Source organism: Bradyrhizobium sp. SZCCHNS1050, from assembly GCF_032484785.1.
In the GTDB taxonomy this organism is placed as follows: domain Bacteria; phylum Pseudomonadota; class Alphaproteobacteria; order Rhizobiales; family Xanthobacteraceae; genus Bradyrhizobium.
Map to the genome: position 1 here is coordinate 1,136,209 of NZ_JAUETR010000001.1, position 230,686 is coordinate 1,366,894.

Consider the following 230,686-nt stretch of genomic DNA (forward strand, 5'->3'; position numbering starts at 1 on the left):
TCGGCGCCGACTTCCGCAGCCATGCGATCGCCGTGCGCAGCGAGCGCGATCATGTCGTGGTCGAAGGCTTCGCAGCGGCCCCGGCGCTGACGCGCGCCAATGCGCTTGGGCAGTATCTGTTCGTCAACGGCCGCCCGGTGCGCGACAAGCTGATCCTCGGCGCCGTGCGCGCAGCCTACGCCGACTATCTGCCGCGCGACCGCCATCCTGTCGTGGCGCTGTTCGTCACACTCGATCCGCGCGAGGTCGACGCCAACGTGCATCCGGCCAAGACCGAGGTGCGCTTTCGCAATGCCGGCCTGGTGCGCGCGCTGATCATCCACGCGTTGAAGGAAGGTCTCGCCCGCGAAGGCCGCCGCACCGCGGCCAATGACGGCGGCGCGACCATCGCCGCGTTCCGCCCGGCCTTCGCGCCGCCGCGGCCCAACGTCGGTCCGATGAATTGGGACTGGCAGCGCTCGCCGTCGGCGCCGGCGATGCCGCATTTCGGCGGCTCCGTCCCTGCGGCAGCGCCCTCGCCAGATCTCGGGTCGTTCGGGCTTGCGGAATCCTCTCAAGCGGCCTTCGACGTCGGCACGCCCCGCGCCGATCTTCGGCTGCACGAGCAGCCGGCCGCGCCCGACCTGCTCGACCGTCCGCTCGGCGCTGCGCGCACCCAGATCCACGACACCTACATCGTGGCGCAGACCCGCGACGGCCTCGTCATCGTCGACCAGCACGCCGCCCATGAGCGCATCGTCTATGAGCGGCTCAAGGCCTCGCTCGCGGCGCATGGTGTGCAGCGGCAGATCCTGCTGATCCCGGACATCGTCGAGCTCGATGAAGCCACCGTCGAGACGCTGCTCGCGCGGACTGATGAGCTTGCCTCATTCGGCCTCGCGATCGAATCGTTCGGTCCCGGCGCGGTCGCGGTGCGCGAGACGCCGTCGCTGCTCGGCAAGATCAATGCGGCGGGGCTGCTGCGCGATCTCGCCGAGCACATGGAGGAATGGGGCGAGGCGCTGCCGCTGGAGCGCCGCCTGATGCACGTCGCCGCCACCATGGCCTGCCACGGCTCGGTGCGCGCCGGCCGCCGCCTCAAGCCGGAAGAGATGAATGCGCTGCTCCGCGAGATGGAGGACACGCCCAACTCCGGCCAGTGCAATCACGGCCGCCCGACCTATGTCGAGCTCAAGCTCGCCGATGTCGAGAAGCTGTTCGGGAGGAGGTAGGACGACGAGCTCGATAGCGACGAGTTGGAGAACGACGGGAGCTCCAAAACCGGTGTCGTCCCGGGCAAGCCACCGGCAACGCGCAGCGTTGTCCGGCGGCGCCGACCCGGGACCCATACGCCGCAGCAGAAGTGACGTGCGAGTACGCCGTCGCGAGCGTCGCGCGTCCCAACCCGATCCTGTGGTTATGGGCCCCTGCGTTCGCAGGGGCGACAGTGAGCAAGGATCACGCGCTGCGCAAAAATACGAACTCGGTGTCGTCATAGGCGCGGCGTTCGAGCTCGGTGAAGCCTTCGGGCACCTTGAACGCGGCCTTGGCTTCCTCGACGACCAGCAGCGCCGATGGCACCAGCCAGCCGCCGTCGCGCAACGAGGCCAACGCCTTCTCGGCCAGGCCCTTGCCATAGGGCGGATCGAGAAACACCAGCGAGAACGGCTCGACCGGGCGCGCCGGACCGAGATTGGTGGCATCGCGGCGGTAGACCTTGGTGACACCGCCGAGGCCGAGCGCCTCGACATTGTTGCGCAGCAGCGCCCTTGCCTCGGCGCCGTTGTCGACGAACAGAGTGAACGCTGCGCCGCGCGAGACAGCCTCGATGCCGAGCGCACCGGTGCCGGCAAACAGGTCGAGGACGCGTGCGCCCTCGATCGGATCCTCGTAGGCGTGCACGAGGATGTTGAACAGCGCCTCGCGCAGCCGGTCCTGCGTCGGCCGTATGTCGCGCGAGGCGGGCGAGGCGATGTTGCGGCCCTTCAGCCGTCCACCGACGACACGCATCGCACCACCCTACTCGTCCTGCGGCGTGATATCGCGCTTGCCGTGATAGCCGCGCTTCGGCGGCCGCGGCGGCCCGGGAAAGCGCGCCTCGGCCTCGTGGCGCTCGCGTGCCTCCTCGCTGCCCGTGCGCTGAACCAGCACGCGCCGGCCCTTGCGGTCGGCGACGACCTCGCGCTTCGGCTTGGGCTTCGGATCCGGCAACGGCTCGCGATTACCCTTGCCAGCCGGACCGAGATCGGCGCCCGACTGCGCGATGACCTTCTCGCCGAGCTGCTCGCGCAGCACCCGCGTCTTGACCTCCTGCACCTCGCCCTCGGGCAGCTCCAGGAGCTGGAACGGACCGTAGGAGACGCGGATCAGGCGGTTCACCTCGAGGCCGAGATGGGCGAGCACGTTGCGCACCTCGCGGTTCTTCCCTTCGCGGATCGCAACGACCAGCCAGACATTGGCGCCCTGGTCGCGCTCCAGCGTCGCTTCGATCGGGCCGTATTTCACGCCGTCGACCTCGACGCCTGCGGCGAGCTGGTCGAGCTGCGCCTGCGTAATCTCGCCATGGGCGCGGACACGATAGCGGCGTGTCCAGCCGGTGTCCGGCAGTTCGAGCACACGCGCCAGCCCGCCGTCATTGGTGAGCAGCAGCAGCCCCTCGGTATTGAAATCGAGCCGGCCGATCGAGATCAGGCGCGGCAGCCCTTCCGGCAGATTGTCGAACACGGTCGGGCGCCCCTCGGGGTCGCTGTGCGTCGTCATCAGCCCGCGCGGCTTGTGGTACAAAAACAGCCGTGTGCGCTCACGCTCCGGCAACGGCGCGCCGTCGACCTGGATCACGTCGTTCTCGGTGACGTCGAGCGCCGGCGAGTTGATGATGCGGCCGTTCACGGTGACGCGGCCCTGCGTCACCATCTCCTCGGCATCACGGCGCGAGGCGAGGCCAGCACGCGCCAGCACCTTGGCGATGCGCTCGCCAGCCTTGCCGGGCTTCGGCGCCTCGTCGGGCACGACGCGCTTGGTGCGCTTGTCGGTCTCGGGCTTGCGCTCGCGATACGGACCGCGGCCGCCGAACGCCGGGCGCTTGGCGAAGACCCGGCTCTCGTCCTCATTGTCGCGGCGCGGCCGGTCGGCGAAATCACCACCCCGACCTTCGCCACGCGGATGCTCCTGCCACTCGCTGCGGCCTTCGGGGCGTTGACGCGGGCGATCGAACTTGCGGTCGTCGCCGCGATCGCGCGGCCGGTCGAATTTCGGACGGTCGGATGTGGGCCGGTCGAACTTGGGACGGTCCCCGCGTGGCCGATCGGAGGCGGAACGGTCGAACTTCGGACGATCGAATTTGGGGCGATCCTCGCGTGGGCGATCGGACTTGGGACGGTCGAACTTGGGACGGTCGAAGCTGCGCGCACCATCGCGGGGCGGGCGGGCGCTGCGCTCCGGTCGATCGCCGCCCTCACGCTTCTGCCACGGCTTGGACTCGCCGCGGGCCGGACGGTCGCCGAATTCCTTGCGCGGACCGCGCGGACCGGCGCCGAATTTGCGCTCGCCGCGATCGCCGTCAGCGCCGCGGGAAAATGTCTTCTCGCCGCCGAACTTCCGCTCCGGCCGATCGCCACGCGGCGGCCGGTCACCGAAGCTGCGCTCGGTGCGCGGACGGTCGCCGCGATCGCGGGCGCCCCCGCTGCGCGGCGTATAGGGGCGCTTCTCACCGTCACGCTCGCGTGGCGCGTAGGGCTTGCGTTCGCCGAACTTGCGCTCGGAGGATCGCGCCGCCGGACGGGCCTCGTCGCGATCCGTGCGCGGCGCGTAGGGACGCTTGCCGCCGCCACCCGCGTCGCGGTCGAATTTCGGCCGGTCGCCGCGCGGCTTGAAGGCGCGCTTCTCGCCGTTCTCACCCCGCGGCGGACGCGCGGCAAACGGACGGTCGCCGCGCGGACGCTCATCGCGGTTGAAGCGCGGCTTTTCGCCAAAGGATTTGCGCGGCGCATCGCCGTCGTCGCGGCGGCGCGGTGCACGGCCCTCGTCGAACGAGCGCTTGCCCTTGGCCCCCGCCGCCTTGTCGCCGAAGCCGCGTTTGGCGAACTTCTTCTCCGGGCCGCGCGCAGCGCCCGAGCGTCCCTTAGTCCCTTCGGAACGCCCCCGCGGGGCGCCGCCGCGGCGGCCGCGGGAATCGTTGTCTTTGTCGGTGTCGCGGGGCATGAAGGTCTCACTTTGAGGTGCGGGACGTCGCGTGGTACGCGCGCTCTGAGCAGCGCCTGTCACGCGGGAAATCGAGGTCCGGTTTTGCTGAAGGGCGATGCAGTACCAGATTTATCCGGGCATTACGAGCCATGAACGCTCCTTCTTTCATGGATCTGGCGTTGAAAGCGGCCGAATCGGCCGCAATTTCCGGCGAGGTGCCGATCGGCTGCGTCGTGGTGCGGGACAACGTGGTCATCGCCACCGCCGCCAACCGCACTCTGACCGACCGCGACCCCACCGCCCATGCCGAGGTCCTGGCGCTGCGCCAGGCCGCGCAGGCGATCGGCAGCGAACGGCTGGTCGATTGCGACCTCTACGTCACGCTGGAACCGTGCACGATGTGCGCTGGCGCCATCTCCTTCGCCCGCGTCCGCCGGCTGTATTATGGGGCCGCCGATCCCAAGGGCGGCGCCGTCGAATCCGGCGTGCGGTTCTTCTGCCAGCCCACCTGCCACCACGCGCCGGAGGTCTACTCGGCCGTCGGCGAGCAACAGGCGTCGCAGATGCTCAAGGACTTCTTCAAGGCGCGGCGCTGACGAGGCCTCGCCCCGGCCGCATCATTCGCGAAAGCGGATGTGGATGGGAAGGCCGCTGACCCCGCTCATGAACGGCGACTCGACCCGGCGCACCCGTCCGGCGAGCGCGAAATGCGCCGTGCGATGGAGCAGTTCCGCGAACATCGCGCGCATCTGCATCCGCGCCAGCTGCAGCCCCATGCAGACATGCGGACCGCGGCCGAAGGCGATATGCGGATTCGGACTGCGATCGATCCGGAACGTGCCGGCGTCGTCGAACATGGCTTCGTCGCGGTTGCCTGAATGGAAGAACAAGGCCAGCGCCTCGCCCGCGCGAATGACCTGGCCGGCGACCTCGGTGTCGCCGACCGCCGTCCGCATGAAATGGCGCACCGGCGTGGTCCAGCGCAGCATCTCCTCGATCGCCGGATCGAGCAGCTCAGGCTCGGCGCGCAACCGCGCGAGCTGGCCCGGGTCCGCGAGCAGCGCCTCGAGCCCGCCGGCCAAAGCGAGCGAGGTGGTGTCGTGGCCGGCCGTCACCAGCAGGATGAAATAGGAGATCAGCTCGTAATGCGGCATTGCGGCGCCATGCGGCGCGCTCTCTGCGATCAGGCTGGCGAGATCGTCGCGCGGGCTGGCGCGGCGGTCGGCGACCACGGCTTCGAAGTAGTCGCGCAGCGCCAGCATGGCCATGCGCATGGTGTCGCCGGGCGCCTCGGCAAAACGCCGCTGCGGATCCTCGGCGGCCACGAACCCCTGGGCGAGCCGGGCAAGCCGTGCGTCATCGGCTTCGGGCGTGCCCAGCATGCGACCGATGACGCGGAAGGTGAAAGGCAGCGCGACGTCGCGTGCGAAATCGCAAGCATCACCGCGCACGGCAACCCGGTCGAGGATCTCGGCAGCCCATTGCGTCAGCCAGCTCTCCATCGCGCGCAGAGCCGGCGGCGCGAAGGCGCCCTGGATGACCGCGCGATAGGCGGCGTGATCCGGGGCATCCATCTCGGTGAGGCTGCGGACGGCCTGCGGCTTGCCGGTGACCCGCTGCAGCACGGCCTCCGAGGCTTCGCTGGCAAGATAGGTGCGGGGTCCCGCAGCGAAATCCCTGCTCCGCGTCTCGATCGCGACGATGTCGGCGTAGCGCGTGACGGCCCAGAACGGACGCACGCCCGGGCGCTCGACCCAGTGCAGCGGCGCATGCTGGCGCAACAGTGCGCAGGCCCGTTCAAGCCGCAAGGGGCTGGCGTGACCTTTCGAGGAGATCAGCACATCCACCGCGCGCGCGATCGCGGCAGCGTGTCGACCGGGCTTGGATGAGAGCAACGGAGCTGCGGACATCAGTGCGACGGATCGCCGTCCGAGACGGCCGCCTCGGGTCTGCGGCGCACCAGCAGGGTGAACTCCTTCATGCCGTAACCGCCGATGACCTCGACCGGCGCGGCAAACTCGCGCTCACAATGGGCCGCCCAGATCTCCGGCGTGGTCCGGTACAGCCGCGCCGTCGCGGCATCGGAGGCCTCGTCGTCGTCACCGTGGGCCCGCATGAAGTTGACGCCGAAGCCGCGGCGGCTGGTGGCGAACATCTGCCGCAACAGGCCCTTGATGTAACTCTCCCAGGCCTGGCGCGGATAGCCGACATTGACGTTCATGATGCCGGACGCGACCGAGTAGTCGGCGATGCGCGGGCTCTCCGCGGCAACGACGAAACGCCGCTGCGGGCCAGCAAAGCGCCGACGTGCGCGGCTGATCATGGCGCGCGACAGATCGATGCCGAGATAGTCGATCTCGCAGGTCGGATAGCGCGCGGCCAGAAACGGCACCAGCGCGCCATAGCCGCAGCCGATGTCGTTGAGGCTGAACGGCGCCGACGCATCGCACAGCTTCATCAGCTGCACGAAGCGCAGGCCCTGCGTCGCCTCGCATGACCAGTCGACGCCCCGCGGCGTCGCGCCATGACGCGCGACGCATGCGGTGTAGTAGGCATCGACGTCGGAGCAAATGGCCTGAATAGAAGGAGCCTTTTGTCCGGCGCCGTCGCCTGCGGTCAGGCTCATTTTTTGCCGCGCTTCTGAACACGCCTGGTGCGAGCAACTTCGGCCAGGTTCTGACGCGCCTCTCGTCCGGGAGTGGTCGGTATCGAAACGATCACATGCGTTTCGAGCGAGAACACGACCGGACGGCCTTGCGTAACCGTCACCCGAGGATCGTCCGCTGCCGAATGGCAGACAATCGAAACAGGAAGCGGCTTCTCGGATTCCAGGTCGTCCTTGAACGCCCGGATGACACGGTCGTGACCATTCACGCCATCAAGATCGGAGGGATAGGTCCTGAGGTGTTCCAAGAAACGGTACCACCGGCGACGCTCAGTCCAATCCTGCGGCACGATCCCCAGCAAAGCGAACGATTGCTGCAAGCCATGCTGCAGTGAAAAAACTCCAAACTCGCGCTGCAGCTCGACCATTTCCGGCAAAGCTTCAGCCTCGAAACGCCTGTTCAACTGCACAAGAATATCGAGCGTAGTACTGTCTTTAATCATCATCCCCATGCGCCCAGCCTCCTAATAATGCTTCATGGAAAGCGGGCATACTGCACGGGTCATCTAGTACCTTCAAGAGAGGATCGGCACGCTATCAACATGGGTTTGTAGACCTCGGCACCCGAGACTTCCAGCAGGCGCTCGGCGTCGAGCAGCGATCCGACAGCTTCTGCGTCGTTCCGAAAATCGGAGTCGGACGAACTGATCAAACATCGCAGCAGCACCGCGTGGAGTTCACCGATCCTATCCGTCCTGCGTCGGGCGATGACGCTGGCTTCCTCAGCAACGTCGAGTGCACCACGGAGGTCTCCTGCGCGATAAAGGACGTCAGCCAGATCGCTCATCATGCGCGCTTCGAACTCGAGACCTGCCCTGGCGCGCCTCGAGTACTCGATCGCTTCCCTGAGATCATACGCGGCGTGAGTGAAATCGCCTGCAGCCGCCCGAGCAAGACCAGCCCCTGCCAACGCCTGCACCCGAATGTACGGCATGCCCGACGCTTCAGCGATCTGAAGCAGCTCGGCCGAGTGCAGAGCTGCGGCCTCAGCACGACCTTGCCATCGAGCAAATTCAACAGCGGCAAAGTGCGGGATAAAACGGACCACCGGAGCCAACTGTTCGGGAGGGGTATTCAACAATTCGAAAAGCTGAATTTCGAGCTCAGCGAAACAGCCGAGCTGGACCAGGATTCGCGTCCTGAGGCACTTGATCCAATATTCAACATCGAATCCCAGGATCTGATTTGGCGTCAGCCCCAGGGTCACACTACTGTCAAAACCACCTTGGTTAGCGATCGTCGCCTGCGCCGTGTTCGCCGCTGCTAGCGCGTCTCGTGCTCTCCCCGACAGCAGAAGCGCCTGCGCCAGCATGGCGTTGACGGTCGCATAGCGGCCGACATCGCCCTCCTCCGAGGTCAGCTTGACCGCATTCTGCACGAGGTTGACGTAGTCGTCGGCTGCGCCCGTCGAGGCGAGGACGCGGCCGTAAGCGCCGAGCAGGATCGGCTCGTGCATCTTGTCCGAGGAGCGCGCATAGCGCAGCGCCTCCTCGGCGAAAGGCCTCACCTCCTCGGCCGAGATGCCCTCCCGCCATCCGCAATTGAGGATCTGGCCGCTGGCAAGCGCCCTGAGGCGATCGACGTGCTCGGATGGCGGCACCGTCTGCAGCATGGAGCGGATCTTTTTCCAAAGCCGCAGTGCCTCGGCCGTATTGGTGCGGCCGATCCAGCGCGCCGCGCGCTGCAGATGCTCGACGGCCTGCATGGTCTGGCCGGCGAATTCGTAGTGCGAGGCGATCAGGGCGGCGAACTCGTCCTGCGTGCCCCAATCCAGCGCCTCGATCGCCTTGGCCACGGCCACGTGCACGCCGCTCAGGCGCGAGCGCAGCTGCATGGCATAGGCCACCTCCTGGATCAGCGGATGGCGGAAGGCGAGCACGCCCATGTCGAACGGCGGCAGATCATAGAGAAGATCGGCATGCCTCAGTTGTGCGAGCGCGTCGAACAGGTCCGCCTCGCTGAGCCCCACGACAGGCTTGAGCACGGCGAGCGCGACCGAGCGGCCGATCACAGCCGCTGTTTCCAGGACGCTCTTGGCGGTCTCGCTCAGACGGTCGATGCGGGCCGCTACCACGGCATGCACCGTCGGCGGCAGCGGAATCGGGCCGATCCCGCCCTTCAGCCGATAGGCGCCGCGCTCACCCTCGAACCCGCCGCTCTCGGAGACCGCGCTCGCCAGCTCCTCGAGGAAGAAGGGATTGCCCTGCGCGCGCTCGATGATGTCGCCGACCAGCGCCTCGAGCGATGCGTCGTCGCCGAAGACGCCGCGCAGCAGTTTGCGCGCCTCGGCGGATGCGAGCGGCACGATGTGCAGCTCGTGAAACGGAGCCCGCTGCATGAAGGACGCGGCAAAACCAGGCCTGTAGTTCACGACCAGCAGCGTCTTGGTGCCGATCGAGGCCTCCGCGAGCGCCTCGACGAACTCCTCGCTGGCCTCGTCGAGCCAATGCAGGTCCTCGATCATGATCACCACGGCGCCATCCGCCGGCGCCGAGCGGAACAACGTCTTGAACACGTTGAGGAGACGCGTCTTGAACACGCCCGGATCGAGCCGAAGCGCAGGACGAGACGGATCGGCAAGGCTCATGAAGTCCAGCAGCAGCACCAGCGCCGTATCGGGAATGCCGAGGGCCTCGAGCCTGTCGACCACCCGTTGTCGCGACACCTCGACCGGCTCCTTCGCCCGGATGCCGAAGAAGTCACGCAACAATTCGAGCACCGGCTGGAACGGGGTGGCGCGGCCATGTGCCAGCACGCGCGCCTCGTAGACGCGAATGCCCTGGCGGCGGCAGTGCTCGGCGAACTCGAAGCACAGCCGGCTCTTGCCGATGCCGGCCTCGCCGACGATGCCGACGACGGCGCCTCTGGCCGCCAGGACGTCGTCGAGCTCGCGTTCGAGCACCGCAAGCTGAGCGTTGCGACCGATTAACGGCAACAGCCGCTGCCCGCTGCGGAAGACGTCGCTCGCCGGCGCGTTCAGGCGGCCGATCAGCTTGTAGATCGACACCGGCGAGGCAATGCCGCGCAGCGTGCGGGTGCCGAGCGGCTCGGCTTCCACGAACTGCCTGGCGCCGGTGTAGGTCTCCTTGCTGATGAGGATGGTCCCTGGCTCGGCCATGTGCTCCAGACGATTGGCCAGATGCACGTTGGCGCCGGCCGCATCGTAGGTCTGGTACATGCTGTTCTCGACGACCTGGACGATCACCTCGCCGGTGTGCAGTCCGACGCGGACCTGCAGATGCGGATCCGCCAGGCGGGCGATCGAGTCCTGCATCGCGAGCGCACCGAGGCAGCCACGCACGGCGTGATCCTCGTGCGGCACCGGCGCGCCGAACAGGGCCATGACGCCGTCGCCCTGTGTCTTGTTGACGACGCCGTCATAGCGGTGAACGGCCTCTTTCATGAGGTTGAGGACCGGATCGAGCCGTTGCATCGCGAGTTCGGGATCGCCGAGACTATCGATCAGCTGGGTCGAGTCACGAATGTCGGCAAACAGGATGGTGAGTCGCTTGCGCTCACCGCCCTTGCTGCTCAGGGTCCGTAGCACCCGCTGGGCGTTCTGATCCGGCTGAGCCAGCCGGCCCGGCAACGGCGCGCCGCATTGGCCGCAGAAGCGATTCGACAGGCTGTTGGTCTGGTTGCACGCCTCACATCTAAGGCTGAGCGGCTCGCCGCACCGGTCGCACGAGGCTCTCCCGGGCTGATTCTGCCTGCCGCACCGCGCGCATTCCATGGCCCCTCCGTTCCACGGCGGAACTGATTCATCCCATCACGGCATGAGTCTATGGAACTGCCACAATTCTCGCGGGAAAAATAGCCTTGCGGGGCCGCCTGCGGCGATCACGATGCTCAGCCCCGACCGCTTTCCTGCGCCACCGCCTGCCAGGCAATGTCGCGCCGGCAGAAGCCGTCAGCCCATTTGATGCGGTCGACGGCCTGATAGGCCCGCGCCTGAGCCTCGGCGACGCTCTTTCCCGACGCGCAGACATTGAGGACGCGCCCGCCATTGGCGAGAATGGCGCCGTCTTTCGCCACCGTGCCGGCGTGGAAGATCTCCACGCCCTCGATCCTCGCGGCATCGTCGAGTCCCTCGATGACACCACCCTTCGCGTAGTCGCCGGGATAGCCCTTCGCGGCCATGACCACGGTGACGGCGGCGTCGGGAAACCAGCGCAGGTCGAAATTCTTCAACTGCCCGTCGCAGGCGGCCAGCATGGCGGGCACGAGATCCGACATCATCCGCAGCATCAGCACCTGACATTCCGGATCGCCGAAGCGCACGTTGTATTCGAACAGCTTCGGCCCCTGAGCCGTCAGCATCAGGCCGGCATAGAGAATGCCCTTGAAGGGGGTGCCCCGGGCGCTCATCCCGGCAATGGTCGGCTGAATGATCTGATTCATGATCTCGTCATGAATCTCCTGCGTCACGAACGGCGTCGGCGAATACGCTCCCATGCCGCCGGTGTTCGGTCCCTGGTCGTGATCGAACACCCGCTTGTGGTCCTGGGCAGACGCCAGCGGTATCGCGGTCTCACCGTCGCACAGCGCGAAGAACGACACCTCCCGTCCTTCGAGAAACTCCTCGATGACGACCTCGGCGCCAGCGACGCCAAAGCCGCCCTCGAACATCATCTTGATGGCGTCCTCGGCCTCGGCAACCGTCTTGGCCACGACGACACCCTTGCCGGCCGCGAGTCCGTCTGCCTTGACGACGATCGGAGCGCCGTGCTCGCGGACATAAGCGAGCGCCTCGGGGGCATTGTCGAAGCGGCAGTAGGCGCCGGTCGGGATGTCGTATTCGGCGCAGAGATCCTTGGTGTATCCCTTGGAGCCCTCGAGCTTGGCGGCGAGCCTGGATGGGCCGAACGCCTTGATGCCGGCAGCCTCGAGATCATCGACGATGCCGGCGGCGAGCGGCGTCTCGGGGCCGACCACCACCAGATCCACCTTGTTCGCCCGGCAGAAGGCGATCACCGCCGCATGATCGGCGACGTCGAGCGCGACACATTCGGCCTCCTTGGCGATCCCGGCATTGCCGGGCGCGCACCACAGCTTGGTGAGCAGCGGCGAGCCGGCAATCTTCCAGGCGAGCGCGTGCTCGCGGCCGCCGGAACCAAGGAGCAGAATGTTCATCGTCGATGCCGTCGCAGAGGGGTGGGCCAATTTGGACGCCCCAATTGCCCGGCCCTTGCAACGGAGTCAAATCATGGCTCCGGCGGCTTCGCGGCAGCGCCGGCAATGATACCCTGCAGGTTCGCGACATAGCGGGCGAAGGCCGCACGGCCGGCCGCGGTCGCCGTGACCGTGGTCTGCGGCTTCTTGCCGACGAAGGCCTTGTCCACGGCGACGTAGCCGGCCCGCGCCAGCGTGTCGATATGCGCGCCGAGATTGCCGTCGGTGGCGCCGGTCAGCTTCTTCAGCCGGACGAATTCCAGCCCGGCCACGGCAGGCAGGGCATTCAGCGCCGCCATGATCTTCAGCCGCAGCGGTTGGTGGATGATCTCGTCGAGCTCCGCCAAACCGTCAGCTCCGCCGCATCCACAAGCCGCCGAGAACCAGGCCGCCGCCATTGACGAACGCCATCCACAACGGGAAAGCCTTGCCGATGAAGAGGTAGCCGACCAGGGTCAGCGCGGTGACGCAAAGGCCGAACACCGTGAACGCCGCGCCGAACCACAAGCCGGCGAGGCCGTAGAACAGCATGAAATAGATCGGCCAGAATGCGCCCATCTCGCGCGGTCCGAAATGGCCGATCGCTTCGACGAAGAAGCCGAACGCAAAGAACATGACGAAGGCGAGCAGCGCCCGGAGATCGAAGCTGCGTACGCCGGAACGCGCCTTCTCCGTCGCGCCCAACACCAGCGACCCGGCCAGACCGAGGACATAGACCGATAGCCAGGCCTTGTCGGCGTAGTTGGGCGCGAGATAGGTCACGAGATTGCCGGCGAAGACGAGAACGCCCCAGAGGATCATCAGCAGGCTCGACAGCCGATAGATCTGCGACTGCCGCACGCGCTTCGTCACATCCTCGATGTCGCTGAGCGCCCGCGCGGCTTCCAGGCTGTCGATCATGCGGTTTGGACCTCTAGTGCGTCGCCACGTCCTCGGCGATCGCGCTCACCGCCTGCGGCGCCGACACGATCTCCATGTGATTGACGCCAGCGATCAGCTTCACGTCAACGCCCGGCACGACGGCGTGCACCGCATCTGCATATTTGTCGGCGAGCATCAGCTCGTCATCGGCGCCGGCGATGACGGTCACCGGGTGCTTCGCCGCAGTGAAATCGGCCTTGTAGCCACGGGTCGCGAAATTGCGGAACAGCCGGTAGCTGTAGGTCGGCGCCAGGAATTTCTCCGAGTTCGGCCTGACAGCAAAGGCCAGCACAGGCAGTGCCTCGCAACACGGCATGCCGATGCGCCTGAGCACGCCGAGCGCCAGGATGCGCGGAATGTCGGGACCGGCCCAGCCGCCCGAATTCTCCCGGTTGGTCGGCGCGTCGTAACCCAGATAGGGCGCGAGCAGCACGGTGCGCGTGAACAGATCCTGGATCGGGGCGCTCGCCGCGCGCAGCGCGAAGCCGCCGCCAGCCGAATGGCCGAGCAACACGATCGGTTGGGCCGGAATCGACCTCCTGACCTCGGCGACGAGGTCGGCGAGATCGTCTTCGAGCTGTCCGAGATGGCCGATGTCGCCGCGGGTGCCGGAGCCGCCATGGCCGCGAATGTCGGGCGCGAAGGTATCGATGCCGCGCGCCGCCAACGCATCGGCAAGGGCATGCACGGCGACGCTGGAGCCGGAGGAGCCGTGGACCACGATCGCGACCTTGCCGACAGCCGTTCCGCGCGCCGGGTAGTGGCGATAGGCGAGCTCGGTGCCATCGCGGGCACTGAAGCGCTGCAGGCCGGGCATGGTGCTGCGGTCGACCTGGCCGGCGGTCTCCGAGATCGACTTGAGCTCGGGCGGGCGCACCAGTGGCGTCGCGATCATCGCAGCCAGGGCCAAAGCGAGCACGCCCACGAGGCAGAGCCCCCATCCTAGGACCCGAAACAGGAACTTCACGCCGCGTCGCACGCTCTCCTCCAGCCCTTCTGCATTTTACAGAGTACTCTGTACTACAGAGCTATCGAAAAGGCAACGGCTTGATTGGCGGCGGACGCGGAAAGCCCCTACCTTGGCTGCTGCTCCCCGAACCGAATCAAACAGCGATGCCGCCTGCGGAAGCCTTGCCCAACGCGCCCGAATTCACCGTCACCGAGCTGTCCTCGGCGCTGAAGCGCACGGTCGAGGACCAGTTCGGCCACGTCCGGGTGCGCGGCGAGATCACCGGCTTTCGCGGGCCGCATTCCTCGGGGCATTGCTATTTCGCGCTCAAGGACGAGAGCGCCAAGATCGAGGCGGTGATCTGGAAGGGCGTGCATGGCCGCATGCGCTTCAAGCCCCAGGAGGGGCTCGAGGTGATCGCCACCGGCAAGCTCACCACCTATCCGAACTCGTCGAAATACCAGATCGTCATCGAGGCGCTGGAGCCGGCCGGGATCGGCGCGCTGATGGCGCTGATGGAGGAGCGCAAGCGGAAGCTCGGGGCCGAAGGACTGTTCGATCCCGCACGCAAGCAACTGCTGCCATGGCTGCCCGAGGTGATCGGCGTCGTCACCTCGCCGACCGGGGCCGTCATTCGTGACATCCTGCACCGGCTCGAGGACCGCTTTCCTCGCCGCGTGCTGGTCTGGCCCGTGAAGGTGCAGGGCGAAGGCTCGGCCGAGCAGGTTGCCGCCGCGATCCGCGGCTTCAACGATTTGCCGCAGGATGGCCCGATCCCGCGGCCCGACGTGCTGATCGTCGCGCGCGGCGGCGGCTCGCTGGAGGACCTGTGGTCGTTCAACGAGGAGATCGTGGTCCGCGCCGCGGCCGAGAGCATGATCCCGCTGATCTCGGCGGTCGGCCACGAGACCGACGTGACCTTGATCGATTTCGCCGCCGACAAACGTGCGCCAACGCCGACCGCAGCCGCGGAAATGGCGGTGCCGGTGCGCAGCGAGCTGATGCAGGAGGTCGCAAGCCTCGCGCGCCGTGTCGGCGTCTGCTGGCAGCGCAGCCAGGAGAGCCGCCGCAACGAGCTGCGCGCCGCCGCGCGCGCCCTGCCCGGCCCTAGCGATCTGCTCGCCATTCCCAGGCAGCGGCTGGATTCGGCGGCCGCCGGCCTGCCACGCGCGCTGAAGACCAACACGCATGTACACTTTCGCCAATTCGCGGCGGCGAGCGCCAAGCTCACTCTGCGCGTGCTGCACGCGCAGATCGCGCAATCACGCCATCGGCTCGTCGCGTCGTCCGAGCGGCTGTCGCTGTCGTCGCGCGGCCAGTTGCACCGGCGGCGCGAGCGATTCGAGGCGCTCGACGCCCGCTTCAAGGCCTCGCGCCAAGCCTATGCCCAGGCCAAGCGCCAGGCCATCGGCCGCGAACGCGACCGAACCGAACGTCTTGCCGAGCGGGCCCGGCGCGCGTTGCTGACCCAGCTTCAGCGCCTGTCGGCCCGCGTCGGCCAGAACGAGAAGCTCCTCACCGCGCTGTCCTATCGCAGCGTGCTGGCCCGTGGATTTGCCCTGGTGCGTGACGAGGCCGGCCACCCGCTTCACCATGCCGCGAGCATCGGTCCGGGCGCCGCGCTCTCGATCGAATTTGCGGACGGCAAGGTCGCGGCCACGGCGGGCGCGGACCGCCCGCTTCCGCCGGCAGCGCCGTCATCGCCGAAACCTGCGCGCGAGGCCAAGCCTTCGGCACCGAAGCGCACGCCCGATCCCGCCGACCAAGGCAGCCTGTTCTGAGTGGCCTTCAGCGCGCCAGCCAATCGGCCACGAGCTTCTGCGCATCGGCGCGCGCCTCGGGATCCGAGCCGACATGGCCGCGCTCGGGCGCCCCGGCGTCGGATCCCGCGACCTGATGCAGCGGCAGGTTCACACGATCGAAATCGTGATAGGCGCCGGGATAGATGACGATGCGGGTCAGCGCGCTGCGGCCGCGCGCGCCATCGATCATCTGCCGGCACGCGGGCGGCGAATAGACGTCGTCCAGGCCGCCGATCAGCACCAATGTCGGGACGCGCGTGCTCCAGCCGAGGCCGGACGAGGCGCGGCAATCCGGATAGAACGCCACCGCCGAGCGAAAATCCGGCGAGACATGCTCGGGCAATTGCGGGCGCACCGCCCACAACAGCGCGCTCGCGCCGGCCGCCCAGCCGACCAGGCTGACCCGGTCGGGCATCGCCCAGGCTTGCTCGGCCAACCATTTCTGCGCGATCACGATGTCGGCGACACGCTCGCGCCGGCCGCTGATACGACGCTCCTTGACGCGGCATTGCGGGCCCAGCCCGCGCGAGCCGTAGCTGTCCGGCAGCAGGACGGCCTTGCCGTCCCTGACGAGTTCCTCGGCCCAGTCGCGATAGCGCGGCAGCACCGGCTCCGAGCGGCCGGAAAGCCCGCCGCAGCCGTGGAGCGCGACGACGACCGGAAACGGGCCGGCCCCCTTCGGCCGGTAGAGCTGGGCGTGCAGCACATAGCTTCCCGAGGGGATCTCGACCGCGACGGGCGCTGGCAACGGCTCTGCCAAGGCTGGAAACGCCGTGGCGCAGAGCAGTGAGACGACGATGGCGACGAGGGAGCGCATCAAACCAGCCGGGCGGGACAAGCGGCGGATATCGCAATCTAGCTAGCACGGAGTTTCGAGCAGAAGCATCACAAATCAGTGGGTTTGCGCGGGGGGACAGCGTCCCCCATCTATGCTAGGAAATCATCGAAATTCGGCCTGTCGTGTGCGCGCGGCGCCCGCGTAGGGGGACTTCACGTCAAGGAATTGGAGATCGCGGACGTGCTCAACAAGTTTGGTCCCTCGGGCCAGGGCGAGGCGCAGGTGCAGTATCTGGATGGCGATTTCCGGGTGATCTCACCGGGAAGCTATGTGCGCTGCGCGGTCACCGATGTGCGGATTCCGCTGGACGAGCTGAAGTATTGGAGTGTCGATCTGCAGGAAGCCTACGCCCTGCCGAGCGCCGTGCTGCAGCGGCATTATCCTGGCGCATTGAAGGCCAACGGCTGATCTTTGCGCTTCGCTGACAGCCGTTGCACAACCAGCGCGCGCAACGCGGCGAGATCGTCGAACTGCAGTGTGACCGGGAATGCCATGACATCGGGCGCGGCCTCGTGGCCGCGGAACCGCACGAGATCTTTTTCCGTGGTCACCAGGGCAAATCCATCACGCCTGGCTTCGTTGGCGAGGGCCACGACGTCGCCCGCCGTGAACGGGTGGTGGTCCGGAAAGGCACGCTCGCGCCTGACGTCGAGACCAGCGCCGCGAAGGGTGCGGAAGAAGCGGGCGGGGTCGCCGATCCCGGCAAACGCCAGCAACGGCCTGCCCCGCAGCGCCGCAACGATCTGCGGATCTGGCCGCAACGCGGCTGAAAACACCGGCTTGCCGGCCGCCAACACATGTGAGGCGACCGCCTCGCTGGCTCCGCCGCTGCCGATCACGACCAATGCGTCGGTGCGCGCCAGTTGCGGCGGCAGCGGCGCGCGCAACGGTCCGGCGGGAAACACCTCGGCATTGCCGAGGCCGCGCGCGCCGTCGATCACGATCAGCGCGAGATCCTTCGTGATCGACGGATTCTGGAAGCCATCGTCCATCAGGATGACGGTGGCGCCTTGCGCCTTGACGAGACCGATGCCGTCGGCGCGATTGCGCGCCACGACGACCGGCACCCGCGCGGCCATCATCAGCGGCTCGTCGCCGACATCGGCAGCCTCATGGACCGCAGGATCGACGACGGCGGGACCGCCCAGCCGGCCGCCATAGCCACGGCTCAGCACCACCGGCCGCTCGCCGAGGTCACGCAGAATATCCGTCAGCGCCAGCACGGTCGGCGTCTTGCCGGCTCCGCCGACGTGGAAATTACCGACGCAGATCACCGGCAGGCCGGCATCGACGCCGCCTTGCGCCATCCGACGTGCGGCAACGGCGCCGTAGAGTGTCGAGAGCGGAGACAGCAGACGCGATTGCCAGGAGGCCGGCCGATGCCAGAAGGCCGGCTCACGCATCGCCGGCGGCCCCCATCTCGAGCCTGACCTGCAACAGATACGGCTCGAGCGCCGACAGCGTCCGCTCCAGCGCGCCACCGAGCTGATCGACCACCCGCGTTCCTGCCGCAACCAGGCTGTTGCCGGCTGCGGGATCAGCGAGCAGTTGCCGGAGTTGGCGGATCAGCGCCTCCTGATCGTGGGCGAGCCTGGCTCCCCCGGCTTTGTCCAGCGACTCATAGACGTCGGTGAAGTTGAACACGTGCGGCCCGTGCACGATGGCCGCACCCAGCTTGACGGCCTCGATCGGATTCTGGCCGCCATGCTCGACCAGCGAGCCGCCCATGAACACGACCGGCGCCAGCCGGTAGAACAGGCCGAGCTCACCCATCGTGTCGGCGACGTAGATGTCGGTGCCGGCGAGCGGCTGTTCCTCCCGCGACCGCAAGGCGCCCCGCAGGCCGGCACTTGCGACGAGCTCGGCGACCGCCGGGCCACGATGCGGATGGCGCGGCACGATCACGGTGAGCAGCGACGGATAGGACACCGACAAGGCCCTGTGGGCCGCAATCAGGATCTCGTCCTCGCCGGGATGCGTGGAGGCGGCGACGACGACCGGACGGCCGCGCGTCATCGCCGTGAGCCGATCGAGCTTCGCCGGATCGGCGGGCGGCGCCGGCACGTCGAGCTTGAGATTGCCGGTGGTGATGACGTTGCGCGCGCCGAGCGCGGCGAACCGGTCGGCATCCGCCTGCGACTGCGTCAGGAAGAGATCAAAGCGTCCGAGCAAGGCGGAGATGGTGCCGGACATGCGGCGCCAGCGCGGGAACGAGCGCGGCGACATGCGGCCGTTGATCACCACCATCGGCACCCGCCGCGAGGCGCCGGCGAGGATGAGATTCGGCCAGAGGTCCGACTCGATGAACAGCCCGAGCGAGGGACGCCAATGATCGAGAAACCGCTCCACGAAGCGCGGCGTGTCATAGGGCACGTATTGGTGGATCACGTCGGGCGGGAAGCGCTTGGCCACGATGGCGGCCGACGTCACGGTGCCGGACGTGATGAGGATGCGGATGTTGAGCTCACGCAGCCGCTCGATCAGCGCCGCCGCCGCCAGCACCTCGCCGACGCTGGCACCGTGAATCCAGACCAGCGGACCCAGCGGGCGCGTGTCATGGCTCAGGCCGCGCCGCTCGTCGGTCCGCTCGGGATCCTCCTTGCCGTGCTTGAGCCGCTGTCTGATCAGTGCCGGCGCAAGCGGCACCGCCGCCGAGGACAACCCGCGGTAGACACGCAGGGCCATCGGCAGCGGGCTAGGCACTCGATGCTCCCGACGCGACCGGCGGAGGACAGGCCTCGGGACGGCCGACGATCTCATAGGCGCGGCGCATGCATTCGTTCAGCGTCGCCTCGAGGTCGAGACGCGCCTCTTCCATCATCGCGGCGTCGGCATCGCGCGGCACGTTGATTTCCTTGATTCCCACCAATGCGCCGCGGCCGAATGGCAAATTGATGGTGGTGCTGTCCCAGTTCTTCAGGCGGATGAAGCGGCTCGTGACCATTGCGAACGGCATGATCGGACGTCCTGATTCGCGCGCGAGCATGATGATGCCGAGACCCGCAATCCGCGCCCGCTTCGGCACATCGGCGGTCGATGCAACATTATAGTTGTCTTCGAGCGCCCGCACCATCTCCTTGAACGCCCCCACCCCGCCTTTCCGGTGGAAGGAGGAGCCATGATCGCCGGAGCCGCGGATGGTTCCGATGCCGAGCCGCTCCGCCGCGATCGCGTTGAACTCGCCGTCGCGATGCCGGGAGATCAGCACCTTGGCGCGATAGCTCGGCTTGTTCTTGATGAAGGGGGTCAGCAGATGCTGGCCGTGCCAGAACGCGAAGATCGCCGGCATCTGCGGCTCGACGATGTCGTAGACCTCCGGCGGCTCATAGGTGAAGCGGTTGGTCAGCCACACCAGCCGCAGGTACTCGGCCGCGAGGACCCCGACGGCGCGCTGGAACCAGCCGCTACGCAGCGTATTACGGATCAGATGTTTCAAGTCGCGAGCTTTGCGTCTTACTTCGCATCCTGACCGGGATCGAGCAGCCGGTGCAGGTGAACGATGAAATAGCGCATGTGGGCGTTGTCGACCGTCATCTGCGCCTTGGCTCGCCAAGCGGCGTGGGCCGCCGCGTAGTTCGGATAGACGCCGACGATATCGACCTTGTCGAGATCCTTGAATTCGTTCTTGTCGAGGTTGATGAGCTCGCCGCCGATCACGAGGTGAAGGAGCTGCTGCGAGGCGCTATCTGTCATCGGTATCGTTTCCTAGTCAACGCCTTGCAGGCGACGTGGAGGGTGCGATCCAGGGCGTTCAGTCCGGCGGTAACCTGCGATACTGCGCGACGATGTCGGCATGTCGGTCGCGGCCCGCTGCCACCAGCACCCCGTGCACCACCTCCGGACGATTATAGAGGATCGCCTCGCCGGACAACGCGGTCATTTTACCCCCCGCTTCCTGCACGATCAAATGAGCCGCCGCAAGATCCCAATCGCGGCTTTGCCCGCCTGCAAAAGCGGCATCGAGCCCGCCATGCGCGACACGGCAAAGGCGCAGCGCCAATGATCCGATTCGCGGATGGAGTTCAATCCGCGCAGAATCCGGAGCCAGCCGCTCAACCAACGGTTTTGGACCGGCCACGCGCGAGAATTCGAGCTCTCGTCCGGGCGCCACCCGAACCGGCTGTTCGTTCAACGTGGTGCCGCTACCGCGGGCGGCGAAGAAGAACTCCTCGCTGACCGGGACATGCACGGCGGCGAGTATCGGCGCACCGTGCTCGACCAGCGCAACGCTCACGCACCAGTCGTTGCGGCCGCCGAGATAGGACCGCGTGCCGTCGATCGGATCGACGATCCAGACCCGCGACCGGCCGAGTCTTTCCCGATCATCCGCGCTCTCCTCGGACAGCCAGCCGTAGTCCGGCGTTGCGGATCGCAGCCTGCGTTCGAGCAGTGCATTGACCGCCATGTCGGCTTCGGAGACGGGCGACGACGCCCCCTTGGTCCATTTGCGCAGCTCCGTTCCGAACATCGAACGTGCGAGCTCGCCGGCTTCGCGGACCGCCTCCTTCAGGAGCCTGGCGTCTGCCGCGAGGCTGGTCTCGTTCGGTTTCTCGATCTCATCGTCCGCCAAGCGTCAATCCTTCGATGCGCACCGTCGGCGCATTGACGCCATAGCGGAATTCCAGATCGCTGGCGGGCGTCATCGACTTGAATATCTCGAACAGATGCCCGGCGATCGTCACCTCGCTCACGGCATAGCCGATCTCGCCATTCTCGATCCAGAAGCCGGACGCGCCGCGGCTGTAGTCCCCGGTGACGCCGTTGACGCCCGAGCCGATCAGGTCGGTGACGTAGAAGCCCTGCTTGATGTCCGAGATCAGCTCCTTGGCTGTCACGACGCCGGCTTCGAGATGCAGATTGAACGGACCGGGCGAAGGCGACGACGACACGCCGCGATGGGCGTGGCCGGTCGTCACCATGCCGAGCTCGCGCGCGGTGCCCGAATCCAAGAGCCACGTCGTCAGCACGCCATCGTCGACCAGCGCGGTCTGCTTCACCTTCACGCCCTCGGCGTCGAACGGCTGCGACCGCAGTCCGCGCTTGCGCAGCGGGTCATCGATGATGCGGATGCCCTTGGCGAAGAGCTGCGCGCCGAGCTTGTCCTTGAGGAAGCTGGTCTTGCGCGCGATCGAGGCGCCGTTGATGGCGCCGACCAGATGTCCGACCAGCGAGCCGGACACGCGGGGATCGAACACCACCGGCACCTGGCACGTCGCAACCTTGCGCGGATTGGCGCGCGCCACCGCGCGTTCGCCAGCGCTGCGCCCGACGGCCGCGGGCGCCAGCAGGTCGGCGCCGTGCGGAGCCGCCGTGTAGTCGTAGTCGCGCTCCATCCCGGTGCCTTCGCCGGAAATGGCGGTCGTCGAGATGCTCTGGCTCGAGCGCAGATAGGCGCCGTGAAAACCGTCGCTCGTGACCAGCACCATGCCGCCGATGCCGGTCGAGGCCGACGCACCACCGGACTTCGTCACGCCCTTCACGCCGAGCGCGGCGGCCTCCGCCTCCTGGGCACGGCGCTCCAGCTCTGCGGTCGAGGGAATCTGCGGATCGAGCAGGTCGAGCTCGGGAATATCGCGCGCCAGCAGCGCCGGATCGGCGAGGCCGACATATTGGTCGTCAGGCGCCACCCGCGCCATCGCCACGGCCCGCTCGGCCAGCCGCGCCACGCCGTCGCCGCTGACGTCGTTGGTCGACACCACGGCCTGGCGCTTGCCGACGAGAACGCGCAGGCCGACATCGTCGCCTTCCGAGCGCTCGGATTCCTCGACTCGCCCGTCACGGACCTCGACGCCTTGCGAGATACCGCGCACCGCGATGGCATCGGCGGCATCGGCGCCGGCCTTCCTCGCGGCTTCCACCAGCCGCTCGGCGAGCGTTCGCAGGGCGGACTGGTCGAGCAGATCTGATTGGGCTGATGTCGACGATGAGGCTGGGGAAGAGGTCACGAACACGATCCGATCGATGTCAGGTGGGCGGCGAAGACGGCTCAATCCAAACGAAATGTGGCCTGTTCACGCCGACTTCAAGCAGGACGGCAGACGGCACATCGGATTGTCGGCAAATCGGCAAGGTCTCGTCAATCATGCGGGGCAAGCGCTTGTCAATCATGACGGTGAGAGGATCATGCGTGAGATCTGATTAACCAGGCTTGTTAAGCCGATACGGGCGATCCGCGTGGCAAGGTCACACGCATCGACCGGGAGCATAATCCCGGCGGGGAGACCAAGCCGTGAGGCGTCAAACAGCAACAGGCGGAAGCAATTCCGCTGGGTCGGGCCGCGTCCTGCGGCTCGACCCTCTTTCCCTGCCCGTCTCGTACAGCGCGCACGATACCCGTGCCGATGGCGGGATCCGGCAGATCGAATTGCACCGGGAGCGCGTGGTCCTGCGGCGTGCCGTCAGCGGCATGCGCATGGCCCTGAACCTCCGCGTCAGCGACTTCCTCGGCATCGGCGTGCGCGAAATCGACGCCACGCAGGTGATGCTGGTGCTCGTCCACCGCGACCCCTCCCTGACCATCCCGCTCTGCGTCAGCGACGACCAGAACGAGATCGTTGCTGCGTGGGCGATGTGGAGCGAGACGTTCGCGCTGCCGCAGTTGCAGGACGCGCGCCGCGAGGCGACGCCGCGCCGCCGTCGCCGCAACGCGATCCGCTCGCGCCGCCCGCGCTTCCTGATGCGCCGCCGTGTCGGCTACCAGCTCAATCCGGCCTCGGTCCATCGCGGCGAGCGCGAGATCATCGCGCGCAACTGATCAGGTTGCGCGTAGCACGGCATCGACCAGCAGCCCTGCGAACAGCAGCAGCCCAGCATCGCGGTTCGACTTGAACACCCGCAGGCACAGCGCCGGATCGGCGATATCCAGACGCCATATCTGCCAGCCGAGATGCGCGGCAAAACCCGCGAGTCCGAGCCACGCCGCGACATGCACATGGGCAGTCGCGAAGGCGGCCCCTATCAGCATCACGGCCAAACTGTAGAAGACGACCAGCGCCAGATGTGTCCGCTCGGCAAACAGGCGCGCGGTCGACTTGATGCCGATCAGCGCGTCATCCTCAGCGTCCTGATGTGCGTAGATCGTGTCATAGGCGATCACCCACGAGATCGACCCGGCGTAGAGCAGCAGCGCGGTTGCATCGATGCGGCCGAACGCAACCGCAAATCCCATCAGCGCGCCCCACGAGAAGGCGAGACCCAGCACGACCTGCGGCCACCAGGTGACACGCTTCATGAACGGATAGATCGCGACGATCAGCAACGAGGCGATGCCGGTGGCGATTGCGAACCGGTTGAACTGTAGCAGTACCACCAAGCCGATCAGGGCCTGCGCCACCAGGAAGGCGAGCGCCTGCTTCACGCCGACCTGCCCGGCCGGAATCGGTCGCGAACGAGTGCGCTCCACCTTGGCGTCGAGATCGCGGTCGGTGATGTCGTTCCAGGTGCAGCCGGCGCCACGCATGACGAACGCGCCGACGAAATAGAGCCCGATCCACGCCGGCAGCATGGACAGATCCCCGCCGATCCCGGCCGCCAGAGCGGCCGACCACCAGCACGGCATCAGCAGCAGCCAGGATCCGATCGGGCGATCGAAGCGGGCGAGCCGCAGGTAAGGCCGGCTCCACACCGGCGCCAGCGTGTCGACCCAGTTGCCGGTCGCGTCAGCAACGCGGACGGCGGTCGTGCTCATCGGGTGAGAACGTTGCCAGTCATGGTGTCGAAGGCGGAACCGCCCTTCTTCGTCGTGTTGGCCTCAGGCAGCGCAGCCGACGAGCCCAGCACGTCGCTCAGGCTCGGAGCCGCGGGCCTTCCGGCCCCCGACTGCATCTGCGCCGCCACGGCACAGACCTTCTTTTCCAGCGCGTCGGTGTTCTTGTGACCGGCCTTCAGCTGATCGGAGATCTGCTGGGGAATGCCGCAGCTCGCCGCATGCGCCTCGACATATTTGATCATCTTCACTTCGGCCTTGCCGAAATTGGCGATCAGCTTGCAGGCCTCGTCAGGCGAGGCCTTGCGGTCGCTCGCGGCCTTGATCAGCTTGCCGCGACGCTCGGCTTCCTCGCGCAGCGGCATGAACTCCTTCATGCAGCTCTCCGGCGGGCCACCCTGCGGCGCGGCTCCCATCGGGGCCGGCTGGAAGCCGCCACCGCCACCGCCGCCGAACGCCGAGGCGCCTGGACTGGGGAACGGACTTGCCGGGGCAGCAGCCCGGGTCGGCGCCGCACCGTTGATGGGTGGAAACGGCGAATTGCTGGTCTGGGCCTGGCCAGGCATCGGCGCGGGAAACGAGCTCTGCGCGAAGACCTGCCCTGTGGAGAGCACCAGGGCGGCAACGGCGAGCGGCATGAAAGACTGGCGGACGATCAAGGCTGGTTCTCCGGCAAGACCAAGAATCCTCAACACTTCCGGATGAAAGCACGATCCGATCCGGGGCTTTTACGATTCTCGCCCGTCCAGCACAACCGCGGATTTGATCACATCCGCGGCGCAGAGACGCAGCCGGGTTCCAACCGGCGCGGAGGCCCAAAACGAGGCCCTTCCCGAACGTCGGAGCCCAAAAATCCGTTCACTCCGCGCCCTCGCCCACCTGGTCAAGCCGGAGTCGCCAGTTCGGCGGCCGGCGGGACGGTTCACGTCGCCGTGCACACCTTGCGCATCACGGCCAGGGTGTTTTCGTGATTCGCCTTCAGCTGATCGGTGATCTTGGCGGGGATTCCACATAGCGAGGCATGCGCGACCGCGTAGTCGATCATCTTGGTCTGGGCGAGCTCGTAGTCATGCACTAGCTGACAGGCCTCGCCGGGCGCAAAGCGCCGCTCGGTCGCCGCCTTGAGCAGCTTGGCCCGGCGGGCGGTCTCGTCCCGCAGCGGGGTGAACTCCTTCAGGCAGGTCTCGGGCGGGCGAAAGCCAGCCACGCCGGCACCGCCCGGAACCGCGGGGGCCGCCCGTTGCGGCGGCGCGGCGACCGCCTTGTCATCGGCCCGGGACGGCGCGGCGACCATCACCGCGATGATCGCGACCAGCGCCCAGATCGCAAGCGCCGAAGTCGAATGTCTCAAGATCAAGGCCGTTCTCCGCATCGAGGCTTACGGAATCGTCGGATGTCCGTCCCGGGGGACGACCGGCGCGATCGAAACGGTAAAATCTGTCGACAGCACGGCCGAAAGGCGCCATCGCCGATGTCCGATACAACACCACGTGACGGCCCTTCCGGCTTTGCGGCTGGCGCGTGGGTCCGGTAAGCAACGTCCATCATCGGCTCCGCTTCGCTCCATGCCCGCATACGACTTCAACGCCCCGCGCCTGTTCGTCGACGCGCCCCTGCAGGAGGGAGGCTCGGTCGCGCTCGACCGCAACCAGGGAAATTATCTCGGCAACGTCCTGCGCCTTGGCGCCGGCGATCACGTGCTGGCCTTCAACGGCCGCGACGGCGAATGGCGGGCCGTGATCGAGGGCCGCAAGCGGCCAGATGGCCTGACGATCCAGCAGCAGAGCCGGCCGCAGGATCACCTGCCGGACATCGCCTACGTCTTCGCACCGCTCAAGCACGCGCGGCTGGACTACATGGTGCAGAAGGCGGTCGAGATGGGCGCCGCGCGGCTGGAGCCGGTGATCACCCGTCGCACCCAGGTGTCGCGCGTGAATAGCGAGCGCATGCGCGCCAACGTGGTCGAGGCCGCCGAACAATGCGGCATCCTCAGCCTCGCCGACGTCAAGGACCCGGTGCCGCTGGAGCGCTTCCTCGCGCAGCGGCAACCCGAGCGGCTGCTGGTGTTCTGCGACGAGGCGGCCGAACTGGCCGATCCGCTGCAGGCCCTGCGCGGCGGCCAGAATGCGGCCGGCATCGACCTGCTGATCGGACCGGAGGGCGGTTTCGCCGACGATGAACGGACGCTGCTGCTGCGCCAGCCGCATGTGATCAGGCTGGCCCTGGGCCCGCGCATCCTGCGCGCGGATACGGCCGGCGTCGCCGCCCTCGCCGTGATTCAGGCGACGCTCGGAGACTGGGCCGGAGCCCGCGGTTAAGGCATCCGACCAATTGTGGCGCGCCGCGGCCATTCCCAGTCGAAACCGTCAAACGGCCATGCTAAGGGGCAGCCGCCGCTTCCAGCGGGCGCCCAAGCCACTTTGGAACTCGAATCGACATGACCGGACCCGCTCCGACCGGACCCGCCGCGTGGGCGGACACGCTGCTGCAATCCTTCGCCCAGGCCGGCTATGAGCGGGCCGAGCCGGCGATCCTGCAGCCGGCCGAGCCGTTCCTCGACCTCTCCGGGGAGGACATCCGCAAGAGCCTCTATCTGACCAGCGACGCCGCTGGCGAAGAGCTGTGCCTGCGCCCCGACCTGACCATTCCCGTCGCCCGTGACTACCTCGGCTCGGCCCGCGCCGGGCAGCCGGCCGGCTTCAGCTACCTTGGTCCAGTATTTCGCTACCGCGAGGGCCGCCCGAGCGAGTTCCTGCAGGCCGGGATCGAATCGTTCGGCCGCCAGGACCGGCCCGCTGCCGATGCCGAGATGCTGGCGCTGGCGATCGAGGCGACCGCCGCCGCCGGCCTTGCCGCGGTGGATATCCGCACCGGCGACGTCGCGCTGTTCACGGCCTTGATCGACGCCCTCGATCTCTATCCGGTCTGGCGGCGGCGGCTGATCAAGGACTTCAACCGCAAGCGCACCCTGGCGCAGGACCTCAAGCGGCTGGCGATCGCCTCGGTGGCGCCGCGCAACGAGTATGAGGGCGTGCTCGCCGCTCTGGCCGGCTCCGACCGCAAGGCGGCGCTCGCTTTGGTCACCGACCTGATGTCGATTGCCGGCGCAACCGCCGTCGGCGGCCGCACGGTGGCGGAGATCGCCGACCGCTTCCTCGAGCAGTCCACCCTCAAGAGCGGGGCGCTGCCGCGTGACGCGCTGGACCGCATCAAGCGCTTCCTGGCCATCAGCGGCAGCCCGACCGAAGCCGTCCAGCAGCTTCGCGCCCTCGCCGCCGATGCCAAGCTCGATATCTCGGCCGCGATCGACGCGCTCGAGGCCCGCGCGGGCTTCATGGCCCAGCGCGGCATCGACATCGCCAAGGTGCGCTTCGCCACGTCGTTCGGCCGCGGCCTCGACTACTACACCGGTTTCGAGTTCGAGCTGCATCATCCTGACAATGGCGACGAGCCGCTGGTCGCCGGCGGCCGTTATGACGGCCTGCTGAGCCAGCTCGGCGCCGCCGAGTCGATTCCGGCCGTCGGCTTCTCGATCTGGATCGAGCGCCTGGCCCAGAGCAGCGCCGTGGGCAAGTCCCCGGTCGGGAGAGCATCATGAGCGGCCCCCTCGTCCTCGCCGTTCCCTCCAAGGGACGTCTGCAGGAGAATGCCGAAGCCTTCTTCGGCCGCGCCGGGCTGAACCTGTCCAAGCCCGGCGGCGCGCGCGACTATCGCGGCACCATCGCAGGTCTCGACAATGTCGAGATCGCCTATCTCTCTGCGAGTGAGATCGCTTCGCAACTGGCGCGCGGCAGCGTGCATCTCGGCGTCACCGGCGAGGATCTCGTGCGCGAGAGCATCACCGATGCCGACAAGCGCGTGCTGCTGATCGACACGCTCGGCTTCGGCGGCGCCAACGTCGTCGTCGCGGTGCCGCAGGCCTGGATCGACGTCCGGACCATGGCCGATCTCGACGACGTCACCACCGGTTTTCGTGCCCAGCACAATCGCCGGATGCGCGTCGCCACCAAGTACATCAACCTGACGCGCAGCTTCTTCGCCGCCCACGGCATCGTCGATTACCGCATCGTCGAGAGCGCCGGCGCCACCGAGGGCGCGCCCGCGGTCGGCACCGCCGAGCTGATCGTCGACATCACCAGCACCGGCTCGACGCTCGCCGCCAACGGGCTGAAGGTGCTGGACGACGGCGTGATCCTGCGCAGCCAGGCCAACCTGGTCGCCTCGCGCGACGCCGACTGGTCGGAGGGTCCGCGCGAGAGCGCCCGGATCATTCTCGACCACATCCATGCCCGCGCCCGCGCCAGCAAATACCGCGAGGTCCGCACCCGCTTCAAAGGGTGCGACGCAGCAATGCTGACCGAGGCGCACAACCGTTTCGGCGTCGTGGCGCCGTTCGGCGGCCCGACCTCGTCCGGCATGCTCACCCTGCACTGCCCGCCGGCGCAGATCTACGCGCTCGGCAGCTTTCTGCGCACGCATGGTGCCGAGACCGTCTCGGTCGCCTCGCTCGACTACGTGCTCGACCGCGAGAATCCGCTGTTTGCCCGCCTCGAGGCCTTCCTGCGATCATAAATCGCCGTTCATCGTAGCGACAGGTGAGCGCGACTACCATATGTTGGTAGGAGAACGAGGACTCTGAGCGATGCTGGGAACTGACGTGTCCGACCTGACCACGACCGCGGCCGACGCCGCGTCGCAGGGACTGTCGATCGTTATCCCCGTCTATAACGAGGGCGCGGGACTGACGGCGCTGCACGAGCGGCTGAATAATCTCGCACGCACCCTGCGTCAGCGCTTCGGTCTCGCCTGTGAGCTCGTTTATGTCGACGATGGCAGCCGCGACAACACGCTCGCGATTGCCCGCACCCTGCAGGCCGATGCGCTCGATGTGCAGGTCGTGTCGCTGTCGCGCAATTTCGGCAAGGAGGCCGCGCTGATGGCCGGCCTCGATCATGCCCGGCGCGGCGCGGTGCTGTTCATGGACGGCGACGGCCAGCATCCGCCGGCCCTGGTCGAGCAACTCGTCACGCACTGGATCAAGGACGGCTACGACGTCGTCTATACCGCCAAGGCGCATCGCGACAACGAGCCGTTCCTGCGCCGGGTCGCCGTTCACGGCTTCTACGCGCTCATCAACTGGGGGGCGCGGCAGAAGATTCCGGAGGATGCCGGCGACTTCCGCCTGCTCTCGCCGCGCGCGGTGGCCGCGCTACGGCAGCTGCCCGAGCGCAACCGCTTCTTCAAGGGCCTGGCGAGCTGGATCGGCTTCCGTCAGATCCGCGTCGACTATGAGCCAGCGGCCCGCGCCCATGGCGTCACGACCTTCAACCTGACCGGCCTGCTAGGCCTGTCGATCGAAGGTCTCACCTCGTTCTCGGTCGCGCCCTTGCGCTTCGCCAGTCTGCTCGGAATCCTGCTGGCCTCGGCCGCGTTCCTGTTCGGCCTCTCGATCCTCTGGGAGACCTTCACAACCGGCAAATCGGTGCCTGGCTATCCCTCGCTGATGGTCGGCCTGATGACGATCGGCGGCGTGCAGCTGATCATGATCGGCATCATGGGCGAGTATATCGGCAAGATCCTGTCCGAGCTGAAGGCGCGTCCGATCTACTTCGTCGCCGAGCACAGCGAGAAGCGTGCAGCGCTCGATGCACGGAGCGACGGCGCCGAGAGGAACGCCGCCGAATGAACGCGACGCCGCACCGGCGCATCTGGCTGTGCGCCGATGACTATGGCATCAGCCCCGGGGTCAACAGCGCCATCCGCGACCTGATCGCGCGCGGTCGGCTGAACGCCACCTCGGTGATGACCGTGGGCGCCGCGATCGGGCGCGACGAGGTGACGGAGTTGACCAAGGTCGCGTCCGACAGCCCGCGCTGCGCCATCGGCCTGCATGTCACGCTGACCGCGCCGTTCCGGCCCCTCACCATGCACTTCCGCCCGTCGGAGGGCGGCATGTTCCTGCCCTTTCCCAAGCTGCTGCGCGCCGGAATGTCCCGCCGGCTCGATCCCGAGCTGATCCGCGCCGAGGTGCTGGTGCAGCTTGCGGCGTTCGGCGAGCTGTTCGGCCGCGCCCCGGATTTCGTCGACGGCCATCAGCACGCCCAGCTCTATCCGCAGGTGCGCGAGGGCTTCCTCGCCGCGGTCAAGGAAGCCGCGCCGGCGGCCTGGGTGCGTCAGGGGGGGCGGAACGTGCCGCTGATGCAGCGGCTGACGGCACCGAAGGCGCTGCTGCTGGACGTCCTGAGCGCCCAATTCCGCCGTCATGCCAAGCGGGCCGAGATCGCCTTCAATCCTGCCTTCGCCGGCGCCTACGACTTCAGCAAGACCTCGGATTTCGCCACGTTGATGGACGGCTTCCTGGAGGAGCTGCCCGAGGACGGGCTGGTGATGTGCCACCCCGGCTTCGTCGACGACGTCCTGATCGAGCTCGATCCCTTGACCGTCCAGCGCGAGCACGAGCACGCCTATCTCGCCGGCGAGCATTTTCCAGCGCTGCTCGACCGCCGGCGGATGACGCTGGCCTGAACGGATCTTGCGGGTCTGCGACGAACAAAAGGCCGCCCGGCTGCGTTCCTCCTGTAGTGCGGGCAACATCGAGGTCCAAAACGCTGCGCAAGCCCGAGAGACGCTGTGTCGCATACGGAAATTTAATCCGCGCCCCGGCTGGCCGGGCCACAAAGTCCCCCTAAATCTTGGCCGCGCTTGGCCGGAACAAGGCAAGCGGCAGGAGAACGACATGACACCGCAAGAACGCCAACTCATCGACGATCTGTTCGACCGGCTTGCCAAGTTGGAGAGTGCACCGCGTGATCCGGAGGCCGCCGCCGCCATCGCCCAGGCGCTGCAGCGGGCTCCCAATGCCGTCTACGCGCTGGTGCAGACGGTGCTGGTGCAGGACGAAGCCTTGAAGCGCGCCAATGCCCGCATCGAGGAGCTGCAGCACGCCCAGGCCCCGCAGCAGGCCCAGTCCGGCGGCTTCCTCGATTCGATGCGCGACAGCATCTTCGGCTCGGGCAGCCGCGGTTCGGTCCCCAACGTGCCGCCGCCGTCGCAGAGCCGACCGGTCTGGAACAGCGGTCAGGCGATGCCCCCGGGCTACCAGGGCCAGCCCGGCTATCCCGGTCAGCCCGGCCCTTACGATCAGGGCGGCTTCGGCCAGCCGCGTGGCGGCATGTTCGGCGGTGGAGGCGGCTCGTTCCTCGGAACGGCGGCGGCCGCTGCGGCGGGCATGGTCGGCGGCTCGCTGCTGCTCGGCGGCATCCGCTCGATGATGGGCGGCGGGTCGCATCAGGCGTTCGGTGACACCACGATCATCGAGGAGCGCGGCGGTGGTGCCGGCCCGTGGAGCGGCGACCAGTCCAGCGGCTCGCTGGCGCGCGACGCCGGTCTCGACGACATCGGCCGTTCGGGCGGCGACGGTGGCCGTGCCGGCCTGTTCGACCAGGCGAACTATGACGACAGCGGCAATGACAACGACGCGGCCGACTTCGACGCTGATGACGGCTATGGCGACGACGACGGTGGCAGCGACTACGCTTGATGCTCCCAGGTCGCAGCGAACTGAAGAATGCGAAAGGCCGCCCCACGGGCGGCCTTTTTCAGTTGCGGATGTCGTGCAGCGGCGGTCGTCAGAGCACGATGACCCGAGCACCGACGTTCACGCGGCCATAGAGGTCGATGACATCCTCGTTGCGCATCCGGATACAGCCTGACGAAACGTTGGTGCCGATCGTCCATGGCTCGTTCGAACCGTGGATCCGATACAGCGACGAGCCGAGATACATCGCGCGTGCGCCGAGCGGGTTCTGCGGTCCGCCCTCCATGTGCCGCGGCAGGTCGGGCCGGCGCGCGAGCATTTCCGGCGGCGGCGTCCAGTCCGGCCATTCGCGCTTGGCCGAGATCGTCTTCACGCCCGACCAGGTGAAGCCGGGGCGGCCGACGCCGATGCCATAGCGGAGCGCCCTGCCCTCGCCCTGAACCAGATAGAGGAACTTGTTCGGCGTATCGATGACGATCGTGCCCGGCCGTTCTTTGCCGTCGTAGTCAACGATCTGTTTCTCGTATTTCGGATCGAGCGGCCGCTGCGTCTGCTCATAGGCCTCCTCATCCGGTACTCCCTGCTGCGGGACCATGCCCGGCGCCAGCCGCTGCGGCTCGTAGTAGGACGGCTGCTGCTGGTACATCGGCTGTCCCGGCGGAGGCGCGCCGCGGCCGCCTTGCGGATCCCCGAACAGGAATTCGATGAAGCCGCCACCCATGCGCGAGCGTTCGACATAGGCGGTGCGCACCGGCGCGGACTGCTGCGGCGGCCCGCTGTAAATCACGGTCGGCTGCTGAAATCCCTGGGCCGCAGCCCGATCCAGACCTGAATGGAATGCGCATGCGCCGGCCAGCAGCGCTGTGGAGAATGATTTGAACATCGACGTACTCTGTACTGTTTCGTCTGGAGACTGTTCGTCGCGCGAGGCGGCAACGCCGCCGCGTATCGTCAATAAAGAGCAAAACCCGATCGCTTTGGTAAACGCGGGAGGCGCCGGGATTCACCATCGCTGCATACGTCGGCGGTTTTGATCGCTAGCGTTTATTTTGCGTGAAGGCCGGCGGAGCGTGGTTAATAGTTGACGCACGATGCACGCCAGCGTTGCCCAACGGCGGTTCCTGGCGTGAACGCGATGTTAAATAGCCTCTGCGTAGAACTGATCCGAGCAAAAGGTCAGGGATACTATCATGGCTGTTCGCAAGCGTTTCCGTATCGAAGAAGCAATCGTCGGCCATATGCCGGAGCCTGAATTCGTGGGCGGCGAGATCGGCCCCAACCACAAGGAAATCATGGACGAGCTGCGCGCGATCCGCTCCCAGATGGCCAATGCGATCCGCAGCGGCGGCAGCAACACGGCAAACGCCGCCATCGAAGAGTCCGCCGCACGCGAGGTCGCCGAAGCGCGCGCGCTGCTCGAGACCTATCGCGCCCAGATCGAGCAGTGCGAAAAGCTCAAGGTCGAGCTCGACCTGATCCACGACGCGATCAACCGCACCAAGGGCGAGATCGCGACCCTCCATGCCAAGAGCTTCAACGGCGAGGAGATGGCCAAGGTCAACGGCGAGCTCGGCGCGGTCGTCGGCGGCACCGAGCAGGCGACGCAGCAGATCCTGGAAGCCGCGGAGGCGATCGACCAGGCCGCCAGCGCGCTGTCCAAGGTGGACTCGGCCGACCAGCAGAAGATCCTGAGCGAAGAGATCCAGGAGCGCGTGGTCTCGATCTTCGAGGCCTGCAACTTCCAGGACCTGACCGGTCAGCGCATCAACAAGGTCATGACCACGATGAAGTTCATCGAGCACCACATCGTGGTGATGATGGACATCTGGGGCGGCGTCGACGCCATCAAGGCGCATACGCCGCCGATCGTCGACCACCGCGAGGGCGACGCCCGGCTGCTGAACGGCCCGAAGGCGGAAGGCGACGTCGGCCACGCTTCGCAGGACGACATCGACGCGATGTTCAACTGACCTCGGCCAGTCCCAGCGACCGCTCCAGGCAACGTCACCATACAGGAACGCCGGCGCTATCGCCGGCGTTTTTCGTTCGACTCTCGACCTTTGCGGGATGTTCGCCCGGATCTCAGGCGCGCGGTCCGCAGCGGACGTAGACCATCGTCTGGTAACGGGTCGCCGCATCCTTGTCGACGAAGCGGGTGATCAGCACACGGCCGTCGAAGGAGACGACCTCGCGGTCCTGCTCGCCGCCGGGCGGTCCGGCCGGGCCGATGTAGTTCTTGCCGCTGGCCGATCCCTTCAAGCGCAGTTCCTGGGGAGTCGCCTGGTCGGCTAGGTGCATCACGACACCACCGGACGTGCCTGCCCCGATGACGTAGGGCTGTTTGCACTGCGCCAAAGCCATCTTTTCGGTGCGCGGGCGGTCATTCGGGTTGTTGTAGGCGGCAAGCCCCCATTTGCCCACGAGATCCTCGGCGCGAATCGTGGCCGGCACCTCGGGCTCGACCGGCGCCTCGGTCTGCTGCATGGGGGTCGACGGCGACAGGCTGAAGCCCGTGCACGCTCCCAGAAGCATCGTGAGCGCTGACGCGATCGCGAGATTGGCAACCGGCCGCGCGCACCGTGAACTCGTCATGGCATCCCCTTAGGAACAAGATCATGGCTGCCCCGTCCGGCAACCAAGCGCAAAACGCTCGTCAGAGCAATGACGTCGGATGACGACGCCGCTCCACTAACATGTCTGGCCCGGGACAACATCCCCTAACAGCCTCAAGAACGGCTTAACGGCTGGCCGTTGCTTGACAGGAACAGCCGCAAGCCATATTTCCCCGAGCGGTCTTTAGCACTCGGAGGGCGGGATTGCTAAGGCTGCGAGCCAGTTGGCGCCAAGTGGGCGTTCAATGTGGCCGCATTCAGATTTCCTCCGACAGCAACACTTATCCAAGCACCCCAAAAGGGATCCGTCATGGCCAAATCGAAGTTTCGTCCCCTGCACGACCGCGTCGTGGTTAAGCGCATCGACGCCGAAGAGAAGACCAAGGGCGGCATCATCATTCCCGACAGCGCCAAGGAAAAGCCCTCGCAGGGCGAAGTCGTCGCCGTCGGCCCGGGCGGCCGCGACGAGAGCGGCAAGCTGATCCCGATCGACGTCAAGGTCGGCGACCGCGTGCTGTTCGGCAAGTGGTCCGGCACCGAGGTCAAGCTGGACGGCGAGGAACTCCTGATCATGAAGGAGTCCGACATCATGGGCGTCGTCGCCTGATCCCGACCTGTCGGGGGCGGCGATCAGCCGCCCCGGGCGAAAATGCTCTGCAACCTCGTTCCGGCGACAGACGGGCGATCACGCCCCTCGCCGTCGAGGTCTACTCCAGGAGAATTCTGAAATGGCAGCCAAGGACGTCAAATTCGCCGGCGACGCACGCGACCGCATGCTGCGCGGCGTCGACATTCTCGCCAACGCCGTCAAGGTGACGCTCGGCCCGAAGGGCCGCAATGTCGTCATCGAGAAGAGCTTCGGCGCTCCGCGCATCACCAAGGACGGCGTCACCGTCGCCAAGGAGATCGAGCTGGAGGACAAGTTCGAGAACATGGGCGCGCAGATGCTGCGCGAGGTCGCCTCCAAGACCAACGACACCGCCGGTGACGGCACCACCACCGCGACCGTGCTGGCCCAGGCCATCGTGCGCGAGGGCGCCAAGGCGGTTGCCGCCGGCATGAACCCGATGGACCTCAAGCGCGGCATCGACATCGCGGTGGCCGCCGTGATCAAGGACATCGAGAAGCGCGCCAAGCCGGTCGCCTCGTCCTCCGAGGTCGCCCAGGTCGGCACCATCTCCGCCAACGGCGACGCCGCGATCGGCAAGATGATCGCCCAGGCGATGCAGAAGGTCGGCAACGAGGGCGTCATCACGGTCGAGGAGAACAAGTCGCTCGATACCGAGGTCGACATCGTCGAAGGCATGAAGTTCGACCGGGGCTATCTCTCGCCCTACTTCGTCACCAATGCCGAGAAGATGACCGCCGAGCTGGACGACGTCTACGTGCTCCTGCACGAGAAGAAGCTGTCGGGCCTGCAGGCCATGCTGCCGGTGCTCGAAGCCGTGGTGCAGTCGGGCCGCCCGCTGCTGATCATCGCCGAGGACGTCGAGGGCGAAGCGCTGGCGACGCTGGTCGTCAACCGCCTGCGCGGCGGCCTCAAGGTCGCCGCCGTCAAGGCGCCGGGCTTCGGTGATCGCCGCAAGGCCATGCTCGAGGACATCGCGATCCTGACCGGTGGTCAGCTGATCTCGGAAGATCTCGGCATGAAGCTCGAGAACGTCACGATCAAGATGCTCGGCCGCGCCAAGAAGGTCGTGATCGACAAGGAGAACACCACGATCGTCAACGGCGCCGGCAAGAAGGCCGACATCGAGTCGCGCGTCGGCCAGATCAAGGCGCAGATCGAGGAGACCACCTCGGACTACGACCGTGAGAAGCTGCAGGAGCGTCTGGCCAAGCTCGCCGGCGGCGTCGCGGTGATCCGCGTCGGCGGCGCGACCGAGATCGAGGTCAAGGAGAAGAAGGACCGCGTCGAGGACGCCCTCAACGCGACCCGCGCTGCGGTGCAGGAAGGCATCGTCCCTGGTGGCGGCGTGGCGCTGCTGCGCGCCAAGAAGGCCGTCGGCCGCATCACCAACGCCAATTCGGACGTTCAGGCCGGCATCAACATCGTGCTGAAGGCGCTCGAGGCTCCGATTCGCCAGATCTCCGAGAACGCCGGCGTCGAAGGTTCGATCGTGGTCGGCAAGATCCTGGACGAGAAGTCCGAGACGTTCGGCTTCGACGCGCAGACCGAGGATTATGTCGATATGGTCGCCAAGGGCATCATCGACCCGGCCAAGGTGGTCCGCACCGCGCTGCAGGACGCCTCGTCGGTCGCAGGCCTCCTGGTCACCACCGAGGCCATGGTCGCCGAGCTGCCGAAGGATGCTGCTCCGGCGATGCCGGCCGGCGGCGGCATGGGTGGCATGGGCGGCATGGGCTTCTGAGCCCTGCTTTCGACATCTCACATTCAGGAAGGCCGCCTCCGGGCGGCCTTCTTTTTGGCCGAGTGTCCGCACCGGGGGTGCAGCGACCGCAAATCGGCGCTACAGCTTAAAGCCGATTCTGCTCCCACAAGGATTTTCAGATGCGCGCGATTTTGCTTGCGCTGGCCGTGATTGCAGCGGCCGCGCCGGAACTCGGTTGGGCCCAGAGCAAGAGCGGGACCAAGGCCCCCGCCAACGAGACTCGGTATTTTACCGCGATCGACGGCCTGATGGACGGCAATGCCGACGTGATCCTGAAGGAGACGCGCCAGGGCAAGACCGTCACCGCCGCCACGCTCGACGTCTGCTATCCCGTCGCAAAGAATTCGGATCGCAAGGACCGCTTCGTGGTCAGCCTCACCGTCAATGGCCAGACCTTGACCGGTGCGACCCAGAGCAACGGCGCCAAGGAGCCGGTCACGGTGAAGCTGAATCGCAAGCCGACCGGCGACACGTTCGAGTTCCGCGGACAGATCGCGATCGGCAAGACCGTCACCGAGGTGGCGTCGACCGACAATTCCGACGTCAGCGAGAAAGAGTTCCAGGAGAGCCAGTCGAGCGACGACGGCATCAGCGCCCAGCCGAAGGACTTCACTGACGTCTCGCCCGAGGCGATCTCGGTCCGGCTCAAGCTAGACGCGGTGACCGACTTCCTCAAGAGCCTGAAGGGCGAGAACGTCGAAGTTTCGCTGTCGAGCCTCATCGTGAGCTGCGACGCACTGCGCGCGGGCGAGCAGACCATCAGCATGACCGTCGACCCCGAACGAGCCGGCGCGCTGATCGCGAAGGCGCGGACCATGAACGGCGTCGTCACTGCCGGCTGGACCGCCGGCACGGTCGAGATGGACCGCACCATCCGCTTTGCGGCGGCCGACTGGCGCGACGGTGACAAGATCAACAAGGACAAGCTGGCGGGCGCCATCTCCGACGTGCTGGCCAAGACCTACAATGCCAAGCCGACGAGTGCGGCGTGGAATCCGGTCAGCGGCAAGCTGAAGCTGACGTTGAAGCGGCCGAGCCAGCTGATGCCGGCGCTCGAGCTGACCGACGTCATCGAGGTCACCGGCCTCGTCTCGGCGGACAAGCCGGGCGGCGCCGACGCGCTGATGCTCTGGATCAGCAGCCCGACGACGACCACCATCGATGAGGCCTCGAGCGCCAAGCTGATCCTGTCGGACGAATCCTCGGGCGACGAGGAAGGCGACACGCGGGATGATGGCGGCGCCATCGACGAGCTGGCGAAGGCCTTCAAGGCCAAGCGCTGGGATGCGGACAACTCGGTCTGGAAGTAAGGCGAGCCATGACGGCATGGCGCCGCGATCTCAGATGCCACCCTCCCCTGGAGGGGGAGGGTCGATCGCGCGCGAAGCGGGCGAGCGGGGTGACGCCGCGGGCACCGGGGCACGTGGAGAGATCACCCCACCCCGCCTCCCATTCGCTGCGCTCATGAGAGGCGCCCCTCCCCCTCCAGGGGAGGGTGACCGCGGGGCAGACCTCAAGGGTGCACACTGCGGAAGCGCGAGCGTGCGCAAGGCTGTTTGCTCAAATCATGATGCGGAAAGTGGAACGCATCATGCTCGAGCTTGAGCCCTCGACAGTCCCCACCAGGACTTTGGAAACGGCCGTCTCGGCTCAATTGGTGTTGAGCCGGAAGCGCAGCGTCTTCGGTCCGATGAAGATGATCAGGTCGCCCTGACGCTTCCAGTTCGTCACCGCGCTCAGCGCCGCGATCAGTTCGTCGTCAGCCTGCGCGCGCGCCACCGGGCAGTTGCGGTCCTCGATCTTGCCGGCGATGAACACGATGGTGTTGCCGGCGACCGAGAACTGCCCCTTGCCGCCCTTGCACCACAGCTCGAGCACAGCATCACCGTTGTCGCCGATGTCGAGATCCGGCACCCGCTTCGAGCCCGGCTGCGGCAGCGCATCCAGCGTCATCTCCATGCCGAAGGGAAATTCCTCCGCCGAGGCGGCGGCAAGGGGCACGGCCGACATCAACAGGGCCGCAGCCAGTTTGGCGCAAGCTCGCTTCACTACTCGCATCGTTCCTCTCGACACATCATCACGTGCAGGGCTCGCCTCTTAAGCGATCGGCCCGGCGACCGCCAGCACGGCTCCCGCACAAATGTGTTCCAAACATAGCAAGCCCCGCGCCGCAGCTACGGCGCGGGGCTTTTGTCGCTGCCGGTGTTGCTACTTCAGCACCATCGCCGTGAACGGATAGACATAGGCCTGCAAGGTGACGAACAGGCCGACCAGACAGGCCAGCACGATCGAATGCAGGAAGACGTAGCGCAGGATCGAGCTCTCGTGGCCGTACCAGTTGGTGGCGGTCGAGGCGACGACGATCGACTGCGCATCGATCATCTTGCCCATGACACCGCCGGAGGAGTTGGCGGCCGCCATCAGGACAGGGGACAGGCCGAGCTGCTCGGAGGTGATCTTCTGCAGGTTTCCGAACAGCACGTTCGAGGCCGTATCCGATCCCGTCAGCGCCACGCCCAACCAGCCGAGCAAGGTGCCGAAGAACGGATAGAGCACGCCTGTCGCGGCGAAGGCCAAGCCGAGCGTGGCATCGACGCCGGACAGCCGGGTCAGCGTGCCGATCGCGAGCATCGCCGAGATCGTGATCAGCGAGATCGCGCAGAGACGGATGGTGCGGCCGTATTCCGCGATCAGCTTGCCCGGTCCGACACCCATCAGGAAGCCGGAGATGATCGCGGCGATCAGCATGCCGGTGCCGGTGAAGGTCAGGTAGGTGAACGAGAACACCGCGCCTTCCGGCGTCGGCTTCGCAGCCACCGGCGGCATCTTGTTGATCAGCTTGTCGAGCTCGGGCACCGGATAGTTCCAGGTGAAGATCGAGTTCGCCCAGGCCTTGAAGGCGCCGTTGCCCCAGATCAGCATGATGACGCAGACGATGATCCAGGGCAGCAGCGCGCCCCAGAGCTCGGCTTGCGTCAGCGGCGTGCGGTCCAGCGGCTTCGCCGCCGTCATCGTGGCGGCCGATTCGTCACGCCCGCGCAACGCTGGCGACAGCCACAGCTGCTTGGGCTGCCAGACCTTGAGGAACAGGATCAGCGCGCCCATCGAGATCAGCGAGGCGCCGATGTCGACGATCCACGGATTGATGTAGTTCGAGATCAGGAATTGCGGCACCGCGAAGGAGACGCCGGTGACCAGGATCGCCGGCCAGATGTCCTTCATGCCCTTCCAGCCCGCGAACGCCCAGATCACCCAGAACGGCACGATCAGCGAGAACACCGGCAGCTGCCGGCCGACCATCGCGCCGAGGATGTAAGGGTCGAGACCGGTGACCGAGGCGAGGCCCTGGATCGGCGTGCCAAGCGCGCCATAGGCGACCGGGGCGGTGTTGGCGATCAGCGACAGGCCGGAGGCCGCGAGCGGCGAGAAGCCGAGACCGATCAGCACGGCACCGGTGATCGCCACCGGGGTGCCGAAGCCGGACGCGCCCTCGAAGAACGCGCCGAAGGAGAAGGCGACCAGCAACAGTTGCAGCCGCCGGTCCTCCGTGACGCCACCGATGGCGCGCTTCAGAAGCTCGAACCGTCCGGTGGAAACCGTGACCTGGTAGAGGAAGATGACGTTCAGGACGATCCAGCCGATCGGAAAGAACCCGGTGATGACGCCCAGAAACGTCGCGCGCAGCGACATGTTGGCCGGCATCGTGAAGACGAAGATCGTGATCAGGTTGGTCAGGATCACGGCGATGATCGCCGCGATGTGTGCCTTGACCTTGCCACTGGCGATCAGCACCAGCAGCGTCACCACCGGGACGGCCGCGGCCAGCGTCGACAGCGCCGGGCTCCCCAACGGGTCGTAGATTTGATTCCACATCGTGACTTCTCCCCCCACGTTCTTGTTGTTGGACCTGAGGCCGGCGGGACGGATCAGGTCTGCTCGCCCGGGCCCCCAAGCCTGGCACAGGTCGGAAAAGCAGATCACAAAACCGGCAACGCCCAACTCTGCTCAAATTCTCGCGAAATCTGGCGGCGGTCGCAGTCCCTCTCCCCTGCCCCATGCTACGGTTTGTCACACGCGACCGACAAGCCGGCGGCCACCCGCCAGATTACGACTTTAGTCTAGGCAGGCGGTGCCAACCGCGATTTTCTCGTTTTTCGCCAGCCTGTTAAGACCTTTTCTCAGGAGCAGCCCCTCTGTGAACAATCTGCGCTCGACCGTCGCCACCGTCTGGCGGATCGCCATTCCCTACTTCCGCTCCGAGGACAAGGTCGCCGGCCGCATCCTCCTCGCCGCCGTCATTGCGATCGAACTGTCGCTCGTTGCGATCCAGGTGCTGGTGAACCAGTGGCAGAACAGGTTCTTCAACGCGCTGCAGCAGTATGATTGGAACAGCTTCATCTGGGAAATCGGCGTATTCGCCGTACTGGCGACCATCTTCATCATCCTGGCCGTCTACCAGCTCTATCTCAATCAATGGCTGCAGATCCGCTGGCGGCGGTGGATGACCGACGTCTACCTGCGCCGCTGGCTGGACAACGCCACGCACTATCGCATGCAGCTCAAGGGCGACATCGCCGACAACCCGGACCAGCGCATTGCCGACGACGTGCAGCTGTTCGTCGACAAGACGCTGAACATCACCATCGGCCTGCTCAGCTCGATCGTCTCGCTCGCATCGTTCATGGTGGTGCTCTGGGGGCTGTCGACCGATGCCCCACTGCAGCTGTTCGGCACCGACATCGCGATCCCCGGCTACCTGGTCTGGATCGCGCTGATCTATGCGATCTTCGGGACCATCCTGACGCATTGGATCGGCTCGCCGCTCGTCAATCTCAACTTCGAGCAGCAGCGCTACGAGGCCGACTTCCGCTTCAACCTGGTGCGGGTGCGCGAAAGCTCCGAGCAGATCGCGCTGCTGCGCGGCGAAGGCGCCGAGCAAGGTCAGCTCGGAACCCGCTTCGGCCGGGTCGTGCAGAACTGGTACCAGATCATGAGCCGGACCAAGCGGCTGACGGCCTTCACGGCGGGCTATTCGCAGGCGGCCGTGATCTTTCCCTATGTGCTCGTTGCGCCGGCCTACTTCGCCAAGTCGATCCAGATGGGCGGCATCATGCAGACGGCGTCCGCGTTCTCGACGGTGCAGGGCGCGCTGTCGTTCTTCGTGACGACTTACCGGACGCTTGCCGACTGGCGCTCGACCGTCGCCCGCCTCGACGGCTTCGACATGTCCATCGAGAGCGCGCACAAGCTCTCGGGCGAGCCGCAGACGATCGATGTCGTCGACCATGCCGGCGACAGCATCGATCTCGCCCAGCTGCTGCTGAAGCTGCCCAATGGCCTGCCGCTGGTCGCGGCCGACGGGTTCAGCATCGGCAACAACGAGCGCACGCTGCTGACCGGGCCCTCCGGCGCCGGCAAGTCGACGCTGTTCCGCGCCATCGCCGGCGTCTGGCCGTTCGGCAGCGGCGCCATCAGCGTGCCCTCGCATGCCAAGCTGATGATGCTGCCGCAGCGGCCCTACTTCCCGATCGGCGCGCTCAAGGCGGCGATCGTCTATCCCGCGGCGGCGGACGCTTTCAGCGTCGAGCAGGTCAGGGAGGCGCTGGTGGCCGTCGGTCTGCCGCAACTGGCGGACCGCCTGGACGAGGACTCGCACTGGAACCGGATGCTGTCGCTCGGCGAGCAGCAGCGGCTCGGAATTGCCCGCGCGCTGCTGCATGCGCCCCAATATCTCTTCCTCGATGAGGCCACGGCCTCGCTCGACGAGCCGAGCGAAGCCAGGCTCTATCGGGTCATCGCCGAACGGCTGCCGCAGACCACCGTCGTCTCGATCGGCCACCGCTCGACCCTGCACGAGTTCCACGATCGAAAGGTCGAGCTGATTCGGGATGGCGACCGGTTCTCGCTGCGGCCGGCCGGACAGGCGGCCGACGCGACCGCGGATGGAGGCAGCTGACGCGAGCGCCGCTGCGCCAGCAAAGCAGAAGGGCGGCAGATTGCTCTGCCGCCCTTCGTAATGAGTTCGATCCGCCTTGCGGTGATTACTTCAGGTTGGTCATCGCCGTCAGGTCGACCGAGAGCTTGGCGATGCCGGTCGCGCCGCACCACTTCGAGCCGACGCCGGTCGGGTTGATCGCGGTCACGTTGGTCGTGCCGCTGCCGGTGAAGTCGCTGGTGAAGGCGTTGCAATCACCCTTGGAGAGGTTGGTGTCGGAGTAGCGCAGGTCCAGCGTGAACACCTTGTAGGTGAAGCCGACGCCGATGTTCCAGGTGTTGTAGTCGGCATACTTGATACCATTCGGGAAGGCGGCCGTGCCGTAGAACGAGTCGGAGGTGCCGAACCACTGGCGGCCGAACTCACCCGACACATACATGCCGACGCCGCTGGAGCCGAAGGTGGTGCTGGGCGCGGTCCACTTGCCGGTGACCGATGCGTAGTTGCCCCAGGCGCCGGTGTTCAGGAAGCTCGGCGAGTAGAACTCGGTGATGCCGAACGTCCAGTTATCGTTCACCGTGTAGTTCATCTTGCCGTAGACTTCGAAGAACGAGACGTCCTTCTTCATCACGTTGAGGTTGGTCAGGGTGTTGGCCTGACACTCGGCGCTCAGGGCGCGGCCGGCGAAGTCCGTCGTGGCGCCACCGCCGTAATAGCAGGTCCCGCCCGGATACAGATAGCCCCAGACGCCGATGTCGAAGGCGAAGGCGCCGAAGGTCGGGCGGACACCGCCGTAGATGTCGATCTCGGCAGCAGCGCGGTTCGGGAAGGAAATGCTCTCGCCGGCGACGCCGACGTAGAACTGCAGGTCCTTGTTGACGTTGAAGCGCGGCTCGAAATAGGCGGCGACCGACGGCTTGTGGTTCGACTGGGTGACGCCGCGGAACACGTAGTCGTTCATGATCGCCGCGCCGAACGCGATGTCCCACGGCTCGAACGCGACCGGAGGCGGAGCCTTATAGGCCTTGACCGCCATGTCCGCCGCCGAAGCCGATCCCGAAACCATTGCCAGCGCCGTTGCCAGCAAAGCCCACTTCTTCATGACGATCCCCATTACCTATTTCGAAAAGCCTGCCCCACCTTGGCCCCCCAGGGCGCAAACAAGACCGGCTGCGTCATCCAGACACAATTTGTGCCAGGGTCTCGCCGCACGTGAAGCAAAAAAGCGCGGCATCTGCCGCCTTTTTGGGCGTTTTGACAATTCTACGGCAGGTAGTCAGCGCGTGTTGCATTTGAACAACAAATCTCCGTGTCCGAACGCACGCCAGGACGCACATTCGGTTGTGCCGACGCGCTGGAATCGTGGTGTCCCAAGCAAAACGACACGGCGTAGCGAGGTCGGATTCGCCCGGCCGTAGATCTGCGGGGGCGACGGCTCCGACGAACAGATCCATCGGCAATTAGGAGCCGACGCAGACGCCAGAAGCCAGACGACAGGCGCCGGCAACAAACGAGAAGGCCGCAGCGTTGCCGCCGCGGCCTCCCGATGTGAATTCGTCTGGTGGTGAGAACGATCCGGACCGGAAAGATCAGTTTCCGGAGGCGGTCCCCTCGCCGTCTTCGTGCTCCTCGGGGGCCGCGCTCGGCATCGCCCAGCTGGTCTCGGCAGCCGATTCGGTCTCGTTCACTGCCGGGGTCTCGACCAGCGGAGCCATCTTGGGAGCCCGCTTCTTGGCGGCCTTCTTCTTCGGCGCGGCAGGAGCCTTTGCGGCCGACGTCTTGGCCTTCTTGGCGGGAGCCTTCTTCGCAGCAGCCTTCTTGGCAGGCGCCTTGGCCGCCTTCTTCGCCGCGGCCTTCACGGCCTTCTTCGCCTTCTTGGCGGGCGCCTTGGCAGCCTTCTTGGCGGCCTTTTTCGCGGACTTCGGTGCAGACTTCTTCGCAGCCTTCTTGGCGGACTTCTTCGTCGCCTTCTTCGCTGACTTGGCCTGCGCCATCAGCTTCTTCTTTTCTTTCTTGTCCTTCTTCGCCTTCTTGTCCTTCGCCATCAGAAACCCTCCAGTTGCCGCCGTTCGATCAGCTCGTCCGGCGGGACGGGCCGGCAGTCAGCACGCGCCCATCCGTCAAATCATTCCTGGCCGCGGACCGCCCGTCGCCCAGTCGAGAAGCTCAACGGTGTGCACGACGGGGACAGAGGTGCCGCTGGCAATCTGCATCATGCAGCCGATATTGCCCGCCGCGATCACATTCGGCTTGACGGTCGCGATGTTGGCGACCTTGCGATCGCGCAGCTTCATCGCGATGTCAGGCTGGAGAATGTTGTAGGTCCCCGCCGAACCGCAACACAAATGACTCTCCGGTATATCTTTCACCACGAATCCGGACTTGGAAAGCAATTCTTTCGGAATGCTCGTGATTTTCTGCCCATGTTGCAGTGAGCAGGCCGAGTGATAGGCCACGACGATGTCGTCGCGCCGAGAGGCGGAGGCCAGTTCGAGACCGGCGAGATACTCGGTGATGTCCTTCGCCATCGCCGACACGGCGGCCGCGGCCGCCGCATATTGCGGGTCTTCGCGCAGCATGTGTCCGTAGTCCTTGATGACGGTGCCGCAGCCCGAGGTCGTCACCAGGATGGCGTCGAGACCGCCGCGTTTCATCTCCGCGGTCCACGCGTCGACATTGGCGCGCGCCCGCGCCAGCGCGTCGGCATCCTGCCCCATGTGGTGGGTCAGCGCACCGCAGCATTGCTCGTCCCTGACCAGCACGACCTCGACGCCGTGTCGTGTCAGGACGCTGATCGCGGCCTGGTTGATGCGCGGCGCCAGCGCCGCCTGCGCGCAGCCCTGCAGCAGCGCCACGCGGCCGCGCCGCGCGCCCTGCGCGGCAAACACGCTGCCGCCCGCCGGCCCCGGCGGCGGCAGCGCCGCGGCGGGTGCCAGGTCGAGCATCGCCCTGACGCGCCGCAGCAGGCCCGGCGCAGGTGCTCGCGTCGCGGAGGACGCCGGCAGCAGCGCCTTCAACGGCCGGCCGAGCCGCGCCAGGGTCATCGCCAGCCGAAACTCGCGCGGCCGCGGCAGCACATAGGCGAGCACGGCGCGCAGCAGCCGGTCGGTCAGCGGGCGCTGGTAGCGCTGCTCGATTCGCACCCGCGCCTGATCGACCAGATGCATGTAGTGGACGCCCGACGGGCAGGTCGTCATGCAGGACAGGCACGACAGGCAGCGGTCGATATGCTTGACCACGTCGGCGGTCGGGGCCTGATCCTTCTCGAGCATCTGCTTGATCAGGTAGATGCGCCCGCGCGGGCTGTCGAGCTCGTCGCCGAGCAGCACGTAGGTCGGGCAGGTCGCGGTGCAGAAGCCGCAATGCACGCAGGCGCGCAGGATCTTGTCGGCGACCGCGATGTCGGGATCGGCGAGCTGCGCCAAGGTGAACTCGGTCTTCATGACGCAACGCTCCGACGCATCCTGCCGCGGTTGAGAATGGTCTTGGGATCGAAGGAGACGCGCACCCGCTCCTCCAGCGCGGCGACACCCGGCGGCTGCGGGTGGAAGACGTCGACGGCGAGCCGCATCTCGTCCCACGCCCGCAGCAGGGTGGCGTGGCCGCCGACGGCCTCCACCTGCTTGCGCACCAGCCCCGCGGACGCATCGGGCTGCGGCGGCAGCGCGGCCCAGATCAGCCCCCCGCCCCAGTCATAGATCACCTCGCCGCCAGTCTGGCGCGTCAAGGCCTGCCCGATGGCGCCGCCCGACACCGGCGGGCAGACGATCCGCCACACCGTCCAGGCCCCGAGCGGGCCGTTGGCGGCGAACGGCAGCACGTCGCGCACGGCGCTCCAGACATCGGCGGAGGCGTCGTCCGCGATGATCTCGGCCGCACCGTAGGCCGCGAGCTGTTTGGCGAGCGACGCCGCCCGATGCGCCGCGGACGCCGTGATGCCCTCCAGCCTGATCACCGTGACCGCCTCGCGCGGCGAGCCGGTCGGGCTCAGCCCGGCGACCTCCGGCCGCAACGTCGAGGCCGGCAGATGCGCGGCTCCGGACACATCGAACGGCGAGCCGAGCGCCGCCGTCATGGCCCGGTTGGCCTTGAGGTCATCGAGCCCGCGCAGCACCAGGCTGCGCTCCGACTCCGGCCGCGGCATCACCTTCAGGGTCGCCTCGGTCATGACCGCGAGCGTGCCCCAGGAGCCCGCCAGCAGCTTGCAGAGATCATAGCCGGTGACATTCTTGACCACCTTGCCGCCGGTCTTGAAGCTCTCGCCGAACCCGGAGACGGCATGCGCCCCGAGCAGATGGTCGCGCACCCCGCCGGCGCGGATGCGCCGCGGACCAGCCAGCCCCGCCGCGATCATCCCGCCCAGCGTGCCCCGGCCCGTCGTCCCGAGCAGCGGCCCCGTGTCCATCGGCTCGAACGCGAATTGCTGGCTCTTCGAATCGATCAGCGACAAGAGGTCGGCGAGCGGCGCCCCGGCCTGCGCGGTGATGATCAGCTCGTTCGGCTCGTAGGCGACGACCGCGCTCAGCGCCGACAGGTCGAGCACGGCGTTGGTCGCCGTGATCTGGCCGATCCCACGCTTCGAGCCGTGGCCGATCACGTCGAGCGGCTGCTCATTGGCGATGGCCGAGCGGACCACCTCCTCCACGTCGGCTGCGTTGCGTACCTTGAGAGCGTCCACCGCTGCTCGCCTCGCTTGTTGATGATGACGATGGTCGAGCGCAACGCGCGGCCACCCCTGTTGGGGCCTTTCTAAAGCGTTGCGGCCCGGACACAAGGGCGGGCGGGATGGAACGTTCCAAGCGGTCTGCAGGGCTCGCCGCGAGCCCCGAAAGACGGTGCGCCCCCTCTCCCCGTTCTTCACGGGGCCGCGACGAGCTTCGCTCGCGCTGAGAGGGTCGGGGTGAGGGGCAACTGCACGGCACGTGCGCGTGGTGAGACCTGCCACCCACCCGGCTTGCATGCTCGATGCAATCGGATCTCCCAACCCGTAGGGCGGGTTAGCGAAGCGTAACCCGCCGACTTCTCCAGACCATGGCGGATTACGCCTTCGGCTCATCCGCCCGACGCCCTCATGCGCGCATCCATCCTTCGTCCGCCATCGAAGGATGGATACCACAAACCGGGCTATCAATCCCCTCGCACACCATCAACGAAAGGACCGATCACGATGACCGGATATGCAGTCGAGACGAAAACCGTGAACGAGGCCGTCAGCGGCGGCGGCCTGCTGGTGGTGGCGCAATGGGAGGCGAGGGACGGCGAGGCCGACCGCGTCGCCGAGATCCTGTCGCGCTTCCTGCCCGAGGCGCAGCGCGAGCCCGGCGCAAAACTGTTCCTGATCTCCCGCGCCAATGACAACCCGGCGCAGTTCCTGTTCTACGAGCTGTTCCGCGACGAAGCCGCGTTCAAGGCCCACCAGGAGAGCGACCACTTCAAGACCTATATCGCCAGCCAGGCCCTGCCGCTGCTGGCACGGCGAGAGAGGATGCAGTACGGGCTGATTTAGGTCGCGCCCCATCAAGACCGGGATTGGGTGGACGGCGGTCTGTCTGTTCTTGCGACGAGAAGGACCGGCCGCCGTCAGAGGCCGCCATTCAGCAGCAGAAGCAGTTCCATGATCGCGCGCTGCTCCGGCACCTTCGCACCTTAGTGTTCTCAGCAGATTAGTGAACTGTCACCGCAACCCTGTCACCGCAACCCATCGTAAGACCTAGGCCGTGATGCTGAGTTGGCAATGCCAGCCTACATCTAAGCCTTTCCACTAGCGCTAAAAAAGAGGGGAAAGAAACTCCGCTGCCGCTTCAAGCGCAACATGTCGTTAGAGCCGATCGTGTTTGCCTTGCGCCGCTCTCCTCCCCCTTCGGTCACAACTTCAAGGTCGCTATTCTCGATGATTGCCGCATGAATATCGTCCGTGTGCGCGGGGGTCATATTGTAAATACTGCCGTAGAAATCGGCCATGCCGACGGTATCACCGAATTCTGCGACAAGCCTTGGAATGTCTTCCACCAATTGCTTCTGCGCGGACGCTCGTCCTGAGACGTCAAACAGATATAGACTGTTAGCAGTATCGTTCGGATCGTAAGACAGCATATGGAGGCCCGAACGGCCAAAATGCGCTTGCATACTGCTGTTTTGGTGAAGGACGTTATTGTACTCCTGCCGCGCGCGGTAATTGTTGGCAAAGTGGATGAGCCAGTAGCGCCAACCACCCGGATTATTGATTGAGAACGGGCTAACGAACCGCGCACAGCCATGAAATGCCTGGAACACGACGCGCTCGGCCGCGCCCAGCCATTCGCGATTGCTGAGTTGTCCTTCAAGCGGCGACATATCTGCTGGCGTGATGCCGAGAAAGCCCAATTGTGTCATCACAATTTTTGGGTCAGCCTTCTGCAGAAACGCCAGCAGGGATGAAATCACGAAAGTGTAGAATATTTCAGCGGACGTGAACGATACCATTATATCGGTCAGCGTACTGCGCTCGACATGGGCGTGGCCGCACTGATCGAGATTGAAAAGCACGCTGCGATAACGGCCCTGCTCGACCATCTCCTTGATGCGCGGATAAGCGGCTTCAAATACCTCATTGAAGTATTCGACCTTTATGTGAAGTCGCGGCACATCTTGCGCGATGCTAGCAAGCATCGGTTCTATTTGTTCCTGCAGAGAGACTACCGCAACCGGGCTCTCATCGTTGAGGATCAAGAGACATTCAATGTCCAGCGGCGACATGCCGTCACTCAGGCGGCGCACGTTGAATTCTTCGGTGGCTCGGCGCAGCTCCTCGACGAAGATCAACGGAGAACCTGGCGTTCCGCACAAGTAACGGCCGCCGCCTGCAAAGCCGTCCACGATGGCGAGCCGAAATTTGGCTTGCTGCGGTAAAGCACATCGAACCGCGAGGTAACGGCCAAAATATTCACGCAGAATCTTCAGCTTGCGCAGGGAATGCTCTTCTAGAGTGGCACCAGATTCCCAGAGATAAGGCTTTGTAACCATCCCTCCGCCCCCAATCGAAGAGGCTTGACGGCGAGATTAAGCGCTCGTCGTCACACCTCTTGGCATATCATCCCATGTCTTTCCGCGATATTCGCGCCCGTTGGCCTTTTTGGATCGACGCTTATTATCCTTGCCCCACGTTCCCCATTGCTTGAAGAAAAAGGCGGTATCGTAGGCCGAGCATTGTTCGTAGATCTCGTCGATCCACTCCTCCCGTACTGGCCGAGCCGAGCGACCACTTTCGCCGCCGACTATTGCCCATTGTATGCCGGTGAGGTCGACCTTGCCGACGGGACCGATCAGTGGCTCAAAAGAGATGAACCGAATTGCGGCTGGTACATCACGAAGAGCATCAGCCCGAGCGACCGCTTCCGAATTTTCGATGCTTGTCCCGAGCCAGACGTTTGGAAGGATATCAGTGAGTTTCGAGCGTACGAGCTTCGCCATGCGCTCCGGCCGCTTGGTCAGGACTTGGTAATGATGCCGGGGCGTTTGACGCATCACCGACCAAACGTCGAGTATGAACTCGTCGCTTACGGCATCGTGGAAAAGGTCGCTCATCGAGTTGACGAAGATTTTCTTGGGCCTCTTCCAGCCCAGCGGAATTTTGAGGGCGCTGCGGTCCTCCCGGACGACGCCATTCCAGACGATCCGTTTGCCGCTTTTGCGGGTCAAACCGCGATACTTATCGACGTTCATCGCTTGCAGGCGACGGGCCATTTCCATAGCATAGCAATTGGTGCATCCGGCACTGATGATCGAACAGCCGCGGACGGGATTCCAAGTGGCATCGGTCCACTCAATCTGTGTTTCGGCCATCGGCACTCTCCTCATGCAGCGCGGAACCAACATACCGTACAAGTATTGCTGATCTCCTGAACGTCACTCCGGCTGGCCCAGAATCGTCGCGAACTAACGGGATTCTAAAGAGCCAACGCTTATGGGCCGACTAACACATTGCACCGTACTTCAAACCCCAAGATTGGCGATCAACTTACAGTAAGAACAAACAAAGAACAAGAGATTCTACTAGTGCAGGCATGGGTAAGTTGACCGTGCTAATGGGGCCCCGTTTCTGCATCATTGAGAGCGCCGATGCTCGGGCAGAGTTAGAGCTGGAGCCGACGCAAATTTCCTGTGCCGCCGCAATTTCTTATTTCGTTTTTACAGAAATCATGCTATACTCGGCCCGACTCACCTCGCCGAGAGGGGCGTACGCGCGGTCGTCACGATACGTGGGGTGGGGATGCGGTGGCCGTGTCGGGTCGCAGCGTGGCTTCGGTCATGCCGACGAACGACCGCGATGCGGACGTGAAATCGTGTGGGCCTGGTCTCCCGGTGCTGAGGCCAAGTCGGCGATGACGCCTCAACGCGTCGCGTCGACGACGGGGACAAGAACGCCGATCCCCGGGGCGAGCACGTATAAGCGTTAAGACCGCCGCGCAGGGAATGCCGGATGTTCGGCTGAACCTGTGGTACCTGCCGCCTGCATTTTTTTCGCAGGCGGGCCATGGGTGAGGCCTTCACCCGGCATTCCCTGCGCCCTCTCGATTGGTTCGAAGGGCGATGTCGATGGCATCACTCGGGCGGAGCACGCCGCGGGAGCGCGGACGTGCGTCTGCGAGCGGAGGTGGATGCGATGAGGACGACTCTCTCCACGTCATTCCGGGGCATCGCGCAGCGATGAGCCCGGAATCCATAGCCACAGGCGGATGTTGTTGGAGCGGGATGGAGCGCCCCGTGTGCCCCCACAGCGGCCTGTGGTTATGGATTCCGGGCTCGCCCTGCGGGCGCCCCGGAATGACGCGGGGAGAGAGGTTCGCGTCAGATCCAGCAGACGTAGTTGATCGGGCAGACGTCGGATGACGCCGCCCTGCTCTCCCGTCCGCGCCTCAGAATCTCGGCAGATCGGGAAATGCCAGCTTGCCGCCGTGAACATGCATGCGCCCAAGCTCGGCGCAGCGGTGCAAGGTCGGGAACACCTTGCCGGGATTGAGCAGGCCCTGGCTGTCGAAGGCGCACTTCACCCGCTGCTGCTGGTTGAGGTCGATCTCGGTGAACATCTCCGGCATCAGGTCGCGCTTCTCGATGCCGACGCCGTGCTCGCCGGTCAGGACGCCGCCGAGCTCGACGCAGCAGCGCAGGATGTCGGCGCCGAAGGCTTCCGCGCGCTCCATCTCGCCCGGCTTGTTGGCATCGTAGAGGATCAGCGGATGCAGATTGCCGTCGCCGGCATGGAACACGTTGGCGCAGCCGAGCTGGTACTTCTCCGAGAGCTCGCGGATGCGCGCCAGCGCCTTCGGCAGCGCGCCGCGCGGGATGGTGCCGTCCATGCAGAGATAGTCCGGCGAGATCCGGCCGACGGCGGGGAACGCCGCCTTGCGGCCGGCCCAGAACAGGTTGCGCTCGGCCTCCGAGGTCGAGATGCGACAGGTGGTCGAGCCGCAGCCGTTTGCGATCGCCTCGACGCGGCCGATCAGCTCGTCGACCTCGACGCCGGGGCCGTCGAGCTCGATGATCAGGAGCGCCTCGACGTCGAGCGGATAGCCGGCATGGACGAAGGCCTCGGCGGCATGAATGGCCGGCTTGTCCATCATCTCCATGCCGCCGGGGATGATGCCGGCGCCGATGATGCGCGCGACGCATTCGCCGGCGGCCTCGACCTCGGCGAAACCGACCATCAGCGCCCGCGCCGTCTCCGGCTTCTGCAGGATGCGCACGGTGACCTCGGTGACCACGCCGAGCAGGCCCTCCGAGCCGGTGATCAGGCCCATCAGGTCATAGCCGGCGTTCTCGGTGCACTTGCCTCCGATGCGCAGGATCTCGCCGGTCATCAGCACGAACTCGCAGCCGAGCACGTTGTTGGTGGTCATGCCGTATTTCAGGCAATGCACGCCGCCGGAATTCTCCGCGACGTTGCCGCCGATGGAGCAGGCGATCTGCGACGACGGGTCCGGCGCATAGTAGAAGCCGGCATGCGCCACCGCCTGGCTGATGGCGAGGTTGGTGACCCCTGGCTCGGTGACGACGACGCGGTTGTCGAAGTCGATGTCGCGGATGCGCTTGAACTTGCCGAGGCCCAGCAGCACGCCGTCGGCCAGCGGCAGCGCGCCGCCGGACAGCGAGGTGCCCGAGCCGCGCGGAACCACCTTGATGCCCTGCTCGTGGCAATACTTCAGGACCCGCGAGACCTGCGCGGTGGTCTCCGGCAGCACCACGACCATCGGCGGCTGGCGGTACGCCATCAACCCGTCGGACTCGTAAGGCAGCATCTCGGCGGCGCTGTCGATGACGCCTTCGCCCGGCACGATCGCACGCAGTGCAGCAACGATCTCGCCACGGCGCGCCAGCACCGCCCGATCAGCTTCCGGCATCATGATCGCCATCGCGTTCCTCCGGCCTCGATTTTGCCCGGACCTATCAATCACAACGGAAACCGTTTGGATAGGCAGCGGATCCGCATCGAAGTTTGCGGCAGAGCAACAAGCTCAGCCAATATGCTGATTTGCCTCAGCGCATCCCCGCTTGTGCCTCGCCTGAGGCCATGCCACAACCTGCGCGCAAACCCGTCTCGTAACCCACAGAGCCTGATCCATGAAGAAAATGACTTTGAGCGCGCTCGTCATCCTCGCCTCGTCGTCGCTGGCGTCTGCCGCGCTGGCGCAGGATGCGGCCGCCGGCAAGACGTCCTTCAACAAGTGCCTGCCCTGCCACGCGATCGGCGAGGGCGCGAAGAACAAGGTCGGCCCGGAACTCAACGGCCTCGACGGCCGCAAGTCGGGCAGCGCGCCGGACTACAACTATTCGGAAGCCAACAAGAACTCGGGCATCACCTGGAACGAGGCGGTCTTCAAGGAATACATCAAGGACCCGAAGGCCAAGATCCCCGGCACCAAGATGACCTTCGCCGGCATCAAGAACGAGACCGAGATCAACAACCTCTGGGCCTATGTTTCGTCGTTCGACAAGGACGGCAAGCAGAAGCAGTAAGCGGCCGCCGGCCGACACGTCACCTCGACTGCAAAGCCCCGGCGGACCGCCGGGGCTTTTTCACATCACGGCGCCAGGGCGTCGGCCGGGGTCACCGCGGCGACGATCCGGTCGACCTCGCCGGCCACCAGCTCCGGCACGGCGTTCTGGACCATGTGCCCGAGGTCGGGCAGCACGATCAGGCGGCTCTGCGGCACGACCCGCGCGAGCGGGCGGGAATGGATGTCGGTATAGACCGTCCGGTCGGCCCCGCCCGCCACGATCGTGACCGGGACCTTGATCTCGCCATAGCGCGGCGCCTGCTCGATCACCGCCTGCTTCAGGGTGACGAGATCGCGGGCATTGGCCATGAACTCGCGCGGGCGCAGCAGCAGCGGCGTCGCGGTCCGGTCGACGAAATCGTCCGGCATCGCCTGCGGCGCAAACACGCCGCGGGCGCCGGGCGCCATCAGCGCCAGGCCGAGCGGCAGCGTGATCGTGTGCGCCAGCAACGGCCCGACCACCGGCGTCGTGACGGCCTCGTTGTAGCGCCCGACCCCGCCCCGCCAGGGATAGGCGACCGGCGCCAGCATCACGAGGCCCGCAACCCGGTCGGGGAAGTCGAGCGCCATGCGCAGGCCGAGCGCGCCGCTCCAGGAATGCACCACCAGGACGACCTGGCCGACGCCGAGCCGCGCCAGCACCTCGTCCAGCATCCGGGCCTGGGCCGCGGGCGTGGAATCCTCGGGCCGCGCGCGCGGGCTCCAGCCGTGGCCGGGACGGTCGGCCAGGAGCACCCGGTGGCGCTGCGCCAGGAGATCACCCAGCGGGCGGCGCATGGCTTCGAGGTTCGAGCTCGCCCCATGGAGCAGCAGGAGCGGCGGTCCAGACGCGTTGCGCGGCCCGATATCCACAAGATTGATGGTCGCACCAGCGACCGGGATCGCCTGCCCCTGCTGCGGATAGCGCTTTTCGACGATGGCAATACCGGCCCGCGTGGCCAGCGCGAGCCCACCGAGGACCACCGCAATAGTGATTGAAATCATTGATATTTTTCTACGTGTCACGCTGACAGATACGGAGCAGAACGAAGGCGGTTGCGCGGGAAAGCGCGCAATTCCACGTCCCGTCAAGCCAATCCTGTCATCATGGCGTCGTCGGCCATTTTATAACCATGGTCGGGACATTTCCTCGCAATCGGCTGATGGCCGTGAATTACTTGCGGTCAGATCATTGCGTCGTTTGAACACGATGACCGGCCCTGCGTTTTGTTTGGTGTTTTGGGAGGGGGTTACCGATGAGTTTTCGTTCGAGCGAGGCTGCGATCGACGAGATCGTCGCAAGTTGCAATGGCGATCTCCGCGGCGCGCTGAAGGCCCTGCTGCTGGTCAACGAGCATCTCGAGGCCGAGATCGCGCAGCTGTATGCCGCAGCCGCGCAGTACGGCATGCCGGACCGCCGCAGCACCGCCTTTCACTGAGTCGGCTGACCGGGCCGGATTGCGCCGATCAGTCCTCGGACGTGATGTCCTTGTTCGGGCACGCGTTGATCGTCGATCGCGCCAGCTTGGCGTCGTCTTTCGACTTGAACGGCCCGGACGCGAACCAGATGTCGCCCATGGTGGGGGTGACGATCGGATTGCTGGTCACGATCTCGCAGCGATTGGTGGCGCGGTTGCCGACCACCCAGAACACATCCGGATCCTCGGCCCAGGCGGCCGTCGCCGTCATTCCGATGAGCGCTGCCGTCAGCACTGCACGCCTCATTGCGCCACCTCCTCGCCGGATGCCCTCCGATCAACGGCAGGTGGGATGGCGCAGATCGGCCGGCAAGGACGGCCGTCCTGACATGGTTAATCGACCGTCAAGGCTAGATGTCGCGGCCTTCGACCTTTTCGGTCAGCGTCTTGACCAGCTCCGGCACCTTGTCCAGGTGCGGATTGACCTCGAGCGCCTTGCGGAACGCGTCCAGGGCCCGCTTCTCCTCGCCGAGGTCCTGCATGATCATGCCGAGACCCGCGAGCGCGCCGAAGTGCCGCGGCTCACGCAGCAGGACCTGCTGGATGTCGGCAAGCGAGCGACCGTAATCGTTCTGGAGGTAATAGATCGTCGCGCGACGGTTCCAGGCCTCGACGTAGTCGGGCCGGAGCTTGATGACCGAATCGAGCAGCTTGAGCGCAACCTCGTTCTGCTTCGCGTCCATCGCCGCCTTGGACCGCGCCATCAGCAGGGCGACGGTGTCACTGGGGGTCTGCAGCCAGATCGCCCAGATCCGCGCCTCGACGTGCTTGGCGCTGATCTCGTCGGGCGCCGCCTTCAGGGCACCGAACAGGAAATCGAGGCCCTTGGTCTTGTCGGCGCCGACCTTGGGCAGCTTGGCGGGCGCCTCGGGCGGCTTCGGCTTGGGCGTCGCGCGCGGCTCGCCCTGCGCTTGCGCAAGGTGCGGTATGGAAATGACGACAACGGCGAGAAGAATCGCCCGCAAGGATCGCTTGGCCATGCCCCAAGTCTAAACGCAGTCGGCGCGTCCTGCAAAGCAGCACGCGCCTCAAAGACCTGTGAGAAGGCCCCTCTTCTCGAGGGGAGATCTACGGGATCAGCCCTGGCGCGCCTTGAAGCGGCGCTGGACCTTGTTGATCACATAGACGCGGCCCTTGCGGCGGACCAGACGGTTGGCGCGATGGCGGCCACGCAGCGACTTCAGCGAGTTACGGACCTTCATGGGACATCCTGATACGTTGAAAGGCCGTGTTGGACAGGCCGGAAGTGGCAAATACAAAGGGAGTTCCGCAAGCGACCAGGTCGCCCGGATTGGCCGGTTTCTAACCACCAGCCCGCCGGATGTCAATCATGGCGGGCCCCGGCTTCAACAGGACCGGCCGGCGACGGGCCCCTCGATCCAACTTGGCGATTGCCAAATTTGTTATATCCTATAATCAATTTTCCAAAGCCAAGAACCAACCGCCGGGAACGCCCATGCCCAAGCTCGCTCTGCCCAAGATCGACGACGTCGTCGCCATCGACATCCACACCCATGCCGAGGAGCCCTGCGGCATGCATGCGGATGACGGCTACGACGATTTCCAGGCCCAGATGGCCGACTACTTCAAGTCGCCGCACAAGCACCCGCCGACGGTGCCGGAGACGGCGGCCTATTACCGCTCCAAGAACATCGCCGCCGTGATCTTCCCGGTCGACGCCGAGCGCGAGACCGGCTTCCGCCGCTACAACAATTACGAGATGCTCGAGGTCGCCTCCGACCATCTCGATGTGCTGATCCCCTTCGTCAGCATCGATCCGCACAAGGGCAAGCTCGGCGTCCGCGAGGCGCGCAAGCTGATCGAGGAGTATGGCGTCCGCGGCTTCAAGTTCCACCCAACCATGCAGGGCTTCTACGCCAACGACCGGCTGGCCTATCCGCTGTATGAGGCGATCAACGACGGCGGCGCGATCGCGCTGTTCCACACCGGCCAGACCGGCGTCGGCTCGGGCATGCCGGGCGGCATGGGGATGCGGCTGAAGTACTCGAACCCGATGTACATGGACGACGTCGCGGCCGACTTCCCCGACCTCAAGATCATTCTCGCCCACCCCTCCTTCCCCTGGCAGGAGGAGGCGCTGTCGGTCGCGACCCACAAGCCGAACGTGTACATCGACCTCTCCGGCTGGTCGCCAAAGTACTTCCCGCCGATCCTGGTGCGCTACATCAACTCGATCCTGCAGGACAAGATGCTGTTCGGCTCCGACTGGCCGGTGATCACGCCCGACCGCTGGCTCGCCGATTTCGCCAAGCTCGACATCCGCGAGGAGATCCGGCCGAAAGTGTTGAAGGCCAACGCGCGCAGGCTGCTCGGGATCTGAGGCCGTCCGACGGCTCGTATCGTCGAGGATCGTGCTATCATCCGCGGGCGCGGTGGCCATCGGCCATCGCGCCTGCCTCTCTCGATGAGGTGAGCGCCGTGCCCTTCAAAGCCGTGGTCTTCGATGCCTATGGCACGCTGTACGACATCCAGTCAGTAGCGGCGGTCACCGAGCAGGCCTTTCCCGGCCACGGCGACATCATCACCCAGATCTGGCGCATCAAGCAGCTCGAATACACCTGGCTGCGCTCGCTGATGCAGCGCTACGAGGATTTTTCGGTCGTTACCCGCGAGTCGCTGCTCTATACGCTGCGCGTTCTCGGCCTGCAGGCGGATGCGATCACACGCGATCGCATCATCGCCAAATATCTCGATCTCGATCCCTACCCTGATGCACGTGCCGCGCTCGCCGCGATGAAGGACCGCCGGCTCGCGATCCTCTCCAACGGCAGCCCAGCGATGCTCGACGGCCTGGTGAAAGCCAGCGCCTTCGACACGCTGCTCGATGCCGTCATCAGCGTCGATGCCCACAAGATCTTCAAGCCGAGCTCGCAAGCCTATGCGCTGATCGAGGAGACACTCGGGCTTGCGCCCGACGAGGTGCTGTTCGTGTCCTCCAATCCCTGGGACGTCTGCGGCGCCAAGGCCTTCGGCCTCAACGTTGCCTGGATCGAGCGCGTCACTCCCGAAGCCATGGCGGCGGCCTGCATCGAGACCGATCTCGTGTCCCCGCTCACGATGTTCAAGGCGCTGCGGACCCAGATGGACGAGTTGGGTTTTGCGCCCGATCATCGTATTGCTGCGCTTTCCGAATTGCCTGAGATCGTCAACACGCATGAGCCTTGAATCCGTCCGCGCCTTCTTCGCCGAAAAAGCCCCCGACATCGACGTTCTCGTCTCCAGCCAGAGCTCCGCAACCGTGGCGCTCGCGGCGGAAGCCTATGGCGTGGAGCCGGCCCGCATCGCCAAGACGCTGTCGTTGCGCGTCGGCGAGCGCGTCATCCTGATCGTCGCCGCAGGCCACGCGCGCATGGACAACAAGAAGGTGAAGGCACTGTTCGGCGGCAAGCCGAAGATGCTCGGCCTCGACGAGGTCGCCGACATCACCGGACACGAGGTCGGCGGCGTCTGCCCGTTCGGCTTGAAGTCGCCGCTACCGGTGTATTGCGACGTCTCGCTGAAGGCCTTCGACATCGTGGTGCCCGCCGCGGGCTCGACCCACAGCGCGGTGAAGATCACGCCGGATCGCTTGGCCGAGCTGACGGGAGCCGCATGGGTCGATGTGTGCGAGGTGCAGTCCTGATCGGCTGGGATCGGCGGCCGCGATCATCGCTTCTTCCCCTTCGCGAGTTCCTTCACCAGAAACTCCGTCAGCACCTCGACCCGCGCGGGGCGCGGGCCGCCGGGCGGCATCACCAGATGCATTGCGCCTTCGGGCTGGCTCCAGCCCTTCAGCACCACCTCGACCTCGCCTGACGCGATCGCGTCGCCAACGATGAAATCCGGCAGGTCCGCGATGCCGAGCCCGGCGAGCACCGCCGGCAACAGCGCCTCGCCATTGTTGACGCGCAGCTGTCCCGCCGGCCGTACGCTGGCCTGCTCGCCGGCCGCATTGGTGTAGTGCCAGACGCCGGCGGTGGAGAGATAGGCGTAGCCGAAGCATTTGTGCTCGGCGAGATGCATCGGATGCGTCGGCCGTCCGTGGCGCTTCAGATAGGACGGCGCCGCCACCGTGTAGCGCGGCATGGGGCAAAGGCGGCGCGCGACCAGCGACGAGTCCGGAAGCCGCGCGATCCGCAGCGCGAGGTCGAACCCTTCGCCGATCAGATCGACGGTGGCGTCGCTCATGTGGAGGTCGATCGAGACCTCCGGATATTGCTCTAGGAACGCCGGCAGCAGCGGCGCGATCTTCTTGACGCCGAACGTCATCGGCACCGCGAAGCGCACCAGGCCGCGCGGCGTCAGCGACTGCGCGAGCGCCTCGGTCTCGGCAGCCTCGCCATCGGCGAGCAGCTGCGCGGCACGCTCGGACAGGCGCTGGCCGGCGTCTGTCAGCGCCAAGCGCCGCGAGGTGCGGTTGAACAGCCGCGTACCCAGACGCTCCTCCAGCCGGCTCACCGCCTTGGAGACGGAGGCCTTGGAGAGGCCCAGCTCCTGCGCGGCGCCGGCGAAGGAGCGCAGCTCGACGACCTTGGCGAAGATCGCCATCGCCTCGAAATCCGGAAGTCGCGCCATCGCCCTCAAATCTCGTTTTTGGAAACAATAGGTTTCAATAGTTTCTATTTCTATACCCCGGTCGCTCCCTTATTCCAATGCCCAACAGCACGGCGGCCCCGGCCGGCCGTTTCAACCACAGGAGCAGACCCATGATCGAATTGAAGCCCTTTGCGGCGCTGGGCGGCGCCGACCACGGCTGGCTGAAGGCAAAGCACCATTTCTCGTTCGCGAGCTACTACGACCCCAGCAACATGGGCCACGGCGCCCTGCGCGTCTGGAACGATGACGAGATCGCGCCGAACACCGGCTTCCCGGCGCATCCGCACCGGAACATGGAGATCATCACCTATGTCCGCGAGGGGGCGATCACCCATCAGGACAGCCTCGGCAACAAGGGCCGCACCGAGGCCGGCGACGTCCAGGTGATGAGTGCGGGCAGCGGCATCCGCCACTCCGAGTACAATCTGGAGCCGACCACGACGCGGATCTTCCAGATCTGGATCGAGCCGACCACCGATGGCGGCCAACCGACCTGGGGTGCCAAGCCGTTCCCGAAGTCCGACCGTTCCGGCAAGCTTGTCACACTGGCGAGCGGCTTCGCAGATGACGGCGACGCGTTGCCGATCCGTGCCAAGGCGCGCGTACTCGGCACCACGCTGAAGGCCGGCGAGACCGCCGAGTACAGCGCCGACAAGGCCCGCCACATCTATCTGGTGCCCGCAGCCGGCAGCGTCGAAGTGAACGGCGTCCGAGTCAACGCCCGTGACGGCGCCGCCATCCGCGACGAGGCCACGCTCAAGATCACCGCGCTCGAAGATTCCGAGCTGGTGCTCGTCGACGTCGCCTGACCTCTCACGCGATCCCGGCCGGGCATCCGGCCGGGACGCTCTCCCCGATCATCCTCGTCCCCACGGAGACTGCCATGACCAAGGTTCTCGTTCTCTACTACTCCGCATACGGCCACATCGAAGCGATGGCCAACGCGGTGGCCGAAGGCGCCCGCGAGACCGGCGCCACCGTCGACGTCAAGCGCGTGCCCGAACTGGTGCCGGCCGACGTCGCCAAGGCCTCCCACTACAAGCTCGACCAGGCCGCTCCGATAGCAAAGGTCGAGGAGCTCGCCGACTACGACGCGATCATCGTCGGTACCGGCACCCGCTTCGGCCGCATGGCCTCGCAGATGGCCAACTTCCTCGATCAGGCCGGCGGCCTGTGGGCCAAGGGCGCGCTCCACGGCAAGGTCGGCGGCGCCTTCACCTCGACCGCGACCCAGCACGGCGGCCAGGAGGTCACGCTGTTCTCGATCATCACCAACCTCTTGCATTTCGGCATGACCATCGTCGGCCTCAACTACGGCTTCGCCGGCCAGATGAAGCTCGACGAGGTCACCGGCGGCTCGCCCTATGGCGCCACCACCATCACCGGCGGTGACGGCAGCCGGCAGCCGAGCGCGAACGAGCTGGCGGGGGCGCGCTATCAGGGCCGCGTCATCGCCGAGACCGCAAAGAAGCTGCATGGCTGATGCGACTGCGGCGGCACTTCCGCAAACGAAGTGCCGCCCCATCTCGCAAAAGTCGGAAGGATGTCAAGGAGGCTGCAATGCCCGCCATGCTCGAACTGGTGACGCTGGCCCGGTTGGCCCGCCATCCCCTGCAGATGATGGCGCGCCGCTGGTACTGCAAGAGCCTGTACCGCGCGAGCCGCGGCCAGCGCCGCTGCCCGGAATGCACGGCCGCTACAGCGGCTTGATCTGCACCTTCCTGAACTTCACGACGCCCGAGCCGTACTGCAGGGCGATCGGTCCCGCCGCGTGCTTGCTGTCGTCGACATCGGCGGTTTTCTCGCCGTTGAGGATCACGGTCAGCCGCGTACCCTTGGCGGTGATCTCATAGGTATTCCACTTGCCGCCGGCCTTCGGCATCGGATCGACCTTGGACACGTCGACGATCGCGCCGGTGCCGTATTTCGGATCGGGCCGCTTGTCGAAGATGTTGACCTCGTAGCAGATGTTGGAGTCGATCTTCGCCGACTGGTCGCAGCGGATGAAGATGCCGCTGTTGGCGGCGTCATCGACCCAGAACTCGGCCTTGATCTGGAAGTCCTTGTAGCTCTCCTTGGTCACCAGATACGATGGATCCTTGCCATCGAGCTTGTCGGCCGACAGCGCGCCGTCCTTCATCTCCCAATTGGCCTTGCCGACCTCGGTGAAGTCGGCCTTGGTCGTGGAGTCGACCAGGGTCACCCAGCCGTCATCGGCCAATGCCGCTCCCGTCATGCCTGCGCCCGCAATCAATAGTCCGGCCGCGAGCCCTCTCAAGCGATACCGCATCGAAACTCCTCCCTGATTTCTGTTTCGTTCGTCGCCACGATAGCAAAGCGCCGGACAATGCAAACGGGTTTCGATGCTGCACTTGCTCTATCGTCTCCTCCAACTACACCGCCGTGGCGCGCGCAAAATCGACATAGATCTCGCGCAGCCGCGCCGCCACCGGTCCCGGCTTGCCGTCGCCGACGGGCTTGCCGTCGATCGTGACCACCGGCTGCACGAACGAGCTCGCGCTGGTGATGAAGGCTTCCTTCGCCGCGAGCGCCTCCTCCACCGTGAACAGCCGCTCCTCGACCTTGAGCTGGCGCTCCTCGGCGAGCTTCACCACGGCCTTGCGGGTGCAGCCCGGCAGGATCGCGTTCGAGTTCGGCCGCGTCACGATGACGTCGTCCTTGGTCAGGATGAAGGCCGAGGACGAGCCGCCCTCGGTGACATGACCGTCCTCGACCATCCACGCCTCGCCGGCCCCGGCCGCGGCGGCCGCCTGCTTCGCGAGCACCTGCGCCAGCAGCGCCACGCTCTTGATGTCGCGGCGCGCCCAGCGGATGTCGGGCACGGTGATGACGCCAATTCCCGTCTTCGCCGAGGGCGCATTGATGATGTCCTTGGCGGTGACGAACATCACCAAGGTCGGCTTGACGTCGCCCTTGGGAAACGGGAAGTCGCGGCCCTTGTCGGCACCGCGCGTCACCTGCAGATAGACCATGCCCTGGTCGAGCCGGTTGCGCGCGACCAGCTCCTTCTGTAGCGCCTCGATTCGCGCCAGGCTCTCCGGCAGCGCCAGCCCGATCTCGCCGACCGAACGCTCCAGGCGGGCAAGATGCGGGGCACTGTCGACCAGCTTGCCATCGAGCACCGCCGCCACTTCGTAGATGCCGTCGGCAAACAGGAAGCCGCGATCGAGGACCGAGACCTTGGCCTCGGACAGGGGCACGAAGGCGCCGTTGACGTAAGCGATCGGGTCCAAGGACGTGTCTCCATTCTCATCTGCGCACGCAAAGCCATCTGCGTACACCAATTGTTACTCTCGCCGTCATTCCGGGGCGATGCGCAGCATCGAACCCGGAATCTCGAGATTCCGGGTTCGCCCTGCGGGCGCCTCGGAATGACGGACGCAACTAATGCGACAGGATCTTCGACAAGAACTGCTGCGCCCGCTCGCTGCGCGGCTGGCCGAAGAAATCCTCCTTCTTGGCGTCCTCGACGATCTCGCCGCGGTCCATGAAGATGACGCGGTGCGCGACCTTCCTGGCGAAGCCCATCTCGTGGGTCACGACCATCATGGTCATGCCCTCGCGGGCGAGATCAACCATGACATCGAGCACCTCGCTGATCATCTCCGGATCGAGCGCCGAAGTCGGCTCGTCGAACAGCATCGCGATCGGATCCATGGCGAGCGCACGTGCGATCGCCACGCGCTGCTGCTGGCCGCCGGAGAGCTGCGCCGGAAACTTCTGCGCCTGCTCCTTGAGACCGACGCGATCCAGGAGCTTCATGCCCTTCGCGGTCGCTTCCTCATGGCCACGACCCAGCACCTTCTGCTGGGCGAGGCAGAGGTTGTCGATGATCTTGAGATGCGGAAACAGCTCGAAGTGCTGGAACACCATGCCGACCCGCGAGCGCAGCTTCGGCAGGTTGGTCTTGGAATCATTGACCTTGAGGCCGTCGATCGTGATCACGCCGTCTTGGAACGGCTCCAGCGCGTTGACGCATTTGATCAGGGTCGACTTGCCGGAGCCGGAGGGGCCGCAGACCACCACCACCTCGCCCTTGGCGACCGAGGTCGTGCAGTCCTTCAGCACCTGGAAGCTCGGGCTGTACCATTTGTTGACGTGGCTGATTTCGATCATGGGAGCCGACTATCTGATGATGGAGATGCGCGACTGCAGGCGGCGGACGCCGTAGGACGCGACACAGGAGATGGTGAAGTAGACCAGGGCCGCGAACAGGTACATCTCGACCAGGCGGCCGTCGCGCTGGGCGACTTTCGAAGCAGCGCCGAGGAAGTCCGGAATCGAGAGCACGTAGACCAGCGACGTGTCCTGGAACAGCACGATGGTCTGGGTCAGCAGCACCGGCAGCATGTTGCGGAACGCCTGCGGCAACACGACGTAGCGCATGGTCTGCGCATAGGTCAGGCCGAGCGCCGAGGCCGCGGCCGGCTGGCCGCGCGAGATCGACTGGATGCCGGCGCGCATGATCTCGGAGAAATAGGCCGCCTCGAACAGGATGAAGGTGATCAGGGAGGACGCGAACGCGCCGACCTTGATCGGCCGCGACGAGCCGGTGATCCACTGCCCGATATAGGGCACCAGGAAGTAGAACCAGAAGATCACCAGAACCAGCGGCAGCGAGCGCATGAAGTCGACATAGAGCCCGGCGATAAAGCCCATCACCCGATAGCCGGACAGCCGCATCAGCGCGATCAGGGTGCCGAACACAAGACCGCCCGTCGCCGACAGCGCCGTCAAGGTCAGCGTGAAGGTCATGCCGTCGATGAAAAGATAGCTCAGCGAGCGGCGGATGACGTCGAAATCGAAATTGGCCAGCATCTCATTTGCCCGTGATGTAGCCAGGGACCGCCACCGCGCGCTCCAGGAGCCGCATGCCGATCACGACGATGACGTTGATGACGAGATACATCAAGGTGGCGGCGCTGAAGGCCTCGAACACCTGGAACGAGAATTCCTGCATGGCGCGCGCAGCGCCCGTCAGTTCGATCAGACCGATCGTGATTGCGACGGCGCTGTTCTTGACCGTGTTGAGAAATTCGGACGTCAGCGGCGGCAGGATGATGCGGAAAGCCATCGGCAGCAGCACGTAGCGGTAGGCCTGCAAGGTGGTGAGGCCGAGCGCGGTCGCCGCCAGCTTCTGGCCGCGCGGCAGCGAGCCGATGCCGGCCGCCAATTGCACGGCGACACGCGCCGACATGAACAGGCCGATGCCGACGGCCGCCGTATAGAATGGCGCATTGGGCATCTGCTTCAGCCACAGGCCGATCGTGGGCGGCAACAGCTCCGGCAGCACGAAGAACCACAGGAACAGCTGCACCAAAAGCGGCATGTTGCGGAAGAACTCGACATAGGCGAAGGCGATCCAGGTCGCCAGCTTGGACGGCAAGCTGCGCAGGATGCCGACGATCGTGCCGCAGATCAGCGCGATCACCCAGGCCGACAGCGAGGTCACGATGGTGACCTTCAGCCCCGCCAGCAGCATGTCGAAATAGGTGCCGGCCCCGGTCGGGTTCGGCTCCAGGAAGATGTGCCAGTTCCAGGTGTAGTTCACGGGGACATCCTGAGAGGGAATTAGCTCGCAAGTCGCATTACACAGTCTTTGCCAAAAACTCGCTGCGCTCCCTCCCCCCTTGCGGGGGAGGGTCGGGGTCGGGGGTCCACACGGGCAGTCTTTCCTGAGACCCCCACCCCCGCCCCCTCCCCGCAAGGGGGAGGAGGGCACATCGAATTCGGCGCGAGAGCTGCGGCCTCACGTTACGGCTTGTACGAATCCGGATCCGGCGAGTCCGACGGCTTGGCGAACTCGGCCTTCAGCTCGGCCGACAGCGGGGTGTTGAGGTTCAGGCCCTTCGGCGGGATCTTCTGCATGAACCACTTGTCATACAGCTTGGCGCCCTCGCCGCTGGTGTAGATCTTGGCGGTCGCCGCATCGACCACCTTCTTGAACTGCGGATCGTCCTTGCGCAGCATGATGCCGTAGGGCTCGGGCTTCGAGAACGCGTCCTTGGAGACGACATAGGCGGCCGGATCCTTGGAGCCGGCGACGAGGCTCGCCAGAAGAATGTCGTCCATCACGAAGGCGACGGCGCGATCGGTCTCCACCATCAGGAAGGCCTCGGCATGATCCTTGGCCGGGATGATGTTGATGCCGAGGTTGCGCGCGGCATTGGCCTCGGTCAACTGCTTGATGTTGGTGGTGCCGGCGGTCGACACGACCGATTTCCCCTTCAGATCGTCGATCGAGTTGATCTTGCTCGCCTTCTTCGAGACGTAGCGGCTCGCCGTCAGGAAGTGGGTGTTGGTGAAGGAGATCTGCTTCTGGCGCTCGGCATTGTTGGTGGTCGAGCCGCATTCCAGATCGATGGTGCCGTTGGCGAGCAGCGGGATGCGGGTCGACGACGTCACCGGGTTGAGCTTCACATCGAGCTTGTCGAGCTTGAGCTCCTTCTTCACGGCATCGACGATGCCCATGCAGATGTCGATGGCAAAGCCGATCGGCTTCTGATTGTCGTCGAGATAGGAGAACGGGATCGAGGAGTCGCGGACGCCGAGCGTAATGGTGCCGGTCTCCTTGATGTTCTTCAGGGTCCCCGTCAGGTCCTCGGCCTGCACCTGGCCGGCGCAGAGCGCGGCGGCGACGGCAAGACCGAATAGGCGAAGCTGCTTCATAACTGATCTCCTCAATCCGGCTGATCGCCGGATGCTTGCATAAACCACAGCGAACTCAAAATGGCCCCCGTCCCCGGACGATCTCCGGCCGGACGAGCGCGGGCACCATAGACCGCCCCGCGGCGGGACGTCCTCGGACGATTGCGACAAATTGCCTGTCCCGCGTCCCCTTCGACAAGACGTCCGGGCTGAAACGGCAGCGCCGAACGTCGGGATGGTAAACTACGAGGGGCTCGCAGGCCCCGCGACCAGACGAAAGTTGCAGGCGGGTTCCCGCACGCGGCAATGCAACCGCACGGCACACGGACCTCATGGTTCGAGACGCGCCGCGCCCAGCAAGCCCGCCTTCCGTCTTCCTGGCCGGCGCGCGCTCCTCACCAGACGCCAGGCGATGTGTGCTCATGCCTCCTTCTCGGCTCACAGCGGCTTCCGCAATTCACCAAGATCCCAGAACAGCCCGGCCATCAGGCCGAGCGCCTCGTCCGTGACATCCAGCAGGATGTGCTCATCCGGCGCGTGCTGCGAGCAGCCCGGGTAGGAATGCGGCACCCACATGGTCGGCATCTTCAACACGTCGGCAAACACGTCATTGGGCAGCGAGCCGCCGAAGTTCGGCAGCACCGCGGGCGCCTTGCCGGTGCTCATCCGGATGGACTCCGCGGCCCATTTGATCCAGGGGCTGTCGATGTCGGCGCGCGAGGCCGCGAAGCCTTGCGTCATGCTGACCTCGACCATCGGGAAGCCGTGCGCGACGAGATGGCTCCTCACGTCCTCCACGATGCTGTCGACCTTGGTGCCGACCACGAAGCGCAGCTGCAGCACGGCGCGGGCGCGGCCGGGGATCGCATTCGCCGGCTTGTCGATATTGCCGGAGGAGATCGCGAGCACCTCGAGCGTATTCCAGGCATAGAGCCGCTCCGCCGGCGTCAGCCCCTCCTCGCCCCAATGGTCCGACAGCGCCGGCTCGTCGGCGGTCGGCTCCACCTTCACGTCGGCGAGGATGGCGCGGATGGCATTGGTGAGGCGCGGCGGCTTCAAGGTATCGAGCTTGATACGGCCATGGCCGTCGACCAGCGTGGAAATGGCATTGGCAAGGATGGTCGCGGGATTGGCGAGCACGCCGCCCCAATTGCCGGAATGGTTGCCGCCCTCGCGCAGGTTGACGTCGAGATGCAACCGGATGCCGCCACGGCAGCCGAGAAAGATGGTGGGGCGTGCGGTCGACAGCCGCGGGCCGTCCGAGCCGATGAAGACGTCGGCCTTCAAGGCGTCGCGATGCAGATCGGCCACCCTGGCGAGATCGGGCGAGCCGATCTCCTCGCCCATCTCCATGATGAACTTGGCATTGAAGCCGAGCTTGCCGCCGCGGGCCTCGCGCACCGCGCGCAGCGCCGCCATGTTGATGCTGTGCTGGCCCTTGTTGTCGGCGGTGCCGCGGCCATAGAGACGATTGCCCGCTGGCGTCACCGCCCAGGGATCGCGGCCGTCGCGCCATTCGCCGGCCATGCCGTCGACGGTGTCGCCGTGGCCATAGCTGAGCATCGTCGGGGCGCTGTCGCTCTCGTGGTAGGTCGCGATCAGGAACGGCGACTTGCCGCTCGGCGAGGGCACGATCTCGGAGGAAAAGCCGAGCGCTGCAAAGGACGGCGTCAGCTCGTTGGTCAGATACGCCGCGAGGTCGTCCTTGCGCTCGGGATTGAGGCTCTCGGTGCGATAGGCGACCCGGCGGCCGAGCTCGGCCAAGAAGTCACCGCTCGTCAGGCTCTGACGGGCACGGGCGATTGCATCAATCCTGGTCATGGCGCTTTTCCAGTCACAACGAAGGCGGCGTCATATCGGGATCGCGCGACGAGCGGAAGGGGCTGGGTTTGAATTCAATGCTGACATCAAGCAAGTCTCGGATTTCGGAACTTGTCGCAGAGATCGATGATGGGCGTGTGTCGGGATGCGCGCTTCCGTTCTCGCGGCGCCAGGAGCGTCCGAGGTTTGCCGGTGCGGTGCCTTCGCAAGGCGGAGGGCGCGGGGATGCCCGGCGAAGGCCTCACCCATGGCTCGCCTGCAGAAGAAAAGCAGGCGGCAGTCACCAAAGGTTCGGCCGGACGTCCGGCATTCCCCGCGCGACGGGAGTAACGCTCAGTTCACCGCGTTGCTGACCATCACCTCGATCAGCTTGGCGCCGGGGCGGCGGAACGCCGCCGAGAGCGTCGGCTGCAATTCACGGGGATCGCTGATGCGCATTGCCTCGCAGCCGAGCGAGCGGGCGAGCCCGGCAAAATCCACCTGCGGATCGACAAAATCCATGCCGATATAGTTGTCGTCACCGTGGAACGACAGCAGCCGCTGCTTGATGATGCGGTAGCCGCCATTGTTGACGATGACGACCGACAGCGGCAGCTTGTGATGCGCCGCGGTCCACAGCGCCTGGATCGAATACATCGCGCTGCCGTCACCGGAGTAGCAGACCACGGGGCGATCGGGATTGGCGAGGCTGACGCCGACCGAGGCCGGCAGGCCCCAGCCGATGCCCCCCGAGGCGAGCGCGTGATAGTTGTAGCGGTCGCGATACGGCCACAGCGCCGTCATGTAGCGCGCCGAGGTCAGGCCCTCGTCGACCATGATGCCGTGCTCCGGCATGGCCTCGGCGACCTGCAGCGCCAGGTAGTCCGGATCGATCGGCGTCCGCTCGCGCGCCGCTTCGATCTGCGCGGCCAGCTTGCGCCGCCGCGCGCTCCAGTTCTTCGAGGACAATTCGGCCACGCGCTCCTGCGCACGCGCCTGCAGGGCCGCGCCGCCGAGCTCGCGCAAGAGCGGCGTGAGCTGAAGCAGCGTCTCGCGAACGTCGGCCTTCAGCGCGATCTCGGCACCGAAATTCTTTCCCAGCTCCCAATCGACGAGGCCGATCTGCACGATCGGCAAGCCCTCGGGCAGCGGCTCGATCTCGCTGTGCACGGACATCCGCAAGGGATCGGCGCCGAGCACGATGAGAAGATCGTGTGGCGCGAGCAGGTCGCGGACCTGCTGCTGCGCGCGCGACAATGAGCCGATGTAGCAGGGATGCTCGGACAGAAAATGCGCGCCATAGGGCGCGGACTGCTGATGCACGGGAGCGCCGATCGCCGACGCGAACTCGGCCGCCTCCCGCAGCGCATCGCTCTTGACGACCTCGTCGCCGGTGATGACCACCGGCCGCTGCGCCTTGAGAATGCGCTGCGCCAGCCCCTGCAAAGCGTCCGCGGCCGGCAACACGCGCGCATCGACCCGGGTGGAACGGCCGAGCTCGATGCCGGCTTCGGCATTGAGGATATCGCCGGGCAGCGAGATGAAGACGGGACCGGTCGGCGGCGTGGTCGCCACCTTGGCGGCGCGCCTGATGATGCGCGGCAGGTCCTCCAGCCTCGTCACCTCGACCGCCCATTTCACCAGCGGCTCGGCCATCCGCACCAGCGGGCCGTAGAGCAATGGCTCCATCAGGCCGTGGCCCTGCTCCTGCTGGCCGGCGGTGAGGATCATCGGCGTCCCGGTGAACTGCGCATTGTAGAGCGCGCCCATGGCGTTGCCGAGACCCGGCGCGACGTGGACGTTGCAGGCGACGAGGCGTCCCGAGGCGCGACTGAAGCCGTCGGCGATCGCCACCACCAGGCTCTCCTGCATCGCCATGACGTAGGTGAGATCGGGATGATCCTTCAGCGCATGCATGATCGGTAATTCGGTGGTGCCGGGATTGCCGAACAGATGAGTGATGCCCTCGTCCTTGAGCAGCGTGAGGAAGGCCGAGCGTCCGGTGATGCGGTTCTTCATTCAGGTTTCCTCCGAGCAACGCGGCCTCAGTATGCGGGCGAGCTCTCTCTCCGTCATTGCGAGCGAAGCGAAGCAATCCAGGGCGGCGTACGCGACTCTGGATTGCTTCGTCGCTGCGCTCCTCGCAATGACGGTGGAGAGAGCGCGGACTACACCTTCGCCATCTCCTGATACACCGGATAGTCCGTGTAGCCCTTCTCCTCGCCGCCGTAGAAGGTCGGGCGGTGATAGGGCGTCAGCGGCCAGCCGTGCTGCAGCCGGGCGGGCAGGTCCGGGTTGGAGATGAAGGTGCGGCCGAAGGCGATGGCGTCGGCGAGGCCGGCCCGGATCGCGGCGTCGGCCGGCTCGCCCGTGAAGCCGCCGGCGCCGATCAGGACGCCCTTCCACACCGGCCGGAACAGAGCGATGGCCGACGGCACGTTCTGCCAGTTGACGTCGGCGCGGCCGGCGCCGGAGGAGCGCGGCTCGATCAGATGCAGATAGGCGATGCCGAGCTTGTTGAGCGCCTCGATCGCGTAGGTATAGAGCGGCATCGGCTCGGCCTCGCCGGAGCCATTGGCGATGCCATAGGGCGACAGCCGCACGCCGACCTTGTCGGCGCCGCAGGCGGCGATCACGGCCTCGGTCACCTCGAGCAGGAAGCGGCAGCGGTTCGCGATTGCGCCGCCGTAGCGGTCGGTGCGCTGGTTGCTGCGGGTCTGCAGGAACTGCTCGATCAGGTAACCGTTCGCACCGTGCACCTCGACGCCGTCGAAGCCGGCGGCCATCGCATTGCGCGCGGCTTGGCCATAGGCGGCGACAAGCGCGGGGATCTCGTCGGTGTCGAGCGCACGCGGCGTCTCGTAAGCTGCGCCTTTGCCCTCCGCCGTCATCGCCTTGAGATCGTCGCCGATCGCGATCGCCGACGGCGCCACCGGCAGCACGCCGCCGGGCTGGAACGAGGAGTGCGAGACGCGGCCGACGTGCCAGAGCTGCAGGAAGATGAATCCGCCCTTGGCATGCACGGCGTCGACGACCTGCTTCCAGCCGGCGATCTGCACCGCGCTGTAGATGCCCGGCACGTTCGGGCTGCCGGTGCCGGTCGGCAGCACCGGCGAGGCCTCGGCGATGATCAGGCCGCCCGGCGTCGCGCGCTGCGCATAATACTCGACGTTGAGCGGCCGCGGCGCGAGCGTCTCCCTTGCGGCGCGCATGCGGGTCAACGGCGCCATCACGACGCGGTGCTTGAGGCGATAAGGACCGATCGTGAGTGGTGAAAACAGCGCAGGCAGCATTTCGTCCCCAGATGTCGTTGCGATTGTCGATTTGGATCATCTTGTTCGCAAAACATGATGGTGGCAATGTCCGCCCCACGTCAGTACGAGCAGACCCTCCATGCCGAAAGCGAACGCCCTGCCCTCGCTCAGCCTGCGCATCGATCTCGATGACGGCGGCCGGATCGGGCCGGGCAAGATCGCGCTGCTGGAGAACATCGCGCGACACGGCTCGATCTCTGCGGCCGGGCGCGCGATGGACATGTCCTACAAGCGGGCCTGGGACCTCGTCGACGAGATCAACCGGGTGTGCCGGCAGCCGGCGGTGGCGCGCCAGACCGGCGGCCGCAATGGCGGTGGCGCGGCGCTGACGGCGTTCGGCACGCAGTTGGTCGAACGTTACCGGCGCATCGAGCGTGACGCAGCTGACGCCGTGAGGAAGGATCTCGCCGCGCTGCGCAGCGACATCGAGAAGCCAAGGAAGACCCGCGGGGCCAGGGCCGCGTCGTAAGCCGGTTCCAGCCGACGCGATGCATCCGCGACCGGACTGATGCGCCTCGCGTTGCAGCCGCAAAAAACCGTCTTGCCGTCAGCCGGATGATCTTGCGGCCGCGCCAAGACGTCATACACCAGCATCTCGTCGTCATGCCGGAGAACCTGCCGTGTCTCACCCTGCCTTGTCCGCCGACCACACCGCCGTCGTCACCGGAGGCGCCTCCGGCATCGGGCTCGCCGCCGCCACGCGCTTCGCAGAGCGCGGCATGAACGTCTGCATCGCCGATGTCGACGAGGCCCGGCTGCGCGACGCCGCCGCCAGGCTTGCGGCTGCGGCCAAGCGTGGCGAGGCTGCGGTCATGACCGCCACGGTCGATGTGAGCCACCGGGACAGCGTGGTCGCGCTCGAAACGGCGGTGCGGCAGCGCTTCGGCGCGATCGACGTGCTGATGAACAATGCCGGCATCCAGCCGGGCAGCAAGATGCTTGCCGACGACAATTGGCAGCGCATCCTCGACGTCAATCTGTGGGGCATCATCCACGGCGCGCAGGTGTTCGCAGCCAACATGATCGCGCAGAGCAAGCCGGCGCTGATCATCAATACCGGCTCCAAGCAGGGCATCACCACGCCGCCCGGCGATCCCGCCTACAACGTCTCGAAGGCCGGCGTGAAGGCGTTCACCGAGGCGCTGCAGCACGAGCTGCGCAACACGCCCGGCTGCCAGGTGACGGCGCATCTGTTCATTCCGGGCTTCGTGTTCACGCCGCTGACGGCGAATGGCCGCGTCGAGAAGCCGGCCGCCGCCTGGACGCCGGAGCAGACGGTCGACTTCATGCTGGAGCGCGTCGCGGCCGGCGACTTCTACGTGCTGTGCCCTGACAACGACGTGCCGCGCGCGCTGGACGAGCGGCGCATCCTGTGGGCGGCCGGCGACATCGTCGAGAACCGGCCGCCGCTGTCGCGCTGGCATGCCGACTACGCCGACGCATTCGCCGCGTTCGTAAAGAAATCGCCATGATCCGGCCACATCGGAGCGGCGGCGCGTAGCTGCTCCCGGTCTCATCACAAGTTCCCGGACGCGTCGGATCGTCGCAAGGCGGTCCGCGTGCGCTCGGAACGTCTACCATCGACCGAATCGCTACGGTCGAACGCTCTTGCAACTCACTGATTTGCCGCGGGCGCGACATCGTCGCTGAGAGCCGGCTCCCGAAGCGCGCCTCGACCGTCAAGCGGTGAGATGTCGCAGCTCTGCGGGAGCGCCACCCGTACGCCGCACGACAATCTGACGCAGACGCATTCCACAATCCCTGCGCGAAGCAGCCACGAAGCAGGCAGCAGATGGCCCTCATCATCCGCACCCGCGTCAGCCGCGCCGCATTGCTTCGGCTCATCCGCAGTGGTGCGCAGCTTTGGGGAGTACGTCGGACATGTCGCGCCATCACCGTCACCATCACGACAGTCACCACGGTCACCATCATCACAGCGACCACCACCACCACCACCACCATCATCATCACGATCATCACTGCCAGCCGGCGCCTGCGCCGATGCCTCCGACGCCGCCCGCACCCACGCCGCCGACGCCAGCGCTCGGCTTTGCCGATCTCGGCGTCGTCTTCAACGACGCGACGCGCTTTCTCGAAGGCGGGCTGTGGCGCAACGTGGTCGAGGAAGGCGGCCAGGGGCTTGGCAGCGTCTACAACTACACCGGCGATCTCACCGTGATTCAGGATGGTCTGAAGGCGATGGTTGCCGCCGGCCAGTTCACCGGGCAGACGCTCACCAACATCAACAAGATCCTCGCCGACATCACGGTCGCGCAGGATGCCGCGATGGCTTCGGTGACCGGCGGCGGCGCATTCGGCAGCATCGCCGCCGCGGAGACCGCGCTGCGCAACGCGCACCTCGACGTCATCAACGTCGTCAACAACGATCCGAACCTTGCGGGCAATGCGACCAACGCCGACGGCGTCACCGGCTTCCTGCAGGCGCCGGCGCTGCTGCCCGAAGGCGTGACGGCCGCAACCGCCGCCAAGGGCACACTGGCCGAGCTCGGCCTGATCTTCAACGATGCCGCCAACCGGCTGATCGGCGGCGTGAACGAAAGCAACGTCGACGTCATCCAGGACGATGTCGACGCGCTGATCGCCGGCCTCAATGCGCTGGTCGCCGCCAATCCGCTGCAGTTCGGAGGCCTGACCGGCGTGCACGCGCTCGCCATCATCGACCAGCTCGCGCTCGTCAACACCCACATCAACGGCGCGGCCGGCAATATCGACATCGGCCGCGCGCTGAACGACGACTTCCTCGACATCATCGACATCGTCGCCGGCGACACCAATCTCGCCAACATGGCGCAGCAGAACGGCCTGAACGGCTGGAGCGGCTTCGGCGACTTCCTCAACCCGACGCCGGCCTATCAGGACAACCAGGCACAGACCAATTTCTGGGCCATGTTCATCGCCCAGTCGAACGCGCTCGGCAAGGCTGCGATCGCGGCCGTCAATTCCGGCGACGCCGCCGCGATGGCGCAGGTCACCGCCGACCTGATGACCTTCAAGAAGGATGTCACCGATTTCGACGCGGCGCAGGGCGGCATCTTCCAGGCCCGCTTCGACAACGAGCTGCTCGGCGACCAGAGCACGCTCGGCGCCGAGATCGCCAAGATCCTCGAGGGCTTCCAGGCCGGCAACAAGGCGCTGGTCGCGGCGGCCGCCGACCAGATGCACCAGAACGCAGCCGATGTCGGCGGCAACAACATCCCGGTCAATGGCGGCGCCTACAATGTCGACGGCACCACGATCTGCCAGGTGCTGGCGACCACCGGCGGCGGCAACAGTGCCGACGCCGCCGCGCTGCTGGCCGCGGTCACCAGCGCGCCGGCCTCGAACGTGATCATGCTTCCCAGCGCCGCGCCGGCAGCACAGGTCAGCGCCGCTCCGCCAACCCTGGTCATGGACGGTCCGATGATGGAGGGGCCGATGATGGAGATGTCACAGCATCATCACATGTGGGCGTGATCACCTGTCGCTCAGGCGCCTGCACCAGCAGGCGCCTGACGAGCGCGAGCGCGGTTTCCGTCGCCGGATCGGCCGAGATCACGGAGACCGCGAGCACGATGAGGTCGATCGGCTGGTGCGACAGCACGATCACATGCGTCGCATGCCGCGCATCCATCAGCGCCACCATGCGCTCGACGGCGGGGTCGGTGACCGCCCGCCGCCACGGCGCATCGGCCCGGCGCAGCACACGGCTTGACGCGAGAAAGTCGCGCAGGAGCGGCGGATCATAGGCGGTCAGCTCAACCTCGAGACAGCGGCGTGCGCTTTCGAAGACCGGCTGGCGCGTGAGCTCGGCGATCAGTTCGTCGCGCGTCGCCGCGATCGACGCCCCGATCGAGTCGAGCACGCCCGGCTCGCGGGCTTGCAGCATCGCGCGCAAGGCATCGCCGATCAGCCCGATCGTGAGCACGCCGGCCACCGCGACCGCGCAGAAACGCATCAGTTGCGCCGCATCGACGTCCGGCGACAGCGCGGCCGCGGCAGCGCCGAGCAGGGCGGCGCCGAGGATCCGCAACAATGTCAGCAGCCCGCCCTGACGCTGCGTCTCCGCGCTGGCGCCGGCGATCAGGATCGCGGTCACCGCCAGCAGCGCGCCCAATGCGCCGAGCCGCACCGGCATGCTCGGCGCCAGCACGCGAAAATCGGTGATGATGAAGGGGATGACGATGATGGCGCCGAACGCGACGCGATCGATGGCGCGGTTCTCCCAGGCCAGCAGGCGCGCGCGGTCGCGGCGAAGCAGCAGCCAGGCGCAGGTCGCAAAGCCCGCGAGCTGAAAGGCCGACAGCACGACCGTGTGGTGGCTTTCGAACTCGGCCGGACCGAGCGCGCCGGCGAGCGCGAGCGCCACGCCGCCGGCCAGCGCGATCGCCTTGAGCGCGCGATGCGCGTGTCGGCGCAGCAGACCTTCCGTCACCACCAGCGCGCCGAGCGGGATCAGCGCCGCCGGAACCAGCGAGATGCGGTCGAGAAAAGCATTGTCCGTCCACCAGGCGACGCCGCGCAGCAGGAACAGCGAGGCGACGGTCCCGAGCAGAACGACGAGCCGCGCCGTCAGCGGTCCCCTCGGGTCGCGCCGGTGCAGCATGGCGGCGGCCACCGCGAGGCCGACCGCGCCGCAGAGGTTGACGACGGAGTCCGCAACGATGCCGGCCGTCATGGCGCGGGCTCGCCGGGCTGCAGGCGCGGACGCAGCGTGTCGAACGTCCTGGTGTCGTCGAGCCAATGTACCAGCGGCAGGATCATCCGCTGCAGCGCCAGCACGCCCGAGGTCGCCAGCAGCGCCGGCAGCGAGCCCGAGGGGATTTCGCGCAGCAGATAGCGCCGAGCGGCGGCGAGATCGATCCGGCCGAGCTGCAGCAGGTCGTCGCCCCTGGTGTAGTCCAGCTCGCGCGCGCAGAAGCCGTTGTAGACGGCGTCGCGATGCTTCGGCGCATCGTCATACGTCTTCTTGAGCGCGTCGGAGCCGCCGGTATAGGCGTTGGTGATGACGAAGCGCTGTTCGTCGAACCCGGCCTCGTCGCCGACACCGAACACCGCGCGATGCGCCCGCATGATGCCGCGCGCGAGCTGAAGATGTGCAAAGCTCTGTCGGGCCTGCGGCAGCGGCGACGGATAGACGTCGGAGAAGGTCTCGCAGACCATGCCGGCCACCGCCGGCACCTGCGTGACGTTGGAGATCCATTTCGGCCGCAGCCCGTCGCGGACGAACAGCAGCAGCGTCGTGAGGCCGTAGAGCACGCCGGACAGGCCTTTGCCACGCGCTTCCGGATCGACCATGACCAATCCGAGATGGATCACCTGCTGGCTGTCGCCATCGCGCTCGACCTGCATCACCGCGAGCGCATTGAAGGCGATCGGCCGGCCGCCCGCCTCCTCCGACACCACGGTGATGATGGCGCGCGCGAGCGGCTCGCGCGCTCCGGAGAAGATGCCGTAGGTGAGCTCGCCGGCGGGCAGCGTCTTGCCGGCAATGGTGCGGAGATCGGCGACGAGCGCCGCCAGCGCCGCATCGTCCAGGGTCGTGCCCGGGCTCTCGACGATGCGCGTGCGCAACTCCGCATGGGTGCGTAGCGACAGGTCCATCGCCTCCTGGCCGAGCGCGGTCAGCCAGAAGCCGATGCTGCGTCGGATACGCCCCACTGCTGCGACGATGTTCATGCCTCAACCTAGCACGGCGTGATCAGGAAGCGGCGCAGCCGGGATCACGGCCGCCCTGGCCGCCTTATGCCCTGGTGCTGTTAATTCACGATAACGACGCGGGACGGGGCGTGAGTGAGGGTAAACGCAGGTTGAACGACGTGAGCGGCGGACGCCTTCGCGCCCACCGCCTGCCGGCGCTGTCTCGCCGAAGTCGAAGCTTGCCCCGCAAACTTCCCCTCCCCCGGATTGCATCTTCGATGCAATCCGGCCTCTCCCCGCATCCGCCTTCGCTCGTCGAGCTACGGTGGACAAGAGCGGGGAGAGGCGAAGAGAGCGAGACGACTGCGGCCGCCCTACGCTGCCTTCGACACCTCCATCAGCAGGCGCTCGGCACGGGCGTCCTCGATGCGGTTGACGAGCTTGCCGCTCTCGTGGCGGTCGCGCAGCGTCTTGGTCAGGGTGACGCAGGTCTGCACCAGCATGACGATGCCCATCGTCAGATAGCCCTTCATCCAGAGATCGATCGGCATGAAGAAGACGCCGAGAGCGACGAGGAAGGCGGAGGCAGCGAACGAGGCGTAGGAGAAGGTGATGAAGGCGCTGCTGTGCGGCTGGGTGTTCTGGTTCATGGTCGGCTCCTAGGATGACAATCAGGTTGGTTGATGCGTTTTGATCGGTTGTGACGAAATTCAGTTCGCCGGTGCGGTGCGGCCGGCCTTCAGCCGCGCCAGCACGTCGTCGGCAGTGGTCTTGATGCGTGGGCCAAAGCCCTGCTCGGCGAGCTTCTCGGCCGTGGTGATCGGCCCCGTCGCGGCATCGAGCTCCATGAGCGCCTCGTCGGCGGCTTGCGCCTCGATCTGCCGCTCCCGCAGCCGTTTCAGCGTCGCTTCGGCCTCGGGCAGCGTGCACTCGTAAGGACGCGCCGCCTCGATGCCGCCGCGGCGCAGATTGCGCACGGCCTCGGAGGCGCGCGCAATCCGCCGGCCGCGATCGAGCTCGGCAATGCGCGCCTCGGCGTTGGCGACATGTTTCTTCAGCCTGGTGATCTCGGTCGCGAACAGCGCCCGCGCCGTCCGCGCCGCGTCACGCTCGGCCTCGAGGCCGGCGATCGCCTGCGCCGCCTCGCGGGCCAGATCCTCGCGGCCGCCGTCGAGCGCCGCGGTGGCGCGCACCTCGAGATCGGTGATCCGCGCCAAGGTCGCCTCGAGCCGCCTGCCCTCCTGCTGGTCCTGCGCAATGGCCAGCGCCAGCGCGCGCTTGCTGCGATCGACGGCGGCGGCGGCGTCACGCAGCTGCTGATCCAGGATCACCAGCGCGGTCCGGTCCTGCAGCTCCTCCTCCGCGACGGCCACGGTGCCCCGAAACAGCGTGAGAACGGTCTTGAACATTGTGAACTCCCTGTTATGAGCATCGCTCATGACGTTTCTTCTAGCGCAATCATGAGCGGCGCTCAAGAATTATTTTGAGCATCGCTCAATATTTTGGTTAACAATGTCCAAGACACTGGAAAGACGTGCAAAACAGCGCGAAGCCTTGATCGAGGCGGCCGAGCGGATGATCCGCACGCGGGGTCTCGCGGGTCTGAAGACGCGCGATCTCGCCCAGGAGATCGGCGTCGCCAATGGCGCGGTCTACAATCTCGTCGCCGACGTCGACGAACTGGTGCTGATGGTCGGATCACGCACCTTGGCGCGGCTCGACGCCGACCTGTCCGCAGCCGAGAGCGCGGGCCCTCCCGGCCCCGAGGCTGCGCTGGTGCGCATCGCGATCGCCTATTGCGACTTCGCCGCCCACAATCTCGAGCTCTGGCGCGCGCTGTTCGAGCACCGCATGCCGCCCGAGAAGCCGCTGCCCGACTGGGCGATCGCCGACCAGATGCACCTGTTCCGTCACATCCACCAGCCACTGGCGGCGTTGTTTCCACGGCGCTCTTTCGACGACATCAGCGTCACCGCGCGCAGCCTGTTCTCGGCCGTCCACGGCATGGTCGCGCTCGGCTTGGAGCAGAAGCTCATCGCTGTGCCGCTCGCGGCCTTGCGCGCGCAGATCGCGACCATGGTGAAGGCGATGGTGACGGGACTGGTGGCGGAGGAGACGACCGGCCGGTGACGCGGAGCTCGGCGTCGGGCGCAGCGTCATCGGATGCTGATGCCAACAACAAGTCCGACTGCTTCACGGCACTTCTCTCCTGCTTGCTGTCAGAGCCAATTTGCTGCCATGGCGGCGCGGCTCCCTCCTTGTTCAGCTGGAATTGACGGCGAGAACAAACAACCGCCCCATTGCTTCGCAGTATCATGCCGACGTTCGGACTTGTTCCAGACAACATGTCTGGAACTGCCGTTCCACCGACGCTCGACGACGAGTGTTAGTTCGTGTGACATGTGCAGATCTCGGCGCATGGCCACGCTCATCCGGCCGGCAGAACCTGCAGCGTATGCCGCGCGATCCAGAAAAAACTCCAACGAGTCCATGACGCGCGAGCCAAGGGGAAAATCGTGAGACATCTGCGTGCGCCCAATGACGACCGCGATCCGCCATTCCCGTCCGGCTACGACGACGGCCGGCGTCCGCTGTATGAACAACCGTGGCGCGACGAGCACGATCGGCCTACCCCTGCTGAATTCGCGTCCCGTTACGGCGTGCAGGAGGTTCCTCCGCCGCCACGGGAACGGCGTCTCCTCGGCGCGTTGAGCATGATGGGGCTCGTGGCTGTTGCCGCGGGCGTGGCCGGCTTTGCAGCGACGAGACTTCCGACGCGGTGGACCGCTGCGCTCTCCGCCAAGAGCAGCGCGGCGGCGACAACGACGGCAACAGTCCCATCGCCGCCGGTCCAAGCCGCGCAGACCGTTGCGCCAGTCCAGGATACTCTCCGGACCGGAGCGCTCGCGAGCGCCGCTCCGGCGGTCGCGCCGGACCAGAACGTGCCGCTGAGGGAGGACGACCGTGTGCCGAAGTTCGACACGCGAGTGGCCAATGCCGCGTCGGCGCAGCCGACCAGCACGCGCGCCCCGGTCCAGGGCGTGACCGATACCGAAATCAGCTTCGGAATGGCGGCGCCGTTTTCCGGGCCGGCCAGGGAGATGGGCCATCAGCTCAAGCTCGGCATCGACCTCGCATTCGCTCAGGTCAACGAGGAAGGCGGTGTGCATGGCCGGCAGCTCAAGCTCTACACGGCCGATGATGCCTATGAGCCGACGCGGACGCTGAACGCGATGAAGGACCTTTACGAGCAGCACAAGGTGTTCGGATTCGTCGAGAACTACGGCAGTCCGACGGCCCTGATCTCGGTGCCGTACGCGCTCGAGCATCATGCGCTGTATTTCGGCGCCTTCACCGGGGCTCCTTCGCTTCGCCGCGATCCGCCGGACCGCTACGTCTTCAACTACCGCGCCGGCTACGCCGAGGAAGCCCATGCGCTCGTGAACTATCTCGTCAAGATCCGCAAGCTGCGTCCGCAGGAGATCGGAGTTCTCACCCAGCAGGATGCCTATGGCGACGCGGGGTGGGAGGGCGTCAGCAGGGCGATGCACGGGCTGCGCGGCGGCGCGGGCGACGCCTTCCGCATGAGCTACAGCCGCAACACCGTCAATGTCGACGAGGCCGTCGCGCAACTGCGCCGGCAGAAGCATGCGATCAAGGCGGTGGTGCTGGTCGCCACCTTTCGCGCCGCGGCCAAGTTCATCGAGAAGACTCGCGATCTCTATCCGGACATGACCTACGCGACGATCTCCGGCGTCGGCAGCACCGGCCTCGCCAGTGAGCTGATGGTGCTCGGCCCGCGCTATGCGGACGGCGTCATCTGCACCCAGGTCACGCCGGCGGTCGACGGCTACGCCTCCGTCACCCTGAACTACAAGAAGGCGCTCGACAGATATTTTCCGGGAGAGCCGGCGGATTACTCGTCCCTGGAAGCCTATCTCACCGCCAACATCCTGATCGAAGGGCTGCGCCGCGCCGGTCCCGCGGTGGACACGGAAACGCTGGTCGATGTCCTCGAATCGATGCAGAACTACGAGCTGGGCGTCGGATCGAAGGTGAGCTTCGGCCCCTCCGACCACCAGGCGCTGCACAAGGTCTGGGGCACGCAGCTCGACAAGTCCGGCCAGTATCACGCGATTGATCTCGAATAGGCGGAATGGCTGAACTGGCTTGGGGCCGCGCTCTGCGCAGCGTGCCTGAGCGGGTTGCATTCATCGGCGGTTTCGGCCATATCGGTCGCATGATCAAGACTGAGACCTTGCACGCGAACACGTGGTGGCGCTCCATCTAGGAGCGGCACGGCCTCGTCATTGATTCGCCCGTCGCCGCCGTTCATCGGCCTGCGACGCGGTTCTTGTCATCAACAGCATCGAAGAGCTCGATCGAGCGGCGGTTCTCACTCCTGGAGAACCACGATGCCTCTCTCAATGCCAGAACGTCCCGTCATCCTGACCGGCGACAGAACCACCGGCCCCCTGCACCTCGGCCACTATGTCGGCTCGCTGCAAAACCGCGTCGCGCTGCAATCGACGCATCGGCAATTCCTGCTGCTGGCCGATGCCCAGGCGCTCACGGACCACGCCCACGATCCGGCCAAGGTGAGCCGGAACATGCTGGAGATCGCGACCGACTATCTCGCCGTCGGCATCGATCCGGAGATGACGACCATCTGCCTGCAATCGCACCTGCCGGCGCTGGCCGATCTCACGCTGCTCTACATGAACTTCGTCACGGTGGCGCGGCTCGAGCGCAACCCGACCATCAAGGACGAGATCCAGGCGCGCGGCTTCGGCCGCGATATTCCGGCCGGCTTCCTGTGCTATCCCGTTGCGCAGGCCGCCGACATCACCGCCTTCAAGGCGACCATCGTGCCGGTCGGAGACGACCAGGCGCCGCTGATCGAGCAGACCAACGAGATCGTCCGCCGCATCAACCGCCAGGCGGGCACGGAAGTGCTCCCCGAGGCACGCGCACTGATCCCGAGCGTCGGACGCCTGCCTGGCGTGGACGGCAAGGCCAAGATGAGCAAATCGCAGGGCAACACGATTCCGCTCTCCGCCACCGCGGACCAGATTCGCGATGCCGTCCGCCGCATGTTCACCGATCCCGGCCACGTCAGGGCCGCCGATCCGGGCCGCGTCGAAGGCAATGTCGTCTTCACCTATCTCGACGCGTTCGACGACGATCATGCGGCGGTTGCGGACCTGAAGGCGCGCTACGTCCGCGGTGGCCTCGGCGACAGCGTCGGCCATCACGGACAGCGAAATCCTGCGGATCACCAAATCGGCCGCGCTGAGCGCCCTGCGTGAGCAGCCGGCGTTCTCCGAGATCTTCGTTTCGCACATTCTCGCCCGCACGATCCGCGTCGAGGCCGATCTCATCGATCAGCTGTTCAATTCGAGCGAGAAGCGCCTTGCGCGGGCGCTACTGCTGCTGGCCAATTTCGGCAATGACGGCAAGCCGCAGCGGGTCATCGCGAAGGTCAGCCAAGAGATGCTGGCCGACATGATCGGCACCACCCGCTCGCGCGTCAGTCACTTCATGAACAAGTTCCGCAAGCTGGGCTTCATCGACTACAACGGTCACCTCGAGATCAACAGCTCCCTGCTGAACGTCGTCCTGCACGATCAGCCGCATATCGCAGGCGACAAGTCGGTCGGAGGCAAAGGTCCGCTGAAGAGCTTGTGACCGGGCATCGCGAGATCGAGCTGGGGCCGCCCTGCTCGGCTCGATCCACGCCACCATCACATCATTGCCACCGTCACATCACTGCAGCTGACTGCGCACCGCCGTCGTAGGCGGCTGGAGAAACGCATCGAACCGCTGCTTGACGATGGCGTAGCATTCGCACGATGCTTTCTCGAGGCCGGGCCGGTCGAGCACCTGGATGGTGCCGCGACGATAGCTGATCAGGCCGGCCGCCTGCATGGATTGCGCGGCAAGCGTCACCGACTTGCGATTGGCCCCGAGAATCTGCGACAGGAACTCGTGCGTATACGGAAGCACCGCCCCTTCGGCCCGGTCGTGCATCATCAGCAGCCATCGGCAGATGCGCTCTTCGGTCGAATGCATGGCGTTGCAGGCCACCGTCTGCTGAACCTGGGACAGCAGCGTCTCCGAGTAGCTGACGAGAAGATTGCGCACATGTTCGCTGGAGTCGAACTCGTGCTGCAGCAGCTCGATCGGACACCGGACGGTATGCCCCTCGAGTTGAACGATGCAACGGTTGAAGGAGGCCCGGCTGTACATGGCGGCGAAGAGGCCGAAGGCGCCCTCGCGACCGATATTGGCCGTCTCGATGGCGTCGCCGTTCTCCAGCACGGTCAACAGCGACAACACCGATCCTCTCGGGAAATAGGCATGCCGGAGATGGCCGCCCGCCTCGCAGACCACGGCGCCGAGCTTGAAATCAACGGGCTCGAGGTGCGGCTCGATCCGGCCGCGGCTGTCCGGCGCCAGGGCATCGAGCAGCTGATTGCTCCGCAGATCGCGATCGGTTTGCGCCTTGATCATTCCAAAACTGACAAGCCACGATGAGGGACGGAGGCCACGGCGCAGAGGCGGCTGTCCGCGCCGTCGCCCCCGTTTCTTGGGCGCTCTCGACCGGCAAGTCTGAGCAAAATTGCTCACGAGCTCCCGCACGCAAGGCTTCCCCGCCGCGCCGCAACAACGGCCCTGCTCGCTCATCGCGCATCCGGCGATTTCACTGACTCGGATCGTCCGATTCCGCGCCGGGATTTCCGGCGGCCCGATCGGTCCAGAAGGCGGCCATCCGCAGGCAATGCGCCTGCAGGTCCGGATCGACGGCATCGCGCGCAAGTTGCGTGAAATCGGCCGCCAGACGCAGGCATTCACGAATGAAATTGAGGTCGTTGACGGATTCGGACAGGACACACCCCTTCGACGGGATCCATCTGTCACACGCCCCACGGCTCGCTGTCGGTGGGCCACACCACCGAGCGGCCCAAAAGAATGGCCGCCGAATGAGCGGATCTGGCCGGCGCGCCAACCCGGCCTGCCGCCCGGCTCAAGGCTGGCCGATCGCGCATATGGCGGTTTCCGTGAGGATGGTGCCGCCCACCCTCTGACGGGCTGCAAGAGCGCGCGTCGCGCCGCGGCGCCGGTGCCCGCTCTCCGTGGAAGGTCCTCTGGATGAGCGCGCGGGCACGGCAAGCGTCAGGTGCAACTGCCAAGCGCCCCCTCGACGCGAGCCGGGGCGCCTTTCGCCTCGATCCGGCTCGCGACGAATTGCGCTGCGGCAAACTGGACCATGTCCGCTTTTGCTCCGACTCCGGCCGGTGAACGGCAACACAATAGCCCTACAATATCAAATCGTAAGGAAGAGAGCCGCGGGGAATTTGTAGTCGGGGTGCGTTCTGTTTTGGAGAATCCGCGTGTTGGGACATCAGAGCCAAGATACCGCTTTTCCGATCCTTCTCGAGCGCGCGGGCGTCCGGAATGACATGCGCAGCTACAGGCTCATCCAACAATCTGCGCTCGCCGAATTCAGTCGTGCTGCATTGCAGACCCGCGACATCCACGTCGCTCTTCAGCGCGCCGCCGCGCTCGGTGCCAAGGGCCTCAATGCACCGTTCGCGATGGTGATGGAATTCGTGGCGGACGGAAAGAGACAGCTGGTCCGCGCGGGGTACGGATGGCCGAGCTCGGTCGAACAATCATCGTTCGTCGTGGACAGTACCTCGCCTGCCGGACGCGCCTTCCAGACGGGTCAAGCCATCATCACCGGTCGCGCCCCCCCGGATGGTCGCTTCGAGATACCGGGGCTTCCAGTAGACCGCGGCATCAAGACGTCGATCAGCGTCCGGATCGAACGCGGCGGACGAGGCGGCGGCTATTTCGGCGTGCTCCAGGTCGACAGTCCGGCCCCCCGCCGCTTCGACGAGGCGGACGCTGCCTTCCTCACCGAATTCGCCGACATCGTCGGGATTGCAATCGAGCGCCTGCATGAGGAGACGCGGCTCCGGGACGCCTTGGACCATCAAGCCATGCTGACGCGCGAAATGGGTCACCGCGTCAAGAACAGCCTGTCTTCCGTCGTGGCCATGCTCCGGGTGCAGGCATTCGGGACGGATTCCGTTGAGGCCAAGCTTGCCCTCGGCGAGGCCGGATCGCGCGTAGCAGCCATTGCCCAGGTTCATGATCATCTCTCGCGTGCATCACAGATCGGCTTCATCGACGTCGACGTCTTCCTCATAGACTTCTGCAAGAGGCTGCAACGCGTCGCGGGAGCGCGTATCCTGAACTGCGATGCCCATCCGATGCGGCTGTCGGCCGATCACGCCGTGCCTCTCGGTCTCCTGCTCAATGAGTTGGTCAGCAACGCCGTGAAACATGCCTATCCTGGCCAGGACGGACCGATCGACATCTCCGCCCGCGACATCGACGGTTGCCTGCAGCTCAGCGTGTCCGATCAGGGCGTCGGTCTGCCCGATGGTTTCGACATCGATCAACCGCGCACGAGCCTGGGGTTCCGGATGATCAAGGGGATGGTCCAGCAGCTTCGCGGCCGTCTCACCCTGAGCGCCAACCAGCCGACTGGCACGCGTGTCCTGTTCGAACTGCCGATCCTCCCCCGCAATGAAGCGGTTGTCCCGGCAGCCCTCGTCACCACAGAGCGCCCGGTGCTGGAGAAGGCCCGGTGATCCCTTGCGCGATCATCCCAACGGCCACCGCGGCCGATGCGATCCGCTGCTGACAAGGCTGGCCGCTTGCTCGAACGGCGCCTCTTGTCAGAGCACCTCGTCCACGCTTCGCTGATGGCGACCAGCGCGCTACGCGCTCCATGGTGAGACCACCTGCGCAGGCACGGCGGCATTTACCGGGCGGAAACCGTTGCTGTCGTTGAATGCGAGCATGGCACAGTTGCGCATGGAAGTTCGCGATTCGGCCGGCACCATCCTGCCGGGCTATGGCGACGCATTCTTCGACCTCAGGCTCCCCGGCGATCACCGCCGCGTGGCGCAGACCCTGCTCCGGATCATTCGCGGCGACGACTTCCGCTCACCGGTCCACAGTGTCCACTTCTTCCGGGGCGCTTCCGAGATCGGCTGCTGGTCGGTCGACGACGAGCGCGCGGAGATGAGCTTCGTGGACGAGTTCGCCCACACGCCGCCGGCCGCGGCGTAACAGCTTCCCCGACGAGCCCCCGGCACGCGGCATCGGCCTCATGCGATCCGGGGGTGCGCGGTCTGGTGCCAGGTCCAGGCCGAGCGGATGATCGTGCCGAGATCGGACCGATGCGCCGCGAAGCCGAGCTCCTGCTGGGCAAGATGGGGATCTGCGACCAGGACCGGTGGATCGCCGGCGCGGCGCGCGCGCACCACCAGCGGGACCCGCTCGCCGGTCTCCCTGCCGATTGCATCGACGATCTCGCGCACCGAATGGCCGCGGCCGGTCCCGAGATTGTAGGTGCCACCCGAACCGGTCTGCAGCAGACGCTCCATCGCCGCGATGTGGGCTGCCGCGAGATCGTCGACGTGAACGTAATCGCGCACGGCGGTCCCGTCGGGTGTGTCATAGTCGGTGCCGAAGATCGCAAAGTCCGGCACGTGGCCGAGGATCGCCATCAGCGCTCGCGGGATCAGGTGCGTCTCGGGATCGCGCAACTCACCGATCAGGCCTGACGCGTCGGCGCCGCCGGCGTTGAAGTAGCGCAGCACGATGGCCGACAGGCCGTAGGCTGCCTGATAGTCCGCCAGGATCTGCTCGATCATGTATTTCGAGCGGCCGTATGGATTCAGGGCCGATCCCGCGGCGCTCTCGGGAATCGGATCCCGCCCGGCGTCGCCATAGACCGCGCCGGTCGAGGAGAACACCAGCCGCGCGCAGCCGGCCTCGCGCATGCCCTGCAGCAGGCCCAATGTGCCGACGACGTTGTTCAGATAATATTTGTGCGGATCGGCGACGGATTCGCCGATCGTGCTCGGCCCGGCCAGGTGCATCACCGCGCCGACCGCGTGGGCGCGGATGGTGTCAGCCACTCTGGCGCTGTCGGCGATGTCGCCGACCACCAGCGGTCCCCATCGCACGAAGCGGCGATGGCCGGTGGACAGATTGTCGTAGCAGATCGGCACGTAGCCGGCCCCGGCGACAGCCTTGCAGCAATGAGCCCCGATGTAGCCGGCGCCGCCGGCAACCAGGATCGCTCCGTTGTGACCCATGCATGAAAGCCTTCTGATCAGCAAACGGCTGGACCCAAGTCGCGGATGCGAAATGTGACCCAGCGAGGCGACCGCTGCAACCGGGCAGCGCGCGCCGGCCGGCGTCACCGACAACCGCTTGGCGGCAGGCCGCTCCGTGCTCTTAACGCTCTCGCACCCAGCCGGTCGTCCAAATTGCGGTCAAGTGACGCCGAATAGCTGCTGTCACGCGATGACGGCACGACATCTAGCCGTGAACAGACCTCGTACCGGGCTGCGCCGCTGATTCGGACGCGGTTCGTTCAAGTCGCGTTCTGAACGTTAACGTGAGCGCGCGCGACGTCGCATTCTGGGACATCAGGCGCGGGCTGGTCGCGGCAGCGAATCCGGCGCCGATGTCGTCGGCGCGATCCCGGCGCGGCGATCGCGGGCTGTGACTGTGCTCAACCTGCTGGCCTGTTAGCTGGTTCATCACGGTCCGATCGCCCGCGGGTTCCGTTCGGCGCGCAGATGTCCATGCGCCGCGACGCATGGCTCACGATCCAGAGTCCAGGTGGCACGCGGCGCAGAATGGGGTACGAGTCGTCGGACTGATCAGCGTCGGCCGATGCAGGAGGCGTCCCTTGAGTGAAACACCGAGCAACGTCGACGCGGCGGCGCGCGCTGCATCGACGCCGCCCGCCGCGGCGCCCGGGCTCTGGGCGCGTCTCGGCATTCCACTGCTTGCGGTGATCGCAGCGCTCGCCTTCGTGGCGCTCGCGACCACGCGCTGGAACGCCTGGACCGGCAACGCAACGACCCAGTCGACCAACGATGCCTATGTGCGCGCCGACCTGACGCAGCTCTCGAGCCGCGTGGCCGGCGAGGTGACGAAGGTTGCGGTCAGCGATTTCCAGCAGGTCAAGGCCGGCGACCTGCTGGTCCAGATCGATCCGGCCGACTACGAGGCACAGGTGTCGCAGGCCGAGGCCAATGTCGAAGCGGCGCAGGCGGCGCTCGACAACCTCAGCAATCAGGTCGAGCTGCAATACGCGACCATCGCCCAGGCCGAGGCGCAGCAGGTCTCGGCCGGCGCGGCCGAGGTGCAGGCCAGGCAGGAGGAAGAGCGCCAGCAGTCGCTGTCGCAGAGCGAGGCAGGTACCAAGCAGCGGCTGGAACAGGCAACGGCCGCTTATGCCAAGGCACAGGCGGACGTGCGCGCGAGCCGCGCGGTGATCGCCGCGCAGCGTCATCAGCTCGAGGTGCTCACCGGCACCAAGAAGCAGCGCGGCGCCGATCTCGCCGGTGCCAAGGCCGCGCTCGCCGCCGCGCGGCTCAAGCTCGGCTACACCAGGATCACCGCGCCATTCGACGGCGTCGTCGGACAGCGCCAGGTGCAGGTCGGCGACTACGTCAATATCGGCAGCAGCCTGATCGCGGTGGTGCCGCTGCCGCATGTCTTCGTCATCGCCAACTACAAGGAAACGCAGCTCACCCATGTCGCGCCCGGCCAGCCGGTCGAGATCACCGTGGACTCGTTCCCGGGCCAGAGGCTGCATGGCCGCGTCGAGCGGATCGCGCCGGCCTCCGGCTCGCAATTCGCGCTGCTGCCGCCCGACAATGCCACCGGCAACTTCACCAAGGTCGTGCAGCGCATTCCGGTCCGCATCGCCCTCGACGGCGACCAGCCGCTGCTCGCGCGGCTGCTGCCGGGCATGTCGGTCGTGACCCACATCCGCACCAACGGCCAGGCCGATGGCGCCAAGTGAGACCGATCGCGGACCGCTGTCGCGCGGCGGCCAGGCGGCGCATCCGCTGTTTGCCGTCGGCGCCGTCCTGCTCGGCTCGTTCCTGGCGAATTTCGACAGCCGGCTGACCTCGGTCGGCCTGCCCGATCTGCGCGGCGCGTTCTCGCTCGGTTTTGACGAGGGCGCCTGGCTGTCCACCGCGGCGATCGGCTCGCAGATCGTCATCGCGCCGGCCGTGGCGTGGCTCGCGACCGTGTTCGGTCTGCGCCGTGTGCTGGGTATTCCCAGCCTGATCTATGCGGTGCTGTCCCTGATCATTCCGTTCGTGCGCGACTATCCGACCTTGATCGCGCTCGCGATCCTGCACGGCATGCTGCTCGGCACCTTCGTGCCGGCCACGCTCATGATCATCTTCCGCAACCTGCCGATCCGCTGGTGGCTGCCGGCGATCTCGATCTATGCGATCCGGGTCGGCTTCGCGCTGGATACCTCGACCTCGCTGGTCGGCTTCTATGTCGAGCATCTCGGCTGGCAGTGGCTGTACTGGCAGGGCGTCGTGCTGGCGCCGCTGATGGCGCTGATGGTCTATCTCGGCACCCCGGCCGAGCCCGTCAACCGCGCGCTGCTCGAGAACGCCGACTGGGGCGGGATGCTGCTGCTCGGCAGCGCCGTGGCGATGATCTATGCCGGTCTCGACCAGGGCAACCGACTCGACTGGCTGCAATCGGGCACGGTGATGGCGCTGCTGTGCGGCGGCGCCGCGCTGTTCGTCCTGTTCCTCGTCAACGAGGCGCTCGCCCCGCAGCCATGGGCGCATTTCAACGTGCTGTTCTCGCGCAACATCGGGCTGTCGCTGGTCGTGATCCTGCTCTACACGCTGACCAGCCTCTCGAATGCGTCGCTGGTGCCGAACTTCCTCGTCACCATCACGCAGTTGCGGCCGGAGCAGAGCGGCTCGCTGCTGTTGTTCTACGGCGCGCTGCCGATGGTCGTGCTGGTGCCGCTGTCGATCGTCCTGCTTCGCCATCTCGATCCCCGCATCGTCGTCGTGCTCGGTCTCAGTGCCTTCGCGGCGGCCAATCTGCTCGGCACCCAGATCACCCATGCCTGGGCGCGCGAGGATTTCATCGTCATCGTCGTGCTGCAGTCGATCGGACAGGCCCTGACCTTGCTTCCGATCATCATCCTCGCGCTGTCGAATTCCGATCCGGCGCGAGCGACGTCCTTTGCGGCCTATATCCAGGTGATGCGGCTCGGCGGCGCCGAAATCGGCGTCGCCCTGATGGGAACGTGGCTGCGGGTGCGTGAGCAGGTGCATTCGGCCTATCTCGGCCTCAACATCCAGAGCGGCGATCTCGACGTCGCGCGCGCGCTGCAACGACTGACCGGCTATTTCGCCGCGCATGGCGGCGGCCAGGCCAAGGCCCGCGCCGTCGGGACCTTGGCCGCGCAGGTGCAGCGCGAGGCCAACGTGCTCGCTTATCTCGATGCGTTCTGGCTGTGCTTCTGGCTCGCGATCGCCGCGCTGCTGCTGGTCGCCCTGATCACGCGCGCGCCGTCGGGCCCGTTCTCGCCGACACCGATCGGTCTGAGGGCGGCGTGGATGCGACGGTTCGGAACGTCGACGACGTGAGCGGGCCCGCCCGCAGCATGCGGGGGCGTCGCCTTCTCTCCAACAACGCCGGCGCGCCTCTGCGCCTTTAACCTTCTGACGAAAGCCGAGCCGCACGATCAGTATCGCCGGCGCTGCATGTTGCGCGCCATCTCCGAGAGCTACGACATCTAGCCGTGAACAGATCTCAAACCGTGATTCGCAAGCGATTCGGACGCGGTTCGTTCCAGCCGCGTTCCGAACGTTAACGGCGGTGCGATGATCGTCGCATTCTGGGACATCATGCTCGCGATGATTGCGGCAACTCATCGAGCGGCCATTTCGGACGCTTGATCTTCTTGTAGGGCAACGTCGTCACGTCGCGCGCGACCACGCCGGGCGCATCGACCATGATGATGTCGGCCGCGATCGGCGCAAATGCCGCGCGGAAATGCTGGGCGGATTTCACCACGACGAGCTTGCGCGTGGCAGGATCGCAGCCGAGCTGCGTGAAGAAGTCGGTGCCGAACGCCTGGCAGCGGAACGTGGTGATCACGACCTCGACGCCATTGCTCCCGATCAACGCGCAATCGCCGAGCTTGGCGGGCGTGCCGGCAAGGCCCGTCATCACCATATTCTCCTTCAGCGCCTTGATCTCCCAGGTCGCATCGACGGGATCACCCGACAGCGGCCCGATCTTGCCGCCGATCCGCAGCGGCAGCTTGGCGCCGACGCCGGCATCGAAGGCGATGCGCACCGCGATCGGATCCCAGAGCGGACCGAGGCAGGCATTGCCGATGTTGCGGTCGAGCAGCCGGCGCAGGATGAACGTGGAATCGCCGGGCGCACCGCCGCCGGGATTGTCGCTGGCATCGCCGAGCACGATGGCGCCGTCCTTCGCCAAGGCCTGGTCGAGCGCAGCATCGACGCCGGGCATGCGTTCGGTCACCGCCTCGCGCATGCCGATCAGCTCGTCCGCGAGCTTGCGCGCCAGCGCCTGCGCCTTGGCGCCATCGGGATCGACGGCGGCATCGCTATAGACCAGCACCTTGGTGCCCATGTCAGGCGTGTCGCCCCATCCGAAGCCGTGAACGATCGAGACCGAGACGATGCCGTCCTTGCCTTCCAGCGCGGTGATGCGGTCGACGAAGCTGCGCACCGGCTCGCGCGTGGTGTGCAGGGTGACGATCATGTCGGTGTCGACCAGGGCCTTCTGCAGCTTCAGCCGCTTCTCGGCGAGCTCGGTGCAATGTTTCACCAGATCCTGGGCCCGCTCGAGAATGTCGGTGTGCGGATATTCCTTCCAGCAGATCAGAAGATCGGCGCTTCTGACCATCAGCTCGCTCATGTGAACGTGGGGGTCGAGCGTCGCACCGATGACCACATCGGGTCCGACGATGTCGCGGATGCGCGCGAGCAGCTCGCCCTCGCAATCATCATAGCCGTCGGCGATCATCGCGCCGTGCAGGCCGATCAACGCCATGTCGACCGGCAGCGCGGCTTCGAGGTCGGCGAGGATCTGGTCGCGCAGGGTTTCGAACGCGGCGCGGGTGACGAGCCCGTTCGGCACCGCTGCGGCGACCAGCCCCTCGATCAAGGTCCAACCTTTCGATGGCCCGACCTGCCGCGCCGCCCATAGTGGCCCGCCATGCATCTGCATCTTGTCCGGATGCGTTCCGGCCGGGAAGTAGGCACGCTCGTGGAAGGTCGCGAGCCCCGTCGGCATCGGCGCAAAAGTGTTGGTCTCGGTGGCAAGGGCGGCGGAGAAGACACGCATGGAGGAATTGCTCTTGGTTCGCGCGATGACAATGAGGCGGCCGCAGGGGATCGCATTGCGCCCACGAGCACAAGACTTTGCGACGGCAGAGCACCCGCCGCTCAGCGCATGATGTCGATCAGTTCGCCGCCGCCGGCGCCCTCACCGACTGATCCTCGATCGCCTTGATCGCGACGACGGCGACCTGGGATAATGCCTCGCGGTCGGCGCCTGACGACGCCATCACGCTCATGCCGGTGATCACGGCGGAAACATAGCGCGCGAGCGCAGCGGGGTCGGCGGCTTCAGCCAGATCGCCTTCGCGCTTGGCGCGCTCGAAACGGTGCCGGAGCTGCTCCTCGGTCTGTGCGCGGCGGGCCGCGAGCTCGAACGGCACGTTGGAAGAGCCGGAGCCGCAGGCGAGACCGCCCTGCACCAGCAGGCAGCCGGGCGGATTGGAGGGATCGGTCTGTTTCTCGGCGACGCCCATCAGCATCCGCGCGGTGACCTCGTGGGCGGTCGGCGCGCTCAGCACCTCGTCCATCCAGGCCTCCCGTCGCGCCGTGTAGCGGTCGAGCGCGGCCCTGAGCAGGGCCTCCTTGCTGCCGAACGCGGCATAGAGGCTGGGCGGGTTGATGCCCATGGCATCGGTGAGCTGGGCGATGGTGGCGCCCTCATAGCCATGGCGCCAAAACACCTCCATCGCCTGGTCCAGCGCGGTGTCGCGATCGAAAGTCCGGGGCCGTCCGATGCCCATCTGCAAAACTCCTGTTCCGTCTCCGCCCCGTCTGATTCTTATCTAGTTGTTCTTGAACGCGATTTCTTTGATCTGGCGCAGTCCGCCGAAAGTCGGGCTACTATTTTCGTAGTATCCGTTACATAAGTCTCTTGCGAACGGGTTGCCAGCGCCACATTTGTAGCGAGCACTACAAATCTGGAGCGCGCCAATGCCTTCGTCCGAAATTCGTTCTTCCGGCCGCCTGAAGCGGTGGCTGAGCACCGTCGCCGCCGCCGGCTTGGTGATTGCCGCCGGCTCCTACGCCGGCTCCCAATATTTCCACTTCAGTTCCGCGCCGAATGCGGCCCGCGCCGCGGCCCCCGAACAGGCCGTCCCCGTTACGGTTGCCGTCGTCGAGCCGCGCCAGGCGAGCCTGTGGGACGAGTTCTCCGGCCGGCTTGAAGCCGTCGAGCGGGTCGAGATCCGGCCGCGGGTGGCCGGTGCCATTCTCGGCACCAATTTCACCGAGGGCTCGCTGGTCAAGGCTGGCGACGTCCTGTTCAAGATCGACCCGGCGCCCTACGCCGCCGAGGTCGACCGGGCGCAGGCGCAACTGGAAGCGGCGCGCGCCCGCGCCGCCTTCGCCGCCAACGAACTGGAGCGCGGCGCGCAGCTGGTTGGCAATTCCATCGTGACCAAGCGCGATTACGACCAGCGCGACAACGGCAATCGCGAAGCCATCGCCAACGTCAAGGCCGCCGAAGCGACCTTGCAGACAGCCAAGCTCAATCTCGACTACACGCAGGTGCGCGCGCCGGTCGACGGCCGGGTCGGCCGGATCGAGGTCACGGTCGGCAACCTCGTCGCCGCCGGGTCGGCCTCGCCGGTGCTGACCTCGCTGGTGTCCGTCAACCCGATCTATGCGAGCTTCGACGCCACCGAAGAGCTGGTGTTGCGCGCATTGTCGGCGATTGCCGACGGCTCGGGCAAACGCGGCAATCTCGACCGCATCCCGGTCGAGATGACGACCTCGGGCGGCATCACGGCATCCGGCCATATCCAGTTGATCGACAATCAGGTCAACGGGCAGAGCGGCACGATCCGCGTCCGCGCCGTGTTCAAGAACGAGGACGGCCGGCTGATCCCCGGCCAGTTCGCGCGCGTGCGCATGGGCCAGCCGCAGCAGCAATCGCTGGTGCTGCTCGACGAGCGCGCCATCGGCACCGACCAGGACAAAAAATTCGTGATGGTGGTCGGCGACGACGAGCGCGCTGTCTATCGCCCGGTCAGCCTCGGCGGCAGCGTCGACGGCCTGCGCATCATCTCCGCCGGCCTCAAGCCCGGCGAGCGCGTGGTGGTCAATGGCCTCCAGCGGGTGCGGCCAGGTGCGTTGTTGAAGACGCAGGTGGCCGCGATGGGCGCACGCGACGGGGCGGCCACTGACAACAAGCGACTGGCGCAGCGCTGATCATGATCGACAATGGCGGTCACCACACACGCGATGCCCACCCTCCCCTGGAGGGGGAGGGTCGACGCGCGCACAGCGCGCGGCGGGGTGGGGTGACGGTCTCAGTTGGTGAAAACCTGCTCGCACCTCCTCAGCATCCGTGCGTCGCGGGTTCGTCTCAATTGAGCACCGCACGCGCGGAGGGGCCGCCACCCCACCCCGTCTCGCATGTCGCTGCGCTCATGCGAGCCGACCCTCCCCCTCCAGGGGAGGGTGAACATCGCGCCCCCTCGACGACCGACGCCAATCAGAGCCACTGACATCTCCCGACCACGGGGCCTCCCATGAACCTCTCCAAATTCTTCATCGATCGGCCGATCTTCGCAGGCGTGCTGTCGACGCTGATCTTCCTCGGCGGCTTGATCGCGCTGTTCTCCATGCCGATCTCCGAATATCCCGACGTCGTGCCGCCCTCCGTGGTGGTGCGCGCGACCTATCCCGGCGCCAATCCGAAGGTGATCGCCGAGACGGTGGCGACGCCGATCGAGGAGCAGATCAACGGCGTCGAGAACATGCTCTATATGAGCAGCCAGGCGACCACCGACGGCGCGATGACGCTCACGGTCACCTTCAAGCTCGGCACCGATCCGGACAAGGCCACGCAGCTGGTGCAGAACCGCGTGCAGCAGGCCGAGCCGCGGCTGCCCAATGTCGTGCGCCAGCTCGGCGTCATCACCAAGAAGAGCTCGCCCGACCTCACCATGGTCGTGCATCTGATCTCGCCGAACGGCCGCTACGACACGACGTACCTGCGCAACTACGCGGTGCTCAACGTCAAGGACCGGCTGGCGCGCATCGACGGCGTCGGCGACGTGCAGCTGTTCGGCGCCGGCGACTATTCGATGCGGGTCTGGGTCGATCCGCAGAAGGCGGCCGAGCACGGCCTCTCCGCCAGCGACATCGTCAAGGCGATCCAGGCGCAGAACGTCGAGGCCGCCGCCGGCGTCGTCGGCGCCTCACCGAGCGTCAAGGGCCTCGATTTGCAGCTCTCGGTCAATGCCGAGGGCCGGCTGTCGAACGAGGACCAGTTCGCCGACATCGTCGTGAAGACCGGAACGCATGGCGAGATCACGCGGCTGCGCGACGTCGCCCGCATCGAGCTCGGCGCCTCCGAATATGGCCTGCGCTCGCTGCTCGACAACAAGCAGGCGGTGGCGATCCCGATCTTCCAGGCGCCCGGCTCCAACGCGCTGCAGATCTCGGACAACGTCCGCGCCACCATGGCCGAGATCAAGAAGACGATGCCGGAGGGCGTCGAGTACCACATCGTCTACGACCCGACCCAGTTCGTGCGCTCCTCGATCGAGGCCGTCGTGCACACGCTGTTCGAGGCGATCGTGCTGGTCGTGATCGTCGTGATCCTGTTCCTGCAGACCTGGCGCGCCTCGATCATCCCGCTGCTGGCGGTGCCCGTCTCGATTGTCGGCACCTTTGCCGTGATGCATCTGTTCGGCTTCTCGATCAACGCGCTCAGCCTGTTCGGGCTGGTGCTCGCGATCGGCATCGTCGTCGACGACGCCATCGTCGTGGTGGAGAACGTCGAGCGCAACATCGAGAGCGGCCTGTCGCCGCGCGACGCCACCTATCAGGCGATGCGCGAGGTGTCGGGACCGATCATCGCGATCGCGCTGGTGCTGGTCGCGGTGTTCGTGCCGCTCGCCTTCATCTCCGGCCTCACGGGGCAGTTCTACAAGCAGTTCGCCCTGACGATCGCGATCTCCACCGTGATCTCGGCGGTGAACTCGCTGACCTTGTCGCCGGCCCTGTCGGCGCTGCTGCTCAAGGGCCACCACGAGCCGAAGGATCGCCTCACCCGCATCCTCGACAAGAGTCTCGGCTGGTTCTTCCGCGGCTTCAACCGCGCCTTCGTCCGCGCCTCCAACAATTACAGCGGCAGCGTGTCCAAGGTGATCACCGGCAAGGCCGCGGTGATGATCCTCTATGTCCTGCTGGTCGGCGCCACCGCCGTGCTGTTCAAGCAGGTGCCGGGCGGCTTCGTGCCGGGCCAGGACAAGCAGTATCTGGTCGGCTTCGCGCGGCTGCCGGACGGCGCCACGCTCGACCGCTCCGAGGAGGTGATCCGCAAGATGAGCGACATCGCGCTGACGCAGCCCGGGATCGAGAGCTCGGTCGCCTTCCCCGGCCTGTCGATCTCCGGCTTCACCAACTCCTCCAATGCCGGCATCGTGTTCTCGACCTTGAAGCCGTTCGACGAGCGTAAGGATCCATCGCTGTCCGGCGGCGCGCTGGCGATGGAGCTCAACAAGAAATATGCGGGCATCCAGGACGCCTTCATCGCGATGTTCCCGCCGCCACCGGTCAACGGCTTGGGCACCATCGGCGGCTTCAAGCTGCAGATCGAGGACCGCGCCGGCCTCGGCTACGAGGCTCTGAACGACGTCACCAAGGCGTTCATGGCCGGCCTGCAGAAGTCGCCGGAGATCGCCGGCGTGTTCTCCAGCTTCCAGGTCAACGTCCCGCAACTGTTCGCCGACATCGACCGCACCAAGGCGTTGCAGCTCGGCGTCCCCGTGACGGAGGTGTTCAACACCCTGCAGATCTACCTCGGCTCCTACTACGTGAACGACTTCAACAAGTTCGGCCGCACCTATTCGGTGCGCGTGCAGGCCGACGCGCCGTTCCGCGCCCGTGCCGACGATATCCGCCAGCTCAAGGTGCGCTCCGCCTCCGGCGACATGGTGCCGCTGTCGGCGCTGCTCAACGTGCGACAGAGCGCAGGTCCCGAACGCGCCATCCGCTACAACGGCTTCCTGTCGTCGGATATCAACGCGGCAGCGGCGCCCGGCTTCTCCTCGGGCCAAGCGCAGGCGGCCGCCGAGCGGGTCGCGGCCGAGGTGCTGCCGCCCGGCTTCGCCTTTGAATGGACCGACCTGACCTACCAGGAGTTCATCGCCGGCAACTCCGGCCTGTGGGTGTTTCCGCTCGCGATCCTGCTGGTGTTCCTGGTGCTGGCCGCGCTCTACGAGAGCCTGACCCTGCCGCTGGCGATCCTGATGATCGTGCCGATGGCGCTGCTGGCGGCGATGTTCGGTGTCTACCTCTCGAAGGGCGACAACAACATCTTCACCCAGATCGGCCTGATCGTGCTCGTCGGCCTCTCCGCCAAGAACGCGATCCTGATCGTCGAATTCGCGCGCGAGCTCGAATTCGCCGGGCGGACGCCGTTGCGCGCCGCGATCGAGGCCAGCCGCCTGCGGTTGCGGCCGATCCTGATGACGTCGATGGCGTTCATCATGGGCGTGCTGCCGCTGGTGCTCTCGACCGGCGCCGGCTCGGAGATGCGGCGGGCGATGGGCGTCGCGGTGTTCTCCGGCATGATCGGCGTCACCGTGTTCGGCCTGTTCCTGACGCCCGTGTTCTACGTGCTGCTGCGGACGCTGACCGGCATGAAGCCCCTCACCCAGCATGGCGGCCACGGCACGGTGGCGGCTCAACCCGCGGAGTAAACAAGAATGTGAACGCGCGTGATGTCGAGCGCCCGGAAACGCGATCGTCTCTTGATTCGTAGAGACAAATGGCAGCCGGCGTCCCGACCACGCTCCACGGATGATCCGATTCACGATCAATTCTACACGACTGTGAAACGGATCACAGACCAGCGCAGCGAGATGGAGGACGCCAACTCCAGCACGTTGCGCCGACCCGGCGGCCTGTCCCGCACCAGGCCGCCGGGTCATTTGACCACACGGAGTTGCAACATGGATTTTTTGAATCATCTTGTCGCCGCCAGACTGATGAAGACGGCAGAGGGTTTTGAACGCATCGGCGCCCACGGTGCATCGCGGCGGCTGCCGGCTCCGACCCGTGCGCGGGCGACGAGCACACCGGCGCTCGGTCTCGTCGTCGACAATTCGGCGGGGAGCGAACCGGTGCCGGCGCTTGCCTGCCCGGACGATCAAGGTTGCAGCGCCGGATTGTAGGACCGCAACGCTCCAAACACGTCCCCGGGGGCGTGACCCCCGCCGGACCAGACCATGCGCCGGCAGCGGACGATCTCAACACGCCCTGCCGCAACGCGGCCGGCGCGGCGCCTAGCGCCAAAATGGCATCATCTCACGATCAAAACTCGCGCTTGCCACGGCTGGGAACAGCCGATAGCTTTTTTGAACCTTTCAAAGCGCGACGGATCATCGAGCATGTTTTCACGGCGGACCAGCCCCACGGGTGTGAAGGTGTCGAACGGGACGCCACGCGCGGCCCTCCCCGTCTCGAAGACGGTGCTGGTGGCGGCGGCAGCCATGCTGAGCGTCGCCGCGGCGGCGCAGGCGCGCGATCTCACGGTGGTGTCGTGGGGCGGCAACTATCAGGACGCGCAGCGCAAGATCTACTTCCAGCCGTTCGCCGCCAAGCTCGGCGCCACCGTGCTCGACGAGAGCTGGGACGGCGGCTATGGCGTGCTGCAGGCCAAGGTGAAGGCCGGGGTGCCGAACTGGGATGCGGTGCAGGTCGAGGCCGAGGAGCTCGAGCTCGGCTGCAGCGACGGCATCTATGAGAAGATCGACTGGAGCAAGATCGGCGACAAGAAAGGCTTCATCCCGGCCGGCGTGAGCGATTGCGGCGTCGGCGCCATCGTGTGGTCGACGGGCATGTCCTATGACGGCGACAAGATCAAGGATGGGCCGAAGACCTGGGCGGACTTCTGGGACACGGCGAAGTTTCCGGGCAAGCGCGGCCTGCGCAAGGGCGCCAAATACACGCTCGAATTCGCGCTGATGGCCGACGGCGTGCCAGCCAGCGACGTCTACAAGGTGCTGAAGACCAAGGAGGGCGTCGAGCGCGCCTTCAAGAAGCTCGACGCGCTCAAGGCCGACATCGTGTGGTGGGAGGCCGGCGCGCAGCCGCTGCAGCTCCTGTCATCCGGCCAGGTCGCGATGACCTCGGTCTATAACGGCCGCATCAGCGCCATCAACCGCACCGAGGGCAAGCATTTCGGCTTCGTGTTTCCGGGCAGCATCTACGCGGTCGATAGCTGGGTGGTGCTGAAGGGCTCGCCAAACAAGGACGCCGCGATGAACTTCATCGCGTTTGCGAGCCAGGCCGAGAACCAGGCCAAGCTGCCGGAATACATCGCCTATGGCCTGCCGAACATCGCCGCCGCCAAGCTGGTGCCGGAAAAATTCGCCGCCGAGCTGCCGACCACGCCGGACAATCTGAAGCAGGCGATCGCGCTCGACGTCGGCTTCTGGACCGACAATTCTGAAGAGCTGTCGAAGCGCTTCAACGCCTGGCTCGCGCGCTGAGGCTCGCCGCTTCAGCAAACCGGGCGCGCGATGATCGTCGTCGCGACGCGCGCCTGCCCTCCTCGTGCATGAGTCCCGGCGAGGTCCGCGCCGAAAGCCTCCGTCATGGATACCCCCTTCATCTCGTTCCGGCATGTGGTCAAGCGCTTCGCTGCGCTGACCGTGGTCGACGATCTCGATCTCGATATCGCGCGCGGTGAGTTCGTCGCCCTGCTCGGGCCCTCCGGCTCCGGCAAGACCACGCTCCTGATGATGCTCGCAGGCTTCGAGCAGCCGACCAGCGGCACGATCGAGGTCGGCGGCGCCAGGGTCGACGGGCTGCCTCCGCACAAGCGCAACATGGGCGTGGTGTTCCAGAACTACGCGCTGTTCCCGCATATGAGCGTGCGCGACAACATCGCCTTTCCGCTCAGGATGCGCGGCACGTCCAAGCCCGAGATCGCGCAGCGCGTCGCCCGCGTGCTCGACATGGTCAAGCTGTCGGCCATGGCCGAGCGCAAACCGGCGCAGCTCTCCGGCGGCCAGCAGCAGCGCGTCGCACTCGCCCGCGCCCTGGTGTTCGAGCCACAGGTGGTGCTGATGGACGAGCCGCTCGGTGCGCTCGACAAGAAGCTGCGCGAGCAGATGCAACTCGACATCCGCGACCTGCACCGCCGGCTCGGCCTCACCATCGTCTTCGTCACCCACGACCAGGACGAGGCGCTGACGATGTCCGACCGCATCGCCGTGTTCAACCACGGCAGGATCGAGCAGATCGGCACGCCGCGCGAGATCTACGAGCTGCCGCGCACGTCATTCGTCGCCGAGTTCATCGGCGAGACCAACCTGCTGGCGTGCAAGCTCGACGAGCACGCGGGCGAGGTGATGCGGCTGACGACAGACTCGGGCCTCACGCTGTCGGCGCATGCCGGCGCCGCCCGCATCGATGGCGGCAAGGTGCAGGTTTCGATCCGTCCCGAGGCCATCCGGATCAACGATCATGCAGCGGCGACCGCGAACCGCCTGACCGCGCGCATCCTGGATGCGGTGTATTTCGGCGATCACGTGCGTCTGGTCGCCACGGCCGGCGCGCAGCGGCTGATCATCAAGGGCGATCGTGCCGGTCAGGCCGCGGAGGTCGGCAGCGAGGTCGCGCTGTCGTTCACGGCGTCGGATGTCTGGGTGGTGGGATCATGCGACCAGACTTCCGCCAACGGTTGACGGCATTTCTGCTGCTGGCGCCGCTTCTGGCGTTCATGCTGTCGTTCTTCGTCGTGCCGCTGGTGACGATGATGAAGTCGGCTGTATCCGATCCAGTTGCGACCGAGTCCCTGCCCCGCACTCACAAGGCGCTGGCGCGCTGGGACCGCACGAGCGTGCCTCCTGCAACCGCACAGGCCGCGTTCATCGACGACATCCGCAAGCTGACCAATGACGAGCAGTTCGGCGATCTCGTTCGCCGCCTCAACAGCGCGCAGTCCGGATTCCGCAGCCTGCTCGGCAAGACCCGCCGCGCGCTCGACGGCACCGACGCGGTCGACCTAGCCGCAATCGACTCGCGCTGGAGCGAGACCCCCTATTGGACGACCATCGCCGAGGCCGTCGCCTCGCCCTGGACCGACAAGAACCTGCTCGCTGCCGTCGACCTCGAGCGCAACGCCGCCGGCAATATCGCTGCGATGCCGGAGGGCGCCTCGGCCAACCGCCTGATCATGATCCGGACCTTCGTGACCTCGGCGCTGGTGACGCTGGCCTGCATCCTCATCGGCCTGCCGTTCGCGATGGTGGCCGCCTCGGTCGACGGCTGGCGCCGGCAGATCCTGCTCGGCGCGGTGCTGCTGCCGCTGTGGACCTCCCTCCTGGTACGCACCGCGGCCTGGTATGTCGTGCTGCAGGACAACGGCCTGATCAACGCCACCTTGAAGGGGCTCGGCCTGACGTCAGCGCCGGTGCCGCTGATGTTCAACCGGCTCGGCGTCGTCATCGCCATGACGCATGTGCTGCTGCCGTTCATGGTGCTGCCGATCTTCAGCGTGCTGATCGCGATCCCGCGCAATCTGATGCCGGCGGCGGCCTCGCTCGGCGCGCATCCGCTGCGCGCCTTCGTCCACGTCCTGCTGCCGCTGTCGATGCGCGGCGTCGTCTCCGGCGCGCTGCTCGTGTTCATGGCCGCGCTCGGCTATTACATCACGCCCGCGCTGATCGGCGGCGCCAACGATCAGATGATCAGCTCGGTGATCGCCTACTACGCCACGGGAGCCGCGAACTGGGGCATGGCCGGCGCGCTCGGCCTCGTCCTGCTGGCGATGACGATCCTGCTCTACGCCGTCTACATTCGGCTGACCTCGGCCGAGGAGCAGCGCGCATGAAATGGCTGCCGCTCGTCAAGCTGCTGTTCGCGATCGCCGTCATCGTGTTCCTGCTCGGGCCGTTGATCGCGGTGCTGCCGCTATCGCTGACCGACAGCGTGTTCCTGAACTATCCCATTCCCGGCTATTCGACGCGCTGGTTTCGCGAGCTGGTCACCGCCGACTCCTGGCGGCTGTCGATCGTCAACAGCCTGCTGATCGGCGCGGGGACCACAGCCCTTGCAACGTTGCTCGGCACGCTCGCCGCGCTCGGCCTGCGCGGCAAGCCCGCCTCGCTGCTGTTCGCGACGCTTCGCACCGTGTTCCTGCTGCCGATGGTCGTGCCGGCGGTGGTGCTCGGCGTCGGCATGCAGCTGATGTTCTCGCGCTACGGGCTCACCAACACCTATCTCGGCGTCATCATCGCGCACACCGTCGTCGCCGTGCCGTTCGTGCTGGTCAACGTCTCCTCGGCCTTGCAGGGCGTCGATATCCAGCTCGAGCGGGCCGCCGCGAGTCTCGGCGCCTCGCCTGCCGTGGTGCTGCGCTCGGTGACGTTTCCCATCGCGCTGCCCGGCATGATCTCCGGCGCATTGTTCGCTTTCGCGACGTCGCTGGACGAGGTGGTGCTGACGCTCTTCGTCGCCGGCCCCAATCAGCGCACCCTGGCGCGGCAGATGTTCGCCACCATCCGCGAGAACATCAGTCCGGCGATCGTCTCGGCGGCGGCCGTGTTCATCGTCGGGACGATCGTGCTGTCGCTCGCGATGCTCGCGCTCCGGCGGCGGATGACGTGAGGGAAGGCACCGGTCCGTAGGGCGGATGAGCGCAGCGTAATCGGCCGCCCCGTGCGCGAACAGCCGCTATGCGCACAACAGCCGGAATGGCGGATTACGCTGCGCTCATCCGCCCTACGGCTGCCCTACCCCGCCTTCACGTATTTCCGCCAATTGTGCGCTTCCTTGAACCCGAGCACCTCGCGCGTCTTGCGGTTCGACAGCGGCGCCTCGTCGTCACCCATCTCGCGGGTCACCGGCACATTCGGGCAATAGCGGCGCAGCAGCTCGCGCGTCGGAACGGTGGCCGTGACGGTGTCGTTGACCGCGTTGAAGACCTGGAAGCCGAGCCCGTCCTTCTCGATCGCCAGATGCACGATCTCGCCGAGGTCGCGGGCGTCGATATAGGACCACGCATTGCGCTTGCGCGACGGCGGGTCGGCGAGGAAGCGCGGGAACATGTCGTACTCATGCGGCTCGATGACGTTGCCGATGCGCAAGCAGTAGATGTCGATGCCGTAGCGCATGGCGAACGCCCGCGCGGTCTTCTCGTTCACGACCTTGGACAACCCGTAGGAATCCATCGGGTCGGTGTCGTAGTCCTCATCGAGCGGAAAGCTCCTGAAGTCCTTGTCGCCTTCCGCAAAGCAGACGCCATAGGTGGTCTCGCTGGAGGCGACGATGATCTTGCGGACGCCGAGCTTCGCTGCGGCCTCGATGACGTTGTAGGTGCCGATGGTGTTGGCGCGAAAGGTCTCGTTGTCGGGCTCGATCAGCACCCGCGGAATCGCGGCGAAATGCACGACGGCATCCGGCGCCTGCGGCGGCCGGCCGGCGTTGAAGCCTGCAAAGCCGAAATGCGTGGTCAGCGCGTTGAAGGCCTGGCCGCTGTCCGTCAGATCGGCGATCAGCGTGCCGATGCCGGGGTGATCGAACGGCTTGAGGTCGACGTTGAGCAGCTTATAGCCCTTGCTCTGCAGATGCGGCAGCACATGCCTGCCCGCCTTGCCGGTCCCCCCGGTGAACACCACGCGCTTGGCTGTCATTGAGCTCGTCATCCCCTGTGAGTGCGTGATCGCTTCTAGCAGTTTCCAGCGAAGCTGCTCCACAAGGAACTTGCAGCGTCGCGCGGGACGCGGCCTGCTCTCAATGCCGCGTGGAAGCCTATTGCCGCACTGCGTTGATAGCTCCGCCTCCCGACGGGTGACGTCAGGCCAACCGCCCGCGGTCCAGCCTGCGCGTCATTCTGCCGATCCGAAATCGCCTCCCATCGCGACACGGCAATCTCTGGATGCGTCGCCGGCACATCACCCGATCGCGATGCAAACGACGATCATTCGCAGAATTTTTTCGGCGCTGAGTAGCCAAGTTTCCCATTTTCGGATAGGTAATATAGTGCGGTCACAATGTATTGGGACGGCAGGTTCGTCCCTGAAGGGATATTGTCATGAGATTGTCGTCGAGTGTCGTCGCGTCCTCGGCTGCCGCCGTGCTGGCAACCGTCCTGCTGTGCGGTCCTGCCGCATCGCAAATCACACCAGGCTCCGCCCCCTCGCTTCCGGGCGTAACGGTCGACGCACCGAAGCAGGCGACAAAGCTCCAGAGGTCGAAGACCACGGCCGACACCGGGATCTTGCGCCGCACGCGGTCGACGGCGTCGTCGACGGCGCGCGCGCCGTCAGTTGCGTCGGACTCCGTGGAAGCCAGGATCGCCAAGCTGGAGAGAGCCGCCAGCAGCTGCAACGGCGGCTGCGAGACCAGCTTCAAGTCGGGCAATGCGCCTTGGGTCGGATGCAGCTTGTCCGGTCAGGAATTTTCGCATTTCGATACGACCTGCTCCGACACCCTCAGGTACAAGCACTACGCGGACTGTGCGGAGACCAAGGCGTTCCTGGGCTGGGATCGCAACAAGGTCTGGCTGCATTGCAGCAGCCTGCTGGCCGGCGGCAAGTTTCAGGTCGCCGAGATCAAGCGGTTGAAGCGCGCCCAGTAGTTTGATGGCTTCACCTCTCGGCCTCATCTGAGGTCAGCTCCTGTGAGGTGACGTCTGGCGGCCTGCGCTTGCGGCAGGCCGCATTGTTTGCAGGCCGGCTGGCATGTCGGCCTGTGAAGGCCCGTAGGCCGAGGAGTCGAGCACGCGCATGCGGCGAAGCGCTCGCCCAAGGGCGCCGCTTTCACGCGAAGATTTTTTCACGCGAGGACGATGGAAAGCCGGTCCATGAGCCCTGCTGCAACGATCCGGCGCCTGCGGGCCGACGATGTGGCATGCTTCAAGGCCCTTCGTCTGGAGGCGCTGACGATCAGCCCGGAATCGATGGGCAGCACCTTCGAGCTGGAGAACGGGCTTGGCGTCGAATGGTTCGCCAGGCGGCTTGAGGACACCCACACCCTCGGCGCCTTTCGAGACGGCGAGCTTGTCGGCACGCTGGGCTTCGTCGTCCAGCAGGGGCCGAAGCACGCCCATAAGGGCCGGCTGTTCGGCATGTACGTTAAGCCAGCCTTTCGACGGAGCGGGCTCGCGCGCCTGTTGGCGAATGCCATCCTGGATGTCGCGCGCGAGCAGGTCGAGATCGTTCAGCTGATCGTCGTCCAGGACAATGTGCCGGCGCGACGGCTCTACGAAAGCATCGGCTTCGTGGAATTTGGCCTGGAGCTGAAAGCCGCGAAGGACGGCGGCCGATACTACGACGAGGCGCACATGGCGCTCGACTTCAGTCGTGCGGCTGACAGCACCTGACAACCGAGCTGCTGGGATCGGTCGGTTCTCCCATTCAAGGCGATGGCGGCATGGGCCGCAGTCACGAGCTGATGAGATGCGCGCAGCACAGGGGAGCCCGACATCACGATCACCTTCGGACGCCACCGGCCGCTGATCCAGACCCCCTGGGACGAAGCGGCCGTTCGGGTCGCGATCGACGACATTGCAGCCGACACGATCGCCCAGTTCGATCCCGACAATTTCTGGCCGGCCCATCCCAGCGACGACGGGACGGCAGACGGTGACCCCAGTTTCTACAAGGGCGCGGCGGGGGTGATCTGGGGGGCTGGACTACTTGCTCCGTATCGGTGCGACAGGCCGTGCGAAGGACTTCCGCCCCGTGCTGTCGAGGCTAATGGAGCGGACGGTCATCGATCACGCAGCCAACTCGCCTGCCGACTACGAGAAACACGGCTCGCTGCTCCGTGGCGAGGTGGGGGCCGCCCTTCTCGCCATGCGGCTCACGCCACTGTCGAGCCTCGCCGACCTCATTCATTGGCACGCCGAGAAGAACGACGAACTGCCGATCCGGGCAGCTGATGAATTCGTTCCTTTGCACTTGCTCGCTTCGAGACGCCTGACGGCGGGGCTGCCGGCAGAGATTGCGACGCGTTTTGATATTGCTTTGGCTGTTGGCAAGGCGCAATCTGATGACACTGGATGGCCGACTTTTCGTTGGCCTCACGATTTCACCAAAACATTCTTTTCTGGCCCCTTCAATCTCATTCGAAAAGGGAGAATTGTCGTGAGACTTGCGATTTTTGTTGTCGTGGCCCTGTTGGGATCTTCGGGCGCGGCTTTCAGTGAGGCGAGCGATTGCAATATCGAAGCTTTCAAGGCGATGCGCATCGAGGATTCTTCCCTTGCAGTCATGCTCGCCCAACTCAAGTTGATCAATGAGGCGAACTATGAAGAGGCAAAGAAGTCTGCCTCCGCAATCATCCCCGAATATTTCGCTGGAGATTTCAAGAGCTTCGCGGCAAAGCGCGCCAGCATGTACCAAGAGACGCGGTTCAACTATAGCGTTGACGAAGCGAAGCATCTGGTGACGTCGGGCGTCGATGAAAATGGCCTTGCCGCCTACACGGCCTGCCTTCAGTCGAGATCGCCCCTGACCGCTGTGGTGACCAAGAGCCCCAGCCAGCAGATCGTCAGCTTACGAATCCGCTTCGAGCCTAAGAGCGCGATCCCGAACCCCAATCCCCTCATCATTCAGGTCATTGGCGGAGAGTCGTTTGGCGTTGTCGGCGACCAGAAAGACAAGATCGTCGAGGCTAGCGTCGGTCCCGGAGAGCGGATCTACGTCTTCAAGCGAGTACCAAACTCGGAATTTGTCGCCGTCGTACAGATGCCGTCGCTCAGTCTCGCTGCAAATGACGTTTCGTTACCTCCACCACCGGTCTTGAAGGAGATCGTGCAGACAAAAAGCATATCGGTCAATGGCGGACCTATGCATCTCGATCATCCTACAGGCGCGCCGGTCGGCAAATCAGCAGGCCCGGTGCAAACATGCGCTGCGGCGGACGCAGGTTGGGAGCTGATACCCGATACCGCTGCTCTTTCCTTTTCCGAAACACGTCCGGGGTGCTTTACCGGAAAGAGCGCGGTCGCCGACGAAAGCAAGGTCTGCTTCAACGTGACGCTCAGCATCAACGCGGGTGACTCCTGCGACGTCAATTGGACCGTCTCCACCAAACAGCGTCGCACCGTGAAGGTGTTTCAATAAGCGTGCGGCTCCGGATCTCGCAAGAAGGCGGTTGGATGGCGATCAAGCACTGAGCGACCGTCCCACCGTCGGCCTGGCGCTTGGCACGGCGCTCATTGCCGCGGCAGGAGCGACCGTCCTACGCCACTGCGATGTCCAGCATTTGCCGCCGATCGGCGGTTTCGTCGTCCTGCTCGGGCTTGCCGCCGCCGCGCCTGAGGAGACCGGGCGGCCTTCGTCCAGCCGGGACTTTCGCGTCCAATGCCGGTCAGCATCTGTGCTGAGATGAACCTTCTGCCTGCTGCCTTGACCTACTCAAGGGCGGGAGGAGATCGAGGTCGCAATGACGGCTCTGACCAAGGCATTTCATAAGGCATTTTCCGAAGCATCCGACAGTACGAAACACGAACTGCTCAAACAGTTCCTTCTGCTCTGTGCCGCCATATTGCTGGTGTCGGCGATGGCGCTGACCTACGGGACGGATCTGAGCCACGGCTTTTTCTGATCGGTCTTTTCTTGCTCCGCGTCGGTGAACGGCGGCCGGTGATCGGCATACCCATGTTTGCCGCGGGCATGAGCGGAACGCCCGGCCTATCGCGCCTCGACGAGCGCCGCGAGCTTCGCGAGCGCCATCCGCCAGCCGGCCTCGTTGTCGGCGGGCGATACGCCACGGGGCAGTCCATCATGCGTGGCAAGGAGTTTGGTCCCGCCATCCGCATCGGCGAGCGTGATCGTGATGGTCATCTCGCCGCGTAGCGCAGGATCCGTGGTCTCGAACTCGTCCACTTCGACAACCTGCTCATTCGGGACGAGCTTCACAAAGCGACCGCGATACGTATCCGTGTGCGCCGTCGTCTTGCCGGTCCCGGTCGGCACGTCATAGGTAAGCGAAATCCGCAACGCGCCGCCTTCACGGGCGTCGAACGCATGCACGTCGCAGGTCATCCCGTCCGGCACCTTCCATTTTGCGATCGCGCGCGGATCGAGCAGCGCTCGATAGACCGCCGACCGAGGCGCGGCGATGTAGCACCGTATCGAAAGGGTCTCGCGCATGTTCATTCCCCGCGGACCTTGGGCATCGTCTCGAGCCATCATCCGATAGGACCGATGGTGTACCGACGGCAGGCTTTTGGATAGGCTGGTTGCCAATCATGCGCCCCGCGGCCTGCCTGCCTGACGCGACCGACGGACAGCACCCGAGAGCCCGACACGATGATCACCCTGGGACGACATCGGCCGCTGGTCCAGACTCCCTGGGACGAAGCGATTGCCCTGGCCGCGATCGAAGACATCGCGGCCGATGCGATCGCCCAATTCGATCCCGATCATTTCTGGCCGGCCCACCCCAGCGACGACGGGACCGCCGACGGCGATCCCAGCTTCTACAAGGGCGCCGCGGGTGTGATCTGGGCCCTCGACTACCTGCATCGTGTCGGCGCAACCCGAGCGACCAAGGATTTCCGCCCCGTGCTGTCCAGGCTGATGGAGCGGACGGTCATCGACCACGCAGCCAATTCGCCTGCCGACTACGAGAAACATGGCTCGCTGCTCCGTGGCGAGATGGGGGCCGCCCTGCTCGCCATGCGGCTCACGCCACTGTCGAGCCTCGCCGACCTCATTCATTGGCACGCCGAGAAGAACAACGAGCTGCCGATCCGGGAGCTGATGTGGGGCCTGCCGGGGTCGATGGTCGCGGCGGTCCACATGGCGGGGATGACCGGGGAAGCGCGCTGGCGCCGCCTGTTCGAGGGGCAGGCGGCCCGGCTGTTGGCCGAGTTGGAGGACACCCCGCAGGGGCCGCTCTGGACCCAGGATCTATATGGCGCCAAGGACCGCTTCCTCGGACCCGTTCATGGTTTCGCCGGCAACGTCATCCCGTTGTTGCTCGGATGGGACTGGCTGACGGCGGCACAGCAGGCTCACGTGGCCGCCTTCGTCCCGAAGGCGCTCGCGGCGAACGCATGGCGCTACGACATCGGAACCACATGGGGACCGCGAAGCAAGCGCGAGAAGCGGCTATTCCTCTGTCAGCACTGTCATGGTGCGCCGGGCATGGTGACGACCTTCGCCGACGCGCCGTTCGCGACGCCGGACTTCGACGCGCTGCTGCTGGACGGCGGACGCTTCACCTGGGCCGCCGGACCACTGACCAAGGGCTCGAACCTCTGCCACGGCACCGGCGGAAACGGCTACGCCTTCCTCAAGCTCTATCGCCGCACCCACGACCCGGTTTGGCTCGACCGCGCGCGCCAGTTCGCGATGACCGCCATCGTGCAGGTTCGCGGCGGCCAGATGGTCGCCGGCCGCGGACGCTATTCGTTATGGACCGGCGACGTCGGCCTCGCCGCCTACCTCTGGGATTGCATCACCGGAGAGCCACGGTTTCCGACGATCGACGTGTTCTGAAGCAAGTTGGGGACTGCTATCAATGTCTGTTTCGAGCAAGGAAGAGACAAGCACGATATCATGATGTAGGTCTTCCTGATATTCAGCTTTCGTGTGAACGAGACCTTCGCCCTTGAAAGTCGCCGGTTGTTTGTTCTGGCTGGCGAGATGGCAGGTGGGCAGATTCAGGCCGGCATGATCGTCAGCGTGCCGCTAAACTCTTCGCTATCTATCTCTGCCCCCATTCACAGCATCGAATTTGCCCGTAGAACCGGTGGGCGAGACGATGTCTGCCTCTGCATTGCCTATGAAGACTCTGATGAACTCGAAATATGGAAGGGACTTGATCTCAAAAACGAGATGGTAAAAGTCGTACCTGCGGCACACTCCGTCTAACCCTCTTGCTGGAGGTCGTTCGCATGACAACGGCGACCTTCCAATAGAGTGCGCCAAGTGCTTTCGTCCGGTTCAGATCGGGGAGCCGGTCTTGTCGGCATTGGCGCGCGGTCGTCTCTTTGCCCCTCATCCGCATCCAGATCGCCTAGGCCAGAAAAACTCGTTTTGACTGCGGCCTCAAACACATGTCTCTGTCCAGTCTCCCGAGCATGAAGATTCTTGTTTCTTTTTTTCAGAATTCATGCTTCTATCTCCCCGTCCCGTCTCACAAGAGGGGCGCTTCGCGGTCGTCACGAACGTCGAGGCGGGATGCGGTGGGCGTGTCGATGTTGCAGCGTGGCTGAGCCGCGCCGACGAACGACGTCGATGCGCACGGTCAAGTCGCGTGGTCCTGGCATCCCGATGCTGATGCCCAGCGCAATGTGCGCAAGCACGTTGTGCGATACGGTGGCCAGAAAGCCCGGCGCACCGGGGAGATCGCGAAGCAGCCGTCAAAACCATCGCGCGGGGAATGCCGGGTGTTCTCGGCTGAACCTGTGGTGACTGCCGCCTGCTTTTTTTCTGCAGGCGGGCCATGGGTGCGGCCAGCGCCCGGCATTCCCCGTGCCCTCTTCGACGAAGAGGGTGGTCGATCAGAACAGCTCGGACGCAAAGCGCGCCGCGAGACAGCGAAGCCATGTCTGAAATCCAGACCGCAGCATCCACCCGACACACCCGTCCGACGATCAGCAGGCCGCCGATGAAGCGAAAGAGCGGCACCGCGAAGCGCCCGGGCATCCCACCCTTGTCTGGGCAAGCCCCGCGATGTGGATGGCCGGGCCTTTGCCGCGCCGAAGCGACCGCGCAAGCGGGACGAGCCCGGCCGGGACGACGCGGCGACAGAAGGACAGATGCATGAATTCACGACTATGGTCGCCCTGCCCTGGGGCTGGCGGACCCGCGACGCGAGCCACGGCTGATGTTTGGCTTCGACGTCAGAGGATCTTCAATGATCGTGAGATCGAACGAGGCTGGGTCACCGGCCTGATCGGCCGATGGTGGGCACGACAGGGGCGAAAACACGGATCAAGATCAATGATTTAGGCACCCGCACCAGCGTTCCAGGGCTCTTGGTTTCAAAAGGGAATTTCTGGCGATGCCCGCACCATCCAAGGGGTAGGCTGGAAGCCAGAATCGCCTGAAAGTTGCCAAGACTTCAGAAAAGTTGACTGCCTGCCCTTTGGGCTCGGCGCCCAAAGGTGAAGTTCGGATCCCTCGTTCGCCCAACCTCTCCTGTGTTTCGATGGTTGCGGGGAGGCGCAAGACTCGCGCACGCGCGAGATCCACCCATGCGTCGTGCCGACACCCCGCTGCCAGCTGGCATTGCAATGTCCCGCGATCGCGTTCTCTTCATATACCCAGGGCCGCTCAAGGTCCTTGGTCCGCGCCCCAGTACCGCGCGCAGGCGCGCGGACCGAAGCTTCATTGTGCGAGTTGGTGCTCAACCTTCCTGAGTCCTCTCGCTTCAAGAGGATACCCAATTGCTACCGAGTTCGCGCCGATGCGGCCGCGAGATCGAGAGCGCGCACCCACGGACCGGGTAGTGGACGCAGTATTGACGGGACGGATCAGAATACGGGCAGTTGCGTGAGCAACTTGACTTCATCTGCGCCAAACCTAAGCTACCGGAGTTGGGCCATCACCCCCGAACACGCCAAACCGCGATTTTGGACGAGGATGCGAGTCCCAATGGCTCGAGAAATTCAGGAACTTCGCCTCGAGCCAACAATGATTCTAAGCCATCCGGAGCGCGCTCAATAACGTTACGATTTGGAGATGTCCGACACGTGACCACATAATCGACGTGGTAATCTCGTAGCATCTGATGCGCAACCGGCGCTGGCGCAAGCATGAGCTTGAGCATCGCGAGATTGCCATCGTTATTCCGGTGGTATGGGGCCGCAAACACGGCGTGTTTCGTCGCAGCCAATATGGCCGGGCCGAGATCGATCGGCGCCATGACGCGTCCTCTCGCCAATAGCCCCATAGGCTCGGCATCCGAAACACTTTGGCATCGGGACTCGTCAGGTTCAAATACCATTTCAGTCGGCTCTACCATCGAATCGATCAGTGGTTTCGCGCAATTTCCAAGTACCGCGAACATGACCGGAGACAAGACGAACGCCACCAAAACGAGGCTGCTTGTCTGGGCAAGCGATGGCCAGATGAAGACGGCGGCTGCGGCGAATATTGGCGCTGCCGCCATGGCAGCCCCGCCTGTTCCGCGCATTTCCCACACGCTGATCGCAATCAACGTCGCGAGGGCAGCGACACCAACACCCCACCGAAATCGATCAACCGGGTTGGCTCGCAAAAATGCCGCTGCCGCGATTGCCATTGTTATAAGAGGAAACGCGTAAAAGCCGAGTACTTCCTCTGGACCGATCCGGATCATCTCCGCCAGGGATACGGTCTCCTGAACATGATCGAGCCATAGAGAAACGACCAGCGGATCAAGCTGCGAATACGGCAACACCAGCGATCGCGCAAAAAGCAGGACGAACGCACCGAGCAAGGCGATCACGGTTCCGGTCGCAGTGCCAACACGCAGCCATAGCGAGGATCGGTAACGCTCAATTCCAACCATTAGCACCAGGCCAACGCTCCCGCCCACGGTCAACAAAAGCAGCGGGCCCCCGAACGCGTCAAGCACGGGCAACGTTAGTTCCTCTGCCGGAACCAACGCAAATCCGAGAGCCGCCGATGATGCGGCTAGCGCGAGAGCAAAGGCCGAGACTTCGCGCGCAACCTCTCCACCACGCCAGACAAAAAGACCCGCCATGGCACCGCATATCGTGACGATCACCGGCAGGATCTCAACTCCGATTGCGAGCGACACAGATCCGGTCAACGCTGCGAGCGCCGCCCTGGTCGCGCTTCGATCGGCCTGGATCGCAAAGAGAAGCATCAGGAGCAAGAGATCGATTTGCACGTTGTGATGATCGATCGCGCCCGGCTTGAAGTGAATCAATGCTGGCGCTGCCAGCATAGCCAGCACAGCTGCGCCCAGCGATGAGGCCGCGACGCCTTCGCTCATACGGTAGGCAATCGTCCCGACGAGCACGAGAGCCACGAGAAGCAGAAGTATTGGCCAGACGAACAGCGTTACCGCTTCCGCATGGAGCGGACCGATCAAAGGTTTCAAGGTCAGGATCGATATAGCTAGTGGCAGATCGACAATCCGCGACCAATGCATAAGCACGCCGGATGGACCCAGGCGGTATTGCCGGAGATCCCACCAGGCCTGGCCGTCGAGAAAATCCCGGATTTCGACAAGACGCATCGCATCATCGGTCGACATGGCGTCGAAAACGCCGCCCCTGATCGAGAGCAGCTTGAACGCCATCGCCGCAGTAAGCCCCAGCACCAGGATCAGAACGCCGACGGCTCTTGCTCTGCCCTGGCTTGCAACCGAGTTTGAACCCGAAACGGCGTCTGACATGGTGAGCCCACTGGTTTCCGCAGCATCAACAACCGAGTTTAACTGGAGCAGCACGCACCGCGTCGAACTGCACAACGTCTGCACAGCACTGAGCCCATCGGGTTCAAGTGGTCCGCGAGCTGCAGATATCGAGCCGATTCGTCGCTCCCGCCGGCCCCAACGCGGCCCATCTGGCAGCGCCACCAAGATGTGACCCGGATTTACTCCGACGAAGATCCTGCGTTTGGCATAGCGGACGGCCAATAAGCGGGCCATTGCGTGCGGCGCTGTGACCTGACAGATACAGATCTCAAGAAGTGCTTGACCATCACGATAGACCCGCCAGCCACAGCGGCGCCTCCGATGAGGTCGATGATGTAGTGCGCACCGATCAGGGGCGTCGCGGCAACCATCCAGGTATTGAGCGCGATCGACGCCGGCCGCAAAACTCGGATCGGCCACAAAGCCCAGATATAAAGAACTGCCGACGCCGTGTGGAAGCTTGGGAATGATACGATGCCCGCTAGCCTGAGCACGTCGAGCTGTCGTAACGACCCATCTCGTAACGCGAAAATATCCCGAAGCTGCGCCGCGTAATTTGTCGAGTCAACCTTCGGGAATTGCTCGCCCGGCGACAATCCCAGACCATAGTAGGTCCCTATGGCCGGAATGAAGGCGGACACGACAATCGTTACAGCGAGTGCAACGCTCAACGTCAGCACGAATTGCTGAAGTCGCAAGAACCGCGATCCCATCGCCAAAACGATCGGGATCGCGAGCAGGGGCCACTTGATGAAGCCGTATCCAACTTTCAAGTAGTGCACGATCCAGCTGTGGGCATTGAAAAACGCTGCAATCCCCTGGGGATCAAACCCAATTGCGCGGTCGATCCACAATAGGCTCTGATCCTGTAGGGGCCAATTCATCGCGTTTGCGACATAACTAAGAGGGCCAGCGATCGCCGTGAGCAATATGATCTGAGCTGTGACACCAAACCAGAAGACAAGTTTAGGATCCGCAGAAGCCTGCCTGATGTGGGCATAACCATACGCAATACTCGCAAGCGAAATCGCAATAGCAACGAGAACTCCGAAACCCATTGGCTCCAAGGAAAAGTCGGAGTACGTCAAGGCACTCAACAGCGCCGCGCCAAACAGAGCGATTGGCAGCCAATTGAGATTGAGTGTTTGCCACGCGAGGCTTTCTTCGTCGGCTTTCATGCCTGCAGGCCATCGTTTCCTTCAACGAAGCTCTTTTGACGATCGCGAGCGCAACATCTGACGAAAGCACGGAACATTGGATCGCATTCCCAGGGAGCTGATCGCGGCACATCTCTCAAGCAGGGCTCTTTAACCCGGCGGCCAGTGGCCCGCAGATCACCCGATCTCTCACCCCGCAAAATTACGGGACAAAACTTAAGGTAGTGTGAAAGGGGAGATCCTGAGATTCACGAGTCACAAACGAGGCGCGTTCTGAAGCCATTTGCAGAGCGGCCGGATTCATGAGAGGGCATTTTGGTAGATCTGGCTGGACACAATTCTCTCACCGGTTGCGTACCATTGTGGAACCTGTGCCGCGGCTTTTGCGCGGGGATATAACGCCGCGCGATCTCTAGGCTACGGCAGCAACGAAACCACGCTTTACAATCGTTTGGCCGGTGAGCGAGAGCCCTGGAGTAGATCGGTGAAGCAGAGCGGGCGTTGGTGGAAACCTCGCCGTCAACTTTCTACGCAAATGCGCATGAGCTTCTGCCGCTCCGGGGGATGCAGTACCTGGCGATATCCCTCGGCGCCACGTCAGCGCGCGACAGCGGGCCTGACATAGACACTTTCGTACTTCCCGATATGGTCCTCAGTCCAGCCTCGCTTTCCTACGAGGAACTGCCTCAATTCATCATGCCCCTTAAGCCACACGACAGCATCGATATGGTACTTCTCGAGCACCTCATCCCAGGCGGCTTCATCGACCTCCCAATGCACGAGCTTGAAGTAGTCGCGGAGCAACTCATCAGGATAAGCCGTGGCCGCTCGGCCGTCGACAAAGAGCCGGACTGATCCATGGGTAAGGAAGATCAGATATCCTCCAACATTCCAATGGTTAAGCACCCGCGCATGCGCAAAATGCTTCTCCAGGTATTCGGCGTCCTGCTCCGACAACATGTTTGGCAATGCCAAAGCCGGCTGTACTCGGATAAAAGTAACCGGAAGGACACATGCGCCAACGAGCGCTGCAGTCAGAAGCGCGCGCTGAATTTGCGGCTTGGGCAGCCGAGTGGGAAGAAGCCGATCGAGATGAAGAGCCACCGGCACCGTCGAAAAGATGAAAAAGAATGACATGTATCGAAACTGGGAAAGTCCGAGCGCGAGAAATGCCCAACACAGAATGCGGTGCTCAGCGCGGATTTTCGCCGTTACGCCGTACCGCAGTTCCAGCGCGATGAACACAATAATGTAGGCCATTCCGGGAAGGCTGCCCGGAATTTCGACATTGTGAGAATAGGGAAGCCACTCTCCAATATGTCCCTGAACAAAGTGTCCCAAGGTAGCGGCCACGCCTTTGTAGATTTTCCAGCCGAGCGGATTGACGAAGGTAGCGGCTAGGCAGCCGCAACCAGCCACTACGATGGCCCTTAAGTTGTTCCAGTCACCTCGGAGAATGGCCCCGCCACCGAAGACAGCGAGGATCATGAAGCCAAGCACGAATCCACCGTGCAAATTCACCCAGAGCACCATCAGCAAGGGTAGCAACAACAGTTTGGTCGGCCGCAAACACTCCCGGTAGAAGACCACGCTGAATACCATGGTCGCGATGTTGGGAGATGCTGCGAGATAGCTGTTAGGCGCCGTATCGTAGGAGGGATACAGCAGGCAAACCGCAAATGTCCCGATGCAGGCGGCGAACGCGGAAGCGCCACTTCGCAAGCAAGCCGACGTGAGATATCCAGCGATCAGGATTCCGCACACCAAGACGAGGACAACAAGACCTGCGTATCCGCTGAACTTGAAGATTGTGCTGGCAACCACGTCCCATAGCCACGAGAGGTTGAACCACTGTTGGGTCCCGAGGGTGAACGACCAGGGATCCTGGAAGGGGATGCGCTCTTCGGTTCGAATCAAGTCGCCAGCGGCAAGATGCCAGCCAAGGTCGTAATGACTTAGGACGAGTGATGCGTTGGAAAGATAGAAAACGCTCAAAAGAGAGATCAGGAACGCGTAAGTTCCCAAGTGGTGCGACGGCGGCTGATCGGTCGCAGCCGACGTGGCCAGCACCTCACGCCCGGGTAACGTCTGCTCGCACATGTTGTACTTCTGCCTTCCGAGCAGCGCGCGCAACCCACTTCGATACCGATACTTTTGCGCTACCTGTACCTGAATACGGGAGGGCGTCTAAGGCGGAGTAAAAAACACGTTCGCATCGATCTCCTCGCACGGACAAATGGACGCTGGTTAACAAGTTATAAATGACAGATGTGCCCGGGCCGGCTGATGGAAACGGCGTTTTGGACGGGCGTCCCCAGAGGCGAGGAAGTGCCGCCGTCATCGCGATGAAGGTGAGTCTTGTCAACGATCGTAGCTGGCTTGCCGCGACAGTCGACGAGGGACTTACTTCCCCCTCGTTTGGCGCCGAGATTGAGGTGTTCGCCATCCTGCAGAATCACTAGTTGCTGGCATGGCCGGCAGCAGAGGATCCGGAGGCACGTCGGCAAGCAGGCCGAGTTGAGATTGAACTGGTGCGCCCGACGAGTCGAGCGAGCCAGCTTTCGTCTCCGTGTACCTCACTCTCTACGCGTGCCAAGCGGCCGCAATCGATGCCTGCAAGCTCGGGTCGCTGGACGCTGCCTGGCTCCCTGCGCTGGTCGGATCGAAGCCCGCATGGCTAGACGAATAGCTCGCCATGGCCTGGACCAGCTGCGAGATCTGGCTGTCAATCTTGAGACCCCTGGCGGTGATCTCCTGCAGCTGGTTCGATGGCGCCGAAAACCAGTTCTTGATCGTGACGTTCTGAGTCGTGCCGAGCAGGTCGATCTGCAGATCGTTGCCGGACTGCAGGAACCAGAGATCGTTGTCCGTCACGCCCGTTCCGAAAGCTAGCTGTCCGCTGGCGGTAGAGCTGCTCGCAGTTCCGTTCACGATCGTCTCCTGGCCCGCGCCGAACAGATACCGATCGTTTCCTCCGCCACCGATAAACGTGTCATTGCCGGCGCCGCCAACAAAAACTTCAGAGCTAGCTGTTCCTGCCAGCGTAGCCGAACCTGCTGTGCCGGTAGAGCCGGTCCCGACCACGAGCTGCACCTGCTGGTCGGCAAATCCGAGCGAAGCAATGCCGGACAGCGTGTCGGTTCCGTCCGGACTGCCGCTGCGCAGGTCGCTGACCACGACCTGATTAGCCGAATTCAAAGATACCGTGTAGTTCGCAAAGTTGCCGGAGAATGCGGCCGTATCAACCCCGCCCCCACCGACGATCACATCGTTGCCTCCGGATCCGACGAATATCTCGTTGGCCGCGGAGCCGCTCAGCGCATCGACGCCCGCCGTTCCCGAGACGACCCCGATCGCTGCGTCAGCAAAGATCAGCTGCGTCAGGCCGACCGCGGAATTGGCTCCCGATGCGCCTGCACGAGTGTCCAGGATCAAGACATCGCCGAAGGCATCGGCGGCAAATCGATAGCTGCCGTAGCTTCCGGCAAAGATCAGGCTGCCGGTCGCAGTTGCAAAACTGTTTGCTCCTGCCGGCGCCGTCAGCGTCACGACCTCGCCGCCTCCATTCTGGAAGTAGCGAACCTCGACCGCATGCGACCCGATCCCCAGTGTCACCTGGCCGGAGACCGTGTTATTGCCGTGCAGCCCGTCATTGTTCACGACCCGCACGCCATCGATGTAGAGTGCGGAGCCGTCGTCGGAAGCGAGGCTGAACGTATAGGTTCCAGCCGTCGTGATGGTGAGGTTGGCCTGGTAGGCCGTCGCGAAATTGACGTGCGACGAGGCTGGCCAGGCTGCGTCTGCGGTACCCGAGATCTGGGACACTGTCGTCACGAAGCTCGGCGCAGCCCCCCAGTTGATGTCCGATAGTTGCGACGGTCCGGAGGACAGAGCAAAAAACTTGGCGACGAATCCTTGTTGACCGTGCCACGCTCCCGCTATTGCGCTCTGCACCGCCAAATCGCCCGGGACCTGCGAGGCCGACGCCGGATCAAAGCCCGGATGAGCCACCGCATAGGCCGACATCGCTTGAACCAGAGTCCCGATCGCGCTGCCATCGAGGACCGTCGTTCCTGCAGTGATGGTCTGCAATTGACTGGCGGAGCCGGTAAACCAATTCGCGACCGTCACCCGTGTCGTAGTCCCGAGCACGGCGATCACGAGATTATTGCCCGATTGTGTGAACCACAGCTTCTGCGCCGTAATCCCGCTGCCGAAATCGACCTGGTTCTTCGCACCAAGTGTGGCCGAAAGATTGATGGTGGCCTGCCCCGTTGTCGACGATGTCCGGAACAGGTTGGTGCGGGTGCCGCCGAATGCCGTCTCGGCTCCGTCACCAAGCACGAAGATGTTCGATCCCGTGGCGTTTCCGACCAGCGTTGGATTGCTGCTGCTTCCATTCCAGGTAAAGGTCTGAGATGCGTCCCTGACCGCCGCTCGGTCCCAGACGGTGCCGTCGGCAAACCGGACTTGCTGGACGCCGCTGGTGCTCGACTGCACCATGTTGTCGATCCTGATCAGATCGCCATTGCTGCCGATCGTGAGGATCCAGTCGTTGCCGTTCGAGGATGTAGCGACCGACACGTCGGACGGCCGGATTCCGGTCCCGAGGGACAGCACATTGGCCGCCGTGCTCGAGCTGTCGGTCTCGTCGATCTCAAGCTGGCCATATCCGGTGTTGAACACGAAGATGTCGTTGCCGCCGCGCCCGTGCGCGACATCATTACCTCCCTTGCCGTCGAATATGTCGGCTCCCAGCGAACCCCAGAGAACGTCGTTGGCGGCAGTACCTGTCGTCTCCAGCGCGAGCAGCTGTTGCCTCGACCACACTGTTCCGTCGGCGAACCGCAGCGTCTGGATGCCTCCCGTGCTCGTCAGATCGCCGTGAATATCAATCTTGTCGGTGTCGTCGTTCCGGATACGAAGGATCAGGTCGGCGCCATTCTCGACCTGGACGTAAACATCCTGCGCAGAGATGCCTGCCCCCAAATTGATCGTGCCCGTCGCGCCGTTCAGATTGATGTCGGTCCGTCCGACGCCGCGGCTGTACAGCAACGTGTTGGCGCCTCCCACCGACGCCGCATTTGCAAAATTGACCGAGACATTACTAGCGCTGATTTCATAGACGTTCGAACCGTAGGCCGAGCCGGACAGCGTGGTCGACGAGGTGTTGCCGAGCCAGGTAAACGTGATCGGCACGGACGCTGTACCACCCAGGGCGATCGAGCTGCCGTCGCTGAAAACCAGTTTGTCGATGGAGCTGGTGGCGGCGCCGCCGCTGACCGTCAAGTCCGAGTGAACGAGAATGTTGTCAGTCGCATTGTTGCGGAACTTGACGATCAGATCGCTGCCGTTAGCCTGCAGCAGCACGTCCTGCGCCGTGACGCCAGTGCCGAATTGCAACGTGCCCTTGCTTGCCCCAGGCCACACCGACAGGGCGCCTGAGCCCGTCGCATATTTGATCGTATTCGTGCCGGCCACCCCGTTACTATAGTTGCCAAATCCAAGATTGCCGGATGCGGAGACCTCGAACACGTTCGAGCCGAAGTTGGTATTGCCGAGATCGAAGCCGTTGGTTTTTCCCACCCAGGTGAACGTGATCGGCACGGACGCCGAACCGCCCAGGGCGATCGAGGTACCGTCGCTGAATACCAGGCTGTTGATCGAGCTGGAGGCCACGCCGCCACTGACCGTCAGGTCCGAGTGAACAAGAATGTTGTCGCTTGCATTGTTGCGGAACTTGACGATCAGATCGCTGCCGTTGGCCTGCAACAGCACGTCCTGCGCTGTGACGCCGGTGCCGAACTGCAGCGTACCCTTGCTCGCGCCGGGCCACACCGACAGCGCGCCTGAGCCCGCCGCAAACTTGATTGTATTGGTGCCGGCAACGCCGTTGCTGTAGTTGCCGAAGCCAAGATTGCCGGACGCGGAGACCTCGAAGACGTTCGAGCCGAAATTGGTGTTTCCTAGATCGAAGCCATTGCTGTTGCCGATCCACGTGAAGGTCAGCGGCGCCCCCACCCCCGCGCCCGGCTGCCCGACTGGCAGAACCGTGCCGTCGCTGAAGGCGATGCGGATGATGGCGCTGGAAACGCCCCAGGGCTGCACGGTGAGATCCCGCGGCACGGTGATGACGTCGCTGCTGTTCCTGAACCGGATCGTCAGGTCGCCATTGCCGTTCGCCTGGAAGTAGAGATCGGATGACGAGATCCCGGTTCCCATCCGGATGGTCGTGATCGTATTCGCAACGGTTACTTGGCCGCTTCCAGCGTTGAACAGATAGGCGTTTGCGTCGCTGCCTCCCGACACGAGGTCAAGGACCTGGGCCTGACTCCAACTCGCACCGTCGGCGAAGCTGATTGTAGAGAGGGTCCCGTTGCTGAATTGGCCTTTCACAGTGATCGTCTTGCCCGTGGAGATGTTCTGAATGACCAGATCCGCGCCGTTGCCCGGCCGACTCAAGGCTACCGCGCTGGAGGCAATGCCTTGCATCACCAGCGCGTTGCCGCTGGTACTGTCGTCAATGACATCATTACCACCCACCGAACTGTAGATGTAAGTATCCGTTCCGCTGCCGCCGTTCAGGTAATCATCTCCGGCGCCCCCACTCAGCGTGTCATTGCCGCCGAGGCCATACAGCGTGTCGTTGCCGCTGGTCCCGACAATCACGTCGTCGTTCTGGTCAAAGCCAGTAATGTTCGTTGCTCCAGCCGCGATCTGCTGCGCGATATAGGCACTCTCCAGCTGCTGCTTGCTCCATACCGTGCCGTCGCCGAGCACCACCTGCTCGAGGCCGACACTGGCGCCGCTGTCAAACGCCACCATGCGGACCGAGCCCGCCTGGTCGGTGAAGCTCAACGTCACGTCGCTGCCGCTGCGGGTGATCACGAGGTTCGAGGCCGTCAGCCCCGCCCCCAGAACCAGCCTGTCGTTCGATCCATCGAACGCGGTGCCATCCGTGATCGTGTCGTTGCCATCGCCGGCGTTGTAGACGTAGGTGTCCGAGCCACTGCCGCCATCCAGCATGTCGTCGCCGCGTCCGCCGGTCAGTGTGTCGTTGCCACCGAGGCCATACAGCGTATCGTTGCCGCTGGTTCCACCGATCACGTCGTTGTTCTGGTCGAAGCCGGTGATCGTGGTCGCACCCGCCGCCATCTGCTGCGCGATGTAGGCGCTCTCCAGCTGCTGCTTGCTCCACACTGTGCCGTCGCCGAGCACCACCTGCTCGAGGCCGACACTGGCGCCACTGTCAAACGCCACCATGCGGACCGAGCCCGCCTGGTCGGTGAAGCTCAACGTCACGTCGCTACCGTTGCGGCTGATCACAAGGTTCGAGGCCGTCAGCCCTGCCCCCAGACCCAGCCGATCGTCGGAGCCGTCGAACGCGGTCCCGTCAATGATCGTATCGTTGCCATCGCCGGCGTTGTAAACGTAGGTGTCGGAGCCACTGCCACCATCCAGCGTGTCGTCGCCGCGTCCGCCGGACAGTGTGTCGTTGCCACCGAGGCCGTACAGCGTGTCGTTGCCGCTGGTCCCGCCAATCACGTCGTTATTCTGATCGAAGCCGGTGATCGTGGTCGCGCCCGCAGCCATCTGCTGCGCGATGTAGGCACTCTCCAGCTGCTGCTTGCTCCATACCGTGCCATCGCCGAGCACCACCTGCTCGAGGCCGACACTGGCGCCGCTGTCGAAGGCCACCATGCGGACCGAGCCTGCCTGGTCGGTGAAGCTCAATGTCACGTCGCTACCATTGCGGCTGATCACGAGATTCGAGGCCGTCAGCCCCGCTCCCAGAACCAGCCTGTCGTTGGAGCCGTCGAACGCGGTCCCGTCCATGATAGTATCGTTGCCGTCGCCGGCATTGTAGACGTAGGTGTCGGAGCCGTTGCCGCCATCCAGCGTGTCGTCGCCGCGCCCGCCGGTTAGCGTGTCGTTGCCGCCGAGGCCATACAGGGTGTCGCTACCGCTGGTGCCGACGATTACGTCGTTGTTCTGATCGAAACCGGTGATCGTGGTCGCGCCGGCCGCGATCTGCTGCGCGATGTAGGCGCTCTCAACCTGCTGCTTGCTCCACACCGTGCCGTCGCCGAGCACCACCTGCTCCAGGCCGACACTGGCGCCGCTGTCAAACGCCACCATACGGACGGAGCCTGCCTGGTCGGTGAAGCTCAACGTCACGTCGCTGCCGTTGCGGCTGATCACGAGATTGGAGGCCGTCAGCCCCGCCCCCAGAACCAGCCTGTCGTTGGAGCCGTCGAACGCGGTACCGTCAATGATCGTATCATTGCCGTCACCGACATTGTAGAGATAGCTGTCCGATCCAGCGCCGCCATCAAGCTGATCATCGCCCAGCCCACCTGCCAGGATATCTGATCCATTCGTCCCGACGAGCGTGTCATTGCCCGAAGTCCCCCCGACCGAGACCAGCATTTGGAACAGGGTCAACGGCGACCAGACAGTCCCGTCAGCAAAGACGATCTGCTCAATATTCTGCCAGTCGAGTTCGGCCTTCAGCAATACTGAGCCGCCGTCATTGCCGCCCGCCGTGCTCGGCGCGATCACCAGGGCCACGTCGCTTCCGTTGCGCGTCAGCGAGACCCGCGACGGCGAGATGTCGACCAGCATGAGTTTGTCGATGCTGCCGTCCGACGTACCACCATCGATGATCGTATCGTTGCCGTCACCGCCCTTATACACATACGTGTCGGAGCCGGCGCCGCCACTGAGCTGATCGTCGCCTTGGCCGCCATTGAGAAAGTCGACTCCAGACCCGCCGTTCAAAGTGTCGTTGCCGGACGTGCCGTAGATCAGGCGCCAGTTCGTTCCATCGCTGAACCCGATCGTATTCAGGCCTTTGGCGGACGCCCCGTTAAAGGTGACACTGTCATTGCTGCCCGCGAGCGCGACTGTCACATCACCGTTGGAGGCAGTCTGGACGCTCACATCGGATTGGGCGATTCCGGCTGCCAGTTTGAGCGCGGCTCCGGTTCCGGTCAGTGTCACCGTGGCGTGGCCAATACCTCGCTTGAAGATGATGACATCGTTGGCCGAACCTGCTGTGACCGTGTCACCGCCGGGTCCGAGTTCGAAAATGTTGGTTCCATACGAACTGCCCGTCAGCACCGTGTTCGTATCGGTGCCGATATAGGTGAACGTCAACGGCTTCGTGAGATTCCAAGTCGTACCGTCTGCGAAATGGACGTTCTCGACCACGGACGACGAGTTGGCGAAGGCCGATTGGACCAGAACAGAGTCTGTCGAGTTCCGGAATCGCACGTAAAGATCGTTGCCGACCGCCTGCAAGATCGCATCGCTCGCGGCAAGGCCGCGGCCGAAAGACAGAGTGTCGGTCCCCCCGGCCTCGATGATCGTGTCTTGCCCATCGCCAGCATTGAAGATGTAGGTGTCGTCACCAGCGCCGCCCTGCAGCACGTCGTTGCCACGCAGCCCTTCGATCGTGTCATTGACGCCGGAGCCCACGATCGTCTCGGCGGCATTCATGCCGAGCGTGACATTGTCGGTTCCGCCGATCGCCGCAGCGAGGATGTCGGCGCTCGACCACACCGTACCATCGTCGAAGACGATCTGCTCGATCGTTCCCGTGCCGGCAAACTGGCCCGCCAATGTCAGCCGGCTGTTGTGATCCGCCTCGAACAGCAGCAGGGCATTGTCGCCGCTGCGCACGATATGAACCTGGCTGGGCACGATGCCATGCAGCAGAACCGTATCGCCGTCGCTGCTAGCCTGATCGTCGACGATGTCGACGCCATCCCCAAGCGTATAGACGTAGGTGTCGGCGCCGCCCCGCCCGATCAGCCGGTCATTGCCGGCGCCACCGGTCAGGATGTTCGCCCCGTCGTCGCCACCCAGGACGTCGTCGCCGCTGGTCGGCACCAGCGACTTCGAGAGAAGCGCGGCACGGTCCCAGACCGTGCCGTCGGCGAACTGCACGAAATCGACGCCGCCGGTGGTGCCGATCAGCTGATTGCTCAGCAGCACGCTGTCGCTGCTCCCGGCAATGCTCAGGACGATATCCTGCCCGCCATTGGCTTGCGTCACCACGATGTCGGCCGGCGCAATATCCGCGGCGAATTGCAGCCGGTCCACATCGGCCGCCGCGCCATTGTCGTTGATGCGGTCGTTGCCGCCGCCGCGACCGAACAGATAGATATCGTTGCCGACGCCTCCCTCGAGATAGTCGTTGCCACCGGCGCCGGCGAGCGTGTCGTTGCCGGCCGCGCCATAGATTGTATCATTCCCAGTTCCGCCGGTCAGGACATTGTCGGCGTAGTCGCCATAAAGGGTGGCGTTCGCCGCGGTCGGCAGTGTCGCATGTGCCAGCAGGTCCGCCCGGCTCCAGACGGAGCCGTCCGCGAATACGACCTGGTCGACGCCGCCGGTCTTGGCGACCAGCTGGTTCTGCAGCAGAATGCTGTCCGTCGTTCCGCCGATCGAGAGCAGCAGGTCGCGCCCGCCATTGGCCTCGGTCACTGTCACAGAGCCGACGGCAATGCCAGTTCCCAGCCGCAGGGTATTGACCTCACTGCTGTTCGAGCTGCCGTTGTCGAAGATCGTGTCCTGTCCGTCGCCGAGATTAAACAGATAGGTATCGTTGCCAGTGCCACCGACCAACACATCATTGCCGGTGCCACCAGCCAGAACGTCGTCGCCTCCCGCGCCATACAGCGTGTCGTTCCCAGCGCCGCCGTTCAGCGTGTTGCCGAGATAATCGCCATAGAACGTGTCGTTTCCGCTCGTCGGCGCCGTCGCCTGCGCCAGCAGCGCCGCGCGCGTCCACACCGTTCCGTCGGCGAACACGACCTGATCGACGCCGCCGGTGGCCGAGACCAGCTGGTTCTTCAACGTAACCTTGTCAGTGGTGCCGCTGATGGTAAGCACGAGATCGCCGCCGCCATTCGCCTCGGTCACCACCACGTTCGCAGGCAGGATCCCGCTGCCGAGCTGCAGCGTGTTGGTCTCTCCGCTCGCCGCCCCATTGTCCGTGATCGTGTCCTGGCCATCACCCACGTTGAACACATAGGTGTCGTTGCCGGCTCCGCCCGACAGCGTGTCATTGCCGGTCCCACCGATCAGGGTATCGTCGCCGGCACCGCCCGACAGTGTGTCATTGCCCGCACCGCCGCTCAGCGTATTGGCGTTGTAGTCGCCATAGAACGTATCGTTGCCGCTCGTCGGCGCCGTCGCGAGCGCCAGCAGCGCGGCCCGATTCCAGATCGTGCCATCGGCAAACACGACCTGATCGACGCCCCCAGCCGCCGAGAGCAGCTGACTGCGCAAGGTGATCTTGTCGGTCGTTCCGGTGATGCTCAGCACCAGATCCCCGGTACCGGACTCCTTGACGGTGACCTGGCCCGCCGTGATCCCGGACCCGAACTGCAGCGTGTTGACCTCACCGCTACCGGCGCCATTGTCGAAGATCGTATCCTGGCTGTCACCGCGGTTGAAGATGTAGGTGTCGTTGCCCAGTCCGCCCTGCAGCGTGTCGTTGCCCTGCCCACCAATCAGCGTGTCGTCGCCGGTCTGGCCGTAGATGGAGTCTGCCGACGAGGTGCCGATGAGCGTGTCGTTACCTGATGTGCCGAATATCGTGGTCATGAATGCCCCCAAGTCGCCCGTACGTCAAACTCACTTTAGCTCAGGCTTTAGCCGTTGTTCACAGACGCCCGAAGTACTAACTCCAACCCCAATTGTACCCGCCAACTCATGCATTCGCCGGCAGCGACGGTCAACATCACCAAATCCAACTAAATTAGTGCGGCGCAACCAACGACTTCTGGCTTGTCTCGATGCCCAGGACCAGATCCCCGGTCCCAGATTCCTTGACGGTTACTTGCGATTCCGAAACTCCTGACCGAACTGCAGCGTATTGACTTCGCCACTGCCACCGTCATTATCGAAGATCGTATCCTGACCATCACCGCGGTCGAAGATGTAGGTCTCGTTGCCCTGCCAACCAATCGAGATGTCGTCGCCGGCAAGGCCGTAGATCGTGTCAGCGCCCGATGTTCCGGTGAGCGTGTCGTCGCCGGATTCACCGAAGATTGTAGCCACTGATACCTGTGTCTCTTCAGGTCTCAAGGCTCACATTCAGCCGAAGCTTGTGTAGTCCACAACCATCGGCACGCTCGTAGCACGATCAACCTCCGCGATTCCTACCTCAAGCCAAGTCGCAACCAGTGTCCAACAAGCGGTTTATTCCGAACAATCGCGGGAACCTTAGCAGACCGACGATCGAGCGTTAGCCACAGTGATCGGCTGTAAGAAAATATTTCTCGCTCCAGACGCATAGACACTTTTATCGGGCGAAACCGATGACATCGATAAGCTCTCTTAGCGACATCAGCTTTGGATCAATACCCGTGACGCTTTCCCGATTGCTTGCTCTAATGACGTGCTCAGCAGTCGCTTCAAGAAGTTTCCTAACATGCGCGGAAAGATTAACTCCGTCGTTAGCCTTTGTAACCTTCACTCGGTCGCTTTCAACGTTGAGGTTGAGGCGATCTCCTGCCAACGAATACGCAAAGTACTCGTTATTCTCAACATCGATCGGCTCCGTCCATGCAGCTAAGCTCTCAAAATTCCGGAACAGCGTTACATCACCAACTACTTCGCTGCTGCTAGACTCGTTTATGATAGCAACACTCGATAGGTCCACATTCATCAGAATCTGCTCCAAAATGATCGATCGGTAGACTTAGTTTCCCACGGCCGGTGACGTCCGATACCGCCTCCCGGCATAGTCTCCCCCGTCACAGGATCGACAGCTCGCCTGTGATAATGCGGCCAACGTCCGAGGGGGTGGCCCGTGCGGTTTCCATAGGGAGCAAAACGGAAATTGCGGCCGAACGAATACTCCCATCCTAGCACTGCATACTCACAGATCGCGCCAGCGTAAGGCATAGCGACCACCGCCAACATCATACCGCCGGTTTGATATGGGTGCTCAAGAGGATTGTAATCGAAACCAGGTTCTTCGTCCGTTCCCGGATACCAGATTCCCATTGCGTCGACATAACGACCGGTATGATCCCGCTTCAGCACAGGCGCAGACCCTGCGTAGGCGTAGACATTTGGTCCATCCAGCAATTCCGGCAGCTCTAGACCGAAGGACCAATTTACAGTGAGTGACGACGGGACAAACGCGGACGCCTGCGCCGACATGCCCCGGCCGTCAATTATAGAGCTAATGGGCGACTCGCCAGAAGTGACAGACCAGAACGCCGGCACTTCGCCATTAGGATCCGGCTGCGTGTATCGTCCCAGGGTGGGATCGTAATGTCTATACCAATTGTAGTGAAGCCCGGCTTCCAACAAAAAATACTGCCCCGGAAACCGCAGATTATTCGTGGCAGACCCTAGGATCACGTCGACGGCGCCAAACGGCAAGAAGTATGCATTCCACACCACGTTCTTCGTGCTGTCCGTCATCCGAATCGGGCGGTCGAGATGGTCGGCGTGGACGAACCAGAGGTTTGGCGCGGACGTGTCGAGATCAGCTGCCACGGCGAGCGGCATGTCGTCCAGCCAGACATACTCCCGGGTCACGACGCCGGAGGCCGTCGCTTCGGCGATAAGACGACCGGTGAGATCGTACACGTAATGCATGGTAGCGGGCGGCGAGGCCGTCCGTAGCGTGCGGACGGCCATCCGCTCCAAACCGTCATAGCCGTAGTCCGCCGTGACGGACGAGTTGAGACTCAGCTGATCGAGCCGATCGCGGTTGTTGTAGCGATAGCCATAGATCGTGCCGGACCGATTGTCGGTCACGAGATTACCTGCCGCGTCGTGAGTAAATGTCCGAACGTTGGTTCCGTTGCTGCTGACATCGACCAACCGGTTCGACGTGGCCTCGTACTGGGTGATCTGCTCTGTGACGGTTCCACGGCTGGCATAGGATTCGAACATCCGATTGCCGACAGCGTCGTAGGCATAACCAAGCACGCCCCAGGGGCCGCTGGCATTCTCGAGCCGACCGGTCGGCGTATACGAGTAATTCTCGCTGCGCAGCGTATCGACCGTGTCGGTGATATCGGTGATGTTGACGCCGTCGTTGCGGCTGTATTGGCGATTGACAACATCGGTTCCGGATGAAGTGCCCGTGACGACGAGCTGACTCAGTAGGTAGTCCTGATCATACGTCTTGATCAGGGTCAGGCCATTGCCATAGGTCAGCGACTGCAACGGCCCCGCAGCGCCATACGTCACGTTGGACGCCAGAGGCACGGTCGCGTTCGTGGTCCGCGAAGTCACATCCGTAATGCGGCCGACCGTGTCCCGAGTGTAATCGACCACCCGTCCCGACGGGTAGGTCATGCGGATGATGTTTCCGGCGAGGTCATAGCCATAGCCGACGACATAGATGGCCGAGCCCGTGGCCTTGCGCTCCTGCATCACCTGGCCGAGCGCGTTGAAGGTCCAATCGATCGAGCCGGTGGCGTCCTGGATCCGGGTGAGCCTGCCTTTGCCCTTGTTGCCGTTGGTCGCGTCGTCCCAGGTATAGGTGATGTTCTCACTGGGCGCTGCCGGATACTGCTTGGCCAGCAGCCGCCCAGCATTGTCATAGGTCAGGTTCGTGCCGACGCCGCGGGCATCGACGATCTGCATCGGCTTGCCCAGGACGTTATAGGTGTAGGTGGTCGTGCCGCTGTCCGGGCTGACGCGCTGGATCACCTCACCGAAACCGTTGCGGACGTAGCTGGTGGTGAGCGAGCGCGGGTCGCTGTAGGCGGTGATGTCGTCGGCACCGTTGCGAGCCACCGCGACCGAGTTGCCCTCCTCGTCCGTCGTCCCGATCAGCCGGTTGAGGCCGTCAAAGCTCGATCCGAACACGTTGGCTCGCGGATCTGTGACCGACACCTCGTTGTGGGTGCGGTCATAGCCGTGGGTCCAGGTCTGCCCGAACGCGCCGACGAACGTCAGCAACCGGCCGAGTTCGTCATAGGTCGCCGTCTGCGACGCTTGCAGGATGCCGCTCGGATCCTTGATCCGCCGCGCGGTGACGTTGCCGAGATTGTCGCGGTCGTACTCGACCGTCGCCCCGGTATTGTCCTGCACCCGGATGAGCCGGCGGCCGTCATCGTAGGTATATTGCAGGAACGCGCCGTTCGGCCTGACGATCCGGCTGACATCGCCCGTCGGGGTGTAGTCGATCGACGTCGTCGCGACCAGCCCGCTGGGATCCACGATTGTGCTCTTCAACCGGCCCAGGGGATCGTAGGTCAGGTTGGTATAGACGCCATTGGGGTCGAGGATCGTGGTCGGCTGGCCCCGCCCGTTATGCGACATCACCTTGGTGAGGTGGCCGACCTCGTTGGTGATCGTCGCCACGAATCCCGTCTGGTCATAAGTGTAAAGGACTGTGTCACCGGCTCCGGGCAGCGGCCCATCGACGGAGGCAAGCAACCCTCCCGTCGTGTAACCGTAAGTCCAGGTCCGGGTCTGGCCGTTGGTCGCATACGGCACCGTCTGGCTGGTCGTATCGGCCTTCGTGAGCTGGGTGAGAAGACCGCCGGTCCAGGTGAAGTCGGTAGTCACGCCGGGCTCGACCGCACGCGTCGGCACGTTGAGCGTCGGATGCCAAGTGTAGCTGTTCGACTGCGCGAGCGGCGTTCCGTAGCCGCGGGTGACGAGCGTCGGATTGCCGCGGCTGTCGCGGACGTAATGCGTGACCCGCCCCTCCTCGTCGGTCTCGTCCGTAACATAATTGTTGACGTCATAGCCGATGACGGAATTCGAACCAACGCAATTGGCGGACGGCTGCCCCTCGATGCTGGCGAGGATGTTGTTGCCCCGCGCATCCTTGCTGTAGTGATACACTGCGACCTTAGACAGCGGATTGGTCACCGTCACCGTGTTGGCCACATCATTGTAGGCGATCGAATATCGCTCGACGCCGCCGGCATGCTCCGATGTCAGCACCCTCCCCTTGGCATCGTAGGTCCAGGTCGCGTAGCGCACGCCGGCCTCGTTGGTGACGCCGGTCAGCGCGTAGGGAAAGCTTGCATTCTCGTAATGATAGCGGATGCGCGGATTGTCCGCCGTGTCTGCGGTCGTATCCGGCTGAATGACGTATTCGAGCGCGAACAGGTCCGCCGCCATCTGCAGCGGATCCGGACCGCTCCTGCCGACGATGGCGTAGCGCGGAATGAACTTGTAGCGATAGACTTGTCCGCCGGGCACCGTCATCGTATCGAGCAGCCCCTGCGGCGTATAGGTGAACTGCAGGGTCCGACCGAAACTGTCGGTTACCAGCGTGTTGTTGCCGGCGCTGTCATAGGTCAGTGCCTGGGTGTAGCCGCTCTGGAATATGATCGACTGCAGCACGCCGCCGGCGTCGTAGACCCGGCTGATATTGTCATCCGTCGTCAGGGTATAGAGCTGTGTGGTCGCATTCTTCACGAGCGTCGCAGCCCGACCGCGGTTGCCAATGACGAGGCTCTTCAGGCTCCAGTCGTAATAGCTCTGCGCGTAGAGGCCGGTCGAGCTGACATAGCTGAAGAGGACGACCTCTCCGTTGGGGAGCGTAATCGTCACGCTATTGGAAGCGACGATCGCGCCGGAATCGAAGTTCGACCGCCATCCGTTACCGAGCCGCGACGGACGCAGACGTCCGCTCAGCGTCGCCTGATCGCTCGTATAGAAGCGCTCGAATTTGAGCGACGCACCGCCGTCGCTCGTACTCTGGGTCGAGAAATCGGTATAGGCCTCGATCTTCATGCCACTGCGAAGATCGACGGGATTGGCGACCTGGTCTCGACAGGACGGGCAGTGATCCGCCGGGGGAGCAGCGAGACACCCCGATCCGGTTAGAACTTCACCACTATCGCAGTTGAGAAACGCTACACCACCCCGGTAAGCTCCATTCGAATTCCCGTCACAAATCGCACCGGCGAAAATGCCGCTGCTCCCCGCCCCGTTAAGATAGCACTTCGTCAGGATGACGCTTGGGTCGCTGCTCCAGTAAGCCCAAAAGTCTTCCTGCGCACAGGCAATACCATCCGAACCGCAGTTGCCGTTGTGATAGCTGGCCCAGTGGCCCGCATGCACCGGCTGGGGCGCAAGACAGACGATGAACGAGGCACAGAACAAGATGACTGCGACGATAGAACCGCGCAGCCAAGCCAGCTGCGCAAACCTATTTCCAACCCGGATCATGTGCCCCCAACTTCCGATTGCAACAACACGAATCAAATACATATCAATCATAGATCAACTGCACGGTATTTTATCACCTTAGGATGTCAATTCGACAACAACCCTTTCCACGTCGGCATCCCAACAAAATCGGTGATGAGTCGCGGCATCTTCGCGGAGTAGTTTCATCGTTCGCGAAGACTCTCGGATTTGTATCTGAGCAGCGGCGACATCACATACTCGATGATCCGTCTCGTCCCCGTCTTGATCTCCACCGTCACCGCCATCCCCGGCGCGAGCGCGACCATCTTGTCCTCGATCTGCATTTGCTTCTCATCCAGCGACACCCGCGCCGAATAGATGAACTCCTGGCCTGCCGGCTCGCTGGTCTCGGCCAGTGCACCAGCCGCCTTGCCGCCATTCTGCTTATCGGCGGGCTTCTCGCGGACGATCGAATCTTGGGAGACGCTCAGCACCTTGCCATGGACGAGGCCGTAGCGGGTGAAGTTGAAGGTGTCGATCTTGATCTCGGCTGATTGCCCGACATTGACGAAGCCGATGTCGCGGTTGGAGATCATGGCTTCCGCCTCGAGCTGGCTGTCGGCGGGCACGATGAGCATCAGCTGTTGCGCCGGTGTGACGACGCCGCCGACAGTGTGCAGCGCGAGCTGCTGCACGGTGCCGTCGATCGGGGCGCGCAGCACCTGCTCGGCGATCTTGCGCTCGGCCTTGACGAGGTCCTGCGTCAGCTCGTCGGCCTTCTTCTCGGCATCGGCGAGGTCCGACAGCACCTGGCGCTCGAAGCCGGAGCGGGTCTGCGCCAGCTGCTGCTCCAGCGCCAGCCGCGCCGCCTCGATCTCGACCAGGCGCCGCGTCTGCACGATGCGCTCGCTCTGCTGGTCGATCAGCCGCGACTGCGCGTCGATATAGGCGATCTGGTTGCCGTATTGGATCTCCTTGGCGTTGCGGCGGATGTCAGCGGTCTCCTGCAGGAATGGGAGCGTGGCATCGATCTTGGCGATCGCGGCCTCGATCGACTGCGCCTCGGCACGCTTCTGTGCGATCTGCTGCAAATTGGAGGCGAGCTTCGACAGCTGCTCGGCGGCCTGCGCCTGCAGGGCGGCGCGGGTACGTGCGACGTCGGCGGGTGCGGCGCCTTCGGGCACGTTGAGCGGTCGCAGCTCGGCGAGATCGCCGAAGCTGTCGCGGAGCACACCGAGCCTTGCAACATCGAGCCTTGCCTGCATCAGGCCCTGCGCGACGCGGCGGCGCTCGGCCTCGGTGACGGTGCGATCGAGCTCGACCAGCACGTCGCCGGCATGCACCTTGTCGCCGTCCTGGACGTGGATCGCGGCGACGACGCCCGCTTCCAGCGGCTGGATGGTCTTGGTGCGGCCGGTCGGCACGATCTTGCCTTGCGCCGAGGCGATGATGTCGACATGGCCCACGATCGACCAGCCGATCGCGATGACGAAGAACAGCATGATGGTCCCGGCCACGGCTCGGCCCACGGGCGAGGCCGGCGTCTCCACGATCTCCAGCGCCGCGGGGAGGAACTCGCGGGCATCTTTGCGGCGGCCCCGTCGCGCGTCGAGCGAGATCGGCGCGTTGTCCTGCTTCTGCGCTTCAGCCGACGACATGGAGCCCCGCCTGGATCTGGTCCAGCGTCGCGTAGCGCCCAGCGCGCTTGATCAGCTCGTCATGGGTGCCGTCCTCGACCAGGCGGCCATTCTCGATGGTGAGGATGCGGTCGGCGTTGCGCACCGCCGACAGCCGGTGCGCGATGATGAACACGGTGCGCCCGGCGCAGATCTTGCGCATGTTGCTCTGGATGATGTTCTCGCTCTCATAGTCGAGCGCCGAGGTCGCCTCGTCAAAAATGAGAATGCGCGGATTGGTGACCAGCGCACGCGCAATCGCGATGCGCTGGCGCTGGCCGCCGGAGAGGCTGGCACCGCGCTCGCCAACCACCGTGTCATAGCCGTCGGGCAGGCCGAGAATGAACTCATGGGCGCCGGCGAGCTCGGCCGCCTGGATCACCCGCTCCATCGCCATGCCGGGATCGGCCAGCGCGATGTTGTCGCGGATCGAGCGGTTGAACAGCACGTTCTCCTGCAGCACCGCGCCGATCTGCCGCCGCAGCCAGGTGACGTCGGCGACCGTGAGATCGACGCCGTCGATCAGGATGCGGCCGGCCTCGGGGACGTACAGCCGCTGGATCAGCTTGGTCAGTGTCGACTTGCCAGAGCCGGAGGGGCCGACGATGCCGACCACTTGGCCGACCGGCACCTTCAGGCTGACGTCGTGCAGCGCCAGCGGTCCATCGACGCGGTAGCGGAAATGGACGTGGTCGAACACGACCTCGCCGCGCACTGGCGGCAGCGCCGCGCGGCCGGGATTGAACGCCGGCTCCGGCGTGGTGTTGAGGATGTCGCCGAGCCGCGCCACCGACAGCCGCGCCTGGTGGAAATCCTGCCACAGCTGCGCCAGCCGCAGCACCGGCTGCGCCACCCGCCCGGCCAGCATGTTGAAGGCGATGAGCTCACCGACGCTCAAGCTGCCCTCGATCACCAGATGCGCCCCGAAATACAAGGTCAGCGCGGTGACGATCTTGCTGATGAACTGCACCGACTGGCTCGCCCAGTTGCCGAGCGACAGCACGTCGAAGCTGGCGCCGACATAGCCGGCGAGCTGCTCCTCCCAGCGCCGCTGCATCTGCGGCTCGATTGCCATGGCCTTCAGGGTCTGGATCGCGGTGACGGTCTCGACCAGGAAGGCCTGGTTCTCGGCGCCGCGGTCGAACTTGACGTCGAGCCGCTTGCGGAAGATCGGCGTCACCCCGGCCGACAGCGCGATGTAGAACGGGAACGAGCCGATCACGATCCAGGACAGGAACGGCGAGTAGTAGAACATCACGCCCAGGAAGACGAAGGTGAAGGCGAGATCGATCACCAGGGTCAGCGCCGAGCTGGTAATGAAATTCCTGATGTTCTCCAGCTCGCGCACCCGCGCCACGGAATCGCCGGCGCGCCGCGCCTCGAAATAGGCGATCGGCAGCGCGACCAGATGGCGGAACAGCCGCGCGCCGAGCTCGACGTCGATGCGGTTGGTGGTGTGGGAGAAGACGTAGGTGCGCAAGCCCCCCAGCACGGTCTCGAAGATGGTGACTGTAACGAGCCCGAACACCAGCACGTCGAGCGTGGTGTAGCCGCGATGGGTCAGCACCTTGTCGGTGACGACCTGGAAGAACAGCGGCGTCACCAGTCCGAACAGCTGCAGGAAGAACGAGGCCAGCAGCACCTCGCCGAGCAGCCGGCGATATTTGTGCATCGCCTGCAGGAACCAGGTGATGTCGAAACGGCGCGCAAGATCGGTCAGCGAGGCGCGGCGCGCCATCAGCACGACCGTGCCGGTCCAGTTGGCCTCGAACTCGGCGCGCTTGAGACTCTGCGGCCGGTTGACCTGCGGATCTTGGATCAGCGCCGCATCCACGGTGACCTGGCCGAGAATGACGAACGAGCCATCAGCCCGCGCTGCGATGGCCGGCAGCGGCAGCTTGGCAAGGCCGTCCCAATTCTGGCTGACAGCGCGAGCCTTGAGCTTCAACTGCTTGGCGCAGCGGAGCATCTCCGTCACGCCGACCGGCTCTCCCGCCAACTGATGTGCAATCTGCGCCGGATCGATAGCGACCTGATGAAACCGCAGCAGCAATGTCAGGCAGTCGAGCCCCGTATCCCTCTGCCCCGCGTCCATTGCCCCTGCACTACCCTAAGTCGTGCAGGAATGATGTACCACAAGAAACGATTGGACAAGATCTGCCACGTTCCCGCCGAGGATATTTTTACCTGCGAGGGATCGCACGTTACATGCATTGCGTGCATTGGGTGCAGGCTTCGCGCGTCTGCTGGACTAACCCGACAGCACCTCGCAACGCCGCGGACGGCTGAGGAACGAAGATTCTTGACTTACTCAGCTAGCTCCCTCACGGCAAACGCCTGAACTCCCGCGCGCCTGATGTTCCCCACTACAAACAAAGAACGACACAATCCCCACGAATCATATGCATCTGCGTGATGTTCGAGAGCTGGTGAATTCCGAATTGTCGAGGCGATAAACATCCGGCCGCCCGAACAACTGACAATTTTGACAGCAAGGTGAAATCCGCACTCAAAACATCGCCGCGCAACGAGCAAGCCTACATAAGGACCCCCGTTGACACCGAAGCTGCGATGTCAGGCGATCATAGGCTCATTGCCAGTAGCTTTTGGACAGCGCAATCCCAGACCGATTCCAAAGGCACATCTCGCGATGCGCTAGAGATCTGTTAAGCATCTCAGCACGGTATCATGTTAAAATACACGTTGAGATTGCTCAGGCTCACGGTTTTTGCGTATGTAGGTACCGACCGAAATAATCTGAAACAGACTGACACGGGAGCGGACATCCATGTTGGAGCCCGCCACAGACACCCTATTGCCCGCATTCTTTCGTCGCCTCCGCTTCCTGATATCCGCAAGGACACAGATCGGGGAGATACACAGACCTAACGGCACGCAATCGCAGGATGGTAATTCGATCACTCCTGCTTCCCAGTCTTCGGGTCGCACGGCTTTCGCTTGGTCTTCGCAGGGAACGCATACGACCGGATATGTGGAAGCGAGCGTATGGGCCATTTGCTTTGTCGCGACCACGTTCGCGGCCTTCCTGACCCAGCGGTCGGCTATCATTGTTGATCTCGGCAGCCTCTTGGTTGCATTGACGATACTGGGCTTCCTCCTCACTGTTCACGTTGTCTATCGACGTTGGCGACCATCGCCGGTGCTCAGCAACTTGTGCGGAGCGCTCCTAGCAATGTTACTATCGGGCGCAGTGGCTGGAATCATCAGCCTTGTTGGGCTTCGGAATAACGCCCCATTCATCGATGCAGATCTTGCAAGATGGGATCGAGCGGCGGGTTTCGACTTGCCTGCTGTCATCGCTTGGGCAGCCGACAACCCCGCCTGGTCCCAGCTCCTGTCGGTCACGTACGACAGCTCATTCCCCCTGCTCTTCGGCCTTTCAGTGCTGCTCGCAATCGTTCGCCGTTTCGATCATTTATGGATACTGACGTTCGTATTCGCCACCACGATTGTCGCATGCGCGAGCATTTCCGTGATCTGGCCAGCGAAAGGTGCCTTCGCGTTCTTTGGGTACCCAGCCAGCTTGCTTGAGCATCTCCCGACAGGCGCGGGAACGTATCACTTGTCGAAGTTGGAATACTTCCGCAATTCGGCCTCGCCGTTGCTGTCATTCGCCAATCTGCAGGGAGTTGTGACATTTCCGTCGTTCCATTGCTGCCTGGCGCTGATGATCATATCCGCGTCCCGGCACCTCAGGTGGCTATTCCCGATTTCATTGATCTGGAATTCCCTCGTGATCGCATCGACCGTGCCGATCGGTGGACATTATGCGATCGATCTTCCATGCGGCGCGGTCGTGTGGCTGGTCGCAACCGGAACTGCTGTCGCCTTGATGTCATTGTCCTCGCGACGGGCGCAGGGATCATCTGGATTGCGAGCCGACGCTTCACACGACCGTCTCACGCACGGAATGTGCCAAATCATGACCAGAGCGCAAGTCAGCGAATCCTGACACCGGCCCTGTATGCCCGGTTCTGCGATTTCTCTTGATGGCGTATAGGCGTTCGTTCTGACACTAAAACGTACGGCCATTTGCGCCCCCACTAGATCACATGCGCTAAAGATATTTACTCTATCTAAAATTGTCTTATTCAGACTCATCTATTATAAGATGCCATAAGGTATCCTTTTGTGGCTTGAAGGTGCGCCGATCTGGCCAACAGCAAAGAGGGTGTAATGCGGGTCAAGATGATGAGGTTCCTGCGTGACGAATCGGGAGCCACTGCAATCGAGTACGGATTGATTGCCGCAGGAATTTCAATTGCGATCATCGCAGCAGTCAACGGTTTGGGCAGCAAGATCAACACCTCGTTCGTAGACATCAATTCCTCCATCAACTAGCTCTGCACAGTCTACACGTTGGCGTTCTCAGGAAGCCCGAACCAATGCGTTCGGGTTTCTTGCTTCAAAAACCGCAGCGCCGCGGAATACTGGCCTTTTAATGTCGTACAGTCTCATGGTGGACATCACCAATTTTCAAGTACCGGTCAGCCTGCTCGAGCATTTCACAAGTCGCGTGAGTTTAATATTTGTGGAGATAGAAGTATTTCCGCAGCCTAAGCGTCTGACGGAAGAGTTCCCTAGCCATTGGTGTTAGGATTGTGGCTGTCGAGTTCTACGTCTCCGATCATTCCCGTCGTGCCGCCCGCGCCCTGGAACGTTCCAGGCGCCGTATTCGCATCGCCGCTGCCGGCCATGCTCGATGGAGTCGATGCAACCGAAAGTGACAGACGGCGACTAACCGAACCGCAATTTCACCAAGCAGCTGTAGCCGAAAGCGCGTGCGGTTCGCGCAGACTTGGGCTCTATCAAAGCTCCCGCTGCTCCCCATCGTAACGCGAGCCGACAGCTCTTTTATCCTCGGGCAGCTCACGTTGTCGAGCGACGGGAGCGCCTCGCCAGATCTGGATTTAGGTGACTGTCAAATATACCCAGTTGTTTCGGGGCGCAGAACTGCACTGGCCGAGGGACTGCATCCTCGATCTCGCGAGCGACCCCTCTGGCGATCAGAGCGTCAGATTGAGCAGCTCGGCAGCCCCAGTTCTCGGTGCGGCGACTCTTGTTCTTGTCATCATTGGCGATCTGGCACCGCACTATCTCGTTCGGCGTTGGCTCCTCTTTTCGTCGGTCCCACGGCCGATTTGAGTCCCCACCACCTCACCGTCGTCGCGCCTCTCACTAAGAGCAAGGTCGAGGCACTGGAGAGAAAACTGCGCGCAATGGTCACCGGGGTCGGGCTCGTAGCCTATGATCCGCAAGATCTTAAGGCAGACCGCGACGATCAGCGTATCGCTCCTTGGAGAAGGCAATCTAGCGCGGCGCCGAGATCGCCTGCGGCGAACGCCTGGGATGCCTCCGGGCGGGGCTCGGCCGAGCGAAAAGAATCCTTCACTTTGCTCCGGCTAGAATTGGCCAGCGCCCTCGTCAGGAGGTCAATGACCCCGATGATCATTCCGAAAGCGTCGACATGGCCTAAGACCCAGAAACTCCTTGGATTGGAAGGGCTGCGCTTCCTCGCTACCGTCGCGGTGCTGCTGTGGCACTATCAGCACTTTGCCTTCGTCGGCGACGAGCCGGTCGGTCTCGTGAGGAGCGAGCTGCCGTTCTACCGCGTTCTGTTCCCGTTTTATGAGAAGGGCAAGAATGGGGTCGAGATATTCTGGTGCATCTCCGGTTTCATCTTCTTCTGGAAGTATAGCGCGGTCATCGCCGACCGCACGATCAGCGGATGGACCTTCTTCGTCTATCGGCTGGCGCGACTTTACCCGCTCCATCTCGCGACGTTGCCGTTGGTCATGATGCTCCAGCTGATGTATTTCGTTCAGCACAACTACTTCTTCGTCTTTCAGCAAAACGACATCCCTCAATTCGTCAAGCAGCTGTTCATGGCCAGCGACTGGCTTCCGCCGCACGGCGTCAGCTTCAACGCACCAATCTGGTCAGTCTCAATCGAGATCGTGGTCTATGCGGCGTTTTTCCTGTCGCTGCGCGTCGTGCGTCCGTCCCCGCTCTTCAATCTAGCGGTGATCGTGATCTCGATCGCGACCGGTACGCTGATGTCAAAATGCTTCGCTTTCTTCTACGCTGGCGGCCTTGCCGCGATGGCAAGACAGGCTGTCGCCGGGGCTCGGCATCGGCCGAAGTTGGAAGCCTTGGCTGCGTGTGCGAGCATCGCGATGCCCGCGGCATTTTGGATGTCCGGCATGGACCTTGAGGCGCTCACTGCACCGCTTCTGCTGATCTATACGCCGATCCTGTTGTTCTGCTGCTCGAAGCCCATAGTCTTGCCGCGGCGCCTGGAGACCCTGGTGGAGACAGCCGGCAATACAACCTATTCCTGCTATCTGCTGCACTTTCCAATTCAACTTGCGATCGCGCTTGCTTTTTCGTCGATGCAGCGGCCCATCCCCTACCTCGATCCTCTGTTCTCGGCGGCTTTCGTGCTGTCCACGCTCGTCACCGCGCGCCTCACCTATTGCTGGTTTGAAGCGCCTGCTCAGCGGCTAGTCCGGACCCTTCTGCTGCGAAGGCAAGAGACTCGGCAGGCGAGTCCGGTCCTGCTTCAATGAAGGCAATCATCATGAAAGCGGAGATCTCGATCTAGTGTGCCTTACCCAACGCCAGTGGCCAATTTGGAAAGTCACAGTGACCGCTTTATCAAGAGCGAACGGCTCGGAGCTGGAGTAAGGCGGCAACCAAATCGCAATTTGTATGCCGATTGATCAATAGGGCTGCTGTCGAAGCGGCAGCTATTGGCCAACGTGCGATTGTCGGACATAAACGACTATGCGTGTTGGCATCCTAGGGTTCATCTCGAACGCTTGTTTTCCCTTTGCGGCCCAAAGCTCACGTGCCCGTTTCGCCCTCACCGCTCTTAAGCTTGTCAACCATCCAAAGTAGCGCACCCAAGATCGCGGAACGGTCATCACCGGTCAGGTCCACGATACCGGATTTGACCACGAGGCCGCCGAGTTCGATGAGGTACCGGGTGCGCTTGCGGTGTTCGACCCGCCACGCGCGCATGTCACGTCGCGCTTTTGCGGCTTGATGCCGGTTGCGCGCCGCTCGGTTGCGTAGGAGCAACGTCAGCGTCGCGGTCAGTTGCTGGCGCAACTCGCCGCGACCGTCCTTGAAAGAACGCGACGCCGCGCTTGGACCATGCCTCCCTCTTTCCGGCCTCTTTCGTCTCGGCCAGCACGATCAGCGCGCCCGCGAGCTCGTCGGCGCTGAGCGCGTCAGCTCCCGTAGCGATAACGAGCTCGCCGAGCTGGCGTACCTTGCGGGTTTTCAGCTCGCGCGCCTTGTCGTCGAGTGCCTTCAGGTCAGCATCAAAGTTCCTGGGTTTGCGCATCGTCGTCTCCATGAGTGACAATGGAGAAATGATAGCTTGGCCACTGGCGCATTGCTGTAAGGTCATCAGGACGAGCTGAGACGGGATAGTCCCTCCCGAGATTTTTTCGAGGGAGGGCGCGCTTATACGTCGTGCCGACGTACGCTTCGCTGTGTAGATGCTCTGCTCGCGATGGCGATCTATCATCTTCACGTCAAGGTCATTGGCCGGAAGGCCGGAAGCAGTGCGGTGGCATCGGCGGCCTACCGTTCGGCCTCGCGGCTGCGTGACGAGCGGTTGGGCCGTGAGCAGGATTTTTCTGGCAAGCGCGGCGTCGTCCATTCCGAGGTGATACTGCCGGAGAATGCGCCGGAGGCGTGGGGAGACCGCGAACGGCTTTGGAATAATGTCGAAGCACACGAAATCCGCAAGGACGCGCAGCTGGCCCGAGAGGTCGAGGTCGCCCTTCCGCGAGAACTGACTGAGGCGCAGGGCATCGAACTGGCTCGGGACTTCGTTCGCGGCGAGTTCGTGGGTCTCGGCATGATCGCCGATCTCAATGTGCATTGGGACAGGGCCGAAGACGGCATGCCCAAACCTCATGCCCATGTGATGCTGACAATGCGCGCGGTCGACGAGAACGGGTTCGGCCAAAAGGTGCGGGACTGGAATCGTACCGAGATGGTCGAGCGCTGGCGGAGGCGCTGGGCCGAGCTTGCCAACGAGCGCTTGGCCGAGCTCGACATCGACGCGCGGATCGACCATCGCAGCCTGGAGGCCCAGGGCATTGCTCTGGAGCCGCAAAGCCAGATCGGCGCGCCGGCAAAGCGAATCGAGGTCCGAGACATTGCGGGCGAAGGGTTTGAGGCCGACCGGGCCGAGATGCACCGGGAGATCGCGCGAAATAATGGCGTGCGGATCATCACGGATCCCTCACTTGGGCTGGATGCCATCACCCAGCAGCAATCGACCTTCACGCGGCGCGACATGGCAAAGTTCGCGCACCGGCATAGCGACGGACTCGACCAGTTCAACGAGGTCATGGGCGCGATGCAGGGAGCGCCGAATCTGGTCGAACTCGGCAAGGACGCCCGCGGCGAGGATCGGTTCACCACCCGCGGAATGATCGAAGCGGAACAGCGGCTGCACCGGGCTGCTAAACGGATGGCGGAACAGGCGCGCCATCAGGTACCCGACGCGGATCGCCAGGCCGCTTTGGCGGGAGCGGAAGCGCGCGGTCTGGTCCTCTCGTCCGAGCAGGCCGACGCGGTTGCGCATGCTACGGACGGACGCGATCTCAGCGTCGTGGTCGGCCATGCCGGGACGGGAAAGAGCGCAATGTTGGGGGTGGCGCGCGAGGCCTGGGAAGCGGCGGGCTTCGAGGTCCGGGGTGTTGCGCTGTCCGGTATTGCCGCCGAAAACCTCGAAGGCGGATCGGGCATTGCGTCGCGCACGATCGCCAGCCTGGAGCATGGCTGGAAACAAGGCCGTGATCTGCTCAGATCCAGTGATGTGCTGGTGATCGACGAGGCGGGGATGGTCGGCACGCGCCAGCTCGAGCGCGTGCTGTCGCATGCGGCCGAGGCTGGCGCAAAGGTGGTGCTGGTCGGCGATCCGCAGCAGCTGCAGGCCATCGAAGCGGGCGCGGCGTTCCGCTCCATCCATGAGCGTTACGGCGGCGCGGAGATCGGTGAAGTGCGCCGTCAGCAGGAAGACTGGCAGCGGGACGCCACACGCGATCTGGCAGCCGGCAAAGTGGGCCATGCGCTCGAAGCCTACCGCGCTCACGGCATGGTGCATGAGGCGCTGACCCGCGAGCAGGCGCGCAGCGATCTGATCGAGCGCTGGGACCGCGACCGGCAGGCGTCACCGGACCGGAGCCGGATTATCCTCACCCACACCAATGACGAGGTCCGCATCCTGAACGAGGAAGCGCGCGAACGGATGCGAGCCGCGGGCGATCTGGGCAATGAGGTGGGGGTGACGGTCGAGCGAGGTGCGAGAACCTTCGCCAGCGGGGATCGCGTCATGTTTCTGCAGAACGAGCGCGGCCTTGGCGTCAAGAACGGCACGCTCGGGACCGTTGAACAGGTCAGCGCGCAGGGCATGACGGTACAGGTCGACGATGGCCGATCTGTGCGCTTTGACCTCAAGGATTACAACCGCATCGACCATGGATATGCCGCGACGATCCACAAGGCGCAGGGCATGACGGTTGACCGCGTCCATGTGCTGGCGACGCCGGGCATGGACGCCCACAGCAGCTATGTCGCGCTGTCTCGGCACCGCGACGGGGTAGGCCTGCACTATGGCCGCGATGATTTTGCGGGTCAGGACCGGCTCACCCGTGCCCTGTCACGCGTTCGCGCCAAGGATATGGCCTCGGACTACGAGGCTGCCGATCCAGTACAGAATTACGCCGAACGGCGCGGGATCACCTTCCGCAAGCGCGTGGTCGAGATCGTGCGCAAGATTGTGCCCGAGAAGCTGCGCGACATGTTGGACGGCCTGCGGTCTCCGGCTGATGTGCCCAGACTGGATGGCGGACAGAGGCCGGAACGGGCGACGCCGGAAAGGGAAAGCAACGATCCCGCAGCCGACCGGCGTGGAGCCGAAGTGCCGGCCAGGAACGTGACGCAAGATCCCGAAGTGGAAGCGCGTCGCGTCCGGACCCGTGCTCTCGTGCGCCACGCCCGCGCGGTGGACGCGATCTTCGAGGCGCAGAAGACGGACGACAGGACCAGTCCCGAGCAGGTGAAAGAGCTGCAGAAGGCCCGCCAAGCCTTCAATGCGGTGCGCCCGTTTGGCTCGCACGATGCCGAAGCCGCCTACAAGAAGAACCCGGAGCTCGCCCGCGAAGCGGCGGACGGCCGGGTCAATCGCGCCATCCGCGCGCTCCAGCTCGAAACCGAACTCCGCAGCGATCCGGGCCGCCGCGCCGATCACTTCGTTGAGCGATGGCGGGAGCTCGACCAGACCAGCAGGCGCCTATATCAGGCGGGCGACTTGTCCGGCTACAAGGCCACGCGCTCGGCGATGGGCGACATGGCGAAGAGCCTCCAGCGCGACCCGCAACTGGAATCCATCCTTGCCGGCCGCAAGAACGATCTCGGCATTGCATTCGAATCGGGCCGCCGACTCGGCCAGGATCTGGCCTTCGTCCATGGCATCGATCTCGGCAGAGGCCGAGGCCTTGGAATTTGACCCATCCCGTTTGCCGCCGGCTCTACGCCACAGCTGGCAACGCGCGAACTCCTATTGTCCGCCTGCACCTGTTTGGCCTCTGGTCTCGCCGGACGTCAGGAGCAACCAGCGAGGGGCATCACGGCCATGCGCGAGCCAGACCGTATCATCAGGTTGAAAACCGTCCTTGCCAGGACCGGGCTGTCCCGATCCACCATCTACCGCAAGATCGCCGAAGGTACGTTCCCTACCCCACTCAAGATCAGCAGCAACGGAACTGGTTGGCATGAATCCGACATCAACCGGTGGATCGCAGATCCCGTAAGATGGCGTCCGCGGCGCGACCTCGATGAAATCTTGTAAGCTCTATGGCACAACGATCAGGGACGACGTTTCTGGAGGCGCTCTCCTGAACTATCCGACCCCATCCTTTTCTACGCCACGGCATCCCGCTTCAGGGACGGTCCCGCGAGATGCAGACGACGAGTTCGGACCAAGCTACATTGCAAATGCGCTTACGGCAGAGCGCGATGTCAACCGAAGGCGTTCCATGAGCCGGCGCTCCGCTCGATTTACCCAAGGCGAAGTGGCACGAGCGATCCGCGCTGCAAAAGCGGCCGGTGCTTCATCCATACGAATTAAGCCGGACGGCACGATCATCGTCGACCTGGTCAAATACAAGGAAGAGCGGGGCATCGATGAGACGGTTGAGCCCGAAGAGCATTTCGTGCTTTGATTCGCTTCATGCCCCGTCCTCGCAGGCCCTACCTTCACAAGGAAATCAACCGTCATGGCAGGACGGTCTGGTACGTTCGCAACAAGGACGTAGGCGGCAAACGCACTCGCATTCGCGGCGAGTACGGGTCCATAGAATTCAACCGCAACTACGACATCGCTGTAGCCGACATGTTCAATCGGCCACGCCTCGCAATCGATCCAAGCGAAGCCAGGGCGAAGGTCTTTGATGGTAGCCTCAAATGGCTATGGGAAGAATACAAGGCAAAAGCGCCTGATTGGCGCGAGATGAAGGCGAGCACTCACAAGCAGCGCAACAGCCTCATGATTCATGTTCTGGAGGCCAACGGCAACAAACGAGCCGCCGCCATCCAGAAGCAGCACATCCTGGACGGGCTTGGACGTCGCGCTCAGAACCCCTCCGCGGCCCGGCACTTTCTCACCACCATGAGGCGGATGTTCACCTGGGCGGTCGCGCAAAAGATCCTTGCGGCAGATCCAACCGAAGGGATCAAGACACCCAAGCCAGCGAAAACCGAAGGCTTTGTCACCTGGTCTGATGCCGACGTTCGGCGTTACTACAAGCGCTGGCCGCTCGGCACGCGAGAGCGCGTCATGATAGACGTCTACCTCTTCACCGGCTTTCGGCGGGGTGACGCAGCATCGTTCGGCCCTGCCGATGTGACCGAACAGGTGCAAGAGCGGATTGGGCCTGACGGAAAAATCGAGCAGATCTTCGTGCCGATCATCACGAAGCGCCTGGAAAAGGGGAGCGAGACCATTGAGGTCACCTTCCCGATGCTCGATGTCCTGCGCCGGACGTTGGAGGCAGGTCCGATCGGAACCGAGACCTACATCGCGACCCGGCAGGGCAAGCCGATGACCAAGGAGAGCTTAGGCAACGTGTTCAAGGAGAAGTGCGTCGCAGCTGGGTTGGCGAACCGATCAGCGCACGGCCTTCGCAAGGCGGCTGCAACCGTCGCCGCCGAAAACGGAGCAACGGAAGCCGAGCTGGATGCGATCTTCGGTTGGACCGATCGTCGGATGGCAAGCCATTACACGCGGAACGCCAATCGCAAGAAATTGGCGTATGGCGGCGTCGCCAAGCTCGAGCGAATGATCGGCTCCGTGGATCATAGAGCGAACGTCTATTCCCTCACCGACAAGCTAGGTGCGGGAAATCGAACAAAAAGCTCAATGAATTCAGCCGACGTCCGGAGGGGTGGTGGGCACGACAGGGATCGAACCTGTGACCCCTACCATGTCAAGGTAGTGCTCTCCCGCTGAGCTACGTGCCCTAATCCAATATCCGTTCGGGTGGGCGTCCCTATATCGGCTCCCACGCAGGCAGGCAAGGACGCAAAATGCCGAAATTGGGAATAATCCGCCAGTTCCGGAGGTCTGTCCCTGGCGGCTCAGGCCGCCAGCATCTTGTTGACCTCGCTGACGAGTTCGCGCAGGTGCACCGGCTTGGACAGCACCTTGGCATTCTTGGGCGCCTCCGAATCGGAGTTCAAGGCGACCGCGGCGAAGCCGGTGATGAACATGATCTTGATGTCCGGGTCGAGCTCGGAGGCGCGGCGCGCCAGCTCGATGCCGTCCATCTCCGGCATCACGATGTCGGTCAAGAGCATCTCGAACGGCTCCTCGCGCAGCCGCTGGTAAGCCGACATGCCGTTGTCGTGGGGCGAGACCTGGAACCCGGCATTTTCCAATGCCTTGACCAGGAAGCGGCGCATGTCGTTGTCGTCTTCGGCGAGCAGGATTTTGTGCATGGCGAGGGGTTGTCTGGTCCGGGTGAGAGGCGGAGCGTTGCCGCCACTAAGCCTGACGGGCGGTAAATTTCGGGTGAAAGATTGCGCCTTTTGATCCGACATCGGCAAGGCATTTTGAGGGCTGAAGGTGCGGTCTTCGACCGAAGCAGCACGCCAGCTCAGAGTTGTTCCAAACGCGAGATGAACTTTTTCATTGCTTTTCGCTTGGCAGACCGGCTCGGATTATCGAAGATGCGCGTTGGCAAGAGCAGTGCCTGCGTTGTCCAGAACGAATCGGCCGGAGGATACCGGCGCATCAACGGACGTGACATCGACGCACGTGACCAAGGGGACGGCGCCCAGAGATGACGGACTTTGATGGCGAATTGCCGCCGTTCGAGATCATGGAGCCGACCGAATGGCGCGCGCCCATCATCTTCAATTCCCCTCACTCCGGATCGGCCTACCCCGACGATTTCCTGAGGGCGTCGCGAATCGATCTGCCGGCGCTGCGGCGCTCCGAAGATTCGTTCATGGACGAATTGATCGCCGATCTCCTGTTGCGCGGCTTTCCGGTCGTTCGCGTGCATTTCCCGCGCTGCTATGTCGACGTCAATCGCGAGCCCTATGAGCTCGATCCGCGGATGTTCGCCGGGCGGCTGCCGAGCTTTGCCAACACCCGCTCGATGCGGGTGGCCGGCGGCCTCGGCACGATCCCGCGCGTGGTCGGCGACGGCCAGGAGATCTATCGCGACCGGCTGAGCGTCGACGAGGCGCTGCACCGGATCGAGACGCTGTACAAGCCGTATCACCGCGCGCTGCGCCGGCTGATCAACCGCGTGCACCAGCAGTTCGGCACCGTGGTGCTGGTCGACTGTCATTCGATGCCGTCGGTCGGCGTCTCGCGCGACGAGCCGCGCCGGCCCGACATGGTGATCGGCGACCGCTACGGCACGAGCTGCGCGTCGCTGCTGCCGGACCTGGTCGAGGACGTGCTCGGCCGGCTCGGCTATTCGGTCGGCCGCAACAAGCCCTATGCCGGCGGCTTCATCACCGAGCATTACGGCAATCCGGCCACGGGCTTGCATGCGATCCAGATCGAGCTCAACCGCGCGATCTACATGGACGAGCGCCGCAGGGAGCGCGGACCGCGCTTCGCCCAGGTCGCCTCCGATCTCGCCGTGCTCGCCGAGGTGCTGGCGACGGTGCCGCTCGGCGACCTCGGGCCGTTCCAGGCGGCGGCGGAATAGAGGACTGCGCGTTCGGTCCGAGCGATTTCGGCCGGTGGCGTCGGCGCAAAAAAAAGGGCCGCTTGAATGACAAGCGGCCCAAGTCTAGGGAGGAAACGCCCAAGGAGGGCAGCGATAACGCGAAGCGCTACCGCACCGCAACAATATGCAATCGCGCTGCACAAAGCGCAAGAGTTTTTCCGCCTTTCTCCATGCAAAAAAACATAGGCCGGGTTGCGTTCAGCGCGAAACAGCTTTTCTTTTCATCATAGAAGTCAATGGCTTGATTGGAGATTCCAAACGATCGGAGAGGGACGCCGGTTTCGCTTTCAGTTTCACATCAGGGGCCCACGACGGCTCAACCGCGCCCGGCCAGCGCGGCCGGACACCAAACGGTATCCATGATGCCACGCTGGTGTTCCATATCCGGATGCGCCCCCGACCGCTTTGAGCTAGGCATAACCGGCTTATTGCCACCCGATTCCCTCACCCAAGGACGCGTTGTGACGGTCATTGATTTCTCCGCCTTCATCGGTCGTCTGGCGACCGCGTCGGGCGAAACCATCCTGCCGTTCTTCCGGACCTCGCTGCTGGTCGACAACAAGAGCAGCCGGCACGATTTCGATCCGGTGACCGAGGCCGACCGGGCCGCCGAGGCCGTGATGCGCCGCCTGATCAAGGCGAACTTTCCTCAGCACGGCATCGTCGGCGAGGAGTTCGGCAATGAGCGCGAGGACGCCGACTACGTCTGGGTGCTCGATCCGATCGACGGCACCAAATCCTTCATTGCCGGTTTCCCGACCTGGGGCACGCTGATCGCGTTGCTGCACAAGGGCACGCCGGTGTTCGGCATGATGCACCAGCCTTTCATCGGCGAGCGCTTTGCCGGCGACAACGGCTCCGCCAATTACAAGAACGGCGGCGGCGAGCGCCGGCTCTCGGTCCGGCGCTGCGAGCGTCTCGGGGATGCGGTGTGCTATACGACGAGCCCGCTGCTGATGAACGAGGCTGATCGCGCCACCTTTGGCCGGGTCGAGGCCGAGACGCGGCTGTCGCGCTATGGCGGTGACTGCTACTCCTATTGCATGCTGGCCGCCGGCCATCTCGATCTCGTCATCGAGACCGAGCTCAAGCCCTATGACATCGCCGCCCTGATCCCGATCATCAACGGCGCCGGTGGCATCGTCACCGACTGGGAAGGCGGCCCGGCGCAGAACGGCGGCCGGATCGTCGCCGCCGGCGACAAGCGCGTCCACGAAGCGGCGCTGAAGCGGCTGGCAGCGGGCTGAGCCCGCCTCCACCGGCTTGGCTCCCCGCCTCTCGCGCGGAACGGAGACATCCGGCCGGTCGTCGGGCGCCTCACGCGGCGGCCTGGCGCAAATGCTCGACGAGCAGTTTCGCCGGACGCGGCAGCGCCTTGAAGCTGCGGGCGCAGATCACGAGCCGCCGATCGGCCCAGGCATCGCGCAGCGCGACGAGGCCGATCGGCATCGACCGCGCGCAACGTCGCGCCGCCGCTTCCGGCACGACGGCAATGCCGATCCCGGCCGCCACCATCTGGCAGATCGCGTCGAAATCGCGCAGCCTGGCCCGCACGTGCTGGCGGATGCCGAGCCGCGCGGCGTGCCGGCCGATATGGACGTTGAGCGCCGTCCCCTGCGTGAGGCCGATGAAATCCTCCCCCGCGGTCTCGCTGAAGTCGATCTGTCGGCGCGCTGCGAACGGGCTGCGCCGTCCGGCCACCAGAATCAGCCGGTCCTTGCCGAAAGCGAAGCGCTCGATCGTCTCGGGCAGCGCGTGCTCCGCCGCAAAACCGAGATCCGCTCTGCCGGACACGATCGCCTCGGCGATCTCGGTGCTCTCGCGCTCCTCGACATCGACGTTGATGTCGGGATGCTCGCGCAGGAAGGCCGCCAGCGCCTTCGGCAGATGCTCGGCGAGGCCGACCGTGTTGGCGAGCAGCTGCACGTTGGCGCGACGGCCGGATGCGAAGCCCGAGAGCTCGCCCTGCATGGCCTCGACATTGGCCATGATGATGCGGGCGTGATCGAGCAGGCTCTCGCCCGCCGCGGTCAGCTCCACGCCGCGCCGGCCGCGCTTGAACAGCTCGACGCCAAACGCGTCCTCCAGGCCCTTGATCCGCGCGCTCGCCGAGGCCAGCGCCAGATGCGCCCGGTCGGCGCCGCCAGTGATGCTGCGGGCCTCGGCCACGACAATGAACAGCCTGAGATCGACCAGATCGAAACGCATGGTCATTCTGCCTCAGTCTTGGACGAAGGCTTGCTCCGTAACCTCCACATTGTGTCGTCGGCGCAGTCTGGTCAATGTGCCGACCATGATCGACCCTATCCTCATCTTCATCGCCTTCGCGCTCACTTTGGCCGGCTTCGTCAAGGGCGCGCTCGGCCTCGGCCTGCCGACCATCTCGGTCGGACTGCTCGCGGTCGCCATGCCGCCGGGCCGGGCGCTCGCCATCGTCATCGTACCGGCCGTGATCACCAACATCTGGCAGACCTTCGCCGGCCCCTATCTGCGCGATATCGCCAGGCGCCTATGGCCGCTGATGCTGGGGACCGCGATCGGCATCTGCCTCAACGCCGGCGCGCTCAGCCATGCCTCGACCCGCTGGGGCAACGTCGCGCTCGGCGTCTTGCTGATGCTCTATGCCCTGCTCGGTCTCACCAAGCTCGCCTTCAAGGTCGCGCCCCCGCACGAGAAATGGGTCGGCGGCATCGTCGGCCTCGTCACCGGGCTGATCTCGGCCGCCACCGGCGTGCAGGTCGTACCTTCTGTGCCGTACATGCAGGCGATCGGGCTCGAGAAGGACGAGTTGGTCCAGGCCCTCGGCGTGTTCTTCACGGTCGCCACCGTCACGCTGGCCTTCAACTTGACGAGCTCCGGTCTGCTCAGCCCGGCCACCGCCCTGCCCGGCGCGGTCGCGATGGCCTGCGCCTTTGTCGGCATGTTCGCGGGCCAAGCGGCGCGATCCCGACTGCCGGCCGAGGCGTTCCGCCGTGTGTTCCTGATCGCCATGATCCTGCTCGGCCTGTATCTCGCCGGCACGGCGGTCGTCGAGCTGCTCCGGTAAGTCAGCGCGCCTCGAGCATCGCGATCCGGACGCCGAGATAGATCAGCAGCCCGCCGATCGTGCGGTTGAGCCAGAGCAGCGCGGCGGACGAGTCGCGCACGCGGCGCGCTGCACGGGCCGCGACGACGGCGACGCCGAGACACCAGATCGTGCTGTTGACGATGAAGATCGTGCCGAGCAGCAGGAAGGCGATCGCCTTGTGCGGCGCCTCGGCTGCGACGAATTGCGGCAGGAAGGCGAGGAAGAACATCGCGACCTTCGGATTGAGGATGTTGGTGAGCGCGCCCTGCCAGAACGCTTGGCGCAGCGTCACCACCGGCATCGACGTCGCATCACTGGCCCTGGCGGCGTCCGGCCGCCGCGCCAGAAGCTGCGTGATGCCGAGATAGACCAGATAGGCCGCACCGGCCCATTTCACCGTCGCGAAGGCCGTCGCGGAGGCCGTGAGCAGCGCCGACAGCCCGATCGCACTTCCGAACACGTGAACCAGGCAGCCCGTGCTGATGCCGAAGGCGGCAGCGGCCCCGCCGCGCCAGCCCATCTGCGCGCTGCGGCCAACGATGTAGGCGGTGTCGGGACCCGGCGTGATGTTGAGCAGCAGCCCGGAGACGAGAAACAAAGGCAGATCGTGAATGCCGAGCATGATTGAACATTTCCTAACAATAACGGTCTAACCATACCTGGCCTCGGCATTGCCGTCTCGCGCCGCAGAGGCCGGCGCGGGGCCGCATGGCGAGGTGCCGCGATGGGTTCTGGAAAAGCGTTGGATTTGGCCGCCTCGGCCGTGGTATGCGCGAGGCGGGAGCACGATGTGATGGAAAGACGCCTCGCTGCCATCCTTTGCGCCGACGTCGCCGGCTATTCACGCATGATGGGGATTGACGAGGACGGCACGCACGCCGCCTTCAAGGCTCATCGCGGCGCCATCCATCCGATCATCCTCAACCACGCCGGCCGCATCGTCAAACACACCGGCGACGGCTTTCTGCTGGAATTCGCCAACGCCGCCAGCGCCATCCAGTTCGGGATCGAGATGCAGTCCCTGATGGCGGAGCGCAACGCCGATCTGCCGTCCGACCGCAACATGCGCTTCCGGCTGGGAATCCATCAGGGTGAGTTTACGGTCGATGACGGCGAGGCCTTCGGCGACGGCATCAATGTCGCCGTCAATCTGGAATCGATCGCCGTCCCGGGCGGTGTTGCCGTCTCGGCCAAGGCTTATGAGGAGGCCGGCCTGCAACTCCCCGTCAAGCTGACCAGCGCCGGAAGCTTTCAGTTCAAGAACCTGCGGGAGCCGGTGCAGGCGTGGACATGGGAGCCGGGTAGCGAGGCGGCGATCCGGGCCGGGACGAGCGTCACCGGCCTGCCGCCGCAATATCGCACCGCGATCGTCGGCGTGCTGCCATTCGTCAACCTCTCCGACGACGCCGACGCCTATCTCGCCGACGGGCTCGCGGACGACCTGATCCATGCGCTGTCGCTGCAATCGTTCTTTCGTGTCCTGAGCCGCACCTCGACGTTTCGCTTCAGGGACCGCGGCCTCAATCCCCGCCTGGTCGCACGCGAGATCGATGCGACCTACCTGATTCAGGGAACGGTGCGGCGCTCTCGTCACAAGCTCCGCGTGACGGCGGAGCTGATCGCGCCCGAGACCGGCGCTCAATTGTGGACCGGTCGCTATGACGGCGATGTCGGTGATCTCTTCGCGATGCAGGACGAGATCACCACCAGCCTATGCGCGGCGCTGATGCCGGAGATCTATCGTGTCGAAGCCTCGATTCCAGTCCGCGCGCCGGCGACCGACCCGACCGGATGGGACCGCTTCCTGCGCGGTCTGTCGCACTACTACCGACCGACCAAGGCCGACTACGAGATCTCCATCTCGCTGTTTCGGCAAGCCATTGCGCTTGATCCCACGCTCGGTCTCGCGCACGCTTATCTCGCGACCATTCTGATGCAGGGCATCAATTTCGGCTGGATCAAGGGCTCGCGCGAGCTCTGGCAGGAGGCGAAGAATCTGGCCTTGGACAGCGTGCGGCTCGACGGGCGCTCCTCGTTCGCCTATGCGATCCTGGCCTTCGTGCAGGCCATGCAGGGCGACCATGACGACGGCATGAAGGCGGCGCGCAAGGCGACCGAGCTCAATGCCTACGACATGGGCGCACGCGGCGTGCTCGGGCTCTGCCATATGGTCAACGGCGAGCACCAGCAGGCGATCGATCTGTTCTCGATCGCGGCCCAGCGCGGCAACAGCGATCCGCGCTACCAATGGCCGGCGCTGAATGCCTACAGCCACTACCTGCTCGGCCGCTATGAGGCGGCGTTGTCCTGGGCCCGCGAGGAGCTGTTTCTCTACCCGAACCATCTGCAGGCGCTGACGATCCGCGCGGCGACCCTGGCGCAGCTTGGTGCGATCGACCAGGCGGGCGACGCCGTCGACGTGCTGTACGCGCAATACCCCTGGCTCACGCTCGACCGCCACATCAAGAACATCCGATGGAAACGCCGGGACGACATCGACCACTACCGCGACGGACTGATCAAGGCCGGGCTGACCTGAGCCAATCGGGTCCAATGTCGCCGGCCCGCCACATGGCCTACACATTGCTTCCGCAAATTGATTGGATTCGACCGCTGTTGCCGTGGTATCGCCCTGAGTAGGAGCAAAGACGGAATGGAGAGACGGCTGGCCGCGATTGTCTGTGCCGATGTGGTCGGTTACTCGCGGATGATGGGCGCCGACGAGGCGGGAACCCATGCCGCGTTCAAGGCCCATCGCGGCGCCATCCACCCGATCATCCTCAATCACGGCGGCCGCATCGTGAAATACACAGGGGACGGGTTTCTCCTGGAATTTCCGAGCGTCGTCGGCGCCATCGCGGCCTCCGTCGAGGTGCAGAAGCTGATGGCCGAGCGCAATGCTCATTTGCCGGCCGACCGGGTGATGCAGTTTCGCCTCGGCCTCAACATGGGCGACGTCATCTTCGATGAGGACGAGGTGTTCGGCGACGGCGTCAACACCGCGGTGCGGCTTGAAGCCGCAGCACCGCCCGGCGGAATTGCCGTCTCCCACAAGGCCTACCAGGAAGCCAGCAAGCACCTCACGGTCACCTTCGTCGACCGCGGGCCGTTCCGCTTCAAGAACATCGAAGACACCATCAACGTCTGGACCTGGGATCCGTCCTCGCCGGAGAAGAGCCGCGAGCAGCGGTCCGCCACGACCCTGCCGGCGCAATACCGCACCGCCATCGTCGGCGTGCTGCCATTCGCCAATCTCAGCGGCGAGACCGACGAATACTTCTCGGACGGCCTGGCCGAAGACCTCATCCATGCGCTGTCGCTGCAGTCGTTCTTCCGGGTGCTCAGCCGCAACTCCACCTTCGCCTTCAAGCATGCCGGCATGAGTGCCCGCCTGATCGCGCGCGAGATCGATGCGACCTATCTCATCCAGGGCTCGGTGCGGCGCTCCGGCGACAAGATCAGGGTTACCGCCGAGCTGGTCGCGCCGGAGAACGGCGAGCAGCTGTGGGCCGGCCGCTACGACCGCGACATCGGCGACCTGTTTGCAGTGCAGGATGACATCACCGCCAACCTCTGCACCGCGCTGATCCCCGAGATCTATCGCGCGGAGGCGGCGGTGCCGGTGCGGTCCAAGACCACGGACCTCACGGCGTGGGATCGCTTCCTGCGCGGGCTGTCGCACTACTACCAGCCGACCAAGGCCGACTACGAGAGCTCGATCGCGCTGTTCCGCGAGGCGATCAGGATCGACCCAGGTCTTGCGATCGCCCACACCTATCTCGGCACCATCCTGCTGCAGGGCATCCATTTCGGCTGGATCAGGAACTCACGGGAGCTGTGGGACGAGGCAATGGCGCTGGCCGAGGCCGGCGTCCGGCTAGATTCCCGCTCGTCCTTCTCCTATTCGCTGCTGGCCTATGTCCATGCCATGCAGGGCCGGGTCGAGGCCGGGATGGAGGCGGCGCGCAAGTCGCTGCAGCTCAATCCCTATGACATGGGCGCGCGCGGCGTGCTCGGCGTCTGCCATCTCGTCGCCGGCGAGCACCGCCAGGCGATCGAGCTGTTCTCGGTGGCGGCCCAGCGCGGCAACAGCGATCCGCGCTATCAATGGTCGGTGCTGAGCGCGTTCAGCCATTACATGCTCGGCCAGTACGACGCCTCGCTGTCCTGGGCGCGAGAGTCGCACTATCAGAACCCGAACCATCTGCAGTGCCTCGCCATCCGCGCCGCCGCGCTGGCGCAGCTCGGACGCTCGGTCGAAGCCGGCGAGGCCGTCGCGGCACTTTTGAGCCAGCATCCGTGGATGACGATCGAGCGCCTCCTGAGCAACATCCGCTGGCGCAATCCCGCCGACATCGCGCACTATCGCGACGGCCTCACCAAGGCCGGCATCCCGTTGACCAAGCTCACCCTGGTGGACACCAAGGCCAAGTTCGCGGGCGAATAGCGCGATCGCGACTTGAGGTTGACACTTGGGCGGGTTGCGCCAATCATTCACGATTGCATTGTAGCGTTCAGACGGCGGCCGATCCGCCCGTTCCTCGGCGCAATTCGGCGTCGTCCTCGTTTGTTTGCGTGATTTCGTTTTCATCACTCAGGTGCTTTCCAAGGATGTTCTTCGATGCAAGAAGACAGCGCCCGCGCCCGTGACGCCCTGCCCGGACAGCTTCCGGTCTCGTCCGACAACCCGTGTCCCTTCCTGCGCGCGCTCGTCGCCGGCGGCTTCGTCGACGGCCACAGCGTCCCCTTGAAGACCATCGGCGACCGGGTCGAGGCGGCGAGCGGCGAGACCGGCTTCAAGAAGCGGCTCGTCGGCATCGAGACCTTTGGCGTTGCGCTGATCGCGAACGGCCTGTCGCCGCTGCGGCTGCTGAAGAGCCTGTGGTCCGGCGCCGATCTCGACCAGTTGCGCAACGGCCCGCTCGACAAACATGGCGGCGGATCGCGCATTCTCGACGCCGAGGCCAAGGTTCATCCCGAGGAGATCGACCGGTTCGCGAGCTTCGGCAGCGACTATCCCGATCCCAACGGGGGCACCGAGCGCGGCCTCAACGAGGCGCAGATCCAGACTTTCATGAAGGCCAATCTGACGCGCGACGGCGACCGAGCGCGCTGGTACTTCCCCATTCTGATGCAGGGCGAATGGCCGGTGCTGCTCAACATCCTCGGCAAGGGCGAGGGCGACGGCCGCTATCTCTCCGTTGCCGAGGTCCGCACGCTGTTCGTCGACCGCCGCCTGCCGCAGCGTATCGCCGCGCGGCTGATGGCCAAGCCCAAGCCCGCGAACATCGTCTGGCGTATCGGCAAGGCGCTCGTCGGCACGACAGTGCTGGCCGGCGCCGCCGTGTTGCTCGCCTGGGTGGCCGCGCCCGACGCCGTCAGCGACAAGCTCGGCAAGGTTCTGCCGAAGAAGGTCGCGGCGTTGATCCCGCCCGCTTTGCCCGAGACCGAGCCGACCAGGGCGGCCTATTGGCTCGATCAGGGCTGGACCACGCAGGACCGGCACTGGTTTCACCACGTGACGCAGGGCACCGCGACCTTCCCGATTCCCTACGCCTGGTTCATGGCGATGGAGCAGCCTTATCTGGCGCCGTTCGGCACGCCCGGCCTGATCTCCGACAGCGCCTATCTCGAACGTTTCGGCTTCATCCCGAGCCCGAAGAGCGTCGACGGCGACCCAAGCGTCCTCCGGCCGTTCGGCTACGCCGCGACGGCTGCCAAGACCGAGCCCGCAGCGCCACTGCCCGCCGGCCTCAAGCCGACCCCGGCCGGCAACGAAGGCGGCCTGCCGGTCGGCTTTGCCCGGCTCACCGGCGCGACCGATCCCGCCACCGGCGCCGCGCAGTCCGACAAGATCGGCCTGACCTGCGCGGCCTGTCACTCCGGCAGCATCCACTACAAGGGTGTGAGCGTACGCTTCGACGGCGGCCCCGGCATGGTCGACCTGCGCAAGCTTGAAGAGGCCATGGGCTTTGCGATGATATTCACGCAATACGTGCCCGGCCGCTTCACGCGCTTTGCCGATCGCGTGCTCGGACCGAATGCGTCCGACGCCGATCGCGCGAGCCTGAAGAAGGGCCTGAAGGCCGCGATCGATTTCGCGCTCAACATGCAGGCCAACAACTACAAGACCACGATCGAAGCCAAGGGCCAGACCGAGACGGAGGAAGGCTTCGGCCGGCTCGACGCGCTGAACCGCATCGGCAACCAGGTATTCTACCTCGACATGGCCTCGAGCGGTCTGCCCAACATGCTCGACAACCAGGAGGCCATCGACGCGCCGGTGTCCTACCCTCCGATCTGGACCGTGCCGTGGTTCTCCTGGGCGCAATATGACGGATCGATCGCGCAGCCCCTGATCCGCAATGCCGGCGAGGCGCTCGGCGTCTCCGCACAGATCAACTTCTCACCGAAGACCGCGAGCGACAGACTGTGGCGCTCGTCGATGGCGATCGATAACCTGCTCTACATCGAGAACATGCTGCGCGGTCCCGATCCGTTCGCGACCACGACGCCCGCGTTCGGCGGGCTGACCTCGCCGAAATGGCCGGAGAAGCTGTTCGCCGGCGACGACGCCTGGAAGATCGATCCGGCCCGCGTCGAACGCGGCCGTAAGCTCTATGCGGCTGTCTGTGTCGAGTGCCATCTCGGCCCGGTCGCCGACACCGTGTTCGACAAGACCTATCCGGACAAGAGCTTCTGGAAGATCAAGCCGGCCGATGACTGGGAGAGCAAGGGCTGGAACGCCAAGGGCCCGATCCTCGACCTCGTGCAGAAGCCCGTCGAGGCGATGCAGACCGACCCCGGACAGGCGAGCATTCTCGCCAACCGCAAGGTCAACGTGGCAGGCTTCCTCGAGGTCGATCCGGCCAAGGACCTGAAGGGCTGCAACCTGCCGCAGGGCTCGACCACGGAGATGCCCTATGCGCTGGCGCTGATGGCCGTCGTGCAGAAGGCCAGCGACAAATGGATGGAGGACCGCAAGATCTCCGAGGCGGAGCGGGCCGCATTGTGGGGCGATCGCAGGAACTGCCCCAACCCGGCCGGCAAGAGCTATCGCGCCCGCCCGCTCAACGGCGTGTGGGCGACCGCACCCTATCTGCACAACGGCTCGGTGCCGTCGCTGTACTGGCTGCTGACGCCGGCTGCCGAGCGGCCGACATCGTTCTGCCAGGGCGCGCGCGACTATGACCCGAAGCCGGTCGGCTTCGCCGTGCCGAAGGGCGGCGAGAGCACGTGCAAGGTCGGACAGACGCTGTTCGTGACCAGCGATTCCAGCGGCAAGCCGATCAAGGGCAACAGCACGCTCGGCCATTCCTTCGAAGGGCCGACGAAGCCCAACAAGGACTATCCGAACGGCATCATCGGCGGTGCCTTCTCGGAGGACGAGCGCTGGGACCTGATCGAGTACCTGAAGACGCTGTGAGGTCACGCGACGGTGCGGCCTGCTGATCATGGGGCGCACCGCCGGCTTCACGCCGCGGTCCAGACGCCCGGACGCACGCAACGCCGGATCGCTCCCTGCTCTCCGAGGGAATGCAGGATCACCCAGCCGTTGACGACGAGATCGCGCACGCCCTGGTGACGCTGCAGGACCTCGTCCATGGCGCTCTCCGGCGCGGCGATGAAGACGTTGAGCCTGATGGGTTCGTGGATGAAGCGCGTGCCGTCATGCACCGACTGCCAGGGCAGCCCGACACGCAAGTCGCCGGCGTTGCCCTCGAGCACGCCGAGCTGGCCGACGATGTTGTGCAACACCTTGTTGCCGCTGCCGAAGGCAGCGTTGTTCACGGTCGAGCCGTAATATTGCAGGTTGATCCAGCTCGCGACCACCATCGGCGCCGTCATGATCAGCTCGAGGGTGCGATAGCCGTCGTCACGGGCGGCCTCGTAGGAGTGCAGGAAGGCGCGGCCGCCGAGGTCGAGGCCGCGGGTGAAGGCGCGCGGCGCGGCGATGAAGGCGGCGTTGCCGGCGAGCCCCCATTCGGGCCGCACCTGCGACCAGTCGCGGCTCCGGGCGATCACCGCGTCATCGATGTCGGATACGTCCTTGATGCCGAGCAGCGCGCTGCGCTCCTGCCGCGCCAGCCGTGCAGCGTCCGCGAGCCGTGCCTTCAGCCGGGACAGATCCGGCGCGAGCACGGCCGGAACGTCGTCCTCGTCGAACAAGGTCACGGCATCGGTCGTGGTGTCGTGCAGCGCTCCGATGAACCAGCAATCGGCGGGGATGTCGATGCCCTTGGCGCGCAGACCTTCTCGCACACGCCAGTCGTTGAGAACGGCTGCGGCGACCCGCGCATTGGCCTCGCCGGTATGGCCCCCGCAGGCGCCGCAATCCAACCCCGACGCGTGCGGATTGTTGACGGTGGTGCTGCCGTGACCGGCCAGCAGCACGAGCCGCGCGAACGGCCCGGTCAGCGACATCGCCTTGAGCACCGCCTCGGCCATCGCGACGCGCTGCGGATCGGTGAAGCCGGTGGCCCGCCCGCCGAGCTCGCCCGGTGTCAGCCGCGGCTGGACGCGGGCCGCGATCTCGGGATCGAGACCATCAACGACGGGTGACGGCACGGGACGCGTGACACCTGCGCTGTCGGTTGCGATCTTGGCGGCGAAGCCGAGGCCGGCGGTCTCGACGAAGGAGAACGACGAGACGGCCGAGACCTTGAACGACTTCCAGGCCTTGGCCGCCCGCCGCCGCAGCAGCCGCAGACCCAGCACCTCGGCCGCCTCGACGTCATCGGCATGCTTGACGGCCTCGCAAACGACAAAGGCGGGCTTGAGCAGCACCGGGCATTGCGCGCCGCCCCTGGTATGGCCGATCGGGACGTATTCGATCGGGAAGCCGAAGAATCCGGCGAAGCCGATCGTCTCGGCTTCCGGATAAGCGGTCTCCAGCGCGCGCCGGAAGATCTCCGAGCGCACGTCGATGCAGAACGCGGCCTGCAACGCCGGCCGCGCCGGCAGCCGCGGGATCGCCGCCTCTGCGCCATGCGCGGCAAGCTGCCCGACCAGCCGCGCCCGGAAGGCGATCTCATAGGCCTCGTGCAGCACGAGATCGATCGCAAGCTCCGGCGTCTCGTCGAGCCGCTGATCGGCCGGCAGCTTCGCCGCTTCCGCCATGGCCTCCGCCCAGGCCGCCTTGAAGGCGTCGTCGGTGCGCGCCTGATAGAGCGCATAACCCCAGGCGAGCCGGATCGCCAGCAGCTCCAGCAGCGTCTCGTCGCGCCGACCGTCGAGCTGCGCGTTCCAACCGATGTAGCGGGCATAGGCCGACCAGCCGCCGAGATCGAACAGTGCCCGCACCAGATAGTCCTCGACCGCGCGCGCGGGGATGCCGAGCCGGTCGACGATCAGACCGATCGCCTGCACCGGATCGGCCGGCAGCTCCGCGATCGCCTTGCGGAAGCCGGTGAGCCCCATCACCTCGGGATTGCGGTCATAGGCCGCGATCGTCCGCCACGCGGCATAGGGCTTCAGCTTGCGCACCGGGCTGGGCCAGCTCGCCTGGCCTTCGTCGAAATAGGTGGCGCAAAACGCCGAGATCTCGTCGATCATGAAGGCGACCAGCGAGACGTAGCGATCGCCCTCGGCGAGCCGGTCGAGCACCTCGGCGACCGTCGCCACGACAGCGGGCGGCGACGACAGCCTGGCCTCGGCGCGCGCCTTCTGCTTGAGCGCGTCGACATCGAGCCCGGTCGAGGGATGCAGCGCGAGCGCCTGCGCCAGCGCTTCATCGTCGATCCGGCCGTCGTCGAGCGCCTGCCGGTAGTAGCCGCGCGGCATCAGCATCCGCGTCCGCACCACGCGCTCGAACGTCGCGGCGGTCGCGGCGAAGCTCTGCGAGGTGAAGCCGAGGAACGGATTGACGGCGACGAAGTGCTTCAGCGGCCACAACGGCGCGACCCGCTGGCAGGCGCTGTCGATGCTGGCCATCAGCCCGGCATCGGCGGTGGTGTCGATCGGGTCGGTCATGGACATGGCAAGGGCAGCCTGGGTCATCTTCATCTCCGGCTCACGGCTTGGACGGAAGGTGCGAGCTCGCGCTTCGCGGCCAAACCGTCAGCACGAGGCGGTTGGCGAGCGTGTTGAGATAGAGGCCGTTGCGCAGGTGGACGTAGGCCGCGATCCAGAACGGCGCGTCGGCGCGGCGCATCATCTGGTTCTGGAACACGGTCACCGCCGCGAACGAGACCACCACGGCCGCCGCGATCAGCATCGGCACGACACCATCGACCGGCCGCGATGCGGGAATGCTGCCGCCGACCAGCCAGGCCGTGCCGGCCTGCAGCGCGAAGTAGACGATCGCGACGCCCGCTGCGGTCACCGCGGCGCGGGCGATGACAAAGGCGTTCGGCCGCTCGTCGATCGCGTTGGCCATCAGGTGCACCAGCCCCATCAGCAGCACCGAGCCGAGCGCGATCTGCGCCGGGTTGCTGCGGAGCGTCATGCCGAAGGCGAGCCCCGTCAGCAGCGCGAGGCCGATCACCGCGACCAAGGCCAGGATCAGCCTTGCGGCGTGCGGCTGGCCGCCGGGGCTCGGCGTCCATGACGCGCGGGCGAGATCGATGATGCTGCCCGACGACAGGAAGGCGTGCGCCTTGTAGAGCGAATGCGCCACGATGTGCAGCAGCGCCGCGGAGAAGGCGCCGAGCCCGCATTGCAGCAGCATGAAGCCCATCTGCGCCACCGTCGAATAAGCGAGCTGAACCTTGACCGAGGTCTGCGTCAGCATCACCAGCGAGCCGAACAGCGCGGTGGCGCCACCGACGACCGCGAGGACGTCGAGCGCGGGCGTGGCCAGCAGCAGCACGTCGCTGAGCCTGAGCACCAGGAAGCCACCGGCATTGATGATGCCGGCATGCAGCAGGGCCGACACCGGGGTCGGCGTCTCCATCACCTCGATAAGCCAGCCATGCAGCGGCAGCTGCGCGGATTTCAGCATCGCGGTCGCGACGATCAGCAGCGCGGCGATCGTGACAATCGCCGATCCCGCCCCTTCTCCGCCGCGGGCCTGCGCAGCGAGGCTGGCTTGCTCCAGCGTGCCGAAGCGGAGGTAGAGAAGCAGCGCCGCGACCGCGAGGAAGGCATCGCCGAGCCGGCTCGCCACGAACTTCTTGCGCGAGGCGCGGACCGCGGCCGGACGGGTGTCGTAGAACAGCAGCAGCTTGCCGAGCGCCAGGCTGGTGCCGATCCAGGCCGCCAGCAGCAGCACCAGGTTTCCGGAGATCAGCAAGGTCAGCACCGCGGCCAGGGTGAGCAGCAGCCAGCGCGTGAACCTGACCTGGCCGGGATCGCCGTCGAGATAGTTGCGGCTGTAGCGCACGACGACGAAGCCGATGAAGCTGACCAGCATGATGAGGATGGCGCCGAGCGTATCGAGCTGCAGCGACAACCCTAGGCCGTAGCCGCCGAGCAGTAGCGTCCGCCCTGCCCCCATGACCGCTGCGCCGAGGCTCGCGACAGTGGCAAGGGCGAATGCGAGCGCGGCGGTCGCGATCGCGTTACGTGCGACGGTTCTGGCGCTGCCGCCGGTGCCGGCGAGCGCGACGACCGCGAGCGTGAGCGGCGCAAGCGCCGCAAGACAGGGAAGGAGCTGGTTCATGGCGGCCCGGTCGTTTGATCACAGGGGACGATCTCTCCCTCTTGCTTTACGGGCTGCAGTTCATTCCTAAAATTTCAATCATTGAACCTGATCGTTATAAAATATAGAATGATTGCGTGCCGCATCTGAATTACCACCACCTGCGCTACTTCTGGATCATCGCCAGCGAAGGCAGCATGAGCCGCGCCGCGCAGCGCCTCAACGTCTCGCCCTCCTCGCTGTCGGTGCAGGTCAAGGCGCTGGAGGAGCAGCTCGGGCAGAAGCTGTTCGAGCGCATTGGACGCACCCTGCAGCTCACCGAGGCCGGGCGCATCGCGCTCGACTATGCCGGCAGCGTGTTCAAGTCCGGCCATGAGCTGATCGAGACCTTGTCGGGCCTGCGGCCGGGACGGCAGCTGCTGCGGGTCGGCGCCGCGGCGAACCTGTCGCGCAACTTCCAGATCGCGTTCCTGAAGCCCTTGATCGGGCGCGGCGACGTCGAGCTGATCATCCACACCGGTCAGTTCAGCGACCTGTTGGAGCAGCTCGACGCCCACAAGCTCGATCTCGTGCTCGCCAACCATCCGGCGGCGCCAGACATGCGCAGCAATTTCGACAACACGCTGATCGATGAACAGCGCGTCAGCCTCGTTAGCCGCAAGCCGGCCAAGCCCGCGCGATTCCGATTCCCGCAGGACCTGGCAACGACGCCGGTGATCCTGCCCGGCCGAGGCAGCGCGCTGCGCTCGGCTTTCGATGCGCTGGTCGGATCCAGCGGGATCCGTCCGGTCATCGCCGCCGAGGTCGACGACATGGCGATGCTGCGCCTGATGGCCCGCGAGAGCGGCACCGTCACGTTGGTGCCGTCGATCGTCGTGATCGACGAGCTGCGTACCGGCGTGCTGGTTGAACGCGCCCGCCTGAGCGCGCTGAAGGAGCAGTTCTTCGCCGTGAGCCAGCAGCGCCGCTATCCCAATCCGCTCGTCGCCGAGCTGATCGGATCACGCGACAGGAAGAGCGGTTCACGGCCTGAATGACCTGTCCGTGGCACTTTGTCTTGAAATAGGTTGCAGGCAGCCCGCAAGACATCGGGACGGACCGGTCTTGCGGACCAACTCCCAGTTCGTTCCGAACTGGGGCAAGGTCAGCAGTCGTGAGCCGTCCGATCAGAACATCGCGGGCGGACTGACATTCACCCCGTGCTGGACCAGCACGAGAGAAGCGACCACGCCCGTCAATGAGAACATGGTCACCAGACCAAATCCGGAATTGAGCGCATGGGGACCAACCAGCTTCCGCACAATCATCATCATCAATGTCTCCTCCTGAATGTCGTTAGTGGACTTAACTAGAGGGACGGTGCGTTACCGGGGCGTTTCCAAATTTGGAGAGATCGGCGCGTGGTGAATGCATCCTTGAATGCACAGCATGCCCGGCATGAAGGCCGCTTAACACTGACGGCGGATTTGCAGTTGCATCGAGACGGGCGAAGCGCCGACGCTCGAAGAAGTTGAATCTTCGTATTAGCTCGCCCTGAACGGAGCACGATGTCGACGACAAGGATGGACGACGGCCGCACGCGAGGCACGGTGGTTCGTGTCGCGCTGAGCGATCGCATCTATACGCGGCGCGAGCAATTCGACGTTTCCCGTTTCCCAGCCGAAGTACATCGTCACCCCGAATGAAGTGGCCGCAGCCGTCAGGCGACCCTCGGTCATTGGGCTGGTGACATCCGGCTCGGGACGGATCGCGAAGACGTTCGCGGTCTGCGTCCTGATATGATCCTACTTCGCCTCATTCATCGCCGTCGCTGCGAGCAGCGCCGCCTCGATCGTGTCCCGGGTCTTGTCGAGATGCGCCATCGTGAGCGTCACCGCGCGCTCGGTGTCGCGCGCCAGCGCGGCCTCCATCAGTTCGCGATGCTCACGCGCGGCATCGCGGTTGCCACGATCGGTCTGGCGGGCGAGATCGAGATAGCGCTCGTTGTGTGCAAACAGGAGATCACGCACCCGCATCATCCAGGCGCTGCCACAGGCCTGGGCCAACGCGGCATGGAATTCGGCATGCGCCAGCATCCAGGCCGGCGAGAAGCTGCCGTCATGGGCCGCGATCGGCGTCGCGGCCAGACGGTGATGCGCGGCAACGACCGCGGTCTCCCAGGCGAGATCACCGTTGGCGATGGCGCGGCGCAGGCACTTGGTCTCGATCTCGACGCGCATGTCGGTCAGATCGCGCAGATCGGCCACCGAGACCGGCGCCACGCGGAAGCCGCGCTGCGGCGTCGCCGTCACCAGCCCTTCCGCCGTGAGCCGCGCCAGCGCCTCGCGGATCGCCCCGGTGCTGACCGAGAAGGCTGATCCGAGCTCGCTGATCTTCAGCTTCTCCTCCGGACGATAGAGCCCGGCGAGCAGGCTGGCACGCAACTGCTCGTAGACGGTCTGGGTGGCGCTGCCGGACATCGACTCACTCTCGCGGGACAATCGATTCACACTAGCAAAGCCTAAAAGTATATTTTCATCAAAAAATATATTTTAATTGCACGGCCTCCGCCATCCCCCTATGCTCAACGCCAAAACGCCGCCGGCAGCGCGGCCCATCAGGGAGGTATCCATGCGAAGCACCATCGCAGCGGCAGGATTGCTCGTCGTCGCGTCCGTCCTCGCCGTACCCGCTCGGGCGGAGGATCAGCCGGGCATCACCGCCAGCGAGATCCGCATTGGACAGACCATGCCCTATAGCGGGCCAGTGTCCGCCTTCGGCATCCTCGGCAAGGGCGAGGTGGCCTATTTCAAGATGGTCAACGACCGCGGCGGCATCAACGGCCGCAAGGTCAACCTGATCTCGCTGGACGACAGCTACGTGCCGCCCAAGACCGTGGAGCAGACGCGACGTCTGGTCGAGAGCGACGAGGTGTCGTTCATCTTCTCGACCATGGGCACCGCGCACAACACCGCGATCGCCAAGTATCTCCAGGGCAAGAAGGTGCCGCAGCTGTTCGTGGCCTCGGGCGCCTCGAAGTTCGGCGACCCTGCGCAATTTCCTCTGGCCTTGATGGGCGTGATGGCGCCGTTCCGCAACGAAGCGCGGATGTATGCGCGCTACGCGCTGCAGAAGAAGCCGGATTCGACCTTTGCCATTCTCGCGCAGAACGACGATTTCGGCCGCGACTATCTCGCCGGGCTGAAGGACGTGCTCGGCGAGCGCTTCGACAGCACGGTGACCGTCGCAAGCTACGAGTCGACCGAGCCGACCATCGACTCGCAGATCGTGAAGCTGAAATCGACCGGCGCCGATGCGCTGATCATCGCCGCGACGCCGAAATTCGCCGCGCAGGCGATCCGCAAGACCTTCGAGATCAACTGGCGGCCGCTGACGTTCCTGACCAACGTCTCGGTGTGGATGTCATCGGTCATGGAGCCGGCGGGACTGGAGGCCGGCACCGGCATCATCTCGACAGCCTACGTCAAGGATCCGTTGGATCCCGCCTGGGCCAACGATGCCGGCGTCAAGGGCTGGCGCGACTATATGGCGAAATACGTGCCCGACGGCGACATCCGCGATTCCAACTACGTCAACGGCTACAACAACGGCATGGTACTGGAGCAAGTGCTGAAGGCGGCCGGCAACGATCTGTCGCGCGAGAGCATTTTGCGGCAGGCGCTGTCGATCAAGGATCTCGAACTGCCGATGCTGCTGCCGGGCATCAAGGTCAACACGTCAGAGACCGACCACCTCCCGGTCGAGCAGGTGCAGTTCATGCGTTTCACCGGCAAGCAGTGGGAGCGGTTCGGCGCGGTGCTGTCGACCAAGTAGCGGCGGCTGCTCCGTGGATCGTCGGCGCGGCTCCGCGCTGACGACAGGCGCATGCATGGGCTGGCACGGTATTGGAGGACGGCGCCTCTCTCTCGCCACGTAAACAAAATCGCAACAGTCGCCTGCGATGTTTCGTCGCAGGTCAACCGAAGTCGCAATCGGCGTCCGCATACATCCACATGTGGTCCCGCGCGCGACGGCGTGATCCTCTGCTCACGGCCGGGGGAGCGGGCGGAGGCGGGCTCCTGCCCGGTTCTCACCGCAGGTCTCCTTGAAGCAGTCGCGGAGATGATCGCCGCGGGGGAACCGCCAACAAGGAAAAGAATACAGGTCCTCACCGCCCCAACGGGATCTTTTGAGGAAGAGCATGACGGATATCAGCCGACCAGCGAGCCGGGCGAGCGCCGCCATCGCGCGCTTCTCCCGCGACAGCAAGGCCAATATCGCGGTCACATTCGCGCTGGCGCTGTTGCCGATTCTCACGGCGATCGGATGCGCGACCGACTACTCCATGGCCATGCGCATGAAGATCAGGCTCCAGTCTGCGGCGGATGCCGCGAGCATCGCCTCGATCTCGGTCAACTCGGCAGGCTATACAGCGGCGATGGCGATGACGTCGGACGGAACCGTTACCGCCGGAGTCGCGGAGGCGGACAACATCTTCAAGGGCAACGCCTCTACCTTTCAAGGCTACACATTGACGTCCGAGACCAGCACCGTCACCAAGAGCGGGTCCACACTGACGTCGCAGGTGCAATTCACCGCCAACGTGCCGGCCACGTTCCTGACGGTGATCGGCTATCAGAATCTGACGGTCAGCGGCCAATCGTCCTCCTCCGTCACGTTGCCACTCTATCTCGACTTCTATTTGACGCTGGACGTCTCGGGCTCGATGGGCCTCCCGTCGACGTCGTCCGAAGCACAGCGCATGCAGGCCATCAGCCCGGACAACTACAGGCAATACCCCACGGGATGCACGCTGGCGTGCCATTTTTCGCCGCAGAATAGCGCTTGCACCGATTCAGGGACCCAGGGATATCCCACAAACAACTATTGCCTGGGCTATGCGATCTCGCGCGTCAGCCAGAGCGGTTACAAGAACCTGCTGACCACCAACAAGAACTACCCCATGGGCGTTCAACTGCCGTCGTCGATCGTGTCCGGCCTGCCGAACTCACTGTACAAGAACCTGGCGACCGTTGCGAACTGCCCGACCGATGGGACGGATGCGTGCATCCAGCTGCGGCTGGATGCCGTGGGCTATGCCGTGAACCAGCTGTTTGTCACGGCGAACAACACCAAGAAGGTCAACAACCAGTTCCGGATCGGGCTCTACCCCTTCATCCGATATCTCTATTCCTACTTTCCGCTCACCAGCAGCATCAACGGCTCGACGACGGATTCGACCACCATCAACTATGCGGCGGCCAACCTTGCGACGCTGCTCGACACCAACACCAACGCATCTCTCGGCTCGGGCGGAACGCATATCGACACGGCCCTGTCCAGCGTCAACAACCTGATCGTCAATGTCGGGAACGGCAGCGCCTCGACCAATACCCTGCCCTACGTGTTCCTGGTCACCGACGGCGCGCAAGACCCGCAAGTGAAGGGCGTGCCCAATGGCTCATGGTCCGGCAGCAATCATGCCACCGTGATCGATCCGAACACCTCCTGCACACCGCTGAAGAACCGCGGCATCATCATCTCAGTTCTCTACATTCCCTATCAGGTGATCAATCCGGTGAACGCATCCTTCGCCGGTGACGAAGACGACTATGCCAACAGCAACATTCCTTCGATTCCGCCGAGCCTGAAGGCCTGCGCCTCGCCGGGATTCTTCTATACGGCGAACACGCCCGCCGACATCACGTCGGCGCTGAACGCGATGTTCAATCATGCGGTGTCCGAGGCGCATCTGACGAGATAGAGCAGAGACAAGCCCAGGCTCGGCCGTTGGACTTTCGGCGCCGAAGGCGTAGACCTCTACCGTCGACCACGAAAGAGCCGCGGCGCCCATGTCCGAGACTGATCCGCTCACGCTGAAATTTCGCTGTCCGAAGGAGCTGGAAGGCCTCATTCCGCAGCCGGTGCCGGCGCCGATGGGCGTTCCCGACTGGGTCAAGACGATGCCGGCCACCGCGTTCAGCGCGCTCAACCAGGCCGAGGAGCAGACCGTCAAGCGCTGCCCGCCCTTCATCGACGCGATGACGACGGGCTTCCTCATTCCGCTGATCTGCGATCTCACGGTCGAGGATGGCGGGATCAGCTGGGACAACGAGCTGCCGCCGGGCGGCGCGATCGATTTTCCGCGCTCGCCGATCAGCTTCCACGACGCCGCGCAGGTCACGGGCTCGCCGCTGTTCGAGGCCGACCGCTTCCTGCTCAAGTTTCACAATCTCTGGACGATCGAGGCGCCGGAGGGCTGGGCATTGCTGTTCACGCATCCCGTCAACCGCTTCGACCTGCCCTTCACCACCGTGACCGGCCTCGTCGACAGCGACCGCTTTCACGATAGCTTCGTGCATTTTCCGGCGCATTGGCACGACACGTCGTTCCGCGGCGTGCTGCCAAAGGGTACGCCGGTCGCGCAATGCATTCCGGTGAAGCGGCAGGCCTGGACGATGCAGATCTCGGCCTTCACCGAAGAGGAAATCGCGGAGATTCACGAGGTGCGCGAGGCGCTGAAGCGCGAGACCGGCGTCTATCGCAAGCGGTTCAGGGCTTGAGGGCGGCCGCGCCGTCGACCTGAAGGAACTTCGCCGCATCGCTCGGCCGGAAAAAGAAGCGGCCATGCGAGCTGACGACCATCGTATAGGCCGCGCGGCTCAACAGATGCGGCCGGCCGCGCACCACCGTGCGCAGCGCCGCCTTGGCCCCGGCGCGGTCGCCCATCTCCATCAGGCACATCGCGAGGTTGGCGCGGGTCTGGGTGTCCTCGGGCCGCAGGCCGAGCGCATGGCGGTAGGTGCCTGCGGCCTCGGCATAGTCGCCGTCGAGGAACTGCACCCAGGCGAGCTCGATCAGGATGTCGGGCCGTCCCGGCGCGGCCTCGCGCGCCGCCAACAGGTGCGTGCGGGCACGAACGCGGTCATTGGCCTGGAGAGAGAGGCGTCCGAGATCGAGCTGGAGGTCGACGCTGTCGGGTGACAGCGTCAGCGCCTCCTCGATCACGGCGATGGCGTCACCGAGCTGTCCCGACTTGGCAAGCCGCCCCGCCAGCTCCTGGAACGCCGGCAGAAAAGGCGGCCGCCGCGCCGCGGTCTTGCGCAGTAGGGCGATGCCATCAGCGGCGCGTCTGGACTCGCACAAAGCGGCGCCGAGCAGCGTCTGGAGTTCCGGATCGCTGCCGCGCAACGCCGCCTTCTCGAGCGGCGCGATCGCTTCGTTCGCGCGCTGCTGGCCGAGCAGTGCATGGGCCTGGACGAGCAGCGCGGCGCGGTCGGTCCTGGCCGTGCGCAGAATCGAGGCGGCGATCTGCTCGGCGCGCGCGAACTGCCGCGCGCGCAGCGCGTGGATCGCTTCCTGCAGCGCCTGCGCCTGCTGATTTTTCCGCCGTTCACTCACGTCTGCAGCCAAGCTCCGAGGAAGAGGTCGAGTCTAGCTAGCTCGCCGTCCCCGGGAGTGTCCAGCAGCACACTCACCCGAACAGCGGCGTGCCCGGCACGAAGGCATCGAACGCGGCCCAGAACTGCGAGCGGTAGCGGTCCTGCTCCTGCAGGATCTCGTGCTTGGCACCGGCGATGACGAGATGCGAGCCGGCGCGCAGATGATAGGCGAACTCCTCGATCGCAGCCGTCGACACCACGGTGTCGCTGGAGGCCGCCAGCATCAGGATCGGCTGGCGGATCTGGGAGGGATAGGTCATGCCGCGGAAGGTCATCATCGCCGAGAACGCCGCGTCGGCCCAGGCGACCGTGGGCGAGGCGATGCCGAGCGTCGGATCTTCTTCGAGGATCGCGGCGTTGCGGGCATAGCGGACCGGATCGGACGTCAGAGGATTGTTGACGAACGGCGCCAGCCCGCTGATCTCGTCGTTGCCGCCCGGCACGTAGCGGCCGCCCTGTCCGGCGATGCGCATCGCCCGCAGCAACAGCCGCGCCGGCAGCGCGGTGCGGCTGTCCGGAAGGTCGATCATCGGCGCCGACAGCACGACGCGATCGAACCAGCGCTTGCCGGCATGCGCGAGCCGCAGCAGCACCGTGCCGCCCATCGAATGCGCCAGCGCGAAATAAGGCGGCGGACAATCCGGCAGCACGACTTGCGTGACGAAGGTCTCCACGTCGGTCTCGTAGTCGGAGAACGAGCGCACATAGCCCTTGCGGGAATCGCGCAGGCGCCGCGACGAATGGCCCTGGCCGCGCCAGTCGATGATGGCGACCGCAAAGCCGCGATCGCGCAGATCGCGCACCGTCTCGAAATACTTCTCGATCATCTCGCTGCGGCCGGTGAACACGCACACCGTGCCCTTGCGCCCGGCCGGCGGCGCCCAGCGCGCAAAGCGCAGCTCGGCGCCATCAGGGGTCTTGATGGTGCCGGCAGTGACGTTTTCGGGAACGGGATTGGCGGGAATCGAGACGAGCGTCATGAGGCGCCCATCGAATAGGTGAAAGGCAGCGGGAATCAAGGGGTGGAACGGCAAAAAGAGCAGGTCTTGGGCGCCCTTGAAGGTCGAAACGTCCGGCCCATATCGAGATCGTGCAGGCCGCGTCAGGCTGCACGACAGCCCGGCCCGATGGCGGGCGGGTTAGCCAACAGTCGCTCAATGGAGGACTTTGACCATGCGTACCTACGACCTCACCCCCTTCTATCGTTCCACCGTCGGTTTCGACCGTCTGTTCTCGCTGCTCGACCAGGCCACCGCCGAGCCCACCCCCGGCTATCCGCCCTACAACATCGAGCGCACCGGTGAGAACGCTTACCGCATCACCGTCGCCGTCTCCGGCTTTGGCAAGGATGAGCTCTCCCTCGTCGCGAAGGAAAACACGCTGACGATCAAGGGCGAGAAGGCCGCCAACGAGAACGGCAAAAAGGCCGAGGTGCTGTATCGCGGCATCGCCGCCCGGGCCTTCGAGCGCTCGTTCCAGCTCGCTGACCACGTGGTGGTGAAGAACGCCAGCCTCGAAAACGGCCTGCTCCACGTCGACCTCGTACGCGAGATTCCGGAAGCGAAGAAGCCCCGCTCGATTCCGATCTCGACCGGCGCGCAGGCCGCCGAGCAGCCGGTGATCGAAGGCTCGGCCGAGAAGGCCGCCGCCTAACAGCACATCCTCATTCTGGAATAGGAGCGCCCCGGGCAACCGGGGCGTTTTTTCATGCCTTGCTGCAGTGCAGTCAAACGATCGTGACCACTGGTAACGGCCTGGTCTCAGCTCGCGAAGACGCCAATGATCGTCGTCAACCGGGCTTGGAGCCGTGACATGAACCTTCTTCGGACCCTCACCTGCGCCGCCGCGCTGCTGATCTCCGCAGGCGCCGCCCTCGCCGAGCCCGCGCAGCCGCCCAAGGTCCACAACGTCGTGCTGGTGCACGGCGCCTGGGCCGATGGCTCGAGCTGGGCCAAGGTCATCCCCTATCTGCAGGCGGCCGGCCTCAAGGTCACGGCCGTGCAGAATCCGCTGACCTCGCTGGCGGATTCTGCGGCCGCCACCCGCCGCGCCCTGGCCGAGCAGGATGGGCCGGCCGTGCTGGTCGGCCATTCCTGGGGTGGCACGGTCGTGAGCGAGGTCGGCACCGATCCAAAGGTCAGCGCGCTGGTCTATGTCGCGGCCCGGGCCCCCGATGCGGGCGAGGATTTCGTCAAGCTCGCCGGGCAATATCCGACACCGCCGGCACGCGCCGGCATCGTCGACCACGACGGCGAGACCAAGCTCAACGAGGACGCCTTCCTGAAGGACTTCGCCAATGGTGTCGATGCAACGACGGCGAAGGAGCTCTATGCGGTGCAATGGCCGACCGCGGCGACGATCTTCGGCAACCGCACCTCCCAGGCGGCGTGGCACGACAAGCCGTCATTCTATGCGGTGTCGAAGCAGGACAAGACGATCGATCCGGATTTCGAGCGCTTCCTGGCCCACCGCATGAAGGCGACCACGATCGAGCTCGACGCCGGGCACCTGTCGCTGGTGTCGCATCCGAAGGAGATCGCTGATCTGATCCTGAAGGCCGCCGGTCAGCACGAGTAGTGCGACCGATCGCGCTGGGATCTCATCGGCTGCTCCAAACGACCTGTCGTGCCCGCGAAAGCGGGCATCCAGGTCGCCGCGGCAGTCGTGACTGACCGAGATGCCGGTGTTTACGAAATCGCCCGGTCGAGGCCGGGCGATGACAGCTTTGGTGGTGGCAAGCGGCCGGGCAGACCGTCTGACTGCCTCTATTCCAAACCCTGTACAGCCGGCATCTTTGCCGTCGGCAGGATCTGGGGCACCGGCTTCGCCGTGGGCGCTGCGACGGAGCCCGTCGTCTGCGGCGCGGCCGCGGCCGATTGCACCGGCTTCGGCTCAGAGGGTTTTGCGTCTGAAGCCTTTGCGTCTGAAGCCTTGGCTTCTGAAGCCTTGGCTTCTGAAGGCTTGGCCTCTGAAGCCTTGGCCTCGGCCGGCTTGATGTCCGCGGGGCTGGGCGCGACCGGCTTGACCGCCTCGGCCGGCTTCGGATTGAGCGCGGCGGTCTGCGGTGCCGGAGCACTCGGCCGTGCGGCAGGCGTCGGCACCTTCGGCTGGACCGGCACCGCGGTGGCAACGCGCGGCGCAGCCGGCATCGGCGGCACCAGGCGCGGATCGGCCCGGATCACGCTCGGCGGCGACAGGCGGTCGAGGCCGCCGCGCGGGCTCGGCTCATAGCGCATCCGCTCGTACTCCTCGCCCCATTGGAACGCCGGCACGAAGCGGAGGATGCGGCCGGAGCGCGCATCGACCACGAGCTTGCCGTCCTCGCCCTGCCGATCGAGCACCGCCACGACCCAGACATTGCCGCGCTGGCGCGGTGCGCCGAGCGGCGAGAAACCGTTGTCGCGCAGAATCGCATAGACCTCATGCACCGGCAGGAACGCCGGTGCATAGCCATACTCCTGCTGGTAACCGTCCTGACGGTAGACCGGCGCCGGCGGCACATAGCGCTCGTCGCGGTAGCCGTAGTCAGGGCCCGGCCGATAGCCGTAACGCGGCGGCGGTGCGGGCACGACGGCCGGCGGCGGCAGGTCCGAATAAGGCGTATCGAAATCGGAGACCACCGTGTAGGGCGCACGGACGCCCTGTGGCGGCAACGGCTCGGCCTGCGCGGCAAACGGCGCGATCAACGCGGCCGAGACGACTCCAACTAGCAACTTCATGGCTCAAAGCTCCTGCATGCCCCCGCACGTGAAGCTGTTCGCTTCTTCTCAAGTGCCGCGGAAGTTCTGCCGTGATTCCGGCGGTCCTGGGTCGGCGAGAGGGCGGGATCGGGGCGTTAGGTTTCAAAATCGAGCGCGGCGCGTGATCGCCGGCCCGGCCGGATCGATCGGTCAGTGGCAGAAGCGGAAGATTTGCCGGGGAATGAGCGTGTGCGGCGCCCGGACCTCAGGACTCCGCAGTGCTTGTGTGATAGGTTAAAGTTTGGCATCTTGCGGTTTAGGACAGAAATGCTGTCTAAAATTTCGTTGCAAAGGTGACCGAGACTTTGCAATGATGTTACGGCGCCTGAGGGCGCTGCGACATGAACAGGCCGCGGTCGTCCAGCGGGGACATGGTCCCCCGGACACTGGCCTGAATTCTGCAAATGCGGCTCGCTGAGAAGGACGAGCGTTGGCTCCGGAGAGGGGCCCGCGCAGCGCCCGGGGTGCGCCGGACGGACTGTACCGGACTGTGGTGAAGGCCCTGACCAATAATTTATGGGGACGGATATGAGCGGATCGAAGGTCGAGCACGGAATTTTGGGCGGCGCGGTGCTGGCTGTGGATTCGCATGAGAAACCGGCCGAAATCACCCGCGAGCTGCATACGTGGCGTCCTGAAGCCGAAGGTCTGTACGACCCGAGCCAGGAGAAGGATTCCTGCGGCGTCGGCTTCATCGCCAACATCAAGGGCCAGAAGTCGCATCAGATCGTCGCGGACGCGCTCAGCATCCTCTGCAATCTGGAGCACCGCGGCGCCGTCGGCGCCGACCCGCGCTTCGGCGACGGCGCCGGCATCCTGGTGCAGATCCCGCACGCCTTCTTCTCGCGCAAGGCGAAGGAGCTCGGCTTCACGCTGCCGGCTCCGGGCGAATACGCCATCGGCGCGCTGTTCATGCCGCGCGACGAAGCGTGGCGGAACGTCATCAAGAGCATCATCGCCGACCAGATCGAGGACGAAGGCCTGGTGCTGCTCGGCTGGCGCGACGTGCCGACCGACAACTCCTCGCTGGGGGTGACCGTCAAGCCGACCGAGCCGCGCAGCATGCAGGTGTTCATCGGCCGCAACGGCGCCGCCAAGACCGAGGACGAGTTCGAGCGCAAGCTCTACATCCTCCGCAAGTCGATCTCGCAGGCGATCTATCAGCGCCGTGACCGCGGCATGTCGGGCTATTACCCCTGCTCGATGTCGTGCCGGACCGTGATCTACAAGGGCATGTTCCTGGCCGACCAGCTCGGCAAGTACTACGCCGACCTGCACGAGCCGGACTTCGAGAGCGCGCTGGCGCTGGTGCATCAGCGCTTCTCGACCAACACCTTCCCGACCTGGTCGCTGGCTCACCCGTACCGGATGATCGCGCATAATGGCGAGATCAACACGCTGCGCGGCAACGTCAACTGGATGGCGGCGCGGCAGGCGTCGGTGTCTTCGGAGCTGTTCGGCAAGGACATCAGCCGGCTCTGGCCGATCTCCTATGAAGGCCAGTCCGACACCGCCTGCTTCGACAACGCGCTGGAGTTCCTGGTGCAGGGCGGCTACTCGCTGCCGCACGCGGTCATGATGATGATCCCGGAAGCCTGGGCCGGCAATCCGTTGATGAGCGAGGAGCGCCGCTCGTTCTACGAATATCACGCCGCGCTGATGGAGCCGTGGGACGGCCCGGCCGCGATCGCCTTCACCGACGGCCGCCAGATCGGCGCCACGCTCGACCGCAACGGCCTGCGGCCGGCGCGCTACCTCGTCACCAAGGACGACCGCATCGTGATGGCGTCCGAAATGGGCGTCTTGAAGATTCCGGAGGAGCAGATCGTCACCAAGTGGCGGCTGCAACCGGGCAAGATGCTGCTCGTCGATCTCGAGGAGGGTCGCCTGATCCCGGACGACGAGATCAAGGCGCAGCTCGCCGCCAGCCATCCCTACACCGAGTGGCTCGCGCGCACACAGATCCAGGTCGAGAAGCTGCCGGATGCGCCGACCACGGGCGCGCGCACCAACCTGCCGCTCTTGGACCGGCAGCAGGCGTTCGGCTACAGCCAGGAAGACATCGCGATCCTGATGACGCCGATGGCGGCGACCGGCGAGGAGGCCACGGGCTCGATGGGCAACGACACGCCGATCTCGGCGCTGTCGGACAAGCCGAAGCTGCTTTTCACCTACTTCAAGCAGAACTTCGCCCAGGTCACCAACCCGCCGATCGACCCGATCCGCGAGGAGCTGGTGATGAGCCTGGTCTCGATCATCGGTCCGCGGCCGAACCTGTTCGACCTTGAAGGCGTCGCTTCGACCAAGCGGCTCGAGGTGCATCAGCCGATCCTGACCGATGCGGACCTCGAGAAGATCCGCTCGATCTCGCAAGTGTCCGACAGCCACTTCGTCTCGCGCACGCTCGACACCACCTTCGATGCGAGCCTGGGCGCGGCCGGCTTCGAGCAGGTGCTCGACGATCTCTGCGGCCGCGCCGAAGCCGCGGTGCGCGAGGGCGTCAACATCATCATCCTGTCCGACCGCATGGTCTCGGCCGACCGGATTCCGATCCCGTCGCTGCTCGCCTGCGCCGCCGTGCATCATCACCTGATCCGCACCGGCCTGCGCACGTCGGTCGGTCTCGTGGTGGAGTCGGGCGAGCCGCGCGAGGTGCATCACTTCGCCTGCCTGGCCGGCTACGGCGCAGAAGCGATCAATCCTTATCTCGCCTTCGAGACCATCATCGCGCTCAAGGACAAGCTGCCGGGCGCGCTGAGCGACTACGAGGTCGTCAAGCGCTACATCAAGTCGATCGGCAAGGGCCTGCTCAAGGTCATGTCCAAGATGGGCATCTCGACCTACCAATCCTATTGCGGCGCGCAGATATTCGATGCGGTCGGCCTGAAGGCCGAGTTCGTGCAGAAGTTCTTCTACGGCACCCACACCCGCATCGAAGGCGTCGGCCTCGCCGAGATCGCCGAGGAGACGACGCGCCGCCACCGCGACGCGTTCGGCGACGCGCTGGTCTACAAGACCGCGCTCGACGTCGGCGGCGAATATGCCTTCCGCACCCGCGGCGAGGACCATGCGTGGACCGCGGAATCGGTCGCGACGCTCCAGCACGCGGTGCGCGGCAATTCCAGGGAGCGCTACCAGGCGTTCGCCAGGCTGCTCAACGAGCAGTCCGAGCGGCTTCTGACCCTGCGCGGTCTGTTCCGGATCAAGTCGGCCGAGGACGACAAGCGCAAGCCGGTCCCGCTCGACGAGGTCGAGCCGGCGAAGGAGATCGTCAAGCGCTTCGCCACGGGTGCGATGTCGTTCGGCTCGATCTCGCGCGAGGCGCACACCACGCTCGCGATCGCCATGAACCGGATCGGCGGCAAGTCGAACACCGGCGAGGGCGGCGAGGAAGCCGACCGCTTCAAGCCGCTGCCCAACGGCGATTCCATGCGCTCGGCGATCAAGCAGGTCGCCTCGGGCCGGTTCGGCGTGACGACGGAATATCTCGTCAACTCCGACATGATGCAGATCAAGATGGCGCAGGGTGCCAAGCCCGGCGAAGGCGGCCAGCTGCCCGGCCACAAGGTCGACGCCACCATCGCCAAGGTGCGCCACTCGACGCCGGGTGTCGGCCTGATCTCGCCGCCGCCGCATCACGACATCTACTCGATCGAGGATCTCGCGCAGCTGATCTACGACCTGAAGAACGTCAATCCCGACGGCCAGGTCTCGGTGAAGCTCGTCTCCGAGGTCGGCGTCGGCACGGTTGCCGCCGGCGTTGCCAAGGCGCGCGCCGACCATGTGACGATCGCGGGCTTCGAGGGCGGCACCGGTGCCTCTCCCCTCACCTCGATCAAGCATGCGGGCTCGCCGTGGGAGATCGGCCTTGCCGAAACGCACCAGACTTTGGTGCGCGAGCGGCTGCGCAGCCGCATCGTGGTCCAGGTCGATGGCGGCTTCCGCACCGGACGTGACGTCGTCATCGGCGCCCTGCTCGGCGCCGACGAATTCGGCTTCGCCACCGCCCCCTTGATCGCCGCCGGCTGCATCATGATGCGCAAGTGCCATCTCAACACCTGTCCGGTCGGCGTCGCCACCCAGGACCCGGTGCTGCGCAAGCGCTTCACCGGCCAGCCCGAGCACGTGATCAACTTCTTCTTCTTCGTCGCCGAGGAAGTCCGCGAGATCATGGCGAGCCTCGGCTACCGTTCGTTCAACGAGATGGTCGGCCAGACCCAGATGCTCGACCAGTCCCGCCTGGTGGCGCATTGGAAAGCCAAGGGCCTCGACTTCTCCAAGCTGTTCGTCAAGCAGAAGGAGGCGCCGGGCCAGAAGATCCATCACGCCGAGGCGCAGGACCATCACCTCGAGGCCGTGCTCGACCGCAAGCTGATCGAGCAGGCCAAGCCCGCGCTCGACCGCGGCGCGCCTGTCAAGATCGAGGCCGAGATCAACAACACCGACCGTTCGGCGGGCGCGATGCTGTCCGGCGCGGTGGCCAAGATCTACGGCCATGCCGGCCTGCCGCAGGACACCATCCATGTCAGCCTGAAGGGCACCGCCGGTCAGGCCTTCGGTGCCTGGCTCGCCAACGGCGTCACCTTCGAGCTCGAAGGCGAAGGCAACGACTACGTCGGCAAAGGCCTGTCGGGCGGCCGCATCATCGTCAAGCCGCCACGCAACTCCGGCATCGTGCCGGAGGAATCGATCATCGTCGGCAACACCGTGATGTACGGCGCGATCTCCGGCGAGTGCTTCTTCCGCGGCATCGCCGGCGAGCGCTTCGCGGTGCGTAACTCGGGCGCGGTCGCCGTGGTCGAGGGCGCGGGAGATCATTGCTGCGAATACATGACCGGCGGCATCGTCGTCGTGCTCGGCAAGACCGGGCGCAACTTCGCGGCCGGCATGTCGGGCGGCGTCGCCTATGTACTCGACGAGGCCGGCGACTTCGACAAGCACTGCAACATGGCGATGGTCGAGCTCGAACCGGTGCTGTCCGAGGAGATGATCGCAGAGGACACCTATCACCAGATGGGCGACCTCGAGGCGCATGGCCGGGTCGACGTGTTCAAGAACCTGCTGGCGTCCGACGTCGAGCGGCTGCACGTGCTGATCTCGCGCCACGCCAAGGCGACCGGCTCCAAGCGCGCCGCCGACATCCTGGCGAACTGGAAGGACTTCGCGCCGAAGTTCCGCAAGGTGATGCCGGTCGAATACCGCCGTGCCCTGAAGGAGCTCGCCGCCAACGCCGACGCCGAGCCCAAGATCGCGATCGGGGCCTGAGGCGCAGGCCACAACCAAGGCGTCATTGCGAGCGCAGCGACTTGTCCGCCGAAGCCCCTTGGGGCGTAGGCGGAAGCAATCCAGGGCCCAGGAGAAAGTCTGGATTGCTTCGTCGCTGACACTCCTCGCAATGACGGAGCGAATGAGAGACGGCGTCATTCCGGGGCGCGCGAAGCGCGAACCCGGAATCTCGCCCCACAACTTCGAGATTCCGGGTCCGGCGCTAACGCGCCGTCCCGGAATGACGGAAACGATGACAAGGGACGTCGTAGGTCATGGGCAAGGTCACAGGTTTTCTCGAAATCGAGCGGCACGATCGCAAGTACGCGCCGGTTGCCGAGCGTCTGAAGAACTTCAACGAGTTCGTGGTACCGCTCTCCGAGAAGGAGCTGCGCGACCAGGCGGCGCGCTGCATGAATTGCGGCATTCCCTATTGCCACGGCACCGGCTCGGCCGCGCCGGGCACCACCGGCTGTCCAGTCAACAACCAGATCCCGGACTGGAACGACCTCGTCTACAACGGCAATTGGGAAGAGGCGTCGCGAAATCTGCACTCGACCAACAACTTCCCCGAGTTCACGGGCCGCATCTGCCCGGCCCCGTGCGAGGCGTCGTGCACGCTGAACATCGACGACAATCCGGTGACCATCAAGACGATCGAATGCGCCATCGTCGACAAGGCCTGGGAGAACGGCTGGCTGAAGCCGGAGCCGGCCGCTGTGAAAACCGGCAAGAAGATTGCGGTCGTCGGCGCCGGCCCCGCCGGCATGGCCTGCGCCCAGCAACTGGCGCGCGCCGGTCACGACGTCCATGTCTTTGAGAAGCACGCCAAGGCCGGCGGCCTGCTGCGCTATGGCATTCCCGACTTCAAGATGGAGAAGGGCATCATCGACCGCCGCATCACCCAGATGGAAGGCGAAGGCGTTACCTTCCACTATGGCGTCAATGTCGGCGGCAAGGACGGCCTCGATGCGACGTCGCTGCTGAAGGATTACGACGCGGTGGCGCTGACCGGCGGCGCGGAAGCCCCGCGCGACCTGCCGATTCCCGGCCGCGATCTCACCGGTATCCATTACGCGATGGACTTCCTGCCGCAGCAGAACCGCCGAGTCGGCAACGAGCCCGTGAACGCGACCGACATCCTGGCCGGCGGCAAGCATGTCGTCGTGATCGGCGGCGGCGACACCGGCAGCGACTGCATCGGCACCTCGCTGCGCCAGGGCGCGCTGTCGGTGACCCAGCTCGAGATCATGCCGGCGCCGCCGGAGCGTGAGAACAAGGCGCTGACCTGGCCGAACTGGCCGCTGAAGATGCGGACGTCGTCGAGCCAGGCCGAAGGCGCGGCGCGCGAGTTCGCGGTGCTGACCCAGAAGTTCGAAGGCGAGAACGGCGCGGTCAAGAAGCTGCATTGCGTCCGCGTCGACGCGCAGTTCAAGCCGATTCCCGGCACCGAGTTCGTGCTCGCGGCCGATCTGGTGCTGCTGGCGATGGGCTTCGTCCATCCGGTGCATGAGGGCCTGCTCAAGAGCCTCGGCGTCGATCTCGACCCGCGCGGCAACGTCAAGGCCAACCTGACGGACTACCAGACCTCGCTGCCGAAGGTCTTCTCCGCCGGCGACATGCGCCGCGGCCAGTCCCTGGTGGTATGGGCGATCCGCGAGGGCCGCCTGTGCGCCCAGGCCGTCGACAAGTTCCTGATGGGCAAGACCGAGCTGCCGCGCTGAGCCGTGGCGTGAACACCCTGTTTCGCTAACTGGACGGGCTTGCACCGACTGTTGGGTCAAGATCGCATCCAGTCAGCAGAACGTGAAACAAAAAAGGGGTGGGGGCTTCCTCGACATGAATCTCCGCACGGCCTGAAGTGGCAGGTCAGGTCGACGGTCCATGATCGATCGGATGAGCGTCGAAGCGTCAGGGTCGACGTGTCACCGTGAAGCCCCCACCCGTTCTGGCCATCGGGCCAGCTCGGATGAGCCGCGCCTCGCGCGGCTCCGATGTCAGGCGGGATGAGGCCGCGTGCAGCGACAGCGGCCCGGCTCGGCAGCGGGCGTGCCTTCGAGGATTGCGCGCACCGCGAGCATCACGATGTCAGCCATGTGGACGGTCCCCACTGTTCGACGGCAGGACGCCGCGAGCCCCCTTGGTTCCCGCAACCTAAAGCTGCGACTCTTAAGATAAGCACAATGGCCGCGCCGGCATTCCATTCAAATGCAGTTCGCGCGTGATCATGTCCGCGCTGATCACGCGAATACGCGTTTTGACTCGCGTCATCGGAGAGTGATCAGGCCTTGGTCCTTGCCCAGATGTCTTCGACCGGCACCGGCGGCGTCACCCGGAAGATCTCGTCGATGACGCGGCCGAGTTCGGCAGCGCTCTCGATCAAACGCTCCTCGACGACTTCGCCATCGCGCGCCTGCCGCTGATAGCGGCGGGTGACCAGCTTGTGACGTATGCCGGGCTCGACACGCTCCATCATCAGCGTATGCGTGGCCGGCACGTTCGGGCTGGTCGAGGTGTACCAGCTGCCGAGCACATAATCGGCATGGATCTGCGGCGCGAGGTCGAACGCATACATCATGCGCCAGCCCGTCGGCTGCTTCGCGCTGACCGTATAGAGCCCGTCCCACGTGCCGACGCGGAACGTTCCCATCGGCGTCTGCTGCTCGGGTCCGAGCTCGAGACGAATGGGCGCATCCATCATGCAGATGCCGAAGCCGACATCGACGAGATACGGGCGGCCATCGACCTCGACCAGCAGCATCATGTGCTGGCGCGGCCCGAGCGGATCTGATGGCGCCGAGCGCCAGCGCACGCGACCCGTCAGGCCGGTGACCTCGAAGCCGACCGCTTCCAACACGGCCTGGAACAGCACGTTCTGCTCGAAGCAGTAGCCGCCGCGGCGGCCGAGCACGAGCTTCTGTTGCACGGATGGCAGGTCGACATGGACGGGACGGCCCATCAGCGGATCGAGCGCCTCGAACGGCAGCGCGTCGACATGCGCGGCCTGCAGCGCTGCGAGCGTCGACAGGTCGGGCGCGAGCGGCCCGCGATAGTCGATGCGGGCGAGATAGGAATCCAGCTGAAGCTCGCAGGCCATCGCAACGCTTTCCCGTCAGCTCTCGATGCGCTTCCAGATCACATCGACGGGCACCGGCAGCGTGAGCCCGAACACCTCCTCGATGACGCTGCGCAGCGTCTCGGGCGTTTCGATGATCCGTTCGCTCCTCACCTCGCCATCGCGCGCTTCGATGACCAGGCGGCGATTGACCAGCTTGTAGCGCGCCTCACGCGTCAACCGCTCCAGGATCAGCATCGAGGTGAACGGCGTCAACGGGCTGGTCGAGGTGAACCAGTTGCCGAGCACATAGTCGGCATGAATCTGCGGCACCAGATCAAACACATACATCGTGCGCCAGCCGGCCGGCTGCTTCGCCGCGAGCCAATACAGCCCATCAGACAGCGTCAGACGGAACGTACCCATCGCGGTCGGCTGCTCGATGTCGGCAACCATCTGCAGCGGCGTATCGAGCAGGCAGGAGCCGAAACCGACATCGGCGAGATGAGGCCCCTCCGGCAGGTCCACCTTCAGCATCATGTGCGTGCGCGGCGTCAGCGGCGCATCGGCATCGAGCCGCCAGCGCACCCGCGCCGAGAGCGGCGTCACCGCAAAGCCGATCGCCTGCAGCGCCGCTTTCAGCAGCGCATTCTGCTCGAAGCAATAGCCGCCGCGGCGGCCGTCGACGATCTTGGCCTGGACCGAGGCGAGATCGATGTTCACGGGCCGGCCGAGCAGCGGATCGATGCCTTCGAAGGCGATCGCATCGACATGGGCGGCCTGCAATCCGGCCAGCGTCTCGAGCGTCGGCGCCAGCGGCCCGCGATAGCCGATGCGCACGAGATATTTATCCAGATCGAATGCGCCCGGCATCGGCTCTGCTCCCTGTCTCGGACGAGCCCATAGCACGACGCCGCCGTGCCCGGCCAGAACGGGACCGCGCACGTGCCCAAGCTCGGCTCATCCCGTCTGCCGGCTCCAGCGCTCGGCAAAGCGATGCAGCGGCAGGAAGGTCTCCAACAGCTCGCGCCCCAATGGCGTCAGCTCGTAGCCGCTGTCGCCCAGCACGATGAAGCCCGCCTCGCGCAGCTCGTCCAGCCGCGCCTGCAACACGGTCGGCGAGGCCTCGTCGCAGGCCGCGCGCAGCGCCCGGGAGGTCAGGGCGTCGTCGCGCAGCTCCCAGACGATGCGCAGGCACCAGCGCCGGCCCAACAGATCGAGCAGCGCCATGACCGGCCGGCCCGAGCGCGAGCCGCGCACCCGGCGCGGTTGAACGTCTTTCGGCACGAAAACTCTCCAACAGCTTGCCAAGCGCTACGGAAAGCGTAGCATACCGCTACAGTAAATGTAGCACCGCACAGGAGGAACCGCCATGCCCCGGATCGCCCCGCTGCAGCCGCCCTACCCGGCCGACATCCAGGCGCAATTCGACCAGATCATGCGCGGGGCGCCGCCCTTGATGCTGTTCCGGGTGATGGCCGGCCATGCGCGCGCCTGGACCAAATTTCGCGGCGGCAGCCTGCTCGACCGCGGCCCGCTGTCCCTGCGTCAGCGCGAGATCGTCATCGATCGGACCTGCGCGCTGAATGCGTGCGAGTACGAATGGGGCGTGCACGTCCGCATCTTCGGCTCAGACGCCGGCCTGACGGCGCAGCAGATCGACGCCACCGTGAATGCACCGGCCGACGCGGCGTGCTGGTCGGCCCCCGAACGGGCCCTGATCGCTGCGGTCGATGCCTTGCACCAACGGTCGACCTTGAGCGACGACGAATTCGCCCGCCTCCGCCTGCATCATGATGAGGATCAGGTGCTGGAAATCATCCTGCTGTGCGGCTTCTATCGCACCGTGTCGTATGTCGCGAACGCACTGCAGCTGCCGCTGGAGGCCGATGCGGCACGATTCAACGCAGGCTGACCGGTCTTCCCAAGCGCGCGGCAGCCGGGCGCCCGCAAACGACGCTTCGAGCTAGGCCACCCCGGCCCGCAACAGATCGTGCATGTGCAGGATGCCGACTGGCTTCAAGCCATCCGTCACGATGAGCGTCGTGATCTTGGCGGAGTTCAGGATCTCCAGCGCCTCGGAGGCCAGCGCCTCGCGGCGCACGGTGCGCGGGTTCGCCGTCATGATCTCCTCGACCGATGCGGACAACAGATCGGCGCGCATCTTCCGGCGGAGGTCGCCGTCGGTGATGATGCCGGCGACGTGACCACGAGCATCGACGATGACCACGCAGCCGAGCCCCTTGGCCGACATCTCGGCCAGCGCATCCGGCATGCCGGTGCCGAGCGGCTTCAGCGGCACCGCGTCGCCCGAGCGCATCAGGTCCGAGATGTGCTTGAGCATGGCGCCGAGCTTGCCGCCCGGATGGAAATTGGCGAATTCCAGCGCGGTGAAGCCGCGGCCTTCGAGCAGCGCGATCGCGAGCGCATCGCCGATCGCGGCCTGCATCAGGGTCGAGGTGGTCGGCGCCAGATTGTGGGGGCAGGCCTCGCGCGCCTTCGGCAGCTCCAGCACGATGCGCGCCGCCTGCCCCAGCGACGATTGCGCATTCGAGGTGACCGCGATCAGCGGGATGGCGAAGCGCTTGGTATAGTTGACCAGCGTCTTCATCTCCGGCTGCTCGCCGGACCACGACAGCGCGATGACGACGTCGTCGGAGGTGATCATGCCGAGATCGCCATGGCCGGCCTCGGCGGAATGCACGAAGAACGCGGGCGTGCCGGTCGAGGCGAGCGTGGCGGCCATCTTGCGGGCGACGTGGCCGGACTTGCCGAGACCGGTGAGGATCGCCCGGCCCTTCGCCTGGCGGATCAGTTCGACGGCGGCGGCGAAGGCCGCTCCCAGAGGTCCCGACAGCGCCGCGGAGATCGCGGCAATGCCGTTGCTGCCGGCATCGAGCGTGCGCAGTGCCGACTGGATATCTGCGTTGGCGGGAGCGGTGTCGGGCAACGGCTTCGATCTCGGCATGCGGACTTCCAAGGCTGAACAGTCAGGCGCCGCTCTTTAGCATGGGTAAGGCAGCAAGGCGCCATCAACAGCCCATTAACCATATTTGTTTTTACTCCCTTAACGACGCGGTTTGCCGGGCGGCGCGGGTGTCCCGACGACGCAATTGATTTTGTTGGAGTATTTTCATCGTGGGGTGGAGGCCTGACAGCGGCCGCGCGAGGCGCGCGCGAAGGCGCGCGGTGTGGCGCGGCGCCTCCGCCGCATGCCTGCTGCTCGGCGCGCTCGGCCCCGATGCGGCGCACTCGCAGACCATCGACGTGTTCCGGCCGGTGCGCGACGGCTTCCTGGCTCCGCAGGACTCCCCGTTGCGGCGGACCGTGGTCAGCGGCCTGACCGATGCCGTCCCGACGCCAGGGCTGCCCGCGACGCCTGCGCCGACCAGCTCGGCCGCACGACGAAATCTGGTCCCCCTGCCCGGTGTACCCGCGGCCAGCGGCGCATCCGATGTCGGCTATGATTCGCTGAATCGCACCCGCAAGAAGCCGAGATACTATCCCGCCCAGGCGCGGCCCAAGCCGGCGCCGGGCCCCGGCACGCGGCCGTCCGGCGAGCTCACCGGCCAGTTGCGCCCGACCCTGCCGCCCTCGGCCTCCGCCAACCGGCAGCCGCTCCCGCCTGCCATGGCCGGCACCGTGCCCGGCCAGCCGCCGCGCAAGCGCCTCAGAATCGACGACGACCCGTTCGGCGCGGTCGGCGACTACGCCGGGCCGTTCCTGATCAAGGGCGCGGTGGAGCTCTCGGCCGGCTATGACAGCAACCCGGCCCGCCTCGCCAAGCCGCGCGGCATGCCGGCCTGGGTGATCGCGCCGGAATTCCTGGCGGTGTCGAACTGGGAGCGTCACGCCCTCGTCGCCGACCTGCGGGGCTCCTTCACCGGCTATGGCAGCACCCTGCCGGCTATCATGGATGGCGGCATCAATTCGGCGCCGACCACGCTCGACCGCCCCGACTTCACCGGCCATGTCGACGGCCGCCTCGACGTCAGCCGCGACACCTCGGTCGGCGCCCAGCTCCGGCTGCGTGCCGCGACCGACAATCCCGGCAGTCCCAGCGTGCAAGCTGGATTGGCGCGCTATCCGGTCTACACCACGCTCGGCACCACCGTCGGCATCGACCAGCGCTTCAACCGGCTGCAGGTCTCGGCGGGCGCCACCGCCGATCGCACCAGCTATCAGCAGAGCAAGCTGACCGACGGCACGATGACGTCGAACGACGACCGCAACTACAACCAGTTCGGCGGCATCGGCCGGGTGTCCTACGAGGTCATGCCCGGCCTGAAGCCGTTCGCCGAGATCCAGGGCGACAGCCGCGTGCACGACCAGCGGGTCGATCGCTCGGGCTATCAGCGCGACTCCTCGGGCGGCTATGCCAAGGCCGGCACCTCGTTCGAGTTCACCCGGCTCCTGACCGGCGAGGTCTCGATGGGCTATGCCACGCGCAGCTATGTCGACCCGCGGCTCAACCGGCTGCAGGGCTTCCTCACCACGGCCTCGCTGGTGTGGTCGGCGACGCCGCTGACCACCGCGCGGTTTCTCTCCGACACCCAGCTCGCAGAAACGACGGTGGCCGGCGCCTCCGGCGTGCTGGTGCGCACCTACACGGTGCAGGTCGACCACGATTTCCGCCGCTGGCTGACCGGCATCGGCAAGTTCAGCTTCGGCACGCTCGACTATCAGGGCTACGGCCGCAGCGACCGCACCTATTCGGCCGAAGGCAACCTCGTCTACAAGATGTCGCGGAACGTCTGGGTCAAGGGCACGCTGCGCTACGACAAGCTGGATTCGAACATCACCGGCGCCGGTTCTTCCGGCACGGTGGTGATGGTCGGCGTGAGGCTGCAGAATTGAACCCAGCTCTCGCCCCGTCATTGCGAGGAGCGCAGCGACGAAGCAATCCAGGGTTTTGGAAACGACTCTGGATTGCTTCGCTGCGCTCGCAATGACGCGGTGGGGCTGTCGCTCAAAGCGGTCAACTCGCCCGCAGGACTACGCGGCGGCCACCGTGAGCTGCGCGCCGTCCGCCTGCACGATGCGGACGCGGCTGCCGGCCGGCGTGTCCGGGCCCGCCACGCGCCACACCGTGTCGTCGATACGCACGGTGCCGTTGCCACCGACGATCGGCTTCTCCAGGGTGAACTCGCGACCGACCAGGGCCGCCGAGCGGCGGTTGAGGAATGGATTGTCCTGCGACGGCGCCGCGCTCGCCCGCGCGAGGCGCCGCCACAGCGGCACGGCGGCGAGCGCGAACAGCGCGAACAGCAGGATCTGCAGTTGCCATCCCGGCGCAAACGCAAACGACAGCAGCCCGACCAGCAGCGCCGCGAGGCCCAGCCAGAACAGGAAGATGCCCGGCGCGAGCAGCTCCAGCGCCATCAGGATGATGCCGAAGATCAGCCAGTTCCAGGTGCCGAGCGTCACGAACATGTCGCTCATCAGTGTCCTCCCCTGCGTCAAGCCTGCGGCGGCGTCGGCGGTTTCGGCGCCGTCCCCGCTGACGGCACCGAGCCGCCGCGGCGCGCGGCTGCCACGGCCGAAGCCGCGCTCTCGCCGAACGTCGCCTTGGCGATCTCGCCGATGCCGGCGAGCGAGGCCAGCATGCCCGTCGCCTCCAGCGGCAGCATGATCACCTTCTGGTTCGGCGAGTCGGCGAGCTGGCCGAACGCCTTGATGTACTTGTCGGCGATGAAGTAGTTGAGCGCGGCGACGTCGCCCTTGGAGATCGCGTCCGACACCATCTGCGTCGCCTTGGCCTCGGCCTCCGCGGCGCGCTCGCGCGCCTGGGCATCGAGAAAGGCCGATTCGCGGCGGCCCTCGGCCTGCAGGATCTGGCTCTGCTTGGCGCCTTCCGCGCGCAGGATCTCCGACTGCCGCTGGCCCTCGGCCTGCAGGATGTCGGCGCGCTTGACGCGCTCGGCCTTCATCTGCCGGCCCATCGCCTCGACCAGATCGGCTGGCGGCACGATGTCCTTGATCTCGATGCGGTTGACCTTGAGGCCCCATGGCGACACCGCGGCGTCGACGACGCGCAGCAGCCGCTCGTTGATCTCGTCGCGATGCGACAGCACCTGGTCGAGATCCATCGCGCCCATCACCGAGCGGATGTTGGTCATGGTCAGCGTGACGATCGCCTGGTTGAGGTTCGACACCTCGTAGCTCGCCTTGGCGGCGTCGAACACCTGGTAGAAGGCGACGCCGTCGACCGTCACGGTGGCGTTGTCCTTGGTGATGACCTCCTGCTCGGGGATGTCGATCACCTGCTCCATCATGTTGATCTTGCGCCCGATGCGATCGAAGAAGGGCACGATGATGTTGAGGCCCGGCGACAAGGTGCGGGTGTATTTGCCGAACCGTTCGACGGTCCAGTCGAACCCCTGTGGCACGGTCTTCACGCCGGAATACAGCGTGAAGATGACCAGCAGCACCAGCGCTATGGCGAAAATGTCGAAACCGCTCATGGATCCTCCAAGGGAGGAGACGATCGTCCCCTCACCAGCCTCTGCAGCCATCACAATCTAGGGATTACTGCATGATTTGGTCGGGGGTCCGCTAGGCGCGGTTCAGGAAAGTATTTTCGACGGGCGGCCGGCCGTCCGCCTTGCGCCGGCGGGCGGCTCACCTAGCGGGCCGGCAATACCGCCGACGGCTCAGAGCCAGCCGTTTACAACCAGCCCTGCAGCTCGCGCAGCACGAGCTGCCGCAGCACCTCCATGCCGGGCGCGCTGTCGTTCAGGCACGGTACGGCGGAGAATTCCTCGCCGCCATTGTGCTTGAAGATCTCGCAATTCTCACCGGAGATCTCCTCCAGCGTCTCCAGGCAGTCGGCGGCAAAGCCCGGCATCACCACGGCGATGCGCTTGACGCCGTCCTTGGCGAGCTTCTCGATGGTCTTGTCGGTATAGGGCTGCAGCCACTCCGAGAAGCCGAAGCGCGACTGGAAGGTCAGCAGCAGCTTGGTGTCGTCCATGCCGAGCCGCTTGCGCAGCAGCTCGGTGGTGGCGACGCACTGCTCGCGATAGGGATCGCCCTTGTCGACATATTCCTTGGGCATGCCGTGGAACGAGGCCACGATCAGCTCGGGCTTGTACGCCAGCGTCTTCAGATGATCCTCGATCGAAACGGCCAGCGCCTCGATGTAGAAGTCGTCGTTGTAATAAGGCGGCGTCACCCGCAGCGTCGGCTGCGCGCGCAGCTCGGTCAGCACGCGGAACGCCTCGTCGCACACGGTCGCCGAGGTCGCGGCTGAATATTGCGGATAGAGCGGCACCACCAGGATGCGGTCGCAGCCCTGGGCCATGAGACCATCGACGCCAGCCTTGATCGACGGATTGCCGTAGCGCATCGCCCAGTCGACGATGACGTGGCTGCGGTCGGCCAGGCTCGCGGCCAGCTTCTCGCTCTGCGCGCGGGTGATCGTCTTCAGCGGCGATTCGTTCTTCTCGGTGTTCCAGATCGACTGGTAGTCTTTCGCCTTCTTGCGCGGCCGGACATTGAGGATGATCCCGTTGAGGATGATCTTCCACAACAGGCCCTGGTCCTCGATGACGCGGCGGTCGGACAGGAACTCCTTCAGATACACCCGCACGCCGGCGGCGTCGGCCGTATCCGGCGTCCCGAGATTGACCAGCAGCACGCCGACGCGGGACGTGCTCGCGGCCGGCAACGGCCTGACGTCGACAGGCCTGGCATTGTCCAGAGAGATGGCGGCGGTCATGATGCCCGTGACTGCTGAAGGGCGTGGCTTGGCGGCTTGTTTCGACATTGTCAAGATAAGGGCCATTTCACTGTTGTCATCGGGCTGGAGGAGCCATGACGATTGCCGAATTGTGCATTTTCGCCAGCGTAATGCTCTATCTCTTAACGATCGTGCCGGCGAAATGGATCAGCGTCGACGGTGGCGGGCGCTATGACAACGCCCGGCCGCGAGATCCCGCCTTCTACGCCGGCGGCATCCGCGAGCGGGCGCTGGGCGCCCATCAGAACGGCATCGAGGCGTTCCCGTTCTTTGCCGCGGCGGTGCTGCTGGCCGAGTTCCGCGGCGCGCCGCAGAACCTGATCAACGAGCTGTCGGTGCTGTTCGTGATCGTGCGCACCGCCTATGTGCTGACCTACGTGGGCAACCGGCCGTCGCTGCGCTCGATCCTGTGGGCGATCGGGTTCCTGATCACCGTCGCGATCTTCTTCCTGCCCCTGCTGCGCCAATACCTGCCGGTTTGAGTGGGCCCAGTTTCCGGGCGTGAGAAGCGTCACATCTCCATGCCCATCCGGATGCTAACCAAAACGGCCATGCGGCCTCCGTCTGTACGCCATTCGTTTCTCCTTTGATCCGGTCTGCTGCGGCCAGTTGATTGGATTTGACGGCGAAATTCCCTATAGGGCGGAGTGAATTGGACTGCCGCAGCGGCACTGTGAGGCCGCCAGAGGGATCGTGATGACTTTGACCAGCTCGGCCCCCGCGCGCGCGCCGCGCGACCCGGGAAATTACCAGACCGCCCTGCAATCGACGGTGCGGGCGGCCGCGGACTGGCTGATCGCCAACCAGAAGCCCGACGGTCATTGGGTCGGCCGCGCCGAATCCAACGCCTGCATGGAGGCGCAATGGTGCCTGGCGCTGTGGTTCATGGGGCTCGAGGAGCATCCGCTGCGCAAGCGCCTGGGCCAGTCGCTGCTCGACAGCCAGCGCCCGGACGGCGCCTGGCAGGTCTATTTCGGCGCCCCCAATGGCGACATCAACGCGACCGTCGAGGCCTATGCCGCGCTGCGCTCGCTCGGCTTCCGCGACGACGAGCCGCCGGTGCGCCGCGCCCGCGAATGGATCGAAGCCAAGGGGGGCCTGCGCAACATTCGCGTGTTCACGCGCTATTGGCTGGCGCTGATCGGCGAATGGCCGTGGGAGAAGACCCCCAACATCCCGCCCGAGGTGATCTGGTTTCCGCTCTGGTTTCCGTTCTCGATCTACAATTTCGCGCAATGGGCACGCGCAACCCTGATGCCGATCGCGGTGCTGTCGGCGCGGCGGCCGAGCCGGCCGCTGCCGCTCGAGAACCGGCTGGACGCGTTGTTTCCGCATGGGCGCAACGCGTTCGACTACGAGCTGCCGGTCAAGGCCAATGCCGGCGGCTGGGACAAGTTCTTCCGCGGCGCCGACAAGGTGCTGCATGCCCTGCAGAACCTCGGCAACAAGCTCAATCTCGGCCTGTTCCGCCCGGCGGCGACCAGCCGCGTGCTGGAATGGATGATCCGCCACCAGGATTTCGACGGCGCCTGGGGCGGCATCCAGCCGCCCTGGATCTACGGCCTGATGGCGCTCTACGCCGAGGGCTATCCGCTCAATCATCCCGTTCTCGCCAAGGGCCTCGATGCCCTGAACGATCCCGGCTGGCGAGTCGATGTCGGCGACGCCACCTACATCCAGGCGACCAACAGTCCAGTGTGGGACACGATCCTGACCCTGCTCGCCTTCGACGATGCCGGCGTGCTCGGCGATTACCCCGAGGCCGTCGACAAGGCGGTCAATTGGGTGCTCGACCGCCAGGTCCGCGTGCCCGGCGACTGGTCGATGAAGCTGCCGCACGTCAAGCCCGGCGGCTGGGCGTTCGAATACGCCAACAACTATTATCCCGACACGGACGACACCGCCGTGGCGCTGATCGCGCTGGCGCCGCTGCGCCGTGATCCGAAGTGGCAGGCCAAGGGCATCGACGAGGCGATTCAGCTCGGCGTCGACTGGCTGATCGGCATGCAGAGCGAGGGCGGCGGCTGGGGCGCGTTCGACAAGGACAACAACCAGAAGATCCTGACCAGGATCCCGTTCTGCGACTACGGCGAGGCGCTCGATCCGCCGTCGGTCGACGTCACCGCCCACATCGTCGAGGCGTTCGGCAAGCTCGGCATCTCGCGCAATCATCCCGCCATGGTGCGCGCGCTCGACTACATCCGACGGGAGCAGGAGCCGAGCGGCCCGTGGTTCGGCCGCTGGGGCGTCAACTACGTCTACGGCACCGGCGCGGTGCTGCCGGCGCTGGCCGCGATCGGCGAGGACATGACGCAACCCTATATCGGCCGCGCCTGCGACTGGCTCGTCGCGCATCAGCAGCCGGACGGCGGCTGGGGCGAGAGCTGCGCCTCCTACATGGATGTCAGCGCGGTCGGCCGCGGCACCACCACGGCGTCACAGACGGCGTGGGCGCTGATGGCCCTGCTCGCCGCCAACCGTCCGCAGGACAAGGAGGCGATCGAGCGCGGCTGCATGTGGCTGGTCGAGCGCCAGTCGGCCGGCACCTGGGACGAGCCGGAATTCACCGGCACCGGCTTCCCCGGCTATGGCGTCGGCCAGACCATCAAGCTGACCGATCCCTCTTTGCAGGAGCGGCTGATGCAGGGCCCGGAGCTGTCCCGCGCCTTCATGCTCCGCTACGGCATGTACCGCCACTACTTCCCGCTGATGGCCTTGGGCCGCGCGCTGCGGCCGCAGGGGCATGGGTAGGCGCGATTAGCAGCACGCCATCTTGGAAGCTGCAAGCCACGCCCACCGCTGTCGTCCCGGGCTTGACCCGGCAACTGTTATGTTGATGGAGTGATCGCATAAGGTTTTCGGTCGCGCATCATGGCATTCAGGATGGTTAGAAGCTTCCTGGCGACGGCGATGAGGGCGAGCTTGGCGGGTTTACCGGCTTGGCGCAGACGGTTGTAAAAGATCTTGAAGCGATCGGCGCGGCGGACGGCGTTGAGGGCGGCCATGTAGAGGGCGTCGCGGACACGCTTCCGGCCGCCGCCGATCTTGCGCTTGCCACGATACGCCCCGCTATCGCGATTGAAGGGAGCCAGGCCCGCAAGAGCGGCTACCTCCTTTGGCCCGAGATGGCCGAGTTCCGGCATCTGGGTGATGAGTTGCATGCAGGCGACGGGTCCCACACCGGGCACGGAGCGCATCAGCTGTGCCTGCTCCGCAAGCACCGGCTCGGCTTTGATGAGCGCGTTGATCTCGGCCTCGATCTCGACGATCTCGTCATTGAGGACCTCGATCAGGCGGCTGATGCGTTCGGCCATGGCGCGGTCCTCGGCCTCGCTGCGGCGGTTCTTTTCCTGGGCGCGCATGGCAACCAGTTGATCCCGCCGTTTTGCAAGCCTGGCGAGGGCGCTTTGGGCAGGCGTCATGGCCTGCTCGGTGGCTGGCTGCATGGCGCGCCCAAAGGCTGCCAGCGTTCGCGCGTCGATCGGATCGGTCTTGGCGAGTTGGCCGCTGGCGCGGGCGAAATCGCGAGCTCGAGCCGGGTTGATCCGCGCAAAGCGGATGCCCGCCCGACGCAGGGCCTCGCGCAGTTCGAGGTCGTAGACACCCGTGGCCTCAAAGACCACCAGAACATCGCATCCCCAACGCGCCACCAGCTGTGTGATGGCCTGTGGCCCGTTGGCGATGCGCTCCGGCGCCCCCACGGCTTCATCAAAAATATCGAGATAGGGTTTGCAAACGTCGATTCCGACGCAACGAAAAGGTACGATCACGGTGCCTGTCCCTGTGATGCGAGGTCTGTTGGCGCAGCCTCGTGCAACTGTTCAGGTTGATAAATGGAACGGGCGGGAGACCGAGCCGGCTCACGGCGTCTAGCGCCAAGGACCCAACGGCTTCCCGCCCACCATCATCATGGCAGACTTTCCAGACACAGGGACCCATAACTACCGGGAGTGGTTTGAGGCAGGCGCGTAGTTGGCAGTTCGCCCACCACCACGGCCGCGGAGTATGGGTCCCGGGTCAAGCCCGGGACGACACTTGTTGTGCCATCGTGGCCACTCCACCACTGTCATGCCCCGCGCAGCCGGGTTCATCCATTCCGCCGGAACAGAAATGGAGGCCGACAAGCGGCGGCTCAGCCTGATCCGATCAGAAGCAGGTGGTGCGCTCGGCCGCCATGTAGCCGAGCAGCAGGCCGGCGCCGAACAGCAGCACGAGGCCGGCGGCACCGAATTCGAGGCCGCGCATGATCAGTGCGCCGCCGCCCTCGCGGCCGGCGCTGAGTCGGCGGGCGACGTCCTTGGCGGCGACGGCGAGCACCGCGATGGTCGCGACCGTCACGGCGGTGCCGAGCCCCATCACGAACGTCGCGGCGACGCCGGCCCAGAACAGGCCCTGCGCCAGCGCGAACACCAGCACCAGGATCGCGCCCGAGCACGGCCGGATGCCGGCGGCGAAGATCGCCTGGAAGCCGCGCTGCCAGCCGCCGGGTCCGGCGAGCTCGCTCGGCGCCGGGCCGTGGGAATGGCCGCAGCCGCAATCGTCGCCATGGACGTGATCATGATGGACGTGATCATGCGCCACCGCATGAGCATGATCGTGGCTATGATGATCGTGTCCATGATGGTCATGACCGTGGTGATCATGGTGATGCTCACGATGCTGGTGATCATGCGCGTGGCCATGATCATGGGCTGACTGCGCCACGGCAGCCGCGGGCGCGCCAGCGAGCGCCAGAGCCGGCGCCGCCGGCTGCCAGGTGCGCAGGAACGCCGCGCCCTTGACCCAGACCAGGCGCGCGCCGAGCAGCGCGATCAGGCCGTAGCTCGCGATCTCCACCACCTTCTCGGCGCTGCACATGCTGGCCGCGGTGGCGTTGAGCAGCACGGCGCCGATCCCGACGATGGCGACCGCGACCAGCGCCTGCATCAGGCCCGAGGCGAACGACAGCACGATGCCGCGCTTCGCCGTCTCCTGGTTGGCGACGAGATAGGACGCGATCACCGCCTTGCCGTGGCCGGGGCCCGCAGCATGAAAGATGCCGTAGGCGAACGAGATCGCCAGCAGCCACCACACCGCCGAGCCATCTTGCTTGGCCGAGCGGATCGCCCCCGACATCTGCCGGTAGAACTCCGACTGCTTCGCGAGCAGCCAGCCGACGATGCCGCCGACCTGTGGCTCCGCCGGTGCGCCGAACGGCGATTTGGCGAGCAGCACATGCGAGGCGGCGTCGGCGGCAACGAGCACAGCGACGATCGCGGCGCAGGTAAGGAGCGGTCGAGCGGAGCTGGGGCGAGGTGTCATGGACATTCCACTGAGATCTTGTTGGCGAAATTCATTCCGAAATTGGCGTTCGCCCCGCCGCTCAGGAATGTCTGTTCGTTCATGGTCTGCGCGACGGAGCCGCCGTCGCTCGGTCTCACCAGGCCGAACTTGCAGCCCGAGGGAGCGCTGACCAGCGTGACGGGATCCTTCTCCGCCATCTGGAAATCGATGAAATAGCTGGGATCGTAGACCTCGACCTGGAGCTGCTTCGGCTTCACCGGCGCCTTCAGCGGCAGGGTGAAGTGCAGGGTCAGCTTGGTGTCCTTGTATTCGAGGTAATAGTCGACGGGGTCCTCGAGCTTCTGCTTGCGCCCGTCGGCCTTGAGGAAGGTGAAGTAGGCATATTCCTTCAGCGACTCGGCGTTGGTCTGCGCCAGCGGCGCCAGCTCCTCGCGGGTGTAGACGCCCTTCTGCTTGGTCTCGAGGCCCTGCAGCGCATAGGTCGCGAACATGTCGTCGAAGGTCCAGGCGTGCCGCACGCCGGTCACCGAGCCATCGGCCGCATAGAGCAGCTGGCTGGTCGCGGTGACCCAGACATGCGGATGGGCGCTCGCCGCGCTCGCGCCGAGCACGAGCGTCAGCGCAGCGAGGACGAACCGGACCAGCGCCATCCCCTTCATCTCAAGCCGCCTTGGCAACGTCGAGCAGGCCGCGCCGGCGCAGCAGCGCGTCGGGCTCGGGCTCGCGGCCGCGGAAGGCGATGTAGGCCGCTTCCGGATCGACCGAGCCGCCGGAGGCGTAGACATTGTCGTGGAGCCGCTTGGCGACCGCCGGGTCGAAGATGTTGCCGGCTTCCTCGAAGGCGCCGAAGGCATCCGCATCCATCACCTCCGACCACATGTAGCTGTAATAGCCCGCCGCATAATGGTCTCCCGAGAAGATGTGGCCGAATTGGGTCGGCCGGTGGCGCAGCGCGATCTCGGGCGGCATGCCGATCTTCTCCATCTCGGCCTTTTCGAAGGCGCGAACATCCTTGGAGGCCGCCGCCGGCTGGGTGTGGAACTCGAGGTCGATCAGCGCCGAGGAGACGAACTCGACGGTGGCAAAGCCCTGGTTGAAGCGGCGCGCGGCCAGGAAGCGGTCGAGCAGGTCCTGCGGCAGCGGCTCGCCCGTCTGGTAGTGGCGCGCGAAGGTTTGCAGCACCTCGGGACGCTCCTGCCAGTGCTCGTAGAGCTGCGACGGCAGCTCGACGAAGTCGGTGAACACCGCAGTGCCCGACAGCGACGGATAGGTCACGTTGGACAGGATGCCGTGCAGGCCGTGGCCGAACTCGTGGAACAGCGTGCGGGCATCGTCCGGCGACAGCAGCGACGGCTGTCCGTCGGCCCCCTTGGCGAAGTTGCAGACGTTGATGATCAAGGGCGCGGTGTCGCCGTCGAGCTTCTGCTGGTCGCGCAGCGAGGTCATCCAGGCGCCGGAGCGCTTCGACGAGCGGGCAAAGTAGTCGCCATAGAACAGCGCCTTGTGGCGGCCTCCCGCGTCCTTGATCTCCCAGACCCGGACGTCCGGATGCCAGACCGGGATGTCCTTGCGCTCGGCGAAGGTGATGCCGAACAGCCGGGTGGCGCAATCGAAGGCGGCCGCGATCATGTTGTCGAGCGAGAGATACGGCTTGATCGCGGCGTCGTCGAAGTTGGCCTTCGCCTGGCGCAGCTTCTCGGCGTAATAGCGCCAGTCCCAGGCCTCGAGCTTGAAGTTGCCGCCCTCCGCCGTGATCATCTCCTGCAGTTGATCGCGATCGGCCAGCGCCTTGGCGCGCGCCGGCTTCCAGACGCGCTCCAGCAGCCCGCGCACGGCCTCCGGCGTCTTCGCCATGGAATCCTCGAGGCGATAGGCGGCGAAGTTGGGAAAGCCCATGATCCTGGCGGCCTGCTCGCGCAAGGACAGGATCTCGCCGATGACGGCGTTGTTGTCGTTGGAATTGCCATTGTCGCCCCGCGCGGTGAAGGCCTTGAACACCTTCTCGCGCAGGTCGCGCCTGCCTGAGCTCTGCAGGAACGGCTCGACCGACGAGCGCGACAGGGTCACGATCGCCTTGCCGGGCATGCCGCGCTCATCCGCCGCAGCCTTGGCGGCAGCCACGAAGCTCTCGGACAGGCCGGCGCGGTCGTCCTCGCCGAGCTCGAGGTACCAGTCCTGCTCGTCGCCGAGCACGTGATGGCTGAAGGTGGTGCCGAGCTGGGCGAGCTTCTCGTTGATCTCGGCCATCCGCACCTTGTCGTCGTCCGAGAGGCCGGCGCCGGCACGGCGGAAGCGGGTGTAGGTGCGCTCCAGCAGCCGCTGCTCCTCGCCGGTGAGCTTGAGGTCCTTGCGATTGTCGTAGAGCAGCGCGATGCGGCCAAACAGCACGGCATTCATCATGATCGGGTTCCAGTGCCGCGCCATCCGCAGCGACACGTCCTTGTCGATCTCCAGAATCGCCGGGTTGGAATGCGCCGACACCAGATCGTAGAAGACAGCCGCGACCTTCGACAGCAGCTTGCCCGAGCGCTCCAGCGCCGTGATGGTGTTGGCGAAGTCCGGCTCGGCCGGATCATGGGTAATCGCGGTGATTTCGGCGGCGTGGTCGGCGAAGGCGCGCTCGAAGGCCGGCAGGAAGTGCTCGGGTTTGATCGCGTCGAAGGGCGGTGTCTGGTGCGGGGTCTCCCAGGCCACGAGCAGCGGATTGGTCTGGGCGTCGATCACAGCGGTGGTGTCTGACATCGGCTGGGGTCCGTCCTCTCCCGGAAGTTCGATGCGCCCCTCATATCATGGAGCTGGCTCTTTTTGGGTCATTTCCCCTTGAAGGGCCGGGCCTTTTCGGAGAGATTGCGGCCCGCAACAGGACCCTGGACCATGAACGCAGAGACCACCTCCAAAGCCGGCCGCCAGATCGCCTGGCCGACCGTGATCACCGTCATCTCGGCGGCGATCCTGATCGGTGCCGAAGTGTTCGGTGCGGCCTTCGCCGGCGGCTGGGCGCTCGCGATTCTGTTCGGGCTCGGCGATGGCGGCGCGCACATCGTTCAGGCCGTGCTGTTCGCGATCGGCGTGTTCGTGATGATCGGCTTCATCCGCGGCGCGCAGCGCATCGAGCCGTTCACCAGGCGCGCGTGAACAGCGTAAAAACACTGTCCTGCAAGCGTGAGCGCGTTACGAAAGTTTAAGCTCGCTTAACGTTCGTTCAGACATCAGCGCGGCATGTGTGTCGCGTAAGCACAGATTAGGGAAATCTTTCCCGGCGCCCAAAAATTCCTTGCGAACGAAATTCAAAACGCTTATTTCCGCTTCTGCCCAATTTCGCACGTGCCTGTGGTCGTGTGTCAGTCGGTAGGTATCCGGACAAGAGGCCGGACAGCCGCCAAGGGATGAGGAACCGAGGGGCCCTCGGATCGTTGCGATCAAGATCACCATGATCGAGATCGTCATGCTCCAGAGCCCAGCATCTCTCTCAAGAGATGCCGCTGAAGGTCACCCCATCTTTTGCAACCGTGACTGGCAGCCGGAGGCGAACCGGCGCACCCCGCTCTCAACGGGGGACGCGACTTAAAGCAACGACGGATCGGGCTTTTTTGGTCTCTACCGGCAGTCCAAAGCCGGCGCGGGCTACTGAAAAGGCTTGTCCTTCATTGCCAGGTGTGCGGGCGGGAAATTCCCAACCAATCCACGGCAGCACAATTCGGCTACGGGTTCGAGGTTTTGTCGCCTTTCCATCGGGCGGCAACGCCAAGGCACCCGTGTCGGGATCATTTTGAACGGGTCTCCGTCGCTGGGGCCGTTTGGAGGGTGCTATGACCGAACGTATCCGGGAATTCCTGCGCAACCGCCGCGAGGAAGGTCTGGACCACGAGCCCTGTCTCGTCGTCGACCTCGAGATCGTGCGCGACAACTACATGAGCTTCGCTCGCGCGCTGCCGGACAGCCGCGTGTTCTATGCGGTCAAGGCCAACCCGGCGCCGGAAGTGCTGTCGCTGCTCGCCTCGCTCGGCTCCTCCTTCGACACGGCGACGGTCGCCGAGATCGAGATGGCGCTGGCCGCCGGCGCGACGCCTGACCGCATCTCCTATGGCAACACCATCAAGAAGGAGCGGGACATCGCGCGCGCTTATGCGCTCGGCATCCGCCTGTTCGCGGTCGACTGCGCCGCCGAGGTCGAGAAGATCGCGCGCGCAGCGCCCGGCGCCAAGGTGTTCTGCCGCATCCTGTACGATTGCGCCGGCGCCGAATGGCCCCTGTCGCGCAAGTTCGGCTGCGATCCGGAGATGGCTGTGGAAGTGCTGGACCTGGCCAAGCGGCTGGGCCTGGAGCCGTGCGGCATCTCGTTCCATGTCGGCTCGCAGCAGCGCAAGGTGAAGGCGTGGGACCGCGCGCTGGCGATGGCCTCGACGGTGTTCCGCGACTGCGCCGAGCGCGGCATCAACCTGACCATGGTCAACATGGGCGGGGGCTTCCCGACCAAGTACCTGAAGGACGTGCCGCCGGTCGTGCAGTACGGCCGCTCGATCTTCCGCGCGCTGCGCAAGCATTTCGGCAACCAGATCCCGGAGACGATCATCGAGCCGGGCCGTGGCATGGTCGGCAACGCGGGGATCATCGAGTCGGAAGTGGTGCTGATCTCGAAGAAGAGCGACGAGGACGAGCTGCGCTGGGTCTATCTCGACATCGGCAAGTTCGGCGGCCTCGCCGAGACGATGGACGAGTCGATCCGCTACGCGATCCGCACCCCGCATGAGGGCGCGGAGATGACCCCGTGCGTGCTCGCCGGCCCGACCTGCGATTCGGCCGACGTGATGTACGAGAAGCTGCCGTATCCGCTGCCGGTGACGCTCTCGATCGGCGACAAGGTGCTGATCGAGGGGACCGGGGCCTATACGTCGACCTATGCGTCGGTGGCCTTCAACGGCATCCCCCCGCTGAAGACCTATCACATCTGATCCGGCGGCCCTCGCCCGCGCGCGGGTGAGACGGGCAAGAGCCTCGGGTGGGGCTTTCCCCACCCCGACCCTCCCCCGCAAGCGGGGGAGGGAGCGATAGATCGTCACCTTCAACCTGACATCACGTGTTTGCGCGCGGGCGAAGGCTTGCCGCGCAGGCCGGGGACTGACGTGCCATGACCGCTTTTCGCATCCCTTCGACTGCGCCCTCTCGGACTGCCGCTCCGTTCGTGATCCGCAGCGAACGGGCCTCCGACGTCGCAGCGCGCGAGACGCTGCTCGACCTGTGCTTTGGCGAGAATCGCCATGAGCGCACCTGCCAGCGCCTGCGCGACGGACGCGCGCCCGCCGCGGGCCTCGCTTTGTCGGCGGTGCGCGGCGGCGCGCTGGTGGGAACGCTGCGGTTGTGGCACGTCAGCGCCGGCGGACGCGACGCGCTGATGCTGGGGCCGCTGGCGGTCGCGGCCGAGGCGCGCCGTCTCGGCGTTGGCGCTGCACTGATGAATGCCGCGCTGATGATCGCGGCGTCGCGCGGCCATGGCGCCGTGATCCTGCTCGGCGATGCGCCCTATTACGCCCGCTTCGGCTTCTCGGTCGCGCAGACCGCCGCGCTGGAGCTGCCCGGCCCGTTCGAACGCGCGCGGCTGCTCGGGCTCGAGCTGGTCGAAGGCGCGCTGGACGGCGCGTCGGGCATGATCGTCGCGACCGGCGCTGCCGAACGCAAGGCCCGCCGCTCGCGTCGCGAGCGGCCGCTGCGATGCGCAGCGTGAAGACCAGGGCGGCGACAGCGCCGCAGCGGCGGACACTGCTGCCGACGCTCCTGCTGATCCTGCTCGGGATCATGATCGTCCGCGACATCGTGGTCAGGCGCTGGTCCAGCACGCCGCCCGCCGGACCTGACGTCACCCACCCGCGTTAGGCATGCCGGCAGGCCGCGTCCTGCCCGCCCCGCCAGGGGTTGCGCAGGTGCAGCAAAAGCTCTTTAACCCCCGAAAAATCCCCCCACGAGGTCCGCCATGTCCCGCCGCCTGATCTCTACCGGATCACCGTTCGAGAAGACCGCCGGTTACAGCCGCGCCGTCATCGATGGCGACTTCGCCTTCGTCGCCGGCACCACCGGCTATGACTACACCACCATGACGATGCCGGCCGATGTCACGAGCCAGTCACGCAACTGCTTCAAGACCATCGCCGCTGCCCTGCAGGAGGGCGGCTTCGAGATGGCCGATATCGTCCGCGCGACCTACTACCTGACCGACGTCAACGACGCCGATGCCCATTTTGCGGTCTGCGGCGAAGTCCTCGGCGACATCCGCCCCGCCGCAACGCTGCTGGTCGTCGCGGCGCTGCTCAAGCCGGAGATGAAGGTGGAAATCGAAGTCACCGCCAAGCGCCGCAGCCGCTAACGCGGCGCGGCATCCGAGGGCGGCGCGCCGCCTGAATCCATCCATCCCACGCACCTTTCGCGGAGAACCATTCATGAGCTCGCAGATCCACGCGAAGATCACCGGCCCCATCGTGATGATCGGCTTCGGCTCGATCGGCAAGGGCACCCTGCCCCTGATCGAACGCCATTTCGACTACGACAAGAGCCGCTTCGTCATCATCGATCCGCATGACGACGGCGCGCTGGCGAAGAAGCATGGCGTCCGCTTCATCCAGCAGGGCGTGACCCGCGACAATTACCGCGAGCTGCTGGTGCCGCTGCTCACCGAAGGCGGCGGCCAGGGCTTCTGCGTGAACCTGTCGGTCGACACCTCCTCGGTCGACCTCATGACCATGTGCCGCGAGATCGGCGCGCTCTACATCGACACCGTGGTCGAGCCGTGGGCCGGCTTCTATTTCGACAAGCAGATGGGCGTCGAGCAGCGCTCCAACTACGCGCTGCGCGAGACGCTGTTGGCTGCCCGCCGCAAAAGCCCCGGCGGCACCACCGCCGTCTCGACCTGCGGCGCCAATCCCGGCATGGTGTCCTGGTTCGTCAAGCAGGCGCTGCTCGACATCGCCAAGGACACCAACACCGAGATCGTCGAGCCGAAGAGCCGCGAGGGCTGGGCGCAGCTGATGCAGAAGCTCGGCGTCAAGGGCGTCCACATCGCCGAGCGCGACACGCAGCGCTCGAAGAATCCGAAGCCGATGGACGTGTTCGTCAACACCTGGTCGGTCGAGGGCTTCGTCTCGGAGGGCATGCAGCCGGCCGAGCTCGGCTGGGGCACGCACGAGACATGGATGCCGGAGAACGGCCGCCGCCACAGCGAAGGCTGCGGTGCCGCGATCTATCTGCTGCAGCCGGGCGCCAATACCCGCGTGCGCTCGTGGTGTCCGACGCCGGGCGCGCAATACGGCTTCCTGGTGACCCACAATGAGTCGATCTCGATCGCCGACTACTACACCGTGCGCGACGGCGACAAGGTGGTGTACCGCCCGACCTGCCACTACGCCTATCACCCGGCCAATGACGCGGTGCTGTCGCTGCACGAGATCTTCGGCGCCACCGGCAAGATGCAGGGAAAGTGGCACATCCTCGACGAGAACGAGATCGTCGACGGCATCGACGAACTCGGCGTGCTGCTCTACGGCCACGGCAAGAACGCCTATTGGTACGGCTCGCAGCTCTCGATCGAGGAGACCCGCCGCATCGCGCCGTACCAGAACGCGACCGGCATGCAGGTGTCATCCGCCGTGCTCGCCGGCATGGTGTGGGCGCTGGAAAACCCGACCGCCGGCATCGTCGAGGCCGACGAGATGGACTTCCGCCGCTGCCTGGAGATCCAGTCGCCCTATCTCGGCCCGGTGAAGGGCTACTACACGGATTGGACCCCGCTGAACGACCGCCCGGGGCTTTTCCCGGAGGATATCGACACGTCGGATCCCTGGCAGTTCCGCAACATCCTGGTGCGGTGACTGGCTGGGCCGCACTCCCTCCTCCGTCATGGCTGGGCTTGACCCGGCCATCCACGAAGCCGCGCAGTTGAACGACGTGGATGCCCGGGGCAAGCCCCGGGCATGACGACGTGGAAGCAGCACGCGAACTCTCTCGCGCTCTGCCGTTGCTACAGCGAGCTACTTCCGCTCCATCGTCGGCGCGACCTTCTCGGCCGGGGCCGGCGGCAGCGCCGGCTCGGCGCCTTCCTTTTGAGCTTCCACGTCAGGGCGCGCGGGCTCTGGCGCCGGCGTCGTCGGGCGCGTGCCGCCGGGCTTGGACTCGGCCGGGGTCGCTGACGGTTCAGGCGAGGCCGAGGGCGTCGCCTGCGCAACCTGGTCGAGGTGATTGGCCTTGATCTCGGTCAGCGAGACCACGGCCACGAGCACGCCGAGGACGAACAGGCCCGCCGCCAGCAGCATGTCCCGGCGCAACGTCTGTTTACTGTTGATCGAGGCCATGGCTTGTCATCCGCATCCTACGTGTGCGGAACAACGGTCACGCGCCTGCGAGGTTCCATCGGGGTCTGCGTCCCAGTGCTTCATCAGAGCCGCAGCAGCCCGGCCTCGCCACTTTCATCGGAGAAAGCGAGCCACGTTCCCGCAGCATTCCAGCCCAGCGCCACGATCGGCGGCGTCTCGTTCCGCCGCACCAGGATCTCGGCGCCGTCCTGCATCCGCACCATCAGCACGGTGCCGTCCTCGTAGCCGCAGGCCAGGATGTCCTGCTTGGGATGGCAGGCGACCGCGGTGACCTTGGCCTTCATCGGCGCCAGCATCGCCGGCTCCTTGCCCATCGGGCCGTCCTTGCCGACGAACGGCCAGAGGATGACCATGTCGGCACCCGAGGTCGCCAGGAAGCGTCCGCCGCTGCCCCAGGACATCGACTTCACCCGCGAGGGGTAACCGGTCATCCGCATGTGCCGGCTATCAGCGAGCCGCCAGCCATGCAGCGCCGGCTCGTGCATCGCGGTGACCAGGAACTTGTTGTCCGGGCTGAAGGTGACGGCGTGATGCGAGCCGGCCCAGCCGAGGAATTCCGGCTCGCCCGCCATGTTCGGAAACCACAAGGTGGCGCCGTTGTAATGCGCGATCGCAAGCCGCAGGCCCTTCGGCGCGAACGCCAACCCGCCCGCGGTCGAGGGCACCTCGAGCGACTTCTCCTCGCCCTTGGGCTGACGCACGAACGCGGTCTTGCCGACCGACCAGGCGATCGCACCGTCCGGATGAAGGGCAACGTTGTCGATCCAGCGCCGCTTCGGATCGGTCACGAGCACGCTCACGCTGCCCGCCTTGTCGAGCGACGAGACCTTGCCGTCATCGCCGCCGATCAGGATGCGCGATCCGTCCGACACCGCGGACAGGATGCCGCCGCCGGTGACATCCACCTTGCTGATCTCGCCGTCGCCGTCGACGACAGCGACACTCTCCTCGGTGCCGACGAAGGCGGCGCGATCGCCGAGATAGTGCACGGCCGTGACGGCCATGCCGAGCGAGACCGGCTTCACCTTGTCGGTGACGGAGACGATCGATGCGGCCTCGCCGCCCTGGTCGAACGACGTCATCAGGTCACGATGCAGCGTTCGAAGCCTTCGCGGATGGCGTCTTCCGGCAGCTCGCGGCCGATGAAGACGACGCGGCTCTGGCGCGCCTCGTCGGGCTTCCACTTCCGCTGGTGATCGCCTTCGAGCATCATGTGCACGCCCTGGAAGACGTAGCGGTCGTCATCGTCCTGGAACGACAGGATGCCCTTGGAGCGCAGGATCTTGCCGCCCTCGGTCTGCACCAGGTTCTGCAGCCACGGCATGAATTTCGACGGATCGAGCGGCTTGTCGGAGCGCAGCGACAGCGACTGCATCTCCTCGTCGTGATAGTGCTTCAGGCCGTGATCGTGATGATGATGGTGATCATGGCCGTGGTCGTGATCATGGTGGTGATGATCGTGATCGTCGCCCGCTTCGAGGAATTGCGGCTCGATCTCCAGAATGCGGTCGAGATCGAACGCGCCGCGCTCCAGCACATCCGCGATCGCGATCTGACAGCGCTCGGTGCGATGCAGCTTTGCATAGGGGTTGATGGCGCGGATACGCGCCTCGACCTCGGCGAGCTCCGGCTTGGTGACGAGGTCGGTCTTGTTGAGCACGATGACGTCGGCAAACGCGATCTGGTTCTTCGCCTCCGGCGCATCCTTGAGCCGGTCCGAGAGCCACTTCGCGTCGGCCACCGTCACGACCGCGTCGAGCCGCGCGTTCTTCTGCACGTCCTCGTCGACGAAGAAGGTCTGCGCCACCGGCGCCGGATCGGCGAGCCCCGTGGTCTCGACGATGATCGCGTCGAACTTGCCCTTGCGGCGCATCAGGCCGGAGATGATGCGCACGAGATCGCCGCGCACGGTGCAGCAGATGCAGCCATTGTTCATCTCGAACACTTCCTCATCGGCGCCGACGATGAGGTCGTTGTCGATGCCTATCTCGCCGAATTCGTTGACGATGACGGCGTACTTCTTGCCGTGGTCTTCCGAGAGGATGCGGTTCAGAAGCGTGGTCTTGCCGGCCCCGAGATAGCCGGTCAGGACCGTCACTGGTGTCTTGCTCGCGTCGGACATGCTCACTCCGAAAACCTCAGATCGCGTCGAAAATGGCTCAAAAGCGCACTACCGCGAGGGCTCGAGAACCCTAACGGACCAGCGCGCTCGTCAGAGCCCTTATATTGTGCCGGACCATGGCAATGTAAGTGGGAACGGGCCCCTTTTCCTCGCTCAGGGCATCGGAATACAGCGTGCCGCCGATCTTCGCGCCGGTCTCGGCGGCGATCCGGCCGACCAGCCGGTCGTCGTTGAAATTCTCCAGGAAGACGGCCGGAATCCCGGCCTTTTTCACTTGGCGGATGATCTCGGCAACGTCGCGGGCCGACGGCTCGGTCTCGGTGGAGACGCCGAGCGGGGCGATGAACTGGACGCCATAGGCATCGGCGAAATAACCGAAGGCGTCATGGGTCGAGATCACCTTGCGCCGCTCGGCCGGGATCTTGTCGATCTCGGCGCGGACCTCGCGGTCGAGCGCATCGAGCTCGCCGAGATAGCGTTCCGCATTGGCCTTGAAGACCTCCGCGTCTGCGGGGGCGGCCGCGACCAGCGCATCGCGGATGTTCTTCACATAGACCTTGGCATTGCCGACCGACTGCCAGGCATGCGGATCGGCATCCGAGCCGCGCTTGCGTGGGGTGATGCCCTGGGTGGCGACGACGATCGGCGCTTTGCTGCCGGAGGCCTGCTGCAACCGCGGCAGCCAGCCCTCCAGCCCGAGGCCGTTGACGATCAGGAGCTGCGCGGCGCCGACATCCTTCGCATCATGCGGCGTCGGCGTGTAGACGTGCACGTCGCTGTCCGGCCCGACCAGCGAGGCGACACTGACCTTGTCGCCGCCGACCTGGCGGGCGAAATCGGCGAGGATCGAGAAGCTGGTGACGACCTTCAGCCGGGTCTCGGCCGATGCGGGGACAATCAGAACAAGGCCAAACAACAGGCTCAGCGCGGACAACAGGCGTTTCATGGGCATCGACTTCAGGCTTCGAGGTGGCGTCCCGGAAACAGTTGCGGAAGCACGCCGCCCACGCGTCCGAACAGCACCGAGGCGAGATAGAGCAAGGACGCGACCAGGATGATCGCAGGCCCCGAGGGAATGCGGGTCTGGAACGACAGCACCAGCCCGACATAGCCGGAGACGATCGCAGAGGCGACCGCGATGCAGATCATCGGCGTGACGTCGCGCGACCAGAACCGGGCGATCCCCGCCGGCAGGATCATCAGGCCGACCGCGAGCAAGGTGCCGAGCGCCTGGAAGCCGTTGACGAGGTTGACGACGATCAGGGCGAGGAAGATCAGATGCGCCGGCGCGCCCGCCCGGCTCACGGTGCGCAGGAACAAGGGATCGACGCTCTCGACGACCAGCGGGCGGTAGATCACGGCGAGCACGACGAGCGTGATGGTGGCGTTGGTCGCGACCATCAGCAAGGTCGGGTCGTCCATCGCCAGGATGTTGCCGAACAGCACGTGCAAGAGATCGACGTTGGTGCCCTTGACCGAGACGATGGTGACGCCGATCGCCAGTGACGCCAGATAGAAGGTCGCGAGCGACGCGTCCTCCTTCAACCCGGTCGAGCGCGAGACGAGGCCCGATAGCAGCGCCACGGCAAAGCCGGCGATCAGGCCGCCGGTCGTCATCGCAAACAAATTGAGACCCGACAGCAGGAAACCGATCGCCGCGCCGGGAAGAATCGCATGTGCCATGGCGTCGCCGACCAGGCTCATGCGCCTGAGCATCAGGAAGACGCCGATCGGTCCGGAGCCGAGCGACAGCGCGATGACCGCGGCGAGCGCGCGGCGCATGAACTCGAAATCCGAGAACGGAGCGAACAGCACCTCGCGCAGCATCATGCCGCCTTGGAGGCTTGCGCAGGCACGCAGGGCGCGGCGGCATCGTCGAACGCCTCGCACATCCGACGCGCCTGCGACAGATTGTCGGCGGTCAGCACCTCCGCCGTCGGTCCCCAGGCCACGGCCTCGCGCGCCAGCAGCAGGGTCTGCGGGAAATGCGCGCGCACCATGTCCATGTCGTGCAGCGCCGCCAGCACGGTGCGCCGCTCGCCATGCCAGTGCTCGATCAGTTGCAGAAGGTCGGCCGAGGTCTTCGTGTCCATCGCATTGAACGGCTCGTCGAGCACGATCACGCGGGCATCCTGCAGCAGCACGCGCGCGAACAGCATGCGCTGCATCTGGCCACCCGAGAGCGTGCCAATGCCGCGACCCTCGAAGCCGGTGAGGCCGACGGCCGCGATCGCCTGCGCGATCTTCTCGCGCGCGGCCGCGCCGATGCCGCCAAACATGCCGGTGCTGCGCCACAGTCCGGTGCTGACGAAATCGAACACCGAGATCGGGAAGGAGCGGTCGATATCGGCGATCTGCGGCAGATAGGCGATTTCGCGCGGCTTCAGGCCGGCCGCGGCGATGGTGCCGGCGAGCGGCTTCAACAGCCCGACGATGCCGCGAAACAGCGTCGACTTGCCGGCGCCGTTGGGGCCGACCACGGCGAGCAGCGCCCCTGTCGCGACCTCACCGGTAAGGTGATGCACGGCGGGGTGGCGGTCGTAGCCCAGAGTCACGTCGCGGAATTGCAGCTGGACCATGGCCGTCATCATCGCATCGCCAGCCAGACGATCAGCCAGAGCACCGCGCTCGCCGCCAGCGCCGCGCCGAGCCGCGTCGTCACCGGCATGCGCAGGATCGACCACGGCGCCGGCTGCGCCGGATGCGGCGCCGCGGGACCGTGGCTGTGGGCATGACCGTGACCATGGCTGTACCCGTGCGCATGCGAATGGCCGTGGCTATCGAGGGCAGACTGCGTCATTTCGTCATGATGTTACATTATAACATCACCGCTGTCCACCGCAGGCGGGGCGTTTGTGGCATCGGAGGTCGTGGTTCTCACCCCGTCATTGCGAGCGCAGCGAAGCAATCCAGGCTGCCCAAGCGGAGGGATTCTGGATTGCTTCGCTGCGCTCGCAATGACGGCGGAGACAGACCGCCTCCCGTCAACCAGCGCGTCAGCTGAAATACCGCACCAGCGCCAGGCCGGCGAACAGGCCGGCGATCGAGATCCCCACCGACCCCAGCACGTAGACCGCAGCCAGTCCCAACGCGCCCCGCTCATACAGCAGCGCGGTGTCGAGCGAGAACGCCGAGAACGTGGTGTAGCCGCCAAGAATGCCGGTCATCAGGAACAGCCGCCAATGCTGGGGCGCGCCGCCCTTGAAGGCGAGATACCCGGCGATCAGACCCATCACGGTGGAGCCGGTGATGTTGATGATGAAGGTGCCGTACGGGAAGTCCGTCCCGAATGCCTTGGCGCTGGCCATGTTGATCGCGTGCCGTAGCGAGGCGCCGCAGCCGCCGCCGAAGAAGACGAGAAGAAATCCGACCAGTTGATTCACGGGACCTTACCTGCAGACCGCATCGAGAGACGGAATGCCCTGCCCTCGTCGCGAATGGAGCAAAACTCTTGCCGCAAGGGCGCCGCTCTTGCAAGGATCGCCCTCGTCAAAAGCCTTGCCATGAAAAAGGGCGGCGAGCCGAAGCCGCCGCCCTGGTCACTTGCTTGCGTCAGCGATCAGATCGCCTTGCCGTAGAGCTCGTCGACGTAATCCCAGTTGATCAGGTTCTCGACGAACGCCTTCAGATAGTCGGGACGGCGGTTGCGATAGTCGATGTAGTAGGAGTGCTCCCAGACGTCGCAGCCGAGGATCGGGGTCGCGCCGTGCACCAGCGGGTTCTCGCCGTTCGGGGTCTTGGAGATTTCGAGCTTGCCGTTCTTGACCGAGAGCCAGCACCAGCCCGAGCCGAACTGGCCGACGCCGGCGGCCGCGAAGTCGGCCTTGAACTTCTCGAAGCCGCCGAGATCCTCGTCGATCTTCTTCTCGAGCCGGCCGGGCAGCTTGGAGCCGCCGCCGTTCGGCTTCATCCAGGACCAGAAATGGATGTGGTTGAAATGCTGGCCGGCATTGTTGAACACGGCGGGGTTCTTGCCGAACGAGCCCTTGACGATCTCCTCGAGGGACTTGCCTTCGAATTCGGTCCCCTTGATCGCATTGTTGCCGTTGGTCACATAGGCCTGGTGATGCTTGTCGTGGTGGTACTCGAGCGTCTCCTTGGACATGTAGGGGCCGAGGGCTTCATAGGCGTAAGGCAGGGGGGGAAGCGTAAAGGTCATGGGGGCGGTTCCGCAACTTGTGGAAGACGGGATTTAACGGGACCTTCTTATAGAAGGTTCCGCAGTCCTAAACACTGTGATTCTGGAAAAAGCGAGCCGTTTTGATGAGCATCGAAATCGAGGTCCTGAATGGCGACGCCTCCTGGCCGCTGGTGAAGCCGCTGTACGACGCGATCTGGCCGCCCGAGGTGGTCGCGAGCTTACCCTGGGCAGGTATCACTTTTGCGCATGCCGATCTGCGCGTGCTGGTGCAAGACGAGAGTGGCGACCTGCTCTGCCACGTCGGCATCTATCGCCGCCTGGTGAAATGGAACGGGCAGAACGTCAACATCGGCGGCATCGGCGGCGTTTTGACGCGCGCGGACGTGCGCAATCGTGGCCTGGCCACCGTGGGACTCAACGCCGCGATCCAGACCCTGCGGCACGAAGACTCGATCAACTACGCCGTGCTGTTCTGCGCGCCGGATCGCATCGCCTTCTACGGCGCAAGGGGCTTCATCCCGTTCGACGGCGACGTCTACGCCGAGCAGCCCGACCAGGGCCGCATCCGCTTCGACACGCTGTCTGCGCTCGTGCACGACGTCAAGCGCACTGCGCCGACCCGCGGCACCATCGACCTCTGCGGATTGCCGTGGTGAGGCCGCTCTCCCCTGTCGTCCCGGACAAGCGCGCGGTACGCGCGCGCAGATCCGGGACGACCTACCCCCAGGCAGACGTTTGAGGCACGCTGGTCATGGCACTTTGCCCATGATGTCCGCTGCGGAGGATGGGTCCCCGCTCGAGGCCGGGACGACAGCGGATCACATGGCCCGTATTCCGAAAAAAATAATTCTCTTGCGTTTTTCAAGAAATCATGCTTGTATCCCGGCATCCCGCCTCACCGCAGAGGGGCGTAGCGCGCGATCGTCACGACACGCGAGGTGGGGATGCGATGGCCGCGTTGCTGCCGCAGCATGCTTATCGGCGTGCGGACGAACGGTAGCACGCGGACGTGAAGTCGCAGCGTCCTGACACCCCGAAGCTGGTGTCAACCTGGCGCAATGCTCACGCATGGCGCTGGGGATGGTGGCCAACAAGCCCGGCGCACCAGGGAGACTGCGTATAAGCGTGAAGACCGTCGCGCAGGGAATGCCGGTTGAATCGGCTTTGCCTGTGGTACCTGCCGCCTGCATTCTTTTCGCAGGCGGGCCATGGGTGAGGCCTTCACCCGGCATTCCCTGCGCCCTCTGCATTTCGAGAGGGACGGACTGATCGCAGACCTCGGGCGCGATGCGCCGCGAGACTGCAAAGCCATGTCCATCGCTGTTTGAACCGTGAAACCGCCTCACCCGCCGTCGTCGTCCCGGACAAGCCGTGACGCGCGCCAGCGCGGCATGGCGCCGATCCAGGACCCATACGCGGCGGCGACGCGAGATGCGAAAAGCCAATCGCCGGCGCGTTTCGAACCGCTCCCTGGGGGTATGGATCCCGGTTCAAGGGCCGGGACGACAGCCGAGTTTGTTGCCGCAATCAAAACCATTTCCCGGCACATGCATGAGACAACCGAACAAGGAATTGAGACGGCTCGGCAGCCATGCACCTGATCGTGATGATCCCGCTTTGGACAACCGCTCCTCTGCGATTGCAACTGCGCCGTTTGCTGTTATGGAAACGCGGCTTCAACGGGGGGTAAGATGATTTGGAAATTGCGTTTGGCTGGTCTTGCGCTGGCGACCGTCGTGATGGCGCAGCCCGCTTTGGCCGCCGATGATCCGACCGGCACCTGGCTGACCCAGGCGGGCGACGCCAGGATCAAGGTCGCCAAATGCGGCGCCAATCTCTGCGGCACCGTCGTGTGGCTGAAGGAGCCGATGGACACCGACACCGGCAAGCCGGCCGTCGACAACAAGAATCCCAATCGCGCGCTGGCCAACCGCCCGATCATCGGCCTGCAATTGTTCGAAGGCGTTCACTCGGAGGGGCCGAATAAATGGTCCGGCAAGATCTACAACGCCGATGACGGCCAGAGCTACACCAGCCACATCTCCGTCTCCGGCCCGGATACGCTGAAGGTGGAAGGCTGCGTCGGATCGCTGTGCGGCGGCGAGACCTGGACCCGCGCGCGCTGATCACTCTCAGGCGACCGCGGCCTTCAACGCGGTCGCAGCCGATGCGTAGCCGCCTCGCGCGCCGTCGATGAAGTGGACGTGATCCGGCCGGATCGCGGACGGCGTGAAGCAGGTCATCATCGCGGCATCTTGCCGATGCAGCCCGTAGCGGACGATGCCGCGCGAAGCCGCCGCGCCGAGCCGGCGCTCCAGCTCCTGCGCGAGCTCGTCGGTGCAGTCGAGGATCATGCGCAGCGCATCGTCATATTTGCGGAAGTCGGAATTCTCGACCACCTGCTGCTTGTAGAGATCCGGCACGAAGCCGCCGATGCTGATGTTGAACCGCATCACGGCATAGACGAACAGCGTACGTCCGAGCACGCGGGCCCAGCGCGACAACAGCGGTCCGCGCGCGGCGCGGACCTCGTAGCCAAATCCCTGCGGCGGCCATCGCAACGCCGGCGCGCCGGCCGGCACCGGCCGCCCGGCATCGGGGCTGCGCTCGGTGAGGGTGATGATCTCCTCGATCACCTTGCGATAGGCCTGCGCATCCGCGCCGGGAGCCGGCAGCACCAGCACCGACAGGATGACCCCGCGCGCCGCCGGAATCTCCTCGAAGCGGCACGAGAGTCCGGACAGATCGGGCTGCGCACCGGACGGCGCCGGGGGAATCGCGAACTCGCCCCGCTTCATCGCGGCCTCGGCCCAGCCCACTCCGCCGCCCGCGAACATCGCATAGGACAGATTGGCCGACGGACCGTAGCGCGCCACGCGGACATCGAGCCCCTGCGCGCGGATCGCCGTCACGGGCACCAGCGCGACGCGCATCGCGAGAGCGAGATCCTCCCTGACCCAGGTCGCGGTGGCGGCAAGGGCTTCGCGCGCGGCCGCTTCGTCATCCGGGCTGACGGCGAAGCTGGCGCCGTCACCGCCGAACACGAACGGGAATTCGCGCCCCTCCAAGGCATTGGTGACCGCGGCGATGACCGCCGCCCCGGCCATGTTGACCGCCTTGTAGCGCCTGTCGGCGATCGCCTTGGTCGACTCGACGATGTCGGCCGTGCCGATCAGCCAGTCGTCCGGCACCGGCTGGTAGAGCTGCGGCTCCATCAGGCGCGCGAAGCCGCGAAACACCGGGATCGAGGCATAGTAGTCCGCAGCACTGGTCTTCGACATCGAGAGGCATCCATCCGGGGTGCGCGTCCAATGAGGAGCTACGTTCCTTCCTGTCAAGCGGGTTCAGGCAGCGATATTCGGCAACGGACGTGTCGCCAGGCTTGCGCCGCGTTATCGTTCTGTCGGGCTCGACGTGCTACCCTTTCACCATCATGGCCGACTCCTCCCCCGTTCCACAACTCGCCGCCCGCGCGCTCCAGATCGCGGACCGCATCAATACCGCCGGCTTCGAAGGCCAGGTGCTGTCGGCGACGCCGCTTGCGGTCCGCATCGGCGAGACGGGAGTCGCCGTGGTCTTCCGCTACGGCGTCGTCGTCTTCATCGGCCTGTCGGTGGCCGAGGAGATCAACTTCCTCGACCGGCTGAGCGCGCGGCTGTTCGGCCCGATCGCCCCCCACGAGGAAGAGACGGCCAAGGTCCAGGTCGCGCGCGAATCCGACGAGCCGATCCCGGTCGGCGGCCCGGTCCTGGTCAAGGAATTGTCGCTGGAGCGGCTGCTCATCGTCGCCGATGCGCTGGCGAAGAGCGTCGTGCTCGGCCGCAGCGAGCGCGAGATCGCCAACGTGTTCGACACCATCGAGCCGTTCGCGCGCGAGCTGGCGATGCTGGGACGAACATCGAAGAGCCGGGTGGCGATGCTCAAGCTGCTCGGCGAGGCGCTGCTGGTGCAGCACCGCGTCTCCGGCCGCGTGGCCGTCGGCGAAAAGCCGGACGTGTTGTGGGACCGGCCAGATCTGGAGCGGCTCTATGCGCGGCTCGAGGACGAGTATGAGCTGAAAGAGCGCGAGGACACCCTCAACCGCAAGCTCGCGGTGATCGCCGAGACGGCGACCACGCTCGCCGACATCATCGACACCAAGCGCTCGCTGCGGCTCGAGGTCATCGTCGTCATCCTGATCGCCTGCGAGATCGTGCTCGGCTTCTATGAGATCTTCGCCCGCGGCGGGCACTGACGATGGAGCTGCCGCACGCCTGACGACTGACGGCGCTGCATTCAGCGATGGTTCAGGCGCGACATGGAACTTTCGCATGGGCGCGATGAGCGATGCAGGGGATATCGAACCATGACGTGGGTGGGGAGCTTGCCACGGCCGCCGGCGGCCGGCAGCCACGAGGTGTGGCGAGCGCCCCGCCGCCGGTGCGGCGATGCTGGTCCGGCAATGCCGTCACACCAGCGCCCTGACGTTCCAGGTCGCATGACGGACCCCGGCGAGCTTCGCCAGCTCGGACACGACGCGGTCGAGATCGACCGTATCGACCGCGAGCGGCACCAGCGTCGCGACGATCTCGACGATGTCCTCGGAGCGATAGACGACCTCGGTCTCCCGCACCGGGTATTTGGCCGCCTCCAGCCGCTCGTCGAGCGCCTCGCGCAGCTCGGCGGCGCGCAGCCCGTCGGTGGTCAGGACGATCTCGTAGTGCGCCTCCGACGTCTGCGCATTGAGCGGGATGCGATCGATCGCGTTGACCAGCGGCCGCAGCAGCGTGTTGCCGGCCAGCACGAACACGGTCAGCGCCACCGATTGCGCGATCAGGTCGGCGCCGGCGCAGGCGCCGACCGCGGCGGACGCCCACAGCGTCGCCGCGGTGTTGAGCCCGCGGACGTTCATGCCCTCCTTCATGATCGTGCCGGCGCCGAGGAAGCCGATGCCCGACACCACATAGGCGATGATCCGCACCGCGCCGTCGGCGCCGGTCAGGCGGTTGCCGAGATCGACGAAGGCGGCCGCGCCGACGGCGACCAGCACGTTGGTGCGCAGGCCGGCGCTGCGCTGCCGGTATTGCCGCTCGGCGCCGATCAGCGTGGCCAGCACGAAAGCTGCGAACAGGCTGACGAGCGTGTCGAGGAAATCATAGACTTGGAAAGTGTGGAGGAATCGCATGGGTTTGCTGACTGTCTGCAGTATTAAGCTCCGTGGCCTGCCTGGCAGCAGCGACACGCGTGGCATCCGGCGGCGGAACCGCCGCGAGAGGCCGCTTTCTTAGGACGTCCTTGATCGAAATCAAATCCCAGTCCCTCCCGCATACTTTAGGCTGATATGATCAACAGGCAGATGACGTCCGGCAAACACATGACGCCATTCTCCGACGTCCGCAGGGATCACAGCCCGGCCGTCCGGCTGGGACATGATGCGGTGAGTGCGGTAAAGCTGTCCCAGGAGCTCACCGCCGAGATCGACGCCTGGGCGGAGGCTCACCAGATGACACGCTCCGACGCCATCGGCCAGTTGCTCACGATCGGCCTGCATGCATCGCGGCCGGCAGCAGCCGGGCAGCCCACGTCACGGGATCCCGTCGCCATCGAGCAGAATGCGATCCGGCTGATCGATCGGATGCTCGATCCGAGCCTGTCGGCCGAGGAGCGCCAGCGGCGGATCCGCCGCCTGATCGAAGGTCCTGCGGAATTTGCCAACGAACGGATCGACCTGCCGCGGCATCCGGGCTGACGCGAACGGTTCAGGCGGCCGAGCGCGCCACCACGGCCTCATAGATGTCGTCCTCCTGCGCCGTGTGCATGCGCACCAGCGTTTCGATCGCCTCGATCACCCGTTGCGCATCGCGGATCAGATAGCGGTCCACATGCTCGGACGGCAGATCCTCGACCAGCCGGCCGAGCAGGCGCGCCAGATGCAGGATCTCGCGATGCGCCCGGCTCATCGCCGACAGGCCATGGCTCTCCTGCAGGAGCCGCGCGAGCTTCGGATAGACCGAGCCTTCGTCGTCGCGCTCATGCGCCACGACCTTGTCCTGCACCACGCCGTTTGCCTCCATGATCAGCGCCACGGCGCCGTCCGGCGAGGCTTCGTCGAGCGCATCGACGATCGAGCGCAGGCGGTCGAGGCCGCGCAGCAGCGCCTGGTGATCATGCCTGAGCCCTCGGCCGTCTTCGGCCGTGATCCGGCCGGCCTTGCTGCGTCCAGCCGGGAACAGAGCGCGGAGCGCGTTCAGGATGACGGCGACGTCGATGGCCTCCTGGACCAGGGCCGCAGGTACCGGCTGCAGCAGCCCGAAGGCGGCGGCCCCCATCGCGACGAACGACAGGCCCATGCCGGCGAAGATGCTCTCCAGGGCGACGCGTCGGGCGCGCTGGGCGATCACGATCGCCTCGCCGACCCGATCGAGCCGATCGGCCAGAATGACCACGTCGGCGGCTTCCGACGAGGCGCTGGCGCCGCGGGCGCCGAGCGCGATGCCGACGTCGGCGCAGGCCAGCGCCGGGGCGTCGTTGATGCCGTCGCCGACCATGATGGTGGGATGCAGCCGCTGCTCGCTCCTGACCGCCTCCACCTTGTCGGAGGGGACACGGTCCGCCAGCACGGCGTCGAGGTCGAGCGCCGCGCCGATCGCCTGCGCGGCCGCGGCGCGGTCCCCGGTCACCATGACCATGCGCGCGATGCCGGCCTCGCGCAGCCAGCGGATCGCCCGCGGCGTATCCGCGCGCAGCTCGTCCGCCAGCAGCAGCGCCCCGATCGGGCGCCCCTCGACGGCGACGAAGACGATCAGGGCCGAACGCCACGACGCCCGGCGGATCGCGCGCGCCGCCCAAGCCGGCGGCGTGCGGCTGCCGAGCACGAGGTCGCGCGAGCCGGCCATCACAGGGCGGCCATCGATCAGCCCTTCGAGGCCCGAGCCCATCGTCTCCCTGACCTGTTCGGGCACCTTCAGCTTCAGCCCGCGGGCCTGGCCGGCCTGAACGATCGCGTGCGCCACCACGTGGTGCGAGGCCTGCTCGAGCGATGCGCAGAGCAGCAGGACCGCATCGGCGTCCTCGCCCGGTGCCGCGTCGACCGAGAGCAGCCGCGCGCCGCCGACGGTCAGCGTGCCCGTCTTGTCGAACAGCACGGTATGGGCACGCGCGAGCGCCTCGAGCTTGCCGCCGCCTTTGACCAGAATGCCGCTTCGGGCCGCCTGCGCCACACCCGCAATGAAAGCGACGGGTGCGGCGAGAATCAGCGGGCACGGCGTTGCCGCCACCAGCACGGCAAGACTCCGGATCAGATCGCCCGAGGCCAAATAGGCGGCTCCCGCAATAGCGAGGCTTACGGGCAGGAAGATCAGCGCGTAGCGGTCGGCAAGCCGCACGAACGGCGCTTTCGCGGTCTGGGCCGTCGTCACCAGCTTGACGATGCCGGCATAGGTGCTTTCGCCCGCGGTCGCCGTGACGGCCATTTCGAACGTGTCGCCGGCGTTCACAGATCCCGACAGGATCGCCATCCCGCGCGTCTTCATCACCGGGATGGGCTCGCCCGTGAGCGCCGACTCGTCGACGACGGCGATGGTTGTTTCGACCATACCGTCGACCGGGACGATCTCGCCGGCGCGGACCATCAGGCGATCACCGACCGCGACGCTGGCGATCGGAACGTTGTCGATCTCGTCGCCACGACGGCGATGCGCCTCGCGGGGCGCGCGATCGACCAACGCGCGCAGATCGTGCTCGGCGCGGGCGACGGCAATGTCCTCCAGCACGTTGCCGCCGGAATACATCAGCGCCACGACAGCGCCGGCCAGCGGCTCGCCGAGGATGATCGCCGCGCTCATCGACACCAGCGCGATCGCGTCGACGCCGATGCGGCCGGCCAGGAAATCGCGGACGATCGAGACGATCAGCCCCAGGATGACAGGAACGGTCGAGGCCGTGAACGCGATCCCGGCAAGATCGGGGCGACCGAGCACATGCGCGAGGCCGCCCGCGGCGAGGCCCGCGATTGCGATTGCGACGAGGGTCCACCGCAGAATGCGCTCGAACATGGATACCGGTTCCGGATTGCGTCGGCACTATCGCTGCTGCCGCCCGTCGGACGCTTGAGCGAAATCAACGGCGAGAGCGACCGATCGCCGCAAATGGCCTCAGGCGGTATTGCCTGCGTCGACCGTCAGCACGGTGCCGCTGACATTGCGCCCGCCGTCGCCGAGCAGGAATTCAACCATCGCCGCCACGTCATCGGTTTCCGGCAGCCGCCGCAACGCGCTCCGGCCGGCGATGCGCCGCTGCTGCTCCTCGTCCATGCTCTGCGTCAGCTCGGTGGCGATGAAGCCCGGCGCGATCGCGTTCACGGTGATGCCGACCTTGCCGACCTCGCGCGCCAGCGAGCGCGTGAAGCCGTTGGCGGCCGCCTTGGTCGCGCCGTAGACGGACAGGCCGTTGTAGCCGGTAGAGGCGATGATCGAGGAGATGTTGATCACCCGCCCCTCGCCCGCGGCCATCATGTGGCGAACGACGTATTTCGTCAGGATCATCGGCGCCAGCACGTTGAGCCGCACCAGCGCCTCGATCTCCGAATTGTGCATGGTCGCGAGCAGGCCCTCGGTGCCGAGACCGGCATTGTTGACGAGACCATAGAGCGGACCGAACTCGTCGCGCACCGACTTCACGAAGGCCGGTAGTTCATCAACGATGCTGAGGTCGCAGGCGCGGAAATGAATGCCGGCGCTGCTGGCGCTGAACTCGGCCATCGCGGCGCGCAGTTCGTCGCTCTCCCGGCGGGCCACCGCGATGACGTCATAGCCCGCTCCCGCGAGCCTGCGCGCGATGGCGAGCCCGATGCCACGGCTGCCGCCGGTGACGAGAACATTATGCATCGGCGCGCGCCAGCTTGCCGGCCGGAGTGACGTCGAGCGCTGGCACGACGCGGATCATCGCCGGCACCTTGTGGGCCGCGAGACGCGCGCGACACGCGGCGAGGATCTCATTGCGGACCGTCTCACTCCGCGCCGGATCGGCATCCGCCGTCAGCACGACCTCGGCGACGACGATGCCGCCGGTGATCGGGCTGCGTCGCGACTTGGCGCGCGACATCCGCACCTCGGGATGGCCATTGATCACGGCTTCGATCTCTTCGGGATGGACCTTGAGCCCGCCGACATTGATGATGCCGTTGCGGCGTCCGACGAAGTAGTAGCGATCGCAGCGCTGCTCGACCATGTCACCGGTGTCGACATAACCATCCGTGTCGGTCAGGGCAGCGGCAGAGCGTCCGACATAGGCGTGCGCGGCGCGCTTGGAGCGGATGCGCAGCGAGCCGTCGACGACCTTCATGTCGACGGCCCCGCGGCCCTCGCCGAGCAGCGTCGCAGGAAAACCCTCCAGCCCATCATTGACCGCGAAGCCGACGCCGGCCTCCGTCGAGGCGTAGGCATGACCGATCGAAGCGTCGGGAAATGCCTGCTTCAATCCGTCGAGCACGGCCTGGTCGGCGATCTCGCCGGAGAGACGCACATAGCGCGGCGCAAAGCCTTCCATCGACCCACTCATCAGCAGCTTGCGCCAATGCGACGGCGTTCCGGACATGTGAGTGACGCCGCGCGCGTTGAGACGCGCGATGTGGTCCGCGAGCCCCTCGCCGGGATCCGACAGCACCATCGAGCCGCCGCCGACGATGGCGCGCAGGAAGATCTGCAGACCGCCATAGCGACGGATGTCGTAGAAGGTCGCCCACACCGGCATGGCTTCGCCAGGACCCGGACGGTCGCCGATGATCGCGCCGCACAGGCCATCCAGAGTATGCCCGACAATCTTCGGCACGCCCGATGTGCCTGATGTCAGCATCAGCCATTCGGTGGCGCGCACCGTCTGCACCACCACGGCAGAAGGCTGCGGCAGGGCGACCTCGATCACGAGATCGACGCCGCAGGCGTCGAAACGCTGGACCTCATCGGTCACGATGGCGTCGATGTCAGCATCGGCGATGATGCTGGCGAGATGCTTGCCCTTGAGATCCGGCGGACACAACAACAGGCGCCGTGCGACGCCGTCGATCTCGATCAGCGCGAGGCCGGCGAGCAACTGGCCGGAGGTCACCAGCAGCACCGAACGTCCGTTGAGCTCTTCGCTGCGGCCGCCAAGGCAGCTTCCACGCGACAGCTCGGCGAGCGATAGGACGTGACGCGGATCGGAGATCGTCCGCTCGGTCAGCGCCGCCCCGAGATGGTCGCGAAGGGCGAAGATCTCACGCGGGGACATTCTCATAGGCCCCGATGAAGTCGCCTATCGTGTTGGGGAACGTCACATCCTCGGACAGGGTGAACGGATCGACGCCGAGATCGTCCTCGAGACGGGCGACCAGGATGGCGAAAGCGAGCGAGTCGAAGCCGGTCTCGTGCAACGTCAGCTCGTCGGTCAGCGGCGGCAGCTTGACCTTCTGCTCGTCCGCAATCTGCTTGATCGCTGCAATGATTCTTAACCGTACCGACATGGGCCAATCCGCTCACTGTTCAAACGATGAAACCGATCATAGGGCGAGAAGGTGAAGGAAGCCGGACTTGCCAGCCATCTTTCGGGACCGTTGGTAAATACCCATCATGGCCTATGATTAAAATCATCTACAAACGAACCTCGCCGGCGAGGATCCGCGCATGGAGATCCTGATCGAGCGGGAAATATGCATCGGTCGCGGCGTCGCGCACGTAGAGTGGCTCGTGCACGATCGACGGATCGAAGCCGTCGCGCATCAGTTCCTGCTTCTTCTGCTTGAATGTTTCGGTCGACTGCAGCGACGACGTGATGCGGAGCGCCACCGGCCGCGCATAGGGCGGCAATCGGCGGGCAAGTTCTAGAGAGAGGCGATCGAGATCGAAGCTGTCGCCGACGACAAGCGCAGCCATGCCGGCGCGTCCGTCCCTGCCGGGCACGACGACACCATAGGTCGATGCTTCCAACACGCCGGGACATTGCAGGATCGCCTCGTTCACCTCGCTGGTCGCGACGTTCTCGCCCTTCCAGCGGAAGGTGTCGCCGAGACGATCGACGAAATAGAAGAAGCCCTGGTCGTCCTGGCGCATCAGGTCACCGGTGCGGAACCAGGCATCGCCCTTGGCGAAGACGTCGCGCAGGATCTTCTTCTCGGTCTCGCCCGTATCGGTATAGCCTTCGAAGCGGCCGCCTCGCTGGTCCGCCGTACCGATGCGGCCAATGGCCTCGCCGATCTCGCCGCGCGCGCAGACCAGGCACCGCCCGTCAGCTCCGCGCAAGGGTGCACGCTGGTCGGCATCCAGCTTGATGATTTCGGCGGGAAAGCGATGCGCAAGCAGCGACGGCACGCGCCCGATCGATCCCACCCTGCCCTCGACATTGTAGAGTGAGAAGTTGCCTTCGGTCGCGGCATAGAATTCCAGCACCTGGGGAATGCCGAAGCGCGCTTGGAACGCCTCCCAGACGTCGCCGCGCATTCCGTTGCCGCAGGCGAGCCGCAGCCGATGGGCGCGGTCGAAATCGGACGGCGCGGCGGCCAGCAGGTAGCGGCAGAGCTCGCCGATATATTGCACCAGCGTGCAATCGTGACGGACGATGTCGCGCCAGAAATTGCTCGCCGAGAATTTCTCGGCGAGCACCGCCGCACCGCCGGCGCGCAGCATGCTGCAGGGCGCGACGATGCCGCCGACGGAATGATAGACCGGCAGACAGTCATAGAGGCGATCGTCGGGACCTGCGCCGGTGAGGCCGGCAAACCAGCCGCCCCAGTTCATGATGCGGCGATGGCTGATGCTGGCGGCCTTGGGCAGGCCCGTCGTGCCGGAGGTGTAGATCAGCAGCGCGCGGTCGTCGATCGTCACGGCGCGGCGCTCGGTTGCGTCGAGCGCGTGCGTATCGATCGCGGCGATCGCGACGTCGAGATCGCCGCCGTCGGCAACCCAGACACGCGGCCCGCCCGCGATCACCGGCGCAACCTCCGTATAGGCTTCGTAGAAGTCCTTGGCGGCGATCACATGAACTGGCCGGGCCACGTTCATGCAATGCGCGAGCGACGGTCCGATCAGATTGGTGTTGATGAGCGCAACCGTGCCGCCGACGCGGCTGATCCCAAGCCAGGCGGCCAGGTAGTCGGGCCGGCTCGGCATCATCAAAGCGACCGTGTGACCAGGCCCGATGCCGTTGGCCAGCGCCCAGCGGGCGTATCGGTTGATGCGCGCAGACAGGGCAGAATAGCTCAGCGTCTCGCGATCAGAGACCAGCGCCGGCCGTTCGGGCTGCTTCGCAGCCCAGTCGTCCACCACGTCGGCGAAAAGCCGCGCCGGCTCTGCCTCGATGCGCGAGGTCAGCTCGATCGCCTTCAGCCAGATCTTCGCCGCCGACGGCTTCCGAGGGGCCGTGCTGAGTTCCACAGATCGATCCGACTGCCCGGAGTTCATGAACGCCCTCACCCCAATTCGGCGTGCTTATAGGCCGGGTGGCCTGACCGGCCGTTAATCGGGAGGGTTAACCGGCCGAGAGTGCGTCGCTGTTGATGCGAATGCGATCCTTTACGAAGTTCTCGGAAATGCCGGTTAGCGTACCGCTCCCAGAACATGCCAACGCGAAGGCCGGCATGCCCAAGGACACGATGACACGACGCGCCTTGCTGCGCTGCGCCGCCTGGAGCAGCGTTGCAGCCATGACTTCGACCACGGCGTTCGCCGGAGTTGATGCGCCCTATCCGGCTCAGCCCGTCACCTGGGTCATTCCGTTTGCCCCGGGCGGAGCCACCGGCCGGCTGTCGCTCTTGATCTGCGACCGGCTGACCCGCCGACTGGGCCAGCCCTTCGTGCTCGATCACCGGCCGGGTGCGGGCGGCGCGACCGCCACCAAGAGCGTCGCGAGCGCCGCGCCGGACGGCTACACGATCCTTGCGACCTCGACCGCCAACGTCATTACGGCCTCGACCGACGGCTCGCCCGGCGCCGAGGGCGATCTCATCCCCGTCGCCGGCATGGCGCGCATGCCGCTGCTGCTGCTGGTCAGCCGGCAGCTGCCGGTCGAGACGCTGCCGGAATTCCTGGCCTATGCGAAGGCCAACCCGGGCAAGCTCAGCGTCGGCTCCGCCGGTCCTGGCACCGTCCAGCTGCTGTCGGCCGAGCTGTTCCGGACCCTCGGCGGCATCACCTGGTCAGTCGTGCATTATCGTGGCTCGGGGCCTGCCCTGACCGACCTCGCCTCCGGCCATATCCACGCGATGTTCGACAACGCCGCTTCCGCCGTCGACCTCCTGCGCAGCGGCAAGGTCCGGGCGCTGGCCGTCACGACGCGCGAGCACGCCGCCGCCTTCCCCGATCTGCCGCCGGTCGCCGACGTGCTGCCGGCGTTCGAAACCTCCGGCTTCTATGGCGTCGCGGTGCCGCACGGCACGCCGAAAGCCATCGTCGAGCTGCTCAACCGCGAGATCAACGCCGCGCTGGCCGATCCCGACATCAGCAGGCAGTTCGCGGAGGTCGGCGCCACGCCGCTCACCGGCGACGTCGGCGTCTATGCCGCGACCTACCGCGCCGAGATCATGCACTGGCGCAAGCTGGTCCCGCAGGTGAGCGCGAAGAACTGACCTCCGCGCCCGGCGACCCGCCTGCCTCAGGCCCCCGCGACGCCCAGCAGTACCAGCCGGTTGAGACGGGCCGCGAAGGCGGCCGGATCCTCCGGCAGTTCGCCGTCGAGGATCTGCGCCTGTTCGAGCAGCAGGAACGACAGATCGTCGACCTTGGCCTTGTCGGCGGCGGCCTTGGCGACCGCCACGACCAGCGGATGGCGCAGATTGATCTCGAGGATCGGCTTGGTGCGCGCCCCGCGCGCCTGCTGCGACAGGATGCGCTCCAGCTCGCGATCCGGACCATGGCTGCCGGCCACCAGGCACGACGCGCTGGTGGTAAGCCGGGTCGAGACCTTCACGTCGGTGACGTGGTCGCCGAGGCTCGCCTTGATCAACGCGATCGTGTTGGCTTCGTCGGCCGCCGGCTGCGCCTCGTCCGCTTGCGTCGGCTCGGTTACCGGGATCGGGTCGAAATTGATGTCGCCCTGGCTCAGCGACTTCAGCGGCTTGCCGTCGAACTCCAGCCGTGCCGAGGTCCAGAACGCATCGACCGGATCGGTGAGGAGCAGCACTTCGACGCCGCGCGCCTTGGCGGCCTCGAGCCGCGGATTGGACTTCAGCCGCTCGATGCTGTCACCAACCAGGAAATAGATCTCGGTCTGGTTCTCCTTGAGACCCTCGACATATTGCTTCAGCGATCGCCGCTCGCCCGATGTCGTGGTGAAGCGCGACAGCGCCAGCAGCTTGTCGCGGCGCTCGAAATCCTCGTACAGGCCTTCCTTGATCACGGCGCCGAACGAATCCCAGATCTTGTCGAAGTTTTCGGCATCCTTGTCGGCGAGCTGCTCCAGCTCGCCGATCACGCGCGTGGTCACGGCCTTGCGGATCTGCGCCAGCTGCGGATTGTTCTGCAGCATCTCGCGCGACAAATTGAGCGGCAGGTCCTCGCTGTCGATCACTCCGCGGATGAAGCGCAGATAGGCCGGCATCAGGTCGGCGTCATCGGTGATGAAGACGCGGCGAACATAGAGCTTGACCTTGCCCTTGCGCGCCGGCTCGAACAGGTCGAACGGCTTGGTCGACGGCGCGAACAGCAGCACCGCGTAGGAATAGCGGCCCTCGGCCCGGTAGTGCAGCGTCATCGCCGGCTCGTCGAACGCGTGCGCAATCGACTTGTAGGCCTTGCTGTAGTCCTCGGACGTCAGCTCGGACTTCGAGCGCTGCCACAGCGCGCTGGCGGAGTTGATCTGGCGCGGCTCGCCCTCCTCCGGCACCAGCATGATCGGAAACTGGATGTTGTCGGAATAGGCGGTGACGATGCGCTCGATCTCATAGGTTTCGAGATATTTCTTGGCGTCGTCCTTGAGGTGCAGCACGATCTCGGTGCCGCGCGTCACCCGCTTGGCATCCTCCTCGGACGCGGGCGCCACCTCGAAGCCGGCGCCGCCCGACGAGGTCCACGTCCAGACCTCGCTGCCGCCGGCACGGCGGCTGATCACGACGATGCGGTCGGCGACCATGAAGGCCGAGTAGAAGCCGACGCCGAACTGGCCGATCAGGCCGGTGCCGTCCTTGGCCTCGGCCAGCTTCTGCACGAACGCCTTGGTGCCGGAGCGGGCGATGGTGCCGAGATGGTCGATCAGTTCCTGGCGCTCCATGCCGATGCCGCTGTCGGCGATGGTCAGCGCATCAGCGGCCTTGTTCGGGATGATGCGGATCTGCGGCGCCTCGCCCTCGCCGATCAGGTCGGGTCTGGCGATCGCCTCGTAACGCAGCTTGTCACAGGCGTCCGAGGCGTTCGAAATCAGCTCGCGCAGGAAAATGTCGGTCTCGGAGTAGACCGAATGCACCATCAGATGGAGCAGCTCGGAGACTTCGGCCTGGAAGGAATGGCTAACGGTGGCGGTGTCGGTCATCGTCGTACGTTGGCCCATGCTATCAGGGGTGGAGAGAGACCGTCGATATAGCGCGGCGGCGGCACCGATCAAGCCTTTCGGCCGGGGGGATCATCGAGCGATCGTTCGGCGGCCGCGAGCAGCTTGTCGATGACCGTGTCGAGGGTCGCGATCTCGGCGGCCGAAAGCACGCTGAGCAGCTCGGCCTCGCGCGCCAGCGCATGGGGCACGATTCTGCGGTACAGCGCCCGCCCGGCGGCCGTCAGCGCCACGATCCGCTCGCGGCCGTCCTCGGGATCGCGGCTGCGGCTGACGATCCCGCGCGCCTCCAGACTCTGCATGGCGCGGCTGACGTTCATCTTGTCGAGCGTCGTCAGCCGGCCGATCTGCTTGGTCGGCAATTGCGGCTGCTCGCCCAGCGCCGCCAAGATGCGCCATTCCTGGCGCGACAGCGCGAACCTGTCGCCGTAGACCTCCGCCACCGCCAGCGACACCTGCTCGGCGAGCCGGGCCAGCCGGTAGGGAAAATAGCGCTGCAATCGGAGCTCGCGCTCCGTGGCCGCCTCGCCCTGCTTGCGGTCCCGCATGTCGCTGGCCAGCTTCGTCATCGCGTCCTCTGCCCTCGTCCGTTCCGGGCGCTCGCCCCTGGCGACCTCAATCCGATCCCAATCGGGTTGATCTGGATCAAGGCGACCAGATCGTATCATCCGTTACCATCTTGCCAACCACGAACATGGGAGGAGAAGACATGCAGATCGAGAAGATCCATCACGTCGCCTATCGCTGCGTCGACGCCAAGGCCACGGTCGAGTTCTACAAGAAGGTCCTCAACATGGACCTGCTCGGCGCCATCGCCGAGGACAAGGTGCCCTCGACCAAGGCGCCCGATCCGTACATGCACATCTTCCTGGATGCGGGAAACGGCAACATCCTCGCCTTCTTCGAGCTGCCGAACTCGCCGCCGATGGGCCGCGATCCGAACACCCCGGAATGGACCCAGCACATCGCCTTCCAGGTCAAGGACATGGAGGAGCTGGAAGAAGCCAAGGCGCGCGCCGAGGCCGCCGGCCTCGACGTCGTCGGGATCACCGACCACACCATCTTCAAGTCGATCTATTTCCATGATCCGAGCGGCCATCGGCTGGAGATCGCGGCCTGGACTGCAACGCCCGAGCAGATCGCGCGGATGAAGTCGGTCGCCCACGCCATGGTCGACGAATGGGCGACCACCAAGAAGCCGCCGCGGCACACCGCCTGGATGCACGAGAAGGAATTCGCAGGCAGCGACTGAGCGATTGCTCGTCCCGACAGTCCCGACCGCAACGCGCCAGGCGAGGCAGCCATGAGCAACTATGTCTATCCGCGATTTCCCTATGTCTGCTCGGTAGAGCAGCGCAGCGGCGAGACCCGCCGCCATCCGATCGTCGTGATCGGCGCCGGGCCGATCGGCCTGACGGCGGCGCTCGATCTCGCCGCCCGCGGCCAGCCGGTGGTCGTGCTCGACGACAACGACACCGTCAGCATCGGCTCTCGCGCCGTGTGCTACGCCAAGCGCCCGCTCGAGATCTGGGATCGGCTCGGCTGCGCCGCGCCGATGGTGGAAAAGGGCGTGAGCTGGAACATCGGCAAGGTGTTCTTCCGCGACCAGCTCTCTTATCAATTCGATTTGCTGCCCGAGCCCGACCATCGCTGGCCGGCAATGATCAACCTGCAACAATACTATCTCGAGGAGATTCTGGTCGATGCCTGCAACAGGACTCCGCTGATCGATCTGCGCTGGAAGCATCGGCTCGTCAGCCTCAAGCAGACCGACGACTTCGCGCAGCTCGCGGTGGAGACGCCGGACGGCATCTTCACCATGGAGGCGCAGTGGGTGATCGCCTGCGACGGCGCCAATTCCGATACGCGGCGCATGGTCGGCGCCGAGTTCACGGGCCAGTTCTTTCAGGACCGCTTCCTGATCGCCGACGTCAGGATGAAGGCGGAGTTTCCGACCGAGCGCTGGTTCTGGTTCGATCCGCCGTTCCATCCGGGGCAGTCGGTGCTGCTGCATCGCCAGTCCGACAACATCTGGCGCATCGACTTCCAGCTCGGCTGGGACGCCAATCCGGACGAGGAGAAGAAGCCCGAGCGCGTGATCCCGCGCATCCGGGCCATGCTCGGCGAGAGCACCGAATTTGAGCTCGAATGGGTGTCGATCTATCAGTTCGCCTGCCGCCGGATCGACAATTTCCGTCACGGCCGCGTCCTCTTCGCGGGCGACGCGGCGCACCAGGTGTCGCCGTTCGGCGCCCGCGGCGCCAACACCGGCGTGCAGGACATCGACAACCTCGCCTGGAAGCTGGCAATGGTGCTGCGCGGCGAGGCGCCGGAGAGCCTGATCGACAGCTATCACGAGGAGCGCGCCTTTGCCGCCGACGACAACATCCTGAACTCGACGCGCGCGACCGATTTCATCACGCCGAAGACGCAAGCGAGTCGCCTTTACCGCGACGCCGTGCTCGACCTCGCACAGAACCACAGCTTTGCGCGGCCGCTGGTCAACAGCGGCCGGCTGTCGACGCCGACGCCCTATGTCGCGTCGTCGTTGAACACGCCTGACGGCGGCAGCGTCCCCGGCGCGATGGCGCCTGGCACCAATGCCGCCGATGCGCCGGTGACGATCGCGGGCGAGCCCGGCTGGTTGCTGAACTGTCTCGGCTCCGGCTTCACCGTGGTCACGTTCGACCCCGCCGTGACGGCCGAGCAGCTCACCATCGACGGCATCACGGCGCAGGTGATCGTCGTCGGTCGCGACATCGCCGATGCCACGGGCCTGCTCGCGGCACGATACGGCGCCTCGCCCGGCACGACCTATCTGTTCCGTCCCGATCAATATGTCACCGCCCGCTGGCCGCAGTTCGACGGGGACGCGATCACGGACGCGGTCCGGCGCGCCTGCGGCAGGCGCGGCGCGGTCCAGCAGGAGCTTGCAGCATGAGCCTGACCCTAACCCCGAACATCAGCGATCCCGACGACTTCTATGCCGAGCTGATCGGCGGCCAGCGCGACCTCGGCGAGGACGAGGCGCTGCGCATGAACGCCAGGCTGGTGCTGCTGCTCGCCAACCATATCGGTGACCGGGCGATCCTGAGCGAGGCGATCCGGCTGGCAAGGTCGCCCGCCGGCTGACGCAGGCCGCAACACGTCACATCGGCAGCCGGCTTTGATCCGGATCAAAGCCGTTTCTCCGCATTTTGCGGCAGACAGAGAGACCAGCCGGCGAGTCGTGCGCCGGCGCAGAGTCCGCTCGCCTGCGCACATTGCGGCTCCCGATCCGATCCCGGTCGGTTTCATTGTGACAACATCATAATGTCACGCCACATTCACCGAGGCCCTTTACGTCTTCGCCTCGTTCCACAACGGCACGGGGATTCGCATGTCGCGCTACTACAAGACGCTGCAGACGCAGCGCTTCGACGACTATCGCTACTATCATCAGAGCCGGATCAATCAGACGCTGCACCTGGTCAGCGCCGTGATCTTCCTCCTGTGCTATGCGCTGCTGTTCAAGGATCCGGCGATGGCCGGCCTGGTCGGCTGGCTCGCGATGCTGACGCGGCAGACCGGGCACTTCTTCTTCGAACCGAACGGCTATGACCACGTCAACGGCGTCAGCAACGACTACAAGGAGGCGGTCAAGGTCGGCTACAATCAGACCCGCAAGATCGTGCTGCTGACGGTGTGGGGCCTGGTGCCGGCGGCGCTGTTCGCGTTTCCGACGCTGTTCGGCCTGTTCGCCGAGCCGACCGGCCGGATGGACTTCGTCCGCCACGTCGGCCTGCTCTGGCTCGCGGTCGGCATCGGCGGCGGCCTGTTTCGCGTCATCCAGCTGTTTGCAATGCAGGATGTCTCGACGGGCCTGATCTGGGCCTTCAAGGTGCTGACCGACCCGTTCCACAATATCGCGCTGTATTGGAAGTCGCCGCTGGCGCTGCTGCGCGGCGAGTTGATCGATCCGACCATCAAGGACGCCTCGCATTGGGGCGCCGCCGAGGACGAGGCCGAAGAAGCTGCGCATCTCACCTGATCGCGAGTTCCCGCCGCCGGCCGATCCTGCGGCGGGAGTCCTCGAACAGACGGGCTGCAACAACATGGAACAACTCTCCTACTGCGCCGTTGCGGGCTTAGTGCTGGTGGCCTTCAGGAGCTTTCCATGTGTGACTACAGCCTCCATACTGTTGCTTCCCGTGACGCCAAGACTGCCGACGTGCTGGTCTCCTGTCGATTTCCCGGCACGGAGACCCGCGGCTTCTGCACCAAGGACGACCCGTTGACCGCCGTCTGCCTGCGGCCGGGCACGGAGCTCGCCTTCGAAGACGATGTCCGCATCAAGGGCTTCTTCTTCCGGCGCAAGGTCGGCGCCCATCTCGCCCGCTTCCGGCAGGTCGACACCAACAAGCCGACCGAACATCACGATGCGCTCGAATTCTCCAATGGCCGAATCGTCAAGGTCACCGACCTCGCCACCGGCCAGCGCGCCCGCGTGCTGCAGATGCCGGCCGATCCGGCCGCCAAGCGCACGACCGTACCGCTCACGATCGAGCTGCGGGCGACGCAGCTCTGAAAACGTCGACATGGCCGGCGTCAGCGCCGCGGCGGCGCTGGCGTCGGGCATGACCAGCTGAAGACAATGCGCGTCGTCGGAGGCTGCGGGCCCGCCCCCTGATGACATCCTGAACATGTGATCTTGCATGCGTGTTCGCGATCCCGCGGCACGATCGGTGCCCGAGTGATGCGGCAGTCGTCCCTCTGAAAATGAGAGGGCGCGGGGAAGGCCGGGTGCTGACCGCGGCCCATGGCCCGCCTGCAACAAGAAAGCAGGCGGCAGTCACCACAGGTCGGGCCTGACAACCGGCCTCCCCCGCGCGATCGGTTTTAACGGTGTCCTTCGCGCTCTCCCTGGGGATCGGCGTTCTTGCCCCCATCGCCCGCCCCGAGCCGTCACAGCATCGAAAGCGAACTTGACCTCAGCGTCGAGAGGCCAGGACCACACGACTTCGCCGTCCGCGCCGAACTGCGCTCGTCTGGCGCAGCCGTCACGTCCATCGCAGCCCACCTCCACGTTCGTGACGACGCGTACGTCCCTCTGCACGAGGCGGGATAGGGAGAGAAAAACATGATTTCGGAAAAATAGCAACAAAAATCTTCTTCTCGGTGGCCTCGACGGGGCGATCGCGCTGAAGCAGCGATCAAGACCTGCGTTTTGGCCCGCGCTTCGCTGTGCAGCAGCGAGCGCAGCAAGCAACTGACCGCATCCATTGGACAGATCAAACGCCGTGGCTCTCGCGCGCGCTGCCGGCTATGATGGAGCAGTATGACCGCTTCATCCGACAGATTGCCCACCGGTGGCTTCGCTTCTCTCGTCCCCGAGCTCGACGTCAGTGACCTCGATG

195 protein-coding genes, 1 tRNA gene and 3 pseudogenes (2 of these 199 running past the window's edge) are annotated in these 230,686 nt (G+C 65.2%); 92 read left to right on the forward strand and 107 right to left on the reverse strand.

All coding sequences use genetic code 11. The features are described 5' to 3' along the window. A protein-coding gene (gene mutL, locus QX094_RS05335) for a DNA mismatch repair endonuclease MutL (RefSeq protein ID WP_316184175.1) crosses the window boundary here: on the forward strand, window positions 1-1,211 show its 3' portion. 643 nt of this gene lie to the left of the window's left edge; 1,211 of the gene's 1,854 nt are visible here — the last part of the coding sequence; its start codon lies beyond the left edge, outside the window; it ends in the stop codon at window positions 1,209-1,211. 226 nt (window positions 1,212-1,437) lie between these two features. Here the strand turns inward: mutL and rsmD are convergent, their stop codons facing one another. Both rsmD and QX094_RS05345 read right to left on the reverse strand, forming a co-directional pair. Next, window positions 1,438-1,989, reverse strand: coding sequence for a 16S rRNA (guanine(966)-N(2))-methyltransferase RsmD (gene rsmD / locus QX094_RS05340; RefSeq protein ID WP_316184176.1), 552 nt, complete (start codon window positions 1,987-1,989; stop codon window positions 1,438-1,440). Window positions 1,990-1,998: 9 nt separating this feature from the next. After that, window positions 1,999-4,179, reverse strand: coding sequence for a pseudouridine synthase (locus QX094_RS05345; RefSeq protein WP_316184178.1), 2,181 nt, complete (start codon window positions 4,177-4,179; stop codon window positions 1,999-2,001). A 131-nt stretch (window positions 4,180-4,310) separates the two neighbouring features. Between QX094_RS05345 and QX094_RS05350 the strand changes: the two genes are divergently transcribed. Continuing rightward, window positions 4,311-4,757 (forward strand): nucleoside deaminase, encoded by a 447-nt coding sequence (locus QX094_RS05350; RefSeq protein WP_315825385.1) that lies wholly within the window; start codon window positions 4,311-4,313, stop codon window positions 4,755-4,757. Between the two features lie 21 nt (window positions 4,758-4,778). Here QX094_RS05350 and QX094_RS05355 read toward each other — a convergent pair whose 3' ends face one another. The 8 genes from QX094_RS05355 to QX094_RS05390 all read right to left on the reverse strand — a co-directional run bounded on the left by QX094_RS05355 (window position 4,779) and on the right by QX094_RS05390 (window position 13,814). Then, window positions 4,779-6,071, reverse strand: coding sequence for a cytochrome P450 (locus tag QX094_RS05355; protein WP_316184180.1), 1,293 nt, complete (start codon window positions 6,069-6,071; stop codon window positions 4,779-4,781). Further along, window positions 6,071-6,787, reverse strand: a complete 717-nt coding sequence (locus QX094_RS05360) for a class I SAM-dependent methyltransferase (protein ID WP_316168026.1) — start codon at window positions 6,785-6,787, stop codon at window positions 6,071-6,073. The genes QX094_RS05355 and QX094_RS05360 overlap by 1 nt, the downstream gene beginning before the upstream one ends. Then, window positions 6,784-7,278 (reverse strand): hypothetical protein, encoded by a 495-nt coding sequence (locus QX094_RS05365; protein ID WP_315716692.1) that lies wholly within the window; start codon window positions 7,276-7,278, stop codon window positions 6,784-6,786. Before QX094_RS05365 ends, QX094_RS05360 begins: the two co-directional genes overlap by 4 nt. Before the next feature lie 50 nt (window positions 7,279-7,328). After that, complete coding sequence (locus tag QX094_RS05370) at window positions 7,329-10,559, reverse strand: AAA family ATPase (protein WP_316184184.1); 3,231 nt, start codon at window positions 10,557-10,559, stop codon at window positions 7,329-7,331. A gap of 116 nt (window positions 10,560-10,675) precedes the next feature. Beyond that, window positions 10,676-11,959 (reverse strand): phosphoribosylamine--glycine ligase, encoded by a 1,284-nt coding sequence (gene purD / locus QX094_RS05375; RefSeq protein ID WP_315716690.1) that lies wholly within the window; start codon window positions 11,957-11,959, stop codon window positions 10,676-10,678. A gap of 71 nt (window positions 11,960-12,030) precedes the next feature. Further along, window positions 12,031-12,345, reverse strand: coding sequence for a transcriptional regulator (locus QX094_RS05380; RefSeq protein ID WP_315716689.1), 315 nt, complete (start codon window positions 12,343-12,345; stop codon window positions 12,031-12,033). A gap of 4 nt (window positions 12,346-12,349) precedes the next feature. After that, window positions 12,350-12,898 carry a hypothetical protein gene (locus QX094_RS05385; protein WP_315716688.1) on the reverse strand — a complete coding sequence of 183 codons (549 nt, stop codon included), beginning with the start codon at window positions 12,896-12,898 and terminating at the stop codon, window positions 12,350-12,352. Between the two features lie 13 nt (window positions 12,899-12,911). After that, a complete protein-coding gene (locus tag QX094_RS05390) occupies window positions 12,912-13,814 on the reverse strand; it encodes an alpha/beta hydrolase (protein ID WP_315716716.1) in 903 nt (300 codons plus the stop codon). 218 nt (window positions 13,815-14,032) lie between these two features. On the opposite strand from QX094_RS05390, the gene xseA reads away from it, so the two are divergent. Then, window positions 14,033-15,649, forward strand: a complete 1,617-nt coding sequence (gene xseA, locus QX094_RS05395; RefSeq protein ID WP_315716687.1) for an exodeoxyribonuclease VII large subunit — start codon at window positions 14,033-14,035, stop codon at window positions 15,647-15,649. Window positions 15,650-15,656: 7 nt separating this feature from the next. Here xseA and QX094_RS05400 read toward each other — a convergent pair whose 3' ends face one another. After that, window positions 15,657-16,487, reverse strand: a complete 831-nt coding sequence (locus tag QX094_RS05400) for a dienelactone hydrolase family protein (RefSeq protein WP_315716686.1) — start codon at window positions 16,485-16,487, stop codon at window positions 15,657-15,659. A 201-nt stretch (window positions 16,488-16,688) separates the two neighbouring features. On the opposite strand from QX094_RS05400, the gene QX094_RS05405 reads away from it, so the two are divergent. Further along, a complete protein-coding gene (locus tag QX094_RS05405) occupies window positions 16,689-16,916 on the forward strand; it encodes a DUF2093 domain-containing protein (protein WP_315716685.1) in 228 nt (75 codons plus the stop codon). Here the strand turns inward: QX094_RS05405 and lpxK are convergent. From lpxK to QX094_RS05435, 6 genes are read right to left on the reverse strand one after another with little or no spacing between them, the layout of a single operon-like run. Then, window positions 16,886-17,911, reverse strand: coding sequence for a tetraacyldisaccharide 4'-kinase (gene lpxK, locus QX094_RS05410; RefSeq protein ID WP_316184186.1), 1,026 nt, complete (start codon window positions 17,909-17,911; stop codon window positions 16,886-16,888). The genes QX094_RS05405 and lpxK overlap by 31 nt on opposite strands. Continuing rightward, window positions 17,904-19,211, reverse strand: coding sequence for a 3-deoxy-D-manno-octulosonic acid transferase (locus QX094_RS05415; protein ID WP_315753428.1), 1,308 nt, complete (start codon window positions 19,209-19,211; stop codon window positions 17,904-17,906). The genes lpxK and QX094_RS05415 overlap by 8 nt, the downstream gene beginning before the upstream one ends. Continuing rightward, entirely contained in the window at window positions 19,204-19,944 is a 741-nt protein-coding gene (locus tag QX094_RS05420; protein WP_316184187.1) for a lysophospholipid acyltransferase family protein, read from the reverse strand. The genes QX094_RS05415 and QX094_RS05420 overlap by 8 nt, the downstream gene beginning before the upstream one ends. A 17-nt stretch (window positions 19,945-19,961) precedes the next feature. Continuing rightward, window positions 19,962-20,201 (reverse strand): DUF4170 domain-containing protein, encoded by a 240-nt coding sequence (locus tag QX094_RS05425; RefSeq protein WP_009031572.1) that lies wholly within the window; start codon window positions 20,199-20,201, stop codon window positions 19,962-19,964. A gap of 58 nt (window positions 20,202-20,259) precedes the next feature. Beyond that, entirely contained in the window at window positions 20,260-21,063 is an 804-nt protein-coding gene (locus QX094_RS05430) for a 3'(2'),5'-bisphosphate nucleotidase CysQ (protein WP_315753464.1), read from the reverse strand. 1 nt (window position 21,064) lies between these two features. Then, window positions 21,065-22,453, reverse strand: coding sequence for a TldD/PmbA family protein (locus QX094_RS05435; protein WP_409998678.1), 1,389 nt, complete (start codon window positions 22,451-22,453; stop codon window positions 21,065-21,067). Window positions 22,454-22,737: 284 nt separating this feature from the next. Here QX094_RS05435 and QX094_RS05440 point away from each other — a divergent pair, with 284 nt between their 5' ends. After that, window positions 22,738-23,262, forward strand: coding sequence for a DUF6101 family protein (locus QX094_RS05440; RefSeq protein WP_315753424.1), 525 nt, complete (start codon window positions 22,738-22,740; stop codon window positions 23,260-23,262). Here the strand turns inward: QX094_RS05440 and ubiA are convergent, their stop codons facing one another. The 3 genes from ubiA to QX094_RS05455 form a co-directional block, all read right to left on the reverse strand. Beyond that, window positions 23,263-24,195, reverse strand: a complete 933-nt coding sequence (gene ubiA, locus QX094_RS05445) for a 4-hydroxybenzoate octaprenyltransferase (RefSeq protein ID WP_316168033.1) — start codon at window positions 24,193-24,195, stop codon at window positions 23,263-23,265. Further along, the gene (locus tag QX094_RS05450) at window positions 24,192-24,869 is read right to left on the reverse strand and encodes a hypothetical protein (protein ID WP_409977977.1); all 678 of its coding nucleotides are present in this window, start codon (window positions 24,867-24,869) and stop codon (window positions 24,192-24,194) included. Before QX094_RS05450 ends, ubiA begins: the two co-directional genes overlap by 4 nt. 266 nt (window positions 24,870-25,135) lie before the next feature. Continuing rightward, window positions 25,136-25,570 (reverse strand): hypothetical protein, encoded by a 435-nt coding sequence (locus tag QX094_RS05455; RefSeq protein WP_315716677.1) that lies wholly within the window; start codon window positions 25,568-25,570, stop codon window positions 25,136-25,138. Between the two features lie 208 nt (window positions 25,571-25,778). Here QX094_RS05455 and QX094_RS05460 point away from each other — a divergent pair, with 208 nt between their 5' ends. From QX094_RS05460 to QX094_RS05485, 6 genes are all read left to right on the forward strand, one after another. Then, a complete protein-coding gene (locus tag QX094_RS05460) occupies window positions 25,779-26,531 on the forward strand; it encodes a 16S rRNA (uracil(1498)-N(3))-methyltransferase (RefSeq protein ID WP_316184192.1) in 753 nt (250 codons plus the stop codon). 119 nt (window positions 26,532-26,650) lie between these two features. Continuing rightward, window positions 26,651-27,811, forward strand: coding sequence for an ATP phosphoribosyltransferase regulatory subunit (locus QX094_RS05465; protein WP_316187669.1), 1,161 nt, complete (start codon window positions 26,651-26,653; stop codon window positions 27,809-27,811). Further along, window positions 27,808-28,785, forward strand: coding sequence for an ATP phosphoribosyltransferase (gene hisG / locus QX094_RS05470; protein WP_315753420.1), 978 nt, complete (start codon window positions 27,808-27,810; stop codon window positions 28,783-28,785). Before QX094_RS05465 ends, hisG begins: the two co-directional genes overlap by 4 nt. Window positions 28,786-28,855: 70 nt before the next feature. Beyond that, a complete protein-coding gene (locus QX094_RS05475; protein ID WP_315716673.1) occupies window positions 28,856-29,899 on the forward strand; it encodes a glycosyltransferase family 2 protein in 1,044 nt (347 codons plus the stop codon). Further along, window positions 29,896-30,738: a ChbG/HpnK family deacetylase gene (locus QX094_RS05480; protein WP_316174938.1), complete on the forward strand. Its 843-nt coding sequence runs from the start codon at window positions 29,896-29,898 to the stop codon at window positions 30,736-30,738. Before QX094_RS05475 ends, QX094_RS05480 begins: the two co-directional genes overlap by 4 nt. A gap of 211 nt (window positions 30,739-30,949) precedes the next feature. Continuing rightward, the gene (locus tag QX094_RS05485; protein WP_315716671.1) at window positions 30,950-31,753 is read left to right on the forward strand and encodes a DUF2076 domain-containing protein; all 804 of its coding nucleotides are present in this window, start codon (window positions 30,950-30,952) and stop codon (window positions 31,751-31,753) included. Window positions 31,754-31,841: 88 nt separating this feature from the next. Here the strand turns inward: QX094_RS05485 and QX094_RS05490 are convergent, their stop codons facing one another. Beyond that, window positions 31,842-32,633, reverse strand: coding sequence for a L,D-transpeptidase (locus QX094_RS05490; protein WP_315825398.1), 792 nt, complete (start codon window positions 32,631-32,633; stop codon window positions 31,842-31,844). 307 nt (window positions 32,634-32,940) lie between these two features. Here QX094_RS05490 and QX094_RS05495 point away from each other — a divergent pair, with 307 nt between their 5' ends. Next, entirely contained in the window at window positions 32,941-33,720 is a 780-nt protein-coding gene (locus QX094_RS05495) for a protein phosphatase CheZ (protein WP_315716668.1), read from the forward strand. A 112-nt stretch (window positions 33,721-33,832) separates the two neighbouring features. Here QX094_RS05495 and QX094_RS05500 read toward each other — a convergent pair whose 3' ends face one another. Beyond that, window positions 33,833-34,342: a hypothetical protein gene (locus QX094_RS05500; RefSeq protein WP_315716667.1), complete on the reverse strand. Its 510-nt coding sequence runs from the start codon at window positions 34,340-34,342 to the stop codon at window positions 33,833-33,835. 330 nt (window positions 34,343-34,672) lie between these two features. Between QX094_RS05500 and groES the strand changes: the two genes are divergently transcribed. The 3 genes from groES (at window position 34,673) to QX094_RS05515 (ending at window position 38,065) form a co-directional block, all read left to right on the forward strand. Beyond that, a complete protein-coding gene (gene groES / locus QX094_RS05505) occupies window positions 34,673-34,969 on the forward strand; it encodes a co-chaperone GroES (protein ID WP_008961387.1) in 297 nt (98 codons plus the stop codon). A 121-nt stretch (window positions 34,970-35,090) separates the two neighbouring features. Beyond that, a complete protein-coding gene (gene groL, locus QX094_RS05510; protein WP_315716666.1) occupies window positions 35,091-36,734 on the forward strand; it encodes a chaperonin GroEL in 1,644 nt (547 codons plus the stop codon). A gap of 140 nt (window positions 36,735-36,874) precedes the next feature. Next, the gene (locus tag QX094_RS05515) at window positions 36,875-38,065 is read left to right on the forward strand and encodes a hypothetical protein (protein ID WP_315825399.1); all 1,191 of its coding nucleotides are present in this window, start codon (window positions 36,875-36,877) and stop codon (window positions 38,063-38,065) included. A gap of 340 nt (window positions 38,066-38,405) precedes the next feature. On the opposite strand, the gene QX094_RS05520 is transcribed toward QX094_RS05515, so the two are convergent. Beyond that, window positions 38,406-38,765 (reverse strand): META domain-containing protein, encoded by a 360-nt coding sequence (locus tag QX094_RS05520; protein WP_315825400.1) that lies wholly within the window; start codon window positions 38,763-38,765, stop codon window positions 38,406-38,408. A 198-nt stretch (window positions 38,766-38,963) separates the two neighbouring features. After that, the gene (locus QX094_RS05525) at window positions 38,964-40,628 is read right to left on the reverse strand and encodes an L-lactate permease (protein ID WP_315825401.1); all 1,665 of its coding nucleotides are present in this window, start codon (window positions 40,626-40,628) and stop codon (window positions 38,964-38,966) included. A 322-nt stretch (window positions 40,629-40,950) separates the two neighbouring features. Here QX094_RS05525 and QX094_RS05530 point away from each other — a divergent pair, with 322 nt between their 5' ends. Continuing rightward, window positions 40,951-42,711 carry an ABC transporter ATP-binding protein/permease gene (locus QX094_RS05530; RefSeq protein WP_315825402.1) on the forward strand — a complete coding sequence of 587 codons (1,761 nt, stop codon included), beginning with the start codon at window positions 40,951-40,953 and terminating at the stop codon, window positions 42,709-42,711. Window positions 42,712-42,796: 85 nt separating this feature from the next. Here the strand turns inward: QX094_RS05530 and QX094_RS05535 are convergent, their stop codons facing one another. From QX094_RS05535 to QX094_RS05550, 4 genes are all read right to left on the reverse strand, one after another. Next, complete coding sequence (locus tag QX094_RS05535) at window positions 42,797-43,792, reverse strand: TorF family putative porin (RefSeq protein ID WP_316171669.1); 996 nt, start codon at window positions 43,790-43,792, stop codon at window positions 42,797-42,799. Window positions 43,793-44,279: 487 nt separating this feature from the next. After that, window positions 44,280-44,735 (reverse strand): hypothetical protein, encoded by a 456-nt coding sequence (locus QX094_RS05540; RefSeq protein WP_315810767.1) that lies wholly within the window; start codon window positions 44,733-44,735, stop codon window positions 44,280-44,282. 75 nt (window positions 44,736-44,810) lie between these two features. After that, window positions 44,811-46,133 (reverse strand): glycolate oxidase subunit GlcF, encoded by a 1,323-nt coding sequence (gene glcF / locus QX094_RS05545; RefSeq protein ID WP_316187670.1) that lies wholly within the window; start codon window positions 46,131-46,133, stop codon window positions 44,811-44,813. Next, window positions 46,130-47,368, reverse strand: a complete 1,239-nt coding sequence (locus QX094_RS05550) for an FAD-binding protein (protein WP_316187671.1) — start codon at window positions 47,366-47,368, stop codon at window positions 46,130-46,132. The genes glcF and QX094_RS05550 overlap by 4 nt, the downstream gene beginning before the upstream one ends. A gap of 489 nt (window positions 47,369-47,857) precedes the next feature. Between QX094_RS05550 and QX094_RS05555 the strand changes: the two genes are divergently transcribed. Next, a complete protein-coding gene (locus QX094_RS05555; RefSeq protein WP_316171672.1) occupies window positions 47,858-48,196 on the forward strand; it encodes a putative quinol monooxygenase in 339 nt (112 codons plus the stop codon). A gap of 242 nt (window positions 48,197-48,438) precedes the next feature. Here QX094_RS05555 and QX094_RS05560 read toward each other — a convergent pair whose 3' ends face one another. From QX094_RS05560 to QX094_RS05570, 3 genes are all read right to left on the reverse strand, one after another. Beyond that, window positions 48,439-49,692, reverse strand: coding sequence for a three-Cys-motif partner protein TcmP (locus tag QX094_RS05560; RefSeq protein WP_316171673.1), 1,254 nt, complete (start codon window positions 49,690-49,692; stop codon window positions 48,439-48,441). A gap of 36 nt (window positions 49,693-49,728) precedes the next feature. Beyond that, window positions 49,729-50,511: a phage Gp37/Gp68 family protein gene (locus QX094_RS05565; RefSeq protein ID WP_316171343.1), complete on the reverse strand. Its 783-nt coding sequence runs from the start codon at window positions 50,509-50,511 to the stop codon at window positions 49,729-49,731. A 1,073-nt stretch (window positions 50,512-51,584) separates the two neighbouring features. Next, window positions 51,585-53,078, reverse strand: coding sequence for an FAD-linked oxidase C-terminal domain-containing protein (locus QX094_RS05570; RefSeq protein ID WP_316171342.1), 1,494 nt, complete (start codon window positions 53,076-53,078; stop codon window positions 51,585-51,587). A 208-nt stretch (window positions 53,079-53,286) separates the two neighbouring features. Here QX094_RS05570 and cycA point away from each other — a divergent pair, with 208 nt between their 5' ends. Then, window positions 53,287-53,682 (forward strand): cytochrome c-550 CycA, encoded by a 396-nt coding sequence (cycA, locus tag QX094_RS05575; protein WP_316171341.1) that lies wholly within the window; start codon window positions 53,287-53,289, stop codon window positions 53,680-53,682. A 65-nt stretch (window positions 53,683-53,747) separates the two neighbouring features. On the opposite strand, the gene QX094_RS05580 is transcribed toward cycA, so the two are convergent. Next, on the reverse strand, window positions 53,748-54,707 hold the full coding sequence (locus QX094_RS05580) for an alpha/beta hydrolase (protein ID WP_316187672.1): 960 nt from the start codon (window positions 54,705-54,707) through the stop codon (window positions 53,748-53,750). A gap of 251 nt (window positions 54,708-54,958) precedes the next feature. On the opposite strand from QX094_RS05580, the gene QX094_RS05585 reads away from it, so the two are divergent. Beyond that, entirely contained in the window at window positions 54,959-55,141 is a 183-nt protein-coding gene (locus QX094_RS05585; RefSeq protein WP_315716646.1) for a hypothetical protein, read from the forward strand. Window positions 55,142-55,169: 28 nt separating this feature from the next. On the opposite strand, the gene QX094_RS05590 is transcribed toward QX094_RS05585, so the two are convergent. The 3 genes from QX094_RS05590 to ykgO all read right to left on the reverse strand — a co-directional run bounded on the left by QX094_RS05590 (window position 55,170) and on the right by ykgO (window position 56,382). Continuing rightward, window positions 55,170-55,427: a hypothetical protein gene (locus tag QX094_RS05590; RefSeq protein ID WP_316171340.1), complete on the reverse strand. Its 258-nt coding sequence runs from the start codon at window positions 55,425-55,427 to the stop codon at window positions 55,170-55,172. Window positions 55,428-55,530: 103 nt separating this feature from the next. Beyond that, window positions 55,531-56,160, reverse strand: coding sequence for a tetratricopeptide repeat protein (locus QX094_RS05595; RefSeq protein ID WP_316168051.1), 630 nt, complete (start codon window positions 56,158-56,160; stop codon window positions 55,531-55,533). Between the two features lie 96 nt (window positions 56,161-56,256). Next, window positions 56,257-56,382, reverse strand: a complete 126-nt coding sequence (gene ykgO / locus QX094_RS05600) for a type B 50S ribosomal protein L36 (protein ID WP_006611362.1) — start codon at window positions 56,380-56,382, stop codon at window positions 56,257-56,259. A gap of 254 nt (window positions 56,383-56,636) precedes the next feature. Between ykgO and QX094_RS05605 the strand changes: the two genes are divergently transcribed. From QX094_RS05605 to QX094_RS05615, 3 genes are all read left to right on the forward strand, one after another. Next, complete coding sequence (locus QX094_RS05605; RefSeq protein ID WP_315716643.1) at window positions 56,637-57,521, forward strand: amidohydrolase family protein; 885 nt, start codon at window positions 56,637-56,639, stop codon at window positions 57,519-57,521. Window positions 57,522-57,619: 98 nt separating this feature from the next. Continuing rightward, complete coding sequence (locus QX094_RS05610; protein WP_316171339.1) at window positions 57,620-58,366, forward strand: haloacid dehalogenase type II; 747 nt, start codon at window positions 57,620-57,622, stop codon at window positions 58,364-58,366. Further along, window positions 58,356-58,823, forward strand: a complete 468-nt coding sequence (locus tag QX094_RS05615) for a YbaK/EbsC family protein (RefSeq protein WP_315716641.1) — start codon at window positions 58,356-58,358, stop codon at window positions 58,821-58,823. The genes QX094_RS05610 and QX094_RS05615 overlap by 11 nt, the downstream gene beginning before the upstream one ends. A gap of 23 nt (window positions 58,824-58,846) precedes the next feature. On the opposite strand, the gene QX094_RS05620 is transcribed toward QX094_RS05615, so the two are convergent. Then, complete coding sequence (locus QX094_RS05620; RefSeq protein WP_315716640.1) at window positions 58,847-59,755, reverse strand: LysR family transcriptional regulator; 909 nt, start codon at window positions 59,753-59,755, stop codon at window positions 58,847-58,849. Between the two features lie 131 nt (window positions 59,756-59,886). Here QX094_RS05620 and QX094_RS05625 point away from each other — a divergent pair, with 131 nt between their 5' ends. From QX094_RS05625 to QX094_RS05635, 3 genes are all read left to right on the forward strand, one after another. Continuing rightward, window positions 59,887-60,585 carry a pirin family protein gene (locus tag QX094_RS05625; RefSeq protein WP_316187673.1) on the forward strand — a complete coding sequence of 233 codons (699 nt, stop codon included), beginning with the start codon at window positions 59,887-59,889 and terminating at the stop codon, window positions 60,583-60,585. Window positions 60,586-60,659: 74 nt separating this feature from the next. After that, on the forward strand, window positions 60,660-61,259 hold the full coding sequence (wrbA, locus tag QX094_RS05630) for an NAD(P)H:quinone oxidoreductase (RefSeq protein ID WP_315825412.1): 600 nt from the start codon (window positions 60,660-60,662) through the stop codon (window positions 61,257-61,259). 77 nt (window positions 61,260-61,336) lie between these two features. Then, window positions 61,337-61,486: a hypothetical protein gene (locus tag QX094_RS05635; protein WP_315736529.1), complete on the forward strand. Its 150-nt coding sequence runs from the start codon at window positions 61,337-61,339 to the stop codon at window positions 61,484-61,486. Here QX094_RS05635 and QX094_RS05640 read toward each other — a convergent pair. The 9 genes from QX094_RS05640 to QX094_RS05680 form a co-directional block, all read right to left on the reverse strand. Next, window positions 61,473-62,066 carry a DUF1080 domain-containing protein gene (locus tag QX094_RS05640; protein WP_315753381.1) on the reverse strand — a complete coding sequence of 198 codons (594 nt, stop codon included), beginning with the start codon at window positions 62,064-62,066 and terminating at the stop codon, window positions 61,473-61,475. The genes QX094_RS05635 and QX094_RS05640 overlap by 14 nt on opposite strands. A gap of 103 nt (window positions 62,067-62,169) precedes the next feature. Further along, on the reverse strand, window positions 62,170-63,030 hold the full coding sequence (locus QX094_RS05645) for a D-amino-acid transaminase (RefSeq protein ID WP_316171338.1): 861 nt from the start codon (window positions 63,028-63,030) through the stop codon (window positions 62,170-62,172). 151 nt (window positions 63,031-63,181) lie between these two features. Then, complete coding sequence (locus QX094_RS05650; RefSeq protein ID WP_315736526.1) at window positions 63,182-63,913, reverse strand: amino acid ABC transporter ATP-binding protein; 732 nt, start codon at window positions 63,911-63,913, stop codon at window positions 63,182-63,184. 9 nt (window positions 63,914-63,922) lie between these two features. Next, on the reverse strand, window positions 63,923-64,615 hold the full coding sequence (locus tag QX094_RS05655; protein ID WP_315736525.1) for an amino acid ABC transporter permease: 693 nt from the start codon (window positions 64,613-64,615) through the stop codon (window positions 63,923-63,925). A 1-nt stretch (window position 64,616) separates the two neighbouring features. Continuing rightward, window positions 64,617-65,348, reverse strand: a complete 732-nt coding sequence (locus tag QX094_RS05660; protein ID WP_315736524.1) for an amino acid ABC transporter permease — start codon at window positions 65,346-65,348, stop codon at window positions 64,617-64,619. 203 nt (window positions 65,349-65,551) lie between these two features. Continuing rightward, window positions 65,552-66,466, reverse strand: a complete 915-nt coding sequence (locus QX094_RS05665) for an amino acid ABC transporter substrate-binding protein (protein ID WP_315753374.1) — start codon at window positions 66,464-66,466, stop codon at window positions 65,552-65,554. Between the two features lie 417 nt (window positions 66,467-66,883). Next, window positions 66,884-68,266 carry a M20 family metallopeptidase gene (locus QX094_RS05670; RefSeq protein WP_316171337.1) on the reverse strand — a complete coding sequence of 461 codons (1,383 nt, stop codon included), beginning with the start codon at window positions 68,264-68,266 and terminating at the stop codon, window positions 66,884-66,886. A gap of 333 nt (window positions 68,267-68,599) precedes the next feature. Beyond that, on the reverse strand, window positions 68,600-70,264 hold the full coding sequence (locus tag QX094_RS05675; protein WP_316171336.1) for a thiamine pyrophosphate-binding protein: 1,665 nt from the start codon (window positions 70,262-70,264) through the stop codon (window positions 68,600-68,602). Window positions 70,265-70,413: 149 nt separating this feature from the next. Beyond that, window positions 70,414-71,538 carry an alkene reductase gene (locus tag QX094_RS05680; protein WP_316171335.1) on the reverse strand — a complete coding sequence of 375 codons (1,125 nt, stop codon included), beginning with the start codon at window positions 71,536-71,538 and terminating at the stop codon, window positions 70,414-70,416. A 100-nt stretch (window positions 71,539-71,638) separates the two neighbouring features. Here QX094_RS05680 and QX094_RS05685 point away from each other — a divergent pair, with 100 nt between their 5' ends. From QX094_RS05685 to QX094_RS05695, 3 genes are all read left to right on the forward strand, one after another. After that, complete coding sequence (locus QX094_RS05685; protein ID WP_316171334.1) at window positions 71,639-72,028, forward strand: winged helix-turn-helix domain-containing protein; 390 nt, start codon at window positions 71,639-71,641, stop codon at window positions 72,026-72,028. 151 nt (window positions 72,029-72,179) lie between these two features. Then, complete coding sequence (locus QX094_RS05690) at window positions 72,180-73,031, forward strand: SDR family NAD(P)-dependent oxidoreductase (protein WP_316171333.1); 852 nt, start codon at window positions 72,180-72,182, stop codon at window positions 73,029-73,031. A gap of 409 nt (window positions 73,032-73,440) precedes the next feature. Then, window positions 73,441-75,033: a hypothetical protein gene (locus QX094_RS05695; RefSeq protein ID WP_316187674.1), complete on the forward strand. Its 1,593-nt coding sequence runs from the start codon at window positions 73,441-73,443 to the stop codon at window positions 75,031-75,033. On the opposite strand, the gene QX094_RS05700 is transcribed toward QX094_RS05695, so the two are convergent. From QX094_RS05700 to QX094_RS05715, 4 genes are all read right to left on the reverse strand, one after another. Further along, entirely contained in the window at window positions 74,966-76,234 is a 1,269-nt protein-coding gene (locus tag QX094_RS05700; RefSeq protein ID WP_316171331.1) for a hypothetical protein, read from the reverse strand. The two genes, QX094_RS05695 and QX094_RS05700, sit on opposite strands and share 68 nt — an antisense overlap. Then, window positions 76,231-77,235: a hypothetical protein gene (locus tag QX094_RS05705; RefSeq protein ID WP_316171330.1), complete on the reverse strand. Its 1,005-nt coding sequence runs from the start codon at window positions 77,233-77,235 to the stop codon at window positions 76,231-76,233. The genes QX094_RS05700 and QX094_RS05705 overlap by 4 nt, the downstream gene beginning before the upstream one ends. A gap of 335 nt (window positions 77,236-77,570) precedes the next feature. Continuing rightward, window positions 77,571-77,846 (reverse strand): YiaA/YiaB family inner membrane protein, encoded by a 276-nt coding sequence (locus QX094_RS05710; RefSeq protein ID WP_315716622.1) that lies wholly within the window; start codon window positions 77,844-77,846, stop codon window positions 77,571-77,573. Between the two features lie 60 nt (window positions 77,847-77,906). Further along, window positions 77,907-78,605, reverse strand: coding sequence for a PspA/IM30 family protein (locus QX094_RS05715; RefSeq protein WP_316171329.1), 699 nt, complete (start codon window positions 78,603-78,605; stop codon window positions 77,907-77,909). Between the two features lie 103 nt (window positions 78,606-78,708). Here QX094_RS05715 and QX094_RS05720 point away from each other — a divergent pair, with 103 nt between their 5' ends. From QX094_RS05720 to QX094_RS05735, 4 genes and pseudogenes are all read left to right on the forward strand, one after another. Then, entirely contained in the window at window positions 78,709-79,326 is a 618-nt protein-coding gene (locus QX094_RS05720; RefSeq protein WP_315716620.1) for a TetR/AcrR family transcriptional regulator, read from the forward strand. 386 nt (window positions 79,327-79,712) lie between these two features. Beyond that, window positions 79,713-81,347 carry an ABC transporter substrate-binding protein gene (locus QX094_RS05725; protein WP_316171328.1) on the forward strand — a complete coding sequence of 545 codons (1,635 nt, stop codon included), beginning with the start codon at window positions 79,713-79,715 and terminating at the stop codon, window positions 81,345-81,347. 264 nt (window positions 81,348-81,611) lie between these two features. Beyond that, window positions 81,612-82,505 (forward strand): tryptophan--tRNA ligase, encoded by an 894-nt coding sequence (gene trpS / locus QX094_RS05730; protein ID WP_316171327.1) that lies wholly within the window; start codon window positions 81,612-81,614, stop codon window positions 82,503-82,505. Beyond that, window positions 82,432-82,884: pseudogene (locus tag QX094_RS05735) on the forward strand (Crp/Fnr family transcriptional regulator); the annotation flags it as partial. The gene trpS and the pseudogene QX094_RS05735, both read left to right, overlap by 74 nt. A gap of 78 nt (window positions 82,885-82,962) precedes the next feature. On the opposite strand, the gene QX094_RS05740 reads toward QX094_RS05735, so the two are convergent. After that, entirely contained in the window at window positions 82,963-83,535 is a 573-nt protein-coding gene (locus QX094_RS05740; protein WP_315716615.1) for a Crp/Fnr family transcriptional regulator, read from the reverse strand. A gap of 21 nt (window positions 83,536-83,556) precedes the next feature. Here QX094_RS05740 and QX094_RS05745 point away from each other — a divergent pair, with 21 nt between their 5' ends. From QX094_RS05745 to QX094_RS05755, 3 genes are all read left to right on the forward strand, one after another. Further along, the gene (locus QX094_RS05745; protein ID WP_315716614.1) at window positions 83,557-83,733 is read left to right on the forward strand and encodes a hypothetical protein; all 177 of its coding nucleotides are present in this window, start codon (window positions 83,557-83,559) and stop codon (window positions 83,731-83,733) included. Window positions 83,734-84,590: 857 nt separating this feature from the next. Beyond that, complete coding sequence (locus QX094_RS05750; RefSeq protein ID WP_316171326.1) at window positions 84,591-85,859, forward strand: sensor histidine kinase; 1,269 nt, start codon at window positions 84,591-84,593, stop codon at window positions 85,857-85,859. A gap of 211 nt (window positions 85,860-86,070) precedes the next feature. Then, window positions 86,071-86,343 carry a hypothetical protein gene (locus QX094_RS05755; protein WP_315753358.1) on the forward strand — a complete coding sequence of 91 codons (273 nt, stop codon included), beginning with the start codon at window positions 86,071-86,073 and terminating at the stop codon, window positions 86,341-86,343. A gap of 38 nt (window positions 86,344-86,381) precedes the next feature. On the opposite strand, the gene galE is transcribed toward QX094_RS05755, so the two are convergent. Then, window positions 86,382-87,377, reverse strand: coding sequence for a UDP-glucose 4-epimerase GalE (galE, locus tag QX094_RS05760; protein ID WP_315825424.1), 996 nt, complete (start codon window positions 87,375-87,377; stop codon window positions 86,382-86,384). 602 nt (window positions 87,378-87,979) lie between these two features. On the opposite strand from galE, the gene QX094_RS05765 reads away from it, so the two are divergent. After that, entirely contained in the window at window positions 87,980-89,104 is a 1,125-nt protein-coding gene (locus tag QX094_RS05765; protein WP_315753354.1) for an HlyD family secretion protein, read from the forward strand. Next, window positions 89,091-90,716: an MFS transporter gene (locus QX094_RS05770; protein WP_315753352.1), complete on the forward strand. Its 1,626-nt coding sequence runs from the start codon at window positions 89,091-89,093 to the stop codon at window positions 90,714-90,716. Before QX094_RS05765 ends, QX094_RS05770 begins: the two co-directional genes overlap by 14 nt. A 259-nt stretch (window positions 90,717-90,975) precedes the next feature. Here the strand turns inward: QX094_RS05770 and QX094_RS05775 are convergent, their stop codons facing one another. After that, complete coding sequence (locus tag QX094_RS05775; RefSeq protein WP_316171325.1) at window positions 90,976-92,451, reverse strand: M81 family metallopeptidase; 1,476 nt, start codon at window positions 92,449-92,451, stop codon at window positions 90,976-90,978. Window positions 92,452-92,569: 118 nt separating this feature from the next. Beyond that, complete coding sequence (locus QX094_RS05780; RefSeq protein WP_315716607.1) at window positions 92,570-93,187, reverse strand: TetR/AcrR family transcriptional regulator; 618 nt, start codon at window positions 93,185-93,187, stop codon at window positions 92,570-92,572. 190 nt (window positions 93,188-93,377) lie between these two features. On the opposite strand from QX094_RS05780, the gene QX094_RS05785 reads away from it, so the two are divergent. The 7 genes from QX094_RS05785 (at window position 93,378) to QX094_RS05815 (ending at window position 103,040) form a co-directional block, all read left to right on the forward strand. Next, complete coding sequence (locus QX094_RS05785; protein WP_315753346.1) at window positions 93,378-94,616, forward strand: efflux RND transporter periplasmic adaptor subunit; 1,239 nt, start codon at window positions 93,378-93,380, stop codon at window positions 94,614-94,616. A gap of 323 nt (window positions 94,617-94,939) precedes the next feature. Further along, the gene (locus QX094_RS05790; protein ID WP_315716605.1) at window positions 94,940-98,122 is read left to right on the forward strand and encodes a multidrug efflux RND transporter permease subunit; all 3,183 of its coding nucleotides are present in this window, start codon (window positions 94,940-94,942) and stop codon (window positions 98,120-98,122) included. A 21-nt stretch (window positions 98,123-98,143) separates the two neighbouring features. Then, a complete protein-coding gene (locus QX094_RS05795; RefSeq protein WP_316171323.1) occupies window positions 98,144-98,596 on the forward strand; it encodes a hypothetical protein in 453 nt (150 codons plus the stop codon). 318 nt (window positions 98,597-98,914) lie between these two features. After that, the gene (locus tag QX094_RS05800; protein ID WP_316168077.1) at window positions 98,915-99,916 is read left to right on the forward strand and encodes an ABC transporter substrate-binding protein; all 1,002 of its coding nucleotides are present in this window, start codon (window positions 98,915-98,917) and stop codon (window positions 99,914-99,916) included. Between the two features lie 105 nt (window positions 99,917-100,021). Next, window positions 100,022-101,116, forward strand: coding sequence for an ABC transporter ATP-binding protein (locus QX094_RS05805; protein WP_316187675.1), 1,095 nt, complete (start codon window positions 100,022-100,024; stop codon window positions 101,114-101,116). Window positions 101,117-101,151: 35 nt separating this feature from the next. Continuing rightward, entirely contained in the window at window positions 101,152-102,264 is a 1,113-nt protein-coding gene (locus tag QX094_RS05810; RefSeq protein ID WP_316188196.1) for an ABC transporter permease, read from the forward strand. Then, window positions 102,261-103,040: an ABC transporter permease gene (locus tag QX094_RS05815; RefSeq protein ID WP_315753338.1), complete on the forward strand. Its 780-nt coding sequence runs from the start codon at window positions 102,261-102,263 to the stop codon at window positions 103,038-103,040. The genes QX094_RS05810 and QX094_RS05815 overlap by 4 nt, the downstream gene beginning before the upstream one ends. Window positions 103,041-103,165: 125 nt before the next feature. Here QX094_RS05815 and QX094_RS05820 read toward each other — a convergent pair whose 3' ends face one another. Together QX094_RS05820 and QX094_RS05825 are read right to left on the reverse strand one after the other, a co-directional pair. Continuing rightward, entirely contained in the window at window positions 103,166-104,065 is a 900-nt protein-coding gene (locus QX094_RS05820) for an NAD(P)-dependent oxidoreductase (RefSeq protein WP_316184248.1), read from the reverse strand. Between the two features lie 355 nt (window positions 104,066-104,420). Continuing rightward, entirely contained in the window at window positions 104,421-104,786 is a 366-nt protein-coding gene (locus QX094_RS05825; RefSeq protein ID WP_316184250.1) for a hypothetical protein, read from the reverse strand. Window positions 104,787-104,817: 31 nt separating this feature from the next. On the opposite strand from QX094_RS05825, the gene QX094_RS05830 reads away from it, so the two are divergent. The 4 genes from QX094_RS05830 to QX094_RS05845 all read left to right on the forward strand — a co-directional run bounded on the left by QX094_RS05830 (window position 104,818) and on the right by QX094_RS05845 (window position 107,987). Then, window positions 104,818-105,012 carry a hypothetical protein gene (locus QX094_RS05830; RefSeq protein ID WP_315716598.1) on the forward strand — a complete coding sequence of 65 codons (195 nt, stop codon included), beginning with the start codon at window positions 104,818-104,820 and terminating at the stop codon, window positions 105,010-105,012. Between the two features lie 225 nt (window positions 105,013-105,237). Then, window positions 105,238-105,756: a GNAT family N-acetyltransferase gene (locus QX094_RS05835; protein WP_316184252.1), complete on the forward strand. Its 519-nt coding sequence runs from the start codon at window positions 105,238-105,240 to the stop codon at window positions 105,754-105,756. Between the two features lie 376 nt (window positions 105,757-106,132). Further along, window positions 106,133-107,503, forward strand: coding sequence for a hypothetical protein (locus tag QX094_RS05840; protein ID WP_316184254.1), 1,371 nt, complete (start codon window positions 106,133-106,135; stop codon window positions 107,501-107,503). Window positions 107,504-107,825: 322 nt separating this feature from the next. Beyond that, window positions 107,826-107,987: a hypothetical protein gene (locus tag QX094_RS05845; protein WP_315716595.1), complete on the forward strand. Its 162-nt coding sequence runs from the start codon at window positions 107,826-107,828 to the stop codon at window positions 107,985-107,987. An 86-nt stretch (window positions 107,988-108,073) separates the two neighbouring features. Here the strand turns inward: QX094_RS05845 and QX094_RS05850 are convergent, their stop codons facing one another. Then, window positions 108,074-108,535, reverse strand: a complete 462-nt coding sequence (locus QX094_RS05850) for an SRPBCC family protein (RefSeq protein WP_315810752.1) — start codon at window positions 108,533-108,535, stop codon at window positions 108,074-108,076. A 159-nt stretch (window positions 108,536-108,694) separates the two neighbouring features. On the opposite strand from QX094_RS05850, the gene QX094_RS05855 reads away from it, so the two are divergent. Together QX094_RS05855 and QX094_RS05860 are read left to right on the forward strand one after the other, a co-directional pair. Beyond that, window positions 108,695-109,888: a LanC-like protein gene (locus tag QX094_RS05855; RefSeq protein WP_316184257.1), complete on the forward strand. Its 1,194-nt coding sequence runs from the start codon at window positions 108,695-108,697 to the stop codon at window positions 109,886-109,888. Window positions 109,889-109,981: 93 nt separating this feature from the next. Beyond that, window positions 109,982-110,263: a hypothetical protein gene (locus tag QX094_RS05860; protein ID WP_316187676.1), complete on the forward strand. Its 282-nt coding sequence runs from the start codon at window positions 109,982-109,984 to the stop codon at window positions 110,261-110,263. A 1,678-nt stretch (window positions 110,264-111,941) separates the two neighbouring features. Here the strand turns inward: QX094_RS05860 and QX094_RS05865 are convergent. The 9 genes from QX094_RS05865 to QX094_RS05905 form a co-directional block, all read right to left on the reverse strand. Beyond that, window positions 111,942-113,798 carry a hypothetical protein gene (locus QX094_RS05865; RefSeq protein ID WP_315729359.1) on the reverse strand — a complete coding sequence of 619 codons (1,857 nt, stop codon included), beginning with the start codon at window positions 113,796-113,798 and terminating at the stop codon, window positions 111,942-111,944. Window positions 113,799-113,944: 146 nt separating this feature from the next. Continuing rightward, window positions 113,945-114,943, reverse strand: coding sequence for a phosphatase PAP2 family protein (locus tag QX094_RS05870; RefSeq protein ID WP_315810645.1), 999 nt, complete (start codon window positions 114,941-114,943; stop codon window positions 113,945-113,947). A 576-nt stretch (window positions 114,944-115,519) separates the two neighbouring features. Next, complete coding sequence (locus tag QX094_RS05875; RefSeq protein WP_315716589.1) at window positions 115,520-117,022, reverse strand: hypothetical protein; 1,503 nt, start codon at window positions 117,020-117,022, stop codon at window positions 115,520-115,522. A 483-nt stretch (window positions 117,023-117,505) separates the two neighbouring features. Continuing rightward, window positions 117,506-126,538: a calcium-binding protein gene (locus tag QX094_RS05880; protein ID WP_315716588.1), complete on the reverse strand. Its 9,033-nt coding sequence runs from the start codon at window positions 126,536-126,538 to the stop codon at window positions 117,506-117,508. Window positions 126,539-126,769: 231 nt separating this feature from the next. Further along, the gene (locus QX094_RS05885) at window positions 126,770-126,994 is read right to left on the reverse strand and encodes a hypothetical protein (protein WP_315716587.1); all 225 of its coding nucleotides are present in this window, start codon (window positions 126,992-126,994) and stop codon (window positions 126,770-126,772) included. 244 nt (window positions 126,995-127,238) lie between these two features. Then, window positions 127,239-127,604: a hypothetical protein gene (locus QX094_RS05890; RefSeq protein WP_315716586.1), complete on the reverse strand. Its 366-nt coding sequence runs from the start codon at window positions 127,602-127,604 to the stop codon at window positions 127,239-127,241. After that, window positions 127,604-132,148, reverse strand: a complete 4,545-nt coding sequence (locus QX094_RS05895; protein WP_315810644.1) for an RHS repeat-associated core domain-containing protein — start codon at window positions 132,146-132,148, stop codon at window positions 127,604-127,606. The genes QX094_RS05890 and QX094_RS05895 overlap by 1 nt, the downstream gene beginning before the upstream one ends. A 113-nt stretch (window positions 132,149-132,261) precedes the next feature. Continuing rightward, window positions 132,262-133,716: an HlyD family type I secretion periplasmic adaptor subunit gene (locus QX094_RS05900; RefSeq protein WP_315716584.1), complete on the reverse strand. Its 1,455-nt coding sequence runs from the start codon at window positions 133,714-133,716 to the stop codon at window positions 132,262-132,264. Further along, entirely contained in the window at window positions 133,703-135,829 is a 2,127-nt protein-coding gene (locus QX094_RS05905) for a type I secretion system permease/ATPase (protein WP_315716583.1), read from the reverse strand. Before QX094_RS05905 ends, QX094_RS05900 begins: the two co-directional genes overlap by 14 nt. A gap of 693 nt (window positions 135,830-136,522) precedes the next feature. On the opposite strand from QX094_RS05905, the gene QX094_RS05910 reads away from it, so the two are divergent. The 3 genes from QX094_RS05910 to QX094_RS05920 all read left to right on the forward strand — a co-directional run bounded on the left by QX094_RS05910 (window position 136,523) and on the right by QX094_RS05920 (window position 140,324). After that, the gene (locus QX094_RS05910) at window positions 136,523-137,707 is read left to right on the forward strand and encodes a phosphatase PAP2 family protein (protein WP_315810643.1); all 1,185 of its coding nucleotides are present in this window, start codon (window positions 136,523-136,525) and stop codon (window positions 137,705-137,707) included. Window positions 137,708-137,931: 224 nt separating this feature from the next. Next, the gene (locus QX094_RS05915) at window positions 137,932-138,096 is read left to right on the forward strand and encodes a Flp family type IVb pilin (protein WP_315716581.1); all 165 of its coding nucleotides are present in this window, start codon (window positions 137,932-137,934) and stop codon (window positions 138,094-138,096) included. Between the two features lie 1,094 nt (window positions 138,097-139,190). Continuing rightward, the gene (locus tag QX094_RS05920) at window positions 139,191-140,324 is read left to right on the forward strand and encodes an acyltransferase (protein ID WP_315716580.1); all 1,134 of its coding nucleotides are present in this window, start codon (window positions 139,191-139,193) and stop codon (window positions 140,322-140,324) included. Between the two features lie 180 nt (window positions 140,325-140,504). Here the strand turns inward: QX094_RS05920 and QX094_RS05925 are convergent. Together QX094_RS05925 and QX094_RS05930 are read right to left on the reverse strand one after the other, a co-directional pair. Continuing rightward, window positions 140,505-140,778 (reverse strand): annotated as a pseudogene (locus tag QX094_RS05925) (conjugal transfer protein TraD). 1 nt (window position 140,779) lies between these two features. Further along, entirely contained in the window at window positions 140,780-141,106 is a 327-nt protein-coding gene (locus tag QX094_RS05930; protein WP_315716579.1) for a conjugal transfer protein TraD, read from the reverse strand. 171 nt (window positions 141,107-141,277) lie between these two features. Between QX094_RS05930 and traA the strand changes: the two genes are divergently transcribed. From traA to QX094_RS34510, 4 genes and pseudogenes are all read left to right on the forward strand, one after another. After that, window positions 141,278-144,289: a Ti-type conjugative transfer relaxase TraA gene (gene traA, locus QX094_RS05935; protein ID WP_315716578.1), complete on the forward strand. Its 3,012-nt coding sequence runs from the start codon at window positions 141,278-141,280 to the stop codon at window positions 144,287-144,289. A 126-nt stretch (window positions 144,290-144,415) separates the two neighbouring features. Continuing rightward, complete coding sequence (locus QX094_RS05940; RefSeq protein WP_315716577.1) at window positions 144,416-144,631, forward strand: AlpA family transcriptional regulator; 216 nt, start codon at window positions 144,416-144,418, stop codon at window positions 144,629-144,631. 187 nt (window positions 144,632-144,818) lie between these two features. Then, window positions 144,819-145,004 (forward strand): hypothetical protein, encoded by a 186-nt coding sequence (locus QX094_RS05945; protein WP_315716576.1) that lies wholly within the window; start codon window positions 144,819-144,821, stop codon window positions 145,002-145,004. A 287-nt stretch (window positions 145,005-145,291) separates the two neighbouring features. Further along, window positions 145,292-146,017, forward strand: a pseudogene (locus QX094_RS34510) (tyrosine-type recombinase/integrase); the annotation flags it as partial. Window positions 146,018-146,226: 209 nt separating this feature from the next. On the opposite strand, the gene QX094_RS05955 reads toward QX094_RS34510, so the two are convergent. Further along, window positions 146,227-146,301: transfer RNA gene (locus tag QX094_RS05955), tRNA-Val, on the reverse strand. A gap of 117 nt (window positions 146,302-146,418) precedes the next feature. Continuing rightward, window positions 146,419-146,778, reverse strand: a complete 360-nt coding sequence (cpdR, locus tag QX094_RS05960; RefSeq protein ID WP_006610087.1) for a cell cycle two-component system response regulator CpdR — start codon at window positions 146,776-146,778, stop codon at window positions 146,419-146,421. 344 nt (window positions 146,779-147,122) lie between these two features. Here cpdR and QX094_RS05965 point away from each other — a divergent pair, with 344 nt between their 5' ends. Both QX094_RS05965 and hisN read left to right on the forward strand, forming a co-directional pair. Further along, a complete protein-coding gene (locus QX094_RS05965; RefSeq protein WP_316184282.1) occupies window positions 147,123-148,007 on the forward strand; it encodes an N-formylglutamate amidohydrolase in 885 nt (294 codons plus the stop codon). 482 nt (window positions 148,008-148,489) lie between these two features. Then, a complete protein-coding gene (gene hisN, locus QX094_RS05970; protein WP_315716573.1) occupies window positions 148,490-149,275 on the forward strand; it encodes a histidinol-phosphatase in 786 nt (261 codons plus the stop codon). A 70-nt stretch (window positions 149,276-149,345) separates the two neighbouring features. Here the strand turns inward: hisN and QX094_RS05975 are convergent, their stop codons facing one another. Next, entirely contained in the window at window positions 149,346-150,236 is an 891-nt protein-coding gene (locus QX094_RS05975) for a LysR substrate-binding domain-containing protein (RefSeq protein WP_316175104.1), read from the reverse strand. An 85-nt stretch (window positions 150,237-150,321) separates the two neighbouring features. Here QX094_RS05975 and QX094_RS05980 point away from each other — a divergent pair, with 85 nt between their 5' ends. Continuing rightward, entirely contained in the window at window positions 150,322-151,074 is a 753-nt protein-coding gene (locus QX094_RS05980; RefSeq protein WP_316174967.1) for a sulfite exporter TauE/SafE family protein, read from the forward strand. Window position 151,075: 1 nt separating this feature from the next. Here the strand turns inward: QX094_RS05980 and QX094_RS05985 are convergent, their stop codons facing one another. Further along, window positions 151,076-151,717: a LysE family translocator gene (locus tag QX094_RS05985; protein ID WP_316167848.1), complete on the reverse strand. Its 642-nt coding sequence runs from the start codon at window positions 151,715-151,717 to the stop codon at window positions 151,076-151,078. Between the two features lie 171 nt (window positions 151,718-151,888). Between QX094_RS05985 and QX094_RS05990 the strand changes: the two genes are divergently transcribed. From QX094_RS05990 to QX094_RS06000, 3 genes are all read left to right on the forward strand, one after another. Beyond that, window positions 151,889-153,634, forward strand: a complete 1,746-nt coding sequence (locus tag QX094_RS05990) for an adenylate/guanylate cyclase domain-containing protein (protein ID WP_316184283.1) — start codon at window positions 151,889-151,891, stop codon at window positions 153,632-153,634. A 114-nt stretch (window positions 153,635-153,748) separates the two neighbouring features. After that, on the forward strand, window positions 153,749-155,542 hold the full coding sequence (locus QX094_RS05995) for an adenylate/guanylate cyclase domain-containing protein (protein WP_315716569.1): 1,794 nt from the start codon (window positions 153,749-153,751) through the stop codon (window positions 155,540-155,542). Window positions 155,543-155,716: 174 nt separating this feature from the next. Next, a complete protein-coding gene (locus tag QX094_RS06000) occupies window positions 155,717-158,521 on the forward strand; it encodes a di-heme-cytochrome C peroxidase (protein ID WP_316184285.1) in 2,805 nt (934 codons plus the stop codon). Between the two features lie 47 nt (window positions 158,522-158,568). Here QX094_RS06000 and QX094_RS06005 read toward each other — a convergent pair whose 3' ends face one another. Next, entirely contained in the window at window positions 158,569-161,094 is a 2,526-nt protein-coding gene (locus tag QX094_RS06005) for a DUF2309 domain-containing protein (RefSeq protein ID WP_316184287.1), read from the reverse strand. Between the two features lie 13 nt (window positions 161,095-161,107). Further along, window positions 161,108-162,697, reverse strand: coding sequence for an NADH-quinone oxidoreductase subunit L (locus tag QX094_RS06010; protein ID WP_316184289.1), 1,590 nt, complete (start codon window positions 162,695-162,697; stop codon window positions 161,108-161,110). Between the two features lie 116 nt (window positions 162,698-162,813). Between QX094_RS06010 and QX094_RS06015 the strand changes: the two genes are divergently transcribed. Then, window positions 162,814-163,713, forward strand: a complete 900-nt coding sequence (locus tag QX094_RS06015; RefSeq protein ID WP_315716565.1) for a LysR family transcriptional regulator — start codon at window positions 162,814-162,816, stop codon at window positions 163,711-163,713. A 129-nt stretch (window positions 163,714-163,842) separates the two neighbouring features. Here the strand turns inward: QX094_RS06015 and QX094_RS06020 are convergent, their stop codons facing one another. After that, window positions 163,843-163,989, reverse strand: coding sequence for a hypothetical protein (locus QX094_RS06020; RefSeq protein ID WP_315716719.1), 147 nt, complete (start codon window positions 163,987-163,989; stop codon window positions 163,843-163,845). 471 nt (window positions 163,990-164,460) lie between these two features. Beyond that, window positions 164,461-165,135, reverse strand: a complete 675-nt coding sequence (locus QX094_RS06025) for a GntR family transcriptional regulator (protein ID WP_316186097.1) — start codon at window positions 165,133-165,135, stop codon at window positions 164,461-164,463. Window positions 165,136-165,286: 151 nt separating this feature from the next. On the opposite strand from QX094_RS06025, the gene QX094_RS06030 reads away from it, so the two are divergent. The 3 genes from QX094_RS06030 to QX094_RS06040 all read left to right on the forward strand — a co-directional run bounded on the left by QX094_RS06030 (window position 165,287) and on the right by QX094_RS06040 (window position 169,218). Continuing rightward, window positions 165,287-166,489 carry an ABC transporter substrate-binding protein gene (locus QX094_RS06030; RefSeq protein ID WP_316186096.1) on the forward strand — a complete coding sequence of 401 codons (1,203 nt, stop codon included), beginning with the start codon at window positions 165,287-165,289 and terminating at the stop codon, window positions 166,487-166,489. Between the two features lie 367 nt (window positions 166,490-166,856). Beyond that, a complete protein-coding gene (locus QX094_RS06035) occupies window positions 166,857-168,419 on the forward strand; it encodes a TadE/TadG family type IV pilus assembly protein (RefSeq protein ID WP_316174975.1) in 1,563 nt (520 codons plus the stop codon). 88 nt (window positions 168,420-168,507) lie between these two features. Continuing rightward, window positions 168,508-169,218 (forward strand): hypothetical protein, encoded by a 711-nt coding sequence (locus QX094_RS06040; protein WP_316186095.1) that lies wholly within the window; start codon window positions 168,508-168,510, stop codon window positions 169,216-169,218. Here QX094_RS06040 and QX094_RS06045 read toward each other — a convergent pair. Continuing rightward, window positions 169,208-170,056 (reverse strand): tetratricopeptide repeat protein, encoded by an 849-nt coding sequence (locus tag QX094_RS06045; RefSeq protein ID WP_316186094.1) that lies wholly within the window; start codon window positions 170,054-170,056, stop codon window positions 169,208-169,210. The genes QX094_RS06040 and QX094_RS06045 overlap by 11 nt on opposite strands. Before the next feature lie 73 nt (window positions 170,057-170,129). Then, window positions 170,130-171,077: an alpha/beta hydrolase gene (locus QX094_RS06050; protein WP_315769296.1), complete on the reverse strand. Its 948-nt coding sequence runs from the start codon at window positions 171,075-171,077 to the stop codon at window positions 170,130-170,132. A 193-nt stretch (window positions 171,078-171,270) separates the two neighbouring features. Between QX094_RS06050 and QX094_RS06055 the strand changes: the two genes are divergently transcribed. Further along, on the forward strand, window positions 171,271-171,750 hold the full coding sequence (locus QX094_RS06055; protein ID WP_315716558.1) for an Hsp20 family protein: 480 nt from the start codon (window positions 171,271-171,273) through the stop codon (window positions 171,748-171,750). A gap of 159 nt (window positions 171,751-171,909) precedes the next feature. Continuing rightward, window positions 171,910-172,674, forward strand: a complete 765-nt coding sequence (locus tag QX094_RS06060; RefSeq protein ID WP_316186093.1) for an alpha/beta hydrolase — start codon at window positions 171,910-171,912, stop codon at window positions 172,672-172,674. Window positions 172,675-172,862: 188 nt separating this feature from the next. On the opposite strand, the gene QX094_RS06065 is transcribed toward QX094_RS06060, so the two are convergent. Beyond that, a complete protein-coding gene (locus tag QX094_RS06065) occupies window positions 172,863-173,816 on the reverse strand; it encodes a hypothetical protein (RefSeq protein WP_316186092.1) in 954 nt (317 codons plus the stop codon). 549 nt (window positions 173,817-174,365) lie between these two features. On the opposite strand from QX094_RS06065, the gene gltB reads away from it, so the two are divergent. Both gltB and QX094_RS06075 read left to right on the forward strand, forming a co-directional pair. Beyond that, the gene (gene gltB / locus QX094_RS06070) at window positions 174,366-179,102 is read left to right on the forward strand and encodes a glutamate synthase large subunit (RefSeq protein ID WP_316186091.1); all 4,737 of its coding nucleotides are present in this window, start codon (window positions 174,366-174,368) and stop codon (window positions 179,100-179,102) included. 275 nt (window positions 179,103-179,377) lie between these two features. Next, window positions 179,378-180,826, forward strand: a complete 1,449-nt coding sequence (locus QX094_RS06075) for a glutamate synthase subunit beta (protein ID WP_315716554.1) — start codon at window positions 179,378-179,380, stop codon at window positions 180,824-180,826. 557 nt (window positions 180,827-181,383) lie between these two features. Here QX094_RS06075 and QX094_RS06080 read toward each other — a convergent pair. The 3 genes from QX094_RS06080 to QX094_RS06090 form a co-directional block, all read right to left on the reverse strand. Beyond that, on the reverse strand, window positions 181,384-182,199 hold the full coding sequence (locus QX094_RS06080) for an arylamine N-acetyltransferase (RefSeq protein ID WP_316186090.1): 816 nt from the start codon (window positions 182,197-182,199) through the stop codon (window positions 181,384-181,386). A gap of 15 nt (window positions 182,200-182,214) precedes the next feature. Further along, window positions 182,215-183,030 carry an arylamine N-acetyltransferase gene (locus QX094_RS06085; protein ID WP_316186089.1) on the reverse strand — a complete coding sequence of 272 codons (816 nt, stop codon included), beginning with the start codon at window positions 183,028-183,030 and terminating at the stop codon, window positions 182,215-182,217. Between the two features lie 87 nt (window positions 183,031-183,117). Next, the gene (locus tag QX094_RS06090) at window positions 183,118-183,387 is read right to left on the reverse strand and encodes a winged helix-turn-helix transcriptional regulator (RefSeq protein ID WP_315716709.1); all 270 of its coding nucleotides are present in this window, start codon (window positions 183,385-183,387) and stop codon (window positions 183,118-183,120) included. Between the two features lie 142 nt (window positions 183,388-183,529). Here QX094_RS06090 and QX094_RS06095 point away from each other — a divergent pair, with 142 nt between their 5' ends. Continuing rightward, window positions 183,530-184,072 carry a carboxymuconolactone decarboxylase family protein gene (locus QX094_RS06095; protein ID WP_316186088.1) on the forward strand — a complete coding sequence of 181 codons (543 nt, stop codon included), beginning with the start codon at window positions 183,530-183,532 and terminating at the stop codon, window positions 184,070-184,072. A gap of 51 nt (window positions 184,073-184,123) precedes the next feature. On the opposite strand, the gene QX094_RS06100 is transcribed toward QX094_RS06095, so the two are convergent. Continuing rightward, the gene (locus tag QX094_RS06100; RefSeq protein ID WP_315716550.1) at window positions 184,124-185,125 is read right to left on the reverse strand and encodes a KpsF/GutQ family sugar-phosphate isomerase; all 1,002 of its coding nucleotides are present in this window, start codon (window positions 185,123-185,125) and stop codon (window positions 184,124-184,126) included. Window positions 185,126-185,295: 170 nt separating this feature from the next. Between QX094_RS06100 and QX094_RS06105 the strand changes: the two genes are divergently transcribed. Next, window positions 185,296-187,014 carry an outer membrane beta-barrel protein gene (locus QX094_RS06105; protein WP_316186087.1) on the forward strand — a complete coding sequence of 573 codons (1,719 nt, stop codon included), beginning with the start codon at window positions 185,296-185,298 and terminating at the stop codon, window positions 187,012-187,014. 138 nt (window positions 187,015-187,152) lie between these two features. On the opposite strand, the gene QX094_RS06110 is transcribed toward QX094_RS06105, so the two are convergent. From QX094_RS06110 to hemH, 3 genes are all read right to left on the reverse strand, one after another. After that, a complete protein-coding gene (locus QX094_RS06110) occupies window positions 187,153-187,599 on the reverse strand; it encodes an NfeD family protein (RefSeq protein WP_315716548.1) in 447 nt (148 codons plus the stop codon). 17 nt (window positions 187,600-187,616) lie between these two features. Then, on the reverse strand, window positions 187,617-188,621 hold the full coding sequence (locus tag QX094_RS06115) for an SPFH domain-containing protein (RefSeq protein ID WP_315716547.1): 1,005 nt from the start codon (window positions 188,619-188,621) through the stop codon (window positions 187,617-187,619). 203 nt (window positions 188,622-188,824) lie between these two features. After that, window positions 188,825-189,877: a ferrochelatase gene (hemH, locus tag QX094_RS06120; protein ID WP_316171310.1), complete on the reverse strand. Its 1,053-nt coding sequence runs from the start codon at window positions 189,875-189,877 to the stop codon at window positions 188,825-188,827. Between the two features lie 95 nt (window positions 189,878-189,972). On the opposite strand from hemH, the gene QX094_RS06125 reads away from it, so the two are divergent. Next, window positions 189,973-190,380 (forward strand): MAPEG family protein, encoded by a 408-nt coding sequence (locus QX094_RS06125; protein WP_315716545.1) that lies wholly within the window; start codon window positions 189,973-189,975, stop codon window positions 190,378-190,380. A 214-nt stretch (window positions 190,381-190,594) separates the two neighbouring features. Then, a complete protein-coding gene (gene shc / locus QX094_RS06130; protein ID WP_316186086.1) occupies window positions 190,595-192,649 on the forward strand; it encodes a squalene--hopene cyclase in 2,055 nt (684 codons plus the stop codon). Window positions 192,650-192,726: 77 nt separating this feature from the next. Here the strand turns inward: shc and QX094_RS06135 are convergent, their stop codons facing one another. The 4 genes from QX094_RS06135 to QX094_RS06150 all read right to left on the reverse strand — a co-directional run bounded on the left by QX094_RS06135 (window position 192,727) and on the right by QX094_RS06150 (window position 197,923). Next, on the reverse strand, window positions 192,727-193,668 hold the full coding sequence (locus tag QX094_RS06135; protein ID WP_315751903.1) for a transposase: 942 nt from the start codon (window positions 193,666-193,668) through the stop codon (window positions 192,727-192,729). Window positions 193,669-194,044: 376 nt separating this feature from the next. Further along, the gene (locus QX094_RS06140; protein ID WP_316186085.1) at window positions 194,045-195,199 is read right to left on the reverse strand and encodes a nickel/cobalt transporter; all 1,155 of its coding nucleotides are present in this window, start codon (window positions 195,197-195,199) and stop codon (window positions 194,045-194,047) included. Continuing rightward, window positions 195,196-195,831, reverse strand: coding sequence for a DUF1007 family protein (locus QX094_RS06145; protein WP_315825478.1), 636 nt, complete (start codon window positions 195,829-195,831; stop codon window positions 195,196-195,198). Before QX094_RS06145 ends, QX094_RS06140 begins: the two co-directional genes overlap by 4 nt. 10 nt (window positions 195,832-195,841) lie before the next feature. Further along, window positions 195,842-197,923, reverse strand: coding sequence for a M3 family metallopeptidase (locus tag QX094_RS06150; protein ID WP_315716542.1), 2,082 nt, complete (start codon window positions 197,921-197,923; stop codon window positions 195,842-195,844). 132 nt (window positions 197,924-198,055) lie between these two features. Between QX094_RS06150 and QX094_RS06155 the strand changes: the two genes are divergently transcribed. From QX094_RS06155 to QX094_RS06180, 6 genes are all read left to right on the forward strand, one after another. Further along, a complete protein-coding gene (locus QX094_RS06155; RefSeq protein WP_315716541.1) occupies window positions 198,056-198,316 on the forward strand; it encodes a hypothetical protein in 261 nt (86 codons plus the stop codon). Between the two features lie 674 nt (window positions 198,317-198,990). Continuing rightward, the gene (locus QX094_RS06160; RefSeq protein ID WP_315716540.1) at window positions 198,991-200,133 is read left to right on the forward strand and encodes a type III PLP-dependent enzyme; all 1,143 of its coding nucleotides are present in this window, start codon (window positions 198,991-198,993) and stop codon (window positions 200,131-200,133) included. 176 nt (window positions 200,134-200,309) lie between these two features. Further along, window positions 200,310-200,903 carry an N-acetyltransferase gene (locus QX094_RS06165; protein ID WP_315825450.1) on the forward strand — a complete coding sequence of 198 codons (594 nt, stop codon included), beginning with the start codon at window positions 200,310-200,312 and terminating at the stop codon, window positions 200,901-200,903. Then, entirely contained in the window at window positions 200,900-201,052 is a 153-nt protein-coding gene (locus tag QX094_RS06170) for a hypothetical protein (protein WP_316188222.1), read from the forward strand. Before QX094_RS06165 ends, QX094_RS06170 begins: the two co-directional genes overlap by 4 nt. 97 nt (window positions 201,053-201,149) lie before the next feature. Continuing rightward, complete coding sequence (locus QX094_RS06175; protein ID WP_315716538.1) at window positions 201,150-201,539, forward strand: RidA family protein; 390 nt, start codon at window positions 201,150-201,152, stop codon at window positions 201,537-201,539. A gap of 73 nt (window positions 201,540-201,612) precedes the next feature. Beyond that, window positions 201,613-203,037, forward strand: coding sequence for a homospermidine synthase (locus QX094_RS06180; RefSeq protein ID WP_316186083.1), 1,425 nt, complete (start codon window positions 201,613-201,615; stop codon window positions 203,035-203,037). Between the two features lie 159 nt (window positions 203,038-203,196). Here QX094_RS06180 and QX094_RS06185 read toward each other — a convergent pair whose 3' ends face one another. The 9 genes from QX094_RS06185 to QX094_RS06225 all read right to left on the reverse strand — a co-directional run bounded on the left by QX094_RS06185 (window position 203,197) and on the right by QX094_RS06225 (window position 209,819). Further along, window positions 203,197-203,517, reverse strand: coding sequence for a hypothetical protein (locus QX094_RS06185; RefSeq protein WP_316187677.1), 321 nt, complete (start codon window positions 203,515-203,517; stop codon window positions 203,197-203,199). 83 nt (window positions 203,518-203,600) lie between these two features. Continuing rightward, complete coding sequence (locus QX094_RS06190; protein WP_315716535.1) at window positions 203,601-204,620, reverse strand: WD40 repeat domain-containing protein; 1,020 nt, start codon at window positions 204,618-204,620, stop codon at window positions 203,601-203,603. Then, window positions 204,620-205,660, reverse strand: coding sequence for a CobW family GTP-binding protein (locus QX094_RS06195; protein ID WP_409977974.1), 1,041 nt, complete (start codon window positions 205,658-205,660; stop codon window positions 204,620-204,622). The genes QX094_RS06190 and QX094_RS06195 overlap by 1 nt, the downstream gene beginning before the upstream one ends. Window positions 205,661-205,730: 70 nt before the next feature. Beyond that, on the reverse strand, window positions 205,731-206,606 hold the full coding sequence (locus QX094_RS06200) for a metal ABC transporter substrate-binding protein (protein ID WP_316186081.1): 876 nt from the start codon (window positions 206,604-206,606) through the stop codon (window positions 205,731-205,733). Window positions 206,607-206,617: 11 nt separating this feature from the next. Continuing rightward, window positions 206,618-207,490 carry a metal ABC transporter permease gene (locus tag QX094_RS06205; RefSeq protein ID WP_409977973.1) on the reverse strand — a complete coding sequence of 291 codons (873 nt, stop codon included), beginning with the start codon at window positions 207,488-207,490 and terminating at the stop codon, window positions 206,618-206,620. Beyond that, a complete protein-coding gene (locus QX094_RS06210; RefSeq protein ID WP_315753694.1) occupies window positions 207,487-208,248 on the reverse strand; it encodes an ABC transporter ATP-binding protein in 762 nt (253 codons plus the stop codon). The genes QX094_RS06205 and QX094_RS06210 overlap by 4 nt, the downstream gene beginning before the upstream one ends. After that, window positions 208,248-208,460 carry a hypothetical protein gene (locus tag QX094_RS06215; protein WP_316186080.1) on the reverse strand — a complete coding sequence of 71 codons (213 nt, stop codon included), beginning with the start codon at window positions 208,458-208,460 and terminating at the stop codon, window positions 208,248-208,250. The genes QX094_RS06210 and QX094_RS06215 overlap by 1 nt, the downstream gene beginning before the upstream one ends. A gap of 196 nt (window positions 208,461-208,656) precedes the next feature. Further along, window positions 208,657-209,043 (reverse strand): fluoride efflux transporter CrcB, encoded by a 387-nt coding sequence (gene crcB, locus QX094_RS06220; RefSeq protein ID WP_315753697.1) that lies wholly within the window; start codon window positions 209,041-209,043, stop codon window positions 208,657-208,659. Between the two features lie 176 nt (window positions 209,044-209,219). Next, entirely contained in the window at window positions 209,220-209,819 is a 600-nt protein-coding gene (locus QX094_RS06225) for a superoxide dismutase (protein WP_315753699.1), read from the reverse strand. A gap of 104 nt (window positions 209,820-209,923) precedes the next feature. On the opposite strand from QX094_RS06225, the gene QX094_RS06230 reads away from it, so the two are divergent. Both QX094_RS06230 and QX094_RS06235 read left to right on the forward strand, forming a co-directional pair. Continuing rightward, window positions 209,924-210,457, forward strand: coding sequence for a GNAT family N-acetyltransferase (locus QX094_RS06230; protein ID WP_315716528.1), 534 nt, complete (start codon window positions 209,924-209,926; stop codon window positions 210,455-210,457). A gap of 1,035 nt (window positions 210,458-211,492) precedes the next feature. Next, window positions 211,493-211,927, forward strand: coding sequence for a DUF2147 domain-containing protein (locus QX094_RS06235; RefSeq protein WP_315716527.1), 435 nt, complete (start codon window positions 211,493-211,495; stop codon window positions 211,925-211,927). A 6-nt stretch (window positions 211,928-211,933) separates the two neighbouring features. On the opposite strand, the gene QX094_RS06240 is transcribed toward QX094_RS06235, so the two are convergent. Further along, complete coding sequence (locus tag QX094_RS06240; protein ID WP_315716526.1) at window positions 211,934-213,082, reverse strand: DUF3095 domain-containing protein; 1,149 nt, start codon at window positions 213,080-213,082, stop codon at window positions 211,934-211,936. 152 nt (window positions 213,083-213,234) lie between these two features. Here QX094_RS06240 and QX094_RS06245 point away from each other — a divergent pair, with 152 nt between their 5' ends. Continuing rightward, a complete protein-coding gene (locus QX094_RS06245) occupies window positions 213,235-214,035 on the forward strand; it encodes an RMD1 family protein (protein ID WP_409977997.1) in 801 nt (266 codons plus the stop codon). A gap of 213 nt (window positions 214,036-214,248) precedes the next feature. On the opposite strand, the gene QX094_RS06250 is transcribed toward QX094_RS06245, so the two are convergent. Then, a complete protein-coding gene (locus tag QX094_RS06250) occupies window positions 214,249-214,965 on the reverse strand; it encodes an MgtC/SapB family protein (RefSeq protein ID WP_315716525.1) in 717 nt (238 codons plus the stop codon). 156 nt (window positions 214,966-215,121) lie between these two features. Here QX094_RS06250 and QX094_RS06255 point away from each other — a divergent pair, with 156 nt between their 5' ends. Next, the gene (locus tag QX094_RS06255) at window positions 215,122-215,529 is read left to right on the forward strand and encodes a hypothetical protein (RefSeq protein ID WP_315716524.1); all 408 of its coding nucleotides are present in this window, start codon (window positions 215,122-215,124) and stop codon (window positions 215,527-215,529) included. A gap of 10 nt (window positions 215,530-215,539) precedes the next feature. Here the strand turns inward: QX094_RS06255 and QX094_RS06260 are convergent, their stop codons facing one another. From QX094_RS06260 to QX094_RS06280, 5 genes are all read right to left on the reverse strand, one after another. Continuing rightward, complete coding sequence (locus tag QX094_RS06260) at window positions 215,540-217,834, reverse strand: heavy metal translocating P-type ATPase (protein WP_316186079.1); 2,295 nt, start codon at window positions 217,832-217,834, stop codon at window positions 215,540-215,542. A 99-nt stretch (window positions 217,835-217,933) separates the two neighbouring features. Beyond that, entirely contained in the window at window positions 217,934-218,665 is a 732-nt protein-coding gene (locus QX094_RS06265) for an SDR family NAD(P)-dependent oxidoreductase (protein ID WP_315810637.1), read from the reverse strand. Continuing rightward, window positions 218,658-220,046, reverse strand: coding sequence for an AMP-binding protein (locus QX094_RS06270; protein ID WP_316187678.1), 1,389 nt, complete (start codon window positions 220,044-220,046; stop codon window positions 218,658-218,660). The genes QX094_RS06265 and QX094_RS06270 overlap by 8 nt, the downstream gene beginning before the upstream one ends. Beyond that, window positions 220,033-220,278 carry an acyl carrier protein gene (locus QX094_RS06275; RefSeq protein ID WP_315716519.1) on the reverse strand — a complete coding sequence of 82 codons (246 nt, stop codon included), beginning with the start codon at window positions 220,276-220,278 and terminating at the stop codon, window positions 220,033-220,035. The genes QX094_RS06270 and QX094_RS06275 overlap by 14 nt, the downstream gene beginning before the upstream one ends. A 127-nt stretch (window positions 220,279-220,405) precedes the next feature. Further along, complete coding sequence (locus QX094_RS06280; RefSeq protein WP_316186077.1) at window positions 220,406-222,211, reverse strand: long-chain-acyl-CoA synthetase; 1,806 nt, start codon at window positions 222,209-222,211, stop codon at window positions 220,406-220,408. A gap of 176 nt (window positions 222,212-222,387) precedes the next feature. On the opposite strand from QX094_RS06280, the gene QX094_RS06285 reads away from it, so the two are divergent. Then, entirely contained in the window at window positions 222,388-223,374 is a 987-nt protein-coding gene (locus tag QX094_RS06285) for a tripartite tricarboxylate transporter substrate binding protein (RefSeq protein WP_316186076.1), read from the forward strand. A gap of 26 nt (window positions 223,375-223,400) precedes the next feature. On the opposite strand, the gene htpG is transcribed toward QX094_RS06285, so the two are convergent. Next, window positions 223,401-225,290, reverse strand: coding sequence for a molecular chaperone HtpG (htpG, locus tag QX094_RS06290; protein ID WP_410052233.1), 1,890 nt, complete (start codon window positions 225,288-225,290; stop codon window positions 223,401-223,403). A 50-nt stretch (window positions 225,291-225,340) separates the two neighbouring features. Continuing rightward, window positions 225,341-225,859, reverse strand: coding sequence for a MarR family winged helix-turn-helix transcriptional regulator (locus tag QX094_RS06295; RefSeq protein ID WP_316186074.1), 519 nt, complete (start codon window positions 225,857-225,859; stop codon window positions 225,341-225,343). A 140-nt stretch (window positions 225,860-225,999) separates the two neighbouring features. On the opposite strand from QX094_RS06295, the gene QX094_RS06300 reads away from it, so the two are divergent. The 6 genes from QX094_RS06300 to QX094_RS06325 all read left to right on the forward strand — a co-directional run. Then, window positions 226,000-226,542: a VOC family protein gene (locus QX094_RS06300; protein ID WP_315716514.1), complete on the forward strand. Its 543-nt coding sequence runs from the start codon at window positions 226,000-226,002 to the stop codon at window positions 226,540-226,542. Window positions 226,543-226,593: 51 nt separating this feature from the next. Continuing rightward, a complete protein-coding gene (locus QX094_RS06305; RefSeq protein ID WP_316186073.1) occupies window positions 226,594-228,231 on the forward strand; it encodes an FAD-dependent oxidoreductase in 1,638 nt (545 codons plus the stop codon). Beyond that, window positions 228,228-228,422: a DUF2783 domain-containing protein gene (locus QX094_RS06310; RefSeq protein WP_315716512.1), complete on the forward strand. Its 195-nt coding sequence runs from the start codon at window positions 228,228-228,230 to the stop codon at window positions 228,420-228,422. The genes QX094_RS06305 and QX094_RS06310 overlap by 4 nt, the downstream gene beginning before the upstream one ends. A 247-nt stretch (window positions 228,423-228,669) precedes the next feature. Next, the gene (locus QX094_RS06315) at window positions 228,670-229,320 is read left to right on the forward strand and encodes an Mpo1-like protein (protein ID WP_316186072.1); all 651 of its coding nucleotides are present in this window, start codon (window positions 228,670-228,672) and stop codon (window positions 229,318-229,320) included. A gap of 126 nt (window positions 229,321-229,446) precedes the next feature. Further along, complete coding sequence (locus QX094_RS06320) at window positions 229,447-229,857, forward strand: hypothetical protein (RefSeq protein WP_315753724.1); 411 nt, start codon at window positions 229,447-229,449, stop codon at window positions 229,855-229,857. Window positions 229,858-230,607: 750 nt separating this feature from the next. Next, window positions 230,608-230,686, forward strand: the start of a protein-coding gene (locus QX094_RS06325; RefSeq protein ID WP_315753726.1) for a VOC family protein. 356 nt of this gene lie beyond the right edge of the window; only the first 79 of its 435 coding nucleotides appear in the window; its start codon is at window positions 230,608-230,610; its stop codon lies beyond the right edge, outside the window.

Excerpts from the sequence above, each read along its gene's own strand:
- rsmD (WP_316184176.1), bottom strand. The coding sequence starts at position 1,989 with ATGCGTGTCGTCGGTGGACGGCTGAAGGGCCGCAACATCGCCTCGCCC.
- QX094_RS05345 (WP_316184178.1), bottom strand. The coding sequence starts at position 4,179 with ATGCCCCGCGACACCGACAAAGACAACGATTCCCGCGGCCGCCGCGGC.
- QX094_RS05350 (WP_315825385.1), top strand. The coding sequence starts at position 4,311 with ATGAACGCTCCTTCTTTCATGGATCTGGCGTTGAAAGCGGCCGAATCG.
- QX094_RS05355 (WP_316184180.1), bottom strand. The coding sequence starts at position 6,071 with ATGTCCGCAGCTCCGTTGCTCTCATCCAAGCCCGGTCGACACGCTGCC.
- QX094_RS05360 (WP_316168026.1), bottom strand. The coding sequence starts at position 6,787 with ATGAGCCTGACCGCAGGCGACGGCGCCGGACAAAAGGCTCCTTCTATT.
- QX094_RS05365 (WP_315716692.1), bottom strand. The coding sequence starts at position 7,278 with ATGGGGATGATGATTAAAGACAGTACTACGCTCGATATTCTTGTGCAG.
- QX094_RS05370 (WP_316184184.1), bottom strand. The coding sequence starts at position 10,559 with ATGGAATGCGCGCGGTGCGGCAGGCAGAATCAGCCCGGGAGAGCCTCG.
- purD (WP_315716690.1), bottom strand. The coding sequence starts at position 11,959 with ATGAACATTCTGCTCCTTGGTTCCGGCGGCCGCGAGCACGCGCTCGCC.
- QX094_RS05385 (WP_315716688.1), bottom strand. The coding sequence starts at position 12,898 with ATGATCGACAGCCTGGAAGCCGCGCGGGCGCTCAGCGACATCGAGGAT.
- QX094_RS05390 (WP_315716716.1), bottom strand. The coding sequence starts at position 13,814 with ATGATCGCGACGCCACTGGTGCGCCCGCCCGAGCTCAAGTCGATCTCG.
- xseA (WP_315716687.1), top strand. The coding sequence starts at position 14,033 with ATGCCGCCTGCGGAAGCCTTGCCCAACGCGCCCGAATTCACCGTCACC.
- QX094_RS05400 (WP_315716686.1), bottom strand. The coding sequence starts at position 16,487 with ATGCGCTCCCTCGTCGCCATCGTCGTCTCACTGCTCTGCGCCACGGCG.
- lpxK (WP_316184186.1), bottom strand. The coding sequence starts at position 17,911 with ATGCGTGAGCCGGCCTTCTGGCATCGGCCGGCCTCCTGGCAATCGCGT.
- QX094_RS05425 (WP_009031572.1), bottom strand. The coding sequence starts at position 20,201 with ATGACAGATAGCGCCTCGCAGCAGCTCCTTCACCTCGTGATCGGCGGC.
- ubiA (WP_316168033.1), bottom strand. The coding sequence starts at position 24,195 with ATGAGCACGACCGCCGTCCGCGTTGCTGACGCGACCGGCAACTGGGTC.
- QX094_RS05460 (WP_316184192.1), top strand. The coding sequence starts at position 25,779 with ATGCCCGCATACGACTTCAACGCCCCGCGCCTGTTCGTCGACGCGCCC.
- QX094_RS05465 (WP_316187669.1), top strand. The coding sequence starts at position 26,651 with ATGACCGGACCCGCTCCGACCGGACCCGCCGCGTGGGCGGACACGCTG.
- hisG (WP_315753420.1), top strand. The coding sequence starts at position 27,808 with ATGAGCGGCCCCCTCGTCCTCGCCGTTCCCTCCAAGGGACGTCTGCAG.
- QX094_RS05475 (WP_315716673.1), top strand. The coding sequence starts at position 28,856 with ATGCTGGGAACTGACGTGTCCGACCTGACCACGACCGCGGCCGACGCC.
- QX094_RS05480 (WP_316174938.1), top strand. The coding sequence starts at position 29,896 with ATGAACGCGACGCCGCACCGGCGCATCTGGCTGTGCGCCGATGACTAT.
- QX094_RS05485 (WP_315716671.1), top strand. The coding sequence starts at position 30,950 with ATGACACCGCAAGAACGCCAACTCATCGACGATCTGTTCGACCGGCTT.
- QX094_RS05490 (WP_315825398.1), bottom strand. The coding sequence starts at position 32,633 with ATGTTCAAATCATTCTCCACAGCGCTGCTGGCCGGCGCATGCGCATTC.
- QX094_RS05495 (WP_315716668.1), top strand. The coding sequence starts at position 32,941 with ATGGCTGTTCGCAAGCGTTTCCGTATCGAAGAAGCAATCGTCGGCCAT.
- QX094_RS05500 (WP_315716667.1), bottom strand. The coding sequence starts at position 34,342 with ATGACGAGTTCACGGTGCGCGCGGCCGGTTGCCAATCTCGCGATCGCG.
- groES (WP_008961387.1), top strand. The coding sequence starts at position 34,673 with ATGGCCAAATCGAAGTTTCGTCCCCTGCACGACCGCGTCGTGGTTAAG.
- groL (WP_315716666.1), top strand. The coding sequence starts at position 35,091 with ATGGCAGCCAAGGACGTCAAATTCGCCGGCGACGCACGCGACCGCATG.
- QX094_RS05515 (WP_315825399.1), top strand. The coding sequence starts at position 36,875 with ATGCGCGCGATTTTGCTTGCGCTGGCCGTGATTGCAGCGGCCGCGCCG.
- QX094_RS05520 (WP_315825400.1), bottom strand. The coding sequence starts at position 38,765 with ATGTCGGCCGTGCCCCTTGCCGCCGCCTCGGCGGAGGAATTTCCCTTC.
- QX094_RS05525 (WP_315825401.1), bottom strand. The coding sequence starts at position 40,628 with ATGTGGAATCAAATCTACGACCCGTTGGGGAGCCCGGCGCTGTCGACG.
- QX094_RS05535 (WP_316171669.1), bottom strand. The coding sequence starts at position 43,792 with ATGAAGAAGTGGGCTTTGCTGGCAACGGCGCTGGCAATGGTTTCGGGA.
- QX094_RS05540 (WP_315810767.1), bottom strand. The coding sequence starts at position 44,735 with ATGGCGAAGGACAAGAAGGCGAAGAAGGACAAGAAAGAAAAGAAGAAG.
- glcF (WP_316187670.1), bottom strand. The coding sequence starts at position 46,133 with ATGAAGACCGAGTTCACCTTGGCGCAGCTCGCCGATCCCGACATCGCG.
- QX094_RS05555 (WP_316171672.1), top strand. The coding sequence starts at position 47,858 with ATGACCGGATATGCAGTCGAGACGAAAACCGTGAACGAGGCCGTCAGC.
- QX094_RS05560 (WP_316171673.1), bottom strand. The coding sequence starts at position 49,692 with ATGGTTACAAAGCCTTATCTCTGGGAATCTGGTGCCACTCTAGAAGAG.
- QX094_RS05565 (WP_316171343.1), bottom strand. The coding sequence starts at position 50,511 with ATGGCCGAAACACAGATTGAGTGGACCGATGCCACTTGGAATCCCGTC.
- QX094_RS05570 (WP_316171342.1), bottom strand. The coding sequence starts at position 53,078 with ATGGCGATCATGATGCCGGAAGCTGATCGGGCGGTGCTGGCGCGCCGT.
- cycA (WP_316171341.1), top strand. The coding sequence starts at position 53,287 with ATGAAGAAAATGACTTTGAGCGCGCTCGTCATCCTCGCCTCGTCGTCG.
- QX094_RS05580 (WP_316187672.1), bottom strand. The coding sequence starts at position 54,707 with ATGATTTCAATCACTATTGCGGTGGTCCTCGGTGGGCTCGCGCTGGCC.
- QX094_RS05585 (WP_315716646.1), top strand. The coding sequence starts at position 54,959 with ATGAGTTTTCGTTCGAGCGAGGCTGCGATCGACGAGATCGTCGCAAGT.
- QX094_RS05590 (WP_316171340.1), bottom strand. The coding sequence starts at position 55,427 with ATGAGGCGTGCAGTGCTGACGGCAGCGCTCATCGGAATGACGGCGACG.
- QX094_RS05595 (WP_316168051.1), bottom strand. The coding sequence starts at position 56,160 with ATGGCCAAGCGATCCTTGCGGGCGATTCTTCTCGCCGTTGTCGTCATT.
- ykgO (WP_006611362.1), bottom strand. The coding sequence starts at position 56,382 with ATGAAGGTCCGTAACTCGCTGAAGTCGCTGCGTGGCCGCCATCGCGCC.
- QX094_RS05605 (WP_315716643.1), top strand. The coding sequence starts at position 56,637 with ATGCCCAAGCTCGCTCTGCCCAAGATCGACGACGTCGTCGCCATCGAC.
- QX094_RS05615 (WP_315716641.1), top strand. The coding sequence starts at position 58,356 with ATGAGCCTTGAATCCGTCCGCGCCTTCTTCGCCGAAAAAGCCCCCGAC.
- QX094_RS05620 (WP_315716640.1), bottom strand. The coding sequence starts at position 59,755 with ATGGCGCGACTTCCGGATTTCGAGGCGATGGCGATCTTCGCCAAGGTC.
- QX094_RS05625 (WP_316187673.1), top strand. The coding sequence starts at position 59,887 with ATGATCGAATTGAAGCCCTTTGCGGCGCTGGGCGGCGCCGACCACGGC.
- wrbA (WP_315825412.1), top strand. The coding sequence starts at position 60,660 with ATGACCAAGGTTCTCGTTCTCTACTACTCCGCATACGGCCACATCGAA.
- QX094_RS05635 (WP_315736529.1), top strand. The coding sequence starts at position 61,337 with ATGCCCGCCATGCTCGAACTGGTGACGCTGGCCCGGTTGGCCCGCCAT.
- QX094_RS05640 (WP_315753381.1), bottom strand. The coding sequence starts at position 62,066 with ATGCGGTATCGCTTGAGAGGGCTCGCGGCCGGACTATTGATTGCGGGC.
- QX094_RS05650 (WP_315736526.1), bottom strand. The coding sequence starts at position 63,913 with ATGATCGAAATCAGCCACGTCAACAAATGGTACAGCCCGAGCTTCCAG.
- QX094_RS05655 (WP_315736525.1), bottom strand. The coding sequence starts at position 64,615 with ATGCTGGCCAATTTCGATTTCGACGTCATCCGCCGCTCGCTGAGCTAT.
- QX094_RS05665 (WP_315753374.1), bottom strand. The coding sequence starts at position 66,466 with ATGAAGCAGCTTCGCCTATTCGGTCTTGCCGTCGCCGCCGCGCTCTGC.
- QX094_RS05670 (WP_316171337.1), bottom strand. The coding sequence starts at position 68,266 with ATGACCAGGATTGATGCAATCGCCCGTGCCCGTCAGAGCCTGACGAGC.
- QX094_RS05675 (WP_316171336.1), bottom strand. The coding sequence starts at position 70,264 with ATGAAGAACCGCATCACCGGACGCTCGGCCTTCCTCACGCTGCTCAAG.
- QX094_RS05680 (WP_316171335.1), bottom strand. The coding sequence starts at position 71,538 with ATGCTGCCTGCGCTGTTTTCACCACTCACGATCGGTCCTTATCGCCTC.
- QX094_RS05685 (WP_316171334.1), top strand. The coding sequence starts at position 71,639 with ATGCCGAAAGCGAACGCCCTGCCCTCGCTCAGCCTGCGCATCGATCTC.
- QX094_RS05695 (WP_316187674.1), top strand. The coding sequence starts at position 73,441 with ATGTCGCGCCATCACCGTCACCATCACGACAGTCACCACGGTCACCAT.
- QX094_RS05700 (WP_316171331.1), bottom strand. The coding sequence starts at position 76,234 with ATGACGGCCGGCATCGTTGCGGACTCCGTCGTCAACCTCTGCGGCGCG.
- QX094_RS05705 (WP_316171330.1), bottom strand. The coding sequence starts at position 77,235 with ATGAACATCGTCGCAGCAGTGGGGCGTATCCGACGCAGCATCGGCTTC.
- QX094_RS05710 (WP_315716622.1), bottom strand. The coding sequence starts at position 77,846 with ATGAACCAGAACACCCAGCCGCACAGCAGCGCCTTCATCACCTTCTCC.
- QX094_RS05715 (WP_316171329.1), bottom strand. The coding sequence starts at position 78,605 with ATGTTCAAGACCGTTCTCACGCTGTTTCGGGGCACCGTGGCCGTCGCG.
- QX094_RS05720 (WP_315716620.1), top strand. The coding sequence starts at position 78,709 with ATGTCCAAGACACTGGAAAGACGTGCAAAACAGCGCGAAGCCTTGATC.
- trpS (WP_316171327.1), top strand. The coding sequence starts at position 81,612 with ATGCCTCTCTCAATGCCAGAACGTCCCGTCATCCTGACCGGCGACAGA.
- QX094_RS05745 (WP_315716614.1), top strand. The coding sequence starts at position 83,557 with ATGCCGGAGATGGCCGCCCGCCTCGCAGACCACGGCGCCGAGCTTGAA.
- QX094_RS05755 (WP_315753358.1), top strand. The coding sequence starts at position 86,071 with ATGGCACAGTTGCGCATGGAAGTTCGCGATTCGGCCGGCACCATCCTG.
- galE (WP_315825424.1), bottom strand. The coding sequence starts at position 87,377 with ATGGGTCACAACGGAGCGATCCTGGTTGCCGGCGGCGCCGGCTACATC.
- QX094_RS05770 (WP_315753352.1), top strand. The coding sequence starts at position 89,091 with ATGGCGCCAAGTGAGACCGATCGCGGACCGCTGTCGCGCGGCGGCCAG.
- QX094_RS05775 (WP_316171325.1), bottom strand. The coding sequence starts at position 92,451 with ATGCGTGTCTTCTCCGCCGCCCTTGCCACCGAGACCAACACTTTTGCG.
- QX094_RS05780 (WP_315716607.1), bottom strand. The coding sequence starts at position 93,187 with ATGGGCATCGGACGGCCCCGGACTTTCGATCGCGACACCGCGCTGGAC.
- QX094_RS05785 (WP_315753346.1), top strand. The coding sequence starts at position 93,378 with ATGCCTTCGTCCGAAATTCGTTCTTCCGGCCGCCTGAAGCGGTGGCTG.
- QX094_RS05790 (WP_315716605.1), top strand. The coding sequence starts at position 94,940 with ATGAACCTCTCCAAATTCTTCATCGATCGGCCGATCTTCGCAGGCGTG.
- QX094_RS05795 (WP_316171323.1), top strand. The coding sequence starts at position 98,144 with ATGTCGAGCGCCCGGAAACGCGATCGTCTCTTGATTCGTAGAGACAAA.
- QX094_RS05800 (WP_316168077.1), top strand. The coding sequence starts at position 98,915 with ATGCTGAGCGTCGCCGCGGCGGCGCAGGCGCGCGATCTCACGGTGGTG.
- QX094_RS05805 (WP_316187675.1), top strand. The coding sequence starts at position 100,022 with ATGGATACCCCCTTCATCTCGTTCCGGCATGTGGTCAAGCGCTTCGCT.
- QX094_RS05810 (WP_316188196.1), top strand. The coding sequence starts at position 101,152 with ATGCTGTCGTTCTTCGTCGTGCCGCTGGTGACGATGATGAAGTCGGCT.
- QX094_RS05815 (WP_315753338.1), top strand. The coding sequence starts at position 102,261 with ATGAAATGGCTGCCGCTCGTCAAGCTGCTGTTCGCGATCGCCGTCATC.
- QX094_RS05820 (WP_316184248.1), bottom strand. The coding sequence starts at position 104,065 with ATGACAGCCAAGCGCGTGGTGTTCACCGGGGGGACCGGCAAGGCGGGC.
- QX094_RS05835 (WP_316184252.1), top strand. The coding sequence starts at position 105,238 with ATGAGCCCTGCTGCAACGATCCGGCGCCTGCGGGCCGACGATGTGGCA.
- QX094_RS05840 (WP_316184254.1), top strand. The coding sequence starts at position 106,133 with ATGGAGCGGACGGTCATCGATCACGCAGCCAACTCGCCTGCCGACTAC.
- QX094_RS05845 (WP_315716595.1), top strand. The coding sequence starts at position 107,826 with ATGACGGCTCTGACCAAGGCATTTCATAAGGCATTTTCCGAAGCATCC.
- QX094_RS05850 (WP_315810752.1), bottom strand. The coding sequence starts at position 108,535 with ATGCGCGAGACCCTTTCGATACGGTGCTACATCGCCGCGCCTCGGTCG.
- QX094_RS05855 (WP_316184257.1), top strand. The coding sequence starts at position 108,695 with ATGATCACCCTGGGACGACATCGGCCGCTGGTCCAGACTCCCTGGGAC.
- QX094_RS05870 (WP_315810645.1), bottom strand. The coding sequence starts at position 114,943 with ATGAAAGCCGACGAAGAAAGCCTCGCGTGGCAAACACTCAATCTCAAT.
- QX094_RS05875 (WP_315716589.1), bottom strand. The coding sequence starts at position 117,022 with ATGTGCGAGCAGACGTTACCCGGGCGTGAGGTGCTGGCCACGTCGGCT.
- QX094_RS05880 (WP_315716588.1), bottom strand. The coding sequence starts at position 126,538 with ATGACCACGATATTCGGCACATCAGGTAACGACACGCTCATCGGCACC.
- QX094_RS05890 (WP_315716586.1), bottom strand. The coding sequence starts at position 127,604 with ATGAATGTGGACCTATCGAGTGTTGCTATCATAAACGAGTCTAGCAGC.
- QX094_RS05895 (WP_315810644.1), bottom strand. The coding sequence starts at position 132,148 with ATGATTGATATGTATTTGATTCGTGTTGTTGCAATCGGAAGTTGGGGG.
- QX094_RS05900 (WP_315716584.1), bottom strand. The coding sequence starts at position 133,716 with ATGTCGTCGGCTGAAGCGCAGAAGCAGGACAACGCGCCGATCTCGCTC.
- QX094_RS05905 (WP_315716583.1), bottom strand. The coding sequence starts at position 135,829 with ATGGACGCGGGGCAGAGGGATACGGGGCTCGACTGCCTGACATTGCTG.
- QX094_RS05910 (WP_315810643.1), top strand. The coding sequence starts at position 136,523 with ATGTTGGAGCCCGCCACAGACACCCTATTGCCCGCATTCTTTCGTCGC.
- QX094_RS05915 (WP_315716581.1), top strand. The coding sequence starts at position 137,932 with ATGCGGGTCAAGATGATGAGGTTCCTGCGTGACGAATCGGGAGCCACT.
- QX094_RS05920 (WP_315716580.1), top strand. The coding sequence starts at position 139,191 with ATGACCCCGATGATCATTCCGAAAGCGTCGACATGGCCTAAGACCCAG.
- QX094_RS05930 (WP_315716579.1), bottom strand. The coding sequence starts at position 141,106 with ATGCGCAAACCCAGGAACTTTGATGCTGACCTGAAGGCACTCGACGAC.
- traA (WP_315716578.1), top strand. The coding sequence starts at position 141,278 with ATGGCGATCTATCATCTTCACGTCAAGGTCATTGGCCGGAAGGCCGGA.
- QX094_RS05940 (WP_315716577.1), top strand. The coding sequence starts at position 144,416 with ATGCGCGAGCCAGACCGTATCATCAGGTTGAAAACCGTCCTTGCCAGG.
- QX094_RS05945 (WP_315716576.1), top strand. The coding sequence starts at position 144,819 with ATGAGCCGGCGCTCCGCTCGATTTACCCAAGGCGAAGTGGCACGAGCG.
- cpdR (WP_006610087.1), bottom strand. The coding sequence starts at position 146,778 with ATGCACAAAATCCTGCTCGCCGAAGACGACAACGACATGCGCCGCTTC.
- QX094_RS05965 (WP_316184282.1), top strand. The coding sequence starts at position 147,123 with ATGACGGACTTTGATGGCGAATTGCCGCCGTTCGAGATCATGGAGCCG.
- QX094_RS05975 (WP_316175104.1), bottom strand. The coding sequence starts at position 150,236 with ATGCGTTTCGATCTGGTCGATCTCAGGCTGTTCATTGTCGTGGCCGAG.
- QX094_RS05980 (WP_316174967.1), top strand. The coding sequence starts at position 150,322 with ATGATCGACCCTATCCTCATCTTCATCGCCTTCGCGCTCACTTTGGCC.
- QX094_RS05985 (WP_316167848.1), bottom strand. The coding sequence starts at position 151,717 with ATGCTCGGCATTCACGATCTGCCTTTGTTTCTCGTCTCCGGGCTGCTG.
- QX094_RS05990 (WP_316184283.1), top strand. The coding sequence starts at position 151,889 with ATGGAAAGACGCCTCGCTGCCATCCTTTGCGCCGACGTCGCCGGCTAT.
- QX094_RS05995 (WP_315716569.1), top strand. The coding sequence starts at position 153,749 with ATGGAGAGACGGCTGGCCGCGATTGTCTGTGCCGATGTGGTCGGTTAC.
- QX094_RS06000 (WP_316184285.1), top strand. The coding sequence starts at position 155,717 with ATGCAAGAAGACAGCGCCCGCGCCCGTGACGCCCTGCCCGGACAGCTT.
- QX094_RS06005 (WP_316184287.1), bottom strand. The coding sequence starts at position 161,094 with ATGACCCAGGCTGCCCTTGCCATGTCCATGACCGACCCGATCGACACC.
- QX094_RS06010 (WP_316184289.1), bottom strand. The coding sequence starts at position 162,697 with ATGAACCAGCTCCTTCCCTGTCTTGCGGCGCTTGCGCCGCTCACGCTC.
- QX094_RS06020 (WP_315716719.1), bottom strand. The coding sequence starts at position 163,989 with ATGATGATGATTGTGCGGAAGCTGGTTGGTCCCCATGCGCTCAATTCC.
- QX094_RS06025 (WP_316186097.1), bottom strand. The coding sequence starts at position 165,135 with ATGTCCGGCAGCGCCACCCAGACCGTCTACGAGCAGTTGCGTGCCAGC.
- QX094_RS06030 (WP_316186096.1), top strand. The coding sequence starts at position 165,287 with ATGCGAAGCACCATCGCAGCGGCAGGATTGCTCGTCGTCGCGTCCGTC.
- QX094_RS06035 (WP_316174975.1), top strand. The coding sequence starts at position 166,857 with ATGACGGATATCAGCCGACCAGCGAGCCGGGCGAGCGCCGCCATCGCG.
- QX094_RS06040 (WP_316186095.1), top strand. The coding sequence starts at position 168,508 with ATGTCCGAGACTGATCCGCTCACGCTGAAATTTCGCTGTCCGAAGGAG.
- QX094_RS06050 (WP_315769296.1), bottom strand. The coding sequence starts at position 171,077 with ATGACGCTCGTCTCGATTCCCGCCAATCCCGTTCCCGAAAACGTCACT.
- QX094_RS06055 (WP_315716558.1), top strand. The coding sequence starts at position 171,271 with ATGCGTACCTACGACCTCACCCCCTTCTATCGTTCCACCGTCGGTTTC.
- QX094_RS06060 (WP_316186093.1), top strand. The coding sequence starts at position 171,910 with ATGAACCTTCTTCGGACCCTCACCTGCGCCGCCGCGCTGCTGATCTCC.
- QX094_RS06065 (WP_316186092.1), bottom strand. The coding sequence starts at position 173,816 with ATGAAGTTGCTAGTTGGAGTCGTCTCGGCCGCGTTGATCGCGCCGTTT.
- gltB (WP_316186091.1), top strand. The coding sequence starts at position 174,366 with ATGAGCGGATCGAAGGTCGAGCACGGAATTTTGGGCGGCGCGGTGCTG.
- QX094_RS06075 (WP_315716554.1), top strand. The coding sequence starts at position 179,378 with ATGGGCAAGGTCACAGGTTTTCTCGAAATCGAGCGGCACGATCGCAAG.
- QX094_RS06080 (WP_316186090.1), bottom strand. The coding sequence starts at position 182,199 with ATGGCCTGCGAGCTTCAGCTGGATTCCTATCTCGCCCGCATCGACTAT.
- QX094_RS06085 (WP_316186089.1), bottom strand. The coding sequence starts at position 183,030 with ATGCCGGGCGCATTCGATCTGGATAAATATCTCGTGCGCATCGGCTAT.
- QX094_RS06090 (WP_315716709.1), bottom strand. The coding sequence starts at position 183,387 with ATGGCGCTGCTCGATCTGTTGGGCCGGCGCTGGTGCCTGCGCATCGTC.
- QX094_RS06095 (WP_316186088.1), top strand. The coding sequence starts at position 183,530 with ATGCCCCGGATCGCCCCGCTGCAGCCGCCCTACCCGGCCGACATCCAG.
- QX094_RS06100 (WP_315716550.1), bottom strand. The coding sequence starts at position 185,125 with ATGCCGAGATCGAAGCCGTTGCCCGACACCGCTCCCGCCAACGCAGAT.
- QX094_RS06110 (WP_315716548.1), bottom strand. The coding sequence starts at position 187,599 with ATGAGCGACATGTTCGTGACGCTCGGCACCTGGAACTGGCTGATCTTC.
- QX094_RS06115 (WP_315716547.1), bottom strand. The coding sequence starts at position 188,621 with ATGAGCGGTTTCGACATTTTCGCCATAGCGCTGGTGCTGCTGGTCATC.
- hemH (WP_316171310.1), bottom strand. The coding sequence starts at position 189,877 with ATGACCGCCGCCATCTCTCTGGACAATGCCAGGCCTGTCGACGTCAGG.
- QX094_RS06125 (WP_315716545.1), top strand. The coding sequence starts at position 189,973 with ATGACGATTGCCGAATTGTGCATTTTCGCCAGCGTAATGCTCTATCTC.
- shc (WP_316186086.1), top strand. The coding sequence starts at position 190,595 with ATGACTTTGACCAGCTCGGCCCCCGCGCGCGCGCCGCGCGACCCGGGA.
- QX094_RS06140 (WP_316186085.1), bottom strand. The coding sequence starts at position 195,199 with ATGACACCTCGCCCCAGCTCCGCTCGACCGCTCCTTACCTGCGCCGCG.
- QX094_RS06145 (WP_315825478.1), bottom strand. The coding sequence starts at position 195,831 with ATGGCGCTGGTCCGGTTCGTCCTCGCTGCGCTGACGCTCGTGCTCGGC.
- QX094_RS06150 (WP_315716542.1), bottom strand. The coding sequence starts at position 197,923 with ATGTCAGACACCACCGCTGTGATCGACGCCCAGACCAATCCGCTGCTC.
- QX094_RS06155 (WP_315716541.1), top strand. The coding sequence starts at position 198,056 with ATGAACGCAGAGACCACCTCCAAAGCCGGCCGCCAGATCGCCTGGCCG.
- QX094_RS06160 (WP_315716540.1), top strand. The coding sequence starts at position 198,991 with ATGACCGAACGTATCCGGGAATTCCTGCGCAACCGCCGCGAGGAAGGT.
- QX094_RS06165 (WP_315825450.1), top strand. The coding sequence starts at position 200,310 with ATGACCGCTTTTCGCATCCCTTCGACTGCGCCCTCTCGGACTGCCGCT.
- QX094_RS06175 (WP_315716538.1), top strand. The coding sequence starts at position 201,150 with ATGTCCCGCCGCCTGATCTCTACCGGATCACCGTTCGAGAAGACCGCC.
- QX094_RS06180 (WP_316186083.1), top strand. The coding sequence starts at position 201,613 with ATGAGCTCGCAGATCCACGCGAAGATCACCGGCCCCATCGTGATGATC.
- QX094_RS06185 (WP_316187677.1), bottom strand. The coding sequence starts at position 203,517 with ATGGCCTCGATCAACAGTAAACAGACGTTGCGCCGGGACATGCTGCTG.
- QX094_RS06190 (WP_315716535.1), bottom strand. The coding sequence starts at position 204,620 with ATGACGTCGTTCGACCAGGGCGGCGAGGCCGCATCGATCGTCTCCGTC.
- QX094_RS06195 (WP_409977974.1), bottom strand. The coding sequence starts at position 205,660 with ATGTCCGACGCGAGCAAGACACCAGTGACGGTCCTGACCGGCTATCTC.
- QX094_RS06200 (WP_316186081.1), bottom strand. The coding sequence starts at position 206,606 with ATGAAACGCCTGTTGTCCGCGCTGAGCCTGTTGTTTGGCCTTGTTCTG.
- QX094_RS06205 (WP_409977973.1), bottom strand. The coding sequence starts at position 207,490 with ATGATGCTGCGCGAGGTGCTGTTCGCTCCGTTCTCGGATTTCGAGTTC.
- QX094_RS06210 (WP_315753694.1), bottom strand. The coding sequence starts at position 208,248 with ATGACGGCCATGGTCCAGCTGCAATTCCGCGACGTGACTCTGGGCTAC.
- QX094_RS06215 (WP_316186080.1), bottom strand. The coding sequence starts at position 208,460 with ATGACGCAGTCTGCCCTCGATAGCCACGGCCATTCGCATGCGCACGGG.
- QX094_RS06225 (WP_315753699.1), bottom strand. The coding sequence starts at position 209,819 with ATGACCTTTACGCTTCCCCCCCTGCCTTACGCCTATGAAGCCCTCGGC.
- QX094_RS06230 (WP_315716528.1), top strand. The coding sequence starts at position 209,924 with ATGAGCATCGAAATCGAGGTCCTGAATGGCGACGCCTCCTGGCCGCTG.
- QX094_RS06235 (WP_315716527.1), top strand. The coding sequence starts at position 211,493 with ATGATTTGGAAATTGCGTTTGGCTGGTCTTGCGCTGGCGACCGTCGTG.
- QX094_RS06240 (WP_315716526.1), bottom strand. The coding sequence starts at position 213,082 with ATGTCGAAGACCAGTGCTGCGGACTACTATGCCTCGATCCCGGTGTTT.
- QX094_RS06245 (WP_409977997.1), top strand. The coding sequence starts at position 213,235 with ATGGCCGACTCCTCCCCCGTTCCACAACTCGCCGCCCGCGCGCTCCAG.
- QX094_RS06250 (WP_315716525.1), bottom strand. The coding sequence starts at position 214,965 with ATGCGATTCCTCCACACTTTCCAAGTCTATGATTTCCTCGACACGCTC.
- QX094_RS06255 (WP_315716524.1), top strand. The coding sequence starts at position 215,122 with ATGATCAACAGGCAGATGACGTCCGGCAAACACATGACGCCATTCTCC.
- QX094_RS06260 (WP_316186079.1), bottom strand. The coding sequence starts at position 217,834 with ATGTTCGAGCGCATTCTGCGGTGGACCCTCGTCGCAATCGCAATCGCG.
- QX094_RS06265 (WP_315810637.1), bottom strand. The coding sequence starts at position 218,665 with ATGCATAATGTTCTCGTCACCGGCGGCAGCCGTGGCATCGGGCTCGCC.
- QX094_RS06270 (WP_316187678.1), bottom strand. The coding sequence starts at position 220,046 with ATGTCCCCGCGTGAGATCTTCGCCCTTCGCGACCATCTCGGGGCGGCG.
- QX094_RS06275 (WP_315716519.1), bottom strand. The coding sequence starts at position 220,278 with ATGTCGGTACGGTTAAGAATCATTGCAGCGATCAAGCAGATTGCGGAC.
- QX094_RS06280 (WP_316186077.1), bottom strand. The coding sequence starts at position 222,211 with ATGAACTCCGGGCAGTCGGATCGATCTGTGGAACTCAGCACGGCCCCT.
- QX094_RS06285 (WP_316186076.1), top strand. The coding sequence starts at position 222,388 with ATGCCCAAGGACACGATGACACGACGCGCCTTGCTGCGCTGCGCCGCC.
- htpG (WP_410052233.1), bottom strand. The coding sequence starts at position 225,290 with ATGGGCCAACGTACGACGATGACCGACACCGCCACCGTTAGCCATTCC.
- QX094_RS06295 (WP_316186074.1), bottom strand. The coding sequence starts at position 225,859 with ATGACGAAGCTGGCCAGCGACATGCGGGACCGCAAGCAGGGCGAGGCG.
- QX094_RS06300 (WP_315716514.1), top strand. The coding sequence starts at position 226,000 with ATGCAGATCGAGAAGATCCATCACGTCGCCTATCGCTGCGTCGACGCC.
- QX094_RS06305 (WP_316186073.1), top strand. The coding sequence starts at position 226,594 with ATGAGCAACTATGTCTATCCGCGATTTCCCTATGTCTGCTCGGTAGAG.
- QX094_RS06310 (WP_315716512.1), top strand. The coding sequence starts at position 228,228 with ATGAGCCTGACCCTAACCCCGAACATCAGCGATCCCGACGACTTCTAT.
- QX094_RS06315 (WP_316186072.1), top strand. The coding sequence starts at position 228,670 with ATGTCGCGCTACTACAAGACGCTGCAGACGCAGCGCTTCGACGACTAT.
- QX094_RS06320 (WP_315753724.1), top strand. The coding sequence starts at position 229,447 with ATGTGTGACTACAGCCTCCATACTGTTGCTTCCCGTGACGCCAAGACT.